General features: G+C 39.4%; 257 protein-coding genes, 2 tRNA genes, 2 rRNA genes, 1 other RNA gene and 5 pseudogenes (2 of these 267 only partly in view). 122 read left to right on the top strand and 145 right to left on the bottom strand.

Going from position 1 to position 230,686, the window contains the following annotated elements:
- The 11 genes from atpB to MMG00_RS13015 form a co-directional block, all read right to left on the bottom strand.
- Positions 1-159, bottom strand: partial view of a F0F1 ATP synthase subunit A gene (gene atpB / locus MMG00_RS13065; RefSeq protein ID WP_242149058.1) — the beginning only. It extends 672 nt beyond the left edge of the window; 159 of the gene's 831 nt are visible here — the first part of the coding sequence; its start codon is at positions 157-159; the stop codon falls past the left edge of the window.
- A gap of 42 nt (positions 160-201) precedes the next feature.
- Entirely contained in the window at positions 202-540 is a 339-nt protein-coding gene (locus MMG00_RS13060) for an ATP synthase subunit I (protein ID WP_242149056.1), read from the bottom strand.
- Positions 541-632: 92 nt separating this feature from the next.
- On the bottom strand, positions 633-1,475 hold the full coding sequence (locus MMG00_RS13055; protein WP_242153492.1) for a ParB/RepB/Spo0J family partition protein: 843 nt from the start codon (positions 1,473-1,475) through the stop codon (positions 633-635).
- A 35-nt stretch (positions 1,476-1,510) separates the two neighbouring features.
- A complete protein-coding gene (locus MMG00_RS13050) occupies positions 1,511-2,287 on the bottom strand; it encodes a ParA family protein (protein WP_242149054.1) in 777 nt (258 codons plus the stop codon).
- A 48-nt stretch (positions 2,288-2,335) separates the two neighbouring features.
- Positions 2,336-2,968: a 16S rRNA (guanine(527)-N(7))-methyltransferase RsmG gene (rsmG, locus tag MMG00_RS13045; protein WP_242149051.1), complete on the bottom strand. Its 633-nt coding sequence runs from the start codon at positions 2,966-2,968 to the stop codon at positions 2,336-2,338.
- A 5-nt stretch (positions 2,969-2,973) separates the two neighbouring features.
- A complete protein-coding gene (locus MMG00_RS13040) occupies positions 2,974-4,179 on the bottom strand; it encodes a molybdopterin molybdotransferase MoeA (protein ID WP_242149049.1) in 1,206 nt (401 codons plus the stop codon).
- Positions 4,166-4,756, bottom strand: coding sequence for a molybdenum cofactor guanylyltransferase (mobA, locus tag MMG00_RS13035; RefSeq protein WP_242149047.1), 591 nt, complete (start codon positions 4,754-4,756; stop codon positions 4,166-4,168). Before mobA ends, MMG00_RS13040 begins: the two co-directional genes overlap by 14 nt.
- On the bottom strand, positions 4,749-5,222 hold the full coding sequence (locus MMG00_RS13030) for a molybdenum cofactor biosynthesis protein MoaE (protein ID WP_242149045.1): 474 nt from the start codon (positions 5,220-5,222) through the stop codon (positions 4,749-4,751). Before MMG00_RS13030 ends, mobA begins: the two co-directional genes overlap by 8 nt.
- Position 5,223: 1 nt before the next feature.
- On the bottom strand, positions 5,224-5,472 hold the full coding sequence (locus MMG00_RS13025; protein ID WP_242149043.1) for a MoaD/ThiS family protein: 249 nt from the start codon (positions 5,470-5,472) through the stop codon (positions 5,224-5,226).
- Positions 5,473-5,501: 29 nt separating this feature from the next.
- Positions 5,502-6,380, bottom strand: coding sequence for a metal ABC transporter permease (locus MMG00_RS13020; RefSeq protein WP_242149041.1), 879 nt, complete (start codon positions 6,378-6,380; stop codon positions 5,502-5,504).
- Positions 6,381-6,383: 3 nt separating this feature from the next.
- On the bottom strand, positions 6,384-7,106 hold the full coding sequence (locus tag MMG00_RS13015; protein ID WP_242149039.1) for a metal ABC transporter ATP-binding protein: 723 nt from the start codon (positions 7,104-7,106) through the stop codon (positions 6,384-6,386).
- 361 nt (positions 7,107-7,467) lie between these two features.
- On the opposite strand from MMG00_RS13015, the gene MMG00_RS13010 reads away from it, so the two are divergent.
- The 11 genes and pseudogenes from MMG00_RS13010 to MMG00_RS12960 all read left to right on the top strand — a co-directional run bounded on the left by MMG00_RS13010 (position 7,468) and on the right by MMG00_RS12960 (position 17,607).
- Entirely contained in the window at positions 7,468-7,812 is a 345-nt protein-coding gene (locus MMG00_RS13010) for a PilZ domain-containing protein (protein ID WP_242149037.1), read from the top strand.
- Positions 7,813-7,869: 57 nt separating this feature from the next.
- Positions 7,870-8,673 carry a TatD family hydrolase gene (locus tag MMG00_RS13005; RefSeq protein ID WP_242149035.1) on the top strand — a complete coding sequence of 268 codons (804 nt, stop codon included), beginning with the start codon at positions 7,870-7,872 and terminating at the stop codon, positions 8,671-8,673.
- 15 nt (positions 8,674-8,688) lie between these two features.
- Complete coding sequence (gene hldE, locus MMG00_RS13000; protein ID WP_242149033.1) at positions 8,689-10,113, top strand: bifunctional D-glycero-beta-D-manno-heptose-7-phosphate kinase/D-glycero-beta-D-manno-heptose 1-phosphate adenylyltransferase HldE; 1,425 nt, start codon at positions 8,689-8,691, stop codon at positions 10,111-10,113.
- A gap of 206 nt (positions 10,114-10,319) precedes the next feature.
- Positions 10,320-11,369, top strand: coding sequence for a recombinase RecA (gene recA / locus MMG00_RS12995; RefSeq protein WP_242149030.1), 1,050 nt, complete (start codon positions 10,320-10,322; stop codon positions 11,367-11,369).
- Positions 11,370-11,512: 143 nt separating this feature from the next.
- A complete protein-coding gene (locus MMG00_RS12990) occupies positions 11,513-12,439 on the top strand; it encodes an RluA family pseudouridine synthase (protein WP_242149028.1) in 927 nt (308 codons plus the stop codon).
- A 108-nt stretch (positions 12,440-12,547) separates the two neighbouring features.
- Positions 12,548-12,940, top strand: a complete 393-nt coding sequence (gene ybgC, locus MMG00_RS12985; protein ID WP_242149025.1) for a tol-pal system-associated acyl-CoA thioesterase — start codon at positions 12,548-12,550, stop codon at positions 12,938-12,940.
- 15 nt (positions 12,941-12,955) lie between these two features.
- The gene (gene tolQ, locus MMG00_RS12980) at positions 12,956-13,660 is read left to right on the top strand and encodes a protein TolQ (RefSeq protein ID WP_242149023.1); all 705 of its coding nucleotides are present in this window, start codon (positions 12,956-12,958) and stop codon (positions 13,658-13,660) included.
- Positions 13,661-13,690: 30 nt separating this feature from the next.
- A complete protein-coding gene (locus MMG00_RS12975; RefSeq protein WP_242149020.1) occupies positions 13,691-14,119 on the top strand; it encodes a biopolymer transporter ExbD in 429 nt (142 codons plus the stop codon).
- 50 nt (positions 14,120-14,169) lie between these two features.
- Entirely contained in the window at positions 14,170-15,192 is a 1,023-nt protein-coding gene (gene tolA / locus MMG00_RS12970; RefSeq protein WP_242149018.1) for a cell envelope integrity protein TolA, read from the top strand.
- A gap of 162 nt (positions 15,193-15,354) precedes the next feature.
- Complete coding sequence (locus tag MMG00_RS12965) at positions 15,355-16,041, top strand: cytochrome b/b6 domain-containing protein (RefSeq protein ID WP_242149016.1); 687 nt, start codon at positions 15,355-15,357, stop codon at positions 16,039-16,041.
- Positions 16,042-16,260: 219 nt separating this feature from the next.
- Positions 16,261-17,607, top strand: a pseudogene (locus MMG00_RS12960) (IS3 family transposase).
- A gap of 196 nt (positions 17,608-17,803) precedes the next feature.
- Here the strand turns inward: MMG00_RS12960 and MMG00_RS12955 are convergent.
- A complete protein-coding gene (locus MMG00_RS12955; RefSeq protein WP_242149014.1) occupies positions 17,804-18,565 on the bottom strand; it encodes a tyrosine-protein phosphatase in 762 nt (253 codons plus the stop codon).
- A 172-nt stretch (positions 18,566-18,737) separates the two neighbouring features.
- Here MMG00_RS12955 and MMG00_RS12950 point away from each other — a divergent pair.
- Positions 18,738-18,827, top strand: a tRNA-Leu gene (locus MMG00_RS12950).
- Between the two features lie 857 nt (positions 18,828-19,684).
- On the opposite strand, the gene MMG00_RS12945 is transcribed toward MMG00_RS12950, so the two are convergent.
- Together MMG00_RS12945 and MMG00_RS12940 are read right to left on the bottom strand one after the other, a co-directional pair.
- Complete coding sequence (locus MMG00_RS12945) at positions 19,685-20,677, bottom strand: phage portal protein (RefSeq protein WP_242149011.1); 993 nt, start codon at positions 20,675-20,677, stop codon at positions 19,685-19,687.
- Positions 20,677-22,389, bottom strand: coding sequence for a terminase large subunit domain-containing protein (locus MMG00_RS12940; protein ID WP_242149009.1), 1,713 nt, complete (start codon positions 22,387-22,389; stop codon positions 20,677-20,679). Before MMG00_RS12940 ends, MMG00_RS12945 begins: the two co-directional genes overlap by 1 nt.
- 259 nt (positions 22,390-22,648) lie before the next feature.
- Here MMG00_RS12940 and MMG00_RS12935 point away from each other — a divergent pair, with 259 nt between their 5' ends.
- The 25 genes from MMG00_RS12935 to MMG00_RS12815 all read left to right on the top strand — a co-directional run bounded on the left by MMG00_RS12935 (position 22,649) and on the right by MMG00_RS12815 (position 39,704).
- Positions 22,649-23,110 (top strand): GPO family capsid scaffolding protein, encoded by a 462-nt coding sequence (locus tag MMG00_RS12935; protein ID WP_242149007.1) that lies wholly within the window; start codon positions 22,649-22,651, stop codon positions 23,108-23,110.
- Positions 23,111-23,192: 82 nt separating this feature from the next.
- Positions 23,193-23,465, top strand: a complete 273-nt coding sequence (locus MMG00_RS12930) for a hypothetical protein (protein ID WP_242149005.1) — start codon at positions 23,193-23,195, stop codon at positions 23,463-23,465.
- Positions 23,466-23,513: 48 nt separating this feature from the next.
- Complete coding sequence (locus tag MMG00_RS12925) at positions 23,514-24,518, top strand: P2 family phage major capsid protein (RefSeq protein WP_242153489.1); 1,005 nt, start codon at positions 23,514-23,516, stop codon at positions 24,516-24,518.
- Positions 24,518-25,207 (top strand): phage terminase small subunit, encoded by a 690-nt coding sequence (gene gpM, locus MMG00_RS12920; protein WP_242149002.1) that lies wholly within the window; start codon positions 24,518-24,520, stop codon positions 25,205-25,207. The genes MMG00_RS12925 and gpM overlap by 1 nt, the downstream gene beginning before the upstream one ends.
- Positions 25,208-25,315: 108 nt before the next feature.
- A complete protein-coding gene (locus MMG00_RS12915; protein WP_242147807.1) occupies positions 25,316-25,777 on the top strand; it encodes a head completion/stabilization protein in 462 nt (153 codons plus the stop codon).
- Positions 25,777-25,995, top strand: coding sequence for a hypothetical protein (locus MMG00_RS12910; RefSeq protein ID WP_242147809.1), 219 nt, complete (start codon positions 25,777-25,779; stop codon positions 25,993-25,995). The genes MMG00_RS12915 and MMG00_RS12910 overlap by 1 nt, the downstream gene beginning before the upstream one ends.
- Positions 25,986-26,537: a glycoside hydrolase family 108 protein gene (locus MMG00_RS12905; protein ID WP_242147811.1), complete on the top strand. Its 552-nt coding sequence runs from the start codon at positions 25,986-25,988 to the stop codon at positions 26,535-26,537. Before MMG00_RS12910 ends, MMG00_RS12905 begins: the two co-directional genes overlap by 10 nt.
- Positions 26,515-26,745 carry a hypothetical protein gene (locus MMG00_RS12900; protein WP_242147812.1) on the top strand — a complete coding sequence of 77 codons (231 nt, stop codon included), beginning with the start codon at positions 26,515-26,517 and terminating at the stop codon, positions 26,743-26,745. Before MMG00_RS12905 ends, MMG00_RS12900 begins: the two co-directional genes overlap by 23 nt.
- A complete protein-coding gene (locus MMG00_RS12895; RefSeq protein WP_242147814.1) occupies positions 26,742-27,095 on the top strand; it encodes a DUF2644 domain-containing protein in 354 nt (117 codons plus the stop codon). The genes MMG00_RS12900 and MMG00_RS12895 overlap by 4 nt, the downstream gene beginning before the upstream one ends.
- Positions 27,082-27,339 (top strand): DUF2681 domain-containing protein, encoded by a 258-nt coding sequence (locus tag MMG00_RS12890; protein WP_242147816.1) that lies wholly within the window; start codon positions 27,082-27,084, stop codon positions 27,337-27,339. Before MMG00_RS12895 ends, MMG00_RS12890 begins: the two co-directional genes overlap by 14 nt.
- Before the next feature lie 101 nt (positions 27,340-27,440).
- Positions 27,441-27,758, top strand: a complete 318-nt coding sequence (locus MMG00_RS12885; RefSeq protein WP_242147819.1) for a hypothetical protein — start codon at positions 27,441-27,443, stop codon at positions 27,756-27,758.
- Positions 27,755-28,111 (top strand): phage tail protein, encoded by a 357-nt coding sequence (locus MMG00_RS12880; protein WP_242147821.1) that lies wholly within the window; start codon positions 27,755-27,757, stop codon positions 28,109-28,111. The genes MMG00_RS12885 and MMG00_RS12880 overlap by 4 nt, the downstream gene beginning before the upstream one ends.
- A complete protein-coding gene (locus MMG00_RS12875; protein ID WP_242147823.1) occupies positions 28,092-28,565 on the top strand; it encodes a phage virion morphogenesis protein in 474 nt (157 codons plus the stop codon). Before MMG00_RS12880 ends, MMG00_RS12875 begins: the two co-directional genes overlap by 20 nt.
- A gap of 2 nt (positions 28,566-28,567) precedes the next feature.
- Positions 28,568-29,263, top strand: coding sequence for a hypothetical protein (locus tag MMG00_RS12870; protein ID WP_242147825.1), 696 nt, complete (start codon positions 28,568-28,570; stop codon positions 29,261-29,263).
- 2 nt (positions 29,264-29,265) lie between these two features.
- Positions 29,266-29,595, top strand: coding sequence for a GPW/gp25 family protein (locus MMG00_RS12865; RefSeq protein WP_242147827.1), 330 nt, complete (start codon positions 29,266-29,268; stop codon positions 29,593-29,595).
- The gene (locus MMG00_RS12860; protein WP_242147829.1) at positions 29,595-30,497 is read left to right on the top strand and encodes a baseplate assembly protein; all 903 of its coding nucleotides are present in this window, start codon (positions 29,595-29,597) and stop codon (positions 30,495-30,497) included. Before MMG00_RS12865 ends, MMG00_RS12860 begins: the two co-directional genes overlap by 1 nt.
- Positions 30,497-31,018: a phage tail protein I gene (locus MMG00_RS12855; RefSeq protein WP_242147831.1), complete on the top strand. Its 522-nt coding sequence runs from the start codon at positions 30,497-30,499 to the stop codon at positions 31,016-31,018. The genes MMG00_RS12860 and MMG00_RS12855 overlap by 1 nt, the downstream gene beginning before the upstream one ends.
- Positions 31,019-33,085: a hypothetical protein gene (locus tag MMG00_RS12850; protein ID WP_242149000.1), complete on the top strand. Its 2,067-nt coding sequence runs from the start codon at positions 31,019-31,021 to the stop codon at positions 33,083-33,085.
- Positions 33,082-33,240: a hypothetical protein gene (locus MMG00_RS12845; protein ID WP_242148998.1), complete on the top strand. Its 159-nt coding sequence runs from the start codon at positions 33,082-33,084 to the stop codon at positions 33,238-33,240. The genes MMG00_RS12850 and MMG00_RS12845 overlap by 4 nt, the downstream gene beginning before the upstream one ends.
- Positions 33,240-34,415, top strand: coding sequence for a phage tail sheath subtilisin-like domain-containing protein (locus MMG00_RS12840; RefSeq protein ID WP_242148996.1), 1,176 nt, complete (start codon positions 33,240-33,242; stop codon positions 34,413-34,415). The genes MMG00_RS12845 and MMG00_RS12840 overlap by 1 nt, the downstream gene beginning before the upstream one ends.
- Positions 34,416-34,417: 2 nt before the next feature.
- Positions 34,418-34,924, top strand: coding sequence for a phage major tail tube protein (locus tag MMG00_RS12835; protein ID WP_242148994.1), 507 nt, complete (start codon positions 34,418-34,420; stop codon positions 34,922-34,924).
- A 62-nt stretch (positions 34,925-34,986) separates the two neighbouring features.
- A complete protein-coding gene (locus MMG00_RS12830) occupies positions 34,987-35,349 on the top strand; it encodes a phage tail assembly protein (RefSeq protein ID WP_242148992.1) in 363 nt (120 codons plus the stop codon).
- Positions 35,350-35,571: 222 nt separating this feature from the next.
- A complete protein-coding gene (locus MMG00_RS12825) occupies positions 35,572-38,277 on the top strand; it encodes a phage tail tape measure protein (RefSeq protein WP_242148989.1) in 2,706 nt (901 codons plus the stop codon).
- On the top strand, positions 38,277-38,714 hold the full coding sequence (locus MMG00_RS12820; protein ID WP_242148987.1) for a phage tail protein: 438 nt from the start codon (positions 38,277-38,279) through the stop codon (positions 38,712-38,714). Before MMG00_RS12825 ends, MMG00_RS12820 begins: the two co-directional genes overlap by 1 nt.
- Positions 38,715-39,704, top strand: a complete 990-nt coding sequence (locus tag MMG00_RS12815; RefSeq protein ID WP_242148985.1) for a contractile injection system protein, VgrG/Pvc8 family — start codon at positions 38,715-38,717, stop codon at positions 39,702-39,704. It begins immediately after the preceding gene.
- On the opposite strand, the gene MMG00_RS12810 is transcribed toward MMG00_RS12815, so the two are convergent.
- The 6 genes from MMG00_RS12810 to MMG00_RS12785 are packed head-to-tail and all read right to left on the bottom strand — an operon-like array spanning position 39,694 to position 43,393.
- Positions 39,694-40,773 carry a hypothetical protein gene (locus MMG00_RS12810; RefSeq protein WP_242148983.1) on the bottom strand — a complete coding sequence of 360 codons (1,080 nt, stop codon included), beginning with the start codon at positions 40,771-40,773 and terminating at the stop codon, positions 39,694-39,696. The genes MMG00_RS12815 and MMG00_RS12810 overlap by 11 nt on opposite strands.
- A 57-nt stretch (positions 40,774-40,830) precedes the next feature.
- A complete protein-coding gene (locus MMG00_RS12805; RefSeq protein ID WP_242148981.1) occupies positions 40,831-41,658 on the bottom strand; it encodes an alpha/beta hydrolase family protein in 828 nt (275 codons plus the stop codon).
- Positions 41,659-41,668: 10 nt separating this feature from the next.
- Positions 41,669-42,028: a hypothetical protein gene (locus MMG00_RS12800; RefSeq protein WP_242148979.1), complete on the bottom strand. Its 360-nt coding sequence runs from the start codon at positions 42,026-42,028 to the stop codon at positions 41,669-41,671.
- A gap of 15 nt (positions 42,029-42,043) precedes the next feature.
- Positions 42,044-42,559 (bottom strand): WYL domain-containing protein, encoded by a 516-nt coding sequence (locus MMG00_RS12795; RefSeq protein WP_242148976.1) that lies wholly within the window; start codon positions 42,557-42,559, stop codon positions 42,044-42,046.
- 16 nt (positions 42,560-42,575) lie between these two features.
- Positions 42,576-42,947, bottom strand: coding sequence for a hypothetical protein (locus MMG00_RS12790; protein ID WP_242148973.1), 372 nt, complete (start codon positions 42,945-42,947; stop codon positions 42,576-42,578).
- A 20-nt stretch (positions 42,948-42,967) separates the two neighbouring features.
- Complete coding sequence (locus MMG00_RS12785; protein ID WP_242148971.1) at positions 42,968-43,393, bottom strand: hypothetical protein; 426 nt, start codon at positions 43,391-43,393, stop codon at positions 42,968-42,970.
- A 184-nt stretch (positions 43,394-43,577) separates the two neighbouring features.
- Between MMG00_RS12785 and MMG00_RS12780 the strand changes: the two genes are divergently transcribed.
- The 11 genes from MMG00_RS12780 to MMG00_RS12735 all read left to right on the top strand — a co-directional run bounded on the left by MMG00_RS12780 (position 43,578) and on the right by MMG00_RS12735 (position 49,739).
- Positions 43,578-43,748 (top strand): hypothetical protein, encoded by a 171-nt coding sequence (locus MMG00_RS12780; RefSeq protein WP_242148968.1) that lies wholly within the window; start codon positions 43,578-43,580, stop codon positions 43,746-43,748.
- The gene (locus MMG00_RS14405; RefSeq protein ID WP_432805923.1) at positions 43,726-43,908 is read left to right on the top strand and encodes an ogr/Delta-like zinc finger family protein; all 183 of its coding nucleotides are present in this window, start codon (positions 43,726-43,728) and stop codon (positions 43,906-43,908) included. Before MMG00_RS12780 ends, MMG00_RS14405 begins: the two co-directional genes overlap by 23 nt.
- A 78-nt stretch (positions 43,909-43,986) precedes the next feature.
- A complete protein-coding gene (locus MMG00_RS12775; RefSeq protein ID WP_242148966.1) occupies positions 43,987-44,232 on the top strand; it encodes a hypothetical protein in 246 nt (81 codons plus the stop codon).
- A 6-nt stretch (positions 44,233-44,238) separates the two neighbouring features.
- Positions 44,239-44,469, top strand: a complete 231-nt coding sequence (locus MMG00_RS12770; RefSeq protein WP_242148964.1) for a hypothetical protein — start codon at positions 44,239-44,241, stop codon at positions 44,467-44,469.
- 108 nt (positions 44,470-44,577) lie between these two features.
- Positions 44,578-44,865, top strand: coding sequence for a hypothetical protein (locus tag MMG00_RS12765; protein WP_242148962.1), 288 nt, complete (start codon positions 44,578-44,580; stop codon positions 44,863-44,865).
- A gap of 1 nt (position 44,866) precedes the next feature.
- Complete coding sequence (locus MMG00_RS12760) at positions 44,867-47,485, top strand: toprim domain-containing protein (protein ID WP_242148960.1); 2,619 nt, start codon at positions 44,867-44,869, stop codon at positions 47,483-47,485.
- On the top strand, positions 47,482-47,739 hold the full coding sequence (locus MMG00_RS12755; RefSeq protein ID WP_242148958.1) for a hypothetical protein: 258 nt from the start codon (positions 47,482-47,484) through the stop codon (positions 47,737-47,739). Before MMG00_RS12760 ends, MMG00_RS12755 begins: the two co-directional genes overlap by 4 nt.
- A gap of 1 nt (position 47,740) precedes the next feature.
- Positions 47,741-47,917, top strand: coding sequence for a hypothetical protein (locus MMG00_RS12750; protein WP_242148955.1), 177 nt, complete (start codon positions 47,741-47,743; stop codon positions 47,915-47,917).
- The gene (locus MMG00_RS12745) at positions 47,910-48,263 is read left to right on the top strand and encodes a hypothetical protein (protein ID WP_242148953.1); all 354 of its coding nucleotides are present in this window, start codon (positions 47,910-47,912) and stop codon (positions 48,261-48,263) included. The genes MMG00_RS12750 and MMG00_RS12745 overlap by 8 nt, the downstream gene beginning before the upstream one ends.
- A complete protein-coding gene (locus MMG00_RS12740) occupies positions 48,256-48,453 on the top strand; it encodes a hypothetical protein (protein ID WP_242148950.1) in 198 nt (65 codons plus the stop codon). Before MMG00_RS12745 ends, MMG00_RS12740 begins: the two co-directional genes overlap by 8 nt.
- Positions 48,454-48,947: 494 nt before the next feature.
- Entirely contained in the window at positions 48,948-49,739 is a 792-nt protein-coding gene (locus MMG00_RS12735; RefSeq protein ID WP_242148948.1) for a DNA adenine methylase, read from the top strand.
- Between the two features lie 55 nt (positions 49,740-49,794).
- Here the strand turns inward: MMG00_RS12735 and MMG00_RS12730 are convergent, their stop codons facing one another.
- The gene (locus MMG00_RS12730) at positions 49,795-50,115 is read right to left on the bottom strand and encodes a hypothetical protein (protein WP_242148946.1); all 321 of its coding nucleotides are present in this window, start codon (positions 50,113-50,115) and stop codon (positions 49,795-49,797) included.
- Between the two features lie 187 nt (positions 50,116-50,302).
- Positions 50,303-51,391: a tyrosine-type recombinase/integrase gene (locus MMG00_RS12725; RefSeq protein WP_242148944.1), complete on the bottom strand. Its 1,089-nt coding sequence runs from the start codon at positions 51,389-51,391 to the stop codon at positions 50,303-50,305.
- Positions 51,392-51,900: 509 nt separating this feature from the next.
- Here MMG00_RS12725 and MMG00_RS12720 point away from each other — a divergent pair.
- From MMG00_RS12720 to phnD, 5 genes are all read left to right on the top strand, one after another.
- A complete protein-coding gene (locus MMG00_RS12720; RefSeq protein ID WP_432805954.1) occupies positions 51,901-52,704 on the top strand; it encodes an integrase core domain-containing protein in 804 nt (267 codons plus the stop codon).
- Positions 52,705-52,957: 253 nt separating this feature from the next.
- On the top strand, positions 52,958-54,334 hold the full coding sequence (locus MMG00_RS12715; protein WP_242148941.1) for an amino acid permease: 1,377 nt from the start codon (positions 52,958-52,960) through the stop codon (positions 54,332-54,334).
- A 126-nt stretch (positions 54,335-54,460) separates the two neighbouring features.
- A complete protein-coding gene (locus tag MMG00_RS12710; protein ID WP_242148939.1) occupies positions 54,461-54,847 on the top strand; it encodes a helix-turn-helix domain-containing protein in 387 nt (128 codons plus the stop codon).
- 308 nt (positions 54,848-55,155) lie between these two features.
- On the top strand, positions 55,156-55,392 hold the full coding sequence (locus MMG00_RS12705) for a hypothetical protein (RefSeq protein ID WP_242148938.1): 237 nt from the start codon (positions 55,156-55,158) through the stop codon (positions 55,390-55,392).
- 150 nt (positions 55,393-55,542) lie between these two features.
- On the top strand, positions 55,543-56,475 hold the full coding sequence (gene phnD, locus MMG00_RS12700; protein ID WP_242148935.1) for a phosphate/phosphite/phosphonate ABC transporter substrate-binding protein: 933 nt from the start codon (positions 55,543-55,545) through the stop codon (positions 56,473-56,475).
- Between the two features lie 91 nt (positions 56,476-56,566).
- On the opposite strand, the gene MMG00_RS12695 is transcribed toward phnD, so the two are convergent.
- The 6 genes from MMG00_RS12695 to MMG00_RS12670 all read right to left on the bottom strand — a co-directional run bounded on the left by MMG00_RS12695 (position 56,567) and on the right by MMG00_RS12670 (position 59,818).
- Positions 56,567-57,130 carry an integrase core domain-containing protein gene (locus MMG00_RS12695; protein WP_242148933.1) on the bottom strand — a complete coding sequence of 188 codons (564 nt, stop codon included), beginning with the start codon at positions 57,128-57,130 and terminating at the stop codon, positions 56,567-56,569.
- On the bottom strand, positions 57,093-57,401 hold the full coding sequence (locus MMG00_RS12690) for a helix-turn-helix domain-containing protein (protein WP_242148930.1): 309 nt from the start codon (positions 57,399-57,401) through the stop codon (positions 57,093-57,095). The genes MMG00_RS12695 and MMG00_RS12690 overlap by 38 nt, the downstream gene beginning before the upstream one ends.
- Positions 57,402-57,768: 367 nt before the next feature.
- A complete protein-coding gene (locus tag MMG00_RS12685; RefSeq protein WP_242148928.1) occupies positions 57,769-58,323 on the bottom strand; it encodes a TIGR02594 family protein in 555 nt (184 codons plus the stop codon).
- 67 nt (positions 58,324-58,390) lie between these two features.
- Complete coding sequence (locus MMG00_RS12680; RefSeq protein WP_242148926.1) at positions 58,391-58,690, bottom strand: hypothetical protein; 300 nt, start codon at positions 58,688-58,690, stop codon at positions 58,391-58,393.
- Between the two features lie 69 nt (positions 58,691-58,759).
- Positions 58,760-59,026, bottom strand: coding sequence for a hypothetical protein (locus tag MMG00_RS12675; RefSeq protein WP_242148922.1), 267 nt, complete (start codon positions 59,024-59,026; stop codon positions 58,760-58,762).
- Positions 59,027-59,137: 111 nt separating this feature from the next.
- Positions 59,138-59,818 carry an outer membrane protein gene (locus MMG00_RS12670; RefSeq protein WP_242148920.1) on the bottom strand — a complete coding sequence of 227 codons (681 nt, stop codon included), beginning with the start codon at positions 59,816-59,818 and terminating at the stop codon, positions 59,138-59,140.
- A gap of 1,058 nt (positions 59,819-60,876) precedes the next feature.
- Here MMG00_RS12670 and MMG00_RS12665 point away from each other — a divergent pair.
- Positions 60,877-61,632, top strand: a pseudogene (locus tag MMG00_RS12665) (IS5 family transposase).
- A 4-nt stretch (positions 61,633-61,636) separates the two neighbouring features.
- Here the strand turns inward: MMG00_RS12665 and MMG00_RS12660 are convergent.
- Positions 61,637-63,007, bottom strand: a complete 1,371-nt coding sequence (locus MMG00_RS12660; RefSeq protein WP_242148918.1) for an MmgE/PrpD family protein — start codon at positions 63,005-63,007, stop codon at positions 61,637-61,639.
- Positions 63,008-63,060: 53 nt separating this feature from the next.
- Positions 63,061-64,032 (bottom strand): AEC family transporter, encoded by a 972-nt coding sequence (locus MMG00_RS12655; RefSeq protein WP_242148916.1) that lies wholly within the window; start codon positions 64,030-64,032, stop codon positions 63,061-63,063.
- Between the two features lie 211 nt (positions 64,033-64,243).
- Between MMG00_RS12655 and MMG00_RS12650 the strand changes: the two genes are divergently transcribed.
- Positions 64,244-64,998, top strand: a protein-coding gene (locus MMG00_RS12650; RefSeq protein ID WP_242148914.1) for an IS5 family transposase whose coding sequence is annotated in 2 segments (ribosomal slippage) — positions 64,244-64,418 and positions 64,418-64,998 — 756 coding nt in all. Because the reading frame shifts where the segments join, the coding sequence is not laid out codon by codon here.
- Between the two features lie 113 nt (positions 64,999-65,111).
- On the opposite strand, the gene MMG00_RS12645 is transcribed toward MMG00_RS12650, so the two are convergent.
- The 5 genes and pseudogenes from MMG00_RS12645 to MMG00_RS12630 form a co-directional block, all read right to left on the bottom strand.
- A complete protein-coding gene (locus MMG00_RS12645; RefSeq protein ID WP_242148912.1) occupies positions 65,112-65,426 on the bottom strand; it encodes a hypothetical protein in 315 nt (104 codons plus the stop codon).
- A gap of 5 nt (positions 65,427-65,431) precedes the next feature.
- Positions 65,432-66,010 (bottom strand): DUF2303 family protein, encoded by a 579-nt coding sequence (locus MMG00_RS12640; RefSeq protein WP_242148909.1) that lies wholly within the window; start codon positions 66,008-66,010, stop codon positions 65,432-65,434.
- 272 nt (positions 66,011-66,282) lie between these two features.
- Positions 66,283-66,408 carry a hypothetical protein gene (locus MMG00_RS14170; RefSeq protein WP_255837024.1) on the bottom strand — a complete coding sequence of 42 codons (126 nt, stop codon included), beginning with the start codon at positions 66,406-66,408 and terminating at the stop codon, positions 66,283-66,285.
- A gap of 244 nt (positions 66,409-66,652) precedes the next feature.
- A complete protein-coding gene (locus MMG00_RS12635) occupies positions 66,653-66,931 on the bottom strand; it encodes a hypothetical protein (RefSeq protein WP_242148907.1) in 279 nt (92 codons plus the stop codon).
- Positions 66,932-67,894: 963 nt separating this feature from the next.
- Positions 67,895-68,650 (bottom strand): annotated as a pseudogene (locus tag MMG00_RS12630) (IS5 family transposase).
- 335 nt (positions 68,651-68,985) lie between these two features.
- Between MMG00_RS12630 and MMG00_RS12625 the strand changes: the two are divergent.
- The 4 genes from MMG00_RS12625 to MMG00_RS12615 all read left to right on the top strand — a co-directional run bounded on the left by MMG00_RS12625 (position 68,986) and on the right by MMG00_RS12615 (position 71,528).
- Complete coding sequence (locus MMG00_RS12625) at positions 68,986-70,215, top strand: fimbria/pilus outer membrane usher protein (RefSeq protein WP_242148904.1); 1,230 nt, start codon at positions 68,986-68,988, stop codon at positions 70,213-70,215.
- On the top strand, positions 70,188-70,436 hold the full coding sequence (locus MMG00_RS14400; protein WP_432805953.1) for a FimD/PapC C-terminal domain-containing protein: 249 nt from the start codon (positions 70,188-70,190) through the stop codon (positions 70,434-70,436). The genes MMG00_RS12625 and MMG00_RS14400 overlap by 28 nt, the downstream gene beginning before the upstream one ends.
- Positions 70,437-70,455: 19 nt before the next feature.
- Positions 70,456-71,112, top strand: a complete 657-nt coding sequence (locus MMG00_RS12620; RefSeq protein WP_242148902.1) for a fimbrial biogenesis chaperone — start codon at positions 70,456-70,458, stop codon at positions 71,110-71,112.
- An 80-nt stretch (positions 71,113-71,192) separates the two neighbouring features.
- Positions 71,193-71,528, top strand: coding sequence for a hypothetical protein (locus MMG00_RS12615; RefSeq protein WP_242148900.1), 336 nt, complete (start codon positions 71,193-71,195; stop codon positions 71,526-71,528).
- Here MMG00_RS12615 and MMG00_RS12610 read toward each other — a convergent pair.
- On the bottom strand, positions 71,512-72,315 hold the full coding sequence (locus tag MMG00_RS12610; protein WP_432805952.1) for an integrase core domain-containing protein: 804 nt from the start codon (positions 72,313-72,315) through the stop codon (positions 71,512-71,514). The genes MMG00_RS12615 and MMG00_RS12610 overlap by 17 nt on opposite strands.
- A gap of 192 nt (positions 72,316-72,507) precedes the next feature.
- Between MMG00_RS12610 and MMG00_RS12605 the strand changes: the two genes are divergently transcribed.
- The 5 genes and pseudogenes from MMG00_RS12605 (at position 72,508) to MMG00_RS12585 (ending at position 77,037) form a co-directional block, all read left to right on the top strand.
- Entirely contained in the window at positions 72,508-72,912 is a 405-nt protein-coding gene (locus MMG00_RS12605) for a hypothetical protein (RefSeq protein WP_242148895.1), read from the top strand.
- Between the two features lie 77 nt (positions 72,913-72,989).
- Positions 72,990-73,820, top strand: a complete 831-nt coding sequence (locus MMG00_RS12600) for an integrase core domain-containing protein (RefSeq protein WP_432805951.1) — start codon at positions 72,990-72,992, stop codon at positions 73,818-73,820.
- Between the two features lie 304 nt (positions 73,821-74,124).
- Entirely contained in the window at positions 74,125-74,727 is a 603-nt protein-coding gene (gene hflD / locus MMG00_RS12595; protein ID WP_242148890.1) for a high frequency lysogenization protein HflD, read from the top strand.
- 99 nt (positions 74,728-74,826) lie between these two features.
- Positions 74,827-75,558 carry an integrase core domain-containing protein gene (locus tag MMG00_RS12590; RefSeq protein ID WP_242148888.1) on the top strand — a complete coding sequence of 244 codons (732 nt, stop codon included), beginning with the start codon at positions 74,827-74,829 and terminating at the stop codon, positions 75,556-75,558.
- A 112-nt stretch (positions 75,559-75,670) separates the two neighbouring features.
- Positions 75,671-77,037, top strand: a pseudogene (locus MMG00_RS12585) (IS3 family transposase).
- Between the two features lie 82 nt (positions 77,038-77,119).
- On the opposite strand, the gene MMG00_RS12580 reads toward MMG00_RS12585, so the two are convergent.
- On the bottom strand, positions 77,120-78,088 hold the full coding sequence (locus MMG00_RS12580; protein ID WP_242148886.1) for a KamA family radical SAM protein: 969 nt from the start codon (positions 78,086-78,088) through the stop codon (positions 77,120-77,122).
- A 53-nt stretch (positions 78,089-78,141) separates the two neighbouring features.
- On the opposite strand from MMG00_RS12580, the gene miaA reads away from it, so the two are divergent.
- The gene (miaA, locus tag MMG00_RS12575) at positions 78,142-79,083 is read left to right on the top strand and encodes a tRNA (adenosine(37)-N6)-dimethylallyltransferase MiaA (protein ID WP_242148883.1); all 942 of its coding nucleotides are present in this window, start codon (positions 78,142-78,144) and stop codon (positions 79,081-79,083) included.
- Between the two features lie 7 nt (positions 79,084-79,090).
- Here miaA and MMG00_RS12570 read toward each other — a convergent pair whose 3' ends face one another.
- The 4 genes from MMG00_RS12570 to MMG00_RS12555 form a co-directional block, all read right to left on the bottom strand.
- Positions 79,091-80,041 (bottom strand): TAXI family TRAP transporter solute-binding subunit, encoded by a 951-nt coding sequence (locus MMG00_RS12570; protein WP_242148882.1) that lies wholly within the window; start codon positions 80,039-80,041, stop codon positions 79,091-79,093.
- Between the two features lie 109 nt (positions 80,042-80,150).
- A tRNA-Asn gene (locus MMG00_RS12565) sits at positions 80,151-80,227 on the bottom strand.
- A gap of 213 nt (positions 80,228-80,440) precedes the next feature.
- Positions 80,441-80,656, bottom strand: a complete 216-nt coding sequence (locus MMG00_RS12560; RefSeq protein ID WP_242148880.1) for a hypothetical protein — start codon at positions 80,654-80,656, stop codon at positions 80,441-80,443.
- A 43-nt stretch (positions 80,657-80,699) separates the two neighbouring features.
- Positions 80,700-81,533 carry a transporter associated domain-containing protein gene (locus MMG00_RS12555; protein WP_242148878.1) on the bottom strand — a complete coding sequence of 278 codons (834 nt, stop codon included), beginning with the start codon at positions 81,531-81,533 and terminating at the stop codon, positions 80,700-80,702.
- A gap of 275 nt (positions 81,534-81,808) precedes the next feature.
- Between MMG00_RS12555 and mrcB the strand changes: the two genes are divergently transcribed.
- The 5 genes from mrcB to MMG00_RS12530 all read left to right on the top strand — a co-directional run bounded on the left by mrcB (position 81,809) and on the right by MMG00_RS12530 (position 90,254).
- Positions 81,809-84,163, top strand: coding sequence for a penicillin-binding protein 1B (gene mrcB / locus MMG00_RS12550; protein ID WP_242148876.1), 2,355 nt, complete (start codon positions 81,809-81,811; stop codon positions 84,161-84,163).
- 108 nt (positions 84,164-84,271) lie between these two features.
- Complete coding sequence (locus MMG00_RS12545; protein ID WP_242148873.1) at positions 84,272-84,970, top strand: tetratricopeptide repeat protein; 699 nt, start codon at positions 84,272-84,274, stop codon at positions 84,968-84,970.
- A 207-nt stretch (positions 84,971-85,177) separates the two neighbouring features.
- Positions 85,178-88,363, top strand: a complete 3,186-nt coding sequence (locus MMG00_RS12540; protein WP_242148871.1) for an Rne/Rng family ribonuclease — start codon at positions 85,178-85,180, stop codon at positions 88,361-88,363.
- A 160-nt stretch (positions 88,364-88,523) separates the two neighbouring features.
- Positions 88,524-89,105 carry a peroxiredoxin gene (locus MMG00_RS12535; RefSeq protein WP_242148869.1) on the top strand — a complete coding sequence of 194 codons (582 nt, stop codon included), beginning with the start codon at positions 88,524-88,526 and terminating at the stop codon, positions 89,103-89,105.
- A gap of 474 nt (positions 89,106-89,579) precedes the next feature.
- On the top strand, positions 89,580-90,254 hold the full coding sequence (locus MMG00_RS12530) for a hypothetical protein (protein WP_242148867.1): 675 nt from the start codon (positions 89,580-89,582) through the stop codon (positions 90,252-90,254).
- 3 nt (positions 90,255-90,257) lie between these two features.
- On the opposite strand, the gene MMG00_RS12525 is transcribed toward MMG00_RS12530, so the two are convergent.
- The 7 genes from MMG00_RS12525 to MMG00_RS12495 form a co-directional block, all read right to left on the bottom strand.
- Complete coding sequence (locus tag MMG00_RS12525; protein WP_242148864.1) at positions 90,258-91,238, bottom strand: tyrosine recombinase XerC; 981 nt, start codon at positions 91,236-91,238, stop codon at positions 90,258-90,260.
- 20 nt (positions 91,239-91,258) lie between these two features.
- On the bottom strand, positions 91,259-92,662 hold the full coding sequence (locus tag MMG00_RS12520; protein ID WP_242148863.1) for an aspartate ammonia-lyase: 1,404 nt from the start codon (positions 92,660-92,662) through the stop codon (positions 91,259-91,261).
- Between the two features lie 16 nt (positions 92,663-92,678).
- Positions 92,679-93,053, bottom strand: coding sequence for an RNA-binding S4 domain-containing protein (locus MMG00_RS12515; protein WP_242148861.1), 375 nt, complete (start codon positions 93,051-93,053; stop codon positions 92,679-92,681).
- A gap of 134 nt (positions 93,054-93,187) precedes the next feature.
- Complete coding sequence (gene minE, locus MMG00_RS12510) at positions 93,188-93,463, bottom strand: cell division topological specificity factor MinE (protein ID WP_242148859.1); 276 nt, start codon at positions 93,461-93,463, stop codon at positions 93,188-93,190.
- A gap of 2 nt (positions 93,464-93,465) precedes the next feature.
- The gene (gene minD / locus MMG00_RS12505; RefSeq protein WP_242148857.1) at positions 93,466-94,275 is read right to left on the bottom strand and encodes a septum site-determining protein MinD; all 810 of its coding nucleotides are present in this window, start codon (positions 94,273-94,275) and stop codon (positions 93,466-93,468) included.
- 364 nt (positions 94,276-94,639) lie between these two features.
- A complete protein-coding gene (gene minC, locus MMG00_RS12500) occupies positions 94,640-95,431 on the bottom strand; it encodes a septum site-determining protein MinC (RefSeq protein WP_255837015.1) in 792 nt (263 codons plus the stop codon).
- 24 nt (positions 95,432-95,455) lie between these two features.
- The gene (locus MMG00_RS12495) at positions 95,456-95,938 is read right to left on the bottom strand and encodes an FKBP-type peptidyl-prolyl cis-trans isomerase (RefSeq protein ID WP_242148852.1); all 483 of its coding nucleotides are present in this window, start codon (positions 95,936-95,938) and stop codon (positions 95,456-95,458) included.
- A gap of 144 nt (positions 95,939-96,082) precedes the next feature.
- Between MMG00_RS12495 and rpiA the strand changes: the two genes are divergently transcribed.
- The 8 genes from rpiA (at position 96,083) to ssrS (ending at position 101,939) form a co-directional block, all read left to right on the top strand.
- A complete protein-coding gene (gene rpiA / locus MMG00_RS12490) occupies positions 96,083-96,748 on the top strand; it encodes a ribose-5-phosphate isomerase RpiA (RefSeq protein WP_242148850.1) in 666 nt (221 codons plus the stop codon).
- 18 nt (positions 96,749-96,766) lie between these two features.
- On the top strand, positions 96,767-97,390 hold the full coding sequence (lptC, locus tag MMG00_RS12485; RefSeq protein WP_242148848.1) for an LPS export ABC transporter periplasmic protein LptC: 624 nt from the start codon (positions 96,767-96,769) through the stop codon (positions 97,388-97,390).
- Positions 97,383-97,901, top strand: a complete 519-nt coding sequence (gene lptA / locus MMG00_RS12480; protein WP_242148846.1) for a lipopolysaccharide transport periplasmic protein LptA — start codon at positions 97,383-97,385, stop codon at positions 97,899-97,901. The genes lptC and lptA overlap by 8 nt, the downstream gene beginning before the upstream one ends.
- A 2-nt stretch (positions 97,902-97,903) precedes the next feature.
- Positions 97,904-98,626: an LPS export ABC transporter ATP-binding protein gene (gene lptB, locus MMG00_RS12475; protein WP_242148843.1), complete on the top strand. Its 723-nt coding sequence runs from the start codon at positions 97,904-97,906 to the stop codon at positions 98,624-98,626.
- Between the two features lie 79 nt (positions 98,627-98,705).
- Positions 98,706-100,118: an exodeoxyribonuclease I gene (sbcB, locus tag MMG00_RS12470; protein ID WP_242148841.1), complete on the top strand. Its 1,413-nt coding sequence runs from the start codon at positions 98,706-98,708 to the stop codon at positions 100,116-100,118.
- On the top strand, positions 100,115-100,960 hold the full coding sequence (locus tag MMG00_RS12465) for an endonuclease/exonuclease/phosphatase family protein (protein WP_242148839.1): 846 nt from the start codon (positions 100,115-100,117) through the stop codon (positions 100,958-100,960). Before sbcB ends, MMG00_RS12465 begins: the two co-directional genes overlap by 4 nt.
- 53 nt (positions 100,961-101,013) lie before the next feature.
- A complete protein-coding gene (locus tag MMG00_RS12460) occupies positions 101,014-101,706 on the top strand; it encodes a ComF family protein (RefSeq protein WP_242148837.1) in 693 nt (230 codons plus the stop codon).
- Between the two features lie 39 nt (positions 101,707-101,745).
- Positions 101,746-101,939: non-coding RNA, 6S RNA (ssrS, locus tag MMG00_RS12455), on the top strand.
- A gap of 101 nt (positions 101,940-102,040) precedes the next feature.
- Here ssrS and MMG00_RS12450 read toward each other — a convergent pair.
- The 8 genes from MMG00_RS12450 to ubiD all read right to left on the bottom strand — a co-directional run bounded on the left by MMG00_RS12450 (position 102,041) and on the right by ubiD (position 110,806).
- Positions 102,041-102,571: an OmpA family protein gene (locus MMG00_RS12450; protein ID WP_242148835.1), complete on the bottom strand. Its 531-nt coding sequence runs from the start codon at positions 102,569-102,571 to the stop codon at positions 102,041-102,043.
- A gap of 197 nt (positions 102,572-102,768) precedes the next feature.
- Positions 102,769-104,511, bottom strand: a complete 1,743-nt coding sequence (msbA, locus tag MMG00_RS12445; protein WP_242148833.1) for a lipid A export permease/ATP-binding protein MsbA — start codon at positions 104,509-104,511, stop codon at positions 102,769-102,771.
- A 103-nt stretch (positions 104,512-104,614) separates the two neighbouring features.
- Complete coding sequence (pal, locus tag MMG00_RS12440; RefSeq protein ID WP_242148831.1) at positions 104,615-105,115, bottom strand: peptidoglycan-associated lipoprotein Pal; 501 nt, start codon at positions 105,113-105,115, stop codon at positions 104,615-104,617.
- A 49-nt stretch (positions 105,116-105,164) separates the two neighbouring features.
- The gene (tolB, locus tag MMG00_RS12435; RefSeq protein WP_242148829.1) at positions 105,165-106,436 is read right to left on the bottom strand and encodes a Tol-Pal system beta propeller repeat protein TolB; all 1,272 of its coding nucleotides are present in this window, start codon (positions 106,434-106,436) and stop codon (positions 105,165-105,167) included.
- A 54-nt stretch (positions 106,437-106,490) separates the two neighbouring features.
- Entirely contained in the window at positions 106,491-107,042 is a 552-nt protein-coding gene (locus MMG00_RS12430) for a hypoxanthine-guanine phosphoribosyltransferase (RefSeq protein WP_242148827.1), read from the bottom strand.
- Positions 107,043-107,099: 57 nt separating this feature from the next.
- Positions 107,100-108,350, bottom strand: a complete 1,251-nt coding sequence (gene hemA, locus MMG00_RS12425; RefSeq protein ID WP_242148825.1) for a glutamyl-tRNA reductase — start codon at positions 108,348-108,350, stop codon at positions 107,100-107,102.
- Positions 108,351-108,639: 289 nt separating this feature from the next.
- Positions 108,640-109,209, bottom strand: a complete 570-nt coding sequence (locus tag MMG00_RS12420; RefSeq protein WP_242148823.1) for a Slp family lipoprotein — start codon at positions 109,207-109,209, stop codon at positions 108,640-108,642.
- Positions 109,210-109,333: 124 nt separating this feature from the next.
- Positions 109,334-110,806, bottom strand: coding sequence for a 4-hydroxy-3-polyprenylbenzoate decarboxylase (ubiD, locus tag MMG00_RS12415; RefSeq protein WP_242148821.1), 1,473 nt, complete (start codon positions 110,804-110,806; stop codon positions 109,334-109,336).
- Between the two features lie 175 nt (positions 110,807-110,981).
- Between ubiD and MMG00_RS12410 the strand changes: the two genes are divergently transcribed.
- Entirely contained in the window at positions 110,982-112,673 is a 1,692-nt protein-coding gene (locus MMG00_RS12410; protein WP_242148819.1) for a sulfatase-like hydrolase/transferase, read from the top strand.
- Positions 112,674-112,760: 87 nt separating this feature from the next.
- Here MMG00_RS12410 and MMG00_RS12405 read toward each other — a convergent pair whose 3' ends face one another.
- Entirely contained in the window at positions 112,761-114,113 is a 1,353-nt protein-coding gene (locus tag MMG00_RS12405) for an MATE family efflux transporter (RefSeq protein WP_242148817.1), read from the bottom strand.
- Between the two features lie 206 nt (positions 114,114-114,319).
- Between MMG00_RS12405 and MMG00_RS12400 the strand changes: the two genes are divergently transcribed.
- Positions 114,320-115,246, top strand: coding sequence for an HAD-IIA family hydrolase (locus MMG00_RS12400; RefSeq protein WP_242148815.1), 927 nt, complete (start codon positions 114,320-114,322; stop codon positions 115,244-115,246).
- 266 nt (positions 115,247-115,512) lie between these two features.
- On the opposite strand, the gene MMG00_RS12395 is transcribed toward MMG00_RS12400, so the two are convergent.
- The 3 genes from MMG00_RS12395 to MMG00_RS12385 all read right to left on the bottom strand — a co-directional run bounded on the left by MMG00_RS12395 (position 115,513) and on the right by MMG00_RS12385 (position 118,954).
- Complete coding sequence (locus MMG00_RS12395; protein WP_242148813.1) at positions 115,513-116,991, bottom strand: Ppx/GppA phosphatase family protein; 1,479 nt, start codon at positions 116,989-116,991, stop codon at positions 115,513-115,515.
- A gap of 17 nt (positions 116,992-117,008) precedes the next feature.
- Complete coding sequence (rsmA, locus tag MMG00_RS12390; protein ID WP_242148811.1) at positions 117,009-117,791, bottom strand: 16S rRNA (adenine(1518)-N(6)/adenine(1519)-N(6))-dimethyltransferase RsmA; 783 nt, start codon at positions 117,789-117,791, stop codon at positions 117,009-117,011.
- Between the two features lie 179 nt (positions 117,792-117,970).
- Positions 117,971-118,954 (bottom strand): peptidylprolyl isomerase, encoded by a 984-nt coding sequence (locus MMG00_RS12385; protein ID WP_242148809.1) that lies wholly within the window; start codon positions 118,952-118,954, stop codon positions 117,971-117,973.
- 156 nt (positions 118,955-119,110) lie between these two features.
- Here MMG00_RS12385 and MMG00_RS12380 point away from each other — a divergent pair, with 156 nt between their 5' ends.
- From MMG00_RS12380 to MMG00_RS12345, 8 genes are all read left to right on the top strand, one after another.
- Positions 119,111-119,704, top strand: a complete 594-nt coding sequence (locus MMG00_RS12380; RefSeq protein WP_242148806.1) for a ProQ/FINO family protein — start codon at positions 119,111-119,113, stop codon at positions 119,702-119,704.
- Positions 119,705-119,721: 17 nt separating this feature from the next.
- Positions 119,722-121,440 (top strand): arginine--tRNA ligase, encoded by a 1,719-nt coding sequence (argS, locus tag MMG00_RS12375; RefSeq protein WP_242148804.1) that lies wholly within the window; start codon positions 119,722-119,724, stop codon positions 121,438-121,440.
- A 12-nt stretch (positions 121,441-121,452) separates the two neighbouring features.
- Entirely contained in the window at positions 121,453-122,181 is a 729-nt protein-coding gene (locus tag MMG00_RS12370) for an SPOR domain-containing protein (RefSeq protein WP_242148802.1), read from the top strand.
- Between the two features lie 121 nt (positions 122,182-122,302).
- A complete protein-coding gene (ssb, locus tag MMG00_RS12365; RefSeq protein WP_349775515.1) occupies positions 122,303-122,845 on the top strand; it encodes a single-stranded DNA-binding protein in 543 nt (180 codons plus the stop codon).
- Between the two features lie 292 nt (positions 122,846-123,137).
- Positions 123,138-123,761 (top strand): 5-formyltetrahydrofolate cyclo-ligase, encoded by a 624-nt coding sequence (locus MMG00_RS12360; RefSeq protein ID WP_242148800.1) that lies wholly within the window; start codon positions 123,138-123,140, stop codon positions 123,759-123,761.
- 52 nt (positions 123,762-123,813) lie between these two features.
- Entirely contained in the window at positions 123,814-125,988 is a 2,175-nt protein-coding gene (gene yccS / locus MMG00_RS12355) for a YccS family putative transporter (RefSeq protein WP_242148799.1), read from the top strand.
- A gap of 183 nt (positions 125,989-126,171) precedes the next feature.
- On the top strand, positions 126,172-127,575 hold the full coding sequence (gene ppnN, locus MMG00_RS12350) for a nucleotide 5'-monophosphate nucleosidase PpnN (RefSeq protein ID WP_242148797.1): 1,404 nt from the start codon (positions 126,172-126,174) through the stop codon (positions 127,573-127,575).
- A 261-nt stretch (positions 127,576-127,836) separates the two neighbouring features.
- Positions 127,837-128,676 (top strand): hypothetical protein, encoded by an 840-nt coding sequence (locus MMG00_RS12345; RefSeq protein ID WP_242148794.1) that lies wholly within the window; start codon positions 127,837-127,839, stop codon positions 128,674-128,676.
- A 395-nt stretch (positions 128,677-129,071) separates the two neighbouring features.
- Here MMG00_RS12345 and MMG00_RS12340 read toward each other — a convergent pair whose 3' ends face one another.
- From MMG00_RS12340 to MMG00_RS12330, 3 genes are all read right to left on the bottom strand, one after another.
- Positions 129,072-130,394: a cytochrome c gene (locus MMG00_RS12340; RefSeq protein ID WP_242148792.1), complete on the bottom strand. Its 1,323-nt coding sequence runs from the start codon at positions 130,392-130,394 to the stop codon at positions 129,072-129,074.
- A gap of 10 nt (positions 130,395-130,404) precedes the next feature.
- The gene (locus tag MMG00_RS12335) at positions 130,405-130,986 is read right to left on the bottom strand and encodes a (2Fe-2S)-binding protein (protein ID WP_432805950.1); all 582 of its coding nucleotides are present in this window, start codon (positions 130,984-130,986) and stop codon (positions 130,405-130,407) included.
- Positions 130,987-131,105: 119 nt separating this feature from the next.
- Positions 131,106-134,048 (bottom strand): xanthine dehydrogenase family protein molybdopterin-binding subunit, encoded by a 2,943-nt coding sequence (locus MMG00_RS12330; RefSeq protein ID WP_242148790.1) that lies wholly within the window; start codon positions 134,046-134,048, stop codon positions 131,106-131,108.
- 312 nt (positions 134,049-134,360) lie between these two features.
- On the opposite strand from MMG00_RS12330, the gene MMG00_RS12325 reads away from it, so the two are divergent.
- Entirely contained in the window at positions 134,361-135,017 is a 657-nt protein-coding gene (locus tag MMG00_RS12325) for a nucleotidyltransferase family protein (protein ID WP_242148788.1), read from the top strand.
- Between the two features lie 74 nt (positions 135,018-135,091).
- On the top strand, positions 135,092-136,069 hold the full coding sequence (locus MMG00_RS12320) for an XdhC family protein (RefSeq protein WP_242148786.1): 978 nt from the start codon (positions 135,092-135,094) through the stop codon (positions 136,067-136,069).
- Positions 136,070-136,389: 320 nt separating this feature from the next.
- Here MMG00_RS12320 and MMG00_RS12315 read toward each other — a convergent pair whose 3' ends face one another.
- Positions 136,390-136,893 (bottom strand): multidrug/biocide efflux PACE transporter, encoded by a 504-nt coding sequence (locus MMG00_RS12315; RefSeq protein ID WP_242148784.1) that lies wholly within the window; start codon positions 136,891-136,893, stop codon positions 136,390-136,392.
- Between the two features lie 276 nt (positions 136,894-137,169).
- Here MMG00_RS12315 and MMG00_RS12310 point away from each other — a divergent pair, with 276 nt between their 5' ends.
- The gene (locus MMG00_RS12310) at positions 137,170-138,747 is read left to right on the top strand and encodes a tyrosine-type recombinase/integrase (RefSeq protein WP_242148782.1); all 1,578 of its coding nucleotides are present in this window, start codon (positions 137,170-137,172) and stop codon (positions 138,745-138,747) included.
- An 87-nt stretch (positions 138,748-138,834) separates the two neighbouring features.
- Positions 138,835-139,077, top strand: coding sequence for a hypothetical protein (locus MMG00_RS12305; RefSeq protein WP_242148780.1), 243 nt, complete (start codon positions 138,835-138,837; stop codon positions 139,075-139,077).
- A gap of 37 nt (positions 139,078-139,114) precedes the next feature.
- On the opposite strand, the gene MMG00_RS12300 is transcribed toward MMG00_RS12305, so the two are convergent.
- From MMG00_RS12300 to MMG00_RS12270, 7 genes are all read right to left on the bottom strand, one after another.
- Entirely contained in the window at positions 139,115-140,257 is a 1,143-nt protein-coding gene (locus MMG00_RS12300) for a phage tail fiber protein (protein WP_242148778.1), read from the bottom strand.
- Between the two features lie 62 nt (positions 140,258-140,319).
- Positions 140,320-144,999, bottom strand: coding sequence for a TipJ family phage tail tip protein (gpJ, locus tag MMG00_RS12295; RefSeq protein WP_242148775.1), 4,680 nt, complete (start codon positions 144,997-144,999; stop codon positions 140,320-140,322).
- 4 nt (positions 145,000-145,003) lie between these two features.
- On the bottom strand, positions 145,004-145,714 hold the full coding sequence (locus MMG00_RS12290; RefSeq protein WP_242148773.1) for a tail assembly protein: 711 nt from the start codon (positions 145,712-145,714) through the stop codon (positions 145,004-145,006).
- On the bottom strand, positions 145,711-146,400 hold the full coding sequence (locus MMG00_RS12285; protein WP_242148771.1) for an NlpC/P60 family protein: 690 nt from the start codon (positions 146,398-146,400) through the stop codon (positions 145,711-145,713). The genes MMG00_RS12290 and MMG00_RS12285 overlap by 4 nt, the downstream gene beginning before the upstream one ends.
- A gap of 50 nt (positions 146,401-146,450) precedes the next feature.
- On the bottom strand, positions 146,451-147,125 hold the full coding sequence (locus tag MMG00_RS12280; protein ID WP_242148769.1) for a phage minor tail protein L: 675 nt from the start codon (positions 147,123-147,125) through the stop codon (positions 146,451-146,453).
- A gap of 38 nt (positions 147,126-147,163) precedes the next feature.
- Positions 147,164-147,484: a phage tail protein gene (locus MMG00_RS12275; RefSeq protein ID WP_242148767.1), complete on the bottom strand. Its 321-nt coding sequence runs from the start codon at positions 147,482-147,484 to the stop codon at positions 147,164-147,166.
- Between the two features lie 22 nt (positions 147,485-147,506).
- Positions 147,507-150,749: a tape measure protein gene (locus MMG00_RS12270; protein WP_242148765.1), complete on the bottom strand. Its 3,243-nt coding sequence runs from the start codon at positions 150,747-150,749 to the stop codon at positions 147,507-147,509.
- Positions 150,750-150,911: 162 nt separating this feature from the next.
- On the opposite strand from MMG00_RS12270, the gene MMG00_RS12265 reads away from it, so the two are divergent.
- Positions 150,912-151,667 carry an SHOCT domain-containing protein gene (locus tag MMG00_RS12265; protein WP_242148763.1) on the top strand — a complete coding sequence of 252 codons (756 nt, stop codon included), beginning with the start codon at positions 150,912-150,914 and terminating at the stop codon, positions 151,665-151,667.
- 200 nt (positions 151,668-151,867) lie between these two features.
- Here MMG00_RS12265 and MMG00_RS12260 read toward each other — a convergent pair whose 3' ends face one another.
- From MMG00_RS12260 to MMG00_RS12060, 42 genes are all read right to left on the bottom strand, one after another.
- A complete protein-coding gene (locus MMG00_RS12260) occupies positions 151,868-152,209 on the bottom strand; it encodes a hypothetical protein (protein ID WP_242148761.1) in 342 nt (113 codons plus the stop codon).
- Between the two features lie 111 nt (positions 152,210-152,320).
- Positions 152,321-154,213, bottom strand: a complete 1,893-nt coding sequence (locus tag MMG00_RS12255) for an ATP-binding protein (RefSeq protein ID WP_242148758.1) — start codon at positions 154,211-154,213, stop codon at positions 152,321-152,323.
- A gap of 390 nt (positions 154,214-154,603) precedes the next feature.
- Complete coding sequence (locus MMG00_RS12250; protein ID WP_242148756.1) at positions 154,604-154,906, bottom strand: hypothetical protein; 303 nt, start codon at positions 154,904-154,906, stop codon at positions 154,604-154,606.
- Between the two features lie 17 nt (positions 154,907-154,923).
- The gene (locus MMG00_RS12245) at positions 154,924-155,478 is read right to left on the bottom strand and encodes a Rha family transcriptional regulator (RefSeq protein WP_242148753.1); all 555 of its coding nucleotides are present in this window, start codon (positions 155,476-155,478) and stop codon (positions 154,924-154,926) included.
- 359 nt (positions 155,479-155,837) lie between these two features.
- On the bottom strand, positions 155,838-156,032 hold the full coding sequence (locus MMG00_RS12240; RefSeq protein WP_242148751.1) for a hypothetical protein: 195 nt from the start codon (positions 156,030-156,032) through the stop codon (positions 155,838-155,840).
- Between the two features lie 105 nt (positions 156,033-156,137).
- Positions 156,138-156,341, bottom strand: a complete 204-nt coding sequence (locus MMG00_RS14395; protein WP_432805949.1) for a phage tail assembly chaperone — start codon at positions 156,339-156,341, stop codon at positions 156,138-156,140.
- 110 nt (positions 156,342-156,451) lie between these two features.
- Positions 156,452-156,880: a hypothetical protein gene (locus MMG00_RS12235; RefSeq protein ID WP_242148748.1), complete on the bottom strand. Its 429-nt coding sequence runs from the start codon at positions 156,878-156,880 to the stop codon at positions 156,452-156,454.
- Between the two features lie 4 nt (positions 156,881-156,884).
- Complete coding sequence (locus tag MMG00_RS12230; protein WP_242148746.1) at positions 156,885-157,346, bottom strand: hypothetical protein; 462 nt, start codon at positions 157,344-157,346, stop codon at positions 156,885-156,887.
- An 8-nt stretch (positions 157,347-157,354) separates the two neighbouring features.
- Positions 157,355-157,744, bottom strand: a complete 390-nt coding sequence (locus tag MMG00_RS12225) for a phage tail terminator-like protein (protein WP_242148744.1) — start codon at positions 157,742-157,744, stop codon at positions 157,355-157,357.
- The gene (locus MMG00_RS12220; RefSeq protein WP_242148742.1) at positions 157,731-158,084 is read right to left on the bottom strand and encodes an HK97 gp10 family phage protein; all 354 of its coding nucleotides are present in this window, start codon (positions 158,082-158,084) and stop codon (positions 157,731-157,733) included. Before MMG00_RS12220 ends, MMG00_RS12225 begins: the two co-directional genes overlap by 14 nt.
- Positions 158,084-158,440, bottom strand: coding sequence for a hypothetical protein (locus MMG00_RS12215; protein ID WP_242148740.1), 357 nt, complete (start codon positions 158,438-158,440; stop codon positions 158,084-158,086). Before MMG00_RS12215 ends, MMG00_RS12220 begins: the two co-directional genes overlap by 1 nt.
- The gene (locus MMG00_RS12210; RefSeq protein WP_242148738.1) at positions 158,437-158,841 is read right to left on the bottom strand and encodes a DnaT-like ssDNA-binding protein; all 405 of its coding nucleotides are present in this window, start codon (positions 158,839-158,841) and stop codon (positions 158,437-158,439) included. The genes MMG00_RS12215 and MMG00_RS12210 overlap by 4 nt, the downstream gene beginning before the upstream one ends.
- Before the next feature lie 39 nt (positions 158,842-158,880).
- Positions 158,881-159,306, bottom strand: coding sequence for a hypothetical protein (locus MMG00_RS12205; RefSeq protein ID WP_242148737.1), 426 nt, complete (start codon positions 159,304-159,306; stop codon positions 158,881-158,883).
- Between the two features lie 59 nt (positions 159,307-159,365).
- Positions 159,366-160,358, bottom strand: coding sequence for a major capsid protein (locus MMG00_RS12200; protein WP_242148735.1), 993 nt, complete (start codon positions 160,356-160,358; stop codon positions 159,366-159,368).
- A 17-nt stretch (positions 160,359-160,375) separates the two neighbouring features.
- A complete protein-coding gene (locus MMG00_RS12195; protein WP_242148733.1) occupies positions 160,376-161,116 on the bottom strand; it encodes a DUF6651 domain-containing protein in 741 nt (246 codons plus the stop codon).
- 89 nt (positions 161,117-161,205) lie between these two features.
- On the bottom strand, positions 161,206-162,213 hold the full coding sequence (locus MMG00_RS12190) for a minor capsid protein (protein ID WP_242148731.1): 1,008 nt from the start codon (positions 162,211-162,213) through the stop codon (positions 161,206-161,208).
- Complete coding sequence (locus tag MMG00_RS12185) at positions 162,155-163,546, bottom strand: DUF4055 domain-containing protein (RefSeq protein ID WP_242148729.1); 1,392 nt, start codon at positions 163,544-163,546, stop codon at positions 162,155-162,157. Before MMG00_RS12185 ends, MMG00_RS12190 begins: the two co-directional genes overlap by 59 nt.
- Positions 163,547-163,580: 34 nt before the next feature.
- Positions 163,581-164,858, bottom strand: coding sequence for a terminase large subunit domain-containing protein (locus MMG00_RS12180; RefSeq protein ID WP_242148726.1), 1,278 nt, complete (start codon positions 164,856-164,858; stop codon positions 163,581-163,583).
- Positions 164,839-165,312 carry a helix-turn-helix domain-containing protein gene (locus tag MMG00_RS12175; protein ID WP_242148724.1) on the bottom strand — a complete coding sequence of 158 codons (474 nt, stop codon included), beginning with the start codon at positions 165,310-165,312 and terminating at the stop codon, positions 164,839-164,841. The genes MMG00_RS12180 and MMG00_RS12175 overlap by 20 nt, the downstream gene beginning before the upstream one ends.
- Positions 165,305-165,916 carry a hypothetical protein gene (locus tag MMG00_RS12170; protein WP_242148722.1) on the bottom strand — a complete coding sequence of 204 codons (612 nt, stop codon included), beginning with the start codon at positions 165,914-165,916 and terminating at the stop codon, positions 165,305-165,307. The genes MMG00_RS12175 and MMG00_RS12170 overlap by 8 nt, the downstream gene beginning before the upstream one ends.
- Positions 165,917-166,118: 202 nt before the next feature.
- Positions 166,119-166,382 (bottom strand): hypothetical protein, encoded by a 264-nt coding sequence (locus MMG00_RS12165; protein ID WP_242148720.1) that lies wholly within the window; start codon positions 166,380-166,382, stop codon positions 166,119-166,121.
- Positions 166,383-166,386: 4 nt separating this feature from the next.
- Entirely contained in the window at positions 166,387-166,923 is a 537-nt protein-coding gene (locus MMG00_RS12160; protein WP_242148718.1) for a hypothetical protein, read from the bottom strand.
- Positions 166,924-167,008: 85 nt separating this feature from the next.
- Entirely contained in the window at positions 167,009-167,254 is a 246-nt protein-coding gene (locus MMG00_RS12155; protein ID WP_242148715.1) for a hypothetical protein, read from the bottom strand.
- Entirely contained in the window at positions 167,251-167,805 is a 555-nt protein-coding gene (locus tag MMG00_RS12150; RefSeq protein WP_242148714.1) for a TIGR02594 family protein, read from the bottom strand. The genes MMG00_RS12155 and MMG00_RS12150 overlap by 4 nt, the downstream gene beginning before the upstream one ends.
- A gap of 60 nt (positions 167,806-167,865) precedes the next feature.
- Complete coding sequence (locus MMG00_RS12145; RefSeq protein WP_242148712.1) at positions 167,866-168,291, bottom strand: DUF1090 family protein; 426 nt, start codon at positions 168,289-168,291, stop codon at positions 167,866-167,868.
- Positions 168,292-169,085: 794 nt separating this feature from the next.
- Positions 169,086-169,484, bottom strand: a complete 399-nt coding sequence (locus tag MMG00_RS12140; protein WP_242148710.1) for a hypothetical protein — start codon at positions 169,482-169,484, stop codon at positions 169,086-169,088.
- Entirely contained in the window at positions 169,481-169,822 is a 342-nt protein-coding gene (locus MMG00_RS14390) for a RusA family crossover junction endodeoxyribonuclease (RefSeq protein ID WP_242148708.1), read from the bottom strand. Before MMG00_RS14390 ends, MMG00_RS12140 begins: the two co-directional genes overlap by 4 nt.
- A complete protein-coding gene (locus MMG00_RS12130; RefSeq protein WP_242148706.1) occupies positions 169,819-170,103 on the bottom strand; it encodes a Ref family recombination enhancement nuclease in 285 nt (94 codons plus the stop codon). The genes MMG00_RS14390 and MMG00_RS12130 overlap by 4 nt, the downstream gene beginning before the upstream one ends.
- On the bottom strand, positions 170,103-170,366 hold the full coding sequence (locus MMG00_RS12125; protein WP_242148705.1) for a hypothetical protein: 264 nt from the start codon (positions 170,364-170,366) through the stop codon (positions 170,103-170,105). The genes MMG00_RS12130 and MMG00_RS12125 overlap by 1 nt, the downstream gene beginning before the upstream one ends.
- On the bottom strand, positions 170,363-170,560 hold the full coding sequence (locus MMG00_RS12120) for a hypothetical protein (protein WP_242148702.1): 198 nt from the start codon (positions 170,558-170,560) through the stop codon (positions 170,363-170,365). The genes MMG00_RS12125 and MMG00_RS12120 overlap by 4 nt, the downstream gene beginning before the upstream one ends.
- Positions 170,560-170,943, bottom strand: coding sequence for a Y16D family protein (locus tag MMG00_RS12115; RefSeq protein WP_242148700.1), 384 nt, complete (start codon positions 170,941-170,943; stop codon positions 170,560-170,562). Before MMG00_RS12115 ends, MMG00_RS12120 begins: the two co-directional genes overlap by 1 nt.
- Complete coding sequence (locus tag MMG00_RS12110; RefSeq protein WP_242148698.1) at positions 170,936-171,184, bottom strand: hypothetical protein; 249 nt, start codon at positions 171,182-171,184, stop codon at positions 170,936-170,938. The genes MMG00_RS12115 and MMG00_RS12110 overlap by 8 nt, the downstream gene beginning before the upstream one ends.
- Positions 171,185-171,186: 2 nt before the next feature.
- Positions 171,187-171,642 carry a hypothetical protein gene (locus tag MMG00_RS12105; protein WP_242148696.1) on the bottom strand — a complete coding sequence of 152 codons (456 nt, stop codon included), beginning with the start codon at positions 171,640-171,642 and terminating at the stop codon, positions 171,187-171,189.
- The gene (locus MMG00_RS12100; RefSeq protein WP_242148694.1) at positions 171,639-171,857 is read right to left on the bottom strand and encodes a hypothetical protein; all 219 of its coding nucleotides are present in this window, start codon (positions 171,855-171,857) and stop codon (positions 171,639-171,641) included. The genes MMG00_RS12105 and MMG00_RS12100 overlap by 4 nt, the downstream gene beginning before the upstream one ends.
- Positions 171,858-172,064 carry a hypothetical protein gene (locus tag MMG00_RS12095; RefSeq protein ID WP_242148691.1) on the bottom strand — a complete coding sequence of 69 codons (207 nt, stop codon included), beginning with the start codon at positions 172,062-172,064 and terminating at the stop codon, positions 171,858-171,860.
- Positions 172,051-172,503, bottom strand: coding sequence for a YopX family protein (locus tag MMG00_RS12090; RefSeq protein WP_242148689.1), 453 nt, complete (start codon positions 172,501-172,503; stop codon positions 172,051-172,053). The genes MMG00_RS12095 and MMG00_RS12090 overlap by 14 nt, the downstream gene beginning before the upstream one ends.
- 2 nt (positions 172,504-172,505) lie before the next feature.
- Entirely contained in the window at positions 172,506-172,787 is a 282-nt protein-coding gene (locus MMG00_RS12085; protein WP_242148687.1) for a hypothetical protein, read from the bottom strand.
- A 9-nt stretch (positions 172,788-172,796) separates the two neighbouring features.
- Entirely contained in the window at positions 172,797-173,336 is a 540-nt protein-coding gene (locus MMG00_RS12080) for a hypothetical protein (RefSeq protein WP_242148684.1), read from the bottom strand.
- Positions 173,317-174,192, bottom strand: a complete 876-nt coding sequence (locus tag MMG00_RS12075; RefSeq protein WP_242148682.1) for a helix-turn-helix domain-containing protein — start codon at positions 174,190-174,192, stop codon at positions 173,317-173,319. The genes MMG00_RS12080 and MMG00_RS12075 overlap by 20 nt, the downstream gene beginning before the upstream one ends.
- Complete coding sequence (locus MMG00_RS12070) at positions 174,189-174,383, bottom strand: hypothetical protein (protein ID WP_242148680.1); 195 nt, start codon at positions 174,381-174,383, stop codon at positions 174,189-174,191. The genes MMG00_RS12075 and MMG00_RS12070 overlap by 4 nt, the downstream gene beginning before the upstream one ends.
- Positions 174,384-174,484: 101 nt before the next feature.
- A complete protein-coding gene (locus tag MMG00_RS12065; protein ID WP_242148678.1) occupies positions 174,485-174,709 on the bottom strand; it encodes a helix-turn-helix domain-containing protein in 225 nt (74 codons plus the stop codon).
- Positions 174,710-174,925, bottom strand: a complete 216-nt coding sequence (locus MMG00_RS12060) for a transcriptional regulator (RefSeq protein WP_242148676.1) — start codon at positions 174,923-174,925, stop codon at positions 174,710-174,712.
- Positions 174,926-175,082: 157 nt separating this feature from the next.
- Between MMG00_RS12060 and MMG00_RS12055 the strand changes: the two genes are divergently transcribed.
- The 21 genes from MMG00_RS12055 to MMG00_RS11955 all read left to right on the top strand — a co-directional run bounded on the left by MMG00_RS12055 (position 175,083) and on the right by MMG00_RS11955 (position 186,138).
- The gene (locus MMG00_RS12055; protein ID WP_242148674.1) at positions 175,083-175,793 is read left to right on the top strand and encodes an XRE family transcriptional regulator; all 711 of its coding nucleotides are present in this window, start codon (positions 175,083-175,085) and stop codon (positions 175,791-175,793) included.
- 59 nt (positions 175,794-175,852) lie between these two features.
- Complete coding sequence (locus MMG00_RS12050; RefSeq protein ID WP_242148672.1) at positions 175,853-176,884, top strand: hypothetical protein; 1,032 nt, start codon at positions 175,853-175,855, stop codon at positions 176,882-176,884.
- Between the two features lie 511 nt (positions 176,885-177,395).
- Positions 177,396-177,656, top strand: a complete 261-nt coding sequence (locus tag MMG00_RS12045; RefSeq protein WP_242148670.1) for a hypothetical protein — start codon at positions 177,396-177,398, stop codon at positions 177,654-177,656.
- A gap of 8 nt (positions 177,657-177,664) precedes the next feature.
- On the top strand, positions 177,665-178,120 hold the full coding sequence (locus MMG00_RS12040) for a hypothetical protein (RefSeq protein WP_242148668.1): 456 nt from the start codon (positions 177,665-177,667) through the stop codon (positions 178,118-178,120).
- A gap of 33 nt (positions 178,121-178,153) precedes the next feature.
- Entirely contained in the window at positions 178,154-178,348 is a 195-nt protein-coding gene (locus MMG00_RS12035; RefSeq protein WP_242148667.1) for a hypothetical protein, read from the top strand.
- A 12-nt stretch (positions 178,349-178,360) separates the two neighbouring features.
- Positions 178,361-178,654 (top strand): hypothetical protein, encoded by a 294-nt coding sequence (locus MMG00_RS12030; RefSeq protein WP_242148665.1) that lies wholly within the window; start codon positions 178,361-178,363, stop codon positions 178,652-178,654.
- On the top strand, positions 178,651-178,911 hold the full coding sequence (locus tag MMG00_RS12025; protein WP_242148663.1) for a hypothetical protein: 261 nt from the start codon (positions 178,651-178,653) through the stop codon (positions 178,909-178,911). Before MMG00_RS12030 ends, MMG00_RS12025 begins: the two co-directional genes overlap by 4 nt.
- A 9-nt stretch (positions 178,912-178,920) precedes the next feature.
- On the top strand, positions 178,921-179,964 hold the full coding sequence (locus tag MMG00_RS12020; RefSeq protein WP_242148661.1) for a coiled-coil domain-containing protein: 1,044 nt from the start codon (positions 178,921-178,923) through the stop codon (positions 179,962-179,964).
- An 89-nt stretch (positions 179,965-180,053) separates the two neighbouring features.
- Entirely contained in the window at positions 180,054-180,785 is a 732-nt protein-coding gene (gene bet, locus MMG00_RS12015; protein WP_242148659.1) for a phage recombination protein Bet, read from the top strand.
- A gap of 10 nt (positions 180,786-180,795) precedes the next feature.
- Positions 180,796-181,431 carry a lambda exonuclease family protein gene (locus MMG00_RS12010; protein WP_242148657.1) on the top strand — a complete coding sequence of 212 codons (636 nt, stop codon included), beginning with the start codon at positions 180,796-180,798 and terminating at the stop codon, positions 181,429-181,431.
- A gap of 10 nt (positions 181,432-181,441) precedes the next feature.
- Positions 181,442-181,777 (top strand): hypothetical protein, encoded by a 336-nt coding sequence (locus MMG00_RS12005; RefSeq protein ID WP_242148655.1) that lies wholly within the window; start codon positions 181,442-181,444, stop codon positions 181,775-181,777.
- Between the two features lie 2 nt (positions 181,778-181,779).
- Positions 181,780-181,968, top strand: a complete 189-nt coding sequence (locus MMG00_RS12000) for a hypothetical protein (RefSeq protein WP_242148652.1) — start codon at positions 181,780-181,782, stop codon at positions 181,966-181,968.
- An 8-nt stretch (positions 181,969-181,976) separates the two neighbouring features.
- Complete coding sequence (locus tag MMG00_RS11995) at positions 181,977-182,396, top strand: YopX family protein (RefSeq protein ID WP_242148650.1); 420 nt, start codon at positions 181,977-181,979, stop codon at positions 182,394-182,396.
- Positions 182,396-183,004 carry a hypothetical protein gene (locus MMG00_RS11990; RefSeq protein WP_242148648.1) on the top strand — a complete coding sequence of 203 codons (609 nt, stop codon included), beginning with the start codon at positions 182,396-182,398 and terminating at the stop codon, positions 183,002-183,004. Before MMG00_RS11995 ends, MMG00_RS11990 begins: the two co-directional genes overlap by 1 nt.
- Entirely contained in the window at positions 183,004-183,453 is a 450-nt protein-coding gene (locus MMG00_RS11985; protein ID WP_242148646.1) for a hypothetical protein, read from the top strand. The genes MMG00_RS11990 and MMG00_RS11985 overlap by 1 nt, the downstream gene beginning before the upstream one ends.
- A 3-nt stretch (positions 183,454-183,456) precedes the next feature.
- Positions 183,457-184,044, top strand: coding sequence for a DUF3850 domain-containing protein (locus MMG00_RS11980; RefSeq protein ID WP_242148644.1), 588 nt, complete (start codon positions 183,457-183,459; stop codon positions 184,042-184,044).
- Positions 184,045-184,053: 9 nt separating this feature from the next.
- On the top strand, positions 184,054-184,596 hold the full coding sequence (locus MMG00_RS11975) for an HNH endonuclease (RefSeq protein WP_242148642.1): 543 nt from the start codon (positions 184,054-184,056) through the stop codon (positions 184,594-184,596).
- On the top strand, positions 184,580-185,053 hold the full coding sequence (ssb, locus tag MMG00_RS11970; RefSeq protein ID WP_242148640.1) for a single-stranded DNA-binding protein: 474 nt from the start codon (positions 184,580-184,582) through the stop codon (positions 185,051-185,053). The genes MMG00_RS11975 and ssb (MMG00_RS11970) overlap by 17 nt, the downstream gene beginning before the upstream one ends.
- An 11-nt stretch (positions 185,054-185,064) precedes the next feature.
- A complete protein-coding gene (locus MMG00_RS11965) occupies positions 185,065-185,682 on the top strand; it encodes a hypothetical protein (RefSeq protein WP_242148638.1) in 618 nt (205 codons plus the stop codon).
- Positions 185,679-185,846, top strand: a complete 168-nt coding sequence (locus tag MMG00_RS11960) for a hypothetical protein (protein ID WP_242148636.1) — start codon at positions 185,679-185,681, stop codon at positions 185,844-185,846. Before MMG00_RS11965 ends, MMG00_RS11960 begins: the two co-directional genes overlap by 4 nt.
- A gap of 1 nt (position 185,847) precedes the next feature.
- Positions 185,848-186,138, top strand: a complete 291-nt coding sequence (locus MMG00_RS11955) for a helix-turn-helix transcriptional regulator (protein WP_242148634.1) — start codon at positions 185,848-185,850, stop codon at positions 186,136-186,138.
- Between the two features lie 593 nt (positions 186,139-186,731).
- On the opposite strand, the gene groL is transcribed toward MMG00_RS11955, so the two are convergent.
- On the bottom strand, positions 186,732-188,375 hold the full coding sequence (gene groL / locus MMG00_RS11950; protein ID WP_242148632.1) for a chaperonin GroEL: 1,644 nt from the start codon (positions 188,373-188,375) through the stop codon (positions 186,732-186,734).
- Between the two features lie 97 nt (positions 188,376-188,472).
- On the bottom strand, positions 188,473-188,763 hold the full coding sequence (locus MMG00_RS11945; protein ID WP_242148630.1) for a co-chaperone GroES: 291 nt from the start codon (positions 188,761-188,763) through the stop codon (positions 188,473-188,475).
- A 349-nt stretch (positions 188,764-189,112) separates the two neighbouring features.
- Between MMG00_RS11945 and MMG00_RS11940 the strand changes: the two genes are divergently transcribed.
- Complete coding sequence (locus MMG00_RS11940) at positions 189,113-190,498, top strand: MATE family efflux transporter (RefSeq protein WP_242148628.1); 1,386 nt, start codon at positions 189,113-189,115, stop codon at positions 190,496-190,498.
- Here MMG00_RS11940 and MMG00_RS11935 read toward each other — a convergent pair.
- Complete coding sequence (locus MMG00_RS11935; RefSeq protein ID WP_242148626.1) at positions 190,495-191,394, bottom strand: LysR family transcriptional regulator; 900 nt, start codon at positions 191,392-191,394, stop codon at positions 190,495-190,497. The genes MMG00_RS11940 and MMG00_RS11935 overlap by 4 nt on opposite strands.
- 96 nt (positions 191,395-191,490) lie before the next feature.
- On the opposite strand from MMG00_RS11935, the gene MMG00_RS11930 reads away from it, so the two are divergent.
- Positions 191,491-192,666 carry an MFS transporter gene (locus MMG00_RS11930; protein ID WP_242148624.1) on the top strand — a complete coding sequence of 392 codons (1,176 nt, stop codon included), beginning with the start codon at positions 191,491-191,493 and terminating at the stop codon, positions 192,664-192,666.
- 588 nt (positions 192,667-193,254) lie between these two features.
- Here MMG00_RS11930 and MMG00_RS11925 read toward each other — a convergent pair.
- The 3 genes and pseudogenes from MMG00_RS11925 to MMG00_RS11915 form a co-directional block, all read right to left on the bottom strand.
- Positions 193,255-193,773 (bottom strand): annotated as a pseudogene (locus MMG00_RS11925) (RNA pyrophosphohydrolase); the annotation flags it as partial.
- Positions 193,774-193,963: 190 nt separating this feature from the next.
- The gene (locus tag MMG00_RS11920; RefSeq protein WP_242148619.1) at positions 193,964-195,391 is read right to left on the bottom strand and encodes a glycoside hydrolase family 32 protein; all 1,428 of its coding nucleotides are present in this window, start codon (positions 195,389-195,391) and stop codon (positions 193,964-193,966) included.
- Between the two features lie 23 nt (positions 195,392-195,414).
- A complete protein-coding gene (locus MMG00_RS11915) occupies positions 195,415-196,701 on the bottom strand; it encodes an MFS transporter (RefSeq protein ID WP_242148618.1) in 1,287 nt (428 codons plus the stop codon).
- Between the two features lie 229 nt (positions 196,702-196,930).
- Between MMG00_RS11915 and fabG the strand changes: the two genes are divergently transcribed.
- Complete coding sequence (gene fabG, locus MMG00_RS11910) at positions 196,931-197,686, top strand: 3-oxoacyl-ACP reductase FabG (protein ID WP_242148615.1); 756 nt, start codon at positions 196,931-196,933, stop codon at positions 197,684-197,686.
- 279 nt (positions 197,687-197,965) lie between these two features.
- Here the strand turns inward: fabG and MMG00_RS11905 are convergent, their stop codons facing one another.
- The 4 genes from MMG00_RS11905 to lptM all read right to left on the bottom strand — a co-directional run bounded on the left by MMG00_RS11905 (position 197,966) and on the right by lptM (position 201,777).
- Positions 197,966-199,240: an MFS transporter gene (locus tag MMG00_RS11905; protein WP_242148613.1), complete on the bottom strand. Its 1,275-nt coding sequence runs from the start codon at positions 199,238-199,240 to the stop codon at positions 197,966-197,968.
- Positions 199,241-199,245: 5 nt separating this feature from the next.
- Positions 199,246-200,286: a tRNA preQ1(34) S-adenosylmethionine ribosyltransferase-isomerase QueA gene (queA, locus tag MMG00_RS11900; protein WP_242148611.1), complete on the bottom strand. Its 1,041-nt coding sequence runs from the start codon at positions 200,284-200,286 to the stop codon at positions 199,246-199,248.
- Positions 200,287-200,417: 131 nt separating this feature from the next.
- Positions 200,418-201,635, bottom strand: coding sequence for a diaminopimelate decarboxylase (gene lysA, locus MMG00_RS11895; RefSeq protein WP_242148609.1), 1,218 nt, complete (start codon positions 201,633-201,635; stop codon positions 200,418-200,420).
- Positions 201,625-201,777 (bottom strand): LPS translocon maturation chaperone LptM, encoded by a 153-nt coding sequence (gene lptM, locus MMG00_RS11890; RefSeq protein ID WP_242148607.1) that lies wholly within the window; start codon positions 201,775-201,777, stop codon positions 201,625-201,627. The genes lysA and lptM overlap by 11 nt, the downstream gene beginning before the upstream one ends.
- 368 nt (positions 201,778-202,145) lie before the next feature.
- Here lptM and gyrA point away from each other — a divergent pair, with 368 nt between their 5' ends.
- Complete coding sequence (gene gyrA / locus MMG00_RS11885; RefSeq protein WP_242148605.1) at positions 202,146-204,809, top strand: DNA gyrase subunit A; 2,664 nt, start codon at positions 202,146-202,148, stop codon at positions 204,807-204,809.
- 119 nt (positions 204,810-204,928) lie between these two features.
- Here gyrA and MMG00_RS11880 read toward each other — a convergent pair whose 3' ends face one another.
- From MMG00_RS11880 to MMG00_RS11855, 6 genes are all read right to left on the bottom strand, one after another.
- On the bottom strand, positions 204,929-205,738 hold the full coding sequence (locus tag MMG00_RS11880; RefSeq protein WP_242148603.1) for a PhzF family phenazine biosynthesis protein: 810 nt from the start codon (positions 205,736-205,738) through the stop codon (positions 204,929-204,931).
- A 1-nt stretch (position 205,739) separates the two neighbouring features.
- Positions 205,740-206,084: a RidA family protein gene (locus tag MMG00_RS11875; protein WP_242153478.1), complete on the bottom strand. Its 345-nt coding sequence runs from the start codon at positions 206,082-206,084 to the stop codon at positions 205,740-205,742.
- Between the two features lie 12 nt (positions 206,085-206,096).
- Positions 206,097-206,840 (bottom strand): retron Ec78 anti-phage system effector HNH endonuclease PtuB, encoded by a 744-nt coding sequence (gene ptuB / locus MMG00_RS11870; RefSeq protein ID WP_242148601.1) that lies wholly within the window; start codon positions 206,838-206,840, stop codon positions 206,097-206,099.
- Positions 206,841-206,849: 9 nt separating this feature from the next.
- Positions 206,850-208,535: a retron Ec78 anti-phage system effector ATPase PtuA gene (ptuA, locus tag MMG00_RS11865; RefSeq protein WP_242148600.1), complete on the bottom strand. Its 1,686-nt coding sequence runs from the start codon at positions 208,533-208,535 to the stop codon at positions 206,850-206,852.
- Between the two features lie 169 nt (positions 208,536-208,704).
- Positions 208,705-209,514, bottom strand: coding sequence for a phosphonoacetaldehyde hydrolase (gene phnX, locus MMG00_RS11860; RefSeq protein WP_242148597.1), 810 nt, complete (start codon positions 209,512-209,514; stop codon positions 208,705-208,707).
- Between the two features lie 98 nt (positions 209,515-209,612).
- The gene (locus MMG00_RS11855; protein ID WP_242148595.1) at positions 209,613-210,719 is read right to left on the bottom strand and encodes a phosphonoacetaldehyde reductase; all 1,107 of its coding nucleotides are present in this window, start codon (positions 210,717-210,719) and stop codon (positions 209,613-209,615) included.
- A 184-nt stretch (positions 210,720-210,903) separates the two neighbouring features.
- Between MMG00_RS11855 and MMG00_RS11850 the strand changes: the two genes are divergently transcribed.
- A complete protein-coding gene (locus tag MMG00_RS11850; protein WP_242148593.1) occupies positions 210,904-211,800 on the top strand; it encodes a LysR substrate-binding domain-containing protein in 897 nt (298 codons plus the stop codon).
- 124 nt (positions 211,801-211,924) lie between these two features.
- Here the strand turns inward: MMG00_RS11850 and MMG00_RS11845 are convergent, their stop codons facing one another.
- From MMG00_RS11845 to MMG00_RS11780, 14 genes are all read right to left on the bottom strand, one after another.
- On the bottom strand, positions 211,925-213,187 hold the full coding sequence (locus tag MMG00_RS11845) for a porin (protein ID WP_242148591.1): 1,263 nt from the start codon (positions 213,185-213,187) through the stop codon (positions 211,925-211,927).
- Positions 213,188-213,300: 113 nt separating this feature from the next.
- Positions 213,301-214,935: a thiamine pyrophosphate-binding protein gene (locus tag MMG00_RS11840; protein ID WP_242148588.1), complete on the bottom strand. Its 1,635-nt coding sequence runs from the start codon at positions 214,933-214,935 to the stop codon at positions 213,301-213,303.
- Between the two features lie 134 nt (positions 214,936-215,069).
- Positions 215,070-216,536: an aldehyde dehydrogenase gene (locus MMG00_RS11835; protein ID WP_242148573.1), complete on the bottom strand. Its 1,467-nt coding sequence runs from the start codon at positions 216,534-216,536 to the stop codon at positions 215,070-215,072.
- A gap of 63 nt (positions 216,537-216,599) precedes the next feature.
- Positions 216,600-217,391 (bottom strand): aspartate dehydrogenase, encoded by a 792-nt coding sequence (locus MMG00_RS11830; RefSeq protein WP_242148571.1) that lies wholly within the window; start codon positions 217,389-217,391, stop codon positions 216,600-216,602.
- A 56-nt stretch (positions 217,392-217,447) separates the two neighbouring features.
- A complete protein-coding gene (locus tag MMG00_RS11825) occupies positions 217,448-218,242 on the bottom strand; it encodes an SDR family oxidoreductase (RefSeq protein WP_242148568.1) in 795 nt (264 codons plus the stop codon).
- A gap of 67 nt (positions 218,243-218,309) precedes the next feature.
- Positions 218,310-219,098, bottom strand: coding sequence for an alpha/beta fold hydrolase (locus MMG00_RS11820; protein WP_242148566.1), 789 nt, complete (start codon positions 219,096-219,098; stop codon positions 218,310-218,312).
- 130 nt (positions 219,099-219,228) lie between these two features.
- A complete protein-coding gene (locus MMG00_RS11815) occupies positions 219,229-219,753 on the bottom strand; it encodes a cupin domain-containing protein (RefSeq protein WP_270049306.1) in 525 nt (174 codons plus the stop codon).
- 155 nt (positions 219,754-219,908) lie between these two features.
- Entirely contained in the window at positions 219,909-221,141 is a 1,233-nt protein-coding gene (locus MMG00_RS11810) for an MFS transporter (RefSeq protein ID WP_242148564.1), read from the bottom strand.
- Positions 221,142-221,311: 170 nt separating this feature from the next.
- Entirely contained in the window at positions 221,312-222,523 is a 1,212-nt protein-coding gene (locus MMG00_RS11805) for an NAD(P)/FAD-dependent oxidoreductase (protein WP_242148562.1), read from the bottom strand.
- A gap of 99 nt (positions 222,524-222,622) precedes the next feature.
- On the bottom strand, positions 222,623-223,552 hold the full coding sequence (locus tag MMG00_RS11800; RefSeq protein WP_242148561.1) for a VOC family protein: 930 nt from the start codon (positions 223,550-223,552) through the stop codon (positions 222,623-222,625).
- Between the two features lie 11 nt (positions 223,553-223,563).
- The gene (locus MMG00_RS11795; RefSeq protein ID WP_242148558.1) at positions 223,564-224,322 is read right to left on the bottom strand and encodes an SDR family oxidoreductase; all 759 of its coding nucleotides are present in this window, start codon (positions 224,320-224,322) and stop codon (positions 223,564-223,566) included.
- A 10-nt stretch (positions 224,323-224,332) separates the two neighbouring features.
- Positions 224,333-225,403 (bottom strand): aromatic ring-hydroxylating oxygenase subunit alpha, encoded by a 1,071-nt coding sequence (locus tag MMG00_RS11790; protein ID WP_242148556.1) that lies wholly within the window; start codon positions 225,401-225,403, stop codon positions 224,333-224,335.
- Between the two features lie 29 nt (positions 225,404-225,432).
- Positions 225,433-225,732: a recombinase-like helix-turn-helix domain-containing protein gene (locus MMG00_RS11785; RefSeq protein ID WP_242148554.1), complete on the bottom strand. Its 300-nt coding sequence runs from the start codon at positions 225,730-225,732 to the stop codon at positions 225,433-225,435.
- 137 nt (positions 225,733-225,869) lie between these two features.
- A complete protein-coding gene (locus tag MMG00_RS11780) occupies positions 225,870-226,187 on the bottom strand; it encodes a non-heme iron oxygenase ferredoxin subunit (RefSeq protein WP_242148552.1) in 318 nt (105 codons plus the stop codon).
- A 237-nt stretch (positions 226,188-226,424) separates the two neighbouring features.
- Here MMG00_RS11780 and MMG00_RS11775 point away from each other — a divergent pair, with 237 nt between their 5' ends.
- The 3 genes from MMG00_RS11775 (at position 226,425) to MMG00_RS11765 (ending at position 227,980) form a co-directional block, all read left to right on the top strand.
- Positions 226,425-227,210, top strand: coding sequence for an IclR family transcriptional regulator (locus MMG00_RS11775; protein ID WP_242148551.1), 786 nt, complete (start codon positions 226,425-226,427; stop codon positions 227,208-227,210).
- 118 nt (positions 227,211-227,328) lie between these two features.
- Positions 227,329-227,688, top strand: a complete 360-nt coding sequence (locus tag MMG00_RS11770; RefSeq protein ID WP_242148549.1) for a TM2 domain-containing protein — start codon at positions 227,329-227,331, stop codon at positions 227,686-227,688.
- Between the two features lie 34 nt (positions 227,689-227,722).
- Complete coding sequence (locus MMG00_RS11765; protein ID WP_242148547.1) at positions 227,723-227,980, top strand: hypothetical protein; 258 nt, start codon at positions 227,723-227,725, stop codon at positions 227,978-227,980.
- 893 nt (positions 227,981-228,873) lie between these two features.
- Here the strand turns inward: MMG00_RS11765 and rrf are convergent.
- Positions 228,874-228,988: ribosomal RNA gene (rrf, locus tag MMG00_RS11760) — 5S ribosomal RNA — on the bottom strand.
- A gap of 177 nt (positions 228,989-229,165) precedes the next feature.
- Positions 229,166-230,686: ribosomal RNA gene (locus MMG00_RS11755) — 23S ribosomal RNA — on the bottom strand (it continues 1,391 nt past the right edge of the window).

Here is a 230,686-nt window from a genome sequence, read left to right as displayed (position 1 = left end):
AAGAATGACAATGATACCGCACAGAATAGACCAAAACGTCGTATCTAGGTTAATTAACCCGAAGTTAACGAATTCCGTTGCTTCTTGTGGTGTTCCTCGCTGATTCAGGTTAACAAGGTGGTGACCAATATATTCTGCATTTGTGTGTTCGTTAGCCATAGTTCTCTCTATCTAAAAATTCACTCTAATCTCATCCTTCAGTTAATCTTTCTTAGGGAAGAAATTAACATATAACCAAGGGACTTGTGACACCACTACAATCCCCACTAAGAACGCGAAATAATTCGGTTCTCCAATTATTTTAATACTCACAAAAAAGAGCGCTAAAATAATAAATTTATTGAAAAAAACGCCGATCCAAAAAAAAACCTTACTAAAGCGGATAAGAGCCATATTTGTTGCTAAAAAAACAGACGGTATCAACATTGAGATACCCGAAGCAAACAGAGAGACCGCCGCAACACCATCAAACAGAGCCCACGTTACTAACGTCAACAGCGTTAAAACAATGAGTTGCGCAATTACTATCCTTAGAATCATTCGATCTTCGCCTTTAAATTCATGCCGAGGATTATAGTCTATCGCACGACCAAGGTCAATTCTATTCGTAGTGCCCTTGTAGTGTTTATTGCCTATCGCTTAATTTTCAATAAAATACCATCTAATTCTTCAAGCGAGCCATAACGAATGATGACTTCACCCTTTCCTGCTTTTTTTGCTTTTATTTCTGTGCTCGCCCCTAAAAATTCACTAAGATCACGCTCTAAATTTAAAACATCCGGATCTTTTTTGGCAACTTTCTGAACAGGCTTACCTTTACCGCTATCTTTTAATAGCGTCTTCACTAAATGCTCTGTTTCACGAACCGTTAAATTACCATCGAGCACTTTCTTGGAAACAGCCACCTGCTGCTTTTTAGGAAGCGCTAACAATGCTCTTGCATGTCCCATATCTAGGCTCTGCTCTGCAAGTAACTGCTGAACAGCATCATCAAGCTCTAATAATCTTAAAGTATTGGTAATAGACGAGCGAGATTTACCAATCACTTCGCCTGCCTCTTGATGGGTTAGCGTAAATTCTTCAATCAGACGTTTTAGGGCGATTGCGGTTTCAACAGGATTTAAATTTTCACGCTGAATATTCTCAATCAACGCAACAGCTAAGGCCTCTTGGTCGCTCATCTCTTTAAAAATAACAGGAACCGTTTTCAGCGCTGCTAATTGCGAAGCTCTCCAGCGGCGCTCACCTGCTAAAATCTCAAAGTTGCCACCTGCAACTTCACGCACAACAATCGGCTGAATAATGCCTTGAGACTTAATTGAGGTCGCTAAAGCCTCTAGAGCATCTTGATCAAAAAAACGGCGCGGCTGATATTTCCCCGGCACTAATTTTTCAATAGAGACCTCTTTGACGCCATCACGATCTGCTTTCACTGAATCTGTCGCAATTTCTGCCCCTGTTTGGCTGAGTAGCATCTCTAAGCCACGTCCTAATCCTCTTTTTTTCACAACTACCTCTTTTTGCTTCGAGCAATCACTTCACGCGCTAGTTCTATATAGGCGATCGCACCTTTAGATTTACCATCATATACTGTAATTGGAACACCATAACTCGGTGCTTCTGCAAGGCGAACATTTCTAGGTACCATCGCCTCAAACATCTTTTCACCAAAATGTGCTTCCAAGTTTTCAGAAACCTGTACTGCTAATGTATTTCGCCCATCATACATTGTTCGCAATACTCCCATAATATTTAAATCTGGATTTGCCGTCTCTTTAACCGATGAGATTGTATCCATCAAGGCTGATATTCCCTCAAGCGCATAATATTCACACTGCACTGGGATAATAATATCTGTGGCAGCAGCAAGTGAATTGAGCGTTAACATATTTAAAGAAGGCGCACAGTCTAAAATAATGTAATCAAAATTCCCTCTAATAGGCGCTAATGCTTCTTTCAAAGTAAAAATCCCTCTTGGCTCTTGCGCTAAAAGAACCTCAGCCCCTGTTAGCTCACCATTTGCACCAATAAGTCTTAAACCTGCTTTATCGAGATCTAAAATCACCTCGGCAATAGAGGCTTCTCCTAGCAGAAGATCTACAACGCCATATTCAAGCGTATGCTTATCGACACCGATTCCCGTTGTCGCATTTCCTTGCGGATCGAGATCGATTAATAAGACATTAGGGCGCATTTTGCTCTCAGTTAAACTAGAGGCCAGATTTACTGCGGTCGTCGTCTTTCCCACGCCGCCTTTCTGATTTGCAATTGCAATGATCGTTGCCAATGATGGTTCCTACCTTTCTAAATTGAGAATAAAATTATATCAAAAATATTACTTCGATAAGAAGATCAAATGCCGCTCTTCAAAAAGCCCCGGCACTTCTAACTCAATAACTTCTCGATTAGGAAATTGTGAGACACTCTCCCACTCTTCTTCAATGAATTTTCCTTTCATCGCCGCCATGACACCTTGATCATGTACTAAATGCTCTGACCAATTCACCATATCTTCACCGCTCGCAAAAGCTCTAGATAACACCGCATCATAGCCCTTTTCTGGCTGATGATCTTGCACTCTAGAAGTGACAATCTCAACATTGGGCAAACCGATTTCTAGCTTCATCTGCGTAATAAAGCGCGTTCGCTTGATCGCACTATCTAGCAGCGTAAAACGTGCGCTTGGCATCACTATTGATAATAAAGCACCTGGTAAACCAGCGCCAGTGCCCACATCAATAAAATGACCATTTGGAATTCTCTTTTCAAGCTCTGGCGCTAACACCAAGGAATCAAGAAGATGCTTTACTAGCATCTCTTTAGGCTCAGTAATAGCCGTTAAATTATAAGCCTTATTCCAAAGCAGCATCCCCTGTAGGTATTTAGTGAGCTTGTCACAAGCAATATCATCCACCTCAAAAAAGAGCTGATCAATCGCCACTCTTACATCTTCTTTTTGAATACTCATTAATATTATCTCGCTTTCGCGACCTCTTTAGGAAGCGGATAGATTCGTACCACGCTCCCTTTTTCCGTCATTTGATTCTCTTTCATTTCAATCAAGCAATTAGCATAGCTTAATCCACTTAACATTGCTGACCCTTGTAAACCTGTGCTATCTACATGATAAACACCATCTTCATCTTGATAATAGTTGCCACGTAAAAACTCTCGGCGAGGTTGAATACGATCACCTCCAAAATTGATAATGGCATTTAATTGTGGCAGTTTTGGTGATAAGCCCATCAGCTGTTTAATCGCCGGATAAGCCAATAGATAAAATGTCGCATAAGCAGATACAGGATTCCCTGGCAACATAATAATATGACAATTTCCGATTTTCCCCCAGCCAAAAGGCTTTCCTGGCTTAATCGCAAGCTTCCACATGTGAAGCTCACCTAGCTCTATGACGGCCCTTGCAATATAATCTGCCTCACCAACAGATGCGCCGCCACTTAAAATGATTAAATCCTTCTCTTGTGCTTCACTTTTTAGCGCCGATAAGACGGTTTTATAATCATCTTTTAAAATCCCTCCATCGCACGCCTTTGCTAACTTAGATACCCAAGCCAGTAATTGATAACGATTGGCATCATAAATCTGACTCTCCCCAATACTATCCCAAGGCTCCTTTAATTCATTGCCGGTAGAGAAAACCGTAATTTTCAAATCTGTATAAACCTGAATCTTCCAGATCCCTTGTGAAGCTAAGAGCGCAATTGCCGCAGGATCTAACACATGCCCTTTAGAAAAAAGCATAGCGCCTTTTTTAATCTCTTCTGCTTTATAACGGACATTTAAACCCACTGCATTAACCTCTGTTAATGTTAATTTCTCTCCATTAACTTGGGTATTTTCTTGCATTACTACAGATGTAGTATTCTTTGGCGTCTTTGCCCCTGTAAAAATACGCGCAGCTTCACCAACCTTTAAAGAAAAATCAACAGCATCCCCTGCCATAATTCTCTCAACAATGGTAAACTCCAGCAACTGACCAGATGGATCATTAAGGGCATAACCATCCATTGCACTATTATCAAATAGTGGCGTGTCATAATTTGCCATGCAATCCATCGCCAATTGACGATCATAGGCTTCCGGAAGTGTCACAGTCGTAACGGCTCTCTCTAACGTCATTCCTGCTAAGAGCTCTTTCAAAGCCACATCATAATTCTTCATCAATGATCTCCTCTAACCGCTGAATATCTTCCGGATAATTACAATTTAAAAATGCATCTTCATCTGCAAATAATACCGCTTTTGCTTGCAACTTCGCTAATAATGCTCGAATTCTTAAATCTTTTGCTTCAAGTAGTGATTCAATTGCCCTTAAATCTGCCACTTTGCCTTGTAAATAGAGATAATGCCCTCTATCTTGTGTCTCTGGATAGACAACTTTCTCCGCCATCCTCTCAACACCTAATAATGCCACTAAATTATCAGGAATCATCGGTCCATCACAACTGACAACCTGAACGATATCATCATCTGATAGATGTTTTAAGACAGAGGCAATCCCGGCAAGCGGACCATTACCTTGCCATGCTATTTCATCAGGAATAATGGGTAAGTTAAAGATACCATATTGTTCAAGATCATCATTTGCCGAGATATAGAGTTTATCTACTTGAGGCGCAATTTTTTCAATCACATGTGCAATCATCGGTTTACCGGCTAAAGGCAGTAATCCTTTATTGTGATATCCCATACGCCGACCTTCGCCGCCGGCAAGAATAATCCCCACAACCTTACTCACTATCAGGTTCCTGCCATCTTGCTAAGATCTCTTGATCTGATTTTTTTGCCGCAACCCAATAGTTTTCCCCATCTTGTAAGAACTCTTTTTTCCAAAAAGGCGCCTCTGTTTTGAGATAATCCATAATATATTCTGCCGCTAAAAAAGCATGTAGACGATGCTTCGCCGTCACCATTAAAAGGACAATAGGATCATCCGCATAGAACGCTCCAACCCGATGAATCACTCTACAACCAGCAATATCCCACTTCTGCTTTGCTTTCAAAATAATACGAGTGATCTCTTTCTCTGTAACCCCTGGGAAATGCTCAAGCATCATCTTCTCAAGCTGCACTGCTTGATCAAACTCTCGCACCATTCCTTGAAATAACACTAATGCCCCAGCATCGCCTGAAGCTTTTATCAGCGCATCACTCTCTTTTTTTAGATCAAACAATTCTTCTTGAATCACTATATGGACATGCACATTAACCTCCTGTTACAGGTGGTAAGAGTGCAACACGATCCCCTGATACAATCTCTGTTACCGAAAAAGTGATCTCTTCATTCACCACGACTCGAAAGATATTCTCTGGCGCCAAAGCCTGAGCCCATAAAGCGCCTCTTTCACGTAGCATCGTCAGTAAGCTTTCAGTATCTCCAGATTCCCACGCTATCGTCTCTTCACTACATTGAAGCTGATCTTTTAAGTTCCCAAAATAGGTAATAGTAATCACTTGATACTCCTTATCTAGACATAGTCAAATCATGCTTTACGATGTATTTTGCCGCTTTTACGTCTAAAAATACCGCCCTCAAACCCAAAGAACAGCGAAACAACATAAAAGCTAGCTAAGACTAAAATAATCATCGGCCCTGAAGCTATATCATAATGGACAGAGGCAACTAATCCCAAATATGCCCCTAAAACGCCTAGAATAATCGCAATTAAGAGCACCCTTTCCATGCGATTACTCCAAAGCCTTGCACAAATTGCCGGGATCATCATCATTCCAACGGTCATCAGGGTTCCAAGAACTTGAAATGATGCCACTAAGTTCAGTACTACTAAAAACAGAAACAATCCGTAAAAGAATAATCCTGCCTTTGTCTTTAATGCTAAATAGAGGGGATCGACGATATATAATAATAATGGGCGATAAATTAGCGATAAAATCATTAACGTCATCACCAATACACTCCAGACTAAATAGAGCGACGATTCATCAACGGCTAATACTGAGCCAAAGAGAATGTGCAATAGATCCGCCTGCGAGCCCATCTCCATGATCAATACAACCCCAATGGCCAGTGAAAATAGGTAAAGAGCGGCAAAACTGGCATCTTCTTTTAAATTTGTATAATGCGAGATTAAAGATGCCACTATCGCGATCGATACCCCGGCAATTACGCCACCAAAACTCATGGCATAGATATTAAATCCGAAAAAGAGAAAAGCAATTGCAATCCCTGGCAATACGCCGTGACTTAGTGCATCTCCCACAAGGCTCATTCGATTAAGCAAAAGAAAAACACCGACTAATCCTGATGATACAGCGATCATCATCGAAGCGACTAATGCTCTTTTTAAAAAGGGCAACATGATAAATGGATCAATAAAAAGAGAATAAAGTAGTTCTAACATCAATCAATCCTCACACCACGCATCACTTTCCCACCCTAACGACACAGACTCTGCTCGCAGCAAATTATCTCCGGTGACCACCTCTTGGCTCTTACCAAAAGCGATCTTATCTCTTGCTAAAATAAGCGTGTTTGAGAAATATTGACAGGCTAGTCCTAAATCATGAAGCACTACAATGACAGTTTTTCCTTCTGATTCCCAGCGTTTAATCAATTCACAGAGCTCTTTTGTTGTTCTTACATCCATCGCATTAAAAGGCTCATCGAGTAGAATTAAATCAGCACCTTCGACCACAATTCTAGCAAAGAGCGCTTTTTGAAACTGCCCACCTGAAAGTGAATCAATACTACGATCACCAAATCCTTCCAAGCCCACAAAATGAAGCGCCTCCTCAACCTCATCTGCAATCTCTTGAGTCAAGCGACCAAAGAGTCCCATCTTGTGGTAAGCTCCTGCACTAACCAACTCAAAGAGCGTTAAAGGAAGGTCCCTGCGAATCTCTGAAATCTGCGAAAGATAGCTAACCTTTAAGGTTTCCGCCTTCTCAATTACCCCTTCAGAATAAGGTACTAGCCCCATAATCGCTTTTAAAAGCGTACTTTTCCCAGCCCCATTAGGACCAACAATAGCTGTGCTTTTGCCCACAGGAAACCCTACCGATAGATGATGAACCACCGGATGCGCCTTATAACTGACTGTTAAATTTGAAATTTCTAATGCATTCATCAAAGCTTCCTTACGCTTAAGAACTTCAAGACACCATCGCTTCATCTGATCATCTATCAATTAAATACTTAAAACCAGTGATCAATAACCGATAATCGTTTTTCAACAATGAAGCCAATAAAGTATCAATAATGCGTTATTCTAACGGATTATAATAACGCAAAATGAGAGGCAAAGCGTGGTAATCGTTATATATTCAGACAAATAGCTAGAGACTTTCTCCAATCACGCTCGAAACAAAGAGAACTTCATGCGATAATAAGCTACCAATAAATATCGATAACGATCTTAGAATCAGGCAAATGATAGCCATTTTCTGTCACTTATTGACACATATTATCGTCGGGGAATTAAAGAGTTTATGAGCAATCCTAAAAAAATCACGGTAAATTTCAAAAGTGCCGCCCAACTAGCGGAATATTATCTCCCCTTTTTTAAAGATGGAGGTTTTTTCTTTACCACGGATTATGCTTTTAAACTTCATGATGAGATTGTTTTAAAACTCACCCTACCAGATGGTGATCAAACCCCAATTGAAGTCAACGGTACTATCGCATTTATTAACCCTAGAGCCAAAGAAGAGATTTTACAGATCTGTGATATTCAAGGTTCAGGCGTAGCACTCACAACGCCTCCAAGCTACCTTATGACACGTATTAATGCACTTTTAAGAATGCATAATGCGACACAAACAACGGCTTCATAAAACCACTCTTACCGCACCTCTATAGGTTTTAACTTAGACAATATAATAGAAAATTTTATGACTACACCAACCTTTATCGATTCCCATTGCCATCTTGATATGTTAGATCTTGGCAACTATGACAATCGAATTGAAAACCTTTTAGAAGTTATTAAACAAAATAATATCGAACACATGCTTTGTGTTAGCGTGGATCTCGATCGTTGGCATGATATGGCAGAGCTTGTCAAAGATTATAACCATATCTCCCTCTCTGTTGGCGTTCATCCGGGTGCAGTTCCAGCAAATATTCCAGCAAGCCATGATAACTTTGCCGAAATGTTGCAAAACCCTAAAGTAATTGCCATTGGGGAAACAGGATTAGATTATCACTACTCAATAGAGCATAAAATCGCACAACAATCCTCTTTTATCACCCAAATTGATATTGCCAAAAAACACCAAAAACCATTAATTATCCATACAAGGGATGCGCGCCAAGATACAATCAATATCCTCACTCATGAAAATGCTAGAGATATTGGCGGTATTTTGCACTGTTTTACAGAAGATTGGGAAATGGCTAAAAAGGGATTAGATCTAGGTTTCTATATCTCCTTTAGTGGCATTATTACTTTTAAAAATGCCGCTGAATTACGAGAAGTAGTAGCAAAAATGCCGATCGATCGGATGTTAATTGAAACAGATGCTCCCTATTTAACACCTGTACCATATCGAGGGAAAGCAAATCACCCAGGGCTTGTTCCCTTTGTGGCAAAAACTATTAGCGAAGTGAAAAATATTCCTATAGAAGAAGTGGCCCGTATCACTTCCCAAAATTTCCGCGAATTATTTAAAGATAATCTCACTATTTCCGCATAAACTCTTGAGGTTCATATGACACAACCATCTATTGCTAAAATCGCCGTATTTGGCGACATTATGATCGACAGCTATTGGATCGGATCGACTAATCGCATCTCTCCTGAATCTCCTGTTCCTGTTGTGAATATCAATCACACTGAAAATAGGCTTGGCGGCGCGGCAAACGTTGCACTCAACATTAGTAAAATGGAGTGTCCTGTCACACTTTCTGGCTTAGTAGGGGTAGATCAACACGCCAATGAATTAGCATCCCTTTGCCAAAGTAATCATATCCAGACCGATTTTGTCACTGAAAATGGTTTTGCAACCATTATGAAGCTACGAGTCATTAGCCGCCAGCAACATATTGTCCGCTGCGATTTTGAGGAAGCCCCAAACTTAAAGCCGGCGCTTCTTTCCAAAATTACCGATTCGCTCAAAAAAATTATTGATCAAAATGATCTTATCGTTCTTTCTGATTACAACAAAGGCTTCCTCTCAGATCCTCAAGCACTCATTCAATATGCTAGGTCTCAAGGGAAATTTGTGATTATTGATCCGAAAGGCGATGATTTTAGCAAATACCGCGGCGCTTCTTTAATTACGCCTAATACGAGTGAGTTTGAAGGTGTCGTTGGTAAATGCCAAGATGAAGCAACCCTCTTTGCTAAAGCGGAAAAACTCCGTAAAGAGCTTGATTTAGATGCATTACTGATTACACGTAGTGAGAAAGGAATGACGCTTTTTGAGAAAGATAAAGAGCCTGTGACTTTCTCGGCAAAAGCGCAAGATGTCTTTGACGTTACTGGGGCAGGAGATACGGTTATTGCCATGCTTGCGACTCAAATTGCTAAAGGAACTCCCTTGCCACAAGCTTGTAAAATTGCCAATGTGGCAGCTTCCATTGTCGTTGGCAAAATGGGCGCATCTTATGTCACGCAAGAAGAGCTAGATTATGCGCTTGGACAATCAGATCGCCCACATAACCTCGTACTCTCTAAAGAAGCGCTACTTCATGAAGTGAAACGCGCAAAAATGAATAATGAGACCGTTGTCATGACAAATGGCTGCTTTGATATTCTCCATAGAGGTCATGTAAAATATTTAGAAGAAGCAAGTAAGCTTGGGCATCACTTAATTGTTGCGCTAAATTCTGATGCTTCTGTTAAACGCATCAAAGGCGAAACTCGCCCTATTATGGATGAAACAAGCCGGGCAACCGTCTTAGCTTCGCTTTCATCTGTAGCATGGGTCACACTCTTTGACGAAGAGACCCCAGAATCATTAATTCGCGCGGTACTACCTGATGTATTAGTTAAAGGAAGTGATTATAGCGTTGAACAGATTGCAGGTGCTGATGCGGTTATCAATAATGGTGGGAAAGTTGAATTAATCGATTTTGTAGATGGCTACTCAACGAGTAAAGCGATCGAAAAAATTATCTCCTCTAGCAAGTAAATTCGCGAAAATATAAGATATCTTTTTAAAGGATCTCTTATGAAGCATAAAAGTAGGTATGATCTTAGTACCTACTTTAAAAAATTAAAAAGTAACATTTTCATATACCGCTACAAAATAAATACATAAATGTAATTTTCATGTCATAATCAACACCTAAATGTAATTAACAATTGTAGCCTCTCGTAGATAAGGACTTTTAAAAGATGGATGAAAATAAACGCAAAGCCCTCCAAGCTGCACTTGGGCAGATCGATCGCCAATTTGGTAAAGGCTCAGTGATGCGTCTTGGCGACCAACAAACGCCAAACAATATTATTCCTGTTTCTACAGGCTCAATTGGCTTAGATATCGCGCTGGGTATTGGCGGTCTTCCTCGTGGCCGTATTGTCGAGATCTTTGGCCCTGAATCATCAGGCAAAACAACTCTCACACTACATGTGATTGCTGAAGCGCAAAAAGCAGGCGGAACAGCTGCTTTTATTGATGCTGAGCACGCATTAGACCCAGGTTATGCTGCAAAATTAGGAGTGGATGTTGAAAATCTCTATATTGCACAACCCGATAATGGTGAGCAAGCTCTTGAAATTACAGATACTCTCGTTCGCTCTGGGGCCGTTGATATTATCGTCGTTGACTCCGTTGCCGCATTAACCCCAAAAGCTGAAATTGAAGGGGAAATGGGGGATTCGCACATGGGCTTACAAGCCCGCCTTATGAGCCAGGCGCTTCGTAAACTTACTGCTAATATTCAAAAATCTAACACATTGGTTATTTTCATTAACCAAATTCGTATGAAAATTGGCGTCATGTTTGGGAACCCTGAAACAACAACAGGTGGTAACGCCCTTAAATTCTACTCATCTGTACGTTTAGATATTCGTAGAACAGGCGCTGTGAAGAAAGGGGATGAAGTCATTGGTGCAGATACCCGTGTTCGCGTGGTAAAAAATAAAGTATCTCCTCCTTTTAGAGAAGCTAAATTTGAGATCATGTATGGCGCAGGCATTGATACTTTAGGGGAAGTTTTAGACCTTGGAGTAGATGCCGGAATCGTTGATAAAGCGGGTGCATGGTATAGCTATGGAGATACTCGCTTAGGTCAAGGTAAAGAGAACTCTAAACAGTATCTTCGTGAAAATGTCGCAACAGCTCAAGAGATCGAACAGCGCGTTCGTGAGCACTTCATCACAACGCCAGCACCTTTAGCCGGTGCTGAAGAGGGTGACAGCGATGATGGTGATCTTTTATCATAAAAGCATTTCATTGATCGATATAAACAGATAGTTTCACTTCATTTAATAGCTCCTAATATTAGGGGCTATTTTACTTTTAGGACTTCTACTTTAAACTAAGAAGGATTCCAATCACTCCCCCTATTTATTAATAAGGTTTATTCATGACGCAATCGCCGAGCACACAGTTTTACCCCGCAACGACTATTGAAGTAAATGCTCATCAAGATGGTCAGCGCCTTGATAATTTTTTAATGGCACAATTTAGAGAGCTCCCTAAGGGACGAATTTACCAGATGATTAGAAAAGGGGAAGTGCGCATTAATAAAGGAAGATCAAAACCCACCTCCCGTTTAACAGAAGGGGATATCGTAAGATTACCGCCGGTTAAAGTAGAGATTAAAGAAGAGATTCATATCCCAGAAGCGGCATGGAATAGACTGAGAGAATCTATCATCTTTGAAAATGAACAATTTATCATCATTGATAAGCCTTCTGGCCTTGCGGTACATGCGGGCTCTGAGATCCCTTTTGGTATTATTGAGACTCTCAAAGCTTTTGGAAATCACGATTTTTATGAGTTAGCGCAGCGTCTTGATCGAGATACTAGCGGCTTACTCTTAATTGCTAAAAGTGGAAAAGTACTTAGAGAACTACAAAATAGTGAGCTAGAGCGTCAATATACATTAATTGTCTCTGGTAATTGGGTGCAAAGCTTCCCTGAGAAAACAACCATTATATTAGATCCTCTTGATACAGAAAATCGTGTTAATGGGGAGAGATATGTGATCATTTCCCCCACAGGGAAAAGCGCTGAAACACATTTTACGCTGCTAGAAAATGGCGCAAAGGCGTCCCTATTACAAGCCATTTTAAAAACGGGAAGAACTCATCAAATTCGTGTGCATAGCGCTGCAAATGGCTACCCCTTACTTGGTGATAGAATCTATCATACTGAAGATTCTTCCGGCGTTAACCGACTTTGTCTTCACGCAACACAATTAAGCTTCACTCTTTTTGGAGAATCATTCTTATTTAATAACCCTCTACCTCAACCACTCCTTCAGTTTTTCAAACAGTTAAATGCTTAAGGAAATCACCCAAGCTTCACAAAACATAATATTAACGGCGAAATTTATCACAATATCATGTAAAATGTCCCTATTTAATTTACTCTCAAAAGGTCATTGTTAGTCGTTATGGTACCAAAAGCTGAAATCTTTGAATTACCAATCCGCGTCTATTACGAGGATACCGATGCTGGTGGCATTGTGTATCATTCAACCTATCTCAATTTTATGGAGCGAGCTCGAACAGAGTGGTTGCTAGCAAAAGGCATCAATCTCAATACTCATGCACAGACCCATCTTGAAATGTTTGTGGTTCGCAAGCTTGATATTGAATACCGCCAGCCAGCTCATCTTTGTGATGATTTGGTTATACAATCAAGAATTATTGAACGCAGTAGAACGCGGGCTATTTTTGAACAAAATATCTTACGAGGTGATGAAGTATTAACACGTGGAAACGTAGAAATCGTCACTCTAGACGTCAATACTAGACGTCCTAAACCTCTTCCCAATTTCTTTTAAATCAGGAGCTCTGAGATGTCCTCTGACTTACAATTTTGGCACCTTATTTTAAGTGCTAGTTTTCCCGTTAAAATCATTATGCTCATCTTAGCGATCATGCTAATTGTGGCAATTTTCTTAATCTGGAAAAAATATATCTCCATTAAGCTCGCAAAATATCGTATTAACCAGTTTGAAAGACTCTTTTGGTCGGGTGCTGATATTAATCAACTCGCCACTGAAGCTACCAAAAAAGGGAAAAACTGCTCAGATTTAGAGAAAGTCTTTCTCTCAGGATTTCAAGAATTTAGCCGTTTGAGAAGTTATGCTAATTATGACCCTGAATTTATTGTTTCAAGTGTAAAAAGTGCCATGTTTGCAGAAACTCAGCGTGAAGAAACGAGTATTCAAAAATTCCTCTCATGGCTGGCAACGATTGGTTCTGTTGCACCTTATATTGGTCTTTTAGGAACCGTGATCGGCGTTATGAACTCATTTAGCGCACTAGGGACTGTCAAACAAGTGACGCTTTCTCAAGTAGCACCAGGAATCTCTGAGGCACTTATTGCAACGGCAATCGGTCTTCTTGCTGCGATTCCGGCAGTTATGGCTTATAACAAATTTAGCAATGATATCAATACAATGATGACCCGTTACGATAGCTTTATTGATGAGTTTGCCAATATCCTAGCACGCCAATATGTGCAACTGACTCAAAAAAACATACAAGCTACCGCATAAATATCAGCGATTATAGATGGAATCAATAATATGAGACGACGTAAACGCGCCAATAAACTCAACTCGGACATGAACATAGTTCCTTATGTTGATGTCATGTTCGTTCTTTTAACGATCTTTATGGTGACAGCAACTACCATCTCTGTCGGAATTGATGTTGAACCTCCTCAAATGGATAGCAGCCAAGCGGTTGCTATCGAAGGTGATGAGATGATGGTTATTTCAGTAGATGCCTCAGGAAGCTTCTTCTTTAACCTTGCAGATAATCCTAATATCGCACTCCCTGAAGATGAGATTTTACGACAAGCAAGCACACTTTTTTCCGAGAATGAACAGATGCAAGCACTCGTTAAAGGGGATCAAAAAGCACCTTATGGCAAGATCATTGATGCGATGAGCTTATTGCAACGTGTTACCCAGAAAAATGTACAACTTATGACAATCCCGTTTGAAGAGTAATCTTCGTGGGGTCATCTTACTTTCTCTTGAAACAGAGGAATGCATAAATCATGAAACGTGAGACACAAGATAGATGGATTAATATCAGTAGCGGCCTTTTAACCGCACTTGTTATTATCGGTATTGGCTACTTCTCCTTTACTTCTTATCAAAAAATTCAACAAGCCGCACTCAATGAGAATGCGGCAAAAATTAGCGATGAAAATAAAATCGCGAAATCTGAACGCATTGATACCAAAGAAGTTGAAAATGAACTCAACCGTCTTGCTGAAGAAAAACGTCTAGAAGAAGCACGTATCGCCGCGGAGAAAGCGGCCCGAGAAAAAGCTGCGAGAGAAAAAGCAGAAGCTGAGCGTAAAGCTGCTGAAAAAGCAGCGCAAGAGAAGCTTGTACGAGAAAAGGCTGAGCAAGAGCGAATTATAGCAGAGCAAAAAGCTGCAGAGAAACAGGAAGCTGAGAAAGTTGCAGCAGAAAAAGCGGCGGCAGAAAAAAGAGCTCAAGAGAAACTTGCACAAGAAAAAATTGAACAAGAACGTATTGCTACCGAGAAAAAACAAGCAGAAGAGAAAGCCACACAAGAAAAAGCAGAGGCTGAACGCAAAGCTGCTGAGAAAAAAGCCGCTGAACAAAAAGCAGCAGAAGAGAAGCTAGCACAAGAAAAGTCTGAGAAAGAGCGTTTAGAAAAAGAGAGGATTGAAAAAGAACGTCTTGCTGCTGAAAAAAAGGAAGCTGATCGTAAAGCGGCTGAAGCAAAAAAAACCGAGGAAGAATCGCGAATTGCAGCCGCTCTAAATAGTGAATATTTCTCCCAAGTACACGCTTATCTTTATGCTTTATGGATTACCCCACCAGGAAGTTATGGCTTAAGCACCACGATTCAATTTAAAGTCAAAGAAGATGGCACAATCATTGGTATGCCTATCATCATCAAGGAGAGTGGCAATGAAGAATTTGATAATAGTGTCTTTGTAGCAATTATGAGTGCAGAAAAAGTGCCGATGCCAAGCGATCCTGTTGTTAGAAAATATCTCGCCAAAGAAGGTTTTGAAATTACCTATAGACCTACTAATTAATATCCCTATTAATCAGTAATTATTATAGTAATAATCGATTTTTAAAAAGACTCCACTATAATTGTCATAAATTTAATAACCTCTTGTACTCTTTAAGAAATTCTTAAGGTCAGTATTAGATAATTACCAGTACACCGTTTGAAAACTTTAAAAGGAAATAAGATGATTAAAGTATGGGATTTCCCAACTCGTGCTTTCCACTGGATTTTAGTAATTGCAATGGCGATTTGTGTTTATACATCCTACAATTTATCTGAAAGATTTAATATCCCCTTCTCAACATCAGATATGTCAGCATTACAGCTTCATCAATATGCCGGAACATTAATTTTATCGCTCTTAATATTTCGGATTATCTGGGGAATTGTCGGCGCGACAACCGCTCGCTTTACCAATTTTATTAAAGGCCCTTCCCAGATTATTGATTATCTTAAAGCATCCAAAACCTCAACCGAAGGTCATAACCCTTTAGGGGCATTGATGGTTATCGCACTCATCTTAATCCTACTCGTTCAAGTTATTACAGGCTTATTTTTAGAAGATAACTCTTGGGCTTGGGGGAATGCTCCGCTAGCAGATAAAATATCAGGCACTACTCGGGGTATTATGGCCTCTCTACACACCAATGGAAGAGCGGTTTTATTATGGCTAATTGGTATTCATATTGCCGCAGTCTTTATCTACATCATGGTAAAACGCCAAAATCTTATTAAAGCGATGATTACCGGCAAAAGAAGCCAGCAAAATGCCCATACTAAAGAAGCAAAATCTATTCAAAATGACCATCCGTTATTAGGAATGCTCATCATGGCTGCTATTATTGCCGCTACTTTTTACTATCTTTTTTAATAGAGGAAATCTATTTTGATGAAAGCGCCAAAAAGCCTTTTCTTAAGCTCTATTAGCCAAAGACTCTGTTATGCAATATTTTTGTTAATCCCATTAACAGGAGCCCTATATTGGGCGCTTCAGTAAAGTAAATCGCATAGCGATTTTAAAAACTCACAAAAAACCCGTTTGTAATGAACTGCACCCCAAAAGTTGGACACAACTTTGGGGTGTTTTTATATGGCTAAATATTCTTTTGATTTTAAATTACAAGTAATTCAGTTTTATCTTGATAATCATGGTTATCAAGCGACTGCTCGCTACTTTAATGTAGAATGCACAACTGTCCGTAAGTGGGTGAAAGCTTATCAGTATCATGGGGCTGAAGGTATAAAACCCAGAACTTCTAAACTTAACTATACGGCTGAATTTAAGCTACATGTTGTAACTTACATGACATTAAATAACCTTTCTATCCGAGAGACTGCTGCATATTTTAATATTCCTGCATTTACTTCTGTATTAGAATGGAAATCTCTCTTTAAAATGGGTGGTTTAGATGCGCTTAAACCACGCCAGAAAGGTCGACCTAATACCCAAAAAGCCAGATAATAGAACAGAGCAGGAAAAGCTGATTGATGAATTAACCGCTGAGCTTCTCTATCTCCGCGCGGAGAATGATGTCTTAAAAAAGTATCAAGAGTTGGAAGAGAGGGAGGAACAGCGAAGGCTCAAACTGAAACAATCGAGGAGTTAAAAGAGAAGCATCCTTTAACACTCCTACTTAAAGTGACCCATCTTGCGAGAAGTAGTTATTATCATCGAAAGTCACTCTTCTCTGCTGATCCGGAAAGTGATCTTAAAGCGAAAATATTGTCAATTTATCATGAGAACAAGGGGCGTTATGGCTATCGCAGAATTACAGCAATACTAAGGCGAGAGTTCATCATTAACCATAAGAAAGTCCAGAGGCTAATGAAACAGTTGAACCTAAAATCTTTGATTCGTCCAAAGAAATATCGTTCTTATAAAGGCCAGATTGGAAGAGTTGCTAAGAATCTTTTACAACGTCAATTTACAGCAAGCAAGCCTAACCAAAAATGAGTAACAGATGTTACAGAGTTCAAAGTCAATGGGGAGAAACTCTATTTATCTCCGATTCTAGATCTCTATAATCAAGAAGTTATTAGTTATAAAATTACAAAAAGACCAAAATATGAATTAGTCGAACGGATGTTGGAGAAAGCCTTAACATACTTACAAAGTAGTAAGAGAGGTCGAGAAAAGCTGATCCTTCATTCAGATCAAGGTTGGCAATATCAAATGGCTCAGTATCAACAAAACCTAAAGAAAAACAATATTAAACAGAGTATGTCCCGTAAAGGTAATTGCTATGATAATGCTGTCATAGAGAACTTTTTTGGGATACTAAAATCAGAATTTTTTTACACACAACGGTTTAAATCAGTAGATCATCTTCAAACAGAGCTACACAAATATATTGATTATTACAATCACAAACGAATTAAGCTTAAATTAAAAGGACTAAGTCCAATAGAATATCGAACTCAGTCCTTGTCTTTATAATTTTAAACTGTCCAACTTTATGGGGTCACTTCATTAATCGCTGGGGGTTTTTGCTTTATAGTCGATTCGGTTTAAGAAAAACTACCTTAAAAGTAAAATAGGACAGAGTATGAATCAAATCAGCTTGCACGCTGCCGGATAGAACGATTCTTACGCTTCTCACAACCAAAGTACAGGCAATCTGACTCCATGACCTTTAAGACAATAAACGCGCCTTTAAAGCATTGGTATCGACAAGTAGTGTTTTCTCCACATAAGATAAAACGCCGCCATATTCCTTTATTAAAAAACGATCTAATGTATCTAAATAACTTGCATCAACATAACGGACCTTTTGAAAAACCTTTGCTAACTCATCTGTCATTTTAGGATCACTATTATGCTTTACCCGATGATTAGCAAACAACTCATGTAATGATTCGGCGTATTGATTCGATTGAAGGTAGTTATCCATAATATCATCATAATGCACCCCTAATGCCGACAAGATAAGGTAACTCATCACTCCCGTTCGATCCTTTCCGGCACTACAATGATAAATGACTCGTTCGTTATCCAATAGAGCATCAAAAACTGTTTTAAACTGCATCTGTCCATGGGTTGGAAACTCTTGATACATCTTAATAAAAAGCGCATCAATATCCTCTGTTTTTAACGATCCTAGAGCTTGGACTTGATCATCACTAAAGAAATTCCCAACGCCAATTGGTTTAGGTTGATAAGTAATTGAATCTAGCGCTAGTAGAATATCTTCTCCGTGCTTTTCTCCATCTGTACGAAAATCAACAACAACATCTGGTGCAAGCGTTGCGAGATTATCTAAATCCTTAGAAGTCGCAAAATCCAATAACGCACTACGATAAACATGCCCTTCTTTCACCACAGCATTATCTTGCGTTTTTAGACCGGCAAGATCTCGAAAGTTGACAATTTTTTCAAAAAAAATAGTTTTACTCATCCTGTAGAAATCCCCTAACTACATTCAATTCAAGATTCTATCGTATCATGATTTGAATATTTCATATCAAAAGCCCACAAGTCTCAAAAAACATTGTCTCATTTTCGCTCACCTGTTGCTTTTTTAAATCGACTTGTGTAATATTCTACTTCTACTAAGCAACACACTCAATGCCTGGGTGGCGAAATTGGTAGACGCAGCAGACTTAAAATCTGCCGACCCTTTTACGGTCGTGCCGGTTCGATTCCGGCCCTAGGCACCATTACAAAGTCTTAAAGCCCGCTATTTAGCGGGCTTTTTGCTATCTATAAAAGCTCTTGGCGAAAAAAATGGCGAAAACGCTTCCCCTTTTATAACCGCTGATAACTGTACTTCACCCAAAAATAGCACAATTATTATGCACTTTTAAAAGAATCTCCACGGCTCACTACGGTGAGCTTTTTTATTGCCTCGATAAAACAGTTGTTGCGATAATCGCAATAACTAAAAGCAGTTATGGTCATTACCCCCACAACTGGATTCAACTATGGGCATTATCACCACAGTTGAGAATAGATCCAATAGCAGTCTACTTGCGCCGTCACCTCGCCGCCCTCGCCGATGGTTTGTACCCTGTTTTTCCAAGCTCCAATCATATCGCTAGAAGCGCCGATACTGGCTGTTCCTTGCTTTTATCCTTTACGAGCTATTACAAGTATTACATTTTGCTTTTTTAGGTCTTTTTAGGCACTTTTAGAAGTTGATTCATTTTATTAAAAGTAAGATTGATTGATAAATTAATGAACAGATATAGGTATATATCTCTATATATTAAAAGCGGTGGGGCAGTGTCGGAAAGGCGTGATTTCTGTTACCTAAAAAATAAACCATGTGTAATGATACTGATTGCAACGTGTTTAAGAGATTCTATATTTGTGATTTATTTGTGATTTGATGTGATTAGGTAACGTGTCTAAATGATGATTATTGAATACTAATAAACACTTACACATCAATAACTTATCATTAAAGTGTAACTTTAATCACATCGAATCACGCATATAGTGTTACCGATTTAAGCCGATAGTATCAATGCTTTTGAAAGACTCACTAATAAATCACGCTCTTGCGACGACCACCCTATATATCTTCTTTTTTAGAATATTCTCTAAATACGAAAGCTTTCACGCCTAAATCATCGTTCAAATCTTCTAATTCACTAAAGATCGGTAGCATTTCATTGTTGTAGAACGTCTCCAAATACTCTTCTGGCTTCCCAAACCCACCAGCATTCTCTGGTGCGATACCCATGAATATAGGCGGTACACGGTGAATTGCGTTAATATCCCGATCTGTCGCTCTTTTGATGAGATTAAATTCATCTTTTGCACCAATATCTGCAATTGGTATCAGCTGCACACTCTCTTTATTACCTTCAGGCATATTAATCAGCAGATTTTTAAAGTTTCCATCACCTTTTGATTGGCTTAATGTTGTTTTAATATCATCAAAAAGATCATCACTAATCTTGCCATTAACTGACAAAATAAACCCTGCATGTGAGCCATTTTTATAATAGCGAATGCGAAAGGCCGTTGCATTTTGATTCAAGCTTACAGATGGCAAAGCTGAGAGGTAATCAGGCTTACCGTAGATCGTTTGCGATGGATCATAGTTCTTTTGAATCAGTACATCAGGAAAATACATCGGTTCATTAAGCTCTGCAGGATTCACCAAATATGCCCCACCTTGCTTACCTACTCGCATATAAAAGGAAGGTAGATGAGAAAGCGATAAGACGTTTCCTAATCGAGCTTTGTTAATTGCTAAATAAGCATGGCCAAAGATCATATAATCATAGAAGAACTTCTTAAACTCAGACTTTCTTAAATATGAATTAGATTCAAAATAAGAGGTAGCAAAGCGAGTCTTAAAGTTTAAGCTCGTTTCATGAAGCGCAGCACCCATACTTGCAAGATGAAGCTTCCAATAATTGTATGGTTGTCTGTAATAAAGCTCATGACCACCATCCCATTGAAAACCTAACATCTCATAGATATTTTGCTCTGTGACTTCTTCATTAATACCAAATGTAATGATTTGGCCTTCATCTTCTTTACGTTTATTTGTCATTATAAAACGCCTCCACGTCCTTCTTGTTGGTGAGTTTCACCTGTAATATCTTCATAAAATCCAATTCCATACATCGTTGACCAACCATAGTCGCCATGCGCATTTGCCTGTGACCTTGATGTTTCAATAACGACTGAATCAGCTCTTGTTGTTGCGAGCGATATCGCCATAAAGCACTCAAAAAGATCAGTCCAATCAATCGGGAATTTCACTCTGTTTTGTCTAAATAGCCCTTGCATTTGAGTTACCAATAAATATTTAAGCTGAGATGTTCCCTGCTTCCCTGTCGTGTTATGGAAAAATGCTTTCACTAATGGATAGACTGCAGCACCAATTGCAGTTGTATCGATACCGATATGTACAACATTAAAACGCTCTGTCAGCTTCTCTATCTCTTTTGCTTGCTCTTCAAATTTGTTGCCAAAGAAATTGTACTTTTCGAGTACTCGATAGAATGGGTATTCAGGTGTTGGTAACGCAATCACCACAACGGCACTCGCATCTTTTTTAAGTGCTGGATCATATCCAAGAATGACAGGACGATCTTCATACGGCCTCTTTAAGTGCTCGTTATAATCGAACCACTCACTAAATGCCGGCACCATGTTTCGCATGATTGTTGCAGCATCAAAGAGTGAATTACTCTTTTTAAGCCACTCAGCCATATACAAGAAATGATAGTTATCAGGGAATAACTGTTTAAGCTGATCAATATCAATAAGCTCATTACCACCGGCAACGGCATCTTCAACCGTGATAGTTTTACGATAAGTATGATCATCACAGAGAATCCCTTTTTGTGTCTGTTTCTTCGTAAATTTAACACCAGCTTTATTACTTTCTGTAATCCCTTTCCAGGCATTATGAGATGGATGCGATGCCATACTTGGTGTGGAGCTCATCACAATGGTGTATTGCTTTAGCGTTGCACATGCTTTCACTACTTCAGTGAGCAAATCAAAGTTGAGCATCCATGCGTACTCATCAACTGTTACATCCCCAGAATATCCCTGTGCCGTCGCAAAGTTTGTCGCTAAGAAATAAATCTTTGCACCATTAGGCAATTCAATATCTTCAACACCCGATAATTCAATACCAGTGTGTTCTTTCACGAATCGCTTAATATAATCACGAGCTTGGAAAGCTTGCTTCTGTGACGCTGAGATATAAATCTGATCATGCTTTAAGTTCACTGCACGTACTAAACAGCGCCCTATCGCCAATGACCAAGTAAGGCCTGTTTGACGGCCTTTCAACAGCATTGAGATTTTGTGCTTTGCAGATTCTTTTAAAAAATCTTTCTGATACTTGAATCCTGCCCCTTCCCAAGCCTCATTAATAATTTCCGCAAACTCTTCTGGCGAAATATTTTTAGCAGTTCTTTTCTTTTTCTTCTTACCACCGCCGGCATCTTCATCTTTAGGAAAGAAGAGATCCTGTAAATGCCTTTTAAGCTGATCTAACTCTTTATAGTCAGCATTGCTCTTATTCTCTTTATAAATGAGCATCAAATAACGTGTTTCAACACCATTTTGTAAGCGTTGAAATGTCGTTGCACTATCCCATTTTCGATTAGTTTTCCACGCTGAAACCGTGCTCACAGGTCTTTCCAACCTTGTTGCAATATCGGTTAAAGTCCAGCCCGCAAAGTAAAGAATCCTTGCCTGATCTTCTTCTGGAATAGTTAAAGGGGGGAGAGTTATTTGAGCCATGACACCTGTGTTAATCAGCTATTTATCAGGCTCTTAGTGTCGTTCTTCTAATTAAATAGCGCGAGTTATCGCCCCTTGTATTATTTCGTCTAATTTTCTTTGAAATCAAGCTATCCATGAGAGATTCAAGAGATTTTCATAGCAAATAATGTAAGGCGTAACAGCTCGCATAAAAAAGTGGTCTTAGCGATGATGAAGTCCTTTAACGAACAACCAGATCTTAGTGCGCAAAATTAATATTTATTTGGAGAAAGAACTCATGAGTGAAGCAATTCGACATGGACTTAAAAAAACCGGATGGTTTCGAGTCGCCGTGTCAGGTGAAACTGTTGATGGAAGAGTCATCACAGCACAAGAAATCATTGAAATGGCAGAAACATATGACCCTGAAGTATATGGCGCACGCATCAACTTAGATCATATTCGCGGTTGGTATATTGATTCAGAATTTAAAATGTATGGTGATGTCTTTAGTGTTAAATCCGAAGAAATTACTCTTTTCGGAGAAAAACGCCAAGCTTTATATGTCCAACTTGGTGTTTCTCAGGATTTAGTAGCTATCAATAAGAAAGGGCAAAAAATCTACTCATCAATTGAAATGAATCGAAATTTTGCTGGCAAAGGAAAAGCCTACCTTGTAGGTCTTGCTTGTACTGATAATCCTGCAAGCTTAGGAACTGACGTTCTACAATTTTCTGCCCTATTCGTGTTGAAACATTAAAACCGATCCACACGAAGCTGATTTCTCATTTAGTGAAGATGAAGAAACCACAGAAGAGAAAAAATTCTCTATTAAAAGATTTGTGGCGGATCTCTTTAAAGAGAAGGCATCCGAAACTTTCAATCAAGAGGATCTCGAAGGAGCATTTTCAGAGATTGCAAAAGTATTTGATGAGCGAGAAGAATCTTTAAATTCTAAGTTTAAAACTCAGCAAACAGCATTTGAAGAACTTCGCACTGAGTTCAACACACTCAAGGAAAAGCTCTCAAAAGAGCCGGCAAAAACCCAAACATTTACCCCTGTCGTGCAGTTAGAGAATCCTAACAGTGACGGCTTCGGCAAAACAGAATATTAGGAGCACAACACATGAGAGTTTTTATTAAATTCAACCGCCGAATCTGGCATCTCAGCATTCTTTAAGAGTCAAGCAGAGCATAACAATGTCTCTTTTGAGTTTGTTGCTGAAGGAAATGCCTTTTCAGTTATTCCAAGCGTTGAACATCGCTGGATTACCGGATTACAAGATGCATCTCCGTTTCTTAAGCGTATCACAATGTCAACTTGTGATGAAATGATCGTGAATGACCTCAATTATGAAGCTGGCGGTATTGTTTCAGGTCGTACTGATACAACTAAAAATGATCGAAAAACAAAAGAAATGGGCACAGTCAAAGGGGTGAAATATGAATGTGTCGTGATCGATCACGATACGCATATTAAATTCAGCGATCTCAATCGTTGGTCTACTACAGATCGCAATAAATTTTTAGATCGTATCAATGAGCGCCGACGCACGTCAAAAATGAACGATATCGTCATGATCGGTTGGCATGGTATTAAAGCCGCTGATGAGACTGATCCAACAAAGAATCCTCTAGGTGAGGATGTAGCTATCGGCTGGCTTCAGCATGTACGTACAAATAAACCTACGAATGTATTGAAAGATGCAATTACGATCGGAAAAAGCGGTGACTACGCAAACCTTGATGCATTAGTCATTGGTCTTAAAGCTCAAATCCCGATGTATAAACGTAAAGATCTCGTTGTTTTGGCTTCTAGTGATTTAGTTGATGCGAGAAGCATGGGCTTAGCTGAAACAGCTGATGTCAGTGAAACAGCAGGAAAAAAAGTAGGCTTAGCAGCAACTTATCTATCCAATGGAGATGAAGTCTTAACCCCTGATTACTTCCCTGAAAAAACAGTGATTGTCACAAACCTCGCAAACTTGCATCACTTAACAAAAAAAGGCAGTACTAATATTCACCCAAACGTAAATAGCGCTCGCTCACAGTTAGAACTTTTCAACCAAGCGCTTGAAACATACGCCATCGGTGATTATGAGCAAATCATTATCGCTGAAAACGTCACTGTTGCGGTTCCTTTGGATGAAGCAAACGGAGGTGAATAATGCCCCATCGCATTAAAAAAATGCGAGAAGCGATTGCAGCACAAACCAGTGCTGCAGTAGCTGAAACGCAGAGCACAAATCCGATTCTCGCAGAACTTGAAGGGAATCTCCGTGGTGACATTCTAGAAATGAAAAGCATGGAATCAATGCAACACAGACACTTTGCGAAGAAATATAAAGTACCAAAATACATGCATTATGTTTCAGGGATTGTTGCTCAAGATGTTGCAGTTAATGATCCCATCACTCGCATGATGCTCGTCTGGTCTGCTGATGCAATGCTCATTGATGAGTTTATACAGATTGCAAGATACATGGTGAAGTTTGATATTCCAATGCCTGAAGGATTTAAGGTGTCGGTTCAGACATTTATCACTGATTCAGCAAAAACAATGACAGCACATGATGGTAATGACCAATTTAAAGCAATTACAGCAACCCAAGCTGAAGAGATTTACCAAATCATTGCAAGCATTGAAGCGCCAGAACAACAACCGAATGATCAGTCTTATGCAAAGTTCTTAAGAGAACTAGGTAAAAAAGTAGAAGCACTGAAGTCAAAGGCAAGCTTCCAGCGAGCGAAGGAATACTACGAAAAAGCGCTCGAACTTGATCAAAAGGTTGGTGCTAAGAATGACTTAGAGCGTGTTAACAAGCAATTAAATGATTCTGAAAAAGTACCTAAATAATTTTTATGGCACCGCGCCTCCAAGGGGGCTTGCGTGATAAAGCGTTGATGGTTCATACACTTTAGATACGCATCTACCCCCTTACCTAATTTTATAAGTGAGTGAGATATGAGTGGTTTAACAGCAATAACAGAGAGTAAAAAAGTTGGAGAAGTGAATTACATCAGCTTCTGGCCGTCTATTACTGTTGCTGAATTACACAAAGATTATCGCCTTTACTCAGCAATTACGGATGAGCAAAGCTTAAAAGCTTTAGAAATAGCGTACATCACGGTTACTGATGCTTTAGATGAATATGCAGAAGCCAAAGAGCGTGAAGGTATTGCAAAACTCGAAGAGTTACCGAGTGAACGTGAGCGTTCACGTCAAGTCAGACTATTTAAAGAAGCGGTCTATTCACTTGCAAAGCAGAAGATTAACGAAGAGTACATTGATGTTGATCTTGCAAGAAAGCCAGGGCAAGACGTTAAAGCAGCAACTAATGATTCAACGCTCACACTAAATGCCAATTACAACATGGCAATCCGCAGATTCTTAGGCCAGTCAGCCTCTCTTGTGGCGTTAGTGTAATGACAATTGTTAATCGCACTATTGAAGCAAATGGCTTTGAAACACTTGATGGATGCTTATATCGCAATGAGATTAGCACAGCGTTATTAGAAGCAGTACTTACGCATGAAAAAAACCGGCATCTAGCAACACTGCCAACAACATTGCCAGTGAGAACTAAGATTTATGTACCTCATAACAGAGTACAAAAAAAGGAGATAAAGCAGCTATGGGATTAAATTTGGATAAATACCAGGAAGCACGATTCCAAGCTTTCACAGATGAAGTTATTCGTATTGAAGGCGGCCATGTTAATGACCCTGATGATCCAGGGGGCGAAACAAACTACGGCATTGCCAAACGCTTAGCAGAAGCTCATGGCTATAAAGGAAGAATGATCGATCTTACCAAAGCTGAGGCGAAAGAGATTTACCGCAAGGCGTTTTGGAATGATTCACTTGCTTCAAACATCATGAATGATGCTGCTTTTAATATCTATCTGCTCTCAATTCATTCTGGCCATAAGCAAACAACGCTAATTCTACAACGTGCGGTTGGTGTAACAGATGATGGGGTGATTGGTGCTAATACGTTAAATGCGATCTCAAACGCTTCTGAAGCATTACTCATTGAAGCGCTCTGTTACAGAACATTAGATTTTTACGTCATTATCTCCCCTAAAACTCAATACAAGTATATCCAAGGGTGGCGCAATCGCTTATTAGCAAGTCGCCGTATCAACTGGAAGGAGCGTATCAATGAATATGAAAGATTACTTTAGAGCCATTTTAATGACATTCGCATTGGCAACCGTTGCGATCGTCGTCTCAGCTTGTAGCAATCCTCGTCCAGATATCAATTACGGCGAAAAAGCAGAATCAGGCTATTGCGAAAGCTACGAGATGAAAGAGATCTTACCGAGTGACAGCAATGATGAGCGACTTAAAAAGCTTCGTGAAAACACTTATTTTCAAGGAGTTTGTTCATGAAAGTAAATGTATTGGAGTGCTTAAAGAATAGTAATGAGCGCATTGATAGCAATAAAACTCTGGCCTTTTTTGGTGCGATTATCGGGGCTATCGTTCTCATTATCTTAGCAATCAAAGGACATCCTGGCATTGAATGGCTCTTTGGAACATTCCTTTTAGCTACATTGGGGCAATTACCTAGTAAGGGATTGAACGAATTAGGCAGATTGAAGGTTGAAAGATCAAACCCTCAAACCTTTAGGTTAGAAGGCAATATTACGGATCAACAAAAAGAAGAGATTCGTAAGCATGTCCATGATTCATATCCCAATAAACCCACCAATATGAGTAAACCCCGTGAAGAATATTAAGCAGCTTCTAGGTTTTGTTTTAAGTGCCCTGTCATTCGTCTTCTATCTTCTTTTGCAACGAGAGCAATCCAAACGTGAATCTGTCGAAAAAGAGCTGGAAGCAAGCAAAATGCAAAACAGTGCAGCTAAGGAAACACTAAAAGCAATTGAGGTGAAAAAAGATGTGGAAAATCGCAATAAGCGTGACCCTCGCGATACTGATGAGCGCTTGCACGACAAAGGTTATCTACGAGACAAACCCTGATCTATGCCTGCTTTTCGATATCCATTACGTATCTGAAAAGGATACTGAAGAAACGAAACTGCAGGAAGAAAACTATAACGATTTATATAAAAGAGTATGCAATGACACAAGTAGCACAAACAACAAACGCAGTAATTGATAAACGAATGCTAAAAGTGGTAATTGGCATTTTAACATTCGTGATTGGGGTTCTTGTTACGATCGGCTCGGCACATCTTACTAGTCAATCAGGACAAATCGGCTCATTAACGGCAGCAGTCAATGAGTCAGTGATTCAACAACGTGAAATTTTCGTAAAGATTGAAAACGTGGATCGACATTTGATGCGATCAGATCAATCAACGCAAGCACTGGAACGGCGCATGAATAGCTTAGAAATCAAGGTTGAGCGCATTGATGAAAAAGTGAGTACAAAATGATTAATGGACTTAAAAAGCTAGTTGAGAAATATGTAAAAGACCCAGCATCTGTCGAGATCTGGATAGATGAAGGTAGCGTTGAACAGGAATATTTTTCTCTTTATCTCAAAGAATTAGTTGTCATTAATCTAACAAACATGATCAAGCCCTACCCTTCTGTATTAGGTGCGATTCGTGTTTGGTACGAAGAGAACAATGGTGGCTTAACAGAGGATGAACTTAAAAAAGGTATGAATTTTGATGTTGAAGTCATCAAAGAAAATGATGCTTTTATGCAAGTACGCCTCAAAGTCAGAAACCGCTACATCATGAAAGATGATGAAGGAATGATAGATGCAATTCACTGTCCATGATCAAGAGTTAAATGATGAACTCTCTGCTCTTATGCGAAATGTAAAACCTAGTGCCAGAAGAAAAATGGCAAAGGTTATTGCGATGAGAATTCGTGGAAACCGAGCTGGCCAGATTAAAAAGAATGTTGATCCAGACTTCAACAAGTTTGCCCCAAGAAGGCCGCAGAAGAACAAAAATGCACCAAAAGGGCTGATGTTTAAAAAGCTTAGTAGAAAAGCCAAGCGCTTAATGTTTATTGAAAATAGTGCAGAAGAAGCAATGGTCGGTTTTCGGGGTAAAAATATTCACATATTAGAAACCCACCAGGAAGGGGGAGAAGCAACAGTTAACAAACTCGGTTTAAAAGTGAGATACCCCGAGCGCAGGTTATTAGGAATCGGTAAAACTGAAAGAATCATCGTAAGAGACGAAATTACCAAAGCTCTTGCAGATAAAACTAGTTTGGAGTCATAAGCATGTTACCAACAGATGTGGAAAGAAGATTATCGGAGCTGATACAAGTTCAAGAAATCATTGGAATTAAACGTGAGAACGGCCAGATTCTTGTGCAAGCTTCGATGGGCGGTGATCACAAATCACCATGGATGCCCTATTCTCTTCCATTTATGGGGAATACAGCGATCTTTGCTTATCCAAAGATTGGCATGGGTGGTCTTGTTGTTAGCGAGTCTGGTGAGAATGAAGTTAATCGCTTTCTATGCCTCTATGACATCGCGAATATCTTCGGGGGGCTTGGTGAAACAGATTTTAAAATCCTTTTTCATAATGGTGACTCAATTCATCATGCCGGCAATAACTTACAAATAAATGTGAGCAATGAAACAGTTATTAATTCACAAGCTAAAACAGTAGTGAACTCACAAGAGATCATTACAAACAGCGACAGAATCACGCTTAATGCAAGCTCACAAGCAATCATTAAGTCACCGATTATTAACTTGAATGGCAATGTCTTTATCAGTGGTGGATTATCTGCCGGCGGTGGAATGGGCAGATCATCATTACAAGCAGTATTTAATTACCCAGTCGTTTTCAACAATACGGCAAGGTTTAACGCACCCGCTTACAGCGTTGAAATGATTGTAAACGGCATCCCACTCACAACCCACAAACATGACACGCCAGAAGGCATGTCAGATGTAATGGAGTAAACATGATCGATAGAAATACAGGTTTACCCATTTCTGAGAATGAACACATCATTCAATCACTCTTAGATATTGCGACAACAGCGATAGGTACAAGAGTGATGAGAAGAGATTACGGCACGATCTTAGTACCCAAGATCGATGCCCCAATGAATGCCGAATATCGAATGCTTTTAATGAGCTCATTGATGATGGCATTTACACAATATGAACCACGCATTGAGATACGCAGAATCAACTTGAAAATTGATATGCCTGGGCATCCGAAAATTGAGATCGAAGCAGTCAAAAAAGAGACGAATGACACATTTACTTTTGAGAGGGAGATTAAATAATGCAATTTAAAGCCAGTCAATATCTTGTTGATCTTCCTGAACCTACTGTTTTTAAAGTCATTGATTTTGAGAAAGAGCTCGAAGAGATCACTGCTAATTTTGTGAGTAGACATCCGAGCTATCAAGAGATCGTGCTTGAGAGTGATCCGCTTAAAAAAGCATTCGAGTCCTGGGCTTATGATCGCATCAATATGAAGAATGCATATAACGAAGATTTAAAGCAATCGATGCTCAAATATGCAACGCACAATAATCTTGATGTATTAGCCGCAAACCTGCTGATCTATCGCCGAGTGTTAGTGCCGGCAGATGACACAACGAACCCGCCAAGGCCTGCGGTGCTTGAAGATGATGAGAGCTTACGTTTTCGGGCACAAACTGCAGACCGACTAGCACAAGTAGCAGGTCCCAAATCGGGATATGAGCGTTTAGCGATTGAAGCAAGTGAAGAAGTCAAAGAGTCGTTTGTGATGTTACCAACACCCGTGCCGGGAGAAGTGCATCTTTATATTCGTTCTAGAAAAGGAAATGGCCAAGCGAATAAGACACTGATTAAACAGGTTAATGACTTCATCACACCAGATGATAAAAGGCCGCTTAATGACAAGCTTATTGTGAGAAGTGGCAAGATTCACGAAGTAACCATTGAACTCATTGCGACTTATTACAACGGCTATTTTGAAGAGTCAGTGAATAAAGCAGTGAAAGAAGCGCTGCTAAAACTGAATGATCGATTGAGCTTTGGCGATCCGCTTACTTACAACTTAATTCATGCAACTGCACGAGTCCCTGGTATTCAGAATATTGAAATTACAATGCCAAAAAGTGATGTGATGCCAGAACCTTTTGCCTACATCGTCATTAAAGATGTCGTTGTTACAAGAAAAGCGGAGGAATCGTAATGCCGAATAACATTCAGCAACAATCGTTATTGCCGCGGACATCAACACAGTTTGAGATCGATCTTGAACAGACCGGCTTTTTTGCGAATCGTCCGCCGGAAGATTTCAAGTTTCAGTGGATCTGGAACCCATGGTTTTGTCCGGTTGATCTGCTTCCTTGGCTAGCTTGGTCACTCGACGTTGATGAATTTAATCACGACTGGCCAATACAAAGAAAACGAGAAGTGATTGCTGCAGCACCGTTAATCAATCGAAAGAAAGGCACGATTGAATCGATGCGAAGAGTCATAAGAGCAGCAGGACTTGGAGAGATGACATTTGTCGAAAACTCAGGGCATTGGGCGGAATATGATGTGACTTTTGAGAACCATTTCACGATTGATCAATACAACAATGCCGTCAATCTTCTCTATTACACAAGTTCAGCACGTAACAAGCTCAGAATAGTGAAGTATGAGCAGACTTTACTTTATAACAACAAAGCGCTGTATAACGGCGAGTACTTATACGGGAGTTTATAGATGATTGAAACAGCAAGAAAAGAAGATCTCTTCTTAGATAAAAAGCTGATCATTCCAGAAAATAAGCTTGATGCTATCCGCATTATGGCTCGATTACATCCTGTTGTGGGTGATCAGCCAACTCATGAAAAGGATCAGCCTAATACCAATAATCCGATCTTGGATCTTGCTTGTACGATTGCAAATATCCATGAGATGGGAATCGGGGTTCATGCTGATTTAAGAAAAATACAAAATGAACTACCCGAGTATTACTTTGGGAAAGGCTTTATGTCAGGAATTTCAAGCCTTAAGGGCAATGGGATTCTCGCAGTATTTGGTCAATGGCGTGATGCTTCCGGTAAATATGCCATTAAGCAGTTCTATTATACAGACAAAGAGATCAGTTATCGTAATGCGCTTGATGCAAAAACATGGAGCGGCTGGATTGATATCCTTACAAGTAATAGCTCCCTTGATTACAACAAAATTTTGAATGTGCCAATTACATCAACGCTCAGCGATGATAAGACGAAGATTGCATCGATCTTTGCAGTCAATAATGTGAATCGTGCGGCTGTAAATGCACAGAAGACAGCGAATACTGCGAATGCTAATGCAGTTGATGCGATGAATGAAGCATTGAAGAAAATGGATCTTTATTCTTTTGGGCTTGGCTCTATTACTAATGCCCCACCATTATCTGTTGAATATGATGCAAGTCAGAGAATTGCTAACGGGTTTTATAGAGTTGCAGGAGGGGCGACAGGATTCCCTAGCTGGAAGTCATCTGGTGATTCTTTAGTGACCGCGGGGTGGGGCGGAACTTATTGGTCATCACTTCATTTAAGTACCGATAATCGTTTAGCAATGATCAGTTCTAAGAATGGAGTAATTTCTGAGTGGGCTGAGTTTTACTCAACATCTAATACGAAATCTATTAAGGGTTTTTTAAGAGCTAATGGGAAACTCATTCCTTTAACTGAAGATCAGTTAACAAGTTCGTTAGGCGATTATAGAGATAGAGCCGCATCTATTTATGTCGTTAATCAACTTAATCGTGATGTTGTCATCGCTCAGAAAACTGCAAATACAGCTAATGCCAATGCAGTTGAGGCTATGAATGTAGCACAGAAAAAAGTGCTTCCCGAAGATGTTGCTTCAGAATATTTGAAAACTAAAGGAAGCTATCTATTTACAGGATCAGCGGATGATCTTGAAGTAGGGTCTATTGGTCTATACGGCGCCCATATTTCAACAAATCTAACAACAAACTTACCTTTTTCTGGCTATAACTGGGTTGAAACATCTTTGATTTATAGAGGGGGCGATAGAAGAAAACAGACAGCTATCGCTTATACAGAACCTCGCAGAGCGCTTAGAGTTATGAGTGCTAACGGTGTATATGGTGAGTGGGCTGAAGAATGGACTACTTATAACACTACTAATATAAAAGGTTTTCTTAGAGTTAGTGGAAATTTAATCCCACTCACAACCGATCAGCTTAACTCGGATCTTAAAGTTAACAGATCAGATCTCGTTGCTAGTGCTAAATCAGCATATGACGCAAACATCAACGCATTACTCGGAGTCAGTAAAGCGGAGGATGCACAGAAAACTGCCGACACTGGAGTAGCAAATGCGAAAACTGCACAAGCAAGAGCCGATGCCGCATTCACACGAGTCAAGCCAATTACCGAAGGTGGTCATGGCGCTACGACTGCAGCGCTAGGCCGTAAAAATATGGGGCATGGTGATGCTTCTACGCGAAATGTTGCAGCAAGCATGGGGTCAAATGGTAATACGCTTGTGCCTTTGAGTTTACTGCAGGGGCAGACACTTGGACATAATCAAAAGTGGTATGACGTTACAAAAGAGCGGGAATACGACACTGAGTATGTTAACGACACAGGCAGATTGATTTTTATCATCATTGATACGGCTAATCAAAACGAATTTTTTATAGATGGTGTGAAAGTCGGCTTTCATGCGCAATACGGATTGTACTTACCCATTCCGCCGGGAAGTATTTGTGTCTTAAAAAATGTCCATGGCGGAGTCATTCAATATTGGGGAGAACTCAAATGATCGTAATTAGAGAATTTCGGAAAGGCAATCGCCGATTTGAAAAAGGGGAGCATTACACAGAGAAAGATGCTCAAAAATGGGTTGATGCGGGCTTTGTTGAAGATACCGCTAAAACGGAAATAGCAACGAAAACAGCGAAGAAGGATGCTAAATAATGAGTACAGAATACAACCACGGTGTCAGTCTGCAGATTAATGAGCACGGCTATACCCCAATGCCATTTGTGGCCACATCAACAATTGGGCTTCTTGCAACGGCAGATGATGCTGATATTGAAGCTTTCCCACTTAACCAAGCCGTTTTAGTGACGAATATCCCAGAAGCGATCGGCAAAGCCGGTGCAACTGGAACACTCAAAGAAGCGCTTCAAGACATCTATAAAGAAGCATCAACCGCAATCATCGTGATTCGTGTTGAGGAAGGTGTTGACGAAAAGGGCACGATTGCAAACGTGATGGGCGACATCAAAGATGATAAACGCACAGGCTTAGAGGTTTTTGAGCTTGCACAGCAACAATGCGGTGTTCAGCCTAAAATCTTCATTTGCCCGAAGTATGACACAACGCCAAGCGTTCGCCTGAAGCTTGCGAATATCGCTGAGAAAGCACTCGGCTTTGCTTATGTCTCTTTTGATGAAAGCGCAACGATCTCTGAGGCTTTAAAAGCCCGTGAAGGATTCTCCAGTGCTTATGCTATGCCTGTTTTCAACAATGGATTAGCGTATAACACTGAGCTAAAAGCAGATACTGAGCGCTATTCAGTTGCACAGCTTGCTGGGCTTCGTGCTCGGTTAGATCAAGAAAAAGGATGGCACTGGTCACTCTCAAACAATCTTCTTAAAGAAGTTGTGGGCACGACTAAAGAAGTCACTTTTAAAGCAGTCAATGGTTATGGTACCGGTGCAAATACGTTGAACGAAAAGGGAGTCTCGGTTTTTGTTCGCGATGATGGGGGTATCAAAATTTGGGGTAATAGAACAGCATCTAAGCCTGATTCTTCCCTCTTCTTTGAAGTCTACACACGTACCAATAACTTTTTAGCTGAAGAAGCCGCAGAGTATCTACGACGTTCAATGCAAGATAAACCGCTTACTAAAGCGATTATGGAAGATTTCCGCTTGAATTATAACAACCGTTTATCTGATCACAAACGAGCTGGCCGTATCCTTGGTGGTGAGATTATTCTCCACCCTAAGAAGAACGGTAAGGACGATCTGATGAATGGTAAACCTGCATGGGAACTGAAATTTACCCCTGTTCCACCTGCAGAAAATCCATCTCTTGAAGTCACGCTTACAAGTGATTTCATCAACGAAATTGCGGGAGTATAAACATGAGATTACCTGGCGTATTAAAAAACTTTGAACTCTTTCTCAATGCAGACCCGATCGGGCGCACTGTGGAAGAGGTCACCCTTCCCTCTACGGCCAAAGAGTATGTAGAGATTAAAACAGGTGGCATGACAAGACCGCTCAAGATTCCAGTAGGTTTTGAAGGCTCAATGGAAGTGAAGTTCACCACGAAAGGCATTGATATTCAAACACTCATTCCACAAGGTTGCGGTTTAGGGAATATTCGTCTGCAGTTTAAGGGGGCGATTGAAGACCCAGCAACTTGTGACTTAATTCCATTTACGGCCAACTTTACGGGAAGCCTTGAAAATGATCCTGAATCATTGAAGAAAGGTGATCTATCAGGTGGTGAAGTCACACTTAATGCAATCACAGCAGAATACATCTGGAACAACGAAGTTATCTATGTTGAGCGAGTGCTCGATAACGTCCTCATCGTTAATGGTGTAGACCTCAAAGCAGAAGAAAACGCAGCGCTTGGCTATTAAGCCAGGCATTGCCTAAAGCATTAATTTAATCCATTAATTTATTGAAATATAGGAAAACAGTCATGAGTAAGAAAGAAGAAAAAATCAAAGAAACTATCACTGGCGTAACACTCAAGCTTGATGAACCAGTAATGATCGGCGAGAAGGAATATACCGAGATCACACTCAAAAAACCATACGCCGGCAACATGAAAGGAATCTCAATCACACAGCTACAATCCGGTGATACCCAGCAAGTGATGAACTTCGTCTCTGCAGTTAGTGATTGGCCATTGCAATCAGTTGAGCGTTTAGGGCTTGGTGACTTCAACATGATTAATAACTTAGTGTTGGGGTTTTTATTCCCAAAGAACTTGAACGATTTAGTAAAAGGCTTGCAGGAATCAGGGGCAGAAATTCAGCTTCTAACGACACAAGCGATGTAGGCATCTACGTTGAGGATTTAATCAGAGGAATTGGATTAACATTCCCATTCTTCACTTATCGCGATTTGATCGAGATGTCACTCACAGACCTACTGATCTGGAACTGTGAAGCAATACTCGAAAACGATAGACAACAAACCGCAATGGATGAATCGAAGCAAAAGAAATAGGAGGTAAAGAGTCTGCAGATTCCCGCACTAAGATCGCAGACTCTTTTTTTATATGAGCAATCTACAATTAAAAGTCCAAATAGCGGCCATTGATAAGATCACTGCCCCGCTTCGTGGCATTGCAAAGCAGTCACAGCGCTTAAGCCAAGGTTATAGAGCCGATATGGGACAATATAATAGTGTCTTAAAATCCACAAAAGGCGCTTTAAAAGATGTTCAGGCCGAGCAACAACGACTCGCTAAAATTGGAGCTCCGGTTTCTAATGAATTGATTCAATCAGAAAAAGAGCTACTAAGTCGCATTAATGAAACCAACAAAGCCATTGATATGCGTAATGCAAAAATGGATAAGGAGATGGGATTAGTTAGACGCAGACAAGCCGCAATGGATCGTGGCAAAGAGCAAATGAGTCGTGGCGTAAAAATGACGGGAGCCGCTACCGCAGCAACATATGTGGGCGCACGCTTCATGATGCCAGGCTTCAACTTTGATGAACAAATGAGTAAAGTGCAAGCCTTAACTCGTATGAACGCAGATGATCCTATGCTTGCAAAACTCCGTGAACAAGCAAAAGAATTAGGTGCAACAACGTGGGCCAGTGCAACACAAGCAGCGGATGCACAAGGGTTCTATGCAATGGCCGGCTTTGATCCCCAAGCAATTATGGATGCCCTGCCCTCAACGCTTGATCTTGCGAAAGCAGGTGGTGTTGATGTTGGACGTGCTGCAGATATCGGTTCTAATATTCTCTCTGCTTTTGGATTAGATCCAAGCGAAATGAATAAGGTTTCAGATATTTTAGTGAGCGTATTTACTCGTACTAATACAAGTATTGAGACTCTCGGTGAAACGATGAAATACGTTGCTCCTATTGCCAACAAGCTCAATATCCCGCTAGAAGAAACAGCCGCAATGGCAGGTATTTTAGGAAATATCGGGATTCAAGGCTCACAAGCAGGAACATCCCTGAAAACATTAGCAGTAAACTTAGCGGCTCCGACAGGTCGAGCGGCTAAAGCACTTGATACTTTGAAGATAAAAACTAAAGATGCTGCAGGTAACTTCCGAGGAATGCCTGACATCATTATTGATATGATCAAAGCTACCGAAAAAATGGGAGATGCCCAAAGGCTAGGATACTTAACTGATATTGCCGGTAAAGAGGCAGCCGCTGGATTTGCCGGTTTCATAGATGAAAATGGTTATGATGAATTTATCAAAATAATCGAAGCTGCTTATAACGCTGAAGGAGAAGCCGCAAGAGTTGCTGGCGTAATGTCTGACAACGTTAAAGGTGATTGGGTTGGATTTTTATCCGCTATTGAAGCCGTACAAATAAACGTATCAGAGCTTGAAACTGGCGGTATTCGTTCACTCATTCAGTCCATCACAGAGATGACTCGTAAAATCAGTGACTGGATTAAAGAAAATCCCAAGCTTGCCGGCACTCTCTTTAGAGTAACAGCCGGCATTGTTGCAGTTGTAGGAGGGCTAGGAGCACTATCTATTGCGATGGCTATTTTCAATATGGCTGTTTTAGCGAACCCTATTGTACTTGTGATAGCGGCGATAATCGCCGCCATTGTCGCTCTTGTTTACTATAAAGATCAAATATGGGAGTTCTTCCAGGCGTTCTTTGATGCGCCAGTAACTTATATCCAAAAGGGATTGGAATCTCTTGTTACATTACGCAAAAGAATCAGTGAGTTCTTATCTAAAATCCCGATTATTGGAGGAGTATTAAGCTTTATTTATGAACTCTCTACTGCACCTTTTCTCCTCTTAAAATGGGTGATCGACAAAGTAATCGAGGGTATTAGTTGGATTAGCAATGCTTGGATAATGCCAGCATTTGATATGTCTGGCGCTAATAAGTTTACGGGCTTACTAAGAGGAAGTGTTGACTTCATACTTAATCTTCGTAAAAACATTAGCGATATTCTAAAGAGAATCCCAGTTATAGGAAGTGCTTTAAGCTTTATTTATGAGCTATCTACCGCACCATTTCTACTATTATCCTGGTTAATTGAAAAAGCAATCCAAGGGGTTGAGTGGCTTGGCAATATGTGGGTATCGCCTACTATTGATACGAGTGGGTTTACCAACTTTTTTAATACATCCCGAGGGATACTCGATTTCTTATTAGACTTTCGTAATAGCGTTAGCGATCTGATCTATGAGATTCCATATATCGGACCATTACTTAGTTTCATCTATGATGTTGCAACATTACCGTTTGCTTGGTTAATGCAAGCGATTAAAGAAGTAATCAAGGGCTTTGAATGGATTGGTGACAACTGGAGTACAATTGCTGGTTGGTTTGGCTCTATGTGGGATTTTATACTGAGTGCCACACAACCCGTTGTTGATATGTTTGAATGGGTTCTAGACTTAATTCAGCAGATGATCACCGGAATTAGCGAGCTTTTCTCATTTGAAGCACCTGACTGGATGAAAAAAACGGGCAACGTTGCCGGTAATACTTACGATTACTTTGCAAATAGCTTGAGTTATACCGGTGACTTAATAGGAGAGCAATTGGATGGGGTTTTCGGACGCACACCGAAGCAAAGAACGAATGCAGGAACTGCAGCATTAGTCATTACTCCTGCTAATCCTATTAAGAATATCACTACTACTAATCATCAAGAAGTACACGTTGAGGTTCATGCAACCACTAACGCAAGCCCAGACGTAATTGGGGGCGCTGTTGCACGAGCTATCAAAAGCAAAGCATTTATAGGAGATGAACACTAATGTTACCGCAAATGATTTGGGGCTTCTCGCTGTTTTCGGCAAGTAATGTGCCCTACGCTCAAGTGAGTACTGAGAAAAACTTTAACCACGCATATAATAAACGAATTGGGGCAAGAGATGCACGGCAATATCTTGGTCCAGGTGAAGATAAAATTACCATCACTGGCACATTAGTGCCATTTGTAACAGGTGGCCGTTTAGCACTGCAGACATTTGAGATTCAAGCGGCATCAGGATTAGCATTCCCGTTAATTGAATCGAACGGCACAACGCATGGTTTTTATGTGATTGAGAGCATGACAACATCAGAAACTCATCAAGTCGCCGACGGACGGCCAAAGGTGATTGAGTACACGATCAATTTCAAACGTGAAGGTGATGATAACCTAGATTATTCAAAAATCGCTGTCGGCATGAAAGGTGCATTGGGGCTATAAATGTTAGTAATAAATCAAAATCAACCAAATGTGGCCATCACGATTAATGGGATGCCGTCTATCTTACTCAATAATAATATCAATAGTATCTCTCTGATTGAAAACAGAGGCTTTGATGCCGATACCTTGCAGATTGTGATTAATGATTCTGACGGTTTAATAGAACTCCCAAATCGTGATGCCGAGATCCAGATCGCCATTGGCTTTGGTATCAATCTCATTAATAAAGGCAAGTTCATCGTTGATTCAGTCATGCACTCTGGCCCACCCGATATTATTACTATTGGAGCTCACTCTGCAGACTTTAAGAAAGAGCTCTTAGAGCGTAAAAGCTTACTCTTTGAGAATAAAACGATTCAAGAGATTGTCGAAGCGATTGCCAAAAAACATAAGCTAGAATCCAAGGTTGCTGAGATTTACCAAAAGATCAAAATCAAAGAGAAGTCGCAAGCAAACGAGTCTGATGCGAATCTTCTCACTCGAATTGCTGAAGAGTATGACGCTATTGCGACGATTAAAAATGGAACACTGCTCTTTTTAGAACGGGGTGCCGGTAAAACGGCTTCAGGGGAAAGCCTGGATACGATCACGCACCACCGATCAGATGGAGATCAACATAACTACACAGTTTCTGACCGTGACCAATACACAGGAGTTGAGGTGCGTTTTCTGCTTTCAGACAAAGCCAAACGCCAAACATTAATAGTTGGTGAAGATCGCCGGCCGTTTAAGATTAGAAAGATTTACAACAATGAAAAGGAGGCTAAAACCGCAGCGGATCAACAATTCAAACGTCTAAAGCGCAGCTTAGCAAGTGTGAGCGTTAATCTCGCACGAGGCAATGCAGAACTAAGTGCAGAAAGCCCACTCAAATTGGTGGGCTTCAAGACTGAAATGGATAATCATAACTGGATAGTGACCACTATCACGCATCGAATTGATGCTTCTAATGGGTTTGTGTCTGAGCTTCAGGGAGAGGTTAAAGCATAGGGATATTGCTATAAGAAATTTTATTAATACTTATGATTTTAATTGCAGGTTTCAGAATATAATCAATATGTAATTCCTGTTCCAACAGACCATTAACTAAATATGTGCCTTCTGACGCCTTTTTGTCTCCGTAAGAACAATAATTTGATTCATCAACAGTTTTCTTATGAGCTTTTTCCAAAATATAAGAATAATAACGCTTATCATTAATTTTATTATCCATACATTCACATACTAAAAATTGTCCATTTTCAATATAAGCTGTTAAAATAGCTCTAGAACTGCTAATACCTGAGTATGAAGTACTATAGCTATAGTCAAAAAACACCCAATACCTAGCTTTAGGGCTTACTTCAAAATCATATTCTAAAGGTTTATTAATAATATAATTTGAACGAATAATATTTTCTTGCTCAATATATTTATCTGATAAACTTTTAAAAATTTGCTCTTCTACCTTCATTTCACCATTAGTAGTAATACATATTAAGTGAGATACTTCTTCAATATCAAAAGAAAGTAGATCGCTATCCCCATATTTATCAGCTTTTGGTAAATCTATCTGTTGACTTCCAAACGGAGAAATTGTTATTAGTTCCATAGGAGGCTTCGAGTAGTCCACCAACCTAATTCTTTTCTTATTTTTGGCTAAAACAGCATCTATTGCAAAAACAAAGGCTTGTTTATCTTTCTGATTGTGCAATAAAAATGAATACCCTTCATTAGTATTCATTTTTATAGGTATATATGAAATTTTATCCCCTGACTTCCTAAGGTAGTTTCTGAAAGCTATAGTTGCGGCAACTAGCCCCAGTGATACTCCTGATACTTGAAGCATCATTGATACTATTGATTTATACCCCTCAGTAGTATCGGAAACCAAAAATATAAGAACCAAAATAATCAACAATATACATGGAGCTGTACCTATAATCTTTGTATCAAAATCAAGTCCTAACCACCATTTAAATAGTTTTTTCAGACCACATATTTCATAAAGAAATAAAGAAAGTGCAATAAGTAAAAGTAAACAAAATGGGGCTAATATAACTATTTGAAAATAGGTCATGCTGTTACCTAAAAAGCATTAATTGTAATGCCAGATTTACACAACGAGTTAATACTTCTAACCGGTTTGTGTCGGATTTTCAGTGGAAGGTGAAGAATATATTTCAGAAATAATGTTATCAAAAAAAGGATTTAAAGTGTCATTCAAAAAAGATAGAGAGTCATTATTATATTCATCTATGAAACTATATCTCTCTTCTCTTAAATCCGGTAAAGTTCTAATTCTATTTAATTTATTAATACTTTGGTAAGTTTTATTTGAAAGTTTTTCTTTCATCTTAAACATCTCTTTTTTCAACTCTATATATTCTTGATAATATTTTTCCGCCCCTTTTTTAATCAAAGTATATTGAAAAGATGAAGAAATATTATAAAAATCTATGAGTGTTTCTCTATATCTCTCATAGCAATCATAAGACATTTTTTTAACATCCTCTTTATTTTCCTTAACAAATATTGAATTTTCACCATCAAGCTTGGCTTCAACTATAGATTCTTTTTCTAAAACTGCTAAATAGTAACGATCATGTATACTATCTACTAATAGCTTACATTGATTTTTTATTTTTATTGTATTGATAATAAACTCTTTTTTAATAGCTTCTGATTCTTCACTAATCAAAACATTTTTATTGTAAGCTAACTCTTGTTCTTTTAACTCTCGTGCATAAGCACTTTGTAATTTAATGTTATACGTCTGCCAACCTTGGCTAATGACAACGCCAACCAAAGCAGCTATTGCGGCTCCAAGTCCTACAAAGATCATAGGATAATCCTTAAATATCCCTGGATAACCTTCAATTAAATTCCAAGAGAGCTCTGCATAAAATCCAATAAATATAAGAGAAACTGTTAAAAGAAAACCAACAATTATTTTTTTCCACATACCGTCTTTCCTATAACTCAATCCAACCGCCCATCATAGAACCTAAAATAAACAACTCTGCAGATTTTTGGGTTGCTGTTTCAGGCCCATTTGCGGCATCAAGCATTTGCACACACCCTTCTGATATCTCTTTAATACCATTCATTTTTTTAACTTCTATTAATGCCATTAGGTTCGCATTAAGTCTTTTATTACTATAAAAGCCAGAAACCCAATCCCCACAAGTAGCTAACTTATTAGCTTCTGAACCTTTACCCCATTCTGCCCTTGTCGATTGATGTAAAGTCCCACCATCGTACCACTCTGCCGAAGTAGCAAATGAAGTAGTACCAACAACTAATAAAGCCCCTAATAAAATATTTTTCATCATGCTCTCCTTTAATGATTAACTGGCATCTAACGCATCAAAAATCGCCTTGCTATTTCCCGTAAATCTAGCAATACGATCTATTCTAAAGGTTCGCTCTGCCTCATAATCTAAACAAAACCCTTCAAGGTAATCTTCATCCCTATAGTAGGGATGAACAGCTCTTTCTTGGCTTGAAATAACATTACCTTCTTCATCTTCTCGCTCATAGATAAAAGTAATAATTATTGGGCTATTTCTATGGGATTTAGCGGCAGTTTCAATATTTGGGTCATCAAATATATTAAAATATTTTTTCCTGTCACTATATTTGGACTGTTTCTCTTCTCTTTCATCCACATATTTTAAGGATTCTTGCGCTAGAAGATATGCTTCAGCATCCGTAGTATCCAAAGACTCGTGAGCACGAGATTCTTGACGACTATTCTCAATGGCTTGCAGTAACTTCTGTTTCTCAAGCTTCTTTCTTTTACTACGCCTAACAAAATAATAGATCACTAAGCCCCAAAATATTAAACCTAATATAACGTCCATAGTTCCTCCATATCAGCTAACTTAGCTTAGTCTTATCAATAAAGCATTGATGTTCTACCTTTAATCGTTTTTTGATACCTTTCATAGTGTCTCGATAGACCCAAAATCCAGAAAAAAATATAACAGGAATAAACAATATATTGGCTAATGCCTCAGCCTCATTTGTGGCAGGTATTGACTTCACGTTAATAAGTATAAAACAGCAAATAAAAAAGATTAGCAAAAGCCACCCGATACTATATAACTTCCTTCTTCTCTCCATTTTTTCAGCATGTTGCCTAATAGCTATCTCTTTCAAATATTCTTCTTTTTTTAACTGCTTTTGAACGTCCAAAAAAGTATAAAACAAAGAATTACGATCAATTTCTCCTGAATCATATAAATCCATTTGTTCTATAAAATAGTTCACTATTTTTTTTTAGACTGATCAAAAGTAGGATTATGATTGATAATCTCTTTCTCAGTATATTGCCCCACACCTTCAATTTGACGATTGTTATTTTGTGATACTGGCAATCCTGAGAACTTGCGACAAATATCTAACATCAGTTTTTTAGATTCATCATCACTGTTACGGAAGATTTCTAATAGCAAGCTTTCTTCAGTATTCAAGTTCTTAGAAGAGCTTTCTCCAGTAAGTAGATAATAAATATCCACATTGTTTCTATTAAGATTTAATAAATAATCTAATCCTGGATTCTGTCTTTTATCTGGGTTTTCATCTTCATAACGCCCTTGTGAGACATCGCTAACACCGCCTAAAGCACCAAATTCTTTTTTATTAAGGTTCATTGAAAGACGTGTAAATATAAGTCTTTGATAAAATTCCTTCATATATCTCACAACCCCAAAACAACTTAAAAGTTGACCACCTAACTTTTAGTTGTTAATATTTGAATCATAGTTATACATTTATGCTATGAGTTATTCATCACCACAATTAAGAACTCATAGCCCGAATAATCATTATATAGGGTGCATTTACAATAATCATCTCTATAAGAGGATTTCATAGCCAATGGGAAAGAATGACACAAACGATAAACTCGTGCCTTTTTCCGTCATGATGGAGCCTGAAAAGGTTAATGAGCTTAAAGAGCTTGCCAAAAATGACCATAGAAGCGCATCAGCCCAAGCACGGATTTTTATTGAGAGTGGATTATTAGATGCGAGACGATCGTCGAAATAGATTCAGCTGCAGCAATTGCGGGCAAAAGATATTCGTAAAGTACACGGAAACCGTCAGTGAAAAGAGCCGTATTCGTGTTTATGAATGCCAAAATTGCAATATGAACCTTAAATCTATCGAAGAGATATATCAGACAGCCGAGTTTAAACCACTGCTCTAATTTTTATATCCATCACACATTTTATTGATGTCGATTTTGTCGGCAGGGATTTTTTTAACTTAAAAAAGGAGTAACACCATGATTATAAATATCGCTAACAAACTGATTACCGAGCAAAAAAGGATTGAGCACAGTCCTATGCCCTACATCTCACTCATGACAATTGTTCGCCGTGAGTTCTCCCATCAAGCGTTATTAAAGTTTGAGGGTAATGCTTATAAAGCAAGCCAAAAACTCAATATGAATCGCCGTACATTCATGAGCAATCTTGGAATGTCCGCAGGTGAATGGAAGATGAAAAACATGCCAGATGATGCGGCGTAGGAGCAAATGATGAAACTACTTGAACTCACAGAAAAAAGAAAAGAGATGCAAATAGAAATAAATAACAGATCAACACTCGCAGATATGCCTATTCCTTACGCCTTAGCGGTGAAATGGCTAGAAACAGAACGCGAATATCAGATCCATTTAGCAAATTTAGAAGCGAGCAAGCTTGCGGGAATCATCAAAGAGCAAGCCAATATTATTAAAGACTTACAGAGAGGGATTAGCGCATGAAGAGGCAATAAAAAACCACTTCTTACGAAGTGGCTCAATTCACTGTGTGGCACTGCACGACCAAGTACTGCCACACGCAAACATCAAATTCATTATAAAGGAAGCACCATGCAAAAGCTATTAAACACAATTGATTTCTCTAAGAATATGCGTAAAAACATCTTCTTACTGACTGAATTAACAAACGCGGCAACAGAGTTTTGTACTGTAATTCAAATAAATCGAAAAATCAGGGCTTACCAAAATGAGATTCGGGAGCGAATGAGCTTAAAGCCAAGTTTATTAATTCGATTAGAATTAAGATCTCTTCGCAGTGAGCTTAAAAAGCTACGTCGTGCTGTTTCTAAAAAAACCGTTGAAGTTCTCAATCAAGCCGATTTGAAAAAGGCGGCTTAATATGTCGAATCATAGAAAAATGGATAGTGCTCTCAGAGAGAGCATTATCTCTGTTTTAACGTCCAAATATGGGATGCGCCAATCTGGTGAGAACTTTGCCGGCGGTGTTTGCCCTGATTGTGGGAAAAAGGATTTATGGGCAGTTGGTGATGAACCGTGGTCAATCCAATGCAACCGTATTAATAATTGCGGTTATAAAGGATTGATTCGTGAACTTCACCCTGAGCTATTTAAATCAGTCACTGAACGTGCTGAATCTTTCATGATTCAGGATAACAAGCCTGATCCCAAAGGCATCGCTAAATTCTATTTAAGTGATGAACGTGAATTAAATCCAACTCGTGCCGGCAACTTCACGCAAGAAACCGCTTTTAACAGAAAGACTGGTAAAGGCTCTGCAACAATTCGCTATACCTTCCCTGTTGATAATGGGCAGGAATGCTACTGGGAAAGAATCATTGAAGATATTGGCAGCGCTAAAGCCAACTTCAAATATGGCACAAGCTATTCAAATTATGGTTGGGTGCCACCCGAATTTAATCAGCGTAGTGGTGATGTTTGGATTGTTGAGGGAATCTTTGATGCGTTAGCACTGCAAGAGCACGGCATTCGTGCTATTTCTGCAATGTCTTGTCACAACTTCCCTGCAAAGACTATTCAAGCATTAAATCTTGATCTACTCACCACGATTGTGATTGCACTTGATAGTAATAAAGCAGGATATGAAGCAATCCCCAAAATGATTGCTCGTGTTGAAGAACTAGGATTTATCAATATCCAAGTGGCTCTCACACGCTCAAAAATGGATTGGAATGATTGCCATATCCAGGATAAATTATCCCGTGAAGATATCGAGCTCTATTACTACAATGGTGACCTTTTCACTGCCACAAGCGCCTACAATAAAGCGCTGTTAATGTGGAAGCGCAATTTATGGCAATCCTTCATTGTTGAGCATGATTACAAAACTTACTGGGCTGAAGTTAAAAACGCTTCTGGCCTCCAAGACAAAGAAGACGAGGAAGAAGATAAAGAGCCTGAGCTTTCACTCACACAGATCGGCACATGCTTAATTGATTTTCTTTATGTTGAGCGCTCAATCGCAACAGATGAAACTCGCTTCTATCTTGATATCCAAAACTCCCGTGGTAATGCCAAAGGCATCTTTAGTGGTAAACATTTTAAATCTCCCAATGAATTTGGTAGCCGAATCATCGATACATTACCAGGGGCAAACTTCTCTGGTAAAGCTCATCAAATTGAAAAGCTTTATGAACTTAAAGCACCTTACATAAAAACGGTACATACAATTGATTATGTAGGATATTGCCCAGAAGCTAAGGGATACGTTTATCCACAATTCGCGGTAAAAGATGGCGAAATCCATTTACCGAATAAAGAGGATTATTACTCTTTCAAAAACTATCACATCAAAAACACATTCACGCCTGGAAGCTTTAATCCATCAACAAATATTAAGCCGGTGCAATGGCTTGATGACTATATCACTGCTTTTGGCGATCGAGGCCTTATTGTCCTAGCGTACTTCTTTGGCTCACTCTTTGCGACTCAAATACGCCACGAACTTGGCTACTTCCCTTTTCTAGAATTTACTGGGGAAGCAGGATCAGGGAAAACAGCAGTACTCGAATTTATGTGGAAGCTGATGGGGCGTGATAACTACGAAGGGATCAACCCCACGACATCGACACCTGCAGGACGTTATCGCACACTGAATCAATTCTCAAATATGCCAACTTCGTACATCGAGGGGCAATCAGAATCGAAAGATGCAAAGAAAGGAAAGGACGACTGGCTTTACGAATCAAAAACACAGTTTAACGGTCGTTCAGTGAGAACAAAGGGGAAAAATAACAACGGTAATGATACTGACGAATCCCCATTCTACGGGTCGATTGTTGTCTCGCAAAACGTGAAGATCGACGCAGATGAAGCGACACTTACTCGCTTTATCTACCTGCACATGACAAGCGACCATCATACGCCAGCAGGAAAAAGAGCCTCAGAGAAATTAATGCGATTAGAGATAGATGATGTCTCTTCTTTTCTTCTGCAGACGATTCTACAAGAGAAATCGATCTTGAAAATCATCTTCGATAAATACGAAGAAATCAAAGACATCTTTATTGATAGTGACCGTGTTGTGCATTCCCGTATTCGTGATGTTCATAAGCTCTTACTCGCTATTTTGGAAGCACTCACAGAAACCTACAACATTGATTATAAAAACAGAGATAAGGCAGCCAAACTCATTATGCGAATTGCTGAAGATCGCCAAAAAGACCTAGATCACGATCCAGAGCCAGTGCAAGAGTTTTGGTATCTACTTGAGGACTTACAACGCGATGAAGATCCAATGCGTCAAAACTCACTAATTAATCACTCAAACAACAAAGAATTTGAGCTCGCTATTAACTTGAACCACATCGCAACAATGGCACGAGACCGCAATCTACCGCCAATAGATGTCACGCTCTTACGCAAGCTCTTACCAAAAACAAAAACCTTTGAATTTATCGAAAACAAAACAGTTAAATCAAGCATAAACGGCAAAACTACACGCTGTTATGTCTTTAAATGGAATGGGAAGTGGAAATGATGGAAGACAAACAATTTATAGAATTTTTCCGGCAAATGATCCGAGAAGAGATGGCAGCTAAAAATGATGGCCCAAAATTATTATCAACCGCTGCAGTCGCAGAGAAGCTTGACGTTTCAGTGGACTACCTCACCAAAGAGATCATGCATCTTAAAAGTTTCCCAAAACCTGTTCGATTTAAAAATAGGGGATTCTTAAAGTTTTATGAACATGAGATTGATGAATTTATTTTAGGGCTTAGAAAGGAGGCTTAGGGTGAAATATTTTATTTTTGGGATCATTTTTGTACTGGTGCTTATTTACGTTTTTTATCGGGGATGGGTTGTAGCTCACATGACGGTGGCTCATGAATGCAAAACACTTGGGAAATTTTATGTAGGAAAAGAGATTTTTGAGTGCGTAAAGATTAGTGAGGGGAAGGATGATGAGTAATCAAGAAAAGCCACTAAAAAAGATGATTATTGATGCTTTGCAGAGAGGTGATCTCGATATCAAAGACATGCCGATGCATGAGCTTGAGTGGCTTAAAAGAAGAGTATCCGAAGAGATAGATCAGCAAAGAGGAAGCGAAAAGGTTTTATTAATTGGGGTAGGTGGAACTCATTTATTTGACAAGCATTTTTTAGAAAAAGACGAAAAGCTAGCCCGTGAATATGCCTTGAAGCGAGCTAAAGAGCAGTTTGCTGAAGGCCGCCAAATTGAAGTTGTGATGAGTTATCACAAAGTCTGGAAGTCAGAGCTTAAAGAGTATTTATCAATGAGAGGTCAATATGAGTAAGAGAGTTGAAATTGATGTGATTGATGATAGATGTATTTACATTAATGATTACAGAATTGCTGGCAGTAAGCCCTATGTTTCTGAGAATCTCAAATCAACAAATTATATTACCACCACAGATAGAATTTTAGATCAGCTAGATTTTGAAGATATAGAAAAATACATTCTCAAGAAAAGAGGCCTTCAGTGAACCAAAATGATGATCTTTTCGGCTGGCCAAACAACTATGATCAAGAAGATGAACCTATTATTCTAGATTGGAAATACTTCAAAGAACTACTTCTAGGTCTGTTGGCCATCTTTGGACTTTGTGCCGGAATTATATTACTTTTCGTATTATTCCATTTGATACGTTAAAACGGCGACTGTAACGTTATTGGACTAACGTTACAGCCAATCAACAGGTATAAGCTGTTAACTCATTGCACATACATGCAAGACCGACTCTCGCGAGAGAATAAGACTATAACAAAGGTTAACATGAAGAATAAAGCAATAAAATTAGACATAAAAGAAGAAATTCGTTGTCAGGCTTGTAATAAGAAACTAGGGATGGGAATATATCGACTGGTAGAAATTAAATGCCCTCGTTGTAAAACGATTTGTTCCTTTAGTAAATGATTTTTCATGAAAGCCAACGAGCTTCTAATCAGAGTACCTTGAGTGCCAGTTTTAGAGGTTCGTATGACTAAATTTGTAAAAGCTCCACTCCCTTTTCAAGGACAAAAGCGCAACTGGCTTAGATACGTTAATAATTTAGATTTTAGTAACAAGGTAGTCATTGATCTATTCGGTGGCAGCGGTCTGCTTTCGCATGAGATTAAGCGCAACAACCCAAGTGCGAAAGTGATCTGGAATGACTTTGATAATTATCAAGCACGATTAGAAATGATCGAAGAGTCTGAAGAACTACGGAAAAATCTTATTAAATATCCCAAGAGTAATCAAAAAGCGGATTTAGAAACTAAAACGCAGATCATTCAATTGATCGATCAACATTTAGAAAAATATCAACGTGCTGATTGGATCACGATATCAAGTTGGATTTTATTTAGTGGCAATTACGCACATGATTATCATGATCTTATCAAGCGAACATTCTATGTACGAGTAACACGAACCCCCCTCAATTCGATTAATTACTTACAAGATGTGGAGCGAGTACAATGTGATTTTAGAGTGTTATTAGAAGAATATAAAGATCATGATGATGTTATCTATATCTGTGATCCACCATACATTATGACGGATCAGACGGGATATAAGTCTAAGAAGAATAAACACTTTAAATTAAAAGATACGCTTCAACTTATCGAGGCTTTAAGATTTAAAAAAGCGCTTTTCTTTTCAAGTACAAAATCGGAGACAGATGACTTGTTAGAGCTTTACTTTGACAGCGATAAGATTGAGCGTATCGAATATGAAGCAAGTACAGGCTCAAACAGGCGATATACGGAACTTCTTTATATAATATAACCAAAGAGTAAAAGAGCTGTAAAAACAGCTCTTTTTTAATATCCAGGGGCTTATCTTAGTTGATTAAGCCTATATATCTAGCGTATGAATAACCTTCTGTAACAATTACAAATTGTGGTTCATTGTTGAAATATACAATCGCTGCTTCGTCAAAACCTCCGATGTTTTCAAGGCAATCTCTATCAAGTAATAAATTATTAGTAAAATCTTGATAAGCTGATTTATCGGTAAAATAAAGCGATCTGATTGATGTAATGCTCTCTAAATTATAATTATTTTTATCGCACTCTTTAATGTACTCTTTAAGGTTTTCCGCTTTGCTTAAGTGTGCAAATTTTACATTTTCAAGCTTTACTATTTCTTTGATTACTCTCATTTTTGCTGTCTCCGTGACGTTTTTTAAATATAGTCACACTATAGCCCGAACTACGTGCTAAGCAAGTTTGTAGTGATCAAAGAGTATCCTGCTGATTTTGGAGTATAATTTTCAAGAATTTCAACGATATTGCTCTATTTGCAACAAATTTTAAAACGACTGTAAGCCCTTAGATTAAGGGCTTTTTCTATCCTAAACGACCAGCAATTTCAGTGGCCGTTGGATTATAGTAAATCATCAAAGATTTAATATCTCGATGCCCTATCATCTTTGCCAAGTCTAAAACATCAATCTTTCTAGCCAATCTGGTACATGCTTCGTGTCTTGTATCGTGAAACGTTAGATCAACAATCCCTATCTTATCCACATATTTTGAGAATAACTTAGAAGCATTACCAGGCGCTTTACCATTTGAATTATTATAAAAAACGGGCTTTGCACGATAAGATATTTTCCGGCCAAACTGATCTCGCTTCTCTACATTATATTCAATATTTTTAGAGTGAAATCTCATACGTTCTAATAATTCTATCGCTCGCATTGATAGTGGTACATCGCGGCTATCATCATTCTTACTCTCAGGAATACGAAGATAGCGCTCTTTAATGAATATATTATTCCAATCAAGATTGCATATTTCAGAGATCCGCATACCTGTTTCCAGGGCAAACAAAAACATTACCGCAACACGGTGCCGGACTTGTGTTAATTCTTTTTCTTCATCGTAGTCTAATGCTTCAAGGATTCGACTAATTTCATCATCAGATATTCGACGGTTTCTTGGTGGCGGCTCTTTTAACTGTTGCACATGCTCAAACGGATTATGATCCAGCCATTTCATCTTTTGAGCCAGGCGAATTGCAGAGCGCATAAATGTTAATTCTTTATTAACCGTTGATGTCACAACACCACTCACATTCAGGCGATAATTAATATACTTATCAAAAACCTCATAGCCTAATGAGTGCAACTTCGTATCAACATTCAATGCCGGGCATTCTAAAAATGATTTGATTCGATAAGTCGCATTATCGATGTAGCGCTGCGTTCTCTTCTTTGGAACTTCAGTTTCTAAATAATGAAACAAAGCATCTCTTAATGTTTTATCTTCTGGTCGCTCAACCTGACCCCGCTTCATTTCAGCTTCTCGTTCAATCCCCCAAAGAGTTGCTTCAGCTTTAGTATCAAATGTTTTAGAATCTCTAAACCATTCATAGTTAATCATTACATTGACTTCAACTCGCCAACGGTTCCCTCGTTTTTTTACATATGCCATTTTATTATTAATCCTTGGCGAAAAAAATGGCGAAAACAGATACCATTACATACCGTTTCTGACCCCTTTCCACCTTTTTAATATTTCTCAATGATAGGCATATTACCGTAGATACCGGCGGAAACCCTAATTTAACTAAATAGATAGAATTGCGGCCCTAGGCACCATTATTAAAACGAAGAGCCCGCTAAACAGCGGGCTTTTTGTTGCCTTCAATTTTGCTTGGCGGGAATTTTGGCGTAAATGAGTTCCCTCTTATTACCACTGATATTCCCTCTATACATAAAGATAAACATCTTATTCTTTATATGAGAAATTGTTTCAATAAAACTTTCTTACAATAAAAAAGATTAATGATTTCTCGCCATTTTACCTCTGCAAAAATCGTCACTATTTCCACCCTTCTGACAACAACATCTTGTGCTAAAACTACAATTCTCATTTTTCTTAAATTGAAATAGCTGTAGGATTTTATCGCGTTGTTTACAGTATTAGGAGAAAATACTGTTATGAATATCCATCGAAAAACAAAATTAACGCCGTTTCATCGAGAAGAGATTTGGCGATTACATCATCAAGAAAAATTTACCGTAACCTATCTAGCTGAGCGTTTTATGGTAAGCAGACCTACGATCTATAAAGTACTAAAACAAGGTAGATTGAACTTGTTTGTGCCATTAGCTAGTAAAAATGAACGTTATAGAACAATTAAGCATGGCATTAAACGTCTTGCAAAGATTGAAAAATCTATTGAAGAGAAACTTAAAAAGAGGGCTAAACGTTATAACAAAAACTATCCTGGCGAGATGGTCCATGTGGATACTAAACGGCTCCCTCTTTTAAAAGGGGATCTTAAAAATCGCACTAGAGAGTATTTATTTGTAGGAATTGATGATTTTTCAAGAGAACTTTATGCCGGTATTTATCCTGATAAATCACAGTTTAGTGCTGCTGAATTTCTTCGATGGGATCTGTTAGAACAGTGTCCCTATACTGTAGAATGCACCTATTCGGATAATGGTCGTGAGTATAAAGGTACATCAGAACATGCCTTTGTCGAAATGTGTCTAACACATAAGATTAATCAAAAGTTTACAAAGCCAGCTTGCCCTCAAACGAATGGAAAAGCAGAAAGAGCCATTCGAACACTCATGGAAATGTGGCATAATCAGGAGGAGTTTATCAGTTCAGATGATCGGAAAAAGAAGCTAAAACGATTTTTGAACTATTACAACACAGTAAAACCTCATAAGGGTATTAATGGTTTAACGCCTTATGAAGTTTTAGAAAATTATTTTAACACTGAAGTGTAAACAACCCGCCGATTTCTAACAAAATAGCATTTATAAATCAATGACTAAAATCTCTCTGTAAACTCCCTTTTTTATAGTCATAATCACGCTATCCTTCTTACTCAACATCAAGCTTATGATAAATAGTACTTTCCATCCCTGTTAAAATTTGCTAATTTTCCTAATTGGCAGAAAAAATATGCGGAATATTTTTATAAAGAGAATAAATCTGCCAACGTTAATAACATTGAAAGTTGGAATTTGAAGGAAACGTATGTCAAACCAAGGTGAATTACAAAATGGTCTGAAGTCTCGCCATTTAACCATGATATCTATTGCCGGCGTTATAGGTGGAGCCCTATTTGTTGGCTCAGGAAACGTCATCTATAATGCCGGTCCTGCAGCAATTTTAGCTTATATGCTAGGTGGGATTCTTGTATTACTCATTATGCGTATGCTTGGAGAGATGGCTATTGCGAAACCCGATAGCGGCTCTTTCTCAACTTATGCAGATTTAGGGATTGGTCGCTGGGCAGGCTTTACCATTGGCTGGCTCTATTGGTATTTCTGGGCACTTTTAATGGGCTGGGAAGCTTATGTTGCCGGCGTTATCCTCAATGGATGGTTCCCAGAAATCCCAATATGGCTCTACATGATTGCTGTCACCGTCATTTTTGGCGTGATCAATTTTATGAATGTAAAAAACTATGGCGAATTTGAATTCTGGTTTGCGCTAATTAAGGTTGTAGCAATTGTCATCTTCTTAATTGTCTGTAGCTTAGCAATCATTCATATCTGGCCTTGGGGAGATACCGCAACTCGCGGCATTGCTAACTTAACAAAACACGGCTTTATGCCAAACGGGACACCATCTGTAGTCACTGCGATATTGATCGTTATGTTCTCTTATATGGGTGCTGAAATTGCCACAATTGCCGCAGCTGAATCTAAAATTCCAGAGCAAGCTATTCGCCGTGCCACAAATTCCGTGGGTATCCGTATTATTATCTTCTATGTCGGTTCCATGTTTGTCGCAGTTTGCTTAGTAAACTATACAGATCCTCGCCTGACAGACCCTACATGGGGAACTTATAGCGTCACGCTTGATCAGCTTGGAATTCCTTATGCTCGCACGATCGTCAACTTTATCGTTCTTACTTCCGTTTGTAGCTGCTTTAACTCAGCACTATATACTTGCTCAAGAATGCTCTTCTCTCTTTCTAAAAGGGGAGATGCGCATCGCTCTATGAGCAAACTAAATAAATCAGGTAGTCCATGGGTTGGTGTTTTAGTTTCTTGTATTTTTACTATTATCGCTGCTATTTTATCAGCCCTTGATAAGCTCGATATCTATGATGTGTTAATGGCAGCAACAGGTACCGTTTCTCTCTACGTTTATCTTGCAATTGCCGTTACACAGCTAAAATTAAGACGTAAAATGCAAGCAGAAGGTAAAGAGCTCACCTTTAAAATGTGGTGTTTCCCTTGGCTCACCTATATCGTCATTGCCTTTATTGTGATTTCTGTTGCGGCTATGATTCTCTATAAAAATGCTGGTAAGCAAACTGAGGTCCTTTATACAACATTATTAGCAATCATCATTGTAGGAATGGGCATCATCGCTCAAAAATATAATATTGGTAAAAAATAACCCCTCATAACGTTATTACATAACACTTCAAAAGCTCACGGATAATAATTCGTGAGCTTTTTTATTAACATCTGATCCGTCCTAAATAACGTTGACAACTTTACTGGTTTAATTTGGAGAAACTAAATGACAACGTACATTAAACGAACTCAAAAAGATTACACTTTGGTTTTTAAACTTGCCGTAGTTGCAGAGGTTGAAGCTGGTGCAATGACTTATAAACAAGCACAACACCATTATGGTATTCAAGGTCGTTCAACGGTTTTAGTTTGGTTGAGGAAATATGGCGTGCTAAATTGGAAGTCAGAAACTCCCAATATATTAAGGCTCGATATCATGAACAAACCTATTGAAAAGACACCTGAACAGAGAATCAAAGAGCTTGAGAAGAAGTTAACTGACAGCCAAGATAAAAACCAATTTTTTGAAGAACTTTTTAGCTATATGGAAAATGATATGGGAATCGAGTTACCCAAAAAGCTATCACAGAGGCTAAAAGAGAAGGGAAAGTAACAGCCTCAATCAGTAAGATCTGTAACTATTTAGGTTTTTCAAGACAAGCCTATTATCAATGGAAAGCTCGACAAAAACAGAAATCAGAATATAGAAATTAGACCAATGCTTCAATGGTGGTCAGACTTCATAGACAAATGCGACACTAAAGAGAATAATGAGAGAGCCTTAAAAGAGGCAGGGATTTCGTTGATATAATCCAGAATTGCTGAGAAGCAAGCAATAATCTACTACCGCACTTTCACTGCATCAAATTGATGTAGCTGTTTAGGTAGTGAAAACAATTAAAATAAGGATCTGCAATGACTTTGCAATTTGACATAAATAGACTCAATCTTCGTGAGCTTAATAATGGGCATTCTGCATTGAAGCTTTGTTTCATTCTCGATGATGAAGAAGTTGAAGTTTACTTTAAGCTTCACGAACTTGAGCAAAACGGAATTGAAAGCATTATTCGCTGGAAAACATCTAAAGAAGTCTCTAATTTGAGAATAAAGCAGGTTTCGCTATTGGACGGAATTCCTAAGTTTTTCCCTGTTAATTAAATTAATGAGCAAAATCACCATTCTGTCAAATTCCTTCCGATTTTACGACTTGAAATGAGAATTAATACCAACAATTTATATTGACTTATAGCTTTCCAAGCAAAAATCGCTAAATTCAACTGTTATTTTACAATTATCTAGGATATTACCATGAGATTTTTAATAATAATCACAATATTTTTATTAAACCTATCAATAGCAAAAGAATATGATTGCCTAAATAGGGGCTCTCTTACTATTGAGTACTGTGATAATGATTTTGATCTCCTAGCTGATCCCCCTATTAATCCGAACGACTGGATAAATCCAGAAATACTTATTTTCACTTATGTAGAATCAGAAAGAGCGCCTGATTACAAATCAACCTTCATCCCTTTTGTAGAGCATCTAGAGAGCTGCTTGCAACACAGAGTTGCATTTCACCCGGTGACGAATAACCGAGCAGCAATCTATGCTATGAAAAACAATAGGGCTCACATCGCTGGATTTTCAACAGGTAGCACCGTGTTTGCAGTTAATCAATCTGGAGTTATTCCTTTTGCTACAAGAAGTTATACAGATTCTTCCTATGATAATAAATTGTTCGTAATTACGAATCGCAACTCTCCTTATACAAAACTGTCAGACCTTAAAGATAAGATTATAGCTCATACAGATAAATATTCTTTTACTGGTCATTTAGCAGCATTTTTATTATTCCCTCCAGAAAAACTAATTCCAGATAGAGATTATAAAATAATATTCTCAGGGTCACACGAACAATCTATATTAGGGGTAGATCGAGGAGTTTATGATGCAGCAACAATATCTTCAAAAATATTCAGTAGAATGATATTTAACCATGAAGTTAAATACCAGAATTTTAGAGTTATATTTCAGAGCACTTCTTTTAACTCAGATGCATTCTCATATGCCCATAATCTTAACCCTGCGCTCAAAAATGATATTAAACGCTGTTTTTTTAATTACGATTTTTCTCAGAATATTCAAATGAAAAGTAGTGGTAGCCAAGCTTTTATTCCTATTGAGTACAAAAAAGATTGGGCAGACATCATCCAAGCAACACAATACTCAGAAAAGTAAGATGTGTACCCCGAATTTAACGGAGCCCGTCCTAAATTTTGTGTAAATCCTATTTTTAACTTATTCTAAGTGTTAGAAATCGGCGGGTTGTTTACACTTCAGTGTTAAAATAATTTTCTAAAACTTCATAAGGCGTTAAACCATTAATACCCTTATGAGGTTTTACTGTGTTGTAATAGTTCAAAAATCGTTTTAGCTTCTTTTTCCGATCATCTGAACTGATAAACTCCTCCTGATTATGCCACATTTCCATGAGTGTTCGAATGACTCTTTCTGCTTTTCCATTCGTTTGAGGGCAAGCTGGCTTTGTGAACTTTTGATTAATCTTATGTGTTAGACACATTTCGACAAAGGCATGTTCTGATGTACCTTTATACTCACGACCATTATCCGAATAGGTGCATTCTACAGTATAGGGACACTGTTCTAACAGATCCCATCGAAGAAATTCAGCAGCACTAAACTGTGATTTATCAGGATAAATACCGGCATAAAGTTCTCTTGAAAAATCATCAATTCCTACAAATAAATACTCTCTAGTGCGATTTTTAAGATCCCCTTTTAAAAGAGGGAGCCGTTTAGTATCCACATGGACCATCTCGCCAGGATAGTTTTTGTTATAAACGTTTAGCCCTCTTTTTAAGTTTCTCTTCAATAGATTTTTCAATCTTTGCAAGACGTTTAATGCCATACTTAATTGTTCTATAACGTTCATTTTTACTAGCTAATGGCACAAACAAGTTCAATCTACCTTGTTTTAGTACTTTATAGATCGTAGGTCTGCTTACCATAAAACGCTCAGCTAGATAGGTTACGGTAAATTTTTCTTGATGATGTGATCGCCAAATCTCTTCTCGATGAAACGGCGTTAATTTTGTTTTTCGATGGATATTCATAACAGTATTTTCTCCTAATACTGTAAACAACGCGATAAAATCCTACAATTTAATATTAGCCTAGATATGCCCGATAGCAGTAAGCCTACAACCTTATTAAAAGTAGCGCCAAACCTTTCGGGCTTTTATTTTGTGCAGACATAAAAGCACAGAAACCCGACTTAAAATGCCGAGCTCTGGAATCAGCGGAAAACATATCAAGTATGTTCACCTCTGGAAAAGATATTACACTTAAGTTAACGAACAATCAAACCTGCAACACTGTTGCAATAACTTTCCCGTTTGTTCCCGTCACGTCCAACTTGTTCCCGCACTTATCCTGAATATCTCTGTGTACTTATCCTGTGTCTGATCACTCAATGAGCTTCTTAAGCGTTTGATTAAATTATAAATTTAGTTACTGTATATTCGCCTCTGTCTGGGCTTTTAGATTCGGAATCGGCTTAAATGGCTTATATCCCTTTGGCATTACATATCCAATAAAGCGAGATTTAGGGAACTTAGCGATTGAAATAGCTGAGCCTTGATTGCCACCGAGTAAAACCCAGCTATCGCCATCTTCGCCAATAATAAAACCAACGTGGCCGCCACCTGATCTTGTCATTACCGCGATACACCCATAACAAGGATCTACTTTTTCGCCACCGTCCCAATGAAGCCAATATTGTGAACTGTCTTTAGTACGCTTTTGATAGATCGACCGATCTTGTGAGTTGGTATTGATTCCAACCGCTTCAAGCGCTGTGCCTACAAATGCCGAACACCAAGAAACCTTTTCATTCTTAATGCCACTCATTCTGAACATTTGCCAGTATTCGAGGATTCTAGGATTACCGGTACCAATACCAGTACGCTTAACTCCAAGCTCTTTCATTCCCCATTTAATCCACGGGAAATCTAATTGATTGTCGGATACCGCTTTCACAGCTCCGCCCACTATTCCTGTATTCATTTATTTTTCCCATTAAAAAAGCGCCTTTCGGGGCAACTGAAGGTTGTAATAATAGGTTTTATAGCTGCTATTCACATTCCCAGCTAAGCGTTAAAGTGTGGTCGTTTTCATCAGACTCCTTCTGAACTACAAACCCTCTTTTCTCTAAATCAGCAACCATCAAATTAAGATCATCAACACTTAATGATTTTGCAGAAAATCTTTCTGTCAGAGTAAAACTCCCAGAAGCAGCCATAGTACGAATATCCTCATCAACTGATTTAAGAATATCCTCAACGCTAGCATCTGCATTATCAAAATTATATCTAGCCTTATATCTAGCCTTATATCTAGCCTGTTTAGCCATAATACCTTTAACTTTATCCATAATTAATCCCTTTTTAATAAGCAATAAAAAACTCGCCGAAGCGAGTTTGTACTTGTTGACAGTCAATTTTTACCAAGAAATTTTAAATCGATATATAGCATCCCCTGTAAAAGATTTCACTTTAAACCCGCGGCCCTGCAAATCTGAAACGATGAAACTCAAACCGCTAGAATCTATACCCTCCTTACTAACACTGGGCTCTGCAAAATCCTTACCTTGTTGCGTTGAAATTTTTATCACGTTATTAATAATAACCAAAGCCTCTTCAACTGCATTGAAACCACTAATTTCTGTAGCTTCTCTCGCCTCTTTTGCTGTGATGCCATTACTACTCATATTTACACCTCCGGTTAAAGTGTAATTTATCGAGATTTAATAATAGCAGTTTACGATCAGGAACAAAAAAGCCCGCCGAAGCGAGCTAGAAAAATTTATACTATAATTTTTTTAAAATACGTATCTAAGACCTAAATATAACTCTTGTGACTCAATTTTTGCTTTCATCTGCTCATCTTGCAAGCCTCTAGCATTGCCAAAGGCATTCCATCCACTTTCCGTTTTTCCTGAATCGATGTATCGATACCCGAAATCAATATTTACATTTTCAATAGGACGATAAGTAGCACCAACACCTAAACTATAAGCAATATTTCTATCACTATTAGAGTTGTATTGTCTACCTTCATTCCCCTGCCATCCCTTAGACTTAAGTTCAGCCACACCTAATCCGGCATTTACATATAATCCAAATTCATCTGTTAAATAAAAGTCCTTATAAACATTTAACATTAATCTTTGAGTTCTTATTTTATGATGATTTAAACTCGTAGGGAATGCTGTCGACCCGCTAGTAAACTCATTTTCTTTAGGAAAGGTAAACTCACCTTCCACTCTCCAATCAGAAGAAAATTGATACCCTAAAGCAACAGAGCCAATCCCATATTTTTTACTATCTGTTCCTTTTACAAAACTACCAATCCCGGGCCGAGCGCTTGTATCCATATTTTTTGCTTTTTGATCAGAATACACCGCCCTTCCTGAAACATAATACCCCTCTTTAGATTCAGCAAATGCCTGTGCGTTAAAAAATATAATTCCCAATACAGTAAATAAAGCAATCTTTTTCATACAATGAACATCCTATTTTAGTTTATAAACAGCATACAAAAAACAAATATTACACTTATTAATCATATAATTAAATATGTTTAAATAGAAATTCTATATTTCCAAAATAGAAATATTATTGAATAAAATTTTCATTTACTTATGGTTACTCCAAAGCGAGCTATTTAAATTCAGTAGCTAGTTACGCTAGCAACTCGTACAAATAAGCGCACGGAGCATGGGATTCTAATCTTTCGACTACTCGTATTCACGAACCCAGCTTTTACCCTCAGCGCTTTCTCACACGCATATCATTGCCACTAACCATACAGTTAGAAGCTAATGCAGTGGAATCATCCGCGGATAGATTGCTCTATACGCCTATGCTCTAAATAAAATTCCCACAATCTATATACAGTGGCTATTTTTATATACTTATAAAAAATGGAATTTTTATGTTCAATTTAGATGAAATCTTACCTGACTTTGATATCAAACTTAAATGTTGCATTTGCAAAACTACCCATAGCAAAAAACTATCAGCCCTTCATAATAATTTTATTTGCACTTGCGGCAACAACATCAAACTAGGTAACTCACATAGAATGAGAGAAACTACCGAGCAAATGTTTATTACTTACTCTAAGAGATTTATTGAGCAGTAAGACATATATATTATGTATAATATACACACTACAATTAAATAAACATTAACAAATTATTATAAAAGTGTTATTTTATTAAAGCTTAATATTAAGTTTTGATAAATAATTAACTATAGCAAGGTGCATCCCTAGCAATGCCTTGCTATTTTTTTATCTATATTTCATCCAACAAAAAAGCTCTCCTAAGAGAGCTTATACGCAAAAATCCGAATCTACAACATTAGCATATCACTGGATACGTATCTAGGCAAATATTTTCAAATAATCATTTCAAGCCTTGTTGCAAAGTCTGCTAAAGCATCTGAATATGTAGGTATTCGGATATTCTTATCTAGGGTCTGTTGAACATTTGGAATAAAAAATAGAGAGTTGTAAAATGTAATCGTCAAAAAAACATTACAAACTCTCTATTCTATGCCCCAAACGTTACTGAATGACCAGCTTTGGTTGAAGCTAAAACCTATTCTCCTAGATTTAAATATTTATGACAAACCAAATTTAAGAAATATTTTTACAGGCATTTTATTTCGCCTTAAAACAGGCTGCCAATGGCGCTATCTTTCCGAGTGCTTTGGAAAGCCTAATACGGTTTTAAAGCTTTTAGGCGATGGTCCAAGCTTGATAAGTTTTCTAAAATATTCAAAATGTTAATTCAAGATCCTGATATGGAATGGCTATCCATCGATGCGACTCACATCAGAGCACACCAAAGTAGTGCTAGGTCTTCTAGCTTAGAATCTCAAGCAATTGCCAAAAGCGCTGGCGGTAATAGTACTAAAATCCATCTTATAGTGGATGCTCATGGTAACCCTCTCGACTTTATAATCAGCGATGGGGTAACTCATGATGTCAAAGTCGCCCCAGAGCTGATTGAAAAAGTTTATTTAAATGAAACAAAATTACTAAATGCCGATCGAGGATATATATCTGAAAAAGTAAGTGAATCCTTATCTCATCAAGGATGTTCATCCTAATATTTCCAATAAAAGAAACAGCTTATCTGGCAATATCCACATGGACTGGCATATTTATAAAGCTCGGCATGTTGTCGAGAATATGTTTGCAACTTTAAAGCATTTCAGAGGCTTAGCAACACGATATGATAAGTTGAAAAATAGCTATATCAGTAATGTTGCTTTAGCCTGTGCTTATATTTGGTTAAAATTATGAATATTCAGACCCTAATTGCTGTTAAAACCTTCATTAAATCAGCCGTATTATGGTTTTGAATATCCTTTACAATCGCTTTTAACTCAGCAGAAAGTCCCGTATCAATATTCCCTTTTGTAAGACGATCAAACTTATCTTCTACATCATTCCAAGTAAAAGGATGCGATGGCATTCCTGGGTAATTACTCACTTCGTGGGTCACTTTACGCCCATCTTGTAAGGTAATCGTAATTCTTGCACAAAACTCCTCAGGATAACGCTTTGTAAATTCAGAATCGGCCTTCACAATCACTTTCTTTAATAAAGTTTGCACGTCGCTCGCCGCAATTCTATCTGGGGTAAATTGTGCTTGCATCACTTGTCCATCTAATAACGCAACCGCTAAAAGATATGGCAAAGAGTGATCCGCTTGCTCTTTTGAGGTGATCTCTGCCATTGCCCCACCGTAAAGTCCTCCGCCTGAAAAATCAAAGGTAATTTGCGGCACATCCGCTTCGATAGAAACCACATTCTTTGCATCAACAGCGGTCTGTTGAAGAAGCTCTAATAAGCATTCGATTGCAGATTGAGTATGAATCATTGCGACAAACTTCTTGATTGTGGCTGTCGTAACGCCTTCGTAATTCTCATGTTCCCAATCAACATCGATCGGTTTTCCTAAGAGATGTTCAATACCATTAGGTCCTTCAATAATTGCTAAAGGCCCTTCACCCCCTCTTTTCGCAAGATATAAGGCATTAAATGCGCCAAGAGCCGATTGCCCTGAAGCTAATCCTTTCCATTGTGATAAGGGTTTTGCACGAATGCCGGCAAATGATGCATCACTAGCAGCCGCCATCGCCATTGCATGGGCAATCGTTTTTTGATCAAACCCTAATAATTTTCCGGCAGCTCCCGGCACTGAAATTGCGAGCTGCGCCGTATGGTCAAGCCCACGCGTCATAAAGTTTCCATGTTCTACTAAGAGACTTTGCAACGTCCAACCTAATGCCATCCCTAACATCAGATCTTTACCAGAAGCATTACTAATAATCGCCGCAGTTAAAACACCCCCAAAGTTATCCGCCGTATGCGCAGTTTCCGTGGGTGCTAAGATATTATCCATGGCATCCACATAACGCACTAATACCGTGTGCCAAAATGCCGCAAAAACAGGGTTAGAAGTACCACCACCAATCAAAGGAACACTACCATTAGGCGCAAACTCTTGTAACTGCTCATAACAAGTATTAACAGGTCCTGCGCCAAGCGCTGCAATTTGACAGCCTAAAGAATCGAGCATATGAATCGGAATTTGCTGCAATGAAGCTGCCGATAGATCTTCAAATTTCGCGCGACAAACATAATCTGCAATACGTTCTATTTTGGTACTCATAATATTTTCTCCACTAGTAGATAAATCTCTAAATTCTTACGGCGTCCTATCCATTAAGACGGGTTTAAAATATAAATTAAAGCGGTAACAGTAATGAGCATTCCCACGGTTGAAACCGCTAAAATGGAGGAAGCTTGCTGTTGATATTGTTGATATTTTGTAGCTAAAAGAACAATCATGGGTCCTGAAGGGAGTGCTGCTAAGAGTAGCCCTTGATTATAAGTTGCGCTTCCTGATGGCATATGAAAAAGGATCGCGATGCCGATAAATAATGCCGGTAATCCAATGTTTTTTAATAAGGCAATAAAGAGTACTTCGCCATCAAACTTAAACTTGTTGGCCGCAATCGTCATCCCTGCCACAAATACGGCTAGCCCTGCGGTTGCTTTACCAATTAATCCTAAAGAGTTATTCACCACATCAGGCGTTTTAATGCCGATAAATACCAAGATAAATGCTAAAAGTGGTGCCCATACAAAAGGGGTTTTAAAAATCGCTTCATAAATCGACTGGCTCATCATTTTTACAAGAGAGTGATGTTCCCCACTTGTTTTTGCTAAATTAATTTTAATAATAATGGTCGCAAGGGGCACGATAAACACATTAATAACTAACGAGATCATACTCACGGCCACACCACTTTCTGCCCCGTAAATACTCCCTAAAAGCGCCGGCCCATAAAAAGGACCTGCGGAAAAACTCACTGCTAATCCCGCGATGGAGGACTCAACAATATTTCTCTTAAAAAGCCCCTTAGCAATGATAAATCCCGCCATATATGCTAAAAAGAGAGACACTAATAAAATAAAGAAGAGCACCATCTCTTCTTCTAATTGCGCACGCGTTACGACAATTGTGCCTACAAAAAGTGCCGGCGGTAACGCAAACTTTAATACAAGCTCATTAATAATCGGAATGGGATTGGCGGCAGTTCCAAAGGCTTTCATTTTTCCAGCCATGAAGCCAAAAGCCAGTACAAAGATAATCGGAGTGACTACGGCAACAGCTTGTAAAATATGTTCCATTTTAATATCTCTTCAGTATAAAAATAACGATTAACAATAGATATGTCCATCACCAGAAACAACTATATACAAATATATAACAATTTATTTTATTCGTGTATATAAAATACAATAAAAAATATATAAATTTAGAGTCTATTGAAAACTTGGAATAAAAAATAGAGAGTTGTAAAATGTAATCGTCAAAAAAACATTACAAACTCTCTATTCTATGCCCCAAACGTTACTGAATGACCAGCTTTGGTTGAAGCTAAAACCTATTCTCCTAGATTTAAATATTTATGACAAACCAAATTTAAGAAATATTTTTACAGGCATTTTATTTCGCCTTAAAACAGGCTGCCAATGGCGCTATCTTTCCGAGTGCTTTGGAAAGCCTAATACGGTTTTAAAGCTTTTAGGCGATGGTCCAAGCTTGATAAGTTTTCTAAAATATTCAAAATGTTAATTCAAGATCCTGATATGGAATGGCTATCCATCGATGCGACTCACATCAGAGCACACCAAAGTAGTGCTAGGTCTTCTAGCCTAGAATCTCAAGCTATTGCCAAAAGCGCTGGCGGTAATAGTACTAAAATCCATCTTATAGTGGATGCTCATGGTAACCCTCTCGACTTTATAATCAGCGATGGGGTAACTCATGATGTCAAAGTTGCCCCAGAGCTGATTGAAAAAGTTTATTTAAATGAAACAAAATTACTAAATGCCGATCGAGGATATATATCTGAAAAAGTAAGTGAATCCTTATCTCATCAAGGAGTTCACCCTAATATTCCTAATAAAAGAAACAGCTTATCTGGCAATACCCACATGGACTGGCATATTTATAAAGCTCGGCATGTTGTCGAGAATATGTTTGCAACTTTAAAGCATTTCAGAGGCATAGCAACACGATATGATAAGTTGAAAAATAGCCATATCAGTAATGTTGCTTTAGCCTGTGCTTATATTTGGTTGAAATTATGAATGTTCAACAGACTCTACAGTGGTTCTTGATAAAGGCTCAAATGGATAGTGAGCCATAATATGCCTAATATCATCTTTTGTTACAGTGTTGGTTAATTCTATTAAGTCGATAGTCATACCTCACCTCTCTTCTGGGTTACTGTTGCGCCTTTGAGGATAAATATACCTACAGCACCCCAGTGCTTGTTTTCTGAAAACTGAATCATTGATTGCTCTTTATAATTTGTTTTATGTAGAACAATATCTTTATTGCCATTAGCAAGCTTTACATTTGCTCCCTCTAAGACTTTTTGGATATCCTCCTCCCCCTCAATCACGAATGTTTCTGTGTCGAGGGAGTTGATGAAGTCGATGCCTTTAATTGCTGATTTTGCTGTAAATGATATTGGCGATTTATTTCTATCAAAAAGATGAATAGAATCACTCATAATCATTAACTGGCTCGATATCGTCCCATCTTTGAGGTGTCTTTGTACTCTTCAGTTGTTTGATTAACTGAGGAGTTAGATTCAATCGACATATTGCGAATTGCAGCAATCGCTACAGGTTGATTGATTTCATTGCCGTCTTTATCGAGAGCTTTAACGTAAGTGTGAAAATCTTCGATAAATTCAGCTAAATCACGTTGAGATAAACGTTCATCACGCAATCTGTTAATAGCTTTAAATACTGGAGTTTGACCAAGTTGCACCGATGCTTTCAAGTCTTGATGAAGAGGCGTTTCGGTTGTTCCAAAATTGTGGATTAACTTAGCATTTCCATTTTCGCCAATGAAGCAGCTGGGCGTATCAACCTCTGATGACTGATTGATAGTTGATTCTGCAAATTGAGCTAATGCTTTGATAGAGGTGGTTCCAAACTGGCTGTTCATGCGACGCTTAGTTTTTGAGAACTTTTCTAAGTCATGAACGCTTGAGTTGTCGCTTAAATAGATAATATCTTTATCTTTTTCAACGATCTCATTTGCGTAGTTAAGAGCTGAGTTTTCAATGATTGTTGTTACGTTTTCCATTTTATATTTTTCCTATTTTGAGTTGATTAAAAACTGCTGATTGATGCTACTGATTAGCTTCTTTGTGAAGCGGAACGACTTTAGGGCTAAATAGATCTTCGTGGTCTTTACGGAATAGGGTTAATTCGCCGCCTTTATTCACAAACATTGGAGTTTGAGATACGCTATCTATCTGAGATAGAGCCTTTTGATGTTGGCTTTTTAAAATCAACTTTGTGAGTGATCATGACTTGTTCGTCATTGAGCTTCTCAAAAGAGAAATCAAGACTGACTCATCCTTTTACTCGGCTATCTGTATTGCGGACCGCAAATGCGATATCGTTTAAGATGCTTCCGAGCGCCTCTTCCAAAACGCCCCCTTCTAAGTTTCCTAAAAATTCCTGTACGTTAGTTTTCATATTTATTTCTCCTGATATAGATGATTACTGCTGATTGTTTGGCGTAATCTACGCCGCCTTTTTAACTTCATGTCGTGGAGCATTAGCGATTGTGCTAATGGATGGCCTGCTTGCTAAATGTTCTGCTTCTTCGATCATTTTCGAGTGTTTGAGATTTTCGAGTTCATGATGAAAAGCTTTTGTGAATCTTCTTTCGAGATATTCGTTAAGCCATATTTTGAATTTGTTTAACATGCTGTATCTCCTATGCGACCTTAAAAGGCTTCATGCCGTGATCTTGGTAAATGCGATTAATGGCTTCTGCATAGTAAATTTGAGCCAATTTGCAACGCTCTTTGATGAGAGCTTCTTTCTCTAAACAGCTCTCATAAACAACCGAAGTCACGCGAAGTGAAGTAGGGTAATGGCTAAACTCGTGAAGCGAATTATCAAAAGGGCTGATTAAATGAAGCGGTGTATCTACTAAGCAATAATCAACACTGTGGCGTTTTATCGCTATTCCATGCTCATTTAGAAGCATCATGTAACCTCGACCTTGCCATTCGTAATCTGTGGCGTTGGTTTGAGCTAAGGCGCTTTCTACTGAAGCAGGGAAGCTATCAAGATTCCAAGATGTCTTAGTGTCACGGGTTAGCTCTCAAGACCAATAAGATCATCTGATGCTAAATGCTTACTCTTTGAAAGCGTTCGATAGTGAACGAAATTCTCCTTTTTGTTGCTCATTGCGTTATACTCCTTATAGGAAAAATCCCCTAATAGATAATTCCGATCCCCGAGCCTCGTTGATGTCCGTCTTCGAGGCTCAACTGTTTAATAAAGGCCTTTGGGGTTGAAATAATGTTTATATGGTTGATTTTATTGTCGTAATTGTGATAATCTTTAAATTATGATTGGTAGTTAGCTCAGACTCCGATCTGCCTGTAGCCCTTACACTTCTAAGTCCTAACATCTTCTGAAGTAAGGGCTTTTTATGTCTTTGAATTTTAAGTATTGATTCAAGTCAATATTTATCGGTTTATGTTGTTTTTATTCTGTGAAAAATAGTAAATTTACGTTTAAAATAACAACAACACTCCCTAGATCTCGCCCATTCACTCTCCATTGGATGGGCTTTTTTATGCCTGTTTAAGTGTGATAACTGTCTTCTCATTCACTAGAAAAGGCTTTTCTACTTGATGTAGCTTTTCCAGTTGCTCGTGGTGGTACTCAATTCCCTAAGTGGGCGCTCGATACTAATGGGTTTCCTCCAGCAAGTTCTATTGCAAGTTTTGGGGAGATGCGGCCAGAATCGCCGGCATCTCAAATACCTCATGGAGTGGAAATAGGGAATCTTGATATAAGAAGAGCGATATTGGTATTTAGATCGATGCAGGAATCTAGTACCAAAGGAATGAGGAGGGTTCATTTATTTCAGGTAGTTAATCTTAATCGCCAGGAGGATGAAACTATTGCAGATACGATAAATAGACTAGAGTCTGTTGAACATTCATAATTTCAACCAAATATAAGCACAGGCTAAAGCAACATTACTGATATGGCTATTTTTCAACTTATCATATCGTGTTGCTATGCCTCTGAAATGCTTTAAAGTTGCAAACATATTCTCGACAACATGCCGAGCTTTATAAATATGCCAGTCCATGTGGATATTGCCAGATAAGCTGTTTCTTTTATTGGGAATATTAGGGTGAACATCCTTGATGAGATAAGGATTCACTTACTTTTTCAGATATATATCCTCGATCGGCATTTAGTAATTTTGTTTCATTTAAATAAACTTTTTCAATCAGCTCTGGGGCGACTTTGACATCATGAGTTACCCCATCGCTGATTATAAAGTCGAGAGGGTTACCATGAGCATCCACTATAAGATGGATTTTAGTACTATTACCGCCAGCGCTTTTGGCAATTGCTTGAGATTCTAAGCTAGAAGACCTAGCACTACTTTGGTGTGCTCTGATGTGAGTCGCATCGATGGATAGCCATTCCATATCAGGATCTTGAATTAACATTTTGAATATTTTAGAAAACTTATCAAGCTTGGACCATCGCCTAAAAGCTTTAAAACCGTATTAGGCTTTCCAAAGCACTCGGGAAGATAGCGCCATTGGCAGCCTGTTTTAAGGCGAAATAAAATGCCTGTAAAAATATTTCTTAAATTTGGTTTGTCATAAATATTTAAATCTAGGAGAATAGGTTTTAGCTTCAACCAAAGCTGGTCATTCAGTAACGTTTGGGGCATAGAATAGAGAGTTTGTAATGTTTTTTTGACGATTACATTTTACAACTCTCTATTTTTTATTCCAAATGTTCAACAGACCCTAGATCAAATGGTCGCTTCTGGTGAGATTGAAAAACCAAAGAGGCGAGGAAAGTTTTTAGTGTGGTCTAAAAAATACATTGCTGAGACTAACGATATGAGTATAGAATTAGTGAACGATATACTGAAAGCAGTAGAGCAAAAAGACAAAGCGAGCTGAGGCTCGTTTTTCTTTATTTGAGATAAATAGTGGTATTAATTACGGTATAATTATTTTTAAAAACCTAAAAGCAAGCTGCATTAATATGTTTTAATGATTGTATATATCCTCTCGTCGGAACAAAAGTAGGAACAAATTTTTTTCAGGCGATATCTCTTATGGTTTAACGAGTGATATCTCCGTTTTTGGTGGTATTCAGCATACTACTAATAGTGAATTCCAGGCTGTAAACCTTGGTTTAGGTTTAAACTTACACCAATTTGGTGCTATATCATTTGATGTTACGCACTCCAAAAGTGATATTAAAGGGCTTAATGATCGCAGAACAGGTCAAAGTTATCGTTTTAACTATGCAAAAAAATTTAGCGCCGGAACAACCTTAAACTTCGCAGGATATCGCTTCTCAAGTAGTGGTTTTAGAGGTGTAAGTGATTATATTAGTCTAAAACAACATATTCGACCAGAAAACTCTGGAATGACTAGCCATCAACCTTATTATGAAAAAAATCGAGTTTCAGTAAGTGTTTCTCAATATATAGAACCTGCCGACATCTATATTTCAAAAACAATTTCAACAGAAATATATTGGAATAGACCAGGTAATAACTCAAGTTACAATATATTAATTGGTAAAACAATAAAAACACCTGGGCTTTTTGAAAACACCTCTCTTAACCTTTCTCTATCTCAAGATAAATATGATGGTGGAGACAATGATAAAATAATAGCCCTATTTGTCACTATTCCTTTAGGAGAGGACAGAGACTCATTGAGTTATAACGGAGGCTATTCAAGCTCTAGTAAGAGGATTGATCAACAGGTTCGTTATAATAACCATGGTTTAGGTGGGGATTATTCAATTGATGTTAACACGAATAATAAAAGAGATTTCAGCGGTAGTATAGATTATTCATTAACAGGATATTACAACACAAATACACGCTATGGTACCGCTACTACAAGTTTCAACCATACTAAAAATTATGATTCTGTCAGAGCTGGGTATAATGGCTCAATGACATTAACTCAACATAGGCTAGCAACTCATGGAGCTGCTTATGGACCAGAAACATCACGATTAATATTAGATGCGGGCGCACCTAACGTACAGTTAGGAAATGATAGTAGTAAATTAAAGAGTAATACTTTTGGACTAATTGGGGTACCAAGTGTTTCACCTTACTCCTTTGTCAGTTACTCCGTAAATAATGATAATTTACCTAACGATGTTCAAATTACAGACAGTGTCGTTAACTTAGCCGTTGATACCGGCGCAATCGCTTACCTCTCTTTAGGGGAATTCGTGGAGAAACAGCATTATCAATAATTTCTTTACGAGATGGATCACACCCTCCTTTTGGGGCAATGGTATATAGAGAAAATGGAGACAATAAGGAAGTCGCAATTGTTGCTGAAAGTGGGCTGACATACATCATGGGATTACAGCCAGACCATAAGTATACAGTGAAATGGAATGGATCTAGCTCATGCGATTTGAAGATACCTTCATTAAACCCAGATGATCTTAAAAACTTAACATGCTATTAATAAAAAGGAATTTTAATTTATGAAAAAGATAATCATTGCAATTTTTCTCTTAATCAATATCGTCAATGCACAGGTTTCAGTAGATAGATCACGTGCAATTTTACAAGGTACGACTAAATCACAATCTATAAAGCTCACTAACGAAGGAAGCCTACCTTACTTAGCACAAGCTTGGGTAGAAAATGAAAAGGGTCAAAAAATTTCAACCCCTATCGCAGCCCTTCCTATTTTACAACGTATTAACCCCAAACAGAGTAAGCAAGTAAGGTTATCAGTTATTGGTAATGCTGCAGCTGAGCTACCAACAGATAGAGAATCGATGCTCTTTTTAACAGTGTTAGGCGTTCCTTCTACAAATAATGCCGACGTGAATAGCATTGGTGTAGCCCTTCAAACTAAAATTAAATTATTTTATAGACCAGATGGGCTAACACCTTATGAAAACAATGGTTGGGCGAAAGAACTTACAATGAATAAATCCGGAAATTCAATGACCATCAATAACCCAACTGCCTACCATGTTGTGATTTATAGATTTTCCAATGCCAATTCAAGAAAAATAATTGAAAGAGATATCGTCTTAAAGCCTTTTAGTTCAGAGTCAGTAAATGTAAGTTTATCTAATAAGTTTGCAATATTAACCATTAATGACTTTGGCGGAACGGACTCACTATAAGTATCGCGCGCCCAAAATACATGCTCTGTACAAGATGCTATCCGTAGTCGATAGTACGTGTTAGATCTATAGGAAAATTTATGATGAAACCATTTACTAAATCAATATTGAGCATAGGAGCGGGAATATTATTATTCTCATCAGCCTCCTTAGCATACGCCCAATGCACAAGAGTCCCCAATAGCGGGGCTGCTTCAGCGTATGACATTTTTTCTTACTCATTAGCGACATCGCAAGGTGGCGGAGGCAATGCCGGTCAAGCTCAGTTTAACTATGGAGTATTAATGGACTGCAGAGCGGGGTCACAAATAAATATCGTTACATCATCTTTAGTGACGGCTAATAATGGCTTTAGACGTTTTTTAAATACCTATAATATGTTAGAAATCGGCGGGTTGTTTACACTTCAGTGTTAAAATAATTTTCTAAAACTTCATAAGGCGTTAAACCATTAATACCCTTATGAGGTTTTACTGTGTTGTAATAGTTCAAAAATCGTTTTAGCTTCTTTTTCCGATCATCTGAACTGATAAACTCTTCCTGATTATGCCACATTTCCATGAGTGTTCGAATGACTCTTTCTGCTTTTCCATTCGTTTGAGGGCAAGCTGGCTTTGTAAACTTTTGATTAATCTTATGTGTTAGACACATTTCGACAAAGGCATGTTCTGATGTACCTTTATACTCACGACCATTATCCGAATAGGTGCATTCTACAGTATAGGGACACTGTTCTGACAGATCCCATCGAAGAAATTCAGCAGCACTAAACTGTGATTTATCAGGATAAATACCGGCATAAAGTTCTCTTGAAAAATCATCAATTCCTACAAATAAATACTCTCTAGTGCGATTTTTAAGATCCCCTTTTAAAAGAGGGAGCCGTTTAGTATCCACATGGACCATCTCGCCAGGATAGTTTTTGTTATAACGTTTAGCCCTCTTTTTAAGTTTCTCTTCAATAGATTTTTCAATCTTTGCAAGACGTTTAATGCCATACTTAATTGTTCTATAACGTTCATTTTTACTAGCTAATGGCACAAACAAGTTCAATCTACCTTGTTTTAGTACTTTATAGATCGTAGGTCTGCTTACCATAAAACGCTCAGCTAGATAGGTTACGGTAAATTTTTCTTGATGATGTAATCGCCAAATCTCTTCTCGATGAAACGGCGTTAATTTTGTTTTTCGATGGATATTCATAACAGTATTTTCTCCTAATACTGTAAACAACGCGATAAAATCCTACAAGGTGAAACAAAAAGTCTTGTTGTTTATTATTCTAGAGATAACTCTGGCGATACAGGCGTTGTAGACCCTCCGCCACCAGACCCTATGAGCTGTGGCATTGGATTAAGATTAACACCTGATGATGGGAGAATTAATTTTGGACAGATGTCAACTAGTGATCTTAATAATGGGCGCTCAGTAACGCGAGAGCTAACACTCTCAGTTGGAAGAAGAGAAGCCTGTGATCGTAATCAAAACATCACCATGACCTTTAATCCCGATACAAAGGGGCTTATTTCAGGGGCTAGCGCTGCCTTTTCCCAAGGTGTAATGCGACTAGATAATAACACCCGCATTGAAATTCGAGATAAAAGTAATAATGCTGCTATTGATTTAACGCTAGGAACAAAATTTAATTTTGGTACACTCCAACAACAAACAACCGGAGTTACAGCTAACCCAAGGAAAATTGATAAGATATTTAGTTTTACATGGAAAAGAGATGGAACATCCCCTGTGAAAGTCGGAGCTTGGAATTCCCAAATCCTTTTAGAAATTGAAGGGGATTAAAAAAATCTCAGTACAATATAAACCCTAAAGTGTAGGATTTTATCGCGTTGTTTACAGTATTAGGAGAAAATACTGTTATGAATATCCATCGAAAAACAAAATTAACGCCGTTTCATCTAGAAGAGATTTGGCGATTACATCATCTAGAAGAGATTTGGCGATTACATCATCAAGAAAAATTTACCGTAACCTATCTAGCTGAGCGTTTTATGGTAAGCAGACCTACGATCTATAAAGTACTAAAACAAGGTAGATTGAACTTGTTTGTGCCATTAGCTAGTAAAAATGAACGTTATAGAACAATTAAGTATGGCATTAAACGTCTTGCAAAGATTGAAAAATCTATTGAAGAGAAACTTAAAAAGAGGGCTAAACGTTATAACAAAAACTATCCTGGCGAGATGGTCCATGTGGATACTAAACGGCTCCCTCTTTTAAAAGGGGATCTTAAAAATCGCACTAGAGAGTATTTATTTGTAGGAATTGATGATTTTTCAAGAGAACTTTATGCCGGTATTTATCCTGATAAATCACAGTTTAGTGCTGCTGAATTTCTTCGATGGGATCTGTCAGAACAGTGTCCCTATACTGTAGAATGCACCTATTCGGATAATGGTCGTGAGTATAAAGGTACATCAGAACATGCCTTTGTCGAAATGTGCCTAACACATAAGATTAATCAAAAGTTTACAAAGCCAGCTTGCCCTCAAACGAATGGAAAAGCAGAAAGAGTCATTCGAACACTCATGGAAATGTGGCATAATCAGGAGGAGTTTATCAGTTCAGATGATCGGAAAAAGAAGCTAAAACGATTTTTGAACTATTACAACACAGTAAAACCTCATAAGGGTATTAATGGTTTAACGCCTTATGAAGTTTTAGAAAATTATTTTAACACTGAAGTGTAAACAACCCGCCGATTTCTAACACCTAAAGCAATAAAGCTTTGGGATTTATTAGGGTCTGTTGAACATTCAAAATTTAATCACAATAACCTATTGAAAACATGATGACTATTGCAGTTTTCAGAGAATAAATCATTTCTTTTAAAAACAGTTTGTTATAGACCAATGTTCAACAAGCCCTAGTAAATAGAGTAGAGAATTTTACAACGAGTGCTTATAAAGGATTAAATTACCAAGACACTAATAAAATGGGTCTGCTATCATCTCAATAACATTGTTTATAATTTTTTTATAGAGATAGAGAGAAATGGATAGAAATCAGGTGATTGCACTTTCGGCAATCTTACAATCAGCAATACTTGTGAATCGATTAGCAACAATTGGCTCCATCCCCAACGAGGAGCGTAATCCATTACTTCACAGCATATTTGCGATGACACCTGAAAATATCCAAGATGTTTACGATGGTGTTGAAAATATTAAGCCGGGCTTACAAGGATTCGCGCAAGGATTAAAAAATGTGCCTAGCCAAGCCAAAATTTACTTCTATTCGCTAATCTCTCTAGAAAAAAGTTTAAGTAATGATTCAGAGACATTAACAATTCTAGCAAGTGGCTTAGAATCAATCTCAACACGCTTACAGCACTTTGATATGACCCATGAAAATATCATTGCCGGTATTGCCGATCTTTATACGCAAACATTAAGTAAACTCTCCCCTAGAATTATGGTAAGGGGCGATCAAGCAGTTTTAAGCCAGCCACATATCACAAACGAAATTAGAACACTTTTATTAGCAGGAATTCGCTCAGCAATGCTCTGGCGCCAATATGGCGGTACTAAATTTTCACTACTCTGGCCTTGGAATAAATTACCAGAAACAGCGCATCAAATTCTTCTTGAAATTTAATACCACTAAAAAAGCCACTCAATAATTGAACTGCACCCCAAAAGTTGGACACAACTTTGGGGTGTTTTTATATGGCTAAATATGTAGGATTTTATCGCGTTGTTTACAGTATTAGGAGAAAATACTGTTATGAATATCCATCGAAAAACAAAATTAACGCCGTTTCATCGAGAAGAGATTTGGCGATTACATCATCAAGAAAAATTTACCGTAACCTATCTAGCTGAGCGTTTTATGGTAAGCAGACCTACGATCTATAAAGTACTAAAACAAGGTAGATTGAACTTGTTTGTGCCATTAGCTAGTAAAAATGAACGTTATAGAACAATTAAGTATGGCATTAAACGTCTTGCAAAGATTGAAAAATCTATTGAAGAGAAACTTAAAAAGAGGGCTAAACGTTATAACAAAAACTATCCTGGCGAGATGGTCCATGTGGATACTAAACGGCTCCCTCTTTTAAAAGGAGATCTTAAAAATCGCACTAGAGAGTATTTATTTGTAGGAATTGATGATTTTTCAAGAGAACTTTATGCCGGTATTTATCCTGATAAATCACAGTTTAGTGCTGCTGAATTTCTTCGATGGGATCTGTTAGAACAGTGTCCCTATACTGTAGAATGCACTTATTCGGATAATGGTCGTGAGTATAAAGGTACATCAGAACATGCCTTTGTCGAAATGTGTCTAACACATAAGATTAATCAAAAGTTTACAAAGCCAGCTTGCCCTCAAACGAATGGAAAAGCAGAAAGAGTCATTCGAACACTCATGGAAATGTGGCATAATCAGGAAGAGTTTATCAGTTCAGATGATCGGAAAAAAAGCTAAAACGATTTTTGAACTATTACAACACAGTAAAACCTCATAAGGGTATTAATGGTTTAACGCCTTATGAAGTTTTAGAAAATTATTTTAACACTGAAGTGTAAACAACCCGTCGATTTCTAACACTAAATATTCTTTTGATTTTAAATTACAAGTAATTCAGTTTTATCTTGATAATCATGGTTATCAAGCGACTGCTCGCTACTTTAATGTAGAATGCACAACTGTCCGTAAGTGGGTGAAAGCTTATCAGTATCATGGAGCTGAAGGTATAAAACCCAGAACTTCTAAACTTAACTATACGGCTGAATTTAAGCTACATGTTGTAACTTACATGACATTAAATAACCTTTCTATCCGAGAGACTGCTGCATATTTTAATATTCCTGCATTTACTTCTATATTAGAATGGAAATCTCTCTTTAAAATGGGTGGTTTAGATTCGCTTAAACCACGCCAGAAAGGTCGACCTAATATAATGAAACGTCCCAAAAAGCCAGATAATAGAACAGAGCAGGAAAAGCTGATTGATGCATTAACCGCTGAGCTTCTCTATCTCCGCGCGGAGAATGATGTCTTAAAAAAGTATCAAGAGTTGGAAGAGAGGGAGGAACAGCGAAGGCTCAAACTGAAACAATCGAGGAGTTAAAAGAGAAGCATCCTTTAACACTCCTACTTAAAGTGACCCATCTTGCGAGAAGTAGTTATTATTATCATCGAAAGTCACTCTTCTCTGCTGATCCGGAAAGTGATCTTAAAGCGAAAATATTGTCAATTTATCATGAGAACAAGGGGCGTTATGGCTATCGCAGAATTACAGCAATACTAAGGCGAGAGTTCATCATTAACCATAAGAAAGTCCAGAGGCTAATGAAACAGTTGAACCTAAAATCTTTGATTCGTCCAAAGAAATATCGTTCTTATAAAGGCCAGATTGGAAGAGTTGCTAAGAATCTTTTACAACGTCAATTTACAGCAAGCAAGCCTAACCAAAAATGGGTAACAGATGTTACAGAGTTCAAAGTCAATGGGGAGAAACTCTATTTATCTCCGATTCTAGATCTCTATAATCAAGAAGTTATTAGTTATGAAATTACAAAAAGACCAAAATATGAATTAGTCGAACGGATGTTGGAGAAAGCCTTAATATACTTACAAAGTAGTAAGAGAGGTCGAGAAAAGCTGATCCTTCATTCAGATCAAGGTTGGCAATATCAAATAGCTCAGTATCAACAAAACCTAAAGAAAAACAATATTAAACAGAGTATGTCCCGTAAAGGTAATTGCTATGATAATGCTGTCATAGAGAACTTTTTTGGGATATTAAAATCAGAATTTTTTTACACACAACGGTTTGAATCAGTAGATCATCTTCAAACAGAGCTACACAAATATATTGATTATTACAATCACAAACGAATTAATCTTAAATTAAAAGGACTAAGCCCAATAGAATATCGAACTCAGTCCTTGTCTTTATAATTTTAAACTGTCCAACTTTATGGGGTCACTTCATAATGAGTGGTTTTTTATCTATAAGCTAGAATAAATAATCTAGAATAACCTAGGCTAAAACGCGCTTACCTTCCCCTTCAGGAATTTCTATAATCAAACGAGGGACACAAATGCCGGAAACAGATTCCCGAAGCGCATTGACAAGCGCAATCCCTCGCTCATTTTCTACCACAAAATGACTTGTCCCCCGCGCTAAATCCATTTGATGCAGATAATAAGGTTTCACGCCATTTTCAATTAACGTTCGCATGAGATCGGTTAATACCGGCAAAGAATCATTCACTCCCTTTAATAGCACTGATTGAGAGATCAATAATACACCACGCTTACGAAGCGCTAATAATGCTTTTCGCGCAGATAAAGAGAATTCAGATGCATGATTGGCATGCAATACAATTGTTAATGCTTTACCGCGATCTACTATACTCTCTAAAAGATTTAATAATTCATCTGTGATTTTCTCTGGCGAAATCACAGGGATTCTCGTATGAATTCGAATACTTTTTATATGATCGATTTCTACAAGCGCATCTAAAGCCTCTGCCAAGCGCCTCGCAGAAAGTACAAGCGGATCTCCACCCGTCAAAATGACTTCCCATAGCTCTTTATGGGCCCTGAAATACTCCATGGCTAAAGCCAGATCTGGTTTTGATAACGTTTCCCCTTTTTGCCCGATCATCTCTTTACGAAAACAAAATCGGCAATAAACCTCGCAAAGCTGAGTAATCTTTAAAAGTGCACGATCCTCATAACGATGTACAACTCCAGGAGCCGGCGAGAAACGGCGATCACCAATAGGATCATCTAATTCACTTGGTAGGATATTCGCTTCTTCTTTAGATGGAACAAACTGACGCACTAAAGCATCATAATCACCCCCCTTAGAGTCTGCCATCTGCGCTTGCATTGTTGGACTGACTTTAATTTGAAATTCTCTAGCAACCGTTTCAATCTCTGAACTTTCGGTTAATAAATTTTCAGAATAAAGATCCTCGAGACTCGTCCAATATCGGCTCATTGCGTTATACTACCTTTTAATAAAATTTGTGTCGTCATCATAAGGGATTTTACATGAATAAGAGAGTAATTTGTTTAATGGGCCCAACTGCCACCGGAAAAACTGAAATGGCAATGCGCATAGCAGATGAGCTTCCTGTCCAAATTATCTCCGTTGATTCTGCGATGATTTATCGCCACATGGATCTTGGCACCGCCAAACCCGATAGCGAAACATTAGCAAAATACCCTCACAAACTAATTAACATCTGCGAACCAACAGAGCGATACTCTACAGCAGAATTTAGAAGAGATGCAACTCTTGCAATAAAGGAGAGCTTTGATGCCGGTAAAACACCACTCCTTGTCGGTGGAACATTCCTCTATTTCCAATCTTTACTCGAGGGTATTTCCCCAATCCCTTCTGTTAGTGAGCCTGTCTTAGCAACCTTAAATGAACGCTTAATAAAGGAAGGCTCTGCTTCACTTCATCAAGAACTCCTCACAGTGGACCCTGAAAGCGGCGCACGACTCAATCCTAATGATTCTCAACGTGTATTACGCGCATTAAGTGTTTTTCATGAAACAGGACAGCCACTAACCTACTTTTGGTCTCTACCTAAAAAATCAGGCTTAGATTATCCTTTTATCAAACTTGCACTTGCTAATAACAATGAGAAAAAACGCAATACACAGATCGCCAATCGCTATCAAAGTATGATCAAATCAGGGCTAGTTGAAGAAGTATTTAATCTACGGAAACACTATCCTGAGCTGAACCTTGATTATCCATCAATGCGCGCCGTAGGGTATCGTCAAATCTGGAACTATCTTGAAGAAGAAACCACATTAGAAGAAGCCATAGAGCTTGCAATTATTGCAACTAGACAATACGCCAAAAGACAAAGAACTTGGTTACGCCGCGAGGAGAATCTCACAACTTTTGATGTCGGAGCACCTAGTTATGCCCAAAATGTTCTTTCTACAGTCAATGATTTTTTAGCAAAACAATCATGACATCAGCTTATAACATACCTTCATTTTGTTTCTCTTCTAAATCAGCTTGCTTTGATGCCTGTTCTTCTTGCAATTCTTCCATTAATTCATCACCCACTTCATGTAAAGGCGTTTGAAGATTATTGTAATTTAATAAAATTGAAGCCTCTGTGATTGGCAAACTACTATTATATTCAAGCTCATTAATAAAACTATCCATTAACTCATCTAGATCTGCTTCATCCATCGATTTATTCACCGCTAATAGATAACGGACACTCAATGTTTCAATATCGTTAGGTAGACGCCAATAGAGCTCTTTAGGAACATGGGTTTGATAAAAATAACGATGCCTTTGGAAAAAGTTTTTAGGAAGTTCTTGCACAATAGAAATAGGCTCACCATCACAGAGCGTATTTAATTGGCGGACAATCTTATTAGGATGTGCACCAATAACAAACGCAACATTCAAATCAAAACTACAAAAACGATCGACTAAATCCTGAGATTCTAGATGCTCTACCGATAATTTTCGCTCATCCACACTCATGGCTTTCAATACTTCCGAGAGCACATTTTCCTGCGCTTTTTGTTGTAAAACGCCATATTTCATCCCCGGTTTAAAAAGACTAACTTCATCAATCCCTCGTGTTACCACCGTAAATGCTTGATGGTATAACGGCAGCACTAATTGAAAATCTCGTTTCAGTTTTTCATTAAAAAATTGCTCGGAGGTAATAATAAAATCATACTCTGCACGCTCTTTTCGAGTGAGCTTTCCTGGTTCAAAATAGGCTTCTTTACAGCGATGATAAGGGTGAATCACTTCATAGCTTACGCATAGATGATCACTAATCGCCCGATCTAATGCCGATGGTGTCTGCCTTAATATCTTAATCTCACGTTTATCATTCGCAAATACCGGTAATAGCATGACGAATAGAGCGGTGAAACAGAGCAATTGGAGATATTTTTTCATAAACTACCTAAATTCGATATTTATCTACAGCTATCGATCCCTCAAGACTTCAAACAAGAACCTTAAAAACAAAAAGCCCGAATCTTTGTGAGATTCAGGCTTCTTAATTTGGCTCCTCGACCTGGGCTCGAACCAGGGACCCCTTGATTAACAGTCAAGTGCTACTACCAACTGAGCTATCGAGGAATTAAGGATTGCTATATTAAGCGAAGATTATAGATCTGTCAAACTGATATCACCATTTGATAAACTTTTAACCAATAATACGAATTACGCTTTTGAAAAAAGCGCCTTAATACGCAAATCATCTTGTAGAAATTCCCGAAAGTGACGCGCGATATTTATTAAAAGCGCACGATCTTCCGCAATCATTGAGAACATCTCCGCCTCTGGATCAAATTATAGCTTATCTATCTCTGCCGGAAGCTCCTGAGTTACAAAACTTTCTACAATACGTTTCCAAGCATAACCATTAAAGTCATCTTTCTCAATGCCACACTTTTTAGCTAATAGATCCATCACAGGCTCATTATAAAAAGCATCTGCCATAAAGAAAAAAGATGACTTTCCCATATCATGCTGCAATATGTGAAATGGCTTCAATGACTCTGACATACCCATTTTTTTAATCCTAATTAATACTTTATAATCGCTTAATTTAAGCGACCTCTTTAAATGATAATTCAACGCTATTGATGTAATTACCGGTAAAGGGAAGAATCTTAAAGCACATATCCTCAATCTCTACCACATCATTTTCTGCAGGTAAACTACCGGCATTTTTCATGATCAGACCACTTAAAGTCTCCACATCTTCTTCATCAAAATCTCGTTTAAAATAGGTATTAAACTCCTCTAAGGGAATTAAGGCATTAATCACAAAAAGATTTTCGCCCACCACTTTTACCAGCTCTTTTGGTTCTTCCGCACGATCATGCTCATCATCTATATCGCCAACAATCTGCTCTAATAGATCTTCAATCGTAATAAGCCCTGAGACAGAACCATACTCATCAACTACTAATGCAAGATGTGTGCGTTTATTTCGAAAATCATTAATCAGCGCTGTCACAAACTTCCCTTCAGGCACATACTCTACTGGGCGGATCAATGATTTAATATCTAACGTCTTTGCCCCCACATAAGGCAGCAAATCTTTTGATAATAAAACGCCCATAATCTCTTCATGATTTTCAGATAACACAGGGAAACGTGAATGCCCAGACTCAATGATTCGTTTTAGAATCTCTTCTGGCTGATCATCAATCGCAATTGTAATCATCTTTGCACGAGGGACCATGATATCTCTGACAATTTGGTCAGATCCGGCAATAATTGCCCGAACCATTTCTGCCGCATCATCACTGATTAATCCTTCAACCCTTGCTGCTTCACAATCTTGAATTAATCTCTCAACACTTATATCTCTATTTTTATCGAATCCTAGTCGTTGCAACCAAGACTCGCCTTTCCTACTTCCTTCTTCAGCCATTGCTTTAATATTACCTCTAATGGATCAATATACTGTGATAGGCTCATTTATTGCTCTAGATTAACCCGATCTTTTTAAAAATGCTACAACTGAAAGCAATGGAAACTATATTTTTCATTGAGGTAACTATCTTATATAATGCGATCTTGCATCAGAATATTAATGTCTGACAACGAAAATTTAAGGTTTCTCCTAACATATAAGAGCGTAGAAAAAATTGATTTTTATCATAGCTTCTACCACTCTTCACTTTTCAGCTGGTTGTATCTATCCCTATGAAAGAAAAAAAGAAACATCTCACCACAGGTGAACGAGTCAATCGCGCGATCGCATACTTAATGCGACTTGTAATCTCAGTGATTGTGATTGTTGCGCTCATTACATTGCCGATCTTTGGTTACTTTATTATTAAAGCAGACCAAGAAGTCACCCCTGAATTTACCAATCGTCAATGGTCGCTTCCTGCTAGAGTTTACGCAAGACCTCTTGAGTTATTTGTAGGTCAAGATTTAAAACCTAAAGATATGGTTCAAGAATTAGAGTGGATTATCTATCGCCCCTCTAAATCGCTATCTCAACCTGGAACTTACTATCATGACACGACCAATAATACTATTGGCGTGCATACAAGACCATTTACCTATAGCGATGGTATAGAAACACCTAAGACTTTTAGAATTAGTTTTAACAAAAATAAAATTACGAACATCAAAGATCTAAGTTCTGATGAAGAGATCTCTTTAACACGTATTGAGCCGCTCTTAATCGCATCGATCTATCCTTCACATAATGAAGATAGAATCCTTCTAAAACGAGAAGAGATTCCCCCCATGCTGATAGATACATTATTAGCAATGGAAGATCGTGCTTACTATCAACACTTTGGAATCAATCCCAAGGGGATTATACGAGCAATTATTACCAACTTTAGAGCCGGTGGTAACGTTCAAGGAGGATCAACCTTAACGCAGCAACTCACTAAGAACTACTTCTTAACTCCTGATAAAACGATTAAACGTAAAATCCAAGAGATGTTTTACTCCATCGTTTTAGATTGGCGTTTTGAAAAAGATGAAATTCTTGAAGCATACGTCAATGAAATCTATCTTTCACAAGATGGTGATCGTGCGATTCACGGTTTTGGTTTAGCATCTGAGTTCTTCTTTGGAAAACCTGTCAACGAGCTCTCTATTGGTGAAATTGCAACACTTGTTGCCGTCATTCCAAGCCCAAGCCGCTACAATCCACGCCGTAATCCTGAAATTGCGATTAAACGCCGTAATCTAATTATCGATGTGTTAGTTGAACAAAATCTATTAGGCGCTGAAGATGCAGCGCTCGTTAAAGCAGAGCCACTTCGTATTTTAGAAAACCCACCACCAGCGAATACAAAATTCCCAGCATTTATTGAACTTGTTCATAAGCAACTTAGAACGCAATATAGTGCAGATCAACTAAACTCTGGGGGGCTACGCATCTTTACAACGCTAGACCCGATCGCACAAGATTATGCAGAGAAATCAGTGATGGAATCACTAGCACAAATTGAGAAAGATCGTGGAATGCGCGAACCAATTCTCCAGGGTGCGATTGTTATCGCCAAGAATAATACCGGTGAAATCGCCGCTATTGTGGGTGATAGAAACGTTCGTATGGCAGGATTTAATCGTGCGCTCAATACCAATCGTCCTATCGGATCTTTAGTAAAACCTTTTATCTATTTAAGAGCCTTAGAAGAGCCGAGCCGCTACTCACTGGCAACGCCTTTAGATGATGCGCAAAAGGTCAGTTTATCTATTGGCGGCAAAAAATGGGAGCCCAATAACTACGATAGACGCCTTCACGGCTGGGTACCACTAATTACTGCCCTTGCTAAATCATATAACCTACCGGTGATTAGAGTAGGGATGGATATTGGTTTAGAAAATGTGATCGACACACTTTACCGTCTTGGCGTAAACCCTGTGCAATATAACTTGCCGGCAGTTCCTGCATCCCTTTTAGGATCTGTAGATTTACCACCATTAGAAGTTGCCCAAATCTACTCAACGATTGCAAATGCCGGTTATTACACACCCTTAAGAGCTATTAGAGAAGTAACTGACAGCAATAGCAATCTTTTAGCACAAGCAGAAGTTGATCCTATTCAAGCGGTAGAACCTGCGCCAAACTATCTCATTACTCAAGCGATGATCGATGTTGTGAACCAAGGAACCGCTGGTTCTGTTCGCCATAGCGTAGGTAACATTCGTATGGCTGCGAAAACAGGAACAACCAATGACTATCGCGATAGCTGGTTTGCTGGATTTACCGGCAACTACACCGCCGTTACTTGGGTTGGTCGTGATGACAACAAACCTATTAACCGATTAACAGGTACTCGCGGAGCGCTCCCAATTTGGGCAAATGCAATGAAAAACCTACATCTTGAGAGTATCTCGTTAGAAAAGCCAGGCGATATTATTGATGTTGCTGTAGATCTCTCTACAGGGCTGCTTCCACCAAGAGAGAAATGTGCCGATACAAAGATTCGTACCCTACCCTTTATTAGAGGGTATCAACCTAGCTATACAAGTGAATGTTATTACTTGCCAGCAACCCCAGACTCAGGAGGCTTTATTTTTGAATAGCATGAGTAATAACTCCTACTGTATTACTCCATTAATCTATGATAAATTAGAGCTTCTATTTATGCATAACTAATCATCATGCAACAGAATTTGTTTAAGGATATTTTCGTGAAAAGAAATACCATTTTTTTAATAAGCCTTTTAGTATTAACTGCATGTGCTAGCACTGCGCCACAAGGTGCTCGTGTTCGCCCTGTAGATGGCCAACCATATCATCCTTCATTTTCTAATGAAGGTGCTACAAAAGCTTATGCGTTACAAGATACCCCTCCTGTTCAAGCACCTCAAAGTAATGAGGTAGGATTTTTGGGAAATCAACCCCAACAAAATCCAGGTGGAAACCCTGTCTTCCCTACAAACTCGGCAAATGAGCAATGGCCTGCGGTGAATAATAATGCACAGCAAGCACACACTCCTGCGGCTGTGAATAATCATTCACCAGCACCCCGAGGATATGACGTAGCGACAGCAACTCCTCCTACTCAAGCAGCAACTGGAACGCAAACTCCCCCTCCGGCACCTAGTGGCGGAAATGCAGTCAAAGTTCTTCTTGATGACGCCCGCAAAGCCGTACAAGAAAATCGCCTAGATAAAGCTGCTAGCTCTCTTGAAAGAGCAGTGCGCTTAGAGCCTAGAAATGCGAGTATTTGGTACGATTTAGCACAAATTCGTCTTCACCAGAAGAATTATGCCGCTGCAGAACAAATGGCCAATAAATCTATTAGCTTTACGAAAAACGAAGATCTCATTAAGCGAAACCGTCAAATTATCACCGCGGCACAGAGCGCCCGATCAGCTGGCAACTAGATCGCGTATGATAATTTAATAATTTTAATTAATTTAAAACGTAAGCTTGATCTAGCCCACCGGACAATTGTCTCTTGGGCTTCATCTGCATTTGTAAATAATAAATAATAACTTTTGAGCAATAGAGATCTTCAGATACGACTCTTAACGACTACACATATAAGAGCCTATCGCTTTTAATATCTCTATTTCTCTATCGGAGAAACAATGAAGCGGATGCTAATTAACGCAACTCAGCAAGAAGAAATGCGAGTTGCCCTTGTCGATGGACAACATTTATATGATTTAGACATTGAAAATGTCGCAACTAAACAGAAAAAAGCGAATATTTATAAAGGGAAAATTACCCGTATTGAACCATCTCTCGAAGCTTGCTTTGTTGATTATGGTTCAGAGCGTCACGGGTTCTTACCATTTAAAGAGATCTCTAGAGAGTATTTCAAAAATAGTGGTGATCACTCAATCGCGATTAAAGACCAACTAGAAGAGGGCTTAGAGCTCATTATCCAAGTTGAACGTGAAGAGCGTGGCAATAAGGGTGCAGCTTTAACAACCTTTATCTCTCTTGCTGGCCGTTATCTCGTTTTAATGCCAAATAACCCAAGAGCAGGTGGAGTTTCCCGCCGTATCTCCGGCAAAAACCGTGCTGAAATACGTGATGCGATGGCGGCATTAACGGTTCCAGATGAGATGGGACTTATTGTTCGCACCGCAGGGATGGGCCGCACGGCAGAAGAGCTCCAGTGGGATCTTGACTATCTCATCATGCTTTGGGAAGCCATTATTGATGCCGGTAAACGCCCAGCGCCGCTCTTAATCTTCCAAGAGAGCAATATCATTATTCGGGCACTTCGTGATTATTATCGTAGTGATATTGGCGAAATTCTTATTGATGATGAAACGGTCTTTAAAGAAGCGGAAGTATTCATTAATAACATCATGCCGCAAATTGGCGATAAGATTAAACTCTATGATGATCAAATCCCGCTCTTTACACGTTTCCAAGTAGAGTCACAAATTCAAACAGCTTATGAGCGTAACGTCAGATTACCCTCTGGCGGGGCGCTTGTATTTGACCATACAGAAGCATTAGTCTCAATTGATATTAACTCAGGCCGCTCAACAAAAGGGGCGGATATTGAAGATACAGCGCTTAATACAAATATTGAAGCCGCTGAAGAGATTGCACGCCAACTAAAATTAAGAGACCTTGGTGGCCTCATCGTAATCGACTTTATCGACATGCTCGATAGCAAAAACCAACGTAAAGTAGAAGGTGCACTTCATGACGCCCTAGCATCAGACCGTGCTCGTATTCAAGTGGGACAGATCTCTCGATTTGGTCTTCTTGAGATGTCACGTCAGCGTCTTCGCCCTTCTCTTGATGAAACCTCGCATATTGTTTGTCCTCGATGCGAAGGTCAAGGAACAATTCGTGATACAAAATCACTCGCACTTGGCATTTTACGCATTATTGAAGAAGAGTGCTTAAAAGAGCGTACTTCAGAATTAGTGATTCAAGTACCTGTTAATGTGGCTGTCTATCTTCTTAATGAAAAACGCTCAGATGTGGAAGATATTGAAACTCGCCTTAAAGTTCGCGTGATTGTCATTCCTGATTCAAACTTTGAAACCCCGCATTTCCATATCACTCGTTATCGTGTCAATGATGAAGAGACGGGTTTAGATAGTGAAAACCATATCATCAAAGAAGAACTAACTATTGATGATATTCGTAACCAAGCTGTCATTCAGAATAAAAAGCTAATGGAAAAACCGGCTGTATCAGGAATTTCTCCTATCGCTCCGCCACCTAAAACGGCTGAAAAGGTAGAGGTCAAAGAAGCTGAAAAATCAGAAGGTATTTTTACTTCACTCATCACCTTCTTCAAAAACTTATTGGGCAATAACGCGTCCGATAATAACGAGAAGCAAAAAGATAAAAAACGCTCATCAAAAGATCAGCGCCGTAATAACAATCGTTCTAAAAACAGCCAAAACCAACGTCCTCGCAATAATAATCAGCGTCAACGTAATCAACGTCACAATCATCCTAGTCGCAATACTATTGAGACTATCGAGCGTGAAGTTGATAGTAATGCGGCATTTAATCAAGAAAATGGATCTCAAACGGAGCAACAAGGTCAGCAACGTCATAATCGTCGCAATAATAACCAAAACCGTGATGAAAGAAATAATCAAAATCAGCGCCGCAATCAACGCCAAAATGCCAATCAAGCCCAAGAAAATGGACAAGATTCTCAAGCTCGTGAGCAAAAAGGCAAAGAGGTGACCCAAGAACGTGAAACTCGCGATAATCATCAACGTGATAACCAACGTCAAAATGATCGTCGTAACCGCGGCAATGATCGTGAAAATCAAGGTGAAAACCAAGATCAACGCGAACAGCAACGTGAAAGAAATCGTAATGCTCGCAAATCCCAAGACAATAACCCAGCTGTAGAAGAGGAAACCTCAAAAAATAGTGAAGTAATTGAAACAGAAGAGAGAGCGCCGCGCCAACAACGTAATCGCCGCAATAATCGCAAGGTTGAAACACCGGTTGTAACCAATGATAAAGGCGAAGAGATTATCGAAGTCAAAGTCGGTGAAGAGACCCGCGAAAGAACTATTCGCAAAGGCCGCCCTCGTGTTGCAAAAGCTGAAGTTACCGAAGATCAAGCAGTTAATAACGCCCAAACTTCAGATAGCGATGCAAATACTTCAGAAAGCCAGGTAGAAACACCTAAAAATGAGAAGCCTCGCACGCCACGCGAACCAAGAAAACCTCGCGAAAGACGCCCAAGAGTAGCCGCTGAAACCAATGAAAATACTCAAACGACAACTGAGAAAAAAGTCGTGAGTGATCATACTGAAACAGAAAAAAACATCCCAACAAAAGAGGCGGTAAATGTTTCAGGATCAGAGGAGCCTACGGCACAAGCAAAAGAAGCCCCAACTAAAGCTGAAACTGCGAAGAGCGAAGCAATTTCAGAAGCTAATAGTGAAACCACAACAGAGCTAGATATCAATGCAATGATTCCTGATTCTGTTATCCAACCAGCTGAAAAAGAAGCTTTAGCAGAGGTAGAAGAGATTTCTGACAAAGCAGTTGAGGTTAAAGAAAATACGGAAATTAACATCGCTCACGAAGCTGTAGAAGCTAAGGTTACTGAAGCGAAATCTAATGATACAAAATCGGTTCAAACAGAATCAATTCACGTTGAGACTCATGAATCTAAAAGCGTCAAAGTAGATACAACTTCAGAGCAGGTAACAGCGCCTCAAGCGACTGCTAAAGGTGAAGCCATAGTAGAAAATACAGAAAATGTGACTAAAGCTGCACCAGAAAATGCCGAAGAACCTGTAAAAAACAGCACTCCTCAACAGTAATTTTCTGATTAAGAATATCTATAAGAGCCTTTCGATAATTCAATAAGCCTTTTCATTGAATTATCGAGAGAAAGCTCCTATTATAGATATTGTCAAGAGAACGGGAGTTAAACCCCGCTCAAACAATTTCCGAATCACTTTGTAAACTAAGGAGTTTTCAATGACTTTTGATACAGACTTTACTTACCGTATCCCTAAAACTGTTGGTGATACTTTAGACGCGTTTGAAGTTGTTGCAGCAAAACCAGGTTTTAACCTTCCTGAAGAAAACGGCGTTTCAGCATTTGAAACAATCACTGAGAAATCATTCGAAGGTAAATGGAAAATCATTTACTTCTATCCAAAAGATTTCACATTTGTTTGCCCAACTGAAATCGTTGAGTTTGACAAAATTGCGAAAGAATTTGAAGACCGTGATGCTGTTCTTATGGGCGGTTCAACAGACAACGAATTCTGTAAATTAGCATGGAGACGTGACCATCCAGATTTGGATAAATTAGGCCACTACTCATTTGCTGACCCAGCAGGTGAATTAGTAGACATGCTTGGTGTTCGTGATGTTGAATCAGGCGTTTGCTTACGTGCAACATTCATCGTTGACCCACATAACATTATCCAACACGTATCTGTAAACCCAGACAGCGTTGGCCGTAACGTTCCTGAAGTTTTACGTATCCTTGATGCGCTTCAAACTGACGAATTATGCCCATGTAACCGCCCAGTAGGTGGCGCAACACTTTAATTCTTCTTTGAATTAAAACGGGTAAAAACATCAAAGCCTTTTGGAGAAATCCAAAAGGCTTTTTTATTAACCTATAGCGAAATATAGTGATTTCCAAATAAAATCAGAAGTCAAAATTTATTAGTTAGTCATCCTTCTAAAATAGGTTGATGAGTAGCTGGGTCGAATGCTTGCATATTTTTTGAAATTACGTGCCAGCAGTTTTAAGCCTTTTCGGCTCGTATCGGAATTTAATGCGGAATAGCTATAGGCTCAAAACAGACTGAACTAGATTGCCGGTACCATCGATTACGGGAAATGAAAAAACGGTTCTATCCAGTATCGTGCAAGCGTATTTGATACACACCTAGTACTGCTCCCCTTTTAAGATAGTACTTCTTAAATCAAATTGACTCTCACGATATATCTCACATAGCATATCACTCAAACATGCTAAGCTAAGAAGCTACCCTAACTAAAAAAGCCTACTAAGCCATGATCAATAAAACACAATTTCAAGTAACCTATCATGGTAAATCTTATGATTTAAAACTCCATCAGCAAAGTTTTAAATTACAAATATCTGATCGACATTCCCAAAGAGCGACTATAGAAATAGTGGCTATTAGTGAAAAGCAGTTAGTCAGCTATCAGGATCCTGATATAGGTAATACAGATTATATTGATACTATTGCGCTTTTTATCGAGCACTTACAAATCCCCCTCTCCGACATTAAACAGAAGGACTTCAGATCACTGCAAGCGATTATCATCGATTATGAACAAAACTGGGCACTCACCCCCCACCCGATGCTAACTACCACCTCTGATATCATAGGCGTTATCACCACACAACAAATCCACCCTAGCGGTGATTATATAACCGCCTTAAAAGCCGGTTTTACGCATCTATCTAATGGTCTTTTCCAAATTTCGTTAACAGGAAAAACAGATGATATCAATAATGAGGCAGTATCTGATTTTTCACTAATATTTCAAGCCAATTTAGAAATAGAGGTTTGGGATGCACAATCAAGCTGCGATCTTCGAGAGTTGTTTACGAGCTATTTTCATGAGCAAGATTTTGAAATATCTATTTTATTATCAGATGAAGGTGTGCAACAGATATTAACAGCAACTGTCAAAGAGACCGCCTTGCATGAACACTAAAACTTACGACTTTGAATCTTCCTCTTTTCGTTTTTTACTTAAACGTGATCGCTTCGCCCGAGGGTGCGCTGCATCAAATACCTTTGCTAAATGATTAAAATTTAAGTGTGTATAAACTTGAGTTGTTGCAATATCTGCATGACCTAACAACTCTTGCACTAAACGAATATCTTGACTTGATTCAAGCACATGCGTTGCCATTGAATGCCGAAGTAGATGGGGATGCAAATTAATATTCACGCCACTTTTCTCCGCATAAGCTTTAACCCGGCGACTAATTTGCCGATCTGACAAGGCATCGCCTTTTTTGGAGATAAAGAGCGATAAGTGATCATCTAAACCATTATCAGCCTGTAACCACATCTCTCTTACTGTAAGCCATTTTTGAAGGGCTTGCAGCGCTTTATCCCCCATCGGTACAACACGATCCTTTCCTCCTTTACCATCGATCACTCTTAACATCTGCTCTTGAAAGTTGATATGAGGAATTTTTAACGCAGCAATCTCAGCTAAACGAAGCCCACTTGAATAAAGCAGCTCTAAAACTGCCAAGTCTCTTACTTCTAGATCATTTTCTGGCGGACGATCTAAAATCTGATTTAAAAGATCTGCCTCAACAACTTTAGGTAGGCGGCGCTCTTTTTTTGGGGGAGAAATTAACCGTGCATAATTGTAAGTAATGAGCGCTTTTTCGAATAAAAATTGATAAAAAATGCGAATAGAGGCGAGTTGCGTTTCAATACTAGCGCTATTGAGTTTTCGCTTGCCACTATCCATGGGCTTTTTAGCCCGAAAGATAATATAACCTCGAAGCACCTTATCATCACACAACGCCCAATCATCTATTTGTTGCTGCATTAAGTATTGAATAAGTTGTGTTAATGCAGTTTGTTTCACACGAACGCTATGCGCCTCAAATGTTAGACTATAAGTCTCTAAAAATAGATTCGCCTCTGTTACCAGAGGCGATTGTAGTTCTATCATTAATAAGATCTCTTTAATTCCTACTGTAGACCTAAGGTTCTACGTAAATGCTCAATCGAGAACATCTCATCAAACTTATCTGCTTCCATTAAGCCACGCTCTAAAATAACATCTCGAACGCTCTTTCCTGTTTTAGCACAAATACGTCCCACAATGTCTCCCTCACCATGACCAATAATTGGGTTAAGGTAAGTAATAATCCCAATTGAATTAAGGATATAGTTAAGACAATATGATTCATTTGCCGTAATTCCAGAGATACAACGATCTTGCAATGAGCGGCAGGCATTTGTTAAAAGCATCATTGATTCAAATGTTGATTGCGCCACCACAGGCTCCATTGCATTTAATTGCAATTGCCCTGCCTCTGCCGCCGTTAAAACAGCTGTATCATTTCCAAACACTTTAAAACATGCATTGTTAACAGCCTCTGGCAATACAGGGTTAACTTTTGCCGGCATAATCGAGCTTCCTGCCTGCAACTCAGGAAGGTTAATCTCTTTTAAGCCTGTACGAGGTCCTGATGAGAGCAGACGAAGGTCATTAGATAGCTTTGATAGCTTTACGGCTAAACCTTTCAATGCACTATGGAAATAAACGAAATCTGCTAAATCTGATGTCGCAGCAATTAAGTTTTCTGAAGGCACAAATTCAAAACCTGTAATCTCAGAGAGATACTTTGCCGCAATTTCTGGATAACCTTTAGGGGTATTAATACCTGTACCAATCGCTGTTCCACCTAGATTGGTTGCAAGTAGCGTCTTTCGAGCCATTTTTAGGTAATCAATGCCTGTTTTAATTTGAAAAGCAAAAGCCCCAAACTCCATTCCTAACGTCATTGGAACTGCGTCTTGTAGCTGGGTTCTGCCCATCTTTAAAACATCTGCAAATTCTTGCTCTTTCTGTTTCAACCCTTGATATAGATAATCAGCTGCTTCAATTAAGGCTTCAGAAACTTGGTAAAAAGCCACTCTCATCCCTGTTGGATAAGCATCATTAGTCGATTGAGATTCATTGACATGATCATTGGGGTTGATAATATCGTAACGCCCTTTCTCATAACCTAAACTCTCAAGCGCAAGGTTTGCGATCACTTCATTCACATTCATGTTAAGTGAAGTTCCAGCGCCCCCTTGAAATGCATCAATTGGAAAATGAATATAGTATGTATCATCCTTTAACAAGAGATCACAAGCTGTAATGATTGCATTCCCTACTTCAGGCTTGATCGTACCTAAATCCATATTCGCTTTAACTGCGGCTTTTTTAACGGCTGCTAAACCATAAATAAATTGTGGATTATCTCGGTTCTTTTGGGTTGAAATGGTGAAGTTATTGATTGCTCTTTGGGTGTGAATGCCGTAGTAAGCATCGCTTGGCACTGATAATTCCCCTAACAAATCAACTTCTAACCGGTAACCCATTTTCTTGTTCTCCACTTTACGAATTAAAATATTTTCCTTGTTTTACGTCTCTTAAACGCTTCTTATCCCGACTTGTAACATTTTCTGAGTGGGGCTGAGGGGATAATCGTCGGATTTCACGTTCGTGTTCTCTTCTTTCTATACTCTCTTGTGTTTCTTGGTACATCGTCATCGCCACAGATGCAGGACCTCTCTGCTCGATGAGCAAGCACACTTCAACCTCGTAGACAATTTGCAACTTACGAATCGTCACTAAATCACCTACAACCAGGTTTCTAGCAGGCTTTGCTTCAACACCGTTGACTTTCACGCGCCCTTTATTCACCTCATCTGTAGCAAGACGACGTGTTTTATAAAATCGGGCTGCCCATAACCACTTATCTAAACGCATAAGCACTCCTCACTCTATTTTGTTATATTAGATCGAAAAAAAAATTGCAAGCTTTAACATAAAAATAGCCGTATAAATACGGCTATCATCTTTTAACTATCTATTTTGGCATCTTGAGAGAGAATCATTATCTTTTACGATTCCTTGCTTGGCTCATCATCAGATAAGACAATATTGAGCTCTAAAACATCACAATCACCCTCTCGATCCATTGCGATATTAATCTGCTCTGAATCTACCGGTAGATAACGCTTCACAACTTCCAAGATATCTCTTTGAAGGTCTTGCATAAAGTCAGGATTACCTTCCATATTCTTTACACGCTCATGTGCAACGATAATCTGCAAACGCTCTTTAGCAATCGATGCCGTATTTGATTTCTGGCGTTTACCAAATAACAGTTTAAACATCTCTAGCCTCCAAACATACGTCCAAAGAATCCTTTCTTAGGCGCTTCAATAAAACGGTGAGGGAGATCTTTACCAAGGAATCTCTCCACAATATCATTAAATGCTTGCCCCGCATCAGACTCTTCATTCATAATCACAGGCTCACCTGAGTTAGAACATTGAAGTACCGCTGAAGACTCAGGCACAACTCCCACTAAAGGAATCCCTAAAATATCTAAAATATCTGTAACAGAGAGCATCTCTCCACTCTCCGCACGACTAGGATTATAGCGATTAATCACTAAATGCTGATTAACCTCTTTACCCTCTTCCGCCTTTTTAGTCTTGCTTGCAAGAATCCCTAAAATACGGTCTGAGTCCCTTACAGAAGAGACTTCTGGATTTGTCGTGATGATCGCATCATCTGCAAAATACATTGCAAGCTGCGCCCCCTTCTCAATTCCTGCAGGAGAGTCACAAATAATAAACTCAAAGCCCAGCTTATCGAGCTCTTGCATCACTTTCTCAACACCCTCTTTCGTTAAAGCATCTTTATCACGAGTTTGTGATGCAGGGAGAATATAGAGATTTTCAAGGCGACGATCTTTAATTAAGGTTTGTGCTAATGTTGCTTCATCATTCACAACATTGACAAAGTCATATACAACACGACGCTCACAACCCATAATAAGATCTAAGTTACGAAGCCCCACATCAAAGTCAATCACGGCTGTTTTATGACCATTTTTTGCGAGCCCTGCCGCTATGCTCGCACTAGTCGTTGTTTTTCCTACGCCACCTTTTCCAGATGTCACAACTACGATTCTTGCCACTCGTCGCCCCCAAATAATAAACTGCATTGATGCTTAAAATCATCAATGGTTAAACATCTTATTGTCTTTTTAAATTAATGAATTTGACTATCTCATAATCATTTTCCACTAATTTATCAATATCCAATGACTCTCTTTATCATTATAAACAATCTTCATTATTAAATAAGATAAATCGCGCTATAACTAATCGCTTATCCGCAAGGAGTCAACGATCTAATCTCTTTTAACGAAACGATAAACCTTAACGTTAATGAATCTATTATCTATCCTGACAATGAAACGCTTTATTATAGTATAAAACGTTACTTAAACTTCATTAATATAATGATTTACACAATTATTCAAATAAAACTATGCAAAATTACTTAATTAAAGCTTCAATCTTGATTTCATCCGCTTCAAGGTAGATCTGCACCATCTTTCCACGAAGTCTTTCGGGAATATCTTCTTCCATCTTGTAAAAGCCGGCGATGGAGACCAACTCTGCTTCTAGAGATTGGCAAAAAATTCTCGCCGCTCGATTCCCATGAATGCCTGCTAATGCTCGACCACGCAAGGCACCATAAATATGGATATTGCCATCGACTAAAAGTTCAGCACCTTCATTAACAGAGTTAACAACCACTAAATCACCACTCACCACTGACAATTGTTGTCCTGAGCGAATCTGTTGGACATGCATTGTAGTTTCTACCGGCATTGCCACGGGCGCTTCATCTTGCGTTAATACAGACTCAGCCTCAACAAGCTCAGCTTTAGCAACCGTTGTTTTAGTAGCTTCCATGATTGGCGCTTCTTCAACAATGGCGGATTCTTTAGCGTGATGAGCTTTAGATTTCATCCCGGTATCCGCTAAAATCGCCCAACCGGCCGCTTTTGCTTTCCCTTCTAAATCGGCATTCACATTACGCAATCCAACAGGAATCAAATCTCGTGATGTTAAAAGATTTTTAAGCCAGTTAAGGTCAAGATTATTACCTGCCTCAATTGCCGAAAGATCCACGATAAAAGGAACACCTTTAAAAAGCTGAGGGGATTTATCAACTTGTATTGATAAATCATCCTCTAATACTTTTAAATCTATCCCCTTAAGATAAAGAACCATCATCGCTGACAGTTCTCCCTTAATTTGAAATATTTTATTCTGTGTCATATGTCACTAAATAATCGTTATTAATTAATGATCGTGACCATCAGCATGAACATGACCGTGTGAAAGCTCTTGCTCTGTTGCATCACGTAATGCTACAACTTCAACTTCAAAGTTTAAATTTTGACCAGCTAAAGGATGGTTTGCATCTAATTTGATCTTTTCATCAGAAACTTCAAGTACTCTAAATGCCTGCATTTGGCCATCTGGTGTTGTACCAGTTACCTGCCAGCCCACTTGCACTTCTTCATCTTCTGGGAATGCGCTACGTGGTACTTCGATGATGAAATCTTCATTTGACTCACCATAACCTTCTGCTGGAGATACGCTAAATGCAAGCGTTTGGCCTTCTATTGCACCTTCTAATGCTTTTTCAAATCCTGGGATCATCATTCCATGACCTTGGATAAATTCTAATGCTTCTTGGCCTTTGTTAGTGTCAACCACATTACCTTGATCGTCTGTTAATGTGTAAATAACGCCAACTACTTTATCTTTTGCTACTGTCATTGAATGTTCCCTTTATCAATTTTACGAGTATAATTATGGCTTAACACTATACATTAATCTCAGCGCTAGATAAATGATTAAATCCTCATAATTTGAGCACGCGCAACATCTTTTCTCGATTCACTCACAAAATTGTAACTAAATATGAACGCACAACAACAAAAAGAAGCCGTTGCTAAAGCAGCATTAAAATATATCCCTGAAGATAAGATTTTAGGTCTAGGAACAGGGTCAACAGTTGACTGCCTAATCGCGCTCCTGCCAACGCTTCCTTTTAAAATAAAAGGGATTGCATCAAGCTCAGAGCGCACCTCAAAACAGGTAGAAGCTTTGGGAATCCCTGTCGTTGATCTAAAAGATATTACGGTGATTGATACCTATATCGATGGTGCTGATGAGATCAATCATCATCTGGCCATGATTAAAGGCGGTGGTGGCGCTTTAACACGTGAAAAAATTGTTGCTGCCCATGCCGAGCAATTTGTCTGTATTGCCGATGAGTCAAAACTTGTGGAAACTTTAGGTGCTTTCCCTCTTCCGATTGAAGTCATTCCTATGGCGGCTCATTTTGTCATTCGAAAAATGGAACAGATGGGGGCAAAAGCGAAAATTCGAGAAGGGTTTATTACCGATAACCATAACCTCATTGTCGATGTAGAAGGCTTAAAAATCACAAGCCCTATTCAACTTGAAGCCTCTATTAATCAGATTACGGGGGTTGTGACAAACGGTCTTTTTGCAGCACGCGGCGCAGATGTCCTCTTAATGGCAGATCAAGCCCTGAATATTCGTACCATCACAAAAAAATAGACTATTGGAAATATCCCTATGAATATATCTGAGATTTTTAAACGCTTTCTACTTCTCTTTATTGCAGGGGTACTCGTTTATTTTTCTTGGATTATTTATCGTGATAGCCGAGAGTTCCCTGAGATCGTCTCAACAGATCCCCAAATTGAATTAAGCGAATATGAGATTATTCGCTATAACCAAGCGGGAGATATAGAGTACTCTCTTGAAGGAGATTATCTTGTGCATTACGATAATGAGAGGGGAAGTGAGTTAACAAACCCTAAAATCCTCCATTATGTACAGCCCTCATTGCTTAAGAGTGATGCCGATGAAAAAAGTACGCCAGTTATTGATTGGCAAGCAGAAAGCCTCACAGCAACCATTTCACAAGATAAAAATCTTGTCACTCTTCTTAAAGATGTGGTCTTACAAAAACCTAATGAAGAAAACCCACAAAATACCGTGACCTTAACAACAGATCGCCTCTATATTCATGATCGTGGCGATAAGATCACCTCAGATATCTTTGTGAAAATCGCCTCCCCTTCTCGCACTATTTCAGGAGTGGGGGTTGAGGGCTTCCCTGATAAAGAGCAATTTACCATTCTTCGTGATGTTCACTCCACCTTCATGACTAACCAGGAATCTTCCCATGAATAGACCTTTGCTTTCTTTAACGTCATTACTTATAAAAAGCGTTTCTCTCATTCTTATTGGGGGAAGCATTAATATTGCAGCAGCACTACCTGAAGATCGAAAATTACCGCTTGATATCAATGCCGATTGGTCTGAATTTAGCGGTGGAACCCCAACCGGCATCTATCGAGGCAATGTTGTTTTAACACAAGGTAATCTTCAAATCACGGCCGATGAAGCGATCTTTCAGTTAAAAGATGGGGAGCTTGAATATATTATTGCCACCGGCAATCCTGTAAAGATTAAAGATCTACCACAAGCTAATGAAGGCTGGGTCTTTGGTGAAGGAGGCTCTCTTAGCTTCTATCCTCAACAGCAGATGTTAGCGCTTGAAAATAATGCAAAAATTAAACAGAGTAATGATTCTGTTTCAGCAAATAAAATTACCTACAATCTCGATACTCGAAAAATTAATGCTGAAAGAAGTAGCAAAAATCGAGTTCATTTTACGATCCAAATGGAAGGAAGAGAGTAATTATGCGTCTGACGACTCAAAATCTTATTAAGCGCTTTAAAAATCGAACGGTCGTTAACGGTGCCTCTTTTCATGTCAATCAAGGGGAGATTGTGGGACTACTTGGCCCTAATGGTGCCGGAAAAACAACAAGTTTCTATATGACCGTTGGCTTAATCACCCCCGATGAAGGGGAAGTCTTCCTAGAAAATAGAGATATCACGCAAAGCCCAATGCACGAAAGAGCAAAACTGGGTATTGGCTACCTTCCCCAAGAGGCTTCTATTTTTCGAAAAATGAGTAGCCGAGATAATATCTTAGCGATTTGCCAAACCCGTCAAGACCTGAGCAAAGATGCCCAAGAAGAGTTAGCAGATCAGCTGCTAGAAGACTTTAAAATTACCCATATTGCCGACTCTTTGGGGATCTCTCTTTCTGGCGGAGAGAGACGCCGCGTGGAAATTGCGAGAAGTTTAGCTTTAAATCCTAAATTTCTCCTCCTTGATGAGCCATTTGCAGGAGTTGACCCTCTTTCTGTAGCGGATATTCAATCGATCATTGTGGAGCTCTCTGAACGCGGTATCGGCATTTTAATCACCGATCATAATATCCGTGAAACCCTCTCAATCTGTGAAAGATCCTATATATTAAGCGCCGGTACCGTGATTGCAGAAGGTGATACAGAACTGCTTCTCAACCATGAAGATGTTCGCCGCGTATATCTTGGTGAAAATTTCTCACTATAGATCAATCTCTAAGATCAACCTGAGCAATAAACGAGATCTCTCTAAGATTGCTCACTTTAATCGATAAAGGACACTACTTATGAATTCGACCTTCTTTTTCTATGACCTTGAAACTTTTGGTCTCAATCCAAAAGAAGATCGCATTGCGCAATTTGCTGGTATTCGAACCGATGCTAACTTTAATATTGTAGGAGACCCTATCAATATTTATTGCCAGCCGCCTAAAGACTATATTCCTGATCCTGAATCAATCCTTATTACCGGAATAACACCGCAAGAGGCTTTAGAAAAAGGGGTGCCTGAAGCAGAATTTGCAGCAAGAATTCATGAAGAATTCTCTACCCCAAATACCTGCATCTTGGGATATAACAGCATTCGTTTTGATGATGAAATGATTCGCTACCTCTTTTATCGTAACTTTTTAGACCCTTATGCCCATCATTGGCAAAATGGTAACTCTCGCTGGGATTTACTAGATGTCGTCAGAGCAACGCATGCCTTTCGCCCTGAAGGTATTCATTGGCCAAGTGATGAAGATGGAATTGTGAACCTCAAGCTTGAGAATCTCGCTAAAGTCAATCAACTCGAGCATGAAAAAGCCCATGACGCCCTAAGTGATGTGTACGCCACAATTGCTATGGCGAAGCTAATTCAACAAAAACAGCCTAAACTCTTTGAGTACTACTTTAAACACCGCCGAGCAAGAGATCTTAATAACCTTATTGACCTCCAAAACTTAACCCCTTTGCTACATATTTCCGGCATGTTTGGACAAGCGCGCAATAACCTCTCCATGATTATGCCAATGCTCTTTAATCCTCATAATAAAAATGAGCTCATTAGCATTGACTTAATGGGAGATATCTCAGGCATACTCACATTAAACGCATCCAAAATTCGAGAAAAAATGTATACCCCAACAGCGGATCTCCCTGAAGGGGAGGCGAGGATCCCGCTAAAAGGCATTCACCTTAATAAATGCCCTATTTTAGCAACCACAAAATTATTACCCACAATGGCAACCCATACTATTGACGAAGCACATTGTCGTAAAAACTTTGAATTACTCAGCAGCCATAAGGAAGCCGTTCTCTCAAAAATCTTTGAAATATACCAAACACCTAGAAACTACGAGTCAGATCCCCATAATGAACCGGTGGAATCACTTCTTTATCAAGGTTTTTTCGAACGTAGTGATCGCCAGCAAATGGATCTTATTCCTAAAATGAATGGTGAGGAACTCTTAAATTATGATTTTTACTTTCATGACCCAAGAGTGCTACCGCTACTCTTTATTTATCGTGCACGCAATTATTTCGAGACGCTTTTTGAAGATGAAAAAGAGGATTGGAAACGATATCTCTCGATGAAACGAGAATATTATAAACACAAATATCAGCCAAAATATGAAACACTCCTAAAGAGTGCGATTGAGGCTCAAGATTCTAATAAAATTAGCCTATTAGAATCCATTAAAAGTGAGTATCTGTGACAAAGCTCCCTTTAAATATTGCCTCGTGCAATCTGCAAAATCTCAATGAGCACTCTGCATTACATAAAATCGATAATTTCATTCATGCCCTCAGTCACGAACTCGCATTACCAGATGTTATTGCCTTGCAAGAAATAGGTTCAGAAGCGGTTAATAAAGAGAATTTTGCCACCGCAGAGGTTGCCTTAATCTTAATTGAAATGCTCTACGCTAAAACAGGGGTGGCATATCAATATGTCGATATTGCGCCTTTAAAAAACTCCACAGGCGGCGCTCACGATTTTAATATTCGCCCTGCTTTTTTAATTCGCACCCATATTCGACTATTACAAAAATATGAGATAGGCACTAATGATCCGGCGTTTACTGGCGATGAAACATTACAATTTAGGCCTTCTCGCAACCCTCTTGTGATCATTATTGAAAAGGGACAAAAGCAACTGACGCTCATAAATTGCCACTTAAAATCACAAAACTCTCGCACTAACCAAGAGAAAAAACTGGCAAAAAAACAACGTAACGAGCAAGCTTTAATAATTAAAGAGCATTGTCAGCAATTACCTAGTGATATGCCTGTCGTGATTATGGGCGATTTTAATGATACGCCTAACAGCGATACATTAAAGCTACTCCTAGACAATAAAATGACCTCTATTTGGTCTCAATATCAAGCTAGACTCTATACCACAAAGCATCGTAATTGCCCTGTTGCCATTGATTATATTTTACTCTCAGATGCGATCTCTTTTAATCATCCACAAATCCATCATATTAATACTAACCTTAAATCAACTTATCGATTCTCTGATCACGACCCAATCTCCGTAGAAATTTATTTTTGATTGTCTTACTGTCAAGACATTTTATATCTTAAAAGATCATTAGAGGCTTTTTAATGATTATACTCGATTATTTAATCCCAAGATTTTGCGCCGTCTGCCAATTAAAAATAGAGAGAAATATTAATTATAATCTTTGTAATAAATACTTTTTTCTCTTAAAATCTCCCCCTAAAAAATGTATCTTTTGCGATACACTCGGCCAGTTTCTGTGTCATTTATGCAAAAAACATTACCCAAAACTCCAAAATATCCATATTACCTTCCAATATGAAGCACCCATCAAACAAATTATTCAACAATTAAAGTTTTCTTTAAAGCCCTATCTTGCCACAACCATCAGCCAAATTATCTGGCAACAGCATAAGATTTTCTTTCAGAGCTTACCTTCTAAAACTACGATCATTCCAATGCCTAGCGGCCGTTTACGGGTCGCTAAAAGAGGTTATAATCCTGTAGCACTGATTGCCCAAGATCTCTCAAAGCTTAGCGGACTCCCTTATGATCCAAACTACCTACTAAAATCGGCCTTCTCTATCCCACAAGTAGAGCTATCAAGGCAAGAGCGGCTCTATAATTTACAAGATCATTTCTCAATCAATTATCGCCACAATTCTAAAGCGCCTTTAGAGTCTATCTTATTGATAGATGATGTGATTACGACTGGCCGCTCTTTTGAAATGGCACTTGATAAATTGAACAATCCTCAAACAAAACAACTCTTTGGGTTATTTATTGCGCAATCGTAGTTTGAAAAAAAACGCTAGCTATGTAAAACTAGTGTTGATGCGTTCCTGTTATGTACGAGCGTTTTTTTCACCATACACCTCTTGATCCTAATTTTTATACTTTGGATCGCCGATATTAGATCTTGGTGTGCAAGCTGATTTAGTTCAGAAGCCTAAAGAGGCCTATAAGGTATCCACTTGAACGTACGCGTTCAAGAGTCTTGGTGAATTGCAACCGACTACTACGGGGCGCATCCCTTATTTTATTTATAGAGATAAAACTATCTCGATAGATTTCCAAATAAAAAAGCACTCTAAAAAGAGTGCTTTTTTTTGATTCTAGAGAGACTAAAAATTAGTCTACTTTAACTTCTCTAACTGCAGTGATTTTTACATCAACACGACGGTTTTTCGCACGGCCTTCAGCTGTTGCGTTGTCGAATGTGTAGCTGATGCCTTCACCTTTAGCTGTAATCACTGAAGGGTTAACACCTTTCTCGATTAAGTAGTTACGTACTGCGTTAGCACGACGATCTGAAAGACCTTGGTTGTACTCAGCGCGACCTGTTGAGTCAGTGTGACCTGTAAGTTCAATTGATCTTACGTCTGCTGCGTTTTTAACAAGTTCAGCAGCTACTTTGTTAAGTAACTCACGACCTTGTGGACGAATTGTTGATTTATCAAAATCAAAGAATGTATCTGCTGAGAAAGTTAAATCTTGGATAACGATTCCACATCCTGGAACACCATCTTTAACTAATACGCAGTCATTTTGACGATCTCTTACAAATTCACCTTGTCTATCAATTAACGAATCTGTCGCTGCTACAGCTGTAGAAGTCGCGAATAGACCTGCTAATGCAGCAATAATTAATTGCTTTTTCATATAAGTCTCCACTTAATTACTAATTAAAATAAATGTATTACAGACAGTTGTAACAAGTTACCTTCAAATAATACAAACTAACGGGTTAATCATATCTCATTTTTATTAGAATTGATACATATTTGCATCAAAATTCCAACATTGTGGGATTTTTAATACAAACTCAATTTTTTGTATTATTGTGATTTATAAAATAATCACGATAATTCATCTTTATCGACTCGATATAATTTTGCATAATAGCCATCTTTTTCTAAAAGCGAGCGATGATCCCCCACTTCCACGATCTCTCCATGGCTAAATACTACAATCTTATCTGCATGTTCGATCGTTGACAATCTATGAGCGATAATAATGGTCGTTTTCTCAGCACTTAATACTTTTAGTGCTTTTTGAATCGCATACTCACTCTCGTTATCTAAACTACTCGTTGCTTCATCAAAAATTAAAATAGGTGCATCTTTTAAAAGCGCTCTTGCAATGGCAATACGTTGACGCTGCCCTCCTGAGAGCTTCGTTCCATTCTCACCTATAATCGTATCATAACCATCTGGCAAGGCTTCAATAAAATCACTGGCATTAGCGTATTTCGCTGCTTGCTCAATCTCTTTTCGAGTAAAGGTTTTATTACCAAAGCTAATATTATTGGCAATCGTATCTGCAAATAAAATAACATGTTGCCCGACATATCCCACATGAGAGCGATAATTATCTAGATTAATGTCATTAATATTATGACCATCTAAGGTAATCTCCCCTTCTGTTGGGATATAAAAACGAGATAAAAGATTAGCAAATGTACTTTTCCCACTCCCAGAAGCCCCAACTAGCGCAACGGTCTCTTTAGGTGTGATTTCTAAAGAGATCCCTTTAATTGCAAGTTCATTACTTCCTTCATAACGGAATTTCACATTCTTAAATTCAATTTTTCCTTGAATCTTATCAAGTTTTTCAATGCCCTTATCCACCTCTGCATCTGCATCTAAAATTGCAAAAACACTCTCAGCTCCTGCAGCGCCTCTTTGCAGCGCTTCATTCACGCTCACTAATCGCTTAATCGGCGTCAACATCCCCACCATCGCCGCTAAAAGTGATAAAAAGCTTCCGATCGTAATCTCATCAGCGGATGCTTGGCTTGAAGCATACCAAATCACAACGGCAATAAAGAGCACTAAAAAAACCTGCGAGATAGGGCTTGCCATCTGGCTTGCCACCAAACTCTTCATACTTAATTGACGCAAGTGCTTATTAACTTTTGCAAATTGAGAATCCATGCGCTCATAGGCATTGAAGAGCTTAATCTCTTTTTGACCCCGAATACCCTCTTCTAAAATATGATTAAACTCCCCCATATGCTCTTGCATTCTACGCGCAATACCCCGCAATCTTTTAGAAACATAGCGAAGCACAATATAAAGGACCGGCGCCATTAGGAAAACTAATAGTGTAATTTTCCAACTACTAAAAAACATCACCGCTATCAAACCAATAATCATTGCGCTATCTTTAATAATAGAGACTAATGTCATTGAACTGACCGCCATGAGCTGCGCAATATCAAAGGTTAATTTAGAGATAAAATATCCCGTTGAATGCTTGTCATACTCTGTTTGCGGTAAATGCAGCATCTTGTTATACATTTGAAGGCGAAGAAGCGTAATTACTCTTTGAGAAATCCACTGCATTCCAAAACTACCGGCAAAACTCAATGTACTCGTACAAACAAAGGCGCCCACCACAAGCCACGGCATAACCTTAATAAAGAGCGAATTTTTCTGAACAAACCCTTCATCTAATATGGGTTTTAATAACCAAAATAACCCCGCCTCCGCAAATCCCCCTAAGATCACACATGTTAATGCGGCTATTAAAATAGCAGGGTATTTAAAGGAGTAAGATAATATTCGTCTATATAACTGAAAACTCTCGTTTTTAACCACAACTTTCTTCCTAATCTAAAAAGAGGAAAAGCACCTATACACAACAGATATAGGTGCTTATATTAGGATCTTTTAATTCGCAATATTTTTCCGAACATCAAGATTAATAAACAATCTCTACACGACGATTTTGTGCCCAAGCACGCTCATCGTATCCTGATACTGCTGGCATCTCTTTACCATAGCTACGAACTTTGATCTGATTACTATTAGCACCTGATTGTAAAAGAAGGTCACGTACGCTATTTGCACGGCGCTCACCTAACCCCATATTATACTCATGAGATCCTCGATCATCTGTATGTCCTTCAAGCCATACACCACGATTAGGATTACGTCTTAACTCATCGCCATGGGCTTTTACCACATCATATGATTCCGTGCGAAGGCGGTCTGAATCAAAATCAAAATAGATAATACGGTCTGCTGTACCACGTTTACCGTAATCAGCATCATAATAGGTACTCGCAGGCCCTTCGCCATATCCAACCCCATTCCCAAATCCATCTGTACCTGCCGCGTTATTGTTACCTGTTGTTGAACAAGCAGCTGCAACAAAACCAAATAACAGTACTGCAGCACCTTTCATCACTAATTTACGCATATCTATCCTCTTAAAAATCGTTATTAAAATATAATCTGGTTACAATATTTTATCGTAGATTTGGAGACCAACTTGGCTTACGAACATCCGAACCAATACCGTAGAATCTTTGCTCTACATTACCATCGGTTGAAATGATTTTAAGACCACCTCTCCCATCTGAATAGAGGATCATATGACTATTACCCGAGAAACTCGGGGCTTCATCTTTACCACCATTCGTTAAACGTTTTACTTTACCTGTTGTTAAGTCCATTAACGCAATGCCAAACCCTTGCCCAGGATAACGCTGCATCATTGCTAAAAGCTTACCATCTGCTGAAATTGTCGCATTGGCATTATAGTTACCACCAGTCGATACACGGACCGCAGGCCCACCATTTTCTGGCATTTTATATACTTGCGGAGTACCCGCTCTATCTGAGGTAAAGTAGATCATTCCATCACGCCCCCAAGCAGGTTCTGTATCAATCCCAGGACTATTGGTTAAGCGACTTAAATTGCTACCATCAATATTAGCGGTATAGATCTCAGGATTTCCATCACGAGAAAGTGTAAAGGCTAATCTTGTCCCATCTGGCGACCAAGTAGGTGCTGAGTTAATACCCGGCTCACTAATTACCACATGACGATTACCACTATAGAGATCTTGAACAATAATCTGATTACGCTTCTTCTCAAAAGAGGCATAAGCTAATTTACGACCATCCGGCGACCATGTCGGCGATAAGATTGGCTCGTTCGATTCTAAAATAACTTGCGGATAAGCCCCATCAGCATCTGCCACAACTAATGAGAAATGACGATTAGTACGAGAAACATAAGCCACTTTTGAGCTAAATGATCCCGGCACACCAATAATTGCTTCATAGATAAAATCGGCAATCTTATGTGCTACAACTCTTTGACCCTTTTCATCGGAAAGGTATTGAAATTGGCGACTAGCACGAACTGTACGACTAAAGGTATCACCCACATCTACCTGAAGCATGTTACCTTTTGGCGTCATGATCACGATAAAGTTAATACCTGCAGCGCGCCAAATTCCACTATCTGCTTGAGAAACGGTTGTTAGCTGCTCTGGCACTGAAAGCCCTGTTTTAGGAAGAAAACGCCCAGAACGATGAAGATCATTATTGATGATCTCTAAAAAAGCTTGGTTATTCGTGGCATGATCTACAAGTGCGATAGGATAAGCCTCGTTAGAAGCTTTCACAATCTCTAACTTCACCTGCGCACTTGCCATATTCATCACAGCAACTAATGAGAAAACCATTAGTAATAACCATTGCTGCATATTTTTAATAATGTTTTTGCTCATTCCCTCACCTTAGTTCCTGAAGATCATTCCAATTTTTTAACTTTAAATAACACCTTACTCTTTAAGCGCCCAGATACCTGGAAGATTACGCCAATACTCATGGTAGTCCATACCACAACCAAATATATAACGATCAGGCACATCAACACCAATATAATTTACTTTAAAGTCTTTTGCCTTACGATCATGAAGCTTATTCACAAGAGCGGCCGTATAAACAACCTGCGCCCCCATATTTTCAACAACATTCACAATCTCTTTTAACGTGGTTCCTTCATCAAAAATATCTTCAATTAAAAGAACAACACGATCTTTCACATCAACAGAAGGTTTTGCAACCCATTCTAATTGTGAACCTTCAGTCTTACCGTTATATCTTGTTGCATGCAGGTAGCCTATTTGAAATGGAAAATTCAAACGTGTCAAAAGTTGCCCTGCAGGGATTAATGCACCATTCATCACCACTAAAACTAATGGGTCTGACAACTCTAAATCATATGTGATGGCTTTTCCCATTGCATCATATGCATTTTGAATTTCTGAAGCCGAGATTATCTCTTCTGACTTAATGATAATATCTTGTGCTTCTTCAAACGTAATCGACATACTATTCCTTGAGTAATAAAAAAATCAATCCTGTGATTATACCAAATTTCCCACTTTTTAAACCTTAAATTGCGCAAGAAGCTCTGTGACCTTCACTTTTTCTTCCGCTTCTTCCAGTGATTTAAGATGTTCAATCATGGGATGGAGAAGACGGTTTGCTAATTGCGTTGCCATTTTCTCAATTAAAACGGCATCATAGCTCCCATCAAGCTGATTTAAGAGCCTATGAACCGCTTCTTCTTTCTCTACTTCGGCATAATTGACCATTGCCTGAATAGAACTTCCTACTTCTGATAACTTGTACCATTCAATCCAACGCTCTAACCCTTTATCAACATACTTCCCAGCAGCAACTGCCGCTTCTTCCCTAGCACGCTGATTATCCTCTACAATCTCATTGAGGTTATCCACCGTGTAAAGATAGATATTTGATAACTTATCTAATTCTGGTGAAATATCTCTTGGAACAGCGAGATCTATCATCAACATTGGGCGATTTTTTCGAAGCTTCAGAGCACTTTTAGTCATCTCTTTCGTAATCAATGCTTCTTGAGCCGCCGTTGATGCCACTACAATATCTGCTTTAGGGAGTAATTGCGCTAAATCCTCTAAGCTATGAGCATCCGCTTCAATCCCTAGATCATCGATCATCAGCTTTGCTCGCTCTACACGTCTATTGGCAATCGTAATATTTTTAACACCCGCTTCTATAAGATGCCTTGCCACTAGCTCAATCGTTTCACCTGCACCGACTAATAACACATGATGATTTTCCAGCCCATCAAAGATATTTTTCGCAAGTTGCACAGCGGAAAAAGCCACCGATACGGCAAATGCGCCGATATTTGTCTCTGTTCGAATCTCTTTTGCCACATTAAAACTCATCTGTAGCGCTCGCTGCAGATATTTTTGTGCCGTTCCATACTCTGTTGCAATACTTAAAGAATCTTTTAATTGCCCCATAATTTGAGGCTCACCCAAAATCAGAGACTCAAGACCTGCAGCAACACGAAAGATATAACGCGCCGCTTCATCCCCTTCAATTTGATACATGTGTGCTTTAGCAGTCTTGGCATCTAGCTCTGAGTAATTTGCCCACACCTCACAAAACTCTTCTATCGGCATCGTTAACTGATAGAAGTAAAATTCTGTCCGGTTACAAGTTGACAAAACTACTACTTCACTAGCAATACGACAGGTTTTAGCCATTGCTAAAAATGCCTTAATATTTTCAGGCACAAGTGTCGCTCGCTCACGGATATCTACCGAAGCAGTTTTATGACCAATCCCTAATACTAATAAACTCATGAGTTATTTATAATCCAATATCGATACATCACAATGCAAAAATTGCCTAAATCATATCAAATTTCAGACGATTACGCATTGTAGCATCTAGCTAAAATTGATCTTATACACCACAAATCAACACTTAAGCCTCAAAACCTCTCTTTTCAAGACCTTTAAACTGACACTTTTCATTTATCTCTGACGATAAATAACGAAAAAATATCTATAAAAAGTGATGAAGCTATTACTGTCTCTTAAAACAGAAAAAGCACCTGACCAATGCAAATTTCGTCAATTATTTTAACACTTAATAGTAATATGGGAAATAAGGACCGAAACCAAATCCCCAACCGGCATTATAATGATGGTAACGAATGGCAGGACTATTAAACCCATAATCATCATAGTAGAGCTCTCTACGAGGATCTCGCCAAAACTCATAATCTTTTGCATCCATCATAAAAATTCGAACCTTTTCACCACCAATAGTGACATCATCTACACTTTTAATCGTTCCAACTGCTGTAAAATAGTCTCCGGGGGAATAACCATTGGTACGAACATGCCCATAAATATCCACAATAATGCGGTTATCGGCGATCTCTCCCTCTCTTGTAATAGGGAATCCATCTTTATCTAACTCATAACGCACCACTTCAACACGCACCTTATCGGCTTGTGAGTTTAAAGTTGTGATTTTTCCCCCTAACATTGCCTCAAGACCAATGAGGTCTTTATTACTCATAGCAGAGACTTGCGCATCGCCATAAGCATCCGGATTGTTTGTCGAAATATTCCCGCCCGTCAATGACGCACACCCTGCTAATAACAACATTAAAAAACTGGCTAACCCTAGTTTTAAAACTCTATTAATCATCGCTAACTCCTACTGTTTACACAATATTATTCAAGCGTCTTGATAGTATTAATGGCGCTTTCTCTCAATAATAAACCTATGACTGAAAGATACCCGCAATAAAAATACGACCACCGATGTCTTATTAACCAAAAATATTCAGGCGCTCCCACTTCTCATCAACTTTTTCCACAACTTCTCGGTCCTTCACAATCGGAATTCCCCACTCTCGATCAGTCTCTCCTTCCCATTTATTGGTGGCGTCCATCCCCATTTTAGAGCCAAGCCCCGATATAGGTGATGCAAAATCAAGATAATCAATAGGGGTATTTTCAACCATTACCGTATCTCTTGCCGGATCCATTCTTGTTGTAATCGCCCAGATAACATCATTCCAATCCCGGCAATTAATATCTTCATCGACAATGACAATAAACTTGGTATACATAAATTGTCGCAAATACGACCAAACCCCAAGCATCACGCGCTTTGCATGCCCCGCATATTGTTTCTTAATCGACACGACAGCCATTCGATAAGAACACCCTTCTGGCGGGAGATAAAAATCAACTATTTCTGGAAACTGCTTTCTTAAAATCGGTACAAATACTTCGTTCAACGCAACACCTAATACCGCTGGCTCATCAGGTGGTCTTCCGGTGTAAGTTGAGTGATAGATCGGATTTTCTCGTGTCGTCATTCGCTCAACTGTAAAGACAGGGAAATAATCTGTTTCATTATAATATCCGGTATGATCCCCATAAGGACCCTCTTCCGCCATATCTTCAGGATAGATATATCCTTCTAAAATAATTTCTGCGGTTGCCGGCACTGATAATTCAGGATGAAGTGATGCCTTTGCTACTTGTGTTCTTTTTCCACGAAGTAATCCTGCAAATGCATATTCAGACAGAGCATCAGGGACTGGCGTAACTGCCCCCAAAATCGTTGCCGGATCAGCGCCTAAAGCAACTACCACAGGGAAAGGCTTCCCCGGATTTTTTAATCTAAAATCCCGATAGTCAAGCGCTCCACCACGATGAGCCAGCCATCTCATAATTAAACGGTTTTTGCCAATCACCTGCTGACGATAGATCCCTAAGTTTTGTCGCTTCTTAGAAGGACCTTTTGTAATCGTCAATCCCCAAGTCACTAACGGCGCAGCATCACCAGGCCAGCAGTGCTGAATGGGCATTTTTGTCAGGTCAATATCCTCTTTTTCAATAATCACTTCCTGACAAAGAGGCTTTTTCACTCTCTTAGGACGCATAGATAAGACCTGTTTAAACTTCGGCAGTTTTTCAACAGCATCTTTAAAATTCTCAGGGGGCTCAGGCTCTCTTAAAAATGCCAAAAACTCACCAATTTCACGAAGTTTTTCTACAGATTCTTGCCCCATCCCAAAAGCAACTCTAGAGGGCGTACCAAAGAGATTGGTTAATACAGGAATATTTGATCCCTTTGGGTTCTCAAATAATAGCGCCGGTCCTTCCTTTCGAAGTGTGCGATCACTAATCTCCGTCATTTCCAAATAAGGATCTATCTCCTCATGGATACGTTTAAGCTCCCCATTCTCTTCTAAAAATGCAATAAATTCCCGTAGATCCTGAAACTGCATGCAAGCCTTCCTTCTAACACTTAAATTTTGAATTATTTTAACACAGAAGCATTTTTTCAGTCCTTATCTTCACCACCAATACCAAAGCACTTGAAAAAGAGCTGTTTTTATTATTCAGAAACAGCTATCAAAGGTTATAATGCGTTCTTTCATCTCGCTTTTAAGGTTCTTTATTATGCGCATTTTTGGCAAAATCGTTCTCATTGCAATAGGATTTGTCCTCATCAATTATCCTTTTATTGAAGGAAAATCCCTCTATTATATCTCGATAGAACGTCCAGATCGCCTCATTAGACATCTTCTGACTTCACTCTTTGCCCTGACAATTGTGGAGCTCTTTGCCTTTACTAAAATGCGTTATAGAATCCCGCTCTACGGGCTTTTCCTCTTTGGTTCTATGACCTATCTTATCTACTACTTCACAACCGGCAGTGAGCCTGATTATGAAGATTTTAGAACCTTAATGGATGCAAGAGTGATGATTGGCCACGCAGCATTAAGCTATCAAGGCGCCATTATCCAAGCCATTCTCTACCATCTACCGATTACCGTTGGCTTCTTTCTCTTCCCCAAAATCCATATGGGCTGGAAAGGTACATTAACAGCTGTAATGCTCTATCTCTTAGCGCTTGCCGGCATACTCATGATTATCTACAACAAAAGCGGAAAAGGCACCAATGGGCGCGCCTCCTTTATTACGCCCGTTGCGCAAGTATCCACATTTACCTACCTCAACTTTTTGCGCTCAAATGCGGCAAGCTTTGAATACCATCCAAGAATAGCGCCAACAAAAGCAGACCTCCTAACCCCTAAAGCGAAGAACATCATTGTCGTGATGGATGAATCTATTCGCGGCGATATGATTGAGTTCAATACCCCCCTTGGTACAACTCCGGCATTATTAGATTTTCCTCAAGACTCTCTCCTAAACTTTGGAATCGTTGCGTCTTTTTCTAACTGTAGTGATACCTCAAATCTCGCAATGCGTAAACTCCCTCGCCTACATAAAGAACCAAGCGATCTCTTTGTAGATACTACAACCGTTTGGGATATTGCAAAAACCGCTGGCTTTAAACCTTTTATTATCGACGCGCAGCATAACGCAACAGGTCATAATTTTTATACCGATAGTGAACTTCAAGATGTCACGAATATTCATGGCAGCACTCTTAAAAATGATGGCGAAGTAATCGATATTATTACCAATATCCTTGCAGAAAATAGTGAGCCTGTCTTTATCTATGCCGGTTTAAAAGGATCCCACTTCCCCTTCCAAAATACGGGATTTGCAACGCCTTTTACCCCAGCAATGAAAAATACAAATCTTGCCGATGCCACGAGTGAAGAAGCAATGAATTCTTATAAAAACCTGATTCGCGCAAATACCAATGAGTTTTTTATAAAGCTGCAAGCACTTTTAGAGCAAAACCCAGAAACCATTGTGATCTATACATCAGATCACGGACAAGACCTCTCTAACCCTAGTAGTAAAAAGACTCACTGTGATGCCAAAACAACCTCTATGGAAGAAGGGCTTGTACCTTACATACTCTTTGCAAATCCTGAGATTATCGCAAGCGATTTAGTACAAACACTACAACAAAATACCGGGGTTACAAACCAGATGATTACAGCCCCGATGATTATGGACTTCATGGGATATAAGCCAGAAGTGATCGAAAGTTACACTGAATATCCAGCGCTTTTAAATAAAACAGGAAAAGAGATCGGGTTTATCTATAAACGCCCTATTCCTCATTTTAGAAGTGAGATTGAGCGTTTTGATATTACGCCTAAAGATATTCAGCACTTCCAAGAAACTGGCAAATCAGATAAACAGCTAGAATATAACTTCTTTGCAGATTAAAACAGGTAATATTCAATAAATGATAAAACAAAACGCACCTTTTAAGGGTGCGTTTTTTTATTGTTAATAGACAGACCCAATAAAGATCTAATCTGCGACTAAAACCTCATCTTCTAAAAATTCATCATCCGTAATTCGCTGATAACGACTATAGAACATCCAAGCTACGGGAATCGCCAAAATGACGGTGGCGATCGGCATCGTCAGCCAAACACCATCTAATCCCCAATACTTCGGTAAAATAAAGAGAAATGGGACTTGTAGTAACAGATTACCAATTGAGATCACTAATGCTTTTTGCCCTTCCCCAATCGCTTGGAAGAACATCGTCGCTGTTACAAATAACCCATCTAAAAAGAGCACCGCTAAATGCAGCCTTAAGGCGTAAGCTGTGACGCTCTTAAGCTCAGGATCATCGGTAAACCAACTCGTAAAAAACTCTGGAAAGAGTAAAAGTGATGCCGTTATAATCATCCCAATACCTAACCCTACATAGACCATCAGCCTCGTCACATATCTTGTTGATCTGACTCGCTCTTCCCCATAAAACCGGCTAATTAAAGGCTGCGCACCATTTGCAACACCTTCAACGGCAAAGTAATAGATGGTTAAAAGGTACCCTGCAATCGTATAAGCAGAAACAGCAACCGTCCCCCCATATTCAACTAAGACTTTATGATGTAATGTCATAATAAAGCCAATATAGATAAAGGTAAAAAAGGCGGAGCTTCCCGTTAATAAAATCGCACCAATGAGCTTAAAGTCGGGTTTAAAATCCTGCCAAGAGAGCTTTTCACGACTCTGCTTTAATACAAAATAACCGCCAAGAGTCATCGCCACAATCTCCCCACCAATACTAGCAAGGGCTGCGCCCACAACGCCCACTCTTAAATAAGAGATTAAAAAGTAAGAAAGTAGAATATTCACCACAACACCAGCAGCGATATAGCCAGTAGCTCGTAGGGGCGTTCCCACATTTCTAACGATAAAGGGCATTGCCAAGCTCCCAATCACAAATGGGGCCGCAAAAGAGAAGGTTTGAATAAAGATAATCGCCATCTCGGCGCTACTACCTGAGATTCCCAGCACATAAACCAGCCAAGGCGAACTAAAATAGAGGATTAAGCCAATCAAAATTCCAGGAATAAACTGTAAAAACAGTGCTTGCCCTAAAATTTTACGAGCTTTCTCATCATCGTCTTCCCCTTTAGAGATAGAGTAAAGACTCCCAATACCAACACCGACTAAAAAGCCAAACCCTAAAAGGAGCGTAATATAGGACCAGCCAATGTTAACCGCCGCTAAGCCATTAACGCCGATAAAATGCCCCACAAAGAAGCCATCGACAATCTGATAAGTACCACTAATAAACATTGCAAGCACGGTAGGAACCACATAACTTGCAAATAACTTAATTAAAACGACATTGTACCTTCGCACAAAAACCTCAAAGTGACCTATAACCTCAATAGTTTACTCCGCTTTTCAATAAAAAAGGAGAGGGGATGATAAATTTAACTCTAACGTCATCTAAACGTTACAATGGGATCTTATAATAAGAGAAGATACCTCTTAAAATATTTTAAAAGCGCCGGAAATTTCTATCTCCAGCCCTTATATGATTACTTTTTACATAGGTCAAAATAATGCTTAACTTTGATAAAGTTTGGTCACTATACGATACATACTACAATCAACAACGTCTTTTCCCTGAGTGTAAAGTCCCTCAAAAAGCGTGCCAATTTGTCAATTCTCTCCTTGAGATCAAAGATCAATATGATATTTTACTGCTCGATGGCTTTGGTGTTCTCAACATTGGTGGAACTGCGGTACCCCACATGCCACAGACTATTAAAACGCTACAATCTCTTGGCAAAGAGACCTTTGTCTTAACCAATGGCGCTTCATACCCAACAGATGTCCGTGCAAAAATGTATCCCCAATTGGGCTATGATATTAAGCCTTCACACATTATCTCTTCTCGTGATGCGGTTGAATCAGAACTGCCTCACTTTGACCTTACAAAAGAGGGAAAAACTTGGGGCGTAATTGTCGGAGATGGTGCATTTATCGATCAATTACCGGCTAATACCGTCTTACTTTCTAAAGATAATATTGATTTTGTCGATGGGTTTATCTTTCTAGCAACTAGCTATTGGAATGCTGCATGGCAAGCATTATTGATGGAATCTCTGATTAAACGCCGCCGTCCACTGATTATTGGCAATCCTGATATTAGCGCTCCTCTTGAAGATTCTTTCTCTGTAGAACCTGGGTTTTATACAATTGAGCTACTAAAGATGCTACCTGATTTAGATGTGACCTTTTGTGGTAAGCCTTTTCAAAATACCTATGATGTTGCTTTTAACAAAATTAAAGCAGCCATTGGAGATTTTGAAGTTTCACGCATCTTAATGGTCGGCGATACGCTCCATACAGATATTTTAGGGGGTAATCACGCAGGTTGTAAAACACTCCTAAAAGCAGATTGGGGCTTCCTAAGAGGACGTGATCCACTGCCATTTATTGAAAAGTCTGGCATTCAACCCGATTTTATTATTAAGAATAACTAAGCGCTCACTAATGAGTATTTTTAAGGATTCTAAATACCAAACAGGGATCATGGTTTTCATGATCCCTGTTTTATATCATTTTTATAGCCAATTCGGTTCAAGAAACATTATTTTAAAAGTAATTTAATAGCACAAAGGATGTATCAAATTAGCTTGCATGCTTCCGGATAGAACGATTCTTGTGCTTCTCATAACTGATGCGCCGGCAGTATGATTTAATCTCTTTTAAACCTCGTTACTATCGTAACGAGGTTACGACTAGGACCTTACCAATTCAAAGCAATTCCAGCTTGGTGCAAGAATTTTTGCTCTGAATGTAAATCTTCCTTAAAAAGAGGATGATCCCGCAGCCACCCTTTTTCAAAACGAAGCTTAATCTCATGATCTGTCAAAAATATTTCAACATCTGGCGATTCTTGTAAGTACCTGCCTCGATTAAAGAGTACCGAAACTCGAAGTAGTAGCGTGATTAATAGCACATACTCCGGCATTCCCTTAAAATCATCTAAATCAATCTTACGCTGATGATTATAGATAATGGTTGCAAGAATCTTTTGATCTTGTTTACTAAAACCATCTAAATCCGCATGCTCTACTAAATAAGCGGCATGCTTATATTGCCGATGATGAGAGATTGATAAGCCGATTTCATGTAGATATGAGGCCCACTTTAAATATCGTAACGCATCATCTTCTAATTGTATTTTATTCCCATCAGGATCTTTAAGCATTTTTGCAAGCTTTAAGCTCGTAATCGCAACTCTTCTTGCTTGCCCTTCATCCGCCCCAATTCTTGTAATAAGACTACTAATTGTTTCATCTCGGCGATCTTTTTGATGAACTCTACCTAAAAGGTCAAAAAGCATTCCTTCACGAAGTGCAACATTCGTCACAGAAAGCTCTTTAATGGATAATACCTTAAAGGCTGATTGCAAAATCACAAGCCCAGCTGGCATAACATCTGCTCGAAGGTCACTTAAATCAAAAAATTTGGCAATCTTTTTATTAGAGCCCAAATCAATAAATTTTCGCGCTAAACGTTTCAGCGCTTCACCAGTAATAAACTCATCTTGCAGACCAATATAAGAGAGTAATTCTCCAATCGTTCTAATAGTTCCAGAAGCCCCGATAAAGCAGGCATCTTGATAAGGAATGAGGTAACGTAAAGATTGTAGCTCTGATTCCACAAACATCAAGGCTTGATCGTAAGCGCCTTGCGAGACCTCCCCATTAGGAAAAAATTTGCGTGTCATATTCACACAGCCCACATCTCGGCTATACGCCTCTTTAATGGTATTTTCCCGTCCTAATATAAACTCCGTACTACCGCCACCAATATCCATTACGAAAAGATCACGATCTACAATATTGGCATATTGTGATACACCTAAATAGATTAAACGCGCCTCTTCCCGCCCTGAAATGATATCAATTGGCATCCCTAACGCTTCTTGTGCTTCTTTAATAAACGTTGGGTCCTTCATTTTACGAAGCGTTAATGTCCCCACCGCCCGGCAATTTTGCGGCGCAATATTAGCCAATCTTTCTCTAAACTTTCGAAGGCAATGGAGCGCACGCTCACGGACCATCGGATCAATCCCGCCGCCTTCTAATAAACCATATCCTAATTGGACCATCTCTTTAATTCGATCGACGACTAAAATTCGGCCATTATCTTCCTGCATCACTGCCATATGGAAGCTATTTGAGCCTAAATCGATTACTGCGTAAATATGGTCCTTCATGGTTTACCCCTTATTCATTAGGCTCGCTTAGCTAAATAATTACTGAGTTTTACAAAATCTTCAATATGAAGATTTTCCGCACGAATCTTTGGATCAATCCCTAAGTTAAGGATCTCTTCTTCTGATAAGAGTGATTTTAAATTATTTCGTAGCATCTTGCGTTTCATCGAAAAGGCATCTTTGACTACCTCAAAAAAGAGCGCATCATCTTCAATCCCATAAGGATTTCCTTCATAAGGAATAAGGCGCACAAATTGACTCATCACTTTTGGCGCAGGATCAAATGACTCAGGCGGAATCTCTAAAAGCGGCACCACTTCACAATAACGCTGCACCATAATCGACAATCGACTAAATGCAGAATCCCCTGGCTGCGCCGCCATTCGTTCAATCACCTCTTTTTGCAACATAAAGTGCATATCCTCAACCATCTCTACATTGCTAAGAAGATGGAAGATAATCGGCGTTGAAATATTGTAAGGAAGGTTACCGACAATCCGTAGCTTCTCCCCTTTTTCGCATAATTTTGGCAGATCAACTTTAAGAACATCTTCATTGATGACCGTTAACCCCTCTAAAGTCCGCAGATAATCAATAAGATCTCGGTCTAACTCAATCACGGTCATCTTTTTTGCCGCATTAAGGAGTGGCCTTGTCATTGCTCCAAGACCTGGCCCAATCTCCACAAGATTCTCCCCTGGCATTGGCATAATGCTCTGGATAATCTGGAAGATGATGCTCTCATCTATTAAGAAGTTTTGCCCAAAACGCTTGCGGGCCTTATGTTGCGGTTTATTCATAAAGTTCTATTCTTACTCTTTATTGATCTTATTGATAAAGAAAACTACTGTGAGCTTTCTCTTCTATTCTATCTTAAGTCACATTTACATCATAGTAACTAAAAAGCTCCGAGGAGTTTTAAACCACTCGGAGCTTCTCTATATTTTACTGCATCGAAATAGTATTGATGACTTTTAAATTATTGTGTGCCCACACGCTTCTCTACATAAACATCAGAGAGCATTCGATTTAACCACTCATCAAATGTTGCCGCTGCTTTCTTTCTAAAATAATACTCTCTGGCAACGTTACGAATCACTTCCTCATCTTGGAAGCCTGTACGGCGATCATTCACTTTAATTAAGTGATAACCATATGCCGTACGCACCGGCTGGCTAAGCTCATCTTTTGATAAGCGAACCATCGCTTTTTCAAACTCTGGCGCTAATTGACCAAGACCCACCCAACCTAAAGAACCATCTTCTGCTGCAGATAGCGGATCTTGGGAGTTTGCTCTGGCGATATCTTCAAATGATGCATCGCCTGAGATAATACGCTCACGAAGACGATTCGCTTCTTGGAGCGCTTTTGTTTCTGAAGTATCTTTGTTAACGGCAATTAAGATATGACTGACTTTATGCTGTGAAACGTTAGCACTCATCATTCTCTCTTTTAATTTTTGGAACTCTGCAGTTTTCATATAAAGATCAATCTCATTTTCAGAGAAACTTGTACTTTGTACGATCTCATTTTGTAAGCGAGCCGCTAACATCTGACCGCGAATATTCTCACGATATTGATTGTAATCCATGCCTTGGTACTGAATATACTCTCTTAAAGTTGCAATATCCGTGCCATTTCTTGCCGCAATATCGGCAATTGCCGCGTCAACTTCATTATTTTGGACATGTAATCCGGCTTGTTTTGCAAAAAGATCCTGATATTTTGTCGTAATTATCACTTTCGTCACATATTCTTCTAACTCTTGACCTGAGAGACGTTGGTTCGGTGGAATATAGCTCATCTCGTCTCTTGCCAGTTGCATTTCACGCTCCCAATCGGCAAGCGTAATAATGTCATCATTGATCACAAACGCGATACCATCAACGGTTCCAAGACGAGCCATAGCGGTTGGCGATGCCAATGTTAAGAGTGCAACTAAAGATAATATACGCATTTTCATAATGATCATTTCTCAAAATTTTCAACAATTTAAAAAGGGTTAAATCTCTCTAATATTTGATATAAGCAGAAGAATTTTACCACCTTAATGCAATTATCGCTAAGATATAATAAAATTGGCTTAGCAATTTTTATTATATCTAGGTTTTGGAAAATAATGTCAAACGAAAACAATACACAACTTGAAGCATCTTCTGTACAGGAAGACACGAATCTCACGCCACAAGAAGCTCGTCAAAAGCGCATTGAAATCTCTCAACAGCTTTTGCAAAAATTGTCAGAAGAATTTCCGACAATTTTCCCGCAGCCAAAAGATGGCCGCCCTGTTGCGCTGGCAATTGGTATCCATAAACAACTCATTCCTGTTGTCACAGAATGGGGCTTTAGCGCGGTGAATCTTCGCTCGGCACTCTCATGGTATACCAAACAACTTCGCTACCAACAAGCGGTTGTTCATGCGCCGCATCGCACCAACCTTGATGGTACAGACGCTGAGATTATTGATGATGAACATCGCAATCTTGCCAAAGAGAATGTTGAGAAAATTCAAGCGATTCTTGCAAAGAAGAACCCTGAAAGAGCTAAAAGAAAAGCCGATAATCGTGCTGAAAATAGAGCGCCTAAAAACCGCAAACCAAAAGCGGCTCGCCCTAATAATGCGCCTGCAGCAAAACCTGCAAAACAAGCGCCAAAAGAGCCACTTTCACTCGATGAAAAAATGCAGTCTCTTCTTAATAAATTCAATCAGTAATTCGTCAAAAAGTAACTATGAAACAAATACCCATTCGTCTTCTTAAAAACGCCCTTGAGCACGTTGCTAACACGCATCAAGTTGAAATCGATCCAAACCTGGTGCTTAAAAGCGTAGAAAGAACGCGAGATATCAGCCATGGCGACTTTGCTAGTAACATCGCAATGATGACCGCCCGTAACTTCAAATCTAATCCTCGAGCTGTTGCCGAGATGTTAATTGAAGCCATTGGTGAACAACCAGAAATTGCAAAGATAGAAATTGCTGGCCCTGGCTTTATCAACTTCACTTTCAAACCAGAAATCCACCATCAAGAACTTGGCAAAGTTTTAAATGATGGACCGAAATATGGTCACAATAATGAGGGTAATGGGGAAAAAGTTCAGATTGAATTTGTGTCAGCGAACCCAACAGGCCCGCTTCATGTCGGTCATGGTCGTGGTGCTGCTGTAGGTGATTCAATCGCCCGTGTACTTGAGGCGAATGGTTATGACCTTACTCGTGAGTTCTATTATAATGATGCCGGCGCCCAGATCGATAATCTTGCAGCTTCTGTCAAATCCCGCATTGATGGCATTACGCCTGAAGATAGCGCATGGCCAGAAGATGGTTACCGTGGGGAATATATTATTGATATCGCCAATAGCTATCTTGCTAAAGAGAGTATTACGGCGGATGATCGCGAAATTACCGCATCTGGAGATAAAGAGAATATCCAAGATATTCGTAACTTTGCCGTTGCGTACCTTCGCCGTGAACAAGATTTAGATCTTAAAGCCTTTGATATTAATTTTGATGTCTACTTCTTAGAATCTTCTCTCTATCAAGATGGCGCTGTGGATAAGGTCGTTAATCGTCTTATTGAAAATGGTAAAACATTTGAAGAAGATGGCGCTTTATGGCTTAGAACGACAGATTATGGTGATGATAAAGATCGTGTTATGCGCAAAAAAGAGGGCGGATACACTTACTTCGTCCCGGATGTCGCTTATCATGAGAAGAAATGGGATCGCGGCTTTAAGTTCGTCATCAACGAACAAGGTGCCGACCATCATGGAACCATTTCTCGTGTTCGTGCGGGGCTTCAAGCTTTAGATGTCGGGATTCCACAAGGCTGGCCTGAATATGTTCTTCATCAAATGGTGATGGTACTAAGAGACGGGCAAGAGGTGAAGATCTCCAAACGTGCAGGCTCTTATGTCACTTTGCGCGACCTTATTGATGAAGTGGGTAAAGATGCCACTCGCTACTTTTTAGCAGCACGTAATCCTGACTCACAATTACAATTTGATATTGATCTTGCGTTATCACAATCAAGTGATAACCCTGTCTACTATATCCAGTATGCCCATGCTCGCATCTGCTCAATTTTGGCAGAACGTGAACGCCGTGGTAATGCTTTTGATCCAACCTTTGCGATCAAAAACCTTGATAAGCTCACTATGGTTCAAGAGTATAAGCTCATGCGTACGCTCTCAACATTTGGTGAAATTGTCATTACCGCTGGAAATAATCGTGCGCCGCATCTTATTGCTAATTACCTACAAGATTTAGCAGCTGATGTTCATAGCTATTACAATGCTAAAGATGATGCGGGCAACGCGGTGCGGATTTTAACCGAGGATGAAGATCAAAAAGGCTTGCAAGATGCAAAACTGTATCTCTTAATGGCCGCGAAACAAGTTCTTGCCAATGGACTTGATCTTCTAGGTCTCTCAGCACCTACGAAGATGTAAGGAACACTGACAATGGTGCAACTCGGACAAGTCCAATCAAAAGAGAAGTGGCGGAAAATTAAGAGCTTCTTACGTCACTTTCGTAGGCCGCCGACAAAAGCCGAACTTCTCTTTTATATCCTTATTGTTGCACTCGTTGTTGCTGGCGCACTCTTTTTTGCTGATCGTGCAGAGAAAAAAGCCGAAGAGAAAGAGGCCCGCAGAATTGCGAGAATGGAGCGTTTAGCAGAGCTTGAAAGGGAGAGAAACAAACCTTTCTCCCCCGATGAAATTCAGATTCCTGAATCGGAATTCTCATTTTATGAGCAACTTGCTAATCGCTCTTTTCATATTGAAGGGGAAGAGGCCATTGGTGGCGCTCATTATGTTGAGCCAAAGCCAAAGCCAAAATTTGAGCTCATCAGCGAGCCTTCAGGCTATGAATCTGTGGATACCGAAATTAAAAATGAGTTTGCCTTAGAGCTTCTCTCGGCATCAGAATCATTTCAAGAACCCGCTCCCGCCCCTGAAAGCGGACCTCGAAAAAAACTCCAAACAGGAAGCTTCTCCTCCACATTTGAAGCTAATATTCATAAATCACAGTTAGAATCTTTAGGCTATAACCCCGAGGTTCAAAAAGCCGTCGTCAATGGTAAAACCATTTTCCGTGTGAAAATCGGCCCCTTTACCACTAAAGATCTCGCACAAGTGAAACGCAATCTCGATATGCAACAAATTAAATTTATTGAGGTTAACCCTTAATATTTTTCACCTTTTTCGCCTATCTTTAAATCGTAAAGCTTTATGCTTTCACCATAAAAATAGCGTATAGTGTGTAGCAATATCGTTTTAATAATTAATCAGTACAACTTAAGGTTTTATTATGTCACGTGGAATTAATAAAGTTATTCTTGTCGGACGTTTAGGGAATGATCCAGACGTTCGCTATACCGCAAGCGGAAGCGCGGTAACAACGATTTCTATCGCAACTTCAGAAAGCTGGAAAGATCGTAACACAGGACAACAACAAGAGCGTACAGAGTGGCATCGTGTTGTATTCTTCGGTCGTTTAGCAGAAATCGCAGGACAATACCTTAAAAAAGGTAGCCAAGTCTATGTGGAAGGTTCCCTTCGCACCAACAAATATACCGATAAAAATGGGATCGAGCGCTATAGCACCGATATCAACGCAAACGAGCTCCAAATGCTCGGCGGTGGCGGATCTGGCGGCGGCAACTTTGGTGGTCAGCCTATGCAAGATGATTACTCAGGCTTCAACCAAGCACCCCCACAAAACAACTACGGAGGCGGGCAACAACAGCAACAGCGTCAAGCCCCACAACAAAACCAAGGCTTCAACCAACCAAGACAGCAAGATAACAACATGGCTGACTTCGATAGCTTTGATGATGATGTACCGTTCTAATCTAAATTTTTAGATATTAAATACGAAACCTAACGATTTTTTAATTGTTAGGTTTTTTTATCGCATTTATTTAACGTATGATAAATATCGTAAAATGGGGTTATAGTAAAATTGGTTTAAAAGAGACTGAATCAGATTGCCGGCGCATCGGTAATTAGAAGCGAAAGAGCAGCTCTATCCGGCATCATGCAAGCTGGTTTGGTTTTTACGCTATATTGTTTATTTTTAATAAAATGTCTCTTAAACCAAATCGACTATACAAAATCTCTTTTAAACCAATAAAGTGATCTATATGCCGGAAATAATCAACATCCCTGCTACTTTATACCAAGAAAAAACAGCGCTAAAAGCAGACCTTCGTGCCGAAGTTTTAGAGAAACGAAAAGGCTTAACGAATGAACTAATAAAGAGCTATTCCCAAAGTATTGGGGAATGGCTTCTTTCTATATTGCCGGAAAAACCTATCTATATACATCTATTTCTGCCGATGGCAAAAAATCATGAAGTCGATCTTCGAGGTTTATTGCCGGTACTTTGGGAGCGTGGAGATACCGTTTATATTCCACGTGTAACCATCGATCAAAAACTTGAGCATGTGCAATTAACGCCAGGAACCATCATTGAGAAGAATCGCTGGGGGATTCCTGAGCCTGCAAAGCATCATTTGCCGGCAACTAAAGAAGAAATCAAAGCGATTGAGATCGTGCTGACACCGCTTTTAGTATGTGACCAACAAGGTTTTCGGGTCGGTTATGGCGGTGGGTTTTACGACCAGTTTTTTCAAGATTATCCACATGTGCAAAAGATCGGGGTTGGTTTTTTTGAGCCTATTACCGAAATTCTCGATATCTATGAAGGGGATATTCCTTTAGATCTATATATCTCGCCATCGAGAATCACACGCTTTAATCAGTAAAATGGTAAAATGCTAACTTCAGAAATTCACGCCGAAATGGAGAAAGCTTAGGATGTTATCCCTGTCAAAACTCACGCGCACTTTCTACAACAACTTACTCCTTTACTGCACTAAGATCTTTATCGTAATGTCCGGAGTTGTTATTGCGCCGATGTTAATAACGGGCTCCTTACAACTTCCTCCGATTTTAGGTGCCGTTGCCGCAGCGCTTTCTGATCTTGATAACCATATTAAAGGCCGCGTAAAAAATATTGGGCTGATCCTCCTGATCTTCTTCCTTGCTTCAACGGCGGTTGAGCTAATCTTCCCTTATCCTTTGATTTTTTTCCTTCTTTGCGTCTTTGGCACGGCATCTCTAATCATGCTTGGGGCTTTAGGAGATCGCTACGCCACGATTGCCTTTGGTACTTTAGTTTTAACCGTTTATACCATGCTCACTTTTGAAGCTGATCGCGCTTGGTATATTCAGCCGATTATGCTCATTATCGGGGCGCTTTGGTACCATCTGATCTCCCTTTTATTTCATTTTATTTGGCCGGCAAGACCGATGACTGAGTCTTTAGCGGATTGTTATAAAGATCTAGCAAGGTTACTTGAGCTTAAATCTCGTTTTTTTGACCCTGATGAAGTCGAAAGTATCAAAGAACTGAAATTAAAACTCTCCATTGCCGGAAAAAACTTAACCGCAAAGCTTGATAATATCCGCGGAGCGATTATTCGTAGATTACAAAATGAGCGAGGACAGAACCCTTTTCCAGAGATCCTCAATTACTATCTTGTCGCACAAACTATTTATGAACGCGCAGCTTCTGTGCATGTGGAATATGAGCTTTTGCACAAAAAATTCCTCTATAGCGACCTACTCTTTCGCTTCCAACGATTAATGATGCAACAAGGGCAAACAGCGCTCAAGATCTCTGAAGCCATCAATAAACATGAAGAGTACGAACATCCCCAATATCTCAATAGACTCTCGACCCGCTTAAATGAAACCATCGAGCGTCTTAAAAAGTCCGGAAATCATGAGCGAGAAGTTTATCGCTCCCTTGATAATCTTCTTCATAATCTAGAGCAAATTAACGCACTCTTTTTAAAGATGCAAAGTGGGCTTGCAACCAATGATCTTCTCAATACAGAGATTCAACAACTTCTACCTCAAACACCTCAAAAGATCAGTCTTAAAGATCGCTTCTTAGAGATTTATCAACGCATCATGAGCCATCTTACACCGGAATCTGAAGTCTTTCGTCATGCTGTGCGTATGAGCTTTGTAATGGGAGCGGGATACCTTATTATCTGGATTGCCAATATTGGGAATATCTATCTTCTTAATGGTGATGAAATTACAACTCGTATTTATTGGATCATTTTAACAGCGATCTTCGTCTGCCAACCTAATTCAACGGCAACAAAAACACGGATTACAAAGCGCTTTTCCGGCACCGTATTAGGCGTCATTGTTACCATTCTCTTTTTACAATTTTCACCATCGGTCTCCTTACAAGCGTTAATTGTCATCTTGAGCGGGACACTCTTTTTTATCTTTAGTGCCGCGCAATACTCCTTTGCCACAGCCCTGATTACCATCATGATCTTAATTGGCTTTAACTTAAATGATTATAACTTTATCGCCCCTGAGCGCCTTATTGATACGATGATTGGCTGCGCTCTAGCGTGGATTGCCGCGCGCTATATCTTGCCTGACTGGCGCTATCATAATGTTCTTAAGACCTATGATAAAGTTGCACTGCAAAATAGCCGTTATCTTAAAGAGATCCAAGAGCAATATCATCTTGGAAGAAGTGATCACCTTGCGTACTTAACCTCAAGAACGCTTGCAAGTGAAGCAGATAGCGAGCTCTCTTCACTTTTCTCCTCACTTTCTGCTTCCAATCAGCATGATAAAGCGACGCTAGAAGAGATCTTTAATAACCTCTGTTTAAATAATACCTTTTTAGGTTATCTCTCGGCATTAGGCGCTCATCGAGAAAAGGTAGAAGATAAAGAGGTATTAGTGCTATTTGATAAGACGGCTAATTTTATTATTAAAACACTTCAGACTAAACAGTTTGATCAGCCCTACTATAGCGCCTTAAAGCGGGAAATTTATCAGTTGCAACATCACGAGAGTTGCACACAAAATAGTGTCTCAACAATTTTATTACAACAGTTGATGCTTCTTCTTCGAACGCTTCCTTCTTATTTAAAGGCACTATTTAACGCATAAAATCATAATATGACACTCTGCTAATTCAATCTTTGATGCTATGATGGTTTATTAACTGATTTATAACATATTTATTTTTAAAGATGTTTATCACCACAAATAGCGTTATTAACATATTGTTTTAATAACAATAATAATTAAAACAGCATTATCTTTGGTGATTTATCTATAAGGAGTGTCAGTATGCCAAATCGTATTCGATATGATATCTATCCCCCAAAAGGTTCGATGGATCTTATCTCTCACACCGAAAGCGCTATTTTAAAGAAAACAGCCAAAGGTGAACTCTATCCGCTCTTTAGAAACTGTACTTTAGCAGTTCTTAATACCGGCAGTAAAACTGATGACCCTCATGTCATTTTTAATAAATATAAAGATTATGATATCGAACTGATCCGTACAGAGCGTGGGATTAAACTACGCCTTTATAATCCTCCTCATGAAGTTTTTGTCGATGGAAAGCTCACCGATGTTATTCGTCGTAACCTCTTCTCTGTGCTTAGAGATACCCTTTTTATTGATTCTGTTTCTAATCTTTATCAAGAATATAAAAATGGAAATGGTTCAATCCTTGATAACACCATTGAAACCCGTAACTCTTTAACCACCGATTTTGTATTTGCTATTTTACGTAATGCCAATACTTTACGCACCGACCAAGATCCTAATATTATCGTCTGCTGGGGCGGTCATTCTATTAATCAGACAGAGTATGAGTATGGTTACGCGGTTGGACAAGAGCTTGGCGTACGCCATCTAAATATCTGTACAGGTTGTGGCCCTGGCGCAATGGAAGCGCCGATGAGAGGAGCGGCTGTTGGGCATGCTAGACAATCAAATAAAGAGAGTCGCTTTATCGGTATCACCGAAACCTCTATCGTAGCAGCAGAGCCACCTAATCCGCTTGTTAACGAACTCATTGTAATGTCTGATATTGAAAAAAGGCTTGAAGCCTTTATTCGCTTAGGCCATGGCGTCATTATCTTCCCTGGCGGCGTTGGTACTGCTGAAGAGTTCTTCTATATTCTAGGCTTACTACTTCTTCCTCAAAATAAAGATATCTGCCTACCCCTGATATTAACTGGCCCTAAAGAGAGTGAGCAGTATTTCCGTACACTTGATAAATTTATTGAGAGAACCTTAGGAAAAGAGGCACAAAAACTCTATGAAATCATCATTGATGATCCTGTAGAGGTTGCTAAAAAACTAAAACTTTCAATGCCGCATGTTAAAGATTGCCGTCAGCAACGGGGTGATTCTTACTGCTTTAACTGGCTCTTAACCATCCCTGAAGATTTCCAAAAGCCTTTTATTCCAACACATGAAAATATGGCAACACTTGATCTTCATTTAGATCAGCCTAAAGAGAAGCTTGCGGCCAATCTTCGTAAAGCCTTCTCGGGGATTGTTGCCGGCAACGTTAAAGAGTTTGGCGTCAATGCTATTGCAGAGAAAGGTCCTTTTGAACTCACGGGGGATCCTGAACTTATGGAGATGGTTGATGAGTTACTACGGGACTTTGTAGAGCAGCAGCGAATGAAGCTTCCTGGCAGTGAATATGAGCCTTGCTACATTATTAAAAGCTAGATCTCCTATTCATCAACTTAATCATCAAGCTCATTGATGCATAAAATGCTACTCAAGCTTATTGGGTAGCATTTTTAATATATGACCACAGATACTCGCTGTAACGCGCTACTCTTCCCCTTAAAAAAAGACCTATATCAGTTATCTCTCCTATAATAAAACTCAACCAATTGTTTTAAAGTATATTATCCTTATATTAAGATCATTATTTAATCATCTTTGATTTCGATTTTTCAAATATCACAGAGGAGCTCTCTTCTCATGCAAAAATTTCCAAAGATTTTAACAATTACCGCGCTAGCGCTTTTCACGCAAAGCCTTGCCTTATCTGACGAATGTCGTCTCATTGAAAATCCTTATGCTCCAGAAGTTGATTCTCCTGAGATACGCCAAGAGATTTTCCAAAATAATGGTCAAATAGTTTTAGAGGTTCTTAAAAGTAGTAGTGCAGATACGATCTCTAAATCAGATCTTGAATCTCTCTTAAACTGCCTTAGAAGCTCGGTGAAACTTGGAGATCCTGTTGCTAGCGTCACGCTTGCTACAATGTTAGTTAATCTAGCAAAGCCTGAGAACCTCACTGAAGCTTATCTCACTAGAATCATCGCAAATACCCACCAAAGATATGATGTGATGGCAGATCTTAAACGCACCTTTTTTAATTTAGGTCCTGATAAACAACTACTCGATATGGCTTTTAAAGATAAAACGCCAGCAGATTTTGTCGAGATTTTCTCAACAGAATCACATCTTGCCGTCAGTGATGTTGAAGATCTCAAAATGGCATTTAAAGATAATTGGGATAACATGCCCGCCCTTTCTGAATATCTACTAACAAACAGCAAAAAGGGATCAGCAGGAGAGATGCTTGGCATCATTGTTTTACAAGAAAGTAGTATCAATGCCTTTAAAAACCATGAAAATGATCTTGATAATCACCTTATTATCGCAGACTTCGTCATGAACCATCTTGAATATAGACCAAGCTACGATTTTGCCAAAGAGACTTATGAAGTCGCCTTATCACAAGGCAACAATGATCAAAAAGCGCAGGCAAAAATACAATTAGAAAAGCTAAAATCCTTTATCAGCAATCAATAATATCGCGAAATCAAATGAAGAAAAGCTTTGCTTTAAATTGTTAGCACAAGATAACAAGTTTAGTGAAATAGGTTCAAAACAGACTGATTTAAATGCCGGCATATTGCGCTATTCACAATAATCAATTATTAATAGCCGCATCTTACAAGCACTATTTAATACACACCTTTATAGATTTATGCAAGGTTGGAAAAATGTTTCGAATTCTTCCTAAAATCCCGTGCCAGTAGCTTAAGACTTACTTTTCTTAAACCGATTTTACTATAAAATGCTCGCTCTCCCTTCCACGGCAAGGTAGCCCATTTCAAACCCTAGATACAATAAAAGGGCGTATATAATACGCCCTTTTGATACACTCACTAATACTTCTCTTTTTAAATAGAGAATAATCTCTTTTAGAGAGCTTTATCCACCTCTTTGGTCGAAATTCCTTGATCAATCCCGCCCCATTCTGCGCGAATCCATGTTAAAAGATCGGCGATCTGCTCGGGCTTTAATTCCCCATTAAACCCAGGCATCGCATACATTCTTTGCCCATTGGTATAATTAGTGGTCTGTAAACCATGGAGAATCACCCCGATAAAGGTTTGCGGATCTTGCATCTCCACAATGGCATTATGACTCAAAGATGGGGCAACATTTGGTGTACCCTCCCCTTGAAGACCGTGACATCCTGCGCAAGCTGCCATATAGTATTCTCGCCCTTTCTCCCTATCCCCTTGCTTCATTCTCCCCACCACTTGGTTATAAACTATTGGGGATTGCTCCGGCGTTAAAAGCTTCCCTTTTGAATCTGTTAAAAGATATGTTGCCATCGCTTTTACATCCGAAAGATTCATCTGGCTTGTGGAGAAATGCGTCACGGTATTCATACCCGCAAAAGAGCTTCCTTCTGGGGCAATTCCTGTTGATAGATACTGCGTTAAATCTGCAACGCTATAGCCATTTTTAGCAAGTCTTTCTGCTCGAATATCAGGAATTGCCATTCCAGATTCAAACCCACCCGCTAACGCATCGCTAAATTTTACACCCATCATAAAATTACGAGGAGAATGACACGCACCGCAATGCGCTAAGCCTTCCACTAAATAAGCCCCTCGATTCCAAACATCCGAGCGATTCTCATCGATTGGCACTTTTCGATCTGGAAAGTTAAGAAGTGTCCAAAAATTCATAAATGGTCGAACAGGAAGCTCAAAAACACCACTATTTTTAGCATTTGGAACCTGTAAAGGAGGAATACTCATGATATAAGCATAGAGCGCATCTAAATCACGATCAGTTGTAATGTGAGTAAAAACAAAGGGCATTGCCGGAAAGAGATTGCCTTTTTTACCCACACCATCTTTTAACGCACGATGGAAATCCTCTCGTGTATAATCCCCAATTCCAAAATCTTTATCGGGCGTAATATTGGTGGAATAGATCGTACCAAAAGGGGTCGCAATAGGAACGCCACCAGCGCCTTTTTCCCCATCAGACCGAGAATGACAACCAAAACAATCCCCCGCAAGTGCCAGCTCCTTCCCCCTAGGTATAAGCGCTTCTTGCTCTGCTTGAGGTAGGGGGGATTTCGCACTTTCACTCACCGTATCTTGCTTAAAAACACCAAACAATACCAATAAAGAGAAGATCACCCCAATAATTAATAACCAAACAATCAGCCTGATAAGACCACTGCGGCGTTTCGGGCGATCATAATAACGTAATTTTTTCATATGAATCCCCTTAATCAATCACGCAACCTGGCGTTGCAAGTGCGACATCACGAATCGCTTCATAGTAACGAACATAACCTGTACAACGACAAATATGATCATTAAGCGCATCTTCAATCGCTTTCTCTAAATGTGCTCGCTTTACCGGCGTTCGATTCAGCTGATCTAAAAAAACAGTCGCACCTGCAACAAATCCTGGTGCGCAATAGCCACATTGAAAAGAGAAATTATCAATAAAGGCTTGTTGAATCGGCGTTAATACTAATTTTCCTTCCTGCTCTTTTGCATGCCCTTCAATCGTGACGATATTTTTACCAGAAAAATAATGTGCACCAAATACACAAGTTCGGCTTTCGCTTTTTGAGCCATCATCATGCAGTACCATCACCGTGCAAGCGTGACAAACCCCTTGCCCACAGCCAAAATGTGTTCCTGTTAAATCTAAATATTCATGTAAAAAGTCAATCATTAACATTGTAATAGGAACCTCTATAGGCCCTATCTTTTCACCATTGATCGTTAAAGTTAGGGGTTTTCGCTCAATAGTGGGATACTTTTGAGTCACTCGCTCCTGATCCATCGCTTGATTCATTGCCGCTGTAGTCACTGTGCTTGCTGTCATCTCATTTGATCCTATCGTTTCTGCTTTATTGATCTTCTCTTGATCTTGATCTTGATCTTGAGAGATTAAAGTTTCATGATTGTTTTTAGTCATCTATTGCCGCCTTGTGTCGCCGGATCAATTGCTTGTAAGATCTTATCGGCAGTAATGGGGAACTCATAAAAACGAGCTCCTAGCGCATGGGTTAACGCATTACTGGTTGCAGGTAAAATCGGAATCATCCCAAGCTCAGCCATCCCTTTAGGCGGGGAGGTTTCAGATAAAGGGGGTAAAAATTCTGTCGTCTGCTTCCATACCGCGACATCTTTTGCTCTAGGTAAAACATAGCGGTTAAAGTTCCATGTCCCATTACCCGGCCCATCTTCATAAAGAGGCAACTCTTCCATCAGTGCATGACCAATTCCCATCGCCGTTCCCCCTTGAATCTGCCCTGAGACAAGCTCTGGAACAATCATCGTGCCGGGATCCATCATCATGTGATGCGACATAATATCCACCTCACCAGTAAAGCTATCTACGCTTAATTCTACTAAGCATGATGCTGGCGTTACCGTTGTTGGATCCGCCCCTGAACGATCGGTATCTGGAAAATAAGCAATTTTACGTTTAATAAAATCATATCCGCCGGTGGTCATTCTTGCTTTTAAATTTGCCGGCGCACCATCGCCATACTTCACAGCTAAAGCATCTAGTGGAAGATTTTTCATCCCAACGGTAGGAATATCAAATTCTGCCCGTGACCATTGCCAGCTCGAATAAGCATGAACTGCAACACCGGTAATCAATCCCAGCTCATGGGCTTTTTTCGCCAAAACGTCAAAAGGAATCGGCGTCATACCGCCTCCGCCAATCCCGCGCTCAGTTACCCTAACATCAGCAAGCGACATATTTAAACTACTAAATGTTCCGCCGCCAATCCCTTCACTCCAGATCGCTTTTGCCGCGGGCCAAAGAGAATTTTCTAATAAGAACTTCCCTGCTTGTCTTGTACCAAAGCCAATATAGTAAACACCGCTTGAAGAGCTCATATCGGGAATGAGTGCCGGCGTCCAAAAGGGATCACTTTTTGCCAGTTGATCTTGTTTCTTCTGATCTGCCCAGCTGGTATAAAGCGGCAACTCAGCAAATTCTGTCACCCCAAACTCCACATAATCAGGCGCTTTTCCTAAAGCCTGCCAAATCATCACCTGCTGCGCCGTTGTGCCGCCGGTTCCAATTTCTTGAACGCAGTGACGCATCGAAAGTTTACCCTTTGCATCAAACTCTAAAGAGAGAATCGTCGGCACGCCGCTTGAGCCATAAACTTGCTGGACTTGAGCAAAGCCAACCCCATAAAACCGCCCAGGATTTTGCCCTTCATACGCTTTTTTTGCCGTATCACGATTGACCCAAAGCGGATGCTTTTGTGCCATCTCCAGCATCTCAATATTGCGGGGATCACCGGCAAAGATCCCCCCTTGCGTATTGGTATAGCCCTCTTTAATCGCATTACGCATGCGTAGCTCAATGGGATCGATTTTTAATTCATGAGCGATCTCATCAACCATTAATTCGGTAATAGCCATCGATTGTAATGACCCAAAGCCACGCATTGATCCTGCTTCCACTGCCGGCGTTGCCATCGCTAGCGCCGTTAAATCTGATTTAGGGAAATAGTAAATAGACTGCGCACCACGCACCGCAACATGTGATACCGCCACCGAAAGATTCGCTCTTCCCCCACCATTACAGTTATACGTTCCTTTTAAGATCTCAAACTTACCACTATTACGGTCAACTGCCATCGTTACATCCATCTCAACAGCATGACGCTTCATTCCCATCTGAAATTGCTCATAACGATTATTTGCCATTCGTACCGGCAAGCCCCCGCTATAAAAACTAGCCGCCATCGCATAAATCGGGAATACAGAGTAATCTTTAGAACCATAGCCAACTGTGGAGCCTGTTAAAAGCACCACATTTTTCACATCTTTATACTGGCTATTTTTAATCATATCAACCGCCATCCCGGCAACGCCAGCCGGAGATTGCGTTGCCGTTAAAATATGCAATGTTTTTGTCTGATCATCATACCAAGCGTTACAGTTATCAGGCTCCATCGCACAAGCATCAATCGATTGGGAGAATCCTTGACGACTTAATACAAACTTTTTAGAATCCGTTTGTGCACGAGAAATCTCATCCGTAATCACCTCTGCATGCATCATTCCCTCTTTTTGAATTGCAGGCTTTTTATCTGCCTTTTCTAAAGCGCGAATAAAACCACCGCCACGATCTTTATGCAGTAAATTAGCTGTTAAAGAGGTCGTTGAATACATCTCTGGCGGCCAAATGACAAGATTGCCATCAAAGACGCCTTTAATCGCCGAATCTTGATAAGGGGAGAAAAGAGAAGGCGCTGTAGGGCTATCCCCCCCTATACGAACATAACGCGCCGCACCATAGTTTTTAGGCGGCTTAATACCTGTGGTTTTCCCATATTGAATAACGCTCTCTTCAAATTGTAAAAGCCGATGCGCTAAACTATAACGATCAAAATCCTCATAGATCAAAATAGCAACAGGATGCCCATAAATTGGCGGTGTTGTGCCTTTAGGAACTAAAATATTTTGCCCATAAAAACCAGATCCCATACTGGTATCTTGAGGAATATTAAACCCATCTTTAATCAAATCTTCTTGTAACACTAAGCGATCTGGCTGCAGTTCACTACCTAAAATAGAGAGATCAATCCCCTCAAACGTGCGATCTGCTTTCGTTGTTTTGAGCATAAAGGCATAAGCTTGTTTTGTTGGCCATCCTTGTAAATCCTTGGCCCGATAATCTCTGGCAAAGTTTTTCTGCCCCGTTACTTTACGAACACCATCCCAGCGAGTCTTCGCTTTACCATTAGCGCCTATCCAATTTGTTGATGTTGGGCCTGAGTTCATCTCTACAGCTTGTGCTAATGGTAGTTTTCCTATCATTACGGTAATCCCCGCGATTACCCCAAGCTTCATAAAACCTCGGCGTGAAAGACTCATACCCATAATTTTCTGCCTCTTATCTATTTTTTTATGATCATTTACTAAAATGACTTGTTAGATAAAAACTCCATAACTTGCCACTATGTAATTATTTATAATAATATACAATCATCAATAAATTAACTTCTAAAACAATAAAGTTTGATAATCAATATCAAAAAGCACGTTATTAATATCAATACTTCTATAATTGATGAGATAAAACGAGATAATTGCCAAATAATCACGGCATCTCCCTTTTGTCACATCAAAAGGATAGGTTTTTTCTTTTCATGTAGGGTATCTCAAGCGATACTTAAAGGATAAAGGCGTAATGTGACAACAGGAATCTTCATTATGGCGGCGGGACTTAGCACTCGTTTTAAAAGGATTAGTCACGGACAACACAAATTACTCGCAAAATGTGAAAATAGCCCATTATCAGTGTTAGAAACCACTACGAAAACGGTACAAAAAGCCTTTCAAAACAGCCCTATTTTTATCTTAACCAATGAGCAAGAAACGGCCGTTACCGCACATGCCCATCAATTAAACAAGCATGTAATGCCGCTTAAAAGCGATGGATTAAGTACCTCTATTGCCGCTGGTATTGATGCTTTACAGCAACTCACACCTCATCAAAGGCTCAAACATCTTTTTATCTTGCCGGCAGATCTTCCTTTCATCCAGCGAGAAACATTAATGTTATTACAAGGGCGCTTTGAAAAATCAGATAAAAAAATTATTAGACCCACCTTTCAAGGATTATCAGGTCATCCTGTGGGCTTTCACCATTCACTCTTTCCAGAGCTACAAGCGCTATCGGGTGATTTTGGCGCAAAGATATTGTTACAAAAACATACAAGCGAAAAAGTCCCTGTACTAGATCCTGGCATCTTATGGGATATTGATGTACCTGAAGATTTTGCCACACATCCAGGAACTTTAGCATGGTGCGCATTAAACGCCGAATATCTCAAAAATCGCGCATAATCCCCTATTTTTAAGGGATACTTGATTCCTCTTTCTCTCTATTTTTCTATTTTCAATAAAGGCCTCTCTTTCCTGTGAAAACCTTAGATCTTCTAGTCATTGATACTGCGCTAATGTGGGTACAAGAACATCGTGAAATATGGCTCTGCACGGTATTGCATACTTATGGCTCAGCGCCACGCTCTCCTGGCGCACTCTTTGCGGCAACCGATCAAGGTCACTATGTGGGATCCCTTTCTGGGGGATGTATTGAGGAAGACTTCTTACAAAAACTCCAAGAAAAATTCTTCCTTAAAGAGAGCGAGGTTATTACCTATGGCGAGCAGAGCGAGCTATTTCGTCCCACAACAAAACTTCCTTGCGGAGGAACCATTGATGTTTTAGTGGAATACCTTTCCCCTTCAAGTGAAACTGATCACTATCTTAAAATGATGCAAGCCGCGATCAGTGGTAAAACAGAGAAGCTAAAGATCGTTAACCTTGGGGATAAAGCATATTTGGAAGATCTCCCCGAAAAACAACAAGGCAATATTGTCTATAATGAGACACATATTGAGATACGCTTACAAAGCTTTACCACACTCTTTATTGCGGGTATCTCGGCCGTTGCGCTCTATTGCATTGATTTTGCGTTAAGTTTAGGGTTTTCCGTGGTGGTCGCAGATGATAGACCTGAAGAACTACGTCAACTTAAAGAGAGTCCATCCATTGATAAAATCACATTATTAGAGACTTTCCCCGCCCAATATCTTGAAACCAATGGCGCAACCTCGCAAACTGCGATTATCTCGCTGACTCATGATCCTCGTATTGATGATTTTACAATGATTGCAGCTCTTGAAACGCCGGCATTTTATATTGGCGCAATGGGATCCAAACGCAATAGTGAGCACCGCTTTGCTAGATTAAGAGAATGCACAGATTTCACACAAGAGACACTCTCTCGTATTAAAGCACCGATCGGTATTCCTATTGGCAGTAAAACACCTGCAGAGATTGCGCTTTCAATCATGGCCGATATTGTGCAGAGTAAAAATTTACAATCTTCCTAAATAGTCCCTAATTATAAGAGGAATTTAAGGATAGACTTAAAAATTATGGTGGCTGTAATCATTAAAAGTAAAACCGTACAGCATGTGCATCAAATCAGCTTCCATGATGCCGGATAGAACAACTCTTGCGCTACTCATAACCGATGCGCCGGCAATCTGATTTAGTGGCTTTTAAACCAATTTAACGATATCTCACTCTCTATAGCGCCATTACTTTAAAATTTTTTCAGCAAAAAATACCGAGCGGTTATTTCAACTAGGTATCATTATCCTCTTATAAGATCTCCAATGCTTATTAGAAAGGCATCTAAAGAAGTCCTTTAATCTTTTAGCTTCTCTGCCTTTTTTAACCACAAATTTTTACGTACGGCATCATAGATCCAATTAAAGATCACCGTGTAAGGTAAGAAAAAAAGTAGGATGCCGATATCCATCATTAACGCTTCAAGTAGTGTCATCTTTAACACCCAAGCAATTATCGGGACAGTAATAATAATCAAACCACCTTCAAAAACTCCGGCATGAATCATTCTGATAATAAAGCCTCGCTCTTTAATAAAACCTCTCGTAACCCTATCGAAAGCGGCGTTATAGATAAAATTCCAAATCACGGCAATCGTCGCGATAATGAGCGTCATCAACCCCATTTCAGAAGCCGAGCGATTGAGTAAAAAGGCAAATAGTGGTGCGCAGATGATAAGTGCAACTGTTTCAAATAAGATGGCATGAAAAGCACGCTCTTTAATAGAACGATTCGTCGCATCATAGTTTGATATAACTTGTGCGTTGATAGATGGGTTATTAGGGTAAATGTCCATTTTCATAGAAAACTCCATTAAAAAATCAAACAATAATATTTTGATCTTCCCCTTTTTATTTGCGCTCTAAAGTTGGATTGATATCTTTTTTTAGGCAAATAAAAAGGGAAGTCCGTAGTGTTAACGGGACTCCCCAGTAGATATTGATCTTCTCACATACCTTGAGTCTTTGCAACTACAATCTTTTCATATACTATTAGGATTACTCGCCTTTACCTGTAGATCGTAAATCTACAGTTTATGAGGGTATAATTGAGGGTACAGACAAATAAGGTTACTAAAATGGCTCGCAGACCTAGATCTTTAACTAATACTGAAATATTAAAAGCTAAGAAAAAGGATAAACTTTATCGCTTATATGATGGCGATGGGCTCTGCCTTAAAATTACATCTGCTGGTAATAAAATTTGGGAGTACAGATTTAAAAATCCTGATACTAAAAAGTCAGACACAATTATTATTGGAGACTTCCCACTAACAACATTAGCCGAAGCTAGAGAGAAGCATAGCGAGCTAAGAAAACTTGTGATGAGCAAACAAAACCCCAAAACAATCCACTCAGGGGTTAATTTTATAGAAGCCTTTCACAATTGGCATGATAAATGGAAAGAGGAAGTTGCGGAGAAAACGGCTAAAGAAGCCTTTCATTTAATAAGCACGTATGCTTTTAGAATGATCGGGAATATGCAAATTGATAACATCGAGACAAAAGATATAGATAGAGTCTTAATGAAAGTAGAAAGAAGCGGTAACCTTTCTTCTTTGCAGCGAGTAAAGTCTTATTTTAGTAGAGTTTTTCAAAATGCAGCTAAAAAAGGACAGGTAAAGTATGATCCAACCCACCTTATCTCATTATCATCTTATAAAAAACATGTAACAAAAAACCACAGATCACTCTCGATCTATGAGATTTACAAACTGGTCAACTACTTTAAACACTCTACAGCGCAAGGTGTTACAAAAAGAGCTCTTGAATTAATTTTTAGAAATATAGCTCGAGCGCAAGAGGTCACTAATCTTGAGTGGGATTATGTTAATGAGAATAGAGGTTATTTTGATCTACCTGCTTCGATAATAAAAACAAAGAAAGAACACATAGTCCCACTAACCAGACAAACTAGAAATATATTAAAACTACAGCAGAATGATAGCAATTTTATCTTCTCTACCAATTCGATAGATGGGCATATTTCCAGAAAAACACTCCTTAAAACTTTAGCGACGAATAATATTGATTCTTCCCTACATGGCATTAGACATTTAGCTTCAACCGTGCTGAATGAAGCTTCTTCTAATTATAGAAGAATGTTTGATTCTGATGCTATTGAGATGGCTCTCGCTCACTCAGATAAAGATAACGTGAGAGAAACATATAATAAAGCTGAATATCTCCCACAGAGAAGGATTATGATTCAGTGGTGGAGTGACTTTATTGACCTATGCACATCAAGAGAAAACAATGCTTTAGCGTTGATATGGGCTGGCATCGATGACGCTCACCCTGAGAATAACCTCAATGTACCTTTGTTAGATATTTTCCCACTACCTGATGGGTTTGATACAACTGAAAAACTATGGCTTAGCTTCAAAGTAATTAGCAGCAAGGAAGTAATAACTTTCAACGACGTCATCGTTGAGTTTGATAACCTAAATAAACCTCAGCTTCTTAATATTATTACTGAGAATATTAAAGGGCTATCCTCATTAGAGGATGCAAAAATATCCGACATCAATCTACATAAAGAAATGAAGGATTCCATACATGAGTTTAGTATTATGAATGAGTGCTTTATAGATGAAAATGGTTTTGTATTTGAAGCGCCAAACCCAACAAGCGGAAAAATAATCAGATTTGCATAAGGCATTATACAGCGACCTACTTTTGTAGTTTATACTTTTTACTGCAAATAAGAGTACTATATCCTCATTACATTTTGAGGATCTGCAATGTCTTTGCAATTTGATATAAATAGACTTAATCTTCGTGAACTTAATAATGGCTTTGCAAGCCTAAAACTCTGCTTTATAGTGAAAGGAAGAGAGGTTCAAGTCAATATAACCCTAGATCAAATTAAACAAAATAAAATAGAGCAAATTATCTATCAAAATACTGCATCTCTAGTTGTCTCAAATATTAGAGTAATGCAAAAATCACTAATAGATGGCTCATTTAAATATCACGAAATTTAGACGCAAAAAAGACCCCGAAATTAATCGGGGTTTTATTTTACTCTTCAGCCAACATCTCAGCTTCTTGCCTCGCTATTTCAGCTTCTAATACTTCAGGATCTTCATAAAATCTCAGTGACACGAAGCGCCCATCGTTAATATCAACGGGATCTCCATTTAATATTCCTCGCTTCTCACCAAACATGATATTGCCCTCTTCATCTTCGACAATCTTATAGATTTCTCTACGCTTATATGTGCGAATAATGACGTTATTATCTTCATCTTGAGACCATTCGATATTAAAAAGCACGTCACCGTTTTTATCTTTCGGCGTTTCGATATACCAGTCGCCATCATACTCGCCCTTTGCTAAGCCAAGCGTATTACTGATCTTGTAAATACCAGTATCTAGCTTTTCAAAGACCGGCTTTTCATCGCCAAAACCACTATGCTCGATTTTATTAGCGAAGAGTTTAACAATTGGGCTTGCTGCTTTGATGTTGCCGTTACTGTCTACGGTTGTGTTGGAAGTTGAATAGAATTCAGCCCATTCAGAAATAACGCCACTTCTAGAACTAATCATCGCTAAACGATTATCAGTACTTAAATGGAGAGATGACCAGTAAGAAGCACCCCAACCAGAAGAAATTAATGAATCCCCGGAGGCTTTCCAACTAGGAAAGCCTGTTGAACCTCCCGCTACTTTATAAAAGCCGTTAGGAAGCCTTTCTGAAATATCATATTCTATTGATAAATTAGGAGCATTACCTATAGTGCCAACGCCATAAGCTCCCTCTTTCATAAATTTACCGTTGCCGATGCTCTGAGTCTCATCTCTAAACTTATCACGCACAGCCTTCATCTCATCAAGCACTTCTGTCCATTGCGTCAAAATCGGATCTGCTACATGCGTATTATCTCCGTAGATCCAATCTGAGAGAGCTGTTGGAGGCGTTGAGCTTGTGATCTTTAGTTGAAGCCCTGCTCTGAGTGGTAAGACTTTTTGATCGCCTTTTACCGCAAACCATGAGACATTCCAATCACCGTTCGGAATGTCGAAATTAATCACGCCCTTTGCGCTTGTATCCCGAGTAATTCGCTCTCCGTTTTGCTTAACGAAGATAAAGCGGATTTGATGCTCTACGTTTGTAACTGTGTTGTTTTTTACTACTGTTATTTGACCTGTTTGTTTTGCCATTTTGTTTTCCTTTAGACATGAAAAAAGCCCGTAATTACGGGCTTAGTTAATTTAATTACTATTTACTCAATCACTTCAAACTCTACATCTACAACTCCCGACCTAATATCCACTAATTTAACGGCGTTACTTCTTGCAAATCCACCCGTGTATGAGGTCGGGGCTGACTGATAAATTTCAATTGAAAAAGTGACATTGGGGGGAATGTGAATAAAATCACCTTGCTTATAGATATCAATTCTTTCATCGCTTGATTCTACTAATACCTTTCTTGAGCTATTGCGGATCTCTGAAACTCTAAATGTATTACCAGCATGGAAAGATCCTTCCATTTGATTAATGAACCATGAAGATATTACTTGCAAGTTCCTTTCCCACGGCACAGGATCAAACCTTTTAATGAAAGTTCTACTACCCCACATCAGTAATGATGCATAACGAATGGCTGGGATATTAAGAACCTCCCCAACATTCCCTTCAATTTTATTAGCTAAAATCGTTCCTTCAAATCGACCATTTTTAGCGTAAAAATCGCCGTTCTCTTCAACACTAAAATTAGGTTTATTTTTAGTACCACCAATAGCGATACTTCCACCATAAAAATGACCAGCATTTATTTCAACACCAGTGATCGTATACCCCTCAAATGATTCTGCATTGAACTTTTTAGCGCTCACAGATCCATCAATAATAAAATCAGTAACATTAAGAGATGCAACATCTTGCCCATTCACTCTCTGAATAATGAAAAGGTTCTTCTCTTGATTGCCAGTGCTTACGATAAAGCTATCCGCTGCGACCTTAAATAAGCTTTCCTTACCATCTGAGCCAAGCATAATTCCACCAATAGCGCCATTAGCGTCAACTTTAAGCGTCCAAAGCGCATTAACCTTTCCATCTACTTTTGCTGTTGTAGTTTTGTTCTCTGTAATCTGCGCTTGATGATCATTCGTCTTGCTTTGCAATTGAGTGATCTGCTCGCTCATCGTTCCATCAAAATCAGCAAATGTATTACTAAGCTCTTCGATTAATGATGAGTTACCTGCAACGCTTACGCTAATCACTGAATATTGACTTGCTCTCGAATACCCCTCAGTCGTTAAACTGATATTCTCTAAAATCTGATCCGCTTCATTCTTATCAAATCTTGCACTAGTTTCTGATTTAAGCGTTGATATTGCTTTTTGGTCATTAACTTGGGTAGTTTTGATTTTATTGATTTCAGCTTCATTTTTACCGATTTTAGAGTTAGCGGAGTTGATTTCCTGAGTCAATGTCGCTTTATCAGTAGCTTGAGTTTGAGCATTGGCTTTGATCTGAGCTTCGTTGTTATTAACTTTCGATGTTAATGTTGTGTTGATTTCTGCTTGAGCCTCCTTAGCTTCTGCGATTACTCCTTTGGTCTCTTCGATATCAGCCTGAGCGCTGCCAACGTTTGCTTTTAACATCAAATCTTGCTGAGAGCGTGTAACGCCTTCCGTTGCTAATGAAATCAGCGACAAAGTAGCGTCTGCTTCATTCTCATTAAACTTAGCAGTTACTTGTTCTTCTAGTTCAGCTTGAGCCTTTTCATTGTCAGCGACAGTTACTTTAATCCCTTCAATCTCAGCTTTATTATTGCCCATTTCAGATCTTGCATCATTGATTTGCTTGGTTAAAGCTTTATTATCATCAACCTGTGTTTGAGCATTAATCTTGATTTGAGCAGAGTTTTTCGCTATCTCTGATTTGATATCAGTATTAATCTCCGCCTGAGCTTCTTTTTCCTTTGCGACAACCGTTTTAGTCTCTTCAATTTGAGCGTGAGCATCAGCAACATTTGCACTAAGCATTAGATCTTGTTGAGATCGAGTAAAGCCTTCGGTCGAAAGAGAGATTAGTGAGAGAGTTGCATCTGCTTCATTTTCATCGAATTTGGTTTTAACATCTTCTTTGAAAATAGCTTGTGACTGCTTTTCATCGACAACAACTTGCTCTACTCGTTTAATCTCGGCTTTATTGCTATTAATTGAAGCTTCTAATTGGGTATCTTTTTGCGCTAATGCTTCAGTCTTATCAACGATAACCGTATTCGTTTCTTTGATCTGAGCAAAAGCATCTGCAACATTTACTTCTAAAACTGCATCTTGAGATCTTCTTGTGTAGCCTTCATTCATTAATGAGATATCTTTCAAGACATCATCAGCATTGATTTTCTCAATATTGATATTAAGCTTTTCATTATCGAGCTCTAACTTGCCGATACTTTCATTAATGACTATTTCAGACTCTTTTATCGCATCGTCAATGTTTTTGTCGAATTGATCTTGTAGCTCTTTACTGATCTCTTTCTCTGAGATTTTACCGTCAAGATAGCTGAGAATATCGTCTGAATTATCGCTTGGCTTGCCTAAAATCGAATAGCTAAACTCACCATCATTGCCGGCACGATCCACCAATCTAAACCAAAAATAATAAGCGTCACCAACTGATAAGCCATTAAACGTGTAGTTACTTTGAGGATACGGGACAACCGCTAATCTCGTAGCAGTCATTCGATCATCTCTCTCTGAATGCCAAATCTCAGTTGAAGCATCAGACGTGATTAATGCCGGTAACTGCCATCTTAACTCAATGCCAAAGACGATTGGTTTTGCTCGCAATCCATCGATAATATAGGTCGTGCTAAACGCAATAACTAGCTCTTCACTATGTTGGCCACTGCTATTTACCGCTCGAATTTTTGCGATATATTCACCTTGTGGGAGATTTTCAAGACCTAAAGAAGTCTCTTTTGTCTCGAAAGTTTTATATAATGCTTTATCTTTGAAGAGCTGAATACGATAGGTATTCTCGGTGCCAATGACAGATAGCGAATCCCACTCTAAAATAATCGCTCGGCCATCATTATTCACAATGCCGTTAGATAGTCCTGGCACTGAATTAATAACCGTAGTCTTTGAAGGAATATACTCGGCTCCTCGATCTACAATTGCTTCTTTCTGAGGATTATGTTGAATCGCTGAAACGGTATAAGTACCATCATCGTTCTCTTCGATATTCGTACATCTGAATAATCTTGGCTCGACATCTTTCAAAATGGCGTTAAATGCAGCGCTCTCAATAATCTCAGGCGCTAAAGTTAACTCATATTCAGTCTCTGAAATTTGACGTTTAACATCAAAGTTTCGTGGGCCCGATTTAGTTTCAATTGAAAATTCAAGCGCATTATTCACTTCACGATCAAGCGTAATCACACTGCCGTTTATGGCTTTAATTCTACCACCTAGCATAGTGCCAATATGATCATTATCAACAATCTCAATGATGTCATAGATCTCGTGATAAATGCCGGAAGCACCGACTTTAAATGATACGACAACGGTTTCAGTTAATGATGTGATTAACGCCCACAAAGCAGCTCTTCTTGCATAGCTTAGCTTTGTTACGCCAAATGCCACAATTGAAAGCGTAATAACCCGCTCAACTAGCGCAATATTGGCATCATCTGATACCTCATCAATCGTTGTTTCGTAGCCATTCTCCGCATCAACCCACTGAACTTGTACTTGGTTATAGCGTTGTGAAAGCTCAGTTTCTGCATAATCAAAAAGCCCATCAACCACCATTGAGTTATTGTAGATCCTCACGACATCATGCGCACGATCAGTATAGAGCGTTAAATACTCACCGTTATAGCCGCAAACTGCACGAAATGATGAGCAGAGATTGTTAATTGCCGTATACGCATCTTCGCCATAAAAAACAGCATTACAGACAAATCTAGGCTCCTTACCGCCATTCCCATCATCGACTAACTCATCACAGTATTTTGCAACACTATAGAAGTTATCAATATCGATCTTAATACCCTTATTGAGCGCATTAAAACCATCAACTTCATCCGTTAAAAGATCGTAGAGAATCCATACAGGGTTATTCGTCCATGCTGGCTTAAATAAGCGATCCCAAAGACCGGTATAAGTGCGAGTGACTGGATCATAATTACTTGGAACCTGAACAATACAACCCTTGATACCATAGGTTCTCTCGGGAATACCATCGCCAAACTGCTCAGAATCAATCTCAAGTCCCACAACTGCCGATAATGGATAGCGCATCTTCGCATCAATCGATTCAACGTAGCTAAAGAAGTAAGTATCGTTTCTCAGCATATCATCGTTAGAATCTGCCATTTCACGAACACAACGAATCTCAAATGGCGCTTCTGGCAGATCATCAAAGACGATATCTTGGCGATAAGGCTTGTTACCCTTTTCATAGATCGAAAATAGCTTAGAGGTATGGATAACATTGTTCTTCACAAGTTGAACGTGCAACTCAGCGGTTGTGGGCCACTGGTCGCCCTCTAATGTTGACCACATCAAAACATCAACGCCTACCGTTACTCTTACGGATGTTGCTTGGCTATTGGTTACCGTTCTTGAGATTGGGCGATCTTTCTTAACTTGCGTTGCAACTTCTACCGCTTTATCTACTGAACCAAATGAAGGCATGTAATCTTGATCAACCGTTCCCCGATTGTATTCCGCTCTTACCCCACCAAAATTCAACGATCCATCAGCATTTTGAATCGGTGTACCATTAAGATAAATAGACTTTAAAGGCTCATCGTTGCCATGCTGAAAACCAAAAATCTCACCACTACTGATGAGATCTGTTACTTTTAATCGCTGTGCTGAATGAGCTGTATTCGCCCAAATTACAGGAGTTCTTGCGCCTCCTCCTGATTTTCCACCCATTTAGTTAACTCCATTGTGTTGTAATTGTTACTGCTGCTTCTCTCATGCTGTCGGACATTGGATCTAATCGATACGGATTGCCTTTAGGATCTTCTGCCGGCATTGGTAAGATCGGTTTCTTGCTATAAGTTGGCTCTTGGATATCGCCTTCACTGTTATTGTCTGCTCCATCAGGTCGATAAGACGATAAAGACTGAGAAGCGATAACACTTCCAACTCTGATTTCCCCGTATGCTCGTGGAATTTTCTTACCTTGGCCTACGATGTTTGAAAGATTGGTAAAGGCTGAGGATTTACTATCTTCAATTCCTTGATGATCTTGATTAAATTTCTTAGGCTTAATAAGCATCTGAGCGACTCCACCGAGCATTAACCCGATCCCCATAGGCATAAGAAATTCCATTCCTGGCAAAAAGCTCACGCCAGTTAATACAGCACCTAAAATAAATGTTCCAAACTTCCCCGACCCAGCAACTCTTGGCGAAACATGAATTACGCTTCCATCGCTGACATCTAAAATGCCGGTATATTCAGATTGAGTTACGACTTTGTCATCGACTTTAACGCGATAATATCCTTTGCGTAGATACTGCTTTAAGCCGTCAATTTGAATTGCAAGGGAGCGAATCGCCTCATTAGCTGTATTTGCATAAAGCGTAAACGTCTCGCCAAATTGCGCTAAATTCCCGTGAAATTGCACTGTTACTCTGTTCATAAGTTTGATGCCTCCAAATCATTTAAAACGGCCTGAATCATTTCGGGCTTAAAGTTCTTGTGTCGCCAAATTGAATGCGTTCTTTTGCGAATGATGTAGTTATACGGAATACGTCTTGATAGCTGATTAAATGCGTGATGAAGCACGGTTGTATCATCAACAAATAACGCTAAGTGATTACCTTCTTCTTGAGATGAAGTAACGATTACATCGCCCGATTGAATCTCTTTGACCTGTTTAAATCCGACTTTCTTTAAACGCTTGATGATGATTCCAGCATCAGCATCTTTTTGCATATCGCCTCGTCTTGCTCTGCCTAAGTTAATTCCCATCAAGCTAAAAGCATCTTCAATTAAAGTTCCGCAATCGCTCTTGCCATATTCAAACTCACGACCACGAAGTAGCGGAACGCATGGGTATTTATGGATCTTGTCATCATGAACAATCTGCCATTCAAGCCCTGTATTAATCTGCATTTTGCGATCCATTGGTGATAAAAATTGATTGCTATCCGGGTGCGAATGAACGATTGCCTCTACACCTTTCCAATCGTCTAATTCAAACTCGAAGAAGTCCTTTTTATCAGTGGCCACATTTTCTAAGGGCGTAAAAAAACCGGCTTTTATAATTCCGCCGGCTTCCTCATTTCCATGTTTTTTGCAGTGTTCTAATATTTGTTTTTCCATTGCTACCTTTTCCCTTAAGTTAATTTCTTGAGAAAATTAACCTTAAATATTTATCTAGCCACCTTATCAGCCATCGGAAACCCTCCAAACGGCAATTGTCCATTAATCCCAAATCTAGCCTGACACCCATATAAAGTCTTGGAGCATTGATCTTTATCCATCTCATGCGGATCTAATGCGTAACCGTCAATATCGGCAATAGCGTGACCGTCATAACCACAGCCGGTGCCACGATATTTAAAAGGGCAAATACTCGCTAAGATCGTGCGGTTGGGTAATGAAGCCCCGTCCGTTTCCGTTGGTAAAGCAAGCTCAAAGGTCGCTTGTAGCTTGTTGTATGATTCAGGTCTATTAATGATGTAGCTATCTGCAACGTACTCATTCGGATTAGCGGCTGGATTGCCCTCTTTAAAGTTCACAGCATCAAGATGATTCGCTCGCACTCGATAACGTGTGACCTTTGCACCGACTAAGCCGCTGTACATCACGATAGCACCCGTCATATAGCCGTCTACATTTCCGACTGTTAAGGTTGGGCGATTGCTTTGTCCTGCACTTCGCTTTGATGCACCCTCGAAATTAATAGGGATAGGAATAAAGATTTTACCTCGCCAAACTACCGGCTCTTTTAATTCATTAACTTCATTACAAAACAGCCAAATACCATTTGTTGATCCGCTGATCTTGCTGATATCTAATTCAAATAATTCAACTTCTACTGGCAACTCAGCTTTGTTTAAATCTGATTTCGTTTCTTCGCTAATCATCTAAATACCTCTTTCATTTCTATTGTAAGCTTTTCTGTTGTTAATGACTCTTTCGGTGCTTCACTGAAACGCACCGTTGCCTTATGCCCTTTTATATCCAGCAAAAAAGCCTTTGATTTTCCATGACGCATAAAAAAAGCCAACACTTGGTCGGCATCTTCTGAATAGGTAAAGTTTTTAAAGGTTCGCCTTTTGGCATTTAATCCATCAGGGGATACTTGCTCATACCCATCTCCAAAACTCACTTCTTTCACTGCTTCATCATATTCAATCTCAGGCTCAGGATCTCTAAGCGGACACCATCTAAATACTTCCATTTACTCTCCTTTCTAGCTTTGATTATCGTCGAGGACCAATCATTCCCCCATCTCGAACCTCATCTTTTAAAAGCTTTTTAAATTCAGTCTTATAACTCTCTGCAAACTCTTTAGCAGCTTTTCTCGCATCCTCTTTCCCATCACCGCTACTTTGATAATGAATAGTTTGATGAACAACAACATCTCCGCTTGGCTGTGATTGCTGTTGAGGTGTAGAGTGATTTGCCGGCATATATCCCATCATTGCCATTTGCGTTGATGATCTGCCAACATGACCGCCATTTGCAAAGCCTCGTCCGCTTTTCGCTAAATCATGAAGCTGTTCAAAATACCCAACTCCAAGATTATTAACGGCCGCTTTACTCATGACATATTCGCCACCGTGAACGATCCCTTTAGGCTCAAACTTTCCGCCCATTCCTGTGAATCCTCCGCCTGAGAAGTCAATTACTCGACCGCCTGTTGCGTATTCAGGAATAAGTCCGCCTGTCCATGCTTGATAAGGAATACCTGGACTAATTGGGACACTTCCACCACCTGAGAATAAGCCTAAGCCAGATAACCATCCTTGCATGCCTGTAACCGCCTGCATCATAGCTATACGAATCATAATCTGCGATAAATCTTGCAGAATCGAAGTCGTCATATCTCTAAAGTTAAGCTTTCCAGTATGCGCAAAATCAACGAGGAAGCCTTCAATATTTCCAAATACCGACTGCGTAGCATCAGCGAATGAATCTCTCATTGTGCCGATATTGTCGATGTATTGTTGGAAGCCACTTTCGATACCTTTCCCGATACTATTCTCGTCATGCTCACGGTTCATTTCAATTAAGCCGTAACGCTCTTTTAGTGCCTCAATCTCTCTATTCAGGACTGCGATATTATCCTCTGTCATGCCGATTGAGATCAAGCGTGCTTCATTGTCTAAATCTCTAAAAAACGTAAGTCTTTCAATCTCTTTTTGGCTCTTGCCATATAAGCTAATTTCAAACTCTAGATCATCAAGGTCTTGAGTAGTATCACGCCCTAATTCTAAAATCGCATTGATTTGCTTCTGTGAATCTAGCTCTTGAGCTTTATAGAGCAGTAATTCTCTTTGTGAAGCCGTGATATTCGCCAATACGCCTTTAGTATCGTTTAACTGCATAGTCATTTCAGAAAATGCCGTGTATTGACTAAGATCGCCAAAAAGAGTTAGATCTTGTGTTAATGCTTTAGTTGAGATTAGCTCATCATTGAGAGATTTAAGGGTATCATCAAAGTAGTTTAGGCTTGTTTTTCCGCCAACATTTGGAGCATTTCCGATAGCCGTCAACCAAAATTCAAGTTCCTTTAGCTGCTCAGGATCAATACCTAAATCAACTGCTCTTGCTATCAATTTCGCTCGAGTGATCTCCTGCACGCTTTTGCCTATATTGTCATATTGCTCTTCTACGTCTGAAAGTATTTTTGTAAGCTCTTCATCGTTTGCCTTCATGAGTTGTTGCTGATCAATTATCTTCGCCCAATTTAAAAATACCTGATATGTACTCTCATCCATATCATCTAAATTACCAACAGCCCTCTCAAAAGCTAACTGAGCCTCAACCCCATTATTATTAATCTCATACATTTTCTTAGCCATGGAAGAGTAAAGATCTAAAGACTTTCCTGCTAAGTTTAATCCCTCATTAGCATTTTTCGCCAGTCTAGCCCAAGCCCCCATCTCAATGATTTGCCCTCCTGCCGTTTTAGCTCTTTCCTGAATTAATTCCAAAGTATCCGATACAATTTTTAAGGCATCATCTGTATAAGTTGCTTCCTCTTTAAGTAGTGCTAACCTTTTTTGATCTCTCGCAATCAAATTGTTTGTGCTGGCATCTTCAACTCCTCTAGCAGCATATAATCTCTGCCTTCTATAAAAACCCTCTAATTGCGACTCAATAGCATCAATATCAGACTCTAACCCTCTCCTCTTTTCTGACAAATCTAAAAACATGTCGGAATATTTTATTTGAGCACCTTCGACCTTTTCTTTATTCATCGTTTTCAAGCGCTCAGTTAGATCCATTACCTCTTGCTCCAATTGACCTACTTCTGATTTTGCATCTCTAGTGCTATTTGCAAATAACATCCAACCTCCTGTAGCTATTGTCACTGCAGTTGTCAACGCTCCAACCGGTCCTCCTAAAAATGCAATTGTTGAAGATAATCCTTGAGCAGCAACAGATGTTGCTACCATTGATCTAGCAGCCACTCGAGAAGCCCCTGTTAATTCTGCTAACTTCACTTGATACCTACTAGCTTCGAATGCTGATTTTCTAAATGAATTTGCAGTAGTAATCAACCCTGAAGTCATTCTCCCTGTTACCACTGATGCAGCCACTAAGACTGGAATTAAAGCATACTCCAAATTATCAGCAATACCGATAACTGTTGATGCAAATAGAGAAGTAACCCCTAGGCTTTCGTTAATATTTCCCCATAAGTGACTAAACTCATTATTCAACTTAACAAAGGAATCCCCAACTGTATTTGCCATTGAATCTGCGGCAACCTTATTTTCATTTAACGATCTTAGAAGTCCTTCGTTAATCATTTGAACAGTCAGAAGCCCATCATGCCCCATTTTATCTATTTCTTGTGCAGTCTTACCATAAACATCTCCTATATTTTTCGCCACAGTCTCAACTGCACCTGAAAATACACGCCACTGCTCGCCATTCATTACCCCCTTACTCAGAGCTTTATCATATTGAATAATCGCAGATTCGGCTCTTTGGGCTGACGTAGCATTACGGACAAAGGCAAAGCTGAGACTGTCTGTAATATCTAAAGCTTGTCCTAGAGAATACCCCATCGACCTCAAGTTTCCAGATGTAGCAATAAACATCTCTTGAGCTTCAGCTAAAGATCTGAATGAAGTATTTGCAGATTGCAGTAATCTCTGCTGAACGAAATTAAATTCTCCCAAGCTATCTGTCGCCATCCTCACCCGCTCACTCATTGCTCTGTAATTATCGCCAATATCAAGCAAGCTCCGTGTAACTTGAAGTGTTACTAGTCCTTTTATAGCCTTCTCTGCCAACCCCAAATACTGCTCTGCATCTCTTGCTTTTCTACCTGTCTTCTCCAAAGAGTTCCCAAGATCATCTACTTTTCCACTAGCACTCCCTGATTTTCTTTCTAGCTTATCAGCAGTATTAGCAACTTTATTTAAAGCATCTTCAGCCCTATCCGCCCCAACAGCACTAACCCTGATGTACATACCTAAATCAGCCATTTATCTCTCCTTATTAACTTATTTTCACTATAAAAAAGCCTGCATAAGCAGGCATAAAATAACTTCCATCACAATATAAAATTTTTGATACTACAAACTATCAGCAACTTATGTAATCATATGTATCTTGTTCACCAGTAATCTTTACTCCGAGGTCTATATATGAATCCTAATATGTTTTGGGGGTTGCTTGTTTTAGCTATCCCTGCTCTCTATGCTCTTACTCTCCTTTTAAAAATGTGGGGCGAAACCCAAAAAGAGATCGACAAAAGTAAAGATACCTTAATACTAAAATCCATAAATAATCTTGATAGTTTCACTGCTACTGGCTACTATCTCGCTCCACGCCTAAAAACAGGTATAGCTATTGATGAAGATAGAAAGAAAATATGCCTAATACAAAGCCAACACCCCTTCAATTTAACAATGATTAGCTTTCAGGATGTGCTCTTAGTTGAATTAATTGAAGATGGAGTTTCTATTACTAAAACATCTAGAACTAGCCAAATAGGTGGTGCTTTATTAGGCTCAATTCTTTTAGGCGGAGTAGGAGCTGTTATAGGTGGGCTTTCTGGCTCTAAAAAAACATCAACTAATGCTAATAGCATTATTCTTCGTGTCGTTGTCAACAGTACCGTCAACCCTGATCACATCATTCACTTTTTAGATCAAGAAGTTGAAAAGAATGACGAAATCTATCAAGAAGCAATAAGCTCTGCTAGAAAATGGGAAAGCACACTAAATGTAATCATCCATCAAGCAGATATGATTGATAAAAAAAATGCCTCTCTTCCATTAGATCTATCAGATGAAGCCAACACTATCTCAAAATTGGAAAGACTCGCCAGTCTAAAAGATCGAGGTGTACTAACGGATGATGAGTTTCAAGCCGAGAAAATAAAAATCTTAAACCCCTAAAAACCCTCTTCTTTTGATTAGACTCTAAGTGAGGCGATCTAAATCTGACTCAACGCCACTAACCCCCACTGCTTGGACTTTAATAAGCATCCCTAAATCTGCCATATTTTCTCTTCCTATCTATTTTTGGACAATAAAAAAGCCCTAATTAAAGGGCATTTACATGATTTTCTTTTACGGTTTTGTGCTAGGGAAGGCTGTTAGCCTTCACAGTAAGTATTCCAAGCCTCAGCAAATTCCTTGCCACCCTGTGATTTTGTTGCGGCAATACTCCCTACAGCCAAAAATGGTTCATAGCCTGCATATCCCCCAAGCCTATTTTTTGCATTCACATAACCACAAACAGCTTTCACGCCTTCTCTATTTTTGTGAACATATATATCCTTGTACTCTGCTGATTTTGGGTCTACAAGGGTCTTCTGAATAGATTCTTTAGCCACCCTAATCCTAGCGATTTTGTCCATCTCTTCTTTAGACTCCTCGCTTTGACTGCATCCCACAACAAATAACGAAACCATAACCATTGCCAATAAACGCTTCATAATCTCTCCTAAAATTTGATCATTTAATCTTACCTCACTTTTCCCTTAGAAGCACAAATAGCCCCAGTTAAGGAGCTATTTTTAATTAATGATTAAATTTAGATTAGGCTTTTAACTATTCTTTAAAATATTTAAAAATGTTTCATTTCTTGCTACTGCATCGGTGAATATACTCTTGGACGAGATAAATGTTATGTGTGTTTTAGAGCCTGGTAAATACCCATAATACATACAACCATCATTGCTAAATACTTTCGTGAAAGTCCTATCCCTCATAACTAATTCTAGGTTTTCATCATTAGCATCGAAATCACAAATAATATAACAGTAGAAATTTCTTATATTATCCACCATATCCATAAGTGCCATTTTATACCGAACAGCCTGATCTATTCCTGATGCCTTCTCTAAATAGTTAATATCTCCTTTTTTGAATTCAATCAATACGACATCTTTAAATGAATCGCTTTTTTCAGGATTATTGTACAAAATAAATAAATCAGGGCGATCTCTTGGAGCTTTAGGGGCATTCTTGTCACCAACCTCATCATATATCCTTTTCATGGCGACATCTGACGCAGTGTAAACAAATGACATGAACTTATCATCTAGCAACCATATACTGTTCTCATATAACCCCATCTCATTCTTTTGCTTGCCTTCCTTGGATTTAGCTGTCGCTTTTTGTGGAAAGAATAAACTATGCAAGATATCTTCATTCTCTTTTGAACCTGTTAGCCCTAGTCCTTTTTTGGCCACTATATCTCTATGGAATATATATTTAGCCAATTCATGCTTATTCTGCTCCGTGACTTCACTAGCAAGCTGATCAATTGATATGTCAGCCCTATCAAGAAGCGCAACCAATCTATCTTCACTGTCATTAACTTTTTTTCTGTAATCTTCAATTATTCTTTTTTCATCAAAAAATAAACTACTTGGGTCAATATCATCAAAGTTAATATACCCGTACCGCTCTTTGAGTTTACTTAGCTTTGTTTTATTTTCCTTTCCTAGATCAGGCTCATGCTGGTGAACTATTTCCAAACATAGCTTTTTAAGCTCATCTTTAAATCCTTTATTGGGAGCAAGTAATATTGCATCCTCCTGCTCTGAATCATCAAAATCTCTAAAATCAAATCTAGTTCTTTCTGCGTTAGCATTCTCATCTAAGAATTCAGATGTGATCGCAAATATATACTGCGTTTTAAAGTCTTTGCTTACTACATCTGAGTCAACTTGAAGGTTGTTGGCGCAATAAGATATAGCTATTCCGTTCTTGCTCTTATTTCTAAATACATAAATAAGAAAATTACAAGATCCACTCTCATACTGCCTGCTCTCTAAATAGTTGATATCCTCGCTATTTATACTCTCAAATTTAGAGTTATTAACAAAAACATTGATCGATATATTTTTCCCAGTATCTTGCTGCTTTAAAAAAAGCATCAGGTTGAACTTCTCTTTCAAAAAAGAAACACACGATGCTGGCTGTGTGCCATATCGTCTTAAATTTAAATCGCTCAAGACGATTTGCGTATAAGTATCTTTATTTCTGCAATCAGATGTTATTACATCCTCTCTTTTAGCATCAAATGAGAAAGGGAATTTAACTAACTTCCCTTCTTTTGAGACGCTCTCAACTTCAATTCTATTAGCTATCTTCAAGAAAGAGATCCGACCAATTCCCTTCCCTCCAATCCCCGCTTTATTATCAGTAGCAACTTCAAAAAAAGCATCGGTATTTCTCTTTGTAAGCCCATCACCATTATCTCTGATGGATATCTTATTTAAGCGCCCCATACCTGAAGCTTCACCATCAATAGTACTGTCATACTGATACCCCAGAGTAATATCAATCTGAGTCGCATTTGCCTGTATAGAATTCATTACAGACTCTTTTAAAACATCATTAACTGTAACGTTTTTATACAGATATCCTGAGATTCTAGGTAGATTTGTTTTCATTGAATTGAGGCCTTGATCACTTAAAGTTGCTTTCATGTTACCTCTAATTAAATTAAACGACAAATAGCCCTTAAATCAGGGCTATCCATATATTTACTGTTAATACTTAAATCAGACTTTTGACTTCCGATACAGCTTTGGAAATCTCGTTCATTTCTGATTTAATCTTCAAGAACGAATCCTCACTAAGAGTTATCCGACCATCCATATTCTTAATTCTTTCCGTATCCCAACTAGTGCAGATTTTGCGCCAGTTCAAACCACTGATAAATAGAGCCTCAAGAGGTCGGTCGGGATCACGACTAACGTCAACGCATTTTTGCGCTTACGGGATAAATGACGGCTTATCGGGCAATTGCTCAGCTTCAAATCTGACTGCACAAACTGGTGCAGTCCTCCACGGTCTTTTTAATTGAGCTTTTCTTGTTAGTGGGTAACCTCAACCTCGATTGATTCAAGTTCCTCTACTTTTTTAGCGATTTCCTCTGCCAAAATAGACTCATATTGATTCCAAACTTTAGCGAAGTTAGCCTTATCTAGCACCTTTAAAGCCCGTAATAAGGCAAGCCCTTCCATGCTACTCCTTTCCCACTCGAATACTGCATCAGCATAGCCATCTTCCCACTCTTGACTCGTAGGCTCACCGCCACTTAAAAAAATCTCATGAAGCCTTTTTACACCGGCATTTTCTCTTGGCTCATTCATTAACTCTAGATTTATATCTTTCATTTTAATACCTCAATCAATTAGTGGATTTTCTTGTTATCAGTAGATTTATAATCAATATCGCCCTGCATCAGGCTTATGAGGTCTTCTATTTTGGCTCTAAGGATAGGTTTCTCTACTTTACGTTCTTGCATCAATGTTCCGCCAAGACTCCCTTTAGCCGCTGAAACATCTTCTTCCTGCATAGCTGCAAATAGACGATCTTGTAAGCTGGCTTGGGTTTTGATGTGTTCATACATAACATTGAAGGCATTAATGTAATCAATTTTAAATTCCATTGCCTTTTTGCCGGTATACCCCATAACTAGAAGTATCATCGCATCTTTTGTTAAGAGATATTTAGGCTGAACTTTCCCTTGGGAATCCAAATATGAGCTCTCCTCAAAAGTGGGGAGACCTTTTAATCCAGCGTTATTTTTAAGTAGCTTGGAAATACTCCGCAAAACATAGTCATGCCTCTTTTCAAATCTCCTTGCTATAAGCAAGCTATCCGTCATAACCTCTTTATCACTGATAAAAACTAAATCTAATTCCGCTACTTCATTTGTCTGATTTGCTACATTTTCATTTAACATATATAATTTCCTTATTCATATTTAAATTAAAACCCCTGATCGATATCGCTCGAAAAGGGGTTTATTTTTTGCATTAAAAAAGCTGTTACTTCATCAGCCAGAACATCAAGCCGATACAAATACAACTCAATAAAAAAGCGAGCCCAATGCCCGCCATCGTAAAAAATATTGTTTTAGCTTTTTTCTTATCTGCTTCTGATGCCTTTTGGTTGATCTTTACTGACACCTTCATTTCATAGCCCAGATTAATATCTCAGTACCAACAAGAGCTAAGAACAGAGCGATCCCTATGTTTAGGATCATCGCAACCCTGTAAGCACCTTTTTCGCTCATCTTACCTTCGATTTTCACTTGCATACTTACCCTCTAAAGAAATACATCAGGGTGAATAGTACTGGCGTGATCCCAAAGCAAATAAACATAATTGAGGCTCCTATACTTTTGATCAAAATAGCTCTTCCTGCTGCTTTCTCAGAAGCCTTACCTTCAAGTGAAGTTTTCATACTCACTCCCATTTCTAGACTTTTGCCTAGTTTCTTCATATAATCATTCATAGATTTGATTGATTTCCTTTTCACATAGTCAATCAAAAGGCGTTGAGTGTTTGCCGCACTACAACGCTTTTTTTATGTATTAAAAAAGGGACTCCGAAGAATCCCTTATTTTTCTGATATCGCCTCAAGATAAAGCGAGTCGAGTATCTTTAAAGCCTGAATGTCATCTCTGGTTGCTTCAATGCTCATTACTCGAAAGTAGGCATCTATTGAGTCATACGAGATTGGATTAACTCCAAATCCTCCACTGCTCCGAGCCTGATTTAAGTCGATAAACCATGCCCATACATGCTGATAGTAAAGAGGAATTTCAGGAATATCTATTAGATCCCCTATATCGCTATCAACCTGCTTGGCAGTAGCTGAAACCTGCTGAAAGAGAGTTTCTTTACTCTCCCCAACAGGTCTAAAATAGAACTCTATGCAGTCTTTTGCTCTGTCTCTGAGCTCTTGTAAAAAAAATTATCATCTTGTGCCTTAACTGCAATTTGGCTTCTGATAAACGGGAAATTCTCCAAGAGCAGCTTAATATTCTCACGAGTAGAGACGATTTTATTCCCATCAGACAACTCAAAACCGATCGTGTTATCTGCTTCTTCGATAGTAAACCCATCAATACTATCGACAATCTCACATGCTATTTCGATATCATTATCTACCGCCGCTCCTACCCCTTGAGCTTTCACTTGATTATTTAGCTTTGCAATCTCGTCAATCTTGGTTTGCACAGCTTTAGACTTCAGAGATCGGATATAAATAACCCCACCGCTTTTTGCTCCTGTTGGGTATAACACCTCCATCTTTTGCGATTTTTCAAACTTGTCTTTACTGTAATTCATTAAATTCATTTTCTTACTCTCCTAAACTTGCTGGAATTGTGATTTGTTCTGGCCCTTCGTTGATAACGAGGCTCATGCTTGCTGTGACGATTCCCTTAAGTTGAAGCCCAAAGTTATGCGAATCTACATAAGCAATAAATTCTTCGCCACCACCTTCATTAGACTCCCATCGCATATAGCGGTTATCTCCTAGTTCTGCTGCCTTTCGAACTGCCACATAGGCGCTATCCTCATCTGAGGAGTAAAGCATCGGGAGAGTTCCCGTACTCTCACCAGGAAAGCCTTTTTTAGATTTTGGGCTGCCATCACAAATTGTGGTTTCATCTGACTTATCAGCTGCCGCTACCTGAATATCTAATCCAGTCGCTCCGCATGCGATTTGGATAAGCTCTGAATCTTCCGGTTTATCTGCTAGATTATTGCAAGTGGTTTTACTGATAAACAGTTTTGATTTTGCTACTAAAGTTGAACTCATATTCACTCCTAAACTTTTCTATTAAACTTAAAATAAATTGATACTGCGGTCATATACTTACCGCTTGATTTAATACTTGGGGATACTTCAACTGGCTCGAATATCTCTGCACTTTTGATTTTGTCGCCAATGCTGAATAGACTTGAGAACTCTTCGACTAACCGATCAGATCGTCTCGCTGATTCGCCCTCTTTCATGTAGAAATTCACTTGAAAGATTGCTTGATGCTCTTGATGAGTCATCGTGACAACGTGAGGTTTAATCGGAAGCGTGGAGCACTCTAAATACTCGCCTTTGCCTTGATAAGGGACGTTTTCATAACTCACGCTAAGACTATGTTTCTTTGCAAAATCACGAACTTTGATCTCAAAAGCTTGCTTGATATCACTTAAACTCATTGATTACCTCTTGAATAGCTATACGAGCGAACCCTTTAGGTGCTTGCTTGGAATAACCGTCAAGAGTCTTAGGTGTCTCCCTCATTCGTCCAGTTTTCTCATCAACTAACGTTGTAAAAAGACCGTATTCCACAATCGTTGCATGAGCTGCACTTGATACGACTTGGAACGAGTAAGGGGTTTCTTCGATCAGACTCCAAGAGCCTTTTAACTCACCAGTATCAACAGGCACTTTCTGCTCGATCTTCGACTTTAAGAGTAAAGCCGCCTTTCTAACGTCACCCTCGACCTCTAAAAGAATTTCATTTTTTGCCGCTTCAATTTGCTCCTTAATTCCCATTAAACCCTCCTTACGTGAGCCTTATAGAGAACAATCGTTGATGCCGGCTGAATTGGATTAGGATTTTCAACTCTCCATTCTTCACCGTTAACAGTGACGATAGAGCCTTTCGCTAATTGCAAAGAAGGCATTGCCAAAAGGATCTTATCTCCTACCTCAATCAGATTGTTCTGATCGCTATCACGAAGATTAAAGTTAGTGATTACCGCAAACCCCTTCGTTTCGAGCTTTGTTGAGCTTGAGTCTATTTCAGGATCGTAATCGCCTTCAATCTCTAAAACAGCCGAACATTCAACGCCAAATTCAGGGATTGCATCATTAACAATTGTGAGTATTTCGTCATAATCAAAAGTCATCGGTACACCTTAAAGCTAATCCCACTCGATTGAGCAAGAAGCCCCTTTAGCATCTTAGTAATACGGTCAATGCCATCTGAATAAGCAGAACCACTATCAGGCGTGTAATTAATCTCGATCACATCGACTTTTACCCGATCTTTATCACGAGTTTTACCAATAACAAGCTCATTCATCGCCGCCACTTCACAAGTCGCATTAACGAGCTGATTTGGAACTTCTCCGCTTTCTTTTGCTTTGATGTTCAAATCATCTTTAAACTCGAAATTGATATCAATAAAGTCTGTTGCTGACACTAATCGTTGATTCTTCTGCTCATCACTAAGCATTGACCACATCAAAGCTGATTGACGCTTTTCGTGATACTCATTGGCACAATCAAGCGTTGCGTAACTATCCATACTTTCTCCTAAGAAAAAGGGGCTGTTACGCCCCGTTGTTTATTCCTGAACTTCTTCCCGCTCTTCGGATTCCTCGCCTTCCACAGGATCTTCCTCCGAATTCTCTTGGGTACTTGCACCTGTAATAGCATCATGTAGAGCATTAAATGCCCTTTGCAGTTCTGCCGCACTAGCCTTACCTTCAAGCTTTGGAATTAACTTTACTCGCTCAATTAGATCTTCTGCATCAACAGTTAAAATCACAGGTTCAGGAAGCTCTACTTCAGGAGCGTTATTATTCGCTACAGAATTTGCCTGAGCTTGAGCAGTCGCATTATCGTTAACTGTCTGTACCAATTGGTCTACTCGCTCATGAGCCGACTCAATACCGCCCTCAATACGATTAAAGTCCGAAGCACCAGGGCGATCACCTTTAGCCCATTCGCGCTTTTCAAATTTTGTTTCTTGTTTTGTTTCTTTTGTCATGTTTATTTACCTCATTAAAAAAGGCGACCTAAGCCGCCTTGAATTTAAAATTGACTGGATTAGTCGCCTAAACCACCATCTAAGCCTGAATCTTCTAAAGCATCTGCCACGATTAAAAGAACACCAGCTGTATCCTTGTTAGATGTTGCGTGCTTCTTCCAGTTTTCAGGCGTTGCGAGCGCCGCATCAGTTGGAGAAGCGCCTTTAGTGGTATCCCATGAGTAACCAAGAATGCCGGCATTGTAAGACCACTCAGCCTGATAGGTGTATTGGATATTCTCTTTACCCGTTGTTGCCACAAGTTCTGCGTTAAAGTCGTTGTTATCAGCAACTGCAATCGCTTGTTCAACTAATCCCAATACATTGTACGTACCATCTTCTTGGGATTTGATCAGTGCGTCTGAGTCCGTCACAACAAGCAACTTACCGAAAGGATCTCGTGATACGTTCACGCTATCGTATGAGAATAAGTGCTCGCCGTTCGTAAGCGCATTATCGTAAAGCGCATGTACTACAGAGGAGTGCATCGCCCAAGCACGAAGGGAATTAGAGCGATCTCCAAACTTTGAAGCTGCTTTATTTAACGCTCTAAACGATGCTTTCTCGGTCGATAAATCCGTTACCACATCTTTATTATTAGTAAGCGCTGCAACAGCACAAGATAATGCCGCATTGAGCATATCCGCTAAACGAGCTTTTGCTAACTGCTCACCAATTGTTAAAGCTGCCAATGCAGGATTTTGTTTAACCCACTCATATTGTGCTTTCTCAAACTCAACTGGCGGCGTACCTGCTGCAACTTTTACCGCAACTTCTAAAAGCTGTTTTAAGCGAGTAGCTTGTACAGTATCTTGACTATTCACATTACGGCGACGCACTAAGCCTGAAATCTGCTTGAATGATGCCTTAATGCTAAAGTCCCCTTGTGACGGCTCATTGACTAGCTCAATCGCATAGCCTGATGCCTCATTGAATTTTGCAATGTCTTGATCGACTGTTTCAGTCATTGTTGTGTAGACTTGCTTATTAAACTTCTCTAAATCGAATGCCATATTTTATATTTCCTTTATTAAATGCTTTCTAAGTAAGCGATGCGTTCTGCTTCGGTTGTACACTCTGATAGAGATTTAGGCGCATTAGATCCGCCTTTATGACTATTGTTAGTGCCTCCGCCCTGATTGCCGCTTGATTTTAGGATCTGATCCTTGTTTGGATATGCGTTTACAAACTTTGCTAATGCTTCATCAAAAGATGCTGGTTCTCCCGCATTTGCTTCTGAGAAAACGATGCTGTTTGGATTGCTTGGATCATGAAGCGCTACAACTCGGTTATTCTCATCAACAACGAAGTTATCGCTGAAGAACTTGCGAGCCATATCTGCCGGAATATTGAGTTTTTCCGTTACAAATTTAGAATCACCAAATGACTGCCCGATGATGTATGACTGCATTTGTTGCTTGTACCCCTCAGCTTTTGAGTTCGCCTCGCTTAGCTGCGCATCGTGTACTCGCTTCATTTCTGCTTTGATCTCGTCAACCTTACCGGCATCCACTAAATCCTTTTCACTGAAAGATTTCACCTTCTCAATTGCTTCTCGCGCTTTAGTTGGATCTAATCCTTCAAAAGGTTTCAATTGCTCTTTAAGTGAATCAATCTCCTTTCGTCTTGATGCTGACTCTGCATTGATTGAACTAATATGCTGTTTATTGGCTTCAAGAGAGAACCCCTCCTCTTTACCATCAGCTGTGATTAAAATTGGATTGCCTTTGTCATCAGCTACCAAATTCCCGTTTTCGTCTTTTTTCCACATATCTAATTTCCTTAGCTTCTCGCCATGTTGCTGTGAGCATCTCGCTCGTTAAAAAATAAGTAATAAAAAAGCCCACTTAAAGTGAGCTGTTATAAGTTGTATTTCTTCCGTAACTGTTCAATCGTTAAAGGTCTATCATTTTGATTTAACATCTGTTGCAAGCTGACCTTTCCATCTCGGAACCATTGAGCCTTTCGCTTTCCTAAAATGCCATCTTGATACTTGGCTTCCTGCTGTTTTAACCAATCGCTATAATTGAGATTGCTGTCTACTGGTCCGAACTCAGAAGCCCTTGTTGATTTATGCTTGGTATCAATCACTATCTGAATGATCGACCTGCAATTAGGATGAAGTGGCGTTTCCTTGAATGGCATAGTGTGACCAATTGGCTCATTATCTAAAGTCCACTGCTTCCCATCACGAGCGCCACACTCTAAAGTGGTCCTGCTGTCCAAGGTCGATAAGTGCTGTTTAGCATGAATAACATCAGCATTAATCTCCATTAACTTAGATTGTGCAGCACTTGAAATTGAAGCGTTTGCCGTTCTAACTAACGTTTCTGCATATTGAGCTGTTATTCCCAATCGATGCCGAACCTGCCTAGCAATATTCGCTTGAGATTCACCAATAACATTGCCGTTCCTAATGATAGTTTCGAGGTTAAACTTTAGATCACTCTGCTGTTTACCCCACCAATCACCTAACGCTCGACCTTCAAACAGAGGTGTAACCTTAATCGCCTCAAGCTTGTACTTTGGCAATACCGATAAAGCACTTACACCTAGCCACTCGTTATAAACGATTGCCTCAACTTGATGAGAAGTTATATAGAACTCTTTATTGGTCTTATCAAGAAATGATGAGATCCGATCGTAATTCGTATCGATAATCTCATCTATATCCTTTAACAAACCATCTAGCTGATGTTTAGTAAGGTTTTCTATATCCTCGCTAATAATCGCCGCTAAAAGCTCTTTTTGCGTTTGATTTAACTGACCTAGAACGATTGATCGAACATAAGCATCATATCTAAACGCATTAATCTTCCATTCCGCCAAAGAGACTTGTAGGTCTTGGTAATCTAGTTTCGCTTTCAATTCCTATCTGCTCCTCTTCCTCTTCGTAGGTTCGACTTCCGCTAATAGCGTTCATGGCCACTAAAGTTTCATAAGCTGTTCTGTATGAAGTAATGCCGTGAACCGCTGATTGAATAACATCTTGTGCCGACACGCCTGAATCAATTGTATTTTTAAGATTCTCGGTAATATCAATTGTTCCCGCCTCTTCTATTCCAAGCCACATACCGAACATTTCGATGACTTGGTTCATGAACTCGCCTAAAAGCATGCCGTAAAGCATTAGCTCACTAACTTCCTTAATCCCTTCACTCTTTGCTTGAGTGTCTGTTAAGGCCATCTTGGTGCGAGTGAGTAACTTAGCGCCGGCAACTCCCATTTGCTCCTCGAGTTTATCGAGTGAGGTTTGCCCTGCCTCTATAGCCGCCCCTGTATGTTCAACATAAGCTACTTTTGCCTCATTCCTAATGCTTAATCCCCCACTGACATATTCAATGTCTGTTGAGTTATCAACGCCAGTAAAAACAAGTATTGGCACCCTAGCTACATCAACAATATTTCGCTGACTGCTCTTTGATTGCCAATGCTCGATATTAAGCTCTGCAAGATTCTCTAAAGGCGGCTTTCGACTAAGCTTTAATTCAAATGCCGTAACGTAATCAAGCGTTTTACCGTTAACCTTTACTGCAAAGTCATCTTTAGATTCCCATTGGCCCTTATCGCTCTTTCTCCAAGTGCGAGTTTGTCCGGGAGTCATTAAAACTATTTCATCTTGATAGACAACTTCAAAGTCATTCGTCTTATCTTCGTTAATCACTTTATGCTGATACTTGAAAAGGACGATCTTGCCTTTCTTTTCTCGCACATCTAACACTTGATCCGCTTCAACTTTGAAAGCATAGGGCCGAGCGCCCGCTTGGATCTCTTCTGCTTTACTCTTAACCTGAACTTTAAGTGAGTAATCAACCACGATATAAGAGCGCGAATAAGATAAAGCTTCATAGAATACCGATTCAAATACACCCGAAATACTTCCACCGGACATATCAAAATCATCCTTGTATTCGAGGATCTTTTCATCTAAATCCATTGAGAATTGCTTATAGAACAATCTTCCCGTCATGGATTTAACTGTATCCTCAAAATAAGGCACTAATACGGCTTGTTTTAACCTATTTCTATAATCTCTATCTCCATACTCTTTATCGTTTGCCTCTGAGGGGAATTTAGGCAAATACGTTTCGCCAGCTTCCCTCATTGCTGACGTTCCGCCAAGAAGCGCTTTGATCGGCGCTATCTCAGCATGAAAGTCTTTCATTTTCTGAGAAATGGAGTCTATTTTCACTTGTGTCATTTTCTACTCGCATAAAAAAAGCCACCGAAGTGACTTAAAAAATTGGTAATCGAATTCGTTGTGCTTTCTTCTTCACAATTGGGAAGAGTTTAACAATCGGATAGGTGCCGGCATCATTAACGTGATCTACACCTGAACTCTTATCAGGCTCGCCGTGCTTGTCGTAAACTTGCTGCTCTAAGCCCTCGGTGAATTTAGGGCATCGATTAGTATTCACCAATAAACGCCTTTCGCCTTTACCATTCAACAGCATTGCTTCAGTGGCCATTACCCGATCCTTAACTCTTGGATTTGAGGAGTCAACAACTAATGAGAAACCATGTTCTCGAAGAATACTTAAGTCTGATTCACTGGCACTCTTTGAACTTGTGTTTTGTCCGCTGGCATCGGGATAGATCTTAATTGCGTGACCCTCAAATCGCTCTTTGATTAGTCGGGCCATTGTTGGCGTATCTCTCACCTCTGTTAGCTCATCAACTGCATACATCTTGTTTTCACGAAGCACATAGACAACTGCTGCCATCTTGAGAACGTTAAAGTCCATCCCGATATGTAGAGGCTCGCCCTCTTTAGCAACTTCATTTGTGTGATTAAGTTTATTATCGAAATCTACATACACAGCGCCACTTGTAAGGTTTACAAACTCGCCATTAATGTATGCTTCTATCAGTTGCTTAGGATATGATTCGAATAATGACTCAATATAGTCTGGCGGTAGATTCTTCTCATTGTCATAAGTACTTGCCTGTATAAGCCCATACATTTTTTGAAGGCTTGCTTTTGTTCTAGGCTGCTTTACGAACTGCTCATAAACAAACTTAAAGCCTTCAGGGGTTGTTGTAACATCAATGCCATTTCGAAGTCCTGGTTTGTTATATCTCATCCGAGCGATAATCTTTCGCCATGCTAAAGTTGCTTTATCCTGGTTAAGAATATCGATCTCATCAACCATGGCGTGACCAATTTTAAAACCAACTATTGAAGCTGGCTTATCCATAGATCGACAAATAGTTGTGCCTCGATAGATTCTACCTTCATAAAAGTGGACTTCCTTATTAGACTCTTTGATATCAAGATTCAATCCCCACTCAAAAGCGACCTCTTCCATAGTTTCATAAAAGATATCGCGAATATGGGGATATGTAGGCGCGAAGTAACCGGCATTGATTTTAGGGTTTTCCCAAAAATGCTTAGCCAAGGCAGCACATCCTACCCAGGTTTTGCCTCCCCCGAACCCACTGATAAATGCCTTAAACTTATTATCCATTTCTAAGAACTGGCCTTGAGGAATATTAAGGCTCGGGTTTATCATCTTTTCGTGCATCCTGTACGTTTACGACAATTTGAACTGGCGTTGCTGTTAAATCATCAGTATCTGGCATTGGGTTATTGGACCATTTATCAGGGTGTCTGTTTCTAAGCCAAAAAATAATAGATACGGGGTCGGGAACAACTTCTTTAACCGTTGTAGTTCTTCTAACGCCCATCGGAGAATCTTCTTCTTTGACTTCTTCATAGGTATAACCGATAGCTCTTTTTCTTAGAGCCTCCACAACTTCTATGTCAGCAATTTCTTTTCCTCTTTTTATGGACTCGGAAAATTCAGGATAATCTATTTTCCACTGATAAACAGTTGACTCATGAACCTCAAAGAATCCAGCTATTTGAACATCCGTCATTCCCAACAAAGAAAGCCTATAAGCCTGTTCGGCATACTCTTCTTTATACTTCGTAGGCCTCCCGACTTTTCTGCTCTCTTCACTCATGAATAATCCCTCTTGATGCTTTCCTTAAATCCAATCGAACAGCGCTTGTGGCTATCTGCTCTCTATCAAAGTACACGCTAATTACACCGATCATATTCCCACTCGTAGGCGGTACCGGCACAGAGCACACATAAGAGATATCGTCTATTTCTGAGATTCTTCTCTCTACCTCTGAGTGAGCTTCAAATGAATTGCAAACAACATGACCCTCTAACAGGTATGTCATATCTAATCGATTACGCTCACTTGAATAAAGAGGTGCTGATTTGCCTAGCCATGATTCTGTAACGTGTTCGCCACCCTCTGAATCATAAGCGAACATTACTGTTTTTGATGCTTGATTACCGCTAATATCCGTAGCCCACACCACTACACTTTTAGCATCTAAGCTATCTACGAGTTTTTGCGACTCAATCAAAAACTTATGAGGACAAAATCTTGATTGTAGATCCCTCATATCAATGAGCCTTGCAATTGAGCTTTGAACCGCTGAACTTGTTGTGACTAACGTTCCTATTGTAATAACGATCAATATAATGACCGCATATATCGTTCCCTTTGCTGTTTTGGGGAATTTATCTATTAGGCTGGCAACCTTCAACATTGCTCACCTCTTTTATTTCTTGCCATTAGCGGCACTCCTATTTTGTCTATGCCGCATTGGCGTTTTGAACTACGCAGTTTTTCCGCGCAGTTGAAATTAGTCTTGGCAGTTATTGATATACCGCTCATTGTGAACAACAATCTGCCGTTTAGTTTCGAGCGTGTCTTTTATGCTTGCGGTGATTAAGAACCAACCTGCACAGTTAATCTCTTTCATCTCGTAAAGCGTTTTGTTTGTTGAGCAAGCCGTCAATATCAGACTCACTAGCGCTATTGATGCGATCTTTAGTGTGCTTGGTGTCTTTCTCTGCATCAGCTTTGAACTTCTCTTTTTCTGCCTTTGATTTGTTTCGTTCTGCTTCATTTTTATGTTTCTCGATTTGCCTGTCTTTTGATTTCAAAAGGGCATAAAAAAAGGCGAGGATTAACCCGCCTATTGCCAATAGAATGTTTTTGAATTTATCCATAGTTTTATTCTTGAGCTTCTAATTTTTGCATGTAAGCATCAAATTTTTTAGAGTAAAAATCAATTAGAGTGATCCCACTATAATGCGAATAAATAATACGACCTATATCTTCATCTCCACTAATTGGCTGAAAAACCACTACTGTTGGTTCTTCTCTACCATCAAAAAGCGTGTTATAACTACCCCATTTTTTAGAAAGATCGGCAATTTCACTATTAGCTTCTGCTTCAGTCATATTCTTAATTATATTTATAGCTTCAACTTTATGATCTTTAATTGTCAGATTTTTATAATACGATAAATCCTGTTGATTCGAGCACTTCACATAACATTCAACACCTGTTTTTATATCCAAAAATATCTTAGTATTGGACTTATATAGTTCGTAGCCACCCCCATAATCTTGACTTAATGTGTAATTCACATCAAAGTCATTAATATCTACAATATCTACTCCTATCTTAGTTCCATATATTTCCCTCTCTTGGGCAAAACTTACAAATATCCCACTGAGGAGCACTAAGGACAATAACATCTTCATACAAACCTTACCTTTCAAGTAGTTAATTAATATTTCCATTTCTTACAATTATTACATCCGTAGTCCATAATTACAAAATAGATAGTTATTCATGCTCTTTCCTCTTCTGCACCGTATCAACAATCCCTTTCGTTATCGTTGTACCTGCGCCAGCACTCATCATCGTGATAAAAAACACCTCAGCAAAGCTCGCTTGAACAATCACTGCATAAGAAGTTAAAAGAATGCCGGCAAGCGTTGTGATGAATAGCGTTGTTTTGTTTAGATCTAATCTAAGGTCGCCATTACTTGATCTTCCTTGAAGCATTCTCAATAATTCACGCTTAATCATTGCAAATTAACCTCTGTATTAGCCTTTAAATTCGGAATTGGCTTAAATGACTTGTACCCCTTTGGCATTACATATCCAATAAAGCGCGATTTAAGAAACTTAGCGATTGATACTGCTGATCCTTGATTGCCACCAAGTAAAACCCAATTGTCGCCGTCTTCACCAATAATAAAGCCAACGTGTCCACCGCCATTTCTTGTCATTACCGCGATACATCCATAACAAGGATCTACCTTTTTGCCACCATCCCAATGAAGCCAATATTGCGAGCTGTCTTTAGTGCGTTTTTGATAGATCGACTGATCTTTTGAATTAGTATTGATTCCTCTTGCTTCAAGTGCTGCACCTACAAATGCCGAGCACCAAGAAACCTTTTCATTCTTAATACCGCCCATTCTGAACATTTGCCAGTACTCGAGTATTCTAGGATTACCTGCACCAATACCAGTACGCTTTACGCCGATCTCTTTCATTCCCCATTTGATCCATGGGAAATCTAATTGATTGTCGGATACCGCTTTCGCAGCTCCGCCCACTGTTCCTGTATTCATTTCACTTTCCTTTGGGCAATAAAAAAGCCCGCCGGAGCGAGCTGTTGAAAAATTTTTTTACTAGAGATCATTGAGATGCTTTTGATACATATCTATACGCCCTTGAGCCTCTTTTATTTTATATTCAGCTTCTAATTGATCTTCATAATCAGATTTTCGCTTTGCTTTCTCTAACTTATACTCTGCTTTTGCTAAATCTTTTTTTGCATCTGCAATTTTTTCTAAGACTTCCAGCTTCTGATCTGCTTTATAATATTCTTTCGCTTCAGGAGAATCTAAAGCATAACCTCCGCCACAATATGTTTTTACATTGTCTATTGCTCTTTCTAACCCCGAGATCTGATCGGTATTATTATAGCGTTTAGCGTAACTCAACTGATTCTCTAATGCCGCTAGTTTTTTTTCACACCCATAATCCGCATATGCAAACGTCGAAAGCGCAGTATAGCTAGAGAAAATTAGCGTAGTAATAATTAACTTCTTCATAAGTAACCCCTTTTAATATTTCTAGAAATTTTATTATGCCGTAAAAATCAGTAGTATTACAAATAAAATCCGACAGTAACCTATTGGAATTTAAGCTTGTTTATCGATAAACAAGCTCCAATAAAACTCCGAAGCGAGCTATTTAAATTCAGTAGCTAGTTACGCTAGCAAGTCGCACGTCTTTCCGTAGTGTATATCTTGCGTTACCAAGAAATTAACAGCCAAATCAAAACCACTTAAAGCAGTTAGGAAATATAACTATTAATCATGACAGCCTTTCCTGCCAGTCAATCTAGTCATTGCTTCCTAGATAGCCCACGAGGGTACACACACGCATATCGTTGCCGCTAACCATACAGTTAGAAGCTAATGCGGTGGAATCATCAGCGGATAGATTGCTCTACACGCTTATGCTTTAAATTTAATAATATTAATTTACTATAGTTAACTTAATATCCAATATTATTATTATTATTATTATATCCTTCTTATACAAAGAGATAATGCAAATGAATCGGTTTAACCTAGTAGCTATCCATAAATTTAATAAAAACCTCTTCCCGAGAGCTCCTATAAAAAAAGATACTCCCTGCGATTATTGCCATAGGGATGATAATATTAACTTATTGAAAGTTCATCTTGGAAATATCATCAAATTACTAGAGATCCAACAAGATAAAAATTAATTTCACCCAACAAAAAAGCTCTCTTTCGAGGGCTTCTAAATTTTTGAGTTGCAAATTGCGCAACTTACATAAACACTATACGAAAAAGTGCGCACTTTGGCAAACTATTTAAGCCACTTTATGAATTAGAGTTTCCAAGCGAATATCAAACTCTTCTATAGCATCGTGAAATGCTCGCTTATCGCCTTTTATCCCTATTCTGTCCATTGCTGATTGAATCGACTCATCTTCCCTGCGCCCAGCACTTACTATCTTCAACAAATGCGCCCTCTCCGCGCTCTTTCCACTTGAGTTATTCATCATCGCTAAAATAGTATTCGCTCTTTCAACATCTCGATCATTTGACTCAACCCCTGTTGGAATACTTGAAGCAGAAGAGAAAGCAGCCATTTCACCGAGTTTTAAGATAGGAGATCTTGTAGGAAATCCATTATGCTCAGTGTTCCATAGCACCCATTTTTCTAAGCAATAGTAAGCGTAGTTAAAATCCCGTCTTTTTCTTGTCATAATCCCTCAATCTCCACTCTCGCATTATCTTTCCCTACGCCATCAACTCGCTTGATTGTTAATGGATTGAAGTTTGTATCGTCTATTCCTAACGCCTTAGCAAATCCATCTAAATAAGGCTTCATTGCCGCTAGAAGGTTATCGTTATCTCTTCTGTGATTGGTAGGCGTGTAAAAAGTGATTTGCAGACCCTTTTCTACATTAATCGGCTTACTGCTCTTCGTGATGTAGTAAGCGTCATTAATGGCCTTATTTTTGATTGCGTTAGTTTTTCCCCAGTGATGACCATTTTTGCGGTTAGGCATTAAAGCAGGATCGGGGAACGGTAATATAATCACTGCAACATCTCCTTAACCTGATTTAATAAAGACTCTTCACTGCCGTATCGCTCTTGCCAAACTTTAGATCCTGCGTGGAATGCCACCCCATAACCGCCTGATCTATGATGCAAAGGACAAAGAGGAATCACTTCGTAGTTAGTAGCTCTCTGCCCCATTCCCTTGCCTGTGCGAACATGGTGAATTTCAGCAGGAGATTGACCGTGGTTTTCATTTAAGCAAACGATACAACCAATCTCGGCGACTTTTGATAGATGCTCTCTTTCTGCTTTAGTTGCCATTACCTTGCCCTCCGTCCCGCATTAACCATTTCCCGCCACTCCTTTCCCCAATCAGATTGACCAATTACCAAATATTTATCGTGATCCTCTTTCTTCCAATCTTTTACCCACGGGTATTTAGATTCAATCTCAGCCTTTGACACTTCACGACATCTACTCGCATGAACGCCATATCTTTTACTAAATCTATTCATTGCTGATTGTTTGCAGTCAGCAGATAGCACGGTAAAGATCTCATCAAACTCATAGAATTTTTTAGTCATTTCTTACCCCACAATAAAATCGACCCAACCAATCCACCAAAAAGCACAATTGGCATCATGTATGGAGCTTCCTTAAAAACCTCAAAGAAAGCGTTAGCAAACAGCAATATTGACCCTAAAACCATTCCGATGACCATGAGCAAAAACATCATTCTCATAGTTGGCATGATTACCAAGTTAAAAATATCTTTCATTAGTAGAGATCCTCCGGCTTTAGCCCTCTTTTTAACAAGCTAGCCTTCAATTCTTCTAGCGCCTCATCAGTATCAGGGTTATAGCTTTCATATCCTGCAAGACCGTATCCATATTGGATCTTCTCTCTGATCTCACTCAATTGCCCAGCTTCAATCGCAATCCCCATCGCCTCTTTCGGATCAACAAACCTATTCTTGTTTGTGAAAAATCCCTCACTTTGACCATGAATACCGTAAACATCTCTGATATTTGAATACACCTGACCACCACGAATAAAGCCCCAATCAGCACCATCTATCCTTAGTTCGTTATCGTACTTGTCACTCGTTTCGTAAGAAACTAATAGCGATGCGCCGACTATGCGCTCTTGTTTTTCACTCATTACTATTTCTCCCCAAACTCCAATTTGACTGCGGTTTACCCAATACGTTGATCTCTCTAACGTAAACCGATTCACCCTCTTCTAATCCCTTAATAACGATCTTTCCGATACGTTTCTTTTCACTTCTTAGCTGTCTGAATATCCGCATTGCGTAGAGCTTTATGCTTTCAAGTGACGCTTCTGATTGCATCGTATGAATGACTTCGTGACTAAAAGAGTGAAATGTTACTTTCCATCTCATATCTAAAACCTCAACCCGTAATAATCAGGATTCGTTAAGTTATGTTGAGCCTCTCCGATCTGCATTTCAGTGAGCGCTTCTGCAAACTCTTTAACTGTTAGAAACCTTGTTGTTCCAATAACGCTATTGCCTAAGACCTTTAAGAACCTCTCGAATCCAACTCTTTTCTCAGTCTCTTTTGCTACAAAGCTTGCGATAATTGCCTCTTCTTTTTCTGATCTTTGAAGTACTGGAAGAAAGTATTGATACTTACATCTGCCTGATTCGTAAGCAGTTCCATGCTTTGTCGAACGATCTATATCTCTGACCCATTGATGAAACATTCTATTCTGAGCTGAACTACGATCTATTTTCTTATCCGAAATAGTCACTAAAGGCGTTTTCCCATTTGCCATCATTGAGTTAAGCTCGGCGTTAAGAGTTCCTATTTCTTTAAAGCCGTTAATTTGAAAGATCATGCGATACGCTCCCCGTTTACGAAAAAGTGAGGTTCAATCCCATGTAAATAGCTATAAACCTCGTCTTCTGTGGCATAGCACTTACCAACATCGCCAAGTGATACCGCATAGACATCGCCATCTGCATCAACCACCAAGTCATCAAAATCCATATCTTTAGCCGTAACATATTGATTTTGATTTTTAGCGAAAAACTTAATCGTTACCTTGCTCATCTAATCCACCAAATCCAATCTAAATGGGCTGTTATCGCTTACCATGTAGGATATTTCAGCACAATGACCATCTGTAAAAAAAGCCCAGCCGTTTTTAATGCCACGAATCCAAAAACGCTCAATACGACTTTCAAGCCTAACTATCTTTGCTCCCGCCTTTATATCTCCCAGCGTTAGAGGTCTTGATAATGGTTTAACCTTGCTCATTTGAAGCCTCCAACAAGTCTGCGTTTTCGTAGATGTTTCCGATTACTTCAAAAAATTCAGAAGCTCTCATAAGGTTAAAAGACTTTTTAGGATTTTTACTTCTATCTGCATAGTCGGGGTTAACAAGACAGAATCCGCCAAACCACTCATCAAAGATCACCTTAAAGACACCATTAATGTTGTTAACATTCACGATATCTCCCTCGTAGATTTCAACTCCATTCTTATCCTTTGAGCCTGTGTATTGCATAAGCACATCGCCAGTAGCAGGTGAGGTTTCAAAATCTACTTCTTCCACCGAGTAACTGCATAGATCAAAAAAGGCTTTACCAATTACTGCACCTTCAATCCACTTCCCAAATTGCATTTCAGACACCTGAGCAATTCGCACCTCATCACACCAAGTCACTTTTACTCTGTATTTGATTTCTCTACTCATCTCTACGCCCTCTTCTCACATGACCAGTTATTGCTGTAACTGCTTAAATACATTTTGTTGATTTCTGCCGGTTTGGTTATTCCGTGGGGATTAGGGCCATATTCATTCACTACCCAGCAATGTTGACCGTTTCGATCTACTAAGACCCTTGCAACTCGCATCGCTTCCCAAATTTTATGATCTTCTACTGTTGGCTTTTCCCAGTTGAATTCATGATTGATTCTTTGTGAGTGAAGCCAATTGAGAGCTTTAATGCCGTGTTCTGATTTAAAAATTTGTTTCATTTCAATCCCCTATATCGAGTTAATGAGGTTGCCCAAAAAACTAGATAATTGCTCTTTTGGCATTGGTGGCGGTGCTTCGTATTCGATTTCTAAGACAAATTCAGGTAATTCATTACCCTCCGATAAATGCTTTAAAAGCTTGTGATATGCGCCATCAAACATTTTCTTAGCTGTCTTTAAGTCCGCTCTTCTAAAGTTCGTGTAATCAAGTTTCTGAACGATGAAAAGAGCTTTTCGACTCTTACTCTCCTGATCTAATTCAGCCCAGTGAGTGACTTCTTGAAAAAGAACTTCTGCTTCGTCATCGTCATTTGAAAGGCATAAGCCTCTAAACTTTGGCGGTACAGGTGGATAATCTAAGCACTGAATCACGATCTGCTTTAAGCCTGTTTCGATCTGTGCTCTCGTTAATCCTGTTAATGCCACTCGCCACGATCTTGAATTTTCTTCATCAGGCGTTTCTCCATATTTGTTAATCCAAAGCTCAGCGAAATTCTCAGTCATAAACTCCCAAATATTGGTTAGCTCTTTAAGCTGATTCACTGTCAAGACTTGCCCTAAACTCCCTTTGCTTACGTCTTGCTCTTTCCATCGTGGATTCTTTCCGTTGATTACCGCCTGAATTGGTTTCATTACTTCCCCCTAAAAATACGACTTCATCGTCATAGCGTGCTTCGTTTAAATATCTTGATGCGCCAACGATGTACTGTGGATTCATAAATGCGTGCTGCATCGCATTTTGCTGCTCTAACTTTTCGATCAATTCATCAAAACGCTTTTCGAGCTTCTCGCTTTTCCATTTTTTCCAAGCAGCCCCTTTTCCTGTCTTACGTGGATATAACGCCCACCATTGCTCAAACTTCTCTGAATAACCTTCTGGTTTCTTTTCAGGCTTAGATGGATCTTCTTTTGGTTTCAGCTCAGTTTCGTCAGGTTTTGGCAAATCGCCATCTGCCCCCTGTGGGGGTATGGGGGTTTTATTACTGTTACTCTTTAATCTGTTACTCTTTGTTCTGTTATTCTTAGTGTCGACTTGATCGGCTACGGTGGTATCGGTTACGGTGTTACCGTGTCCGGTAGAACCCGACTCGGTTAAAATCATGTTCGGGTTGTAGTTCAGAAGGGTGTAGATATTTCTAGAGAATCTACCTCCTTCCCTGATTTGTTCGACTTCAATAACTCCCTTTTCTCGAAGTTCCTTGATATACTTGTAGATGGTGTCCTTACTAATATTTAGTTGGACTGTCAGTGTGTCCACGCTTGGGAATGCGCTATCTTTACCGCCTGCATAAGCGCACAGTAAAGAGTAAATCGCTTTAGCGTGTATATTGATTTTCGGATCGGTGAGAACCCACTTCTCTACCGTTCCGAAGCCTCTTAAATCTCTTAATATGTCTTTACTCATGCGTCTATATCCTGTCTAACCGTAAAATGACGACCACAATTACCGCACGCCATTAATCGAGTTTTTCCTTTCTCAGGTAACTCAAAATGCATCACCCCACATTCACACGGATATTGATCTGCGCCTTGAAACATCAAATCAAGCGTTCTGATAATGCGCTCTTCTCTTTCTTGCTCTGTTTCTTTTGCCATACTTAAACCTTTGATTTAATAGCAAGTAGTGGTAAAATACCTCTGTCATTTAAATGTATATCTACCGCTCTTGAATTAATTTTCTTGTAGCGGTTTATTTTTTATCTAAGGAAATAAACCAAATAACCTTCTGACTCTCTTCGAGTTGCTAAAACCTTTCCTTCTCGTTGAAATTCACGCCTTAGCTCACTCAATCGAGCAGTTGCACCAACAATCCCCATATCTTGCTGAATAAGCCTGTTAGTGACCTCTTTTCCGCTCTCAAGCAAAAGGCGTATTCGCTTTCGTTGAGTTGATGCTTTTTCTTTTGTGATTAGTACGCTCACTTAAGCCTCCTTCTTTTCTTCCCCGAAAACATCAGGGCGCAATTTATGCCTACTAACGCCTGTTAACTCTTCAATCATGGGAACGTGTTCTGCGGGAGGAGCTACTTGATTTCTATGCACCCAATGAGAAATTGTGCATTGAGCAACTCCCAGTTTTTTAGCCAATACGGTTTGCCCGCCAGCTTTTTTAATAGCTTCAATTAACACATATTTCACTAAAAACTCCTTTGTGTTTGTAATTGAGATTATTTTATTACATAAGAAATAATTAATCAAACAACATAGGAAATATATTAATTTTGCAGATAAAATCTAGAATTTGCTATTTATTACAATCGTAATAAGATATAGGGAATTTACTGGAGATTTTTATATGCTTAAGGATAGATTCAAAGAAATACGACTAGAGAGAGGTTTATCTCAACAAGAGATAGCAGATAAGGCCGGAGTGTCTCAATCAACAATCATGTTTTTAGAAAGCGGAAGGAATCAAAGTTCTCGTAGAATTGTGGAGATAGCTAAAGTTTTGGGCGTAAATTCCGAGTGGTTAGTAACAGGCAAAGGCGAAAAATACAGCTCTGTAAACACATCTATCCAAGAAAACAAAGATCTCCCACCAGAGCTTGACGGGCTAATAGGTATAGATCCATGGGACGACAATACTCCTCTTCATCCTCATGAAGTAGAAATTCCATACCTAAAAGACGTTCACCTATCAGCAGGAAATGGTTGCTTTGCCCTTGAAGACTATTCAGGGCTAAAATTAAGATTCAGCAAATACACTTTAAAAAATAAAGGTGTAGATCCTGAAAATGCTATTTGTGTAACTGCAAGCGGTGACAGCATGGAGCCGGTAATTCCAAGTGGATGTACTGTTGCTGTAGATACAGGCAATAAAAATATTAAAGATGGGCAAATCTACGCTATAAATAATGACGGGCTACTACAAATAAAAATGCTCAAATGGATCTCGGGAAGCCAAGTATCTATTGAGTCGTATAACCCAAGTTATCAACCAACAAAAATGAACGTGAATGAGTTTAACGTAATTGGACGTGTATTTTGGTATTCAGTTTTATTGTAACCGCTGATAAAAATATTACTTAAGGATAAAATACTCTTATTGAGAAGTGGAGCTTAGAAGTGAGTACAGAGATACAAAATTACAGAAAAAAAGACTTACATAAAACCCTAAGATACTTTGCGTATAGTGTCGCTGACCGATCATATGACATATTGAGCAATGGACTGCGCTACAGTATAAATCTCCATGCTTTTCTAGAATGCTTCGTAGAACATGATGATAATGAATTTAAATCCTCCTTTTTAGATAATAATAGCAACAATATATTCTTACTAAAAACAGAATCACCTAATGTGTTTTATTTCATAAAAACCAGTGATGGGGAGATGATTCATAGCATACAGACTAAAAATTTAGAAATAAAAGACATTGAGTCTCAACTTTCAGATGGTGAAAAAATAGGGTATTCTTCTTATGTTTCGTTTCACGATGGTTTTTTAGGTTTTATCTCCTCACTCAATGCCCCTAATATTAGTGACTTTACTTTATTTGTTAATAAGCTCCTCTTTAAAAAAGATATACTTTTAGAGTTGATAGTAACCCCTATGCAGATAGATTTACATCAATCAGAAGTTGATGACTTGAGTTTTATAGGTACCGGGAGTGTGGAGATATCTGCCAAAAACAACCTAGCAAACGCTTTGGGTAACTTACTGTTCAATTCTGGCTTTAATAATACAAACGTCGGAAAGATCAAAATTGAGTTCATCCCCGAAAGAGGCACTTCTATCAAGGATGAATATTTAGCTCTCCTCAAGTCAGCCTTGGACTCAGATAGCGAAGATCCCTCTTCGTCTGGCTTTATTGATGGAAGAATAAGAGCCAGAAAAGATCTAGAATCTAGATCCATGGACTACTATATAAACTCTCAAGCAAATCTTACCGATAGGATAAAAATAACTACATCAAAGACAATTGGGGTTATAATAAATGAAAAGATAGAGAATAACAGCGAGTTAAAGGAGAGAGTTCTCAGTTACAAGCAGGAGTTGACGTACAATGAAAATCAACAAAGCAGAAGTGTTCAAGTTGACATTTTTAATAAATATTGCGACGCTGGGGGTTGGGTTATTACCAGTAATTGCATATAGACTTTGGTTAGTAAAATTTTGCAGGTTTAATTTAACAGAGAATATAGGCGTTGTTTCTGCTTCAACATCATCTTACTCAATCACCATGTTAGCGCTTCTTGCTGGATCTTTAGCGATATTTTTTGCTATTGGTGATACTAGTAAATTTGTAATATACAAAAAAAATGGCTCCCTCCACGCCTTAATAGGTATGTATTTAACAACTATCCCTCTTCTTTTATTGATATTTGCTTTATCTCTAGCCTCACTATCTGAAAGTTATTTTATATTAAATCTATTATTTACATGCTTGACTTGGTCTATGCTCAATATATTAGTAGTACTCATTAGCATAATTAATCTTTCAAAATAAAACACACCCATATTAAACCGCCAATCGGCGGTTTTTTTACGCCTATAGAAAAATATTTTAAACACAAATGAAATAAATTGTGTTTATTGTGTTGACTTACATAATTACAATTGTAATAATACATTCAACACATAGGAAGTACTAAAAGGAATCACAATCATGAGCTACCGTCCAAAACAAGCAAAAAGATATTTCGATAATTCAACCAAGCGTGAAGATGCAAGAAATGCAATTGATGCGACAGACAACATCACAGCTGATGAGTCGCAGGCAATTCATGACGTATTAGATAGCGAAGAATCAAGATTACTTATCGAGCTTGCAGTATTAGCGGTTAGTGATTGCCCTATCGTTCAAGAATTACAGCGCAAGATGGAAAACATCATTTTAGATATGCGCACAGAATTACAGACAGCTTAGGAGTGGACATGGCAGAAGCAGATTACGATTTAGATAATGATGACGGTGGTGCAAACGATCCTTACTCCCCATTCTTTTGCGGAACTGATGAGGAAGCGCTGGAGTTAATCGCATATCTAGAAGGCGATAGAAAGCACCACTCTACTTCGCAAAGTAAATCCTCAAGAGCAAGAAAAAAGGCAGTACCAAAGAATAAAAAAGGGCTGACAGGAAGATTCCTCATGAAATGCCACTGCGGTACGGAATACACAGCAAAAGGCGCTGATCTCGGTAGAGGATGGGGATTTAGTTGCTCAAAGAGCTGTTCCGCAATACGCAGAGAATTTGGAAAGCAAAAGGCAGAAATTTTAGGGCAAGCGTCAAGCCAAGCACCTCAAAGAAGCAGACACCAAACAGTAACAGAGGTCGTTCTTATGGATGTTGAAACAGGCGAAGTTGTTAGTGTTGAAAAGCACAAGAAATAAAACGAATTACAGACAGCTTAGAAGGTAAGAGAGATGAGCAAGCAAAGTTTAAATATTAAAGATTCAAAAGGTGCAGAAGTTTTTATCGGGGATACGCTCGAATTTACGATGTTCGACTTAAACGGCGAGCAGGTCGCTAGAGAAATCGCCACCCTAGAAAATGCCGAACAAATGAAAGTATGGATTGAAGAATTTGACGGCGTTGTTATCGAATCGCAGAGAGTTTAGAAGGCAAGAGAGATGAGCAAGTTTATTAAGGTAACAGAACAGGGGTGCGGAGAGGTTAAGTTAATACCAGTCTCAAGCGCTAAGGAAATACTCGAAGACAAGCACGGTTCTATTGTTTTTCACGATGATGGAAGATTTTTCGCAAAAGAATCACTCGAACAAATCGAAGCCCAGCTACTCAGAGATGAGTTTGCGAAGGCGGCTTTGACAGGATTTACGTCAAAAGATGGCACAACAAATCCTGAGCTTGATTCCCATATCTGCTATCAAGTCGCAGACGCAATGCTAAAGGAGAGATCTAAATGAGCAAGCAATTAAAACAGCAATACATGGAATCAATCCATAGCTTTAACGACTTGGGAAAAGCGGCTTTAGCAAAGATTAATCAAGTAATGGACGAGAATCCAATGTTAAAAAACTCAATCTTTGAAGGCGCTTTATATGATCTACAACAAGGGATTGATGGAGTTGAATATCACCACGAGCAACTGGAAAAGCTGCTTCAAGAAGAAAAGCCTTTTCTAGTGAATGAGAAGACAGTTATCACGCTTAAGCAAGCATAGGGACTAACAATGACAACAGAATTAATCAGTATCGAAGCAGTACAGGCAAATCCTTTAGTAGTATTCACAACCGAAAACGGTTTAGATCCATATCTCGCACAGATCAAAGCAGAAGTTGATTCATTTGTGCCTGATATGAGCACCGATAAAGGTCGTAAAGAGATCGCTTCATTCGCTCACAAGATCGCACGATCTAAAACACTCTTAGACAGCATTGGCAAAGACCTCAAAGCATCAATCATGGAGCAACCAAAGCTAATTGATGCGGAGCGCCGCAGAGTTAGAGAGCTTTTAGAGGGTTGGCAAGCTCAAGTAAGAGCTCCGTTAACTGAATATGAAGAAGCTGAGAAAACTCGCATTGCAGAGATCCAAGCGAAGGTTAATGAGATCACTGCTCTACCCGATCAACTTAAAGAGCATGGCGCATCATCAGAAATTATCGGTAAAAAGATCGAAGAGATCACAAACGATAAGTTTGATTATCAAGAAGTTCAGTCAGATGCTGATGCAGCGAAATTCGTAGCGATTCAAAAACTCACAGCATTAAAAGCAGAGGTTGAACAAGCAGAGATCGAAGCTAAAAAGGCAGAAGCCGAGCGCATTGAAGCTGAGAAAAAAGCTCAAGCAGAACGTGAAGCGAAGATTAAAGCTGAGGCGGAAGCAAAAGCCAAAGCAGATGCAGAAGCGGCAATTAAAAAGGCTGAACAAGAAAAGCTAGCAGCTCAACAACAAGCCAAGGACGCTGAGGAAAGAGCGAAAAAAGAAGCTCAAGAAACTTTAAAGAGAGTTAAAAAAGCTCAGATCGAAGCGGAAGAGCGTGCAGAACGTGAAAAACAAGCCGCAGTCAAAGCTGAACAAGATCGCATCGCTAAAGAAGCGCAAAAAAAGGCAGATGCTGAGGCTCGCAGACAAGCGAATGAAAATCACAGAAGAAAGATTAATCGTGAAGCGCTGGACGGACTTGTGGCAATTGGCATCAGTCAAGATCAGGCTAAAGAAATTATCACAGCAATAGCTAAAAACAAGATCCCAAACATTTCTATCAATTATTAAATGGTTGAGCCTTTAAGTGCGGCAACACCTAAAGGCTCGGCTTAAAAATAACTATTACAGGAAGATATTCTTAAAAGGAGTATAGCAAAATGAGTACAGCATTATCAACACAAGTTAAACAACTAGCTACAACTCTAGCGGTTGGTGGCAACGAGAAAGAGTTAATAGAAACCCTTAAATCTACAGCTTTTAGAAATCAACAAATCAGCGATTCTCAGATGACAGCTTTATTGATTGTTGCCAATGAACACAAACTAAACCCATGGACTAATGAGATCTACGCATTTCCTCAAAATGGCGGTATTCAGCCCATTATTGGGATTGATGGTTGGAATAAATTAGCAAATAGCCATCCTCAATATGATGGTCGTGATTATGAATATAAATTCAGTGATTCAGGGGAATTATTAGCTATCACTTGCAAGATCTTTCGCAAAGATAGAAGTCGACCAGAGGTTGCAACTGAGCTGATGGTTGAGAATAGACGGCAAACCGCACCATGGAAGCAATTCCCTTCTCGTATGCTTAAGCATAGAGCGACAGCGCAAGCCATTAGATCGGCTTTCGGATTTTCAGGAATCATGCTTGAAGATGAAGCTCAGGCAATGGTTGATACCAAGCAGAATGCGCCAGAAGTTGATGAAGCTGGCCGAAATGAGCTTATCAAAAATGCAGAAGAGGCCGCTAAAAGTGGGCGAGAATCGCTTGAAAATTATTGGAAGCACGAACTAACACCAGAGCAAAAAGTAATTGTTGGAACTGATGAAATGAAGCGAATTGCAAAAACGATTGCTATTGAAGCTGAAGCAACAGTAATTTAGGAGGATTCCAATGAGTAACGATCTCCAAAGAACAGAAGAATGGTATGCGCAGAGATGCGGAAAAGTAACAGCTTCAATGGTTTTTGATGTTTGTGATCGTGGCGCTAAAGGTCAAACCCTTAAAGCATGCGAAGATTATAAGATGCAATTAGCGCTCGAAAGGCTTACTGGAAAACCTGAGGATTCTTTCACTAATGCAGCTATGCAGTGGGGTATTGATACCGAACCTCTCGCAAAAGAAGCTTACACACTTCAAACGATGCAAGAAGTCCAGGACGTAGGATTTTTAGACCACCCTACTATTCCAAATTTTGGTGCAAGTCCTGATGGTTTATTGATGGATATGTTCGGCAAACCTCTCAATAAAGCAATCGAAATTAAATGCCCTACCTCTAAAACCCACTTGGATAGCCTTGTTAGCAAAAAAATCAATCCAAGATACATCTATCAGATGGCAGCCCAGCTTATGTGCTTAGGGTTAACAGAGTGTGTTTTCTTGAGTTTTGACCCACGCTTTCCAGTAGATAAGCAGATGTTTATTAAAGAGTTTTCACTAACGAAAGAACTCGAAGAAGAGATCACTTTTAATGTTGTTAAATTCAACTCCGAGGTCGATCAAGTTATCGGCAATCTCGAAGCGGCATAGGAGATACAGCATGTTAAACAAATTATTCCAACTTTTCAGAAAGCGCAAAGAATCAAACGAACAGCGCTCAATTGAAAATACTCGTCACGAAATGTTGATCCAGCAGTCCGAAGAGAAAGCCGAAGCTACTAGATACGTTCATCTAAACGGCGAGCAGATACGAGATCGTATCAGCGCAACAACCGAAAAATATCGAAAGCAATCAGGTCATGAAGCAGATAAAACAGCTCGTGAACTTAGAATAATGCTAGAGGCTCAAGATTTAATTGATGAGCGAGAATATCGCTTAAAACGCATTAGCACAATCGCTAATGCTCCACGACATGAAGTTAAAAAGGCGGCGTAGATATGAGTGAAACTAAAAAAATAACCGTATGGATACAACCACGTTGGATTCATGAGGGATACACCGAAGAAATTGACACCGATATCCTCTTGTCTGACTGGAAAAATATGACCGAAGAGGAAAGAGAAGAAGCAGGTGATGAAGCTGCTAAAGAAGAGTTTATAAATATGGTTGAGTATGGATGGAGCTAGGTCTAGATATGAGTAGATTAATTAAGTTTAGAGCTTGGGATATTAAATATAAGCAAATGATACTCCCTAGAGAAAATAGCTATTACCAACATTTTATTAGCTTTTGTGGAAATGTGTTTCTGAGAACGTCTGAAAGCATGATGTGCTTTGGCGGTGGAGATCAGCTTCATTGGGAGATGAATGAAAAAATAGTCATGCTAGGAGTTGATCTAAACGATAAGAACGGCAAAGACTGTTTTTATGATGACATCGTAAAAATCAAACTTGGAGGCGAGCACTACAACTTTATTGTTTCAAAAGTAGATGGCAATACAGTTTTGTTAGATCCTCGCAATCACAATGCCATATATGGCTTTTTAGCAGTCTATAAAGATGAGTTTGAAGTAATCGGAAACCTTCACGAAAACCCTGAGCTCTTGGAGGACTAATGAACAAGATACCAACACCAGAAATCTTCTTAAAAGATATTGAAAATCACACAATGACTATCAACAACGATAACGGAGTTTATAGATCATTATCATTTAGCAATAAAGGCTCATTTAACCTCGCTTTTCAAATAATCACTTGGGATGGATATTTAGCAATCTCAGGCGATATGGGTAGCTACGTATTTAGAAGGCGTCAGGATATGTTTAAGTTCTTTAGAAACGAAGAGCTGGGAATCAATCCTGGATACTGGGGCGAAAAGGTAGAAGCCGAATGTCGTAGAGATAAAGTCTATGAATTTGACGAAGAAGGCACAGCAGAATACCTACAGGAGTACCTCGATAATATGATCGAAAATGGCTATTCAGAAGAAGAATACGAGAAAGCCAAGGAAGATCTTGAAGACAACGGACTTCTTGAGCCACAAAGTGAATATGACTTTATTACGAGCGCTGAACGCTCAGATTATCTTGGCGATAATTGGGAATTAAGAGTAGAAGCAATGCAGAAAAAGCACTCATACCGTTTCATCTGGTGCTGTTATGCGATTGTCTGGGCAATTCAGCAATATGACAAACATCAATCTGAGCTATTGGAGGATAAGTAATGCCTAACTGGAATTCTGGAACATTAAAAATCAGAGGGCAAAAAGATAATGTTATCTCCACTCTCAAAGAGTTTGCTCCGTTTATTGATGTTGATGTCGATGATGAAATGGGAATCATCTCTCTCTTTTCTAATGAAAATAAACATATTTTCTGTGGGGTTAGAAGAGCATATTGCCAGCAGCAAGTAGCTGATGAGGTTTATTTTGATTCTGACGAAGAAGTTCTTGTCGTTTTTAGCTGCGTTGAAATTGCTTGGTCTTTACTTCCAGAGCATGGCTGGCTAGATGTTTCCAAAAAACATCAAATCGATTTTAGATGGCACGGCTTTGAGCGCGGCATGCAGTTTCAGCAGGATATTGAAATCTGCAAAGGTGAGCTAATAAAAAGTATAGAAATTACATACGACGACTACAAGTGGGATTGTCCTTTCCCTAATCACGGAGGTTAAATAATGTCACAAATACATGAGCTTAAAATAGCGCCTCATTTTCTTAATGAAATAGCTATCGGCAATAAGAATTTTGAAATCCGCTTCAATGACCGAGATTTTCAATCAGGAGATACATTAATTCTTAAAGGGTTTGAAAACGACAGATACACCGGCAATGAAGTTACAAGATCGGTTGATTTCATTCTTAGCAATTATCCCGGGCTAGAAAAAGGCTATGTAATCCTGAGCTTAAAACCAGTAATAGTTCAAACTTCTAACAAAAAAGGAATGGAGGAAATCCTTAAAGAACGCTTCGAGCATGACTATAAAGATGAGTTTGGTGGGACAAGCCTCGCTAGAAGAGACTATGAAAATTTCATGTGGGCTTTCAAAAGATTTTTAGCGGATGACTCTGACAATGCCTTCTATTTTATTGATGACTGCGAACCTCTTTTCAATTTCTTCTCAAAGCTCTCCCCTCTTTTTTTGAAGGCAATTTTATACAGAGAATCAATAGACTTTTCGGAAATAACGGAAGGTAAATATGATGATGTCCTAGATTCCTTAATCGAGGCTATTTGGGAATATTACCACGACTTAAATAGATAGGAGTATCAGATGTCACGCGGAATTAATAAAGTTGATGAGTTTCAACTTTACCTTGATGGCAATTCTATTCCAGAGGTTCACGAAAAAACTGGAATACCCCTTTCCACTTTAAGATTTCGCTTTCAAAAAGCAGGAATACTAAGATCTAGAGCTGATGGAGTTCGGCTAGCGGAAAAGAAAGGGAGAATTTCAAGACCTTTAAAAGGGCAAACAAGAATTTTCTCACAAGAATGGAAAGACAACATTAGAAAGGGAAAGCTTGAGCTAGGACGATTAACTGCCAATGGAACGAGAGTTAATAGCAATGGATATGCTGAATTTACAAGAGGCAAATTCAAAGGCGAACTTGTCCATAGAACAGTAATGTCCAACTGGATAGGAAGAGAGTTATTTAGTGATGAAATCGTTCATCACATAGACCGGGATAAATTAAATAATGACATCGATAACTTAGCATTACTGAGCGAATCAGGTCACGGTCGAATACATAGATTTGAAGATCAATTAGCAGGAATAGAAAGAGAGAGGAATCAAGATGGCACGTGGGGTTAATAAGGTCACAATTTTAGGTTTTTTGGGAAATGATCCAGACGTTCGTTATACCGCAAGCGGAAGCGCAGTAGCAACTATCTCTATCGCTACTTCTGAGTCATGGAAAGATCGTAACACAGGACAACAACAAGAGCGCACAGAATGGCATCGAGTTGTATTCTTCGGTCGTTTAGCTGAAATTGCCGGTCAATATCTTAAAAAAGGTAGCCAAGTTTACGTTGAAGGCTCGCTAAGAACCAATAAATACACCGATAAAAACGGTATCGAGCGTTACTCAACTGACGTCAACGCAAACGATCTTCAAATGCTCGGCGGTGGCAATAACAATCAATCTAATTTCGATCAGCGACCACAGAATAATCAACGACAAGGCTTCAATCAGCAGAATAGAGCTACAAATAACTTTGATGCGAATACTGCGGATTTTGATAGTTTCTCAGAAGATATCCCATTTTAGAGGAGGCGAAAATGCTAACAATAGAAGAAATTAAAAAAGAATTAGCAGCTGGGCGTGAAGTTGAGCTTGAGTGTATTGATACAGAAGGATTTTTAGGCAAAGAAAGTAACACATATTTAGGTTGGAGGAAGTTTATATTGTCCCTAGATAGAATCATTGCAACCTCTAGATCGTACAACGATGATGCATCAATGCTTAAAGATGCAAGAGGGATGTGCATCACAGATAGCCAACTCAAATACTTCCGCATCAAGCGCCCTGCTCCGACTTTTGATGATTTGATTGATTCAGCTGCTAACGCGATAAAGAAAAAGTTAATAGTAAACCTATATATCGGACCTCACTACATAGAATTTGATTTTAATGAACACAGTCACGCTTATGACATGCAAGAGGCGAAAAGGGGCATCGACTTCATCAACTCCCTCTACACAGAAACATTCGTGATTGAGAGTGTGGATGACACATTAAAAATCGATACGTCGGGCGGTGAAATTATCAAAATAACTCTAGCAAATGGCGAGGTGCTTTCAGGTGATTATTTAGATTGTCTTTGCGATATCAGCGACGGCTTTAGATTTAAAATACTCAAAGGCGCAACAGTAACCCAAAGACGAGGTGAAGCATGATTCCAGTTTACAAAAATGGATTGCTTGTTGAAGTTGGCCACACGATCATCAAGAATAACGCGCCGGCAGAGATTGTTAGAGTTGATAGTAATACGCGCCAAGTCTGGTACAAGAAAGGTGGCTTTGATTGGTTTGAAGATATGAAGAACTATATGGAGATTTAGTATGAGCAACTTAATTAAGGTTGAACTAAATGAAGATGCAGCAAAAACTCTAAAATCCCTAGAAGATAAGATCTCTATTCTCTTGAGAGCTAAAGATAATGAAACCACATTAGATGGAGATAGGCTTCTGCGAATAGAGGATGTAGAAGATATGGTGAAATTTACCAGAAAGTGGATTTACGCAAATATCCAAAAAGGCGACTTTCCAAAACCAACTAAGCAAGGAAATGCTTCCCGGTGGAAATTATCGGATATTCAAAAGTGGATATCTGAACAAGAGTACATGCAATAAAAAAGAATTTATAAGGGTACAGTTGAGGGTATACATAAAAATAACAAATCAAAAACACAGTATTACTGTACTTTATAAGAATAAGTAACCCCGTAGTGTTAACGGGACTCCCCAGAAACTTCATTATAGAAAACTAAAAATAAAAGGTCTAGCTTTTTAGCCTAAAAATTTTCCCAAAAGTATTTTATAGTGAAATCGGTTCAAAATAAGCTGACTCAAATGCCGGCGCATCGGCTATGAAAAGCAAGGTGTTTAATACGCTCGTTTATTAATTAATGCAATGCCAGAGGGAATGCTTACATTCTTCTTATAATCGATTCGGTTCAAGAAACATTATTTAAAAGTATTAAGAACACAAAGTGTGTATCAAATTAGCTTGCATGCTGCCGGATAGAACGATTCTTGTGCTTCTCATAATCGATACGCCGGCAATCTGATTCAGTCACTTTTAAACCGATTTCACTATAAAATACCGCGCTAGCAGTTTTTCTTAAACCAAATTTACTATATAAAAATGATAAAAAAAGCGCCCTGAATATTCAGAGCGCTTTTTAAATAGTTTAATCAGTGTTGATTAAGCGGTAATCTTTCAATTACATCATGCCAGGCATTCCACCCATGCCGCCCATTCCACCCATATCAGACATTCCGCCGTCTTTTGATGGAAGGTCTGCGATCATGCACTCAGTCGTGATGATGAGTGATGCAACTGATGCTGCGTTTTGAATTGCTGAACGCGTCACTTTAGTTGGGTCAAGAATTCCCATCTCAACCATATCACCGTACTCACCTGTTGCTGCGTTGTAACCGAATGAATCTTCTTTACCTTCTTTCACAGCGTTTAATACAACATCAGCAGGCTCGCCTGCGTTTGCAACGATTTGACGAAGTGGCTCTTCCATCGCACGAAGTGCAACACGGATACCTGCATCTTGCTCATCGTTATCGCCTTTAAGGTCTGCGATACGTGTTAATGCACGAACAAGTGCCACACCGCCTCCTGGGACGATCCCTTCTTCAACTGCCGCGCGAGTTGCATGTAGCGCATCTTCAACACGTACTTTTTTCTCTTTCATTTCAACTTCAGTTGCCGCACCTACTTGAATAACTGCAACACCGCCAGCAAGTTTCGCTACGCGCTCTTGAAGTTTCTCTTTATCATACTCTGAAGTTGCTTCTTCGATCTGTTGCTGGATCTGTGCAACACGACCTTCGATCGTTGCTTTATCACCATTACCATCAACAATGGTTGTTGTCTCTTTATCTACAACAACACGTTTAGCAATACCAAGGTCTTCGATCGTTGCTTTCTCAAGGCTCATACCAAGCTCTTCAGAAATAACTGTACCACCTGTTAAGATTGCAATATCTTCAAGCATTGCTTTACGACGGTCACCAAAGCCAGGCGCTTTTACTGCCGCAACTTTCACAATACCACGCATGTTGTTAATCACGAGTGTTGCAAGCGCTTCACCTTCCACATCTTCAGCGATGATTAAAAGTGGGCGACCTGCTTTTGCCACTTCTTCTAATACCGTGATCATTTCACGAATATTGCTGATTTTCTTATCGCAAAGAAGGACAAATGGGTCTTCAAGTTCAGCAGCCATTGATTCTTGGTTGTTGATGAAATATGGCGATAAGTAACCACGGTCAAACTGCATACCTTCTACAGTTTCAAGTGAGTTCTCAAGTCCTGATCCCTCTTCAACTGTGATAACGCCTTCTTTACCAACTTTACGCATTGCTTCAGCGATAATTTCACCAATCTCTTTATCTGAGTTTGCTGAGATTGTTCCTACTTGTGCAATTGATTTATCATCTTCACATGGTTTAGAGATATTACGAAGCTCTTCAACCGCTGCGGCAACCGCTTTATCGATACCACGTTTGATATCCATAGGGTTCATACCCGCTGCTACTGACTTCATACCTTCACGAACGATTGCTTGCGCTAATACTGTTGCTGTTGTTGTACCATCACCTGCTGTATCTGCTGTTTTTGAAGATACTTCACGCACCATTTGTGCACCCATATTTTCAAACTTGTCTTCAAGCTCGATTTCACGGGCAACTGAAACACCATCTTTTGTCACAACCGGCGCGCCAAAGCTTTTATCTAATACAACGTTACGACCCTTAGGACCTAATGTTACTTTTACAGCGTTTGCAAGTGTGTTAACACCAGCAACCATTTTTTTACGAGCGTCTTCGCCAAAACGAACTTCTTTAGCCATATCTATAATTCCTTCTAATTTTAATTCTTAGTTAACTTGTTCTAAAAGATTTAACTGCTTAAATCAAATAATGGATCTGCTTTAAATTGAAATCGTATTAAGCCTCGATAACAGCCATGATCTCATCTTCACGCATAACTAAAAGCTCTTCACCAGCCATTTCAACTTCTGAGCCTGAGAATTTACCGAAAAGAACTTTATCGCCCACTTTCACATCAAGTGTTTTAACTTCACCATTTGCAAGTACTTTACCGTTGCCTACAGCAAGAACAACACCACGTGATGGTTTTTCTGTTGCAGTACCAGGAAGAACGATACCACCTGCTGTTTTAAGCTCTTCTTCTTCACGTTTGATGATGACTCTGTCATGTAAAGGACGTAATTTCATAGTTTGTTCCTCATTAAAAGATTCGTTAATCTAATATGGTTATCATTTATAATAATCTTGCGGCTTTTCATAAGTTTTCATGCGATTTTATATGAAAACAACAAGAATTCTTTGTACGATATAATATGTGGGGATGAAATTTTTTGATTCAAGGAAAAAAGAGAAATTTATCTTCATTTGCACAAAAAATAGACACTCAATCTCTTCCAAGCGACTTCTCACCTTATTATCCATGATAGAAATTTATCAAAATGTGCCAGAGAACAGTTCAAGTAAGGGATTTAAATTATTTTTTCTAATCCCCTTTTAAAGGCTCATTCTCTTAACAAGGAACGTAATACTTTCTGATATGCAGATATCTCTTTTGGATGCTTGGCGCAATCTATCTATTCACCGCAAAGTTTGGGCGCTAACACTGCCGATGATTCTTTCTAATATCTCTGTTCCCCTTGTGGGCACAGTGGATACGATGATTGTCGGTCACTTACATAGTGCCAATAATATGGCTAGCGTTGGGATTGGCAGTAGTATCTATGTTTTTTTAGTGGCCATTTTAAACTTTCTAAGAATGGGAACAACGGGTTTTACCGCCCAAGCTTTTGGCAATAAAGATGGCAACCGTGTCCGCCAGATTCTGCTACAGAGCTTAGGGCTCGCACTAATCCTTGCGCTTTTATTAGCGATTTTCGCTCTTCCCATCTCCAAGATCGCCTTTACGCTTATGCAACCATCTCCAGCGCTGTATGAGGGTGCATCACAATTTTTTTACTGGCGCTTACTTGGTATGCCGGCGGCATTAATGAACTTTGCCTTAATTGGTTGGTTTTTAGGAATGCAAAATGCACGTATCCCCTTTTACATGTTGCTTGCGACTAATATTTTAAATGTCTTACTCACCTTGCTCTTTATTCTTAAACTTAATTTAGGAATTACTGGCGTTGCGAAAGCTGCCGTGATTGCTGAATGGTTTGGCTTACTGGTAGGACTTCTCTTTTTGCCCAAACTTCTTCAAAAAACAGTAGGACAATGGTTATTAAAGCCGCTTCGCTCATGGCAGAACTGGAAACCGCTGATCTTTGTTAATCGCGATATTTTTATTCGAAGCTTAACCCTTAACCTTGTCTTCTTTTTAGTCACGCTACAGGGAACTCGATTAGGGGGAGATACCGTTGCCGCAAACATGATTATCTTAAATGGCTTACTGATTATGTCTTATCTCCTAGATGGCTTTGCGCATGCTATTGAAGCGTTAACAGGGAAAGCCATTGGGGAAGCTTCGCCTAAAAGCTTAATGTCTGTAATGGTTATTGCCGGCGGCTGGGCACTACTTATTAGTGTCGGCTTTTTTATAGGATTTTTAAGTTTTGGGCATTACTTTATCAATCTAATCTCCAACATCCCTTCGGTAAGAGAAGCTGCTTACCCGCTTATTCCTTACTTAACACTACTCCCTTTAATCAGCGTGTGGAGCTATCTTTTAGATGGGCTTTTTATCGGCGCTACAAAAGCAAAAGAGATGCGTAATGCCATGCTCTTAGCCTTTATCATCGCCCTACCTATTGGCTTTTTACTCTTACCCTTTAAAAATAATGGCTTATGGCTGACGTTTTTACTCTTTATGTTATTAAGAGGAATCATCATGATGATGATGGCAAGACGTATTCAAACGCAAGAGAGCTGGATACCTCTACCCATTAAAACGCCGATTAAAACAACTAAAGCCTCCCCTTCTTAAACCGTTTTTCCATTCCAAACTTGCGATAACCGATCGATAAAGACGCGCACCTTTGGGGTGAGATATTTTTTAGAAGGATAAACGGCGCAAATCGGTTCTTTCGGTGGAGAAAATACCGGCAATACGGTTTGTAAGTCTCCCTTATCAACCGCTTCTTTGACTAAAAAAGAGCTCAATTGCACAACGCCAAATCCCGCTAATGCAAGTCCCTTTAAACCTTCCGTATCTTGTAAGGTAATTCGACCTTTTGGCGCAAAAAAATACTCCTGATCTTGATCCCAATATTTCCAAGGAACGCGCCGACCTTCATGTAGGTAACTTAAACATTCATGCTGCTTTAAGTCCGCAATAGCTTCAATGACTTCATACTTTGCAAGGTATTGGGGGGAGGCGCACATCAAATATTGATGGTAAGCGAGCACCTTTTGCACTAAACCGCTATCAGACTGAGCACCAATACGAATAGCAACATCAATCCCTTCTCGCACCAAATCAAGGTACTCATCAGAAAATAAGACTTCAATTTCAATAGCGGGATAATCTATTAAGAGCTGCTGAATTTGCGGCATCACATGTAATCTGCCAAAAACTTCCGGCACGGTAATCCTCAGCTTTCCTTGAGGAGCTTGCTCTAAACTTAAAGCTTCTTCGGCCTCAACAACCTCTTTTAAAATACGTACTGCGTACTCATAAAAGATCTCCCCTTCAGGGCTGAGTTTTAAAACCCTCGTCGTTCGATGAATGAGCCGATGCTGCAAACTCTCTTCTAGCTTTGCGATAATTTTCCCTACCGCTGAGCGCGATAATCCAACAAGATCAGCCGTGATCGTAAAACTCTTCGTTTCAGCCACAAAAACAAAAACCTTTAAATCAAGAATATTCTGTATTTTCATCATTGGTGAAATTTATTCCCATATCATGCAACTAAAGAGCAGTTTATCAACTAAAAGTGTTTACGTATATTAGCGCCTCACAAGTTTATAGGAGGTTTTATGCCATCACAACCGACTCACCATCAAGGACCAGCACGATCATGGATTGCCGTGATAACCCTTGCGCTCTCCATTTTTACCGTTGTCTCTACCGAGATGCTTCCCATTGGGCTACTCTCCCCTATTGCTGAGTCTTATCACGTCTCAGAAGGATTTATCAGCTTTACCGTTACAGCACCGGCATTTATTGCCGCCTTTACCGCGCCGCTAATCTTACTCTTTTTTAGCACCATCAATCGAAAGCGCTTACTCCTTTTATTAATGAGTCTATTACTGCTTTCAAATCTTCTTTCTGCCTTTGCCTCCAATATCGAGGTGCTCTTGATCGCAAGAGTTTTACTGGGGATTAGTATGGGGGGGATTTGGACGATTGCCGGCGGGCTTGCTATCAAGCTTGTATGCTCTGAAAAAGTTGCCTTAGCGACATCTATCATCTTTAGTGGCGTGGCGGCTGCTTCTGTTTTTGGTATCCCGCTTGGCGTTTATTTGGGGGATTTTATTAACTGGCAATTTGCTTTTATTATTATGGCAATCACAACCTTATTTCTAATAGTGCTCCTTATCTGGATTTTGCCATCATTACCGCAAACCATTACCTTTCAAGCCAAGCTATTTCAACAGCTCTTTAAAAATCGCATGGTGAAGATCGGGCTACTAATTACATTTTTACTCGTTACCGGCCATTTTATGAGCTACACCTTTATCCGCCCCCTTCTTATTCAAGAAGCGAATTTTGCGGACAAGAGCATCAGTTCTTTACTCTTTTTCTATGGATTATGTGGCATCTTAGGAAATTTTATTTTAGGAAATCTCATTAAATATCAACTAAAAGGTGTTATAGCCCTCATCCCCATTATACTGATGGGAAGCATGCTCTTGTTGCTGATCTTTACTCAGCAACAGCTCTTAACGATTCTTGCACTTTTACTGTGGGGATTCGCTTACGGCGCTGTTTCCGTTAGTTTAATGAATTGGATGTTTATGGCTGCGCCAAAACTGATTGAAGCCGCAACAGCTATCTATATTGGATCCTTTAATCTCTCCATTGCTATTGGCGCTTTCTTAGGAGGGCAAATCTATGATGTTTATGATATTTCAGTGAACCTTATAGGAACTATGATTATGGCGTTATTAGCCTTTTGCCTTGTACTGATCTCCCCTAACAATAGAGATTAGCTTCAATAAGTGACGATAGCAGATTCGGTGGAAGAAACACTATTTTGACAGTAAAATACTGCAACGTGCGAATCAAACCGACTTGCACGACGCCGGATAGAACGACTCTTGCGCTTCTCATGACAATGCGCCGGCAATATCACTCAGTGACTTTTAAACCCGTTTTACTAAGATCTGTTGAACATTCAAAACTCAATCATTTCATTTAAAAACATAATGTTATAGTAAAATCGATTTAAGAAAAGCCAATCTTAAACAGCTGGCACGAGATTTTAGAAAGAGCACGAAACATTCACCCCAACCTTGCATAAATCTATAAAGATACGTATTAAACAGTGCTTGCACGATGCCGGATAGAACATATTTCTTATTGTTAATAGCCCACCCGCCGGCATTTAAATCAGCCTGTTTTAAACCTATTTCATTATATAAACCCAGATTCAACTACGAATAAAAAGAAAAAAAGCACGTCTAATACGTGCTTTTTTCAATAATAATACTTCTCTCTTCGTAAGAAATGGTCTTTCTACCATTACTCTCTTTGATGGTGCTCTTACGAGACTGCATTCTAAAGAGCGAATGTCGCCTTCTGGATCGAAGCTCTTTCGGCTTCTTGGGCAACATATCTTCAAAGACTAAAGGAGCAAGTTCTGTCAGCGCTTTATCATATACTTTACGTTTAAAATGAATCACATCGCGCAGTGGTAACCAATAATCAACCCATTTATAAAGATCAAACTCGGGTTGGTCGACCGCATTCAGATTAAAATCATCTTCATTCCCTACAAATTCAAGCATAAACCAAACCTGCTTCTGACCGATACAGGTGCGCTCGCTAGTAGGATTTCGGCGAATCAGATTGTGCGGTAAGCGATAACGTAACCAACGATCTGTTCTGCCTAAAATCTTAATATGTTCAGGGCGTAGTCCAACTTCCTCATAAAGCTCTCTATACATGGCATCTTCTGGTGTCTCATCAGGATCAATTCCCCCTTGAGGAAATTGCCAAGCATCTAATTGACCAATCCGATGGCCCCAGAAAAGCTGCTGATTTTGATTACACAATATGATTCCAACGTTTGCCCGAAAGCCATCATTGTCTATCATTTTGTGCCTTTATCTAAAATTAAAATATCACCTTCTATTGTTCCATAAGGAGGCTTTAAAGCCAAGTCTAATTTAGGGTTTAATGCTCAAAATAGATTAGTCGTGATGAGAAACGAAAGCGCTTTAAATAGTTGATTTTATTTATCTCCACTATTTAATATTTTCTGACTTTTTCTAACGTCTAAGATCTTTAAGAAAAACTAACAACGTTATCATGCAGTGTATAGACCGATGTTTCAATAGAAACTCCTTGATCTGATTCAATCCAAAGCGCTAAAGGATTCTCGCTATAGTAACGCGTGGAAAATACTGTCTCTCCTTCATTAATAAAAATTTCTAATGAACTTGTATCAATAAAGAGTTGCAAATCTATCTTATCGACTAATTGAATATTGCCAAATCTTGCATCATCACGATCATTACGCCTTAAAACAAACTCATTTTCTTCATGAAAATAACAAAGCGTTACCACATTTTTACCACGCTCATCTTTTAAAGAGAGCTTAAAATCTAAGTTTTGCTCATGCTTTGAGATCTTCAATAAAACCTCTAAAGAAGCATCATAAGGACTTACTTGCTGGCTTTTTACAGCCAATTGTTGATGGTGATCTCCGGCACCGTGACGAAGCGCTACAAGTTCCTTCACAGGATTCATGTAAAGATGGTCCCCTTTTAATGTTAACTCCCTTGGAATCGTTAATGCTCCGGCCCAGCCATCTTCTTGCTCTGGTATATTACTTTCCCACATCGCCATCCAAGCAAAGGCAATACGCCGACCATCAGGAGTTTCCATTGTTTGCGTTGCATAAAAATCAAAGCCTTTATCTAGCTCTTTAAACTCCCCACGCTCATATTTTCCTGTTGAGTAATCAAGCTTTCCTACAAAATAACCAAGGTTATAGAGGTTAAGGTGCTCTTTAGGAGATGCTTTGATGCCTTGAGGGGAAAAGAGCAAAATATCTTTACCCTCTAAATTAAAGAAGTCCGGGCATTCCCACATAAATCCTTCTTCCTCAATACTCTTAGCATCACTCATTGAACCTATATATTCCCACTCTTTTAGGTCTTTAGAGCGATAAAGAATCGCTCGTCCTAACTCTTGTTGATTCTGGCTTCCCAAAATCATGTAATACGCATGCTCATGTTGCCAAACTTTAGGGTCTCTAAAATGGTGGGTGTTATCCTTGGGAGCAGCTTTAATAATTGGGTTACCTTCATATTTTTGAAAATGAAGCCCATCATGGCTATAAGCTAAATTCTGATTTTGCCAAAAATGTTCAGGATCTCCATCCCCGTAATAATGGTGCCCTGTGTAGAAGAGATACATCATTTCATCTTTGATGATCGCGCTTCCTGAGAAGCAACCATCTTTATCTTCTATATCTCCCGGAACTAATGCTGGCGGCAAATTCTCCCAATGCACTAAATCTTTACTGCGAGCATGTCCCCAATGCATCGGTCCCCATTTCGCACTATAAGGATGATACTGATAAAAAATATGATAATAGCCTTTAAAGTAGCAAAAGCCATTGGGGTCATTAATCCAACCTGAGGGCGCCATAATATGATACCCCAAGCGAAACCGCTCACTCGTTAATGGAATGTTGTCACAAACCATAAATCCTCCTATTTTTACGACAATTAAGATCGGATAAAAGGATCACCATGGACATCTTCATCATCTTTTTTTAGCGAAAAAAACGCAAAAAAACCTGCAAGAATAACAACTATAGCGATCACTAAGAAAGTCTGACTATAACCAATCTCATCTCTTAATATTCCTAAGGGTGTTGATAAAATCACCTGCCCCACTTGGGCTGCAACATGAAAACCTATCATATAAAGCGTGGCTGAAAGCTTTGTTACAAAATGTAGGGTAAAGTAACGAAACATTGGCAAAATAAAGAGCGGAACCTCAAAGGCATGTAATAACTTAATAAAAGAGACAATAATAGGATTTATGAAAAAACCACTTAATCCTATACGAATCGCCATAATCACAATGCCAATTAATAACGTATTTCTCACCCCAATTTTTCGCATTATAAGAGGAACTAAACACATCATTAAAGCTTCTAAAAAGACTTGTAGAGAATTCAATGAGCCATAGATTCTTTGCCCCTTTTCTCTAGAACTAAAAAGATCTGTGTAAAACTCAGGGAACATCTGCTGATCGTACACCGTATAAAAAGTCCAAGTAAACATAATAAAAATAATTATGACCCAGAGCTCCTTGAGTTTTAAAAGCCCTAACATCTCTTGTAAAGAAGGGCTATCTGAAGCATGATCGTGATTTTGTAGTTGTGCTCCTAATGTTTTTTCAGCTTTTGGTCGCCAAAAAATGAGATTAAGTAATAGTAAAATCCCAAAAAAAGAGCCTAGCCAAAAGTTAAGATGGGGATTAATGGCAAATAAAAAACCTGCTAGTAGTGCAACTATCGCATAACCCAGTGATCCCCAAGCACGCGCCGATCCATATTCAAAATTAAATTGCCGGCTAAACCTCTCGGTAACTGCCTCAAAAATGCCTGCCGCCGCTAAATATCCTGCAGATAATACAAAAGCCCCTACAACAATTCCTAAAGTAAAATGGTGTTTTAAAAGAGGCGCATAAATCCAGACAAAAAAAGGGCCAATTAAGCTTGTGATAGAGGCACAAAAAATTAATAACGTTCTTTTTAAGAGTAATCGATCTTGTATAGCGCCATAACCAAACATAAATACTAAAGTCACCAAAGAATTCACTGAAAATATAGTTCCTACAGCGCTTCCTGAAAGGTTTAAGCCATGATCAGGCGAAGTTAACCATAACTGAAAAAAAGACCACCATATCCCCCATGATGCAAAAAAGAGTAACAAAGTCACAGCGCTTTGAACATAAGATGGATTCTTAAATGCTTGAAGCGAATTTTTAAACCAATCAGGCATACTGATACTCCTCCTTCCAATAATTTCAACAACCGCTATAAACTTTATAGTAAATAATTGGCATCTTTTTTAACTTAAAAGTTATGTTATAGATTGTAAAAATAAGTCCGCAAATAAGCGCTGGGAGCTATATTTAGTATGAATTCTCTGTTATACCTATTATTAAGAGATTTTTATCTAATAGAGATATCAAGAATCTTATCTCTATCATCAAAATAAGGAGTCTTTGATGTTTTCATTACAAAAACAGATTGCAATGGTAACAGGTGGCGCGAAAGGGATTGGTCGTGGGATTGTTGAAGCGCTTGTAGAAGCGGGTGCAACCGTTATCATCGCTGATATTGATACAGATGCCGGCATTAATACCGCTAAGGAACTTGGTTGTGAGTTCGTTGAGCTAGATGTGACTAATCAAGCGCTTTGCCAAACGCGCATTAATGAGATTATTCAAAAGTATGGAAAGCTTGATATTCTCTGCTCTAATACGGGAATCTTTCCACAAGCAACCATTGAAGAGATGACGGAAAAAGATTGGGACTTTATGCAGGAAGTAAACGTTAAAGGCACCTTCTTTGTGGTTCAAGCAGCATTAAAAGCGATGAAATCGCAAGGCTCAGGTCGCGTTATTATTACTTCTTCCATTACCGGTAATATCACAGGATTCCCCGGCTGGAGCCATTATGGCGCATCAAAAGCGGCTCAACTGGGCTTTATGCGTAGTGCTGCGCTTGAATATGCTCGCTTTGGAATTACGGTAAATGCCGTACTTCCCGGCAATATCTTAACAGATGGCTTAAAAGCCCAAGGGGAAACTTACCTTAATCAAATGCGCGCAACGATCCCACCCCATACATTAGGAGAGCCAAAAGATATTGGCTACGCTGCGGCATTCTTAGCTTCTAAAGAAGCAAAATATATCACAGGGCAAACCATCATCATCGATGGCGGGCAGATTCTCCCTGAATCGCCGGAAGCATTGTTATAGTCTTCAACACTTTATATAAAATATAGTTGATTCGGTTTAAAAACACTGTTTTAAACAGTAAAATAATAAACGAATGAATCAAATCAACTTGCAGAATGCCGGATAGAACGATTCTTGTGCTTCTTATAACCGATGTGCCGGCAATCTGATTCAGTCTCTTTTAAACCGATTTTACTCTACTTTTAAAATCGTGCTTCTTAAACCGAATGGACGATAAAAAAACGGCAATCTTATAGATTGCCGTTTTTTTTACCTTCCCAATATTTACTAGCGATGATCCTAAATATAACTCGGCAAACTTTTCTTCCCAAGATAGATACTTAAGAAGATTCCTAAAGCGCATAAAAAGAGAATGTAGTAAGCAATAAACATCGGGTGGAATACTTCTGCAACGACCGGCACCAAAAAGGTGGTTAACCCTGCAAAGATTGCATTACCGATATTGTAAGAAAACCCCATTCCAGTTAGGCGAATATCTGCCGGAAAAAGACGGATAATAATCATCGGCACGCAAGCGACAATTCCTAAGAAGAATGAAGCAATTGCGTAGAGAATCCCGACTTTTGAAAGATCATGACTGCCTAACGAGTTAAAGAAGATAAAGCTTGTGATGGCGAGCAGTACCGCAAAACTAAAGAGCGTTTTACGAAGCCCAAAACGATCCACTAAAAAACCCGCAGATAAGCTCCCAACGATATTCATAAAAGTCGCAATGAGCGCAGCTCTATTGACGAATCCCGCATCCATACCAAACATATCTGACTTCATCAGATTTGGCGCAAGAAGCACTAATACAACGCCGGCAATTAATAGCCAAGTACTTAAAGTTGCGATAAAAGCTTGGGGCCTAAAATCCTTTAGAATCGTTTTCATCGGCGTACCGGCATGAAGGGCTTTTTTCTTTTGCATCTCTAAAAAGACCGGCGTTTCTTGTAAATAACGGCGAAGATAAACGGCGAGTAATCCTAAAACACCCCCTAAAATAAAGGGAATGCGCCAAGCATAAGAGAGCGTCTCTTCTGCGCTGAAGCTAATACTCATCATCGTTGAGACAAAATGCCCAATTAAAACCCCAAAAGTGAGCCCTGCCGCAATGGCGCTATTGGCAATCCCAAAACGATTACTAGGCACATGCTCTGTCACAAATACGTGCGCGCTTGGCACCTCACCACCTAATGCAACACCTTGCAAAATTCGCATGGTAAGAAGTAATACGGGTGCAAGATAGCCGATCGACTCATAAGTGGGCAACAGCCCAATACAGAGCGTTGGAATTGCCATCATAAATAGCGAAAACATAAAGACCTTCTTACGCCCAATCAGATCCCCAAAGTGCGCTAAGACAACGCCGCTCAAGGGCCTAACAAAGTAAGCGATGGCATACGTTAAATAGGTCATAACCGTTGCAATCAACTCAGATTCTGAAGGGAAAAAGAGAACCTTTAAAGTCGATGCAAAGGTTAAAAATACAATAAAATCATAAAACTCTAGCGCCCCACCTAAAGAGGAGAGCGAGAGTGTTTTTGCATCTTGCATCGTTAAACGTTTTGCCACAATGATTACTCCTGTTGTTGATCCATTTTAGGAATTAAGAGCATACTATCCCCATAACTAAAGAAACGATAACGCTCTTTTACAGCGTGAGCATAAACTTCTTCCATGCGGTTTTTTCCCATTAAAGTTGAGACTAAAACCAATAATGTTGATTTTGGTAGATGGAAATTAGTTAATAAGCCATCGATCACCTTAAAGGTAAATCCCGGTTTAATAAAGATATTAGTGTCTCCAGTAAACGCCTTTAATTCCCCGCTCATTCCCGCAGATTCAAGCGCTCTTACCGCCGTTGTACCGATCGCAATTACGCGCCCGCCGGATTGTTTTGTCGTAAGAATCTCATCGACTGCTGATTGCGGCACTGAAATCCACTCTTTATGCATTTGATGCTGATCTAAATCCTCATGACGGATCGGCTGGAAAGTCCCGGCACCTACATGTAGCGTAATCTCTGTAACATCAATACCTTTAGCTTTAATTTTTTCTAAAAACTCTTCGGTAAAATGAAGCCCTGCTGTTGGCGCTGCAACGGCTCCTTCTTCTTTATTAAAAACTGTTTGGTAGCGAGATTGATCTAACTCTTCATCACTACGCGTAATATAAGGCGGTAATGGCAGATGTCCATAAGCTTCTAATACTTTTGCAATAGGTGAGTTATCCACTGTTTTTAAGAGGAAAAATGCTTCATCACGAGAAACCATCTCTAATAGTGGCTCGCCATTAATCAATACTTTCTGCCCCTCTTTAAGCGCTTTACTCGCTTTAATCTGCGCTAAAACCTCTGTTTCACTCACAAGGCGCTCGACCATGATCTCAATCTTACCGCCAGTCTCTTTACTGCCAAACAATCTTGCCGGCAATACGCGCGTATTATTAATGATGATCCGATCGCCTTTATTGAGGTAATCAATTAAATCTTCAAACGTATGATCATTAAGCTTCCCTGAGCTTGGTACTAATAACCTTGATGTCCCACGGATTTTTGGGGGGAATTGTGCAATCAATTCTTCAGGGAGATGATAATCATAGTCTGAGAGTTTTAACATTTTTTCTTTCCTAGCTTTGTTCTTGGCAAATTCATTTTGCTCTATTTTAAAAATAAAATCCCAAAGCGCCAAACGCTTTGGGATCTTTTCTGCAACTATTCGTCTCTATAAATCCTTAACCACTACATATCTTAAAGATATGCAGTCTCTTCGGCGTAGAGGGATTCTTCGGTTTCACGAGCTCGGATCAATCTCGCCGTGCCATCTTCTAGCAATACTTCAGCAGCTCTTCCGCGCGAATTATAATTTGAAGACATGGTAAAGCCATAAGCTCCGGCATGGGTAATTGCTAAATAATCACCTGATGTTAGTGCTAGCTCACGATCTTTCCCAAGAAAATCACCTGTCTCACAAATAGGTCCAACAATATCGTAATTCTTCACTTCACTTTCTGAATCTTCATCAAGATTGATGATATTCATCCACGCACCATAAAGCGCTGGGCGAATAAGATCATTCATCGCCGCATCTACAATGGCGAAGTTTTTTCCTTCATTCTCTTTTGTTAAGATTACTTGCGTTACTAATACCCCAGCGTCACCAACGATCGAACGCCCCGGCTCAATAAAGATCTTTAAATCCCGATCGCCAATCTTCTCAATCGCTTGCGCAATCCATTTTGCAGGATCAATTAAAGTTTCATCTTCATAACGAATCCCAAGGCCGCCCCCCATATCGAGATGCTTTAAGTGAATCCCAAGTTCTGATAATTCATCAATAAGTGCGAGCGTTAAATCTAATGCTTCTGCATACGGCGACATCTCCGTTAATTGCGAGCCGATATGAAAATCAATTCCGTGAATATCTAATGCCGGCATTCTCGCCATCTCACGATACATCGGCAGCGCATCATCCATGCTGATGCCAAATTTATTCTCTTTTAAACCTGTTGAGATATAAGGATGGGTTTTAGCATCTACATTGGGGTTAATGCGAAGCGATACCGGCGCTTTTACCCCTAACTTTGTGGCAACACGATTCAGCATATAAACTTCAGCAACCGATTCGATGTTAAAACAGCCGATCCCTGCTTTTAAAGCAAATTCTAAATCAGATTCTTTCTTACCAACCCCAGAATAAACGATTTTTTTAGGATCACCACCGGTAGCTAACACCCGTTTTAGCTCACCCTTAGACACAATATCAAATCCAGAGCCCGCTTTTGCAAGAAGCTTTAAGATTGATAAGTTACTATTTGCTTTCACGGCATAACAGATCAAATGCGGATAATCCCCAAAGCCCTTATCATAAGCATGGTAATTACTTAATATTTTTTCGGCAGAGTAGATATAGAGCGGCGTTGAGAATTTCTCTGCCACTTCTGTTAAAAGAACCTGATCAATTTTCATCTTTTTTATAACTTGTCATAAAGTGCCCATCATTATGCTCTGCTTCGCTCTTTGCGATGTAAAGCGCGCCTGTTTGTCCACATCCTGCGACAAATAATGTTGTCAAAAGGAGTAACATAAACTTCCGACTGATCTTCAGCATTGATAATCCTTTCTCTTAAATCCATGCTAATTACGAACTTGCTTCCATTTTCCCCTTTGTAGATCTACTTTATAGCAAAGTGACAATCTATGGGAAAATTAGATCTCAATGAGTGAAGATAACATAATCCTTTCCATCTGTTCCATTGTTCTCGTCGAATTATCATGAAAAATTTTTAATAAAAATAACAATTTGCCAAATATTCGTTTCTGCGCATTTTTTAACAGATCCCGTGGGGGGATAGCTATATTTGATATTTTATCCCTATTTCGCAAATTTCTCTGATAGCTAGGCGAATTTATTAGCAAAACATGTTATAATTCATAGCTGTTTATACTTATAATAATTTCATCAAAAAGGTTGGTTCAATGAGTGATTTTGCCAAAGAGATTGTCCCGATTAGTTTAGAAGAGGAGATGCGAAGCTCCTATCTTGATTACGCAATGAGCGTCATCATTGGTCGTGCGCTCCCCGATGTCCGCGATGGGTTAAAGCCCGTTCATAGGCGAATTCTTCACTCCATGAATCAGACCAATAACCATTGGAATAAACCCTATAAAAAATCAGCACGTATCGTTGGAGACGTCATGGGGAAATATCACCCACACGGCGACTCTGCAATTTACGATACGGTTGTTCGTATGGCGCAAAACTTCTCGCTACGCTATATGCTCATTGATGGCCAAGGAAACTTTGGTTCAATTGATGGTGACTCAGCTGCGGCAATGCGTTATACCGAGGTGAGAATGAGTAAGATTGCTGAAGCTCTCTTACAAGATATCGACAAAGAGACGGTCGATTTCACCCCAAACTACGATGAATCTGAAACGGAACCTTCTGTTCTTCCAACACGAATTCCTAATCTTTTAGTCAATGGTTCTGCGGGTATCGCAGTTGGTATGGCAACTAATATTCCGCCACATAACTTAACGGAAACGATTAATGCCTCTCTTGCGCTTCTTCATAACTCTGAACTCACGATTGATGATCTGATGGAATATATCCCAGCACCAGACTTCCCAACTGCCGGTATTATTAATGGTACCCGTGGTATTCGCGAAGCGTATCACACGGGCCGAGGCCGTGTGGTGATGCGTGCTAGAGCAGAAATAGAACACGATGAAAAACGTGGTCGTGATGTGATCGTGATCACAGAGATCCCTTATCAAGTCAATAAAGCAAGATTGATCGAGAGAATCGTTGAGCTCTACCGTGAAAAAGTGATCGAGGGCATTGCCCCAGATGGTCTTCGTGACGAGTCTGACAAAGATGGAATGCGCATCGTGATTGAACTTCGCCGTGGTGAAATGGGCGAAGTAATCTTAAATCAGCTTTATAAGCACACTGCGCTTCAATCAAGCTTTGGTGTCAACATGGTTGCGATCGACCGTGGTCAGCCAAAACTGCTTAACCTTAAAGAAGTATTAGAAGCATTCTTACTTCACCGCCGTGAAGTGATTACACGCCGTACGATCTTTGATCTCAAACGTGCAAGAAGCCGTGCGCACCTTTTAGAAGGTCTCACCGTTGCCCTTGCCAACATTGATGAGATGATTCAGCTTATCAGAACATCAGCAACAGGCGCTGAAGCGAAAGAACGTATGCTTGCCCGTAGCTGGGCACCTGGTGAAGTCTCTGCAATGCTTGAACGTGCTGCAGAACTTAAAACAACACCTGATGGTTTAGGCGAAGTTGGCTTAATTGGTACAGAATACAAACTCTCTGAAGAGCAAGCACAAGCAATCCTCGACATGCGTTTACAACGCTTAACAGGACTTGAGCAAGATAAGATCTTAGATGAATATAAAGGTCTTTTAGATGCAATCCGTGAGTTAATCGAAATCCTCGTAAACCCAGATCGTTTACGTGAAGTGATCGAAGAAGAACTCATCGAAGTTCGTGATAACTTTGGAGATGAGCGTCGTACAGAAATCCGTGAAGCAGCTGAAGATATCAATCTTGAAGATCTTATCGCTGAAGAAGATGTCGTCGTCACGCTCTCTCGCCGTGGTTATATTAAATATCAAAAACTCGATGAGTACCGTGCGCAGCGCCGTGGTGGCCGTGGAAAATCAGCCGCACGCGTCGTTGATGAAGATGACGTGGAACACTTAATGGTGGTTAGCACACACGCACAATTAATGTGCTTCTCTTCATACGGTAAAGTTTACTGGTTACGTGCCTTTGAGCTTCCAGAAGCAGGCCGAGGCGCATCGGGTCGCCCGATCATTAACCTCCTCCCATTAGAAGCTGATGAGCGCATTACCTCAATGCTACCTGTAGATAGCTATGATGATGATCGTTATATCTTCATGGCAACGAAATATGGGGTTGTGAAGAAAACGATTCTCTCAAGCTTCCAAAGTCAACGCTCAAGCGGTTTAATCGCCGTCAACCTTGATGAAGGCGATGAGCTTATCGGTACGGAGATCACCAATGGTGATAATGATATCATGCTCTTTACCAATACCGGACTTGTGAATCGCTTTAGCGAAGAAGATGTTCGTTCAACTGGCCGTGGCTCACGTGGAGTGAAGGGAATTACCCTTGTTGAAGATCAACGCGTGATCTCTATGATGCTTGCTGAAGATGAAGGGGTTGTATTAATTGCAACAGAGCATGGTTATGGTAAACGTACTCGTATTGAAGAGTTTGCAAAACGTAATCGTGGTGGTAAGGGCGTCATTGGTATCCAAACATCAGAGCGAAATGGTCAAATCATCGGCGCTTGCATCGTTGAAGATGAAGATGAAGTAATGCTGATCTCTTGTAATGGTGTTTTAGTTCGTACCGCTGTGAACGAAGTTTCAATTCTAGGGCGTAACACCCAAGGGGTTCGTCTCATTCGTTTAGATGAAGGCGATATCCTTGTTGGTATGACGCGCATTGAAGAAAATGACGCTGATTGTGATCCTGAAACTGAAGAGTGCTGTGATGAAACAGATGAATCAGGCGTTATTATCAAAGAAATTGCAGAAGTCGCAGACGCGCAAACTGTAGAATCGGTAAAAGAAGAGACAGAAGAAGAGTAATCTTCTAGGAGTATTCTCTACAAAAATAAAAGGTGAACCATGATGGTTCACCTTTTTTAATTCTTTCTTACTTTTAAATAAATCCTAACGATCTAAAACAGCAATGAACATCTAAAGTATTAGATCGTAATTTCCCCCTTACTGAAAATCACTGCATCACTACTGATAATGACCTGATCTTTTGCTATAGCCACCGTCATCTCTCCTGTACGATCTGAGCATTGAAAGGCCTTCATCACCTCTTTTCCAAGCTTTTTAGACCAATAAGGCGCTAAGAAACTTTGAACAGCTCCCGTTACCGGATCTTCATTCGTCCCAGCCCAGGGCCAAAAATACCGATACTCATAATCATAGGCTTCGACGCTCGATCTTGCCGTTACTAATACGCCATTGATATCCGTTTTAATACTTTTAAGTTTGCCATAGTCAGGGCTTAACAGAGAAAGCATTTTGCTTGCGGCAACTTCTACTAAAATAATATTATGTTCTTGATTATAAAAACAGCTCTCAACTTCACTGATCATGAGCCCTTGCAAAATCTCTTTTGAAATCGAAGAGACTTCTAGAGTTGAAAGCGGGAAACTCATTGCTATTTCCTCTGCCTTTTTAATAATTTCAAGCGTTAATCCTGAATGTGTCTTAAATGTAATATTTCCCGTAATCCCCATTTCAAAAAGCACTTTAGCAGAAGCAAGCGTGGCATGACCACACAGTGGAATCTCCATTTTTGGTGAGAAATAACGTATATGATAAGTGTTTGCCGCAAGTGGTGATACAAATGCCGTTTCAGAAAAACCAAATTCTTTAGCAATCAGTAGCATCTGCGTTTCAGAGAGTGATAACGCTGAATCTAACAGGCAAACAGCTGCAGGATTACCTTTAAATAAGCGCGTTGTAAAAGCATCTACAATAAATGATTGTATCTTCATCTTAAACTGCCGCCACGACTTTTACTTCAACCTTCCAATCACTACACATCAATCCCGCTTGTACGGTGCAACGAACAGGAGCATTATCAGAATCTACCCACTCATCCCATGCACGGTTCATGCCCTCAAAATCAAGGCTGTGAACTAAAAATATTGTCACATCTAGAATTTTAGATTTATCACTGCCCGCCTTTTCTAACAGCTGATCGATATCTTCTAAAGTACTTTTCATCTGTAGATAAATATCGTTATCAATCACAGTAGGGACAGCCGTATAGTAAATGGTATTTTGATGAATCACCGCATCAGACATTCTTGCGGCTTTATTAATTCTTGTAATCATGATCGCTCCTTAAGGTTAATACTGACACTGTTTTTGACGTTGTTTAGGCTCTGCGGCAAACCGGATCTCTTCCGCTTCACTAACAAGCTCTAATAGATCTAAATAATAATGGATATAGTGCTGCTTAATTGATTGATATGCCGTATCGACCTGCTCGGATAACAGCGTTCTAATCTCAAACTCTAAATCATCTAATAATTCAGGATCATCTTCGCACATATCACACCAAAGAATAAACTCTTCTTCAAGCTGCTTAAGTGGCTCAAGATGCCGTTCTCGCATTCTTGCTAATGAATTTTTATTAAGATTAAAGGCTTTAATCGTCTCTTTTGCTCGCCAATACTGTTCATCTGTTAAACCTGATTTTGCGGAAATCCGGCCATTTTTATAATAACGAAAATATTCTCTAGGATCGTCTTGATCAGGCTTAATCAACAGCTCATGATTCACTTGATGAGGATTTCGAGCACTATCTTTAAAAATGCCACAGGTAAACTCATTGTTGCAAGAGCCAAATAAATTCTTCCACTCAAAGGTTAAACCTTCATACTTAGAGCGTGGATAAAGGTGCTCAATATGGCTATCTTCTTTCGTAAAGGTGCTTTCACAATAAGCACACAGCATAAACTGCATCTCATTGAGTTTATCCCAAATTTGCCGGCGATCACCACCTCGTAACCGTTCCCAATTTGTCGCGCCATTTGCTTGAGCTCTTGCGATACATTTAGGGGGATCTTTTGGTCTTGTTAACTTTCTCATTAACGCCTCCTATGGATCATCCTTTTTTCGACTCTCTCGCTTCGACCTTAATCGATTTTTAATCCCTTGCAACTTCTTCTGATGTCGAATCTTTTCCATTTCGATGCTCTTTTCACCAAAATGCTTCTCTAGTAACTGATAGAGTAGTTGTCCCTCTTCGGTATCATCTAAGCCATTTTCGATTAGTTTCTCAAGCTGTTGATATTGCTGATGTTCTAAAACATCGGGAACTTCAGCAATATTTAAAATTCGTAATAAAATATTATCTGCAGATAATCCTCTTGTTTGAAAACTCGGCGCATGAACCTTCACACGATTTGTTTTAAAGTCATTCTTTAAAAAACGAATCTGATCCTTATGCACGGTTGAGATCACTTGCGGACTGTGTGTCGTGATAATAAATTGCATATTGGGGAAAATATTAAGTAGAGAATCGATGATCGTCTGTTGCCAAGTGGGATGAAGATGAAGCTCAATCTCATCAATAATCACCACGCCTGGACTTTTACGGGGGTCTTCTAAATGAGGATTTAAAATCTCTAATCGGGATAATAGATCTGCCACCATAAATAAAACAGAGCGCTGACCATGAGAGAGATACTGAATATCATGAAGCTCACCATAGATATCTAAGACCACGCGATCTTTCCCAGTAGAGCGATCTACAAAAATACCTGATGCATTAGGGATCAATATCTTTACCGTATCATTAACGAGTTTTTTTAGCTTTTCAGCAGTCGAATGTGGCCGGCATTTTAATGCCGCGATTTTCTCATCAGTATCCACTAACTTTTGCTGAATCCCGCTTAGGGCATCTTCTAGTAGGGATCTTTTAACAACATCTGCATTTTTCTCTTGATTTAAAAACTCATCTAAAGTTCCCGTTAAAAGAGATCTAAACTGCTCTAAATCTCGAAGTTCAGTGCCTGCTTCTTGGCTCGAAAGATTCTCTAAAGTAACAAACCATTCAATCATATCGGAAATACGAATTTTTTCCTCTAAGGCATGATCATAAGCACTAGCACGATTAAGATGGATTTTTCGCGCACCGCGAACAAAATTAGGGCGATTAACGCTATAGAAGATAAAGAGTGGTAACGTCACCTCACAGCCATTAGCAGTAATACACTCTCGAATCACTGCGCCATAATTTCTAAGCTCGGATAGATCAGACTTTTGCTCCTCTGCGCCATCTTGTAAGCTATGCGCTAAGGAATAATGAATTTTATTATGATCATCTAACTGCAAATCTATTAAAATTTTTGCATCAATTTGGCCACTTTTAATATCATTATCTGTAATCTCAATACCATCAATATTCTCACGTCTAATTGCACTTAGCACCCAAGATAACGCCTTTGTTAAGCTTTCACAGATCGTTGTCTTTCCTGTTGCATTTTCCCCAATTAATACGGTTAATCGCTCATCAAATTTTAAGTTAAGATGATCAAGACGGCGGATATTATGCAATCCAAGACTCTCAACCTTAAAAGAGGCATGATTCAAAATTGTTTCACAGCGTCCAAAAGCAGCTTTCGCTTTTTGAAAATTTTCATCTTCTAACAATGATTCACTATCAGTAATATCAACACATTTAAAGTAATCTTCCGCCTCTCGATAATTTTTTAATAATGAAAATTCATCTTGTCCATCAAGTTTTTCAGAAGATTTCTGCGATTGTTCTTTATGACTCATAGCGCCTCCCTAAAATGTGAGATTGATCCTTTCAATGTACCATGAATCAACGCAGAGCAGTATATTCCTAAGAATATAGGCGCACCTAACTAAAAAATAATAAAATGGTGCGCCGCATTTAAAACATCATATACTTCAATAAAATTCTGAATATTCCTTAAAATTAAAACTAAGGCCGCTCGCCACTGTTTAAACGGCGCTCAATATCCAAAATAACTGTAGGCAGATCCGCTATCGTATCAATCACATAATGCGCACCTGCTTTAGTGAGCTTTTCTACAGCAACCTTTTTACGCTCATCCACTTCAGCTTGCGTCATCGCACGATACTCATCGTACGTTGCACCAAACTCATTTCCTGATACAGAAATTCCTACTGTCCACATACCTGCGTTAATGCCTTCATGCATCCCAGCAACCGCATCATCGACTTTGATGCAGTGCGCCACATTCATAACACCTAGCTCTATGACATTTTTTAGTGCCATCCAAGGCCCAGGGCGAGAACCAACAGCAATTTCATCGCTGGCAACAACGCAATCAGGCTTATAGCCATAGCCTTCTGCTGCCGGCACTAATGCAGCCATTACAGGCGTTGGGTACCCTGAACACGAGCCAATTTTTATCCCATTTTCTCTTAAGGAAGCCATAAGCTCAATAACGCCATCTAAAGGTTCTGCAAAATTGACAACCGCCTCAATTTGCAGCGGCATAAAAGTATCATAAATCTCTTTTACCTCTTTCTCTGTGGGCTCTACCCCAAACTGAGCGAACCATCTTGCCTTAATTTTAGGATCTTGTAGTAAGGTGCGAATATGATCAATTTTCCCCATACCCATCGGCCCACGAGATTCTGCCAATGTAATCTCAAAATCATAGGCCCGCTTAAAAGCATCGACAAAAATTTGTGTCGGTGCAAAAGAGCCAAAATCGACGGTGGTTCCCGCCCAATCAAAAATAACCGCTTCAATCTTTTTCATGATCTATTCCTTACTCATTCACTATCTTCTATTGATTTAAATTGGGCTAAAAACCCTTTGAAATTACCTTGAACACCTTAAAAGTACCTCGTAGGGATTTATTTCTTCATTTGCTTTTGAAATAGCTGTTGTAAAACATTGCTATCTCCTAAGAAGTTTTGTCCTCTCTCTCCCGATAAGGCCTCTGTTACAAGAGATTCCCACTCCCTTTGATCATAGCCATAATCTTGCGGTTGTATTTGTACACCTAATTCCGAAATCCATGCCCCAAGCTTCTTAGAAGCCTCTACTAAATCTGCCCCAAAAACTCTTCGTAAATCTTGAGCAACCGCCCCTTCACTTTCTGCAAAGGAGCGAAGAATCATCGGCAATGTAAAAGAGCAAGCAATGCCGTGAGGAATATTCTTATCTAAAGTAATGCCATAAGAGATATTGTGCGCAATGGAAGTCTTTGTATTAGAAAATGCTAGCCCAGCCTGTAAAGAACCTAACATCATCTTCTCCCGTAACTCTCTATTTTGAAGATCATTCACTAAGGCTGGAAGAGTCTGCAAAATAAGCTCTATCGCACTTTTTGCAAATTGCAAAGAGATCGGATTACGGTTTTTATTCCAAATACTTTCCATCGCATGCGATAACGCATCAAGTCCTGTTTGAATCGTTATAGATTGTGGGAGTGCTTGCGTTAAATCAGGATCACAAAGTGCAGCTTCAGGATAGAGCTTTAAGCTACTTAAGGAATATTTTGTGCCCCTCTCTTTATCCCACAGTGTCGCCCATGAAGTCACTTCGCTACCGGTTCCTGTTGTTGTCGGGATTGCAATTATTGAAAGGGCTGATTCTATAGGCTGCTTATGATAAAGAATATCTTGCACAATTTTAGGATGACTTCCCGCTACCGCTAATGCTTTTGCTGTATCGATCACAGAACCACCGCCAAGCGCAATGAGTACCTCAACCTGTGATTCATAAGGTTCAAAAGCGGCACAAATTTCGGCTAAATCTGCTATGTCAGGGTTTTCATAGACTTGATTCAAAACTACCGCACAACCTTTCGCTTCAGCTTTAATCTGCGATGCAAGCTCGTCAAAATAAGAATGATCATATGTCACAATTGCGTAACATCGACCTTGTAAAATAGAGGTTATCTCTTCAAGTTTTCCATTACCAAAATAAATTTTGACAGGGTTATGAAATTGCCACACCTAAAATCACCTCTCGTTAACCTATAAATATACTAATAAATGCCTCTATGAATGTGATTAGGATAACGAATCATTATTACAACGAAATGACAGCAAAATACGAATGAAGATGATGTTAGATAGAAAAAAACGAAGTTCAATTCCACACCATCTTGCATTATTTCTAAATTAGGAGAACCTTTTAATGCGTTACACCCAATTAAGATCTTTCTATGCCGTTGCAAAACTTGGAAGCTTTGCGAAAGCTGCAGATTACTTACATATCTCACAACCGACGATTACAGCGCAAGTCAAAGAGCTTGAAGAGCAATATAATGTCTGTCTTTTTTACAGAAAACGTAATAACAATACGCTCACTAATGTCGGTAAACAACTCTTTGAGCAAGTGAAAATGCTCTTCTCTTTAGAGGAGAAGACACGCAAAATGTTAATCGCCAATGGCAATCTTACAATGGGAACGCTCACCTTTGGTGCAGTTAGTCCTGCTGCTGCCATGCCCATTATTGAACAATTTCATAAACAGTATCCCCAAATTGATATCCAGCTTATTCCTGGTAGTTCAAGTAGTATTATGGAAGGAATCTTAAATGGAGAGTTAGATGTCGCCATTTTAGCAACCGATGAAAAGCATCCTGATCTATACTCCATTCATATTACCGAGCAACCTATCGTTTTAGTCGTCCCTAACCACCTTCCTCTAGCAAAAAAGGAGAGCATTTTACTTAAAGATATTACGGATATTCCGCTTATCCACCGAGATCGTGGCTCAAGTACCCGTAAGATTCTTGAAAAAGCGCTATTAAAACAGAAAGTTGCCCCCAAAACGACTTTAGAAGTAGCTAGTAGAGAAGGAGCTAGAGAAGCAAGTATCTCCGGCCTTGGCGTAAGCTATGTCGGGCTTCATGAATTTCAGCCACACCCTAATATTTCATTAGTCAAAGTAAAGGATACGGAACTTGTTTCAAAATCCTATCTAATCTACTCTAAAGAGATGGCAAATCTTCCTATGGTGAAAGCGGTTGTTGCAATTATTACGCAGAGAAAACAACATAAAAAAAAAGCCCATCTAATGATGGGCTAAAAAGTGAGGAAGAAATCGATTAAAATCTTCCTGGAGTCACTCAGTATTTTGTAGAAGTCTTCACGAAGATTGTTATCTAAATGAGTCTTTTACAATTAATATCCCTTATTTCGAATAGAGAAATTTAAAAATCATGGCGCATACCAATAAGTAGGCGATTATTTTTTAGGTCTTGCTTGTGGTAATAGCGATTTGTTGTGTTCGTGAAGGATTGCTTCACTGTCATCGCTTCATACTCCGCCCAAACCTTAGTTCGCTGACTAAATTTATGCTCTACACCAACTGCCCAAATATTGAGTTTATTCTCTTCCCGCCTATTTTGATGAAACAGGCCATTACTCTCCTTCTTCTTCGCATTACCATAAGAGATAGAGCCATAAACTTTCGTCATTAATGATTCATCAATAAGATAAAATGCCGTCAAGTCAACCCCGTAAGCAGTATGTTTATAGCCTCCTGGGGTTAAATTTAGCCCACGAACGTTTGCCCAATAGTTCTGGCTTCGCTCATTTCCAACACCAAAGGTAGCAAGCCCCTTCGTTTCCCCAACCGCGCCATAAAGGTTAACTCCCCATTGTGGTGTAACATAACCCACGCTTAACCCCCAAACGTGCGCAGCCTTTGCCCCTGGCTTTTCCGTATTTCCTGAAATATAACCCGCTTTTATATAAGCACCAGAATCATGGAAGTAATTGAGATTGGCTGTAAAAAGATCTACATCTCGTCGTTTATTAAAGATGTAATCTGGCTGGTCTGATTTTTGCGACATAATTACCGCAACATCAAAGTTAAATCCATTCCATGATGGTGATGTATAAAGTAAGGCGTGTCCGACTCTAAACATCATGGAACTATTAAAGTTATTAATGCTACCCATTGATCCTTGAAAGAGATCTCCCGTTGCACTCATTGATGCAGCATTCCAGTTGGCATTACTTAAAGATGTGACTGTTTTGACTTGTAACATCTGCTTAAAAGGGTTCTCAATCTTCCCAACAGTCAATGCTCCATACCCATTTTTTAGCGTTAAATACCCTAAACGCTGATTAAAGGTGCTAGTTTCATCGTTCGTTGCCGCATTAAATCCCCACTCTAAATGATAGATCAAGGTAAAAGCTTCTAACTCTTCTTGCCCAATGAGCCCCAATCTTGAGCCTTGGTCCTTCATTCCCGATACCCGAGGTCCTTTATTAATCACATTACCATTACTATCAAACTTCCAAGCGGCAGGGTGAGTCCCATTTGCCCGGCTATTTTCAAGGCTTAATCGAATCTGTCCGTATATTTCTGTTTGTGCAGAAGCAATACCTATCGATCCCATTATTACAGTAGTCCCTAATACTAAAGGCAATAAAAGCCTTCCCCTTTTTTGTATATTTGTTGTCATAGAACAACTCCTCCCTAGTAAACCTATGGGCAGCTTCTCTTTTTATTTTTGGATGCTTTACCCATATCTACCGTTTTCTATCAATACGCAGACCTGCCTTGTGACCCCGAACTTTAATAAAGTTTCTTTTGTGGTGGCCCTGCGAAGTTAAGTGGACCTATTGCTGTCATATCAACTTCTACAACCGTCGGTCCTTCAATCTCGATCGCTTTTTTAATGACGTCTTTAAATTCATCAATTGAGCGGGCGAGGAAACTGATGCACCCCATAGATTCTCCAAGTTTTTGATAACTTGGTGTATGGAGCTCGTTATAATATTGTCTACCACCAAAATAGTTATTTTGAATCCCTCTCATCACACCATATCCTTGGTCATTCATGACAAGTAATACCATATTGGTTTTCTCTTGCACCATCGTGGCAATCTCACCGATGCCGAGCATTAAGCCACCATCGCCCACGAGTGAAACCACTTTTTTATCACGATTTGCAATCGAGGTACCAATACCATGAGCAAGCCCCAAACCTATTGCTCCAGCAAGTGAGTGAATATTTTGTAAAGGTTTCTGTACAGGAAATAATCGACTCCCCCAAGTACTTCCTGACATCGTAATATCTCGCACTAAAATACCATCTTGTGGTAGCGCCTCTCTGAGTGCAAAACAGAGCTCTGCGTAAGGACCTAACTGCTTTGTTAATGCTTCAACAGCAGCATCTTTCGCCGCAATAATCAAATGATCATAATCAACATCGACCTTAGTGCTATTTCCTAATTTTTCTACTAAATAGGCTAATGATTCTTTCGCATCAGCGCATATAAAGTGCTTCACCGCATAGTTACGCTGCTGCGCTACAGGATTTGCATCAATTTGTATCAAATTCTCAGGGAAAACGACACTATAGGTTTTAGTCTCATTACTTCGTAACCGTGATCCTACAACCATCGCAAGATCTGCATTTTTAATAAGTGCTTCCACCTTTTCAGAGTTATGAAATGCCCCTAAACTACGAGGATGATTATCGGCTAAAAGACCTCTCGCATGGGTGGAAGAAACAACAGGAATACCTAAATCTGCAAGTTTTTTGATCTCGCTACCAGCCTCTAAACAGCCCCCACCAATCCATAAAATAGGGCGCTTTGCCGACTTTAACGACTCTGCCAAAGTATCTAATGCTTCCGTATCTAGCCGTGGTAATTGCAACGCATTAACAGGGTAAAGCTCTTTTGGTAATTCTATCTCAGTCGCTTGAACATCTATAGGGATTTCAACACTTACAGGCCCCATCGGTACCGTTTGCGCAACACGAATCGCTTCTCGCATAATACCTATCGCATTTTCAGGACTCATAATACGAAATGCAGCTTTGCTCGAGGCTTTTAAAAAAGTGAGTTGATCTTTCGCTTCATGAATAAAGCTCGCATCACGATCTAAGTACTCACGTTCCACTTGCCCTGTAATGTGAAGTACTGGGCTTGCTGCATTACAGGCTTCAATCAATGAGCCCACAGCATTTCCCGCCCCAGCCCCGGTACTTGTAAGTGCAACGCCTAAACCTTTAAAGCGCGCATGAGCATCTGCCATCGTTAAACATCCTGATTCTCCGCGAGCACATACAAAATCAATCTTCTCTCGGCGCCCTATTGCATCGGCAATCGGTAAGTTATGAATCGAAATAACACCATAAACATTCTCAACACCATGCGCTTCAAGCAAACGTACAATTGCTTCTCCCACAGTTACTTTCATATATTTCCTCCTGCTTTGTTGATGATCGTTGTTATAACTTTTTAAACCCCATCACCAACTAGTCTCTATTTATTATTGAATTACTTCAGAGGAGTCCCGTTAACATGACGAAACTCCCATCTATCTATTTTTGACTAATCACACCAAGGATTCGGTGTATCATCCATACCAAAGAAAACACTCTTTTGCTGCATATAAGAAAGAATGCCTAAACGCCCTTTCTCGCGCCCAATCCCACTCTCCTTATACCCCCCAAATGGAGTGGAAATAGAGAACTTCTTATAGGTATTGACCCAAATAGTACCGGCTTCTAAAGCTCTTGCTAATTGCCATGCTTTGCGGTAACTCTCCGTCCAAATGCCGGCTGAAAGCCCATAAACGCTATCATTTGCTTCTTTGATTAAAGCCTCTTCATTATCAAAAGGCATCACAACTAATACAGGACCAAAGATCTCTTCTTGACAGACTGAATCGCTATTTTTTAACCCCGTAATTACGGTCGGCGCATAATAACTACCCTTTACCAAATCACCCTCTATTAAGCGTTTACCACCAACTTCAATCTTGCCACCTTCTACCAGAGCTTGCTGCACATATCGATCAATGCTTAAAAGGTGCTGTTCACTAATCACAGGCCCTACTTGTGTCTGAGGATCTTCAGGATGCCCCACACGAAGTTTTGCCGTTTTAGCTACTAATTTACTAACAAATGCATCGTAAAGAGAGACATGCACAAATAAGCGAGATCCAGCAATACACGCTTGCCCAGCTGAACTGAAAATCCCATAAATCACCCCATTAACCGCTAAATCAATATCGGCATCTTCTAAAACAATTGTCGGTGATTTCCCGCCAAGCTCCAGCGAGGTTGTAATAAGTCTCTCTGCAGCAACATGCGCTAATGCTCGCCCTGTATTCGTCCCTCCTGTAAAGGAGATCTTGCGAACCAAAGGGTGATTCACAATCGCATTCCCAATAACAGAACCTCGTCCTGGCAAAACACTTAAAATTCCTTTTGGCAACCCTGCTTCTTCAAATCGTTTAGCAATTTCTAATGCAATCAAAGAGGTTGCTTCGGCTGGCTTTAAAATGACAGCATTCCCCCCTGCAAGCGCAGGTATTAACTTTTGAACTTCAGAGGCTATTGGTGAATTCCACGGCGTTATTGCCGCAATAACCCCTAACGGCTCATAAAGACTTAATGTTAAAGCATCATGCATTCGTTGATTAGTAAGCTCGTTATCCATTGTTTCTAGGGTCGAAGCAACATAACGCGTCGTTGCAATAGCACTTGCTACAAGTCCCCGAGTTTCATAAAGCGGTTTACCATTATCGCGTGTTTGTAACTTCGCTAACGCTTCCCGATCTCGATCCAAAATATCAGCAAACTTAAAAAATATACGCGCACGCTCTGTGGGTAAGAGATTTCGCCAAGAAGGCGCTCGCCATGCTATATCTGCTTTTTCAATCGCTTCATTTACATCGTCTAAACTCGCTGTTGAAAATTCTGCATTTAAACTCCTATCGGCAGGAAAAAAACTTTGAGAAGTTTCCCCTCGCCCTTGCTGCCAATCCCCTGCTAAAAATAGTTCTTTTACCATGATCTACTCACTCTTTTATCATTATGGATCACTGATCTTTTTAAATTTCGTGTTTTTTTGTATTTAAACAATTAAGCTGTCATCTAATTGATTACAAAATCGTGCCACACTTAAAGCCGCCAGCATTGATGTTTTAGGGTTATTCTCTAGTGGGACACCTCGCATCACAATCTCCATCTCCCCAAAAACACCTTTTGCCAAAATCTTGTGTTGGTTACAGTTCATTGAGGGATCTGCAATTAGTTCCACCTTAGTTTCTTCCATACCAATACCTGCCAGCGCCAGTGTTGCGGCCACATTGGCATTGGCGGGAAATAAGGTTGCAGCTTCACGTGCATTGCCTTTAAAAAAGGTTGTTGCCTCAGTAATGGCATCTAAATCAACCAACTGTTCTGCATGACTTCCTTTCCAACTACGAGGATTTTTACGCCCCTGATAAATCACGGCATCTAATCCCGCCACTTTAGCGGATGCTAAACCATCAACACCAGCAATCGCTCCCGATAGAACATGAACACGAGCCCCATATTTTTTGGCTTCTTCTCGTACTTTCTCTGTAAATTCACTATCTGCAAAAGTTCCAACAGAGATCACGCCAATATCTAAACCTTTTTCAATCAAATCAAAAATATGTGCCCGAAGCCCTGCTTGCCCAGCCATCTCAATCACTCGATCTGGCACTCCTGTAATTTGCGAGACCTGACTTACAACTTCTACATCAGAACCGACAAGCTTTCTTGTACTTTCAATATCTTGTGGCATCACAACAACCCAGCCTAATTTCACATCTAATGGTAATTTAGGAAGTACCGTTTGCGCCATTGCACCATAACCGATGACCATAATTTTTTTCATTATTCTTTCCTCCACTTTTATCTCACCAAGAAATGATGACTTCCCGCTTATCACTCTTAAATCTCACGACTAAATCCACCTGAAACATCCACCACAGATCCCGTGGTGTAAGAGGAGAGTGGTGATGCTAAAAATACCAAGGCTTGCGCTGCTTCGTGGGCATATCCTAAACGCCCAAGTGGTATTCCTCGTTCTTTAGCAATTCCTCGAATCCACTCATCCCAACCTTTCGATTGATCCGATCGGTTCTCAAAACGCCGGCGCCATTGTCCTGATTCCACCATCCCAATAAGAATAGAGTTCACTCTAATCCCCTCTTGCGCAAATTCTTGTGACAAGGTTTTGCTAAGATTGAGTAAACCCGCTCTTGCTGCAGAAGTTGCCACCATATGTCTCTCTGGCTTTAATGCGAGTAAAGAGTTCACATTTACAATACTCGCAATACTCGATTTTTGTAGATAAGGCCGCGCAGCCTTAATGGGATTTAATACCCCAAAATATTTGAGCGTAACTTCGCTTAGCCACTCCTCATCTTGGGTGTTATCAAAATCTGCAACCTTGCCTTGCCCGGCATTATTAATCAACATATCGATCCCCTCAAAATGGGAAGCAACCTTACCAATAAAGGCATCTATCGAGGATTTATCTAAGACATCAGCTGATTGGATCAACATATTCTCATGTGGATAGAGCGTACTTAACTGATCTAATGATTCTCGTAAACGCTCCTCACTTCGACCACACCAAGCAACTTTCGCGCCTTCTTTTAAAAGAAGTTTCACTGTTTCAAGCCCAATACCAGAAGATCCTCCTGTCACTATGGCAACTCTATTTTTTACCCCAAAACTCATATAAACCTCCTATCGATTAAGCTTGTTAGACACTTTGCCAACATCTCTCGCCTCAATATGGCGACCACTATTTAAACAGCGTTTTTCTAAAATAGTTTGGCGCATCGATATAAGCTAAATGCCCTGCATTAGGGACTTCATGTAATACTATTTTTTTGAATTTCTCTTGAAGATCAAACATCCCTTTTGGCGGTGTAATGCCATCTTCTTCACCATAATAAAGATCTATCTCACAACCGACATCAGGCAAACTTTGATCGATCTGATCATATGCAAGAAGATGGGATGCATTCGTAAATCCTTGCGGTGTTAACCCTTTTGAGACAGTTCTAACAATCTCCATATTCTCATCTGTTGGAACTCCTAAAAGAAAAGGGCCTCTCTCATTTGCCATCCCAATATTGCCAAGCTTTGCTAATAGCTTCGGGCGGCGTTCATAAATCTCTAATTTAGTCGCAGCACCTTCATGCATATAACCTTGCGCAGCACAAATTAAAACTAACTGTGAAACCCGCTCAGGATATTGAGCCGCAAAAGCTGCTGCCATCATTGCTCCGAGAGAATGTCCTACTAGGATAAATTTATCCACTTTAAGTTCATCCACAAATGCTAAGAGCCTTTTTGCATAATCTATGCCAATGGCCGTCGGATTCTCAAGGAGTATACTTTCACCATAACCAGGAGCATTCCAAGCAATTAAATGATGAGAGATGGTTGAGTCTTGTAATTGCTTAATCCAAGAAAAAGCCCCAGAACTAATCCCATGAAGAAGAACGAAGACCTTGCCCTCACCTTTTTTCTCGAGGTATTCAATCCCACTTTTTCTCGCAAATTGATAATCTATCACCTGACTCATACTTTCCCCTTTTACACGTTATACTTCCCTAATCTCTAGTGAGTGGAATCACACCGTTTAATCAATCTCTCTTAAACGGTGATTCATCCATTCCTCATCTATTTCTTTTTATTTCCAACGAGCTTTTTGATTAATTACGTTTTACTTTTGATAATGGGTGATCATCAGGATACGTTGGTATTTGGGGTTTTGATGTACCTAACATCACGCACATCAATGCATCTTCTTGCGTATAATTATAAAGACCACGATAGATACCTGGGGGAATAGAAATTAGGTCACGCTCTTTTAAAATCAGCTCTGCTTTCTCTCCGTTATCTTCTAAAAAAAGTTTGATCGAACCACGAAGTAAGAAAAATACCTCTTCAACATCATCATGAAGATGGAGCGGCCCTTCGCATTGCGCTGGTAATACCATTGTTGAAAAAGTAAAATTTTCAGCAGGGACCGTATTAGTATCAGCTGAGATACCAGTTGCACCTGTTCCCATATAACGCATCTGAGCACGGCGATATTTTGGATCATAATCCGCTTGAAATTTAAGAGCGTCAAAATCATATTTACGATCTTCTAAACGCGCCACTCGCGAACCTGTGATCCACTCCTCTAAAGTTTTTCCTTCTGGACGCTTCCAAGTTTCAAATTCTCTAGACATAATATTCTCCTTTATGTGTAAAACTCTGCCCTCAAATAGGCTTATGAGTCTTGTAATATCATGAATCACTTCATGAGTTTTATGATAATGTTTGCAGGTTATATCTCACTTAATCACGATAACCTTCAACAGATTAAAACACCCTTACCTCATCCTTAATATCGACGAATTAAGGGAACTAAAATCAACGAACCAACAATAGCGACTAATGCGAGGAAGATAATACCGGTATCAAAGTCCCCTGTTGCCATCACAATGTAAGCTATTAATACAGGGACAATCGCACTGGCAAAGTTTGCAAGCCCATTAAAAATCCCACCGGCAGTTGTGGCGACCTCTTTCTCACTAACTCTTGAAAGAAGTGCGAATACTGCTGATACACAAATTCCCCACATCATTGAGCTAATCGTCATCATGGTAATTACCATCACATTACTCGTCACCAACACCATGAGATACATGGCAATTCCCGCTCCTAATAGCCCAATAAATACTTGTGGTGCTCTGCGAACGGTAAAGCGATCTGAGAAAAGCGCCCCACCAATCTCCCCAATTAGCATTCCGATAAAAGGAATCATTGAAAGCGTGCCAAACTCTTTAAGATTAAAGCCCTTCTCCTCCATTAAATAGGTAGGAATCCAGCTATTTAAGCCCCAGAGATAAGTCATTAATGCAATATTAAAGAAACAGACAAGCCAGAAGGCTTTATTACTCATTAATGTACGTAAATTCTCTTTATGATCTGTTTTAACAGCCTTCTTCTGACGACCTGAAACTTCCACTCCTTTTAAACCAAAGTGAACTAATACTGTCGCAACTAAGGTTAATGCTCCCATCACAAAGAATGTCGTATGCCAATCATAATGTGCTAAAACATAAGCTGTAATCGGAAATCCTAATGAAGCACCGATCGGTGTTCCTAAGATAAACATCGTTGAAGCACGAGCTTGCTCTCTATCGCTATAACAGAGTTTTACAATACTGTAACAAAGCGCAAATAGCGGTCCTTCGGCAATTCCTAGTAAAATACGATTGATAAACATCCATTTATAACTGGTGGTAAATCCCATGATAATCATCAAGATTCCCCAGCTCAGTACGGACCAGAAGATCAATTTCTTAGGGCTAAAAATATCTCCTAAGAAACTTAAAAAGACTGATGAAAATCCATAAGAGAGTAAAAAGCTCGTCATTAACCAGCCTAATCGACTCTTATTTTCAGCAGCTCCCATTGTTTCTTGGAAAGTGGGATCTGAGAAAAGTACAGCAATACTAATCTTGTCAAAAAAGGCTAAAACCACACAAATCATCAACACTGTTGCCGGCGTCCAATGCTTCAACAGATTTTTAGGAACTATTGATCCTCTCTCCAATGTAACTTCTGCCATCACTACTCCTCCTTATATTCCATATCAGTGCATTAAAGGCAGTAAAATGAATACTTAGCCTTATTAAATACACCCTCCTAGCAATATACTGATATCAGTACTCTTGGCCTTTTCGGCTCTTTTATTTTGTGACTACAACACTTTTAAGGATTTATGGCTCTCAAACTTGATCAACGTAAACTCATAATATTAAACTCAGGATCTGCTAATAATATAGGGTCTAAAACGCGATCTGCTCGTACCCAACGTTTTGCGATCTGCACCACTCTTGCATCATTCACAGAGACCAAATATTGCAATTTCCCTGCTTGATCAAGATAGAAAAAACTCTTTTGACGCGCCCCAGAATCTCGCACAACAACCGCTGTGTTCTCAATATTCACAGGTGTTCCTAAAATTTGAATATTACAATCGTATTGATCAGACCAGAGCCAAGGAGTTTCTTGATACTTCTCTTTGCTCTCACTATCTAACATTGCTTTTGCAGCAGTAATCCCTTGGTTTTGTGCATTTGCCCATGATTGAATGCAAAATCCTAAATCAGGGTGAATCGCAACATCACCTGCGGCAAAAATATCAGGGTGGGAAGTCTGGCAATAATGGTCAACCACAATGCCATCTCGCACCTCTAATCCTGCATCAACTGCGAGCTCTTTATTAATATGTGCGCCAGCCCCTACCAATACAGCATCAAAAGACTGCCACTCTTGATCATCTCGTAAAATGGTGAGTTGTCCTTGATCTTCAGTTATATCTAACGTTCCACATTCAAAGCAGAGCTCAACACCTTCCTCTTTATGGAGATTTTCAATAAAATGAGAAACTTCACCACTAACACTTCGCGCACATAATCGTTCACCCAATTCTAAAATGGTGATTCTTTTCCCTTTTTTTCGCAAAGATGCAGCGATCTCAAGTCCAATCCAACCACCACCAATAATGGCAATATTATCGATCTTTGGAAGTACCTTTTGTAGCGCTAAACTATCATCTATCGTTCTTAAGGAAAAAAGATTTGGTAGATCTTTCCATGATTCTACGGGGATTCTTGCCTGACTTCCTGTGGCGATAAGTAGCTTATCAAAAGCGATCTTCTGCCCATCATCAAGCATCACATTTTTATTTTCTGAATCAATTTTGATCGCTCTATAAGGTTTATAAAGCGTTAAGTTTAAAGACTCTACAGTTTCTAGTGGGAAGAACTGCAACGCATCATGTGTCATCTCCCCCAGTAATACCTGTTTTGAAAGAGGTGGTCGTTCATAAAAGGTATGTTTTTCATCAGAAATAATGGCAATTACCCCCTCATATCCTTCAGATCTTAGGGTATGGGCTGCCCAAATAGCGGCTTGCCCACCACCAATAATAACGATATTTTTCATGACTCCTCCAGGTACTTCTTCATTGAACCTGTGAATAGTGCGCTTTACGTGTATTGTCACTACCTTTGCTAACACTATTCACTATCTTTTATAGAATATTTATTTATTCACTTGTCTTCGCGTATCATGATCTAAGCCACCATCAATCGCCCACTCTGTAAAGAGTTCTAGAGCATAGTCATATACTCTTGGCGTCCATGCTGGCGTGACATAATCATCATTAGTGTAATACTCAAAAGCGCCTCCTAGTGGTGAATGCACATACCAAAAGTAAGCTGATGACACAGGGTGTCGCCCAGGCCCTATAAACGAATCCCATTTCAAACGGTTCATATTAAGCCCGCCACCGATCACTTCATGGATATCTCGCACCACAAAGGCAACATGGTTTAAGCCTGTGGTCTCTCTATTTGGTAATTTAAGTAAAAAGAGATCATGATGCCAACCTTCAGCCGCACAGCGCATAAATGCTCCACGACCACGATAAGCATCAGACAGATAAAAACCTAATTTGTCCTCATAGAACTTTTGAGTCTTCTCAAGATCAGGGGTAAAGAAAACCACATGACCTATTGATACAGGATCAGCACTTTTATACACAGGACTCGGCTGATTAATTCGATTAATTTGTCCATATTGATTCAGAGGAAGACTCTTAACATCTTCAGCAGGTCTTAAGATCGCCTCTTCAAAAACCAGTGTCATTCCGTTAGGATCCTGGCACTTTACAACACCATTTTTATACTCAAATCCAGGTTCATTCTTAAGATTCTCTGCTAAGCGCTCAATATCTTGCTGACGATTGACCGCCCAAGTCACTTCTCGAAGGGTTGAACCTGCTTCAAAGGCTGGGGGTAAACGCTCATCATTAATATCAAATACATAGACAGCACTACCATTATTTAAAGAATATTTAAGCGTATCTTTAAAATCACTAGCCACTGATTTTAAACCAAAATCAGTGAGATATTTTTGGGATTTTTCAAAATCCTCTACCCCAAATTTTAATGTTTTAATTCCGTTAAGCATCGTTAAAACTCCTAATTAAATACAAACCCACCGTTAACAGGGATATTTTGTCCGGTAACAAAAGATGCTAAATCTGACAACAAATAAAGTGCTGTACCACTAACATCGTCAGGAAGCTGCTCTCGTTGAATCGCGCGGCCCGTGATATATAAGTTGTGCCTCTCTTTTGGCACATATTCTGTTGCTTCTACTAACGTTAAACCTGGCGATAAACTATTAACAGAGATATTAAACTCTCCAAGCTCCCGTGCCATTGAGCGAGTCATAGAGAGAATCGCACCTTTACTGGCAACGTATGCCATCAATTTAGGTGCACCCCATAGCGCTGTATCTGAGGCAATATTGACGACTTTTCCATAACCAGATTTTTTTAAAAAAGGAACCATTGCTTGAGTCATCAACCATGTGCCTTTCACATTCACGGTCATTACCCGATCCCAAAGCTCAGGATCGTAGTCCATCATATCGACCCCACCAACGCCCGTAGCAAGGGCCGCACAATTAATTAATCCATCGACTTTTTGCCAATTAAGCGAAACCCAAGTTGTAACATTATCAATTGATGTTTGAGTGCTTAAATCTGCAGTAATATAAGTCACAGGAAATCCTTCCCCTTGTAACTTCTCCGCCTTTTCTTGTAAAAGGTCCGCCAAAATATCGACCATTAAAATGCTCGCGCCAGCTTTAAGAGCCGCGCAGGCAAAATCATACCCAAGCCCACGCGCAGCACCGGTAATAACAACATTTTTTCCTTGTAATAAAGTTGTCATACCTCTCCTTTTACTCAGCTGGATGAATCGTTGCACCAACAACATCAACGTTCTCTTTACTCTTTTGATACGCCTGATATAGTCCAAACTGATTTTCCGCTGCACGTTTAAACATACGGCGTAAACGAGTAATACCAACATCATGTTGATATAAGAACTCATGATCACGTGCATCTGGCGCTAATAGTTCAAGAACAATTCTATCTTGCTCCAGTACATCCCAATGCAGCCCCTCTAAGTAATTACGATATAGGAAACGCCAAGTATCACGCTCCCAACCTTGAACATTACGGCAACGGAAGAAAAATACTCGAGTATTATCCTTATCTATTGGGGTTGCATATCCAACAATCCAGAAGCTTCCTCCTGGTCCAAATTTTTCTTGATAAGGAATTGAGAGCCGAAGCCAAGCTGCACCCGTTTGCCCATATTCTACCCAGTCAAAATTCACACCTGTTTGCCCTTCTTTTTCAAAAACAAAACCTGTTTTTGTCATTCTAAGGCTCATGTCTGCTTGGCGATCTCCTTGATACATCGAGTGAGATGCTGAGTGAAGATAAGTACCATGCATCGGATCCATTACATTATCTACTGCATATTGGTAATTCACCTTCCAATCTGCCATACAAAGAAAGCTACTCCAATCATCACTTGCAAGTTGCTCTGGGAATATAAGTTCATCTGGCGCTGAATCATCTATACCAAACCAGATAAAGATCGCACCTTGTACTTCTTGAACGTGGTAAGACTTTACACAATCAGCACCCGTCATAGGGCAACTAGCAACGGCCGGCACATCCTCAACAACACCATCAAAACGAACTTCAACACCGTGATACCAACACGCAACTCTATTTCCTAAGTTCCAGCCTAAAGAGAGTCGTGCTCCTCGGTGAGGACAACGATCTTCAAGTGCATGTACCTTTCCATCTTCATCTCGCCAAACAACAATATTATCGCCTAAACGAGTAATTCCTACAGGGCTATCATTTACTTCCCAGCTTGCTAGTACTGGATGCCAAAGATTACGTAATCCGTAATCAAGATACTCTTGTGCATCATTAAAATTTCTCATCGTCATTGTTCTATCCTCCAATAGTTTTATATTTACTAATAGCCTAAACGAGCCATTTCTGCTTTAAAGCTCTCTTCTGTAAATGCATCCCCTGTTTCTAGGAGCATTCCCTGTTCGTTTAAGGCTTTAACCACTTCAGATAGTGATTTAGCGCCACCGGTAAAAGCTTCTATTAAATTATGAGCAAGGCTTAATTCATATTTTGTTGGTGAATGAGAACGGTGCTGCCAAACAATGTGCTCTACTTCACCTGGAATTTGAATATTATTTATTCCTGCATCTGGATTAGGCTTTTTCTCAATCCAGTTTTTTAGTTTAATGTTAAAATCGCTCATGGAATCTCTCCTCCCTTTCGATAAGTCTTATCTATAGATAATTTCTGCAGATAAAACATGGCACTCTATCTATATTTGAGTGTTATAAAATATAATTGAAACTATCCATACTTCTCTTGAGATATAATTTTGAATGGTTACTCTGATTTTTCTAAAGAGATCAGTACTGACTCACCCTCGATCTTTACAGGATAAGTACATAGATTTCGGCAGCCAGGTCCACTTTCTAAATTACCTGTTTCAATATCAAAAATTGCTTCATGAAGAGGACATTCAACTGTGCCATCTTCAACAAAACCTTCCGTTAATAGCGCATAAGCATGTGGACATACATTTTCAATTGCGAAATATTTATTATTCAATTGAAAAATACCAATTTTCGTCTCTGCCACATCTACTGCTTTAGGCATATATTCATCAATATCACTAACCTGACATACTTTAATCCACGCCATATTAAACTTCTCCTCTGCTAAATTCTCTATTGATACCTTTTAGTATTCTTTTTTAATTAGAGAATGATGCTTTTATAATCATTGCTTTTATTATTTTTGTTTTATATACAAAACATTGTTTACTTTGTAAAACATTGATGTCAGAATACAATTAATAAAAGAATGATGTCAAGCCTATTCTTATAATTAACAATCTTTTACAATCTTAAGAATGTATAGACCTATAGGAAACGCACTATGAATCAAGAGAATGATCAAGAAAAATATTTAGTACCAGGGCTCGTAAGAGGTCTTAAAATTTTAGAACTTTTCACGCCAGAACAATCTGAAATGTCGTTAAGTGAAATATCTAGCGCACTAGATATTAACCGTTCAAGTGCTTTTCGGTTAGTTCAAACATTAGAACAATGCGGTTATTTAAATCGCACCCAGCATAAAACTTACACCTTAAATGTAAAAGTATTACAACTTGGCTATACAGCTATTTCTAGTATGGCAGTTCCTAGACATGCCACTGCTGTCATGCAACGCTTAAGAGATATCACAAAGGCAGCTGTACATATTTCAGTGCTCGATGGAATTGATATCGTTTATCTTAATAATATTCAAGCCCCTGGGACTTTTACATCCAATATTAGAATTGGAACAAGATGGCCTGCTTATGCTACTGTCATTGGTCAAATGCTTTTAGGGGCCTTATCTGATGATGAGATCCGTGAGCGTTTTGCAAAAATACCTGAATGGGTGAAATATTCTGAGTCAACAGCTGAAAATATTGAAGAGCTCATTGAAAAAATACATATTGCAAGAGAAAGTAAATACTTAATTAGTTGGAAGAACTTTAAGCCTGATATGATCGCTTGTGCCGTACCAATTATTGGTAGAACCTCACAAAAAATTCAATATGTACTATCTGTAAGCTGCCCTGCAACAAGCTTTACAAATAGAAATGAGTTTATTGAAAAAGTTATTCCTCATGTAATAACTTCAGCACATGAAATCTCTCAAGTTGCGCTAATTTAATACAAAAGCAATCTTACTAATTATTAATATCGTTATTTAAAACAGGTGATTTCTCTGTCACAATATCCTATAAAATAGTCTTTTATAAGAAAAAACTCACAACATAAAGGATGATATTGTGACGATTAATATAAACAATCCCGATTTTATATCGACTTATCTTGCGATTAATGCCGATAAATTTCCGCAAGAATCTTTAATGCTGATTCAGCAAAAAATTGCCTCATTACAACCTGAACAACAACTGAAATTGTCCGAATTATCAATCAAAGACCCACTATTAGCATTACTACTTTCCTTCTTTTTTGGAACTTTTGGGGTTGATCGTTTTTATATTGGTAATTTTTTACTTGGTCTATTAAAGCTGATCACCATTGGTGGTTTTGGAGTCTGGACTATTATCGATTGGTGTATCATGATGAAAACAACTCGTAAACAGAACCTTGAAAAACTCTTAAGCTTCCTAAATAAGCTATAATCAAGATTCATATCTAATCTACAAAGGGATTCCCATGATTATCGTTGTTATCGCCTTTATCGCAATTATCATCTCTCTTGTCTATCTTCTAAGAGAGAAGACTGCTAGCATACGTTTTGGAATCCCCTTAGCCATTATTATCGTGGCAATCATTACCTTCTTTATTTTTCAAAATTATTTATTCCCCTATGATCAACATACACCGATGAGAGCAAGTGAACAGTCACAAATAGGAAAAGAAAAAGCAAGAGAAGCGAGAATGCAAAGCCGTGAAAGACAAAATGAACGTTAAACTAAATATAAAGAATTAAATACCTATAGCATTAAACCTATATCATCTATCAAAGCGCTAACAAAATTAGCCTTTTTGTTTTTTGTTATGCAACAAATAAACTGAGTACCGCAAGTTGCCACGGTTCAGCCTTAAGAAAATTCAAGCATGGCTCTGGCAACGACAAAGTACTACTAACTTCACTGTTCTTTCAGATGCAATCAATCGTGCTTATGATGATTTACCCATCACAGAAGTCAATATCCCAAATTTCTGTTATTTGCATATCGGCAAGAAAACAAACTACTATTTACTAGTTTTTTAGTTGCCGGAGCTCAACTAAGAAAGAAGTTCAAGCGTTACATCGGCAACTTTATAGACTTTCTAACTTCACATCTCTATCAGATTAAATAAGCTGTGCTTATCAAGGTTCAACCATCGCCGGAGTCAATATCTCGCCTCTTTCTGATCTGCATGCCGGCAAGTTAACCAGCATCTATTTATTCTCTTTTTCCTAAATCATCTTAAAGAAGATCTATCGATTGCTCATTATAAAAAGCTAGGTTTTGTTGGTTGCCGTGGCTCATCTAAATACATACGGACTGACGGGAAGAAATTCTCAATAAAACTTTCACAACATTATTAATGTGTCACACACAATAAAACCGTAGCTCTCCTAGTTGCCGCGACTCAGCTGTAAAAGAAGTTTGCACGTTACACCGGCAACTGCAAGATCCCTCTAACTTCACAGCTCTTTCAGAGGAGATTAATGGTACTTATTAAGGCTCACCAATCGCCGGAGTTAATATCCCGTATCTTTCTGATTTGCGTGCCGGCAATAGCATCAGCTTCTATTTTCTTCAGACAAAAGAAAAACCTCTAGCTCATCTGAACTAGAGGTTTCCTATATTAAGCCCTGGGGGTGACCTACTCTCACATGGGATCTCCCACACTACCATCGGCGCTACTACGTTTCACTTCTGAGTTCGGGATGGGATCAGGTGGTACCATAGTGCTATTCTCCCCAGGAAAACTGGTTCGCGCTTGGAGTCTTTTTTATTGTGACTCCACTCACTGAATAAATTTGATTAGTTGGTATTGTAACAGCAAACTTTCGTTTTATTTAAGTTATTTTGTATTCATTTTGAACTTTAGTGAAACAGTCTTTTATCATGTTTCGTATCAAAATTGTCTAAGACCTATTATATGGTCAAGCCTCACGGTCAATTAGTATTGGTAAGCTCAATGCATTACTGCACTTACACACCCAACCTATCAACGTCGTAGTCTTCGACGGACCTTTAGAGGGGTTAAACCCCTAGGGAAATCTAATCTTGAGGAAGGCTTCCCGCTTAGATGCTTTCAGCGGTTATCCCGTCCATATGTAGCTACTGGGCAATGCCATTGGTATGACAACCCAAACACCAGAGATATGTCCACTTCGGTCCTCTCGTACTAGAAGCAGCTCCTCTCAAATTTCCAACGCCCACGGCAGATAGGGACCGAACTGTCTCACGACGTTCTGAACCCAACTCGCGTACCACTTTAAATGGCGAACAGCCATACCCTTGGGACCGACTACAGCCCCAGGATGTGATGAGTCGACATCGAGGTGCCAAACTCCGCCGTCGATATGAACTCTTGGGCGGAATCAGCCTGTTATCCCCGGAGTACCTTTTATCCGTTGAGCGATGGCCTTTCCATACAGAACCACCGGATCACTAAAACCTACTTTCGTACCTGCTCGACGTGTCTGTCTCGCAGTCAAGCACCCTTTTGCTTTTGCACTCAATAGCCCGATTTCCGACCGGGCTGAGGGTACCTTCGTACTCCTCCGTTACTCTTTCGGAGGAGACCGCCCCAGTCAAACTACCTACCATACAATGTCCTTAACCCGGATAACGGGTCTAAGTTAGAATTCCAAAACTTTCAGGGTGGTATTTCAAGGATGGCTCCACTAAAACTAGCGTCTTAGCTTCAAAGCCTCCCACCTATCCTGCACAAAAAGATTCAAAATCCACTGTAAAGCTATAGTAAAGGTTCACGGGGTCTTTCCGTCTTGCCGCGGGTACACCGCATCTTCACGGCGATTTCAATTTCACTGAGTCTCGGGTGGAGACAGCCTGGCCGTCATTGCGCCATTCGTGCAGGTCGGAACTTACCCGACAAGGAATTTCGCTACCTTAGGACCGTTATAGTTACGGCCGCCGTTTACTGGGGCTTCGATCAAGAGCTTCGCTTACGCTAACCCCATCAATTAACCTTCCAGCACCGGGCAGGCGTCAGACCCTATACGTCCACTTTCGTGTTTGCAGAGTCCTGTGTTTTTGATAAACAGTTGCAGCCAGCTTTTCACTGCGACCTTCCTTAGCTTACCGCGTAAAGCGTTCACCATGGAAGGTGTACCTTCTCCCGAAGTTACGGTACGATTTTGCCGAGTTCCTTCACCCGAGTTCTCTCAAGCGCCTTAGAATTCTCATCCCAACCACCAGTGTCGGTTTGGGGTACGGTTCTCATATCACTATAGCTTAGAAGCTTTTCTTGGAAGCATAGCATCAACCACTCCGGAGGTCGTAACCTCCTCGCATTCACATCTCAGCATTAAGATCCCGGATTTGCCTAAGATCTCTGCCTACCTGCTTACACTGGTATACCAATAACCAGCTGGTCTAGCTTTCTCCGTCCCTCCATCGCATGATACGAGAGTTCAGGAATATTAACCTGATT

Source organism: Ignatzschineria rhizosphaerae, assembly GCF_022655595.1.
Taxonomy (GTDB): Bacteria; Pseudomonadota; Gammaproteobacteria; order Cardiobacteriales; family Wohlfahrtiimonadaceae; genus Ignatzschineria; species Ignatzschineria rhizosphaerae.
This window is presented reverse-complemented; position numbering and strand designations above follow the sequence as displayed.

What these genes read in the sequence shown, in the direction of transcription:
- gyrA (WP_242148605.1), top strand. Translation starts at nt 202,146, where the DNA reads ATGAGTGATTTTGCCAAAGAGATTGTCCCGATTAGTTTAGAAGAGGAG.
- MMG00_RS12275 (WP_242148767.1), bottom strand. Translation starts at nt 147,484, where the DNA reads ATGGAAGTATTTAGATGGTGTCCGCTTAGAGATCCTGAGCCTGAGATT.
- rpiA (WP_242148850.1), top strand. Translation starts at nt 96,083, where the DNA reads ATGAACGCACAACAACAAAAAGAAGCCGTTGCTAAAGCAGCATTAAAA.
- MMG00_RS12905 (WP_242147811.1), top strand. Translation starts at nt 25,986, where the DNA reads ATGGGATTAAATTTGGATAAATACCAGGAAGCACGATTCCAAGCTTTC.
- MMG00_RS13060 (WP_242149056.1), bottom strand. Translation starts at nt 540, where the DNA reads ATGATTCTAAGGATAGTAATTGCGCAACTCATTGTTTTAACGCTGTTG.
- MMG00_RS12150 (WP_242148714.1), bottom strand. Translation starts at nt 167,805, where the DNA reads ATGAATACAGGAACAGTGGGCGGAGCTGCGAAAGCGGTATCCGACAAT.
- MMG00_RS12660 (WP_242148918.1), bottom strand. Translation starts at nt 63,007, where the DNA reads ATGAGTACCAAAATAGAACGTATTGCAGATTATGTTTGTCGCGCGAAA.
- MMG00_RS12185 (WP_242148729.1), bottom strand. Translation starts at nt 163,546, where the DNA reads ATGACACAAGTGAAAATAGACTCCATTTCTCAGAAAATGAAAGACTTT.
- MMG00_RS12730 (WP_242148946.1), bottom strand. Translation starts at nt 50,115, where the DNA reads ATGAGAGTAATCAAAGAAATAGTAAAGCTTGAAAATGTAAAATTTGCA.
- MMG00_RS11810 (WP_242148564.1), bottom strand. Translation starts at nt 221,141, where the DNA reads ATGGCAGAAGTTACATTGGAGAGAGGATCAATAGTTCCTAAAAATCTG.
- MMG00_RS12525 (WP_242148864.1), bottom strand. Translation starts at nt 91,238, where the DNA reads ATGATAGAACTACAATCGCCTCTGGTAACAGAGGCGAATCTATTTTTA.
- recA (WP_242149030.1), top strand. Translation starts at nt 10,320, where the DNA reads ATGGATGAAAATAAACGCAAAGCCCTCCAAGCTGCACTTGGGCAGATC.
- MMG00_RS12515 (WP_242148861.1), bottom strand. Translation starts at nt 93,053, where the DNA reads ATGCGTTTAGATAAGTGGTTATGGGCAGCCCGATTTTATAAAACACGT.
- ubiD (WP_242148821.1), bottom strand. Translation starts at nt 110,806, where the DNA reads ATGCAGTTTCAGGATCTACGGGAATTTATTGCATTTTTAGAAGAGAAT.
- MMG00_RS13010 (WP_242149037.1), top strand. Translation starts at nt 7,468, where the DNA reads ATGAGCAATCCTAAAAAAATCACGGTAAATTTCAAAAGTGCCGCCCAA.
- MMG00_RS12755 (WP_242148958.1), top strand. Translation starts at nt 47,482, where the DNA reads ATGATGGAAGACAAACAATTTATAGAATTTTTCCGGCAAATGATCCGA.
- MMG00_RS12095 (WP_242148691.1), bottom strand. Translation starts at nt 172,064, where the DNA reads ATGAGCAAGGTTAAACCATTATCAAGACCTCTAACGCTGGGAGATATA.
- MMG00_RS12720 (WP_432805954.1), top strand. Translation starts at nt 51,901, where the DNA reads ATGAATATCCATCGAAAAACAAAATTAACGCCGTTTCATCGAGAAGAG.
- MMG00_RS12775 (WP_242148966.1), top strand. Translation starts at nt 43,987, where the DNA reads ATGATTATAAATATCGCTAACAAACTGATTACCGAGCAAAAAAGGATT.
- minE (WP_242148859.1), bottom strand. Translation starts at nt 93,463, where the DNA reads ATGTTTAAACTGTTATTTGGTAAACGCCAGAAATCAAATACGGCATCG.
- MMG00_RS12360 (WP_242148800.1), top strand. Translation starts at nt 123,138, where the DNA reads ATGCCGGAAATAATCAACATCCCTGCTACTTTATACCAAGAAAAAACA.
- MMG00_RS12040 (WP_242148668.1), top strand. Translation starts at nt 177,665, where the DNA reads ATGGCAGAAGCAGATTACGATTTAGATAATGATGACGGTGGTGCAAAC.
- MMG00_RS12260 (WP_242148761.1), bottom strand. Translation starts at nt 152,209, where the DNA reads ATGAAGCGTTTATTGGCAATGGTTATGGTTTCGTTATTTGTTGTGGGA.
- MMG00_RS12200 (WP_242148735.1), bottom strand. Translation starts at nt 160,358, where the DNA reads ATGGCATTCGATTTAGAGAAGTTTAATAAGCAAGTCTACACAACAATG.
- MMG00_RS12225 (WP_242148744.1), bottom strand. Translation starts at nt 157,744, where the DNA reads ATGAGTTTAAGTGATATCAAGCAAGCTTTTGAGATCAAAGTTCGTGAT.
- MMG00_RS12915 (WP_242147807.1), top strand. Translation starts at nt 25,316, where the DNA reads ATGAGTGGTTTAACAGCAATAACAGAGAGTAAAAAAGTTGGAGAAGTG.
- MMG00_RS12170 (WP_242148722.1), bottom strand. Translation starts at nt 165,916, where the DNA reads ATGTTGAAGGTTGCCAGCCTAATAGATAAATTCCCCAAAACAGCAAAG.
- MMG00_RS12270 (WP_242148765.1), bottom strand. Translation starts at nt 150,749, where the DNA reads ATGGCTGATTTAGGTATGTACATCAGGGTTAGTGCTGTTGGGGCGGAT.
- MMG00_RS12735 (WP_242148948.1), top strand. Translation starts at nt 48,948, where the DNA reads ATGACTAAATTTGTAAAAGCTCCACTCCCTTTTCAAGGACAAAAGCGC.
- bet (WP_242148659.1), top strand. Translation starts at nt 180,054, where the DNA reads ATGAGTACAGCATTATCAACACAAGTTAAACAACTAGCTACAACTCTA.
- MMG00_RS11965 (WP_242148638.1), top strand. Translation starts at nt 185,065, where the DNA reads ATGCTAACAATAGAAGAAATTAAAAAAGAATTAGCAGCTGGGCGTGAA.
- ssb (WP_242148640.1), top strand. Translation starts at nt 184,580, where the DNA reads ATGGCACGTGGGGTTAATAAGGTCACAATTTTAGGTTTTTTGGGAAAT.
- MMG00_RS12600 (WP_432805951.1), top strand. Translation starts at nt 72,990, where the DNA reads ATGAATATCCATCGAAAAACAAAATTAACGCCGTTTCATCTAGAAGAG.
- MMG00_RS11935 (WP_242148626.1), bottom strand. Translation starts at nt 191,394, where the DNA reads ATGATGAAAATACAGAATATTCTTGATTTAAAGGTTTTTGTTTTTGTG.
- ptuB (WP_242148601.1), bottom strand. Translation starts at nt 206,840, where the DNA reads ATGAGAAAGTTAACAAGACCAAAAGATCCCCCTAAATGTATCGCAAGA.
- MMG00_RS12795 (WP_242148976.1), bottom strand. Translation starts at nt 42,559, where the DNA reads ATGGACGTTATATTAGGTTTAATATTTTGGGGCTTAGTGATCTATTAT.
- MMG00_RS12620 (WP_242148902.1), top strand. Translation starts at nt 70,456, where the DNA reads ATGAAAAAGATAATCATTGCAATTTTTCTCTTAATCAATATCGTCAAT.
- MMG00_RS12560 (WP_242148880.1), bottom strand. Translation starts at nt 80,656, where the DNA reads ATGTCAGAGTCATTGAAGCCATTTCACATATTGCAGCATGATATGGGA.
- MMG00_RS11850 (WP_242148593.1), top strand. Translation starts at nt 210,904, where the DNA reads ATGCGTTACACCCAATTAAGATCTTTCTATGCCGTTGCAAAACTTGGA.
- tolB (WP_242148829.1), bottom strand. Translation starts at nt 106,436, where the DNA reads ATGAGCAAAAACATTATTAAAAATATGCAGCAATGGTTATTACTAATG.
- MMG00_RS11990 (WP_242148648.1), top strand. Translation starts at nt 182,396, where the DNA reads ATGAACAAGATACCAACACCAGAAATCTTCTTAAAAGATATTGAAAAT.
- hemA (WP_242148825.1), bottom strand. Translation starts at nt 108,350, where the DNA reads ATGAGTTTATTAGTATTAGGGATTGGTCATAAAACTGCTTCGGTAGAT.
- MMG00_RS12835 (WP_242148994.1), top strand. Translation starts at nt 34,418, where the DNA reads ATGAGATTACCTGGCGTATTAAAAAACTTTGAACTCTTTCTCAATGCA.
- MMG00_RS12125 (WP_242148705.1), bottom strand. Translation starts at nt 170,366, where the DNA reads ATGACTAAAAAATTCTATGAGTTTGATGAGATCTTTACCGTGCTATCT.
- mrcB (WP_242148876.1), top strand. Translation starts at nt 81,809, where the DNA reads ATGAAAGAAAAAAAGAAACATCTCACCACAGGTGAACGAGTCAATCGC.
- MMG00_RS12640 (WP_242148909.1), bottom strand. Translation starts at nt 66,010, where the DNA reads ATGGAAAACGTAACAACAATCATTGAAAACTCAGCTCTTAACTACGCA.
- MMG00_RS12740 (WP_242148950.1), top strand. Translation starts at nt 48,256, where the DNA reads ATGAGTAAGAGAGTTGAAATTGATGTGATTGATGATAGATGTATTTAC.
- MMG00_RS12685 (WP_242148928.1), bottom strand. Translation starts at nt 58,323, where the DNA reads ATGAATACAGGAATAGTGGGCGGAGCTGTGAAAGCGGTATCCGACAAT.
- groL (WP_242148632.1), bottom strand. Translation starts at nt 188,375, where the DNA reads ATGGCTAAAGAAGTTCGTTTTGGCGAAGACGCTCGTAAAAAAATGGTT.
- MMG00_RS12790 (WP_242148973.1), bottom strand. Translation starts at nt 42,947, where the DNA reads ATGGATTTATATGATTCAGGAGAAATTGATCGTAATTCTTTGTTTTAT.
- MMG00_RS12885 (WP_242147819.1), top strand. Translation starts at nt 27,441, where the DNA reads ATGACACAAGTAGCACAAACAACAAACGCAGTAATTGATAAACGAATG.
- MMG00_RS12210 (WP_242148738.1), bottom strand. Translation starts at nt 158,841, where the DNA reads ATGGATAGTTACGCAACGCTTGATTGTGCCAATGAGTATCACGAAAAG.
- MMG00_RS12305 (WP_242148780.1), top strand. Translation starts at nt 138,835, where the DNA reads ATGTCTTTGCAATTTGATATAAATAGACTTAATCTTCGTGAACTTAAT.
- MMG00_RS12155 (WP_242148715.1), bottom strand. Translation starts at nt 167,254, where the DNA reads ATGATTAAGCGTGAATTATTGAGAATGCTTCAAGGAAGATCAAGTAAT.
- MMG00_RS12820 (WP_242148987.1), top strand. Translation starts at nt 38,277, where the DNA reads ATGTTACCGCAAATGATTTGGGGCTTCTCGCTGTTTTCGGCAAGTAAT.
- MMG00_RS12220 (WP_242148742.1), bottom strand. Translation starts at nt 158,084, where the DNA reads ATGGGAATTAAGGAGCAAATTGAAGCGGCAAAAAATGAAATTCTTTTA.
- MMG00_RS12940 (WP_242149009.1), bottom strand. Translation starts at nt 22,389, where the DNA reads ATGGCTCAAATAACTCTCCCCCCTTTAACTATTCCAGAAGAAGATCAG.
- MMG00_RS12265 (WP_242148763.1), top strand. Translation starts at nt 150,912, where the DNA reads ATGAATCCTAATATGTTTTGGGGGTTGCTTGTTTTAGCTATCCCTGCT.
- MMG00_RS12880 (WP_242147821.1), top strand. Translation starts at nt 27,755, where the DNA reads ATGATTAATGGACTTAAAAAGCTAGTTGAGAAATATGTAAAAGACCCA.
- MMG00_RS11920 (WP_242148619.1), bottom strand. Translation starts at nt 195,391, where the DNA reads ATGGTTTGTGACAACATTCCATTAACGAGTGAGCGGTTTCGCTTGGGG.
- MMG00_RS13040 (WP_242149049.1), bottom strand. Translation starts at nt 4,179, where the DNA reads ATGAAGAATTATGATGTGGCTTTGAAAGAGCTCTTAGCAGGAATGACG.
- MMG00_RS12175 (WP_242148724.1), bottom strand. Translation starts at nt 165,312, where the DNA reads ATGAGTGAAGAGAGCAGAAAAGTCGGGAGGCCTACGAAGTATAAAGAA.
- MMG00_RS12540 (WP_242148871.1), top strand. Translation starts at nt 85,178, where the DNA reads ATGAAGCGGATGCTAATTAACGCAACTCAGCAAGAAGAAATGCGAGTT.
- MMG00_RS12300 (WP_242148778.1), bottom strand. Translation starts at nt 140,257, where the DNA reads ATGGCAAAACAAACAGGTCAAATAACAGTAGTAAAAAACAACACAGTT.
- MMG00_RS11765 (WP_242148547.1), top strand. Translation starts at nt 227,723, where the DNA reads ATGATTATCGTTGTTATCGCCTTTATCGCAATTATCATCTCTCTTGTC.
- MMG00_RS12535 (WP_242148869.1), top strand. Translation starts at nt 88,524, where the DNA reads ATGACTTTTGATACAGACTTTACTTACCGTATCCCTAAAACTGTTGGT.
- MMG00_RS12120 (WP_242148702.1), bottom strand. Translation starts at nt 170,560, where the DNA reads ATGAAAGATATTTTTAACTTGGTAATCATGCCAACTATGAGAATGATG.
- MMG00_RS11775 (WP_242148551.1), top strand. Translation starts at nt 226,425, where the DNA reads ATGAATCAAGAGAATGATCAAGAAAAATATTTAGTACCAGGGCTCGTA.
- MMG00_RS12195 (WP_242148733.1), bottom strand. Translation starts at nt 161,116, where the DNA reads ATGTGGAAAAAAGACGAAAACGGGAATTTGGTAGCTGATGACAAAGGC.
- MMG00_RS12345 (WP_242148794.1), top strand. Translation starts at nt 127,837, where the DNA reads ATGCAAAAATTTCCAAAGATTTTAACAATTACCGCGCTAGCGCTTTTC.
- MMG00_RS12025 (WP_242148663.1), top strand. Translation starts at nt 178,651, where the DNA reads ATGAGCAAGCAATTAAAACAGCAATACATGGAATCAATCCATAGCTTT.
- MMG00_RS12315 (WP_242148784.1), bottom strand. Translation starts at nt 136,893, where the DNA reads ATGAAAATGGACATTTACCCTAATAACCCATCTATCAACGCACAAGTT.
- MMG00_RS12395 (WP_242148813.1), bottom strand. Translation starts at nt 116,991, where the DNA reads ATGAAGGACCATATTTACGCAGTAATCGATTTAGGCTCAAATAGCTTC.
- MMG00_RS12290 (WP_242148773.1), bottom strand. Translation starts at nt 145,714, where the DNA reads ATGAACAGAGTAACAGTGCAATTTCACGGGAATTTAGCGCAATTTGGC.
- MMG00_RS12760 (WP_242148960.1), top strand. Translation starts at nt 44,867, where the DNA reads ATGTCGAATCATAGAAAAATGGATAGTGCTCTCAGAGAGAGCATTATC.
- rsmG (WP_242149051.1), bottom strand. Translation starts at nt 2,968, where the DNA reads ATGAGTATTCAAAAAGAAGATGTAAGAGTGGCGATTGATCAGCTCTTT.
- MMG00_RS12285 (WP_242148771.1), bottom strand. Translation starts at nt 146,400, where the DNA reads ATGGAAAAACAAATATTAGAACACTGCAAAAAACATGGAAATGAGGAA.
- MMG00_RS12680 (WP_242148926.1), bottom strand. Translation starts at nt 58,690, where the DNA reads ATGGATAAAGTTAAAGGTATTATGGCTAAACAGGCTAGATATAAGGCT.
- MMG00_RS12410 (WP_242148819.1), top strand. Translation starts at nt 110,982, where the DNA reads ATGCGCATTTTTGGCAAAATCGTTCTCATTGCAATAGGATTTGTCCTC.
- MMG00_RS12840 (WP_242148996.1), top strand. Translation starts at nt 33,240, where the DNA reads ATGAGTACAGAATACAACCACGGTGTCAGTCTGCAGATTAATGAGCAC.
- MMG00_RS12830 (WP_242148992.1), top strand. Translation starts at nt 34,987, where the DNA reads ATGAGTAAGAAAGAAGAAAAAATCAAAGAAACTATCACTGGCGTAACA.
- MMG00_RS12460 (WP_242148837.1), top strand. Translation starts at nt 101,014, where the DNA reads ATGATTATACTCGATTATTTAATCCCAAGATTTTGCGCCGTCTGCCAA.
- MMG00_RS12105 (WP_242148696.1), bottom strand. Translation starts at nt 171,642, where the DNA reads ATGATCTTTCAAATTAACGGCTTTAAAGAAATAGGAACTCTTAACGCC.
- MMG00_RS12805 (WP_242148981.1), bottom strand. Translation starts at nt 41,658, where the DNA reads ATGTGGAAAAAAATAATTGTTGGTTTTCTTTTAACAGTTTCTCTTATA.
- tolA (WP_242149018.1), top strand. Translation starts at nt 14,170, where the DNA reads ATGAAACGTGAGACACAAGATAGATGGATTAATATCAGTAGCGGCCTT.
- MMG00_RS11940 (WP_242148628.1), top strand. Translation starts at nt 189,113, where the DNA reads ATGCAGATATCTCTTTTGGATGCTTGGCGCAATCTATCTATTCACCGC.
- MMG00_RS12770 (WP_242148964.1), top strand. Translation starts at nt 44,239, where the DNA reads ATGATGAAACTACTTGAACTCACAGAAAAAAGAAAAGAGATGCAAATA.
- MMG00_RS12710 (WP_242148939.1), top strand. Translation starts at nt 54,461, where the DNA reads ATGACAACGTACATTAAACGAACTCAAAAAGATTACACTTTGGTTTTT.
- MMG00_RS12340 (WP_242148792.1), bottom strand. Translation starts at nt 130,394, where the DNA reads ATGAAAAAATTACGTTATTATGATCGCCCGAAACGCCGCAGTGGTCTT.
- MMG00_RS12085 (WP_242148687.1), bottom strand. Translation starts at nt 172,787, where the DNA reads ATGAAACAAATTTTTAAATCAGAACACGGCATTAAAGCTCTCAATTGG.
- MMG00_RS14170 (WP_255837024.1), bottom strand. Translation starts at nt 66,408, where the DNA reads ATGAAAACTAACGTACAGGAATTTTTAGGAAACTTAGAAGGGGGCGTT.
- hflD (WP_242148890.1), top strand. Translation starts at nt 74,125, where the DNA reads ATGGATAGAAATCAGGTGATTGCACTTTCGGCAATCTTACAATCAGCA.
- MMG00_RS12745 (WP_242148953.1), top strand. Translation starts at nt 47,910, where the DNA reads ATGAGTAATCAAGAAAAGCCACTAAAAAAGATGATTATTGATGCTTTG.
- MMG00_RS11790 (WP_242148556.1), bottom strand. Translation starts at nt 225,403, where the DNA reads ATGACGATGAGAAATTTTAATGATGCACAAGAGTATCTTGATTACGGA.
- MMG00_RS11955 (WP_242148634.1), top strand. Translation starts at nt 185,848, where the DNA reads ATGAGCAACTTAATTAAGGTTGAACTAAATGAAGATGCAGCAAAAACT.
- MMG00_RS12245 (WP_242148753.1), bottom strand. Translation starts at nt 155,478, where the DNA reads ATGTTAAATGAAAATGTAGCAAATCAGACAAATGAAGTAGCGGAATTA.
- MMG00_RS12725 (WP_242148944.1), bottom strand. Translation starts at nt 51,391, where the DNA reads ATGGCATATGTAAAAAAACGAGGGAACCGTTGGCGAGTTGAAGTCAAT.
- MMG00_RS11915 (WP_242148618.1), bottom strand. Translation starts at nt 196,701, where the DNA reads ATGCCTGATTGGTTTAAAAATTCGCTTCAAGCATTTAAGAATCCATCT.
- MMG00_RS14405 (WP_432805923.1), top strand. Translation starts at nt 43,726, where the DNA reads ATGCGAGACGATCGTCGAAATAGATTCAGCTGCAGCAATTGCGGGCAA.
- MMG00_RS12935 (WP_242149007.1), top strand. Translation starts at nt 22,649, where the DNA reads ATGAGTGAAGCAATTCGACATGGACTTAAAAAAACCGGATGGTTTCGA.
- MMG00_RS12385 (WP_242148809.1), bottom strand. Translation starts at nt 118,954, where the DNA reads ATGAAAATGCGTATATTATCTTTAGTTGCACTCTTAACATTGGCATCG.
- MMG00_RS12010 (WP_242148657.1), top strand. Translation starts at nt 180,796, where the DNA reads ATGAGTAACGATCTCCAAAGAACAGAAGAATGGTATGCGCAGAGATGC.
- MMG00_RS12610 (WP_432805952.1), bottom strand. Translation starts at nt 72,315, where the DNA reads ATGAATATCCATCGAAAAACAAAATTAACGCCGTTTCATCGAGAAGAG.
- ybgC (WP_242149025.1), top strand. Translation starts at nt 12,548, where the DNA reads ATGGTACCAAAAGCTGAAATCTTTGAATTACCAATCCGCGTCTATTAC.
- MMG00_RS12160 (WP_242148718.1), bottom strand. Translation starts at nt 166,923, where the DNA reads ATGAAGATGTTATTGTCCTTAGTGCTCCTCAGTGGGATATTTGTAAGT.
- ssb (WP_349775515.1), top strand. Translation starts at nt 122,303, where the DNA reads ATGTCACGTGGAATTAATAAAGTTATTCTTGTCGGACGTTTAGGGAAT.
- MMG00_RS12845 (WP_242148998.1), top strand. Translation starts at nt 33,082, where the DNA reads ATGATCGTAATTAGAGAATTTCGGAAAGGCAATCGCCGATTTGAAAAA.
- MMG00_RS12855 (WP_242147831.1), top strand. Translation starts at nt 30,497, where the DNA reads ATGCCGAATAACATTCAGCAACAATCGTTATTGCCGCGGACATCAACA.
- MMG00_RS11830 (WP_242148571.1), bottom strand. Translation starts at nt 217,391, where the DNA reads ATGAAAAAAATTATGGTCATCGGTTATGGTGCAATGGCGCAAACGGTA.
- tolQ (WP_242149023.1), top strand. Translation starts at nt 12,956, where the DNA reads ATGTCCTCTGACTTACAATTTTGGCACCTTATTTTAAGTGCTAGTTTT.
- MMG00_RS11815 (WP_270049306.1), bottom strand. Translation starts at nt 219,753, where the DNA reads ATGTCTAGAGAATTTGAAACTTGGAAGCGTCCAGAAGGAAAAACTTTA.
- MMG00_RS11785 (WP_242148554.1), bottom strand. Translation starts at nt 225,732, where the DNA reads ATGAGCGATTTTAACATTAAACTAAAAAACTGGATTGAGAAAAAGCCT.
- lptA (WP_242148846.1), top strand. Translation starts at nt 97,383, where the DNA reads ATGAATAGACCTTTGCTTTCTTTAACGTCATTACTTATAAAAAGCGTT.
- MMG00_RS11825 (WP_242148568.1), bottom strand. Translation starts at nt 218,242, where the DNA reads ATGAGTTTTGGGGTAAAAAATAGAGTTGCCATAGTGACAGGAGGATCT.
- MMG00_RS12000 (WP_242148652.1), top strand. Translation starts at nt 181,780, where the DNA reads ATGAGTGAAACTAAAAAAATAACCGTATGGATACAACCACGTTGGATT.
- MMG00_RS12400 (WP_242148815.1), top strand. Translation starts at nt 114,320, where the DNA reads ATGCTTAACTTTGATAAAGTTTGGTCACTATACGATACATACTACAAT.
- MMG00_RS11930 (WP_242148624.1), top strand. Translation starts at nt 191,491, where the DNA reads ATGCCATCACAACCGACTCACCATCAAGGACCAGCACGATCATGGATT.
- MMG00_RS12900 (WP_242147812.1), top strand. Translation starts at nt 26,515, where the DNA reads ATGAATATGAAAGATTACTTTAGAGCCATTTTAATGACATTCGCATTG.
- MMG00_RS12675 (WP_242148922.1), bottom strand. Translation starts at nt 59,026, where the DNA reads ATGAGTAGTAATGGCATCACAGCAAAAGAGGCGAGAGAAGCTACAGAA.
- MMG00_RS12215 (WP_242148740.1), bottom strand. Translation starts at nt 158,440, where the DNA reads ATGACTTTTGATTATGACGAAATACTCACAATTGTTAATGATGCAATC.
- sbcB (WP_242148841.1), top strand. Translation starts at nt 98,706, where the DNA reads ATGAATTCGACCTTCTTTTTCTATGACCTTGAAACTTTTGGTCTCAAT.
- MMG00_RS12075 (WP_242148682.1), bottom strand. Translation starts at nt 174,192, where the DNA reads ATGAGTAAAGACATATTAAGAGATTTAAGAGGCTTCGGAACGGTAGAG.
- MMG00_RS12645 (WP_242148912.1), bottom strand. Translation starts at nt 65,426, where the DNA reads ATGAGTGATTCTATTCATCTTTTTGATAGAAATAAATCGCCAATATCA.
- MMG00_RS12800 (WP_242148979.1), bottom strand. Translation starts at nt 42,028, where the DNA reads ATGATGAAAAATATTTTATTAGGGGCTTTATTAGTTGTTGGTACTACT.
- MMG00_RS12520 (WP_242148863.1), bottom strand. Translation starts at nt 92,662, where the DNA reads ATGGGTTACCGGTTAGAAGTTGATTTGTTAGGGGAATTATCAGTGCCA.
- MMG00_RS12035 (WP_242148667.1), top strand. Translation starts at nt 178,154, where the DNA reads ATGAGCAAGCAAAGTTTAAATATTAAAGATTCAAAAGGTGCAGAAGTT.
- MMG00_RS12380 (WP_242148806.1), top strand. Translation starts at nt 119,111, where the DNA reads ATGTCAAACGAAAACAATACACAACTTGAAGCATCTTCTGTACAGGAA.
- phnX (WP_242148597.1), bottom strand. Translation starts at nt 209,514, where the DNA reads ATGAAAAAGATTGAAGCGGTTATTTTTGATTGGGCGGGAACCACCGTC.
- MMG00_RS12020 (WP_242148661.1), top strand. Translation starts at nt 178,921, where the DNA reads ATGACAACAGAATTAATCAGTATCGAAGCAGTACAGGCAAATCCTTTA.
- MMG00_RS12240 (WP_242148751.1), bottom strand. Translation starts at nt 156,032, where the DNA reads ATGAATGATTATATGAAGAAACTAGGCAAAAGTCTAGAAATGGGAGTG.
- MMG00_RS12570 (WP_242148882.1), bottom strand. Translation starts at nt 80,041, where the DNA reads ATGAAAAAATATCTCCAATTGCTCTGTTTCACCGCTCTATTCGTCATG.
- MMG00_RS12635 (WP_242148907.1), bottom strand. Translation starts at nt 66,931, where the DNA reads ATGATGCTTCTAAATGAGCATGGAATAGCGATAAAACGCCACAGTGTT.
- MMG00_RS12250 (WP_242148756.1), bottom strand. Translation starts at nt 154,906, where the DNA reads ATGAAAGATATAAATCTAGAGTTAATGAATGAGCCAAGAGAAAATGCC.
- MMG00_RS12895 (WP_242147814.1), top strand. Translation starts at nt 26,742, where the DNA reads ATGAAAGTAAATGTATTGGAGTGCTTAAAGAATAGTAATGAGCGCATT.
- lptM (WP_242148607.1), bottom strand. Translation starts at nt 201,777, where the DNA reads ATGCTGAAGATCAGTCGGAAGTTTATGTTACTCCTTTTGACAACATTA.
- MMG00_RS12815 (WP_242148985.1), top strand. Translation starts at nt 38,715, where the DNA reads ATGTTAGTAATAAATCAAAATCAACCAAATGTGGCCATCACGATTAAT.
- yccS (WP_242148799.1), top strand. Translation starts at nt 123,814, where the DNA reads ATGTTATCCCTGTCAAAACTCACGCGCACTTTCTACAACAACTTACTC.
- ppnN (WP_242148797.1), top strand. Translation starts at nt 126,172, where the DNA reads ATGCCAAATCGTATTCGATATGATATCTATCCCCCAAAAGGTTCGATG.
- MMG00_RS12100 (WP_242148694.1), bottom strand. Translation starts at nt 171,857, where the DNA reads ATGAGCAAGGTAACGATTAAGTTTTTCGCTAAAAATCAAAATCAATAT.
- MMG00_RS12975 (WP_242149020.1), top strand. Translation starts at nt 13,691, where the DNA reads ATGAGACGACGTAAACGCGCCAATAAACTCAACTCGGACATGAACATA.
- MMG00_RS12965 (WP_242149016.1), top strand. Translation starts at nt 15,355, where the DNA reads ATGATTAAAGTATGGGATTTCCCAACTCGTGCTTTCCACTGGATTTTA.
- MMG00_RS12140 (WP_242148710.1), bottom strand. Translation starts at nt 169,484, where the DNA reads ATGACAAGAAAAAGACGGGATTTTAACTACGCTTACTATTGCTTAGAA.
- MMG00_RS12670 (WP_242148920.1), bottom strand. Translation starts at nt 59,818, where the DNA reads ATGAAAAAGATTGCTTTATTTACTGTATTGGGAATTATATTTTTTAAC.
- MMG00_RS12530 (WP_242148867.1), top strand. Translation starts at nt 89,580, where the DNA reads ATGATCAATAAAACACAATTTCAAGTAACCTATCATGGTAAATCTTAT.
- MMG00_RS12865 (WP_242147827.1), top strand. Translation starts at nt 29,266, where the DNA reads ATGATCGATAGAAATACAGGTTTACCCATTTCTGAGAATGAACACATC.
- MMG00_RS12875 (WP_242147823.1), top strand. Translation starts at nt 28,092, where the DNA reads ATGCAATTCACTGTCCATGATCAAGAGTTAAATGATGAACTCTCTGCT.
- MMG00_RS12230 (WP_242148746.1), bottom strand. Translation starts at nt 157,346, where the DNA reads ATGAGTTCAACTTTAGTAGCAAAATCAAAACTGTTTATCAGTAAAACC.
- MMG00_RS12555 (WP_242148878.1), bottom strand. Translation starts at nt 81,533, where the DNA reads ATGGCTGAAGAAGGAAGTAGGAAAGGCGAGTCTTGGTTGCAACGACTA.
- MMG00_RS12580 (WP_242148886.1), bottom strand. Translation starts at nt 78,088, where the DNA reads ATGAGCCGATATTGGACGAGTCTCGAGGATCTTTATTCTGAAAATTTA.
- MMG00_RS12825 (WP_242148989.1), top strand. Translation starts at nt 35,572, where the DNA reads ATGAGCAATCTACAATTAAAAGTCCAAATAGCGGCCATTGATAAGATC.
- MMG00_RS12810 (WP_242148983.1), bottom strand. Translation starts at nt 40,773, where the DNA reads ATGACCTATTTTCAAATAGTTATATTAGCCCCATTTTGTTTACTTTTA.
- MMG00_RS12430 (WP_242148827.1), bottom strand. Translation starts at nt 107,042, where the DNA reads ATGTCGATTACGTTTGAAGAAGCACAAGATATTATCATTAAGTCAGAA.
- MMG00_RS12495 (WP_242148852.1), bottom strand. Translation starts at nt 95,938, where the DNA reads ATGACAGTAGCAAAAGATAAAGTAGTTGGCGTTATTTACACATTAACA.
- MMG00_RS12330 (WP_242148790.1), bottom strand. Translation starts at nt 134,048, where the DNA reads ATGGGTATGAGTCTTTCACGCCGAGGTTTTATGAAGCTTGGGGTAATC.
- lysA (WP_242148609.1), bottom strand. Translation starts at nt 201,635, where the DNA reads ATGAAAATTGATCAGGTTCTTTTAACAGAAGTGGCAGAGAAATTCTCA.
- MMG00_RS12180 (WP_242148726.1), bottom strand. Translation starts at nt 164,858, where the DNA reads ATGATAAACCCGAGCCTTAATATTCCTCAAGGCCAGTTCTTAGAAATG.
- MMG00_RS11795 (WP_242148558.1), bottom strand. Translation starts at nt 224,322, where the DNA reads ATGACAACTTTATTACAAGGAAAAAATGTTGTTATTACCGGTGCTGCG.
- MMG00_RS12450 (WP_242148835.1), bottom strand. Translation starts at nt 102,571, where the DNA reads ATGAAAAAGCAATTAATTATTGCTGCATTAGCAGGTCTATTCGCGACT.
- MMG00_RS12090 (WP_242148689.1), bottom strand. Translation starts at nt 172,503, where the DNA reads ATGAGTAGAGAAATCAAATACAGAGTAAAAGTGACTTGGTGTGATGAG.
- MMG00_RS11820 (WP_242148566.1), bottom strand. Translation starts at nt 219,098, where the DNA reads ATGAGTCAGGTGATAGATTATCAATTTGCGAGAAAAAGTGGGATTGAA.
- MMG00_RS12030 (WP_242148665.1), top strand. Translation starts at nt 178,361, where the DNA reads ATGAGCAAGTTTATTAAGGTAACAGAACAGGGGTGCGGAGAGGTTAAG.
- fabG (WP_242148615.1), top strand. Translation starts at nt 196,931, where the DNA reads ATGTTTTCATTACAAAAACAGATTGCAATGGTAACAGGTGGCGCGAAA.
- ptuA (WP_242148600.1), bottom strand. Translation starts at nt 208,535, where the DNA reads ATGAGTCATAAAGAACAATCGCAGAAATCTTCTGAAAAACTTGATGGA.
- MMG00_RS11945 (WP_242148630.1), bottom strand. Translation starts at nt 188,763, where the DNA reads ATGAAATTACGTCCTTTACATGACAGAGTCATCATCAAACGTGAAGAA.
- MMG00_RS12255 (WP_242148758.1), bottom strand. Translation starts at nt 154,213, where the DNA reads ATGAAAGCAACTTTAAGTGATCAAGGCCTCAATTCAATGAAAACAAAT.
- pal (WP_242148831.1), bottom strand. Translation starts at nt 105,115, where the DNA reads ATGCGTAAATTAGTGATGAAAGGTGCTGCAGTACTGTTATTTGGTTTT.
- MMG00_RS12765 (WP_242148962.1), top strand. Translation starts at nt 44,578, where the DNA reads ATGCAAAAGCTATTAAACACAATTGATTTCTCTAAGAATATGCGTAAA.
- MMG00_RS12335 (WP_432805950.1), bottom strand. Translation starts at nt 130,986, where the DNA reads ATGAATCAAGCGATGGATCAGGAGCGAGTGACTCAAAAGTATCCCACT.
- MMG00_RS11835 (WP_242148573.1), bottom strand. Translation starts at nt 216,536, where the DNA reads ATGGTAAAAGAACTATTTTTAGCAGGGGATTGGCAGCAAGGGCGAGGG.
- MMG00_RS11840 (WP_242148588.1), bottom strand. Translation starts at nt 214,935, where the DNA reads ATGAAAGTAACTGTGGGAGAAGCAATTGTACGTTTGCTTGAAGCGCAT.
- MMG00_RS12310 (WP_242148782.1), top strand. Translation starts at nt 137,170, where the DNA reads ATGGCTCGCAGACCTAGATCTTTAACTAATACTGAAATATTAAAAGCT.
- phnD (WP_242148935.1), top strand. Translation starts at nt 55,543, where the DNA reads ATGAGATTTTTAATAATAATCACAATATTTTTATTAAACCTATCAATA.
- hldE (WP_242149033.1), top strand. Translation starts at nt 8,689, where the DNA reads ATGACACAACCATCTATTGCTAAAATCGCCGTATTTGGCGACATTATG.
- MMG00_RS12070 (WP_242148680.1), bottom strand. Translation starts at nt 174,383, where the DNA reads ATGGCAAAAGAAACAGAGCAAGAAAGAGAAGAGCGCATTATCAGAACG.
- MMG00_RS13055 (WP_242153492.1), bottom strand. Translation starts at nt 1,475, where the DNA reads ATGCTACTCAGCCAAACAGGGGCAGAAATTGCGACAGATTCAGTGAAA.
- MMG00_RS12420 (WP_242148823.1), bottom strand. Translation starts at nt 109,209, where the DNA reads ATGATTAATAGAGTTTTAAAACTAGGGTTAGCCAGTTTTTTAATGTTG.
- MMG00_RS12110 (WP_242148698.1), bottom strand. Translation starts at nt 171,184, where the DNA reads ATGAGATGGAAAGTAACATTTCACTCTTTTAGTCACGAAGTCATTCAT.
- argS (WP_242148804.1), top strand. Translation starts at nt 119,722, where the DNA reads ATGAAACAAATACCCATTCGTCTTCTTAAAAACGCCCTTGAGCACGTT.
- MMG00_RS12615 (WP_242148900.1), top strand. Translation starts at nt 71,193, where the DNA reads ATGATGAAACCATTTACTAAATCAATATTGAGCATAGGAGCGGGAATA.
- miaA (WP_242148883.1), top strand. Translation starts at nt 78,142, where the DNA reads ATGAATAAGAGAGTAATTTGTTTAATGGGCCCAACTGCCACCGGAAAA.
- MMG00_RS12055 (WP_242148674.1), top strand. Translation starts at nt 175,083, where the DNA reads ATGCTTAAGGATAGATTCAAAGAAATACGACTAGAGAGAGGTTTATCT.
- MMG00_RS12205 (WP_242148737.1), bottom strand. Translation starts at nt 159,306, where the DNA reads ATGACAAAAGAAACAAAACAAGAAACAAAATTTGAAAAGCGCGAATGG.
- MMG00_RS12145 (WP_242148712.1), bottom strand. Translation starts at nt 168,291, where the DNA reads ATGAAGAAGTTAATTATTACTACGCTAATTTTCTCTAGCTATACTGCG.
- MMG00_RS12605 (WP_242148895.1), top strand. Translation starts at nt 72,508, where the DNA reads ATGTCAACTAGTGATCTTAATAATGGGCGCTCAGTAACGCGAGAGCTA.
- MMG00_RS12130 (WP_242148706.1), bottom strand. Translation starts at nt 170,103, where the DNA reads ATGGCAACTAAAGCAGAAAGAGAGCATCTATCAAAAGTCGCCGAGATT.
- MMG00_RS11995 (WP_242148650.1), top strand. Translation starts at nt 181,977, where the DNA reads ATGAGTAGATTAATTAAGTTTAGAGCTTGGGATATTAAATATAAGCAA.
- MMG00_RS11805 (WP_242148562.1), bottom strand. Translation starts at nt 222,523, where the DNA reads ATGAAAAATATCGTTATTATTGGTGGTGGGCAAGCCGCTATTTGGGCA.
- MMG00_RS12715 (WP_242148941.1), top strand. Translation starts at nt 52,958, where the DNA reads ATGTCAAACCAAGGTGAATTACAAAATGGTCTGAAGTCTCGCCATTTA.
- MMG00_RS12780 (WP_242148968.1), top strand. Translation starts at nt 43,578, where the DNA reads ATGGGAAAGAATGACACAAACGATAAACTCGTGCCTTTTTCCGTCATG.
- MMG00_RS11800 (WP_242148561.1), bottom strand. Translation starts at nt 223,552, where the DNA reads ATGCTTAACGGAATTAAAACATTAAAATTTGGGGTAGAGGATTTTGAA.
- MMG00_RS11980 (WP_242148644.1), top strand. Translation starts at nt 183,457, where the DNA reads ATGTCACAAATACATGAGCTTAAAATAGCGCCTCATTTTCTTAATGAA.
- MMG00_RS12990 (WP_242149028.1), top strand. Translation starts at nt 11,513, where the DNA reads ATGACGCAATCGCCGAGCACACAGTTTTACCCCGCAACGACTATTGAA.
- MMG00_RS11975 (WP_242148642.1), top strand. Translation starts at nt 184,054, where the DNA reads ATGTCACGCGGAATTAATAAAGTTGATGAGTTTCAACTTTACCTTGAT.
- gpM (WP_242149002.1), top strand. Translation starts at nt 24,518, where the DNA reads ATGCCCCATCGCATTAAAAAAATGCGAGAAGCGATTGCAGCACAAACC.
- MMG00_RS12045 (WP_242148670.1), top strand. Translation starts at nt 177,396, where the DNA reads ATGAGCTACCGTCCAAAACAAGCAAAAAGATATTTCGATAATTCAACC.
- MMG00_RS12655 (WP_242148916.1), bottom strand. Translation starts at nt 64,032, where the DNA reads ATGGAACATATTTTACAAGCTGTTGCCGTAGTCACTCCGATTATCTTT.
- MMG00_RS12910 (WP_242147809.1), top strand. Translation starts at nt 25,777, where the DNA reads ATGACAATTGTTAATCGCACTATTGAAGCAAATGGCTTTGAAACACTT.
- gpJ (WP_242148775.1), bottom strand. Translation starts at nt 144,999, where the DNA reads ATGGGTGGAAAATCAGGAGGAGGCGCAAGAACTCCTGTAATTTGGGCG.
- MMG00_RS11845 (WP_242148591.1), bottom strand. Translation starts at nt 213,187, where the DNA reads ATGACAACAAATATACAAAAAAGGGGAAGGCTTTTATTGCCTTTAGTA.
- MMG00_RS12850 (WP_242149000.1), top strand. Translation starts at nt 31,019, where the DNA reads ATGATTGAAACAGCAAGAAAAGAAGATCTCTTCTTAGATAAAAAGCTG.
- MMG00_RS13005 (WP_242149035.1), top strand. Translation starts at nt 7,870, where the DNA reads ATGACTACACCAACCTTTATCGATTCCCATTGCCATCTTGATATGTTA.
- MMG00_RS13015 (WP_242149039.1), bottom strand. Translation starts at nt 7,106, where the DNA reads ATGAATGCATTAGAAATTTCAAATTTAACAGTCAGTTATAAGGCGCAT.
- MMG00_RS12785 (WP_242148971.1), bottom strand. Translation starts at nt 43,393, where the DNA reads ATGAAGGAATTTTATCAAAGACTTATATTTACACGTCTTTCAATGAAC.
- MMG00_RS12860 (WP_242147829.1), top strand. Translation starts at nt 29,595, where the DNA reads ATGCAATTTAAAGCCAGTCAATATCTTGTTGATCTTCCTGAACCTACT.
- MMG00_RS12955 (WP_242149014.1), bottom strand. Translation starts at nt 18,565, where the DNA reads ATGAGTAAAACTATTTTTTTTGAAAAAATTGTCAACTTTCGAGATCTT.
- MMG00_RS12945 (WP_242149011.1), bottom strand. Translation starts at nt 20,677, where the DNA reads ATGACAAATAAACGTAAAGAAGATGAAGGCCAAATCATTACATTTGGT.
- lptC (WP_242148848.1), top strand. Translation starts at nt 96,767, where the DNA reads ATGAATATATCTGAGATTTTTAAACGCTTTCTACTTCTCTTTATTGCA.
- MMG00_RS12165 (WP_242148720.1), bottom strand. Translation starts at nt 166,382, where the DNA reads ATGGATAAATTCAAAAACATTCTATTGGCAATAGGCGGGTTAATCCTC.
- rsmA (WP_242148811.1), bottom strand. Translation starts at nt 117,791, where the DNA reads ATGAATAAACCGCAACATAAGGCCCGCAAGCGTTTTGGGCAAAACTTC.
- MMG00_RS12005 (WP_242148655.1), top strand. Translation starts at nt 181,442, where the DNA reads ATGTTAAACAAATTATTCCAACTTTTCAGAAAGCGCAAAGAATCAAAC.
- MMG00_RS12370 (WP_242148802.1), top strand. Translation starts at nt 121,453, where the DNA reads ATGGTGCAACTCGGACAAGTCCAATCAAAAGAGAAGTGGCGGAAAATT.
- MMG00_RS13020 (WP_242149041.1), bottom strand. Translation starts at nt 6,380, where the DNA reads ATGTTAGAACTACTTTATTCTCTTTTTATTGATCCATTTATCATGTTG.
- MMG00_RS12870 (WP_242147825.1), top strand. Translation starts at nt 28,568, where the DNA reads ATGTTACCAACAGATGTGGAAAGAAGATTATCGGAGCTGATACAAGTT.
- MMG00_RS11960 (WP_242148636.1), top strand. Translation starts at nt 185,679, where the DNA reads ATGATTCCAGTTTACAAAAATGGATTGCTTGTTGAAGTTGGCCACACG.
- queA (WP_242148611.1), bottom strand. Translation starts at nt 200,286, where the DNA reads ATGTTAAAACTCTCAGACTATGATTATCATCTCCCTGAAGAATTGATT.
- MMG00_RS11780 (WP_242148552.1), bottom strand. Translation starts at nt 226,187, where the DNA reads ATGGCGTGGATTAAAGTATGTCAGGTTAGTGATATTGATGAATATATG.
- MMG00_RS12235 (WP_242148748.1), bottom strand. Translation starts at nt 156,880, where the DNA reads ATGAATTTAATGAATTACAGTAAAGACAAGTTTGAAAAATCGCAAAAG.
- lptB (WP_242148843.1), top strand. Translation starts at nt 97,904, where the DNA reads ATGCGTCTGACGACTCAAAATCTTATTAAGCGCTTTAAAAATCGAACG.
- MMG00_RS11985 (WP_242148646.1), top strand. Translation starts at nt 183,004, where the DNA reads ATGCCTAACTGGAATTCTGGAACATTAAAAATCAGAGGGCAAAAAGAT.
- MMG00_RS12115 (WP_242148700.1), bottom strand. Translation starts at nt 170,943, where the DNA reads ATGAGTGAAAAACAAGAGCGCATAGTCGGCGCATCGCTATTAGTTTCT.
- MMG00_RS11880 (WP_242148603.1), bottom strand. Translation starts at nt 205,738, where the DNA reads ATGAAGATACAATCATTTATTGTAGATGCTTTTACAACGCGCTTATTT.
- minC (WP_255837015.1), bottom strand. Translation starts at nt 95,431, where the DNA reads ATGACACAGAATAAAATATTTCAAATTAAGGGAGAACTGTCAGCGATG.